The organism is Variovorax boronicumulans, assembly GCF_040544675.1.
GTDB classification, from domain to species: Bacteria; Pseudomonadota; Gammaproteobacteria; order Burkholderiales; family Burkholderiaceae_C; genus Variovorax; species Variovorax boronicumulans_D.
Map to the genome: position 1 here is coordinate 1 of NZ_JBEPKK010000002.1, position 221,545 is coordinate 221,545.

The following is a 221,545-nucleotide window of genomic DNA, read 5'->3' on the forward strand; positions in this document are numbered from 1 at the left end:
TGTTGCTGTTGCTGTTGCTGTTGCTGTTGCTGTTGCTGTTGCTGTTGCTGTTGCTGTTGCTGTTGCTGTTGCTGTTGCTGTTGCTGTTGCTGTTGTTCATGATGCAGATGCTCCTCAAACCAGATGGACGGCCACGAGCAGCCAGTCGATCAACTTGATGCCGATGAAGGGAACGACCAGGCCGCCCAGGCCGTAGATGGCCAGGTTGCGGCGCAGCAGCGCGGCGGCGCCCACCGGCCGGTAGCGCACGCCCTTGAGCGCCAGCGGAATCAGGAACACGATGACCAGCGCATTGAAGATCACCGCCGACAGGATCGCCGACGACGGGCTCGCCAGCTGCATCACGTTGAGCGCGCCCAGCTGCGGATAGGTCGAGACAAAAATCGCGGGAATGATCGCGAAGTACTTCGCCACGTCGTTGGCGATCGAGAAGGTGGTGAGCGAGCCGCGCGTCATGAGCAGCGCCTTGCCGGTCTCCACCACTTCGAGCAGCTTGGTCGGGTTGGAGTCCAGGTCGACCATGTTGCCGGCCTCCTTGGCGGCCTGCGTGCCGCTGCCCATGGCCACGGCCACGTCGGCTTGCGCCAGGGCGGGTGCGTCGTTGGTGCCGTCGCCGGTCATCGCGACCAGGCGGCCTTCGGACTGGTACTTGCGGATCAGCGCGAGCTTGTCTTCGGGCGTGGCCTCGGCCAGGAAGTCGTCCACGCCCGCTTCGGCGGCGATGGCGGCTGCCGTGAGCTTGTTGTCGCCGGTGATCATCACCGTCTTGATGCCCATGCGGCGCAGCTCGGCAAATCGTTCCTTGATGCCGGTCTTGACGATGTCCTTGAGCTCGACCACGCCCAGCACGCGGTTGCCTTCGGAAACCGCCAGCGGCGTGCTGCCACGGCGAGACGTTTCTTCGGCCGCGCGCATCATCTCGGCGGGCATGCTGCCGCCCAGTGCCTCGACATGCCGGCGCACCGCCTCGACCGCGCCCTTGCGCAGCAGGATGAGGTCGGTGTCCAGGCTGTTGGGCGCGGCCGGCAGGTCGGCGCCGCTCATGCGGGTCTGCGCGGTGAACTGAACGAAGCGTGCGCCCTCGACCGCCGTGGCTTCGAGGCCATCGCGACGGGCCAGGTCGACGATGCTCCGGCCCTCGGGCGTTTCATCGGCCAGCGAGGCCACCATCGCGGCGCGGGCCAGGCGGGCCTTGGTCACACCAGGTGCGGGCAGGAAGGCGCTGGCCTGGCGGTTGCCGTGCGTGATGGTGCCGGTCTTGTCGAGCAGCAGCACATCGACGTCGCCGGCGGCTTCCACCGCGCGGCCCGAGGTGGCGATCACGTTGGCCTGCATCATGCGGCTCATGCCGGCCACGCCGACAGCCGAGAGCAGGCCGCCGATGGTGGTCGGGATCAGGCAGACGAGCAGCGCCACCAATGCGGTGAGCGACACCACGGTGCCCGCACCCGCGGCCTCCACGCTGAACACCGAGAACGGCAGCAGCGTGACGGTGACCATCAGGAACACGATCGTCAGCGCGACCAGCAGGATGGTGAGCGCGATCTCGTTGGGCGTCTTCTGGCGCTTGGCCGCCTCGACCATGCCGATCATGCGATCGAGGAACGACTCGCCCGGATTCACAGAGATGCGCACCACCAGCCAGTCGGACAGCACACGCGTGCCGCCGGTCACGGCCGAGAAATCGCCGCCCGATTCGCGCACCACGGGTGCCGATTCGCCGGTGATGGCGCTCTCGTCGACCGAGGCCACGCCTTCGATCACTTCGCCGTCGAGCGGAATCACGTCGCCGGTTTCCACCAGCACGACGTCGCCCTTGCGCAGGTTGGGCGCCTGTTCCGGCAGCCATTGCGCGCCGTGGTGCGGCTCCTGCAGCTTCTTGGCCCAGGTGTCCTTGCGAAGACCGCGCAGCGACGCGGCCTGCGCCTTGCTGCGGCCTTCGGCCAATGCTTCGGCGAAATTCGCGAACAGCACGGTGAACCACAGCCAGACGGTCACGGCGAGCACGAAGGCGGGCTTCATGCCGGTGTCGCCCGGGAAGCTCAGCGAATGCACCCAGAGCAGGCTGGTGAGGATGCTCCCGATGTAGACGATGAACATCACCGGGTTGCGCCACTGGGTGCGCGGGTTCAGCTTGGCGAAGGCACCCCACAGGGCAGGCTTGACCAGCGCTGCATCGAGCAGCGAGAGGGAGGTTTTGGTATTGGCAGTCATGGCGGGCTCCTTATTTCCAGAGCACCAGGTGTTCGACGATCGGGCCCAGGGCCAGCGCCGGCACATAGTTGAGCAAGCCGACCAGCAGCACGGTGCCGATCAGCAAAGAGACGAACAGCGGGCCGTGCGTGGGCAGCGTGCCGCTGGTGACGGGCAGGCGCTTCTTGGCGGCCAGCGAACCGGCAATGGCCAGCACCGGCACGATCATCGCGAAGCGGCCCAGCCACATGGCCAGCCCGAGAAGGCCGTTGTAGAACGGCGTGTTGGCCGAGAGGCCCGCGAAGGCGCTGCCGTTGTTGTTGGCGGCGGAAGTCAGCGCGTACAGGATTTCCGAGAAGCCATGCGCGCCGGGGTTGGCGATGCCGGCCTTGCCGGCGCCCGCGATCACCGCGACCGCGGTACCGGCCAGCACCAGGATGGGCGTGACCAGGATGGCGATGGAGATGAGCTTCATCTCGCGCACTTCGATCTTCTTGCCCAGGTACTCGGGCGTGCGGCCGATCATCAGGCCCGCAATGAACACCGCGAGCATCGCGAAGATCAGCATGCCGTAGAGACCGCTGCCGACGCCGCCGAACACCACTTCGCCCAGTTGCATCAGAACCATGGGCACCATGCCGCCCAGCGGGGTGAACGAGTCGTGCATGGCGATGACCGCGCCGCACGAGGCGGCCGTGGTCACGGCGGCAAACAGGGCCGAGGCGTCGATGCCGAAGCGCACTTCCTTGCCTTCCATGTTGCCGCCGGCCTGCAGCGCACTGGAGACCTGGTCCACGCCCAGCGATGCGACCAGCGGATTGCCGGCCTGCTCGGCGGGCGTGACCACCATCACCGCGACGACGAACATGATCGTCATCGCAGCGAGCACGGCCCAGCCCTGGCGCATGTCGCCCACCACACGGCCGAAGGCGAAGCACAGCGCCGCGGGAATGAGGAAGATCGCGATCATCTGCAGCAGGTTGCTCAGCGCGGTCGGGTTTTCATACGGGTGCGCCGAGTTGGCGTTGAAGAAGCCGCCGCCGTTGGTGCCGATCATCTTGATCGCTTCCTGCGAAGCGACCGGGCCCATGGCGAGGGTCTGCGTCTTGGTGGTGGCGTCTTCCATCACCGGGGCGCCCTTGTCGTCCTTCAGCGGCTGGCCGTCGGCGCCGGTCTTCGGCTGCTGGAAGGCGGTGGTCTCCACCGTGTTCACCGTCTTGTAGGTGTCGAAGTTCTGGATCACGCCCTGGCCCACGAAGAACACCGCGAGCACGAACGACAGCGGCACCAGCACCCACAGCGTGATGCGGGTGATGTCGGCCCAGAAGTTGCCCACCAGTCCCTTGCCCTCGGCGCCCTCGCCCCGGCGCGCAAAGCCGCGCACCAGCGCAAAGGCCACCGCGATGCCGGTGGCGGCCGAGAAGAAGTTCTGCACCGTCAGCCCGAGCATCTGCGTGAGATAGCTCATGGTCGATTCGCCGCCGTAGCCCTGCCAGTTGGTGTTGCTGACGAAGCTCACCGCGGTGTTGAAAGCCGAGTCGGCCGACACCGCGCCCATACCGGCGGGGTTGAGCGGCAGCACGCCCTGCAGGCGCTGCAGCGCGTAGACGACGACGGCGCCCAGGAGGTTGAAGGCCAAGAGCGCCAGCGCATAGGTGCGCCAGTTCATCGAGCGCTCGGGCGCGGTGCCCGCGAGCTTGTAGAGCGGGGCTTCCACGCGCTGCATCCAGCGCGGCACGCGCTCGTTGCACAGCGCGGCGAGGAACTTGCCGACGGGCCACGCCAGCACGATGAGTGCGGCGAGGAAGGAGGCCAGGAGGCCCCAGGCGGAGGTGGTCATTTCAGAATTCCTCGGCGCAGATCAGCGCGAAGACGAGGTAGGCGAACAGGATCACGGCGATCAGCGCGCCGAATCCGTACAGGACTTGCAGGCTGATCACGATGCGTCTCCGTTGCCGGTGCTACCCGTTTTTTGCGGGTGCTGACCGTCGAGCTTGTTCAGCCCGACGACCATCGCCGCCACCACGACCCACAGCGCCAGCAAGGCGCCCATCCAGACGATGTCCATTCAATTGCTCCTGGAGCGAAACACAAGGCCTTCAGTCTCGGCAGCGGTGCGTAAAAACGGGGAACAGAGTCGGCGGGGCCGCATAAAGAAAGCGTAAAAACGCGCCGCTCCGCCGGATGGCCCGGAGCAGGGCGGGGTCATTGCGGTGGCGCACTCGACAGCACGGCCGGCCTCAACCAATAATCAAAGCAATTGCTTGATAAATGGCAAGCCTCCCCCATGCATCACGCCCCCACGAAGCCGCACGTGCCCGCCTGGCAGCCGCACCAGCCGGCCGACCGCATCCTCTCCACGCTCAAGACCCGCGGCGCGCTCGGCATTCCCGACATCGCCAAGGTGCTGGGCGTCACGGTGGAAGCGGTGCGCCAGCAGATGGCCAAGCTGGAGGCCGAAGGCCTGGTGGATGCCGAAAGCCGGCCCAGCGGGCGCGGCCGGCCCACGCAGATCTGGCGGCTCACCGGCGAAGGCCACAAGCGCTTTCCCGACACGCACGCCGAAATGACGGTGCAGATGATCAGCGCGGTGATCAGCGTGTTCGGCGAGAAGGGCATGGACCAGCTGATCGGCGCGCGCGAGAACGCCATGCGCGCCGCCTACACCGAGGCGATGCGCGGCGCGCGCAACCTGAAGACGCGGCTGGAGCGCCTGGCCGAGATCCGCAGCCGCGAAGGCTACATGGCCGAGTTCCGGCCCGAGGGCGACGGCTTTCTCTTCATCGAGAACCATTGCCCCATCTGCACCGCGGCGCGCGCCTGCACCGGCTTTTGCCGGAGCGAGCTGCAACTCTTCGACGAAGTGCTGGGCCCCGAGGTGAGTGTCAGCCGCGTCGAGCATGTGCTCGCCGGCGCACGGCGCTGCGCCTACCAGGTGAGCCCCAAGCCCCAACCCTGACAACCCCTTTCTCCACAACCAACCACAAGGAACCCACGATGGAACACAAGCTCCCACCCCTGCCCTACGCCCTGGACGCGCTGGCACCTGAATACTCGCAAGAGACGCTCGAATACCACTACGGCAAGCACCACAACGCCTATGTGGTGAACCTCAACAACCTGCAAAAGGGCACCGAGTTCGAAGCCCTCACGCTCGAAGAGATCATCAAGAAGGCCAGCGGCGGCATCTATAACAACGCCGCCCAGATCTGGAACCACACCTTCTTCTGGAACTGCATGAAGCCCCAGGGCGGCGGCACTCCCACCGGCGCGCTGGCCAAGGCCATCGATGCCAAGTGGGGCAGCTACGACGCCTTCAAGGAAGCCTTCGTGAAGTCGGCCGTGGGCAACTTCGGTTCGGGCTGGACGTGGCTCGTGAAGAAGGCTGACGGATCGGTGGACATCGTGAACACCGGCGCCGCCGGCACGCCGCTGACGACTGCAGACACCGCACTGCTGACCGTGGACGTCTGGGAACACGCCTACTACATCGACTACCGCAACCTGCGCCCGAAGTTCGTCGAGACCTTCCTGGCCAAGCTGGTCAACTGGGACTTCGCCGCCAAGAACTTCGGCTGATCGATCAGCCGTTGATCAGGTTCAGGATGTTCCCGTCCGGGTCCTTGAACCACGCGACCTTCATGTCGCCCATGACATGGAGGTCGCCTTCGAGCGTCGTATCGGGCATGTCGTAGTGCTCGAAGCGCACGCCCTTGGCCTTGAGGGCCGCGACGACGCGCTCGATATCCGTACCGACCTGCCACGTCACGGCCGTCGCCTGGTTCGTGCCGGCGAACGCCGAGCGGTACACGTTGATGCGCGTGCTGCCGCTGCGGTAGACGACGACTTCGTCGCCTTCCGCGTCGACCTGCGCGAGGCCCAGCGTGTCTTCGTAGAAGCTGCGGGCCACCGCGAGGTCTTTCACCGCGAGATTGGCCACGGCATCGATGTTTGCGAGCATGGGTGTCTCCTGTCTGTGTGTGCGTGAGTCGGCGTTTCATCTTCGGCGCCGAAATGCCTCTGTCAAGTCGCCGCCGTCCGATACGAGGCCCATCGCGAACCGCGAAAACACCGCATTGCCGCTTCCGGCACACTGCACCCTCGGTGCAGTGAGGCCCCAAGGCGCTCCATCGACACTGCTGCAATCACCGATCCGTTCAGACCAAGAGACAAACCCATGATCATCAGCAAATTCACCCGCTCGCTGGCCTTCGCGCTGGCGCTTCCGCTGGCCGCTTCGCTCACGTTCGCCACCACCGCGCACGCGCAGGCCTACCCCGCCAAGCCCATCCGCATGATCGTGCCCTTCCCGCCCGGCGGCGGCACCGACATCCTGGCGCGCCTTGTCGCGCAGAAGCTCACCGAAACCAACCACTGGACCGTGGTGCCCGACAACCGCGGCGGCGCCGGCGGCACCATCGGCATTGCCGAGGCAGCGCGCGCCGCGCCCACGGGCTACGACATCGTGATGGGCCAGAAGGACAACATGGTCGTCGCGCCCTGGCTCTACAAGAACCTGAGCTACAGCCCGGTGAAGGACCTCACGGCGGTGGCCCATGTGGCCTACACGCCGGTGGTGATCGTCACGCAGGCCAACTCGAAGTTCAAGACGCTGGACGACGTGGTGAAGGCCGCGCGCGCCGCGCCCGACACCGTCACTTATGGCTCGCCCGGCAACGGCACCACCATCCACCTGGCCGGCGAGATCTTCAACGGCGCCGCCAAGATCAAGATGCGCCACGTGCCCTACAAGGGCTCCAACGCGGCCATGATGGATGTGCTCGCAGGCAACGTCGACCTGATGGTGTCGTCGGTGCCCTCGGCCATGGCGCAGATCAAGGCCGGCAAGCTGCGCCCGCTGGCCGTCACCTCCGCCAAGCGCAGCACCTCGCTGCCCGACACGCCCACCGTGGCCGAGCTCGGCTACAAGGACTTCGACGTGAGCACCTGGTACGGCGTCTTCGTGCCGGCCGGCACGCCCAAGGACATCGTTGCCACGCTGAACACCGAGATCAACAAGCTCCTGGCCACGCCCGAAATGAAGGCCGCCATCATCGCCCAGGGCGCGGAGCCGCAGAGCATGACGCCCGAACAGTTCGGCACGCTGTTGAAGACGGACTACGACAAGTGGAAGGGCATCGTGCAAGCCTCGGGCGCGACCATCGAATAAGCCTCGCAGCCGCAGAATGGTGTCTCCACAACGGGCCGCAATGACGGCATGGAGACACCGATGGCATTTCTTCGCGAGAACTCACGCACCCTGCTGCTGCTGAAGACAACCGCCCTGGCAGCGGTTGCCGCTTTCATCCAGGGCTGCGCGCAAACGCCGGCGCAGCAACAAGCGCCTTCGGAAGCCACCGTGGCCGCACACGTCGCCGCCGCCACGCGCACGGCCGGCACCGACCTCACGCCGTTCCTGTCGCTGTGCAAGCCCGCGCCCGCCGCGCAGCCGCCGCAGGCCGAGCTGGACAAGGGCCTGAAGGCGCTCATCGACAAGCCCGCACCGCCGCCGGGCAAGGCCTTCGACAACCTCTACTTCGTGGGCGCCGACTGGGTGAGCGCCTGGGCGATCAAGACCTCGGACGGCATCATCCTCATCGATGCGCTCAACAACCAGATGGAGGCGGCCGCGCTCATCGAAGGCGGCATGCGCAGGCTCGGGCTCGATCCGGCGCAGATCAAGTACGTGGTGGTCACGCACGGCCACGGCGACCACTACGGCGGTGCGCCCTACCTTGCGCAGAAGTACCGTGCCCGCGTGGTGATGAGCGAGGCCGACTGGACGATGACCGAGACCAAGCTCGAGTTCGCAACGCCGGTCTGGGGCGCCCCGCCCAAGCGCGGCCCGGGCGATGTGTCGGCCAAGGACGGCGACCGCCTCACGCTGGGCGACACCACCCTCACGCTCTACATCACGCCGGGCCACACCATGGGCACGATCTCGCCCGTTTTCGACGTGAGCGCGAACGGCCGGAAGCACCGCGCGATGCTCTGGGGCGGCACCGCCTTCAACTTCGGCAAGAACCTGCCGCGGCTGGAGAGCTACATCGGCGCCACCCGGCGCATGGACACCGTGGTGAAGGCGCAGAACGTCGATGTGCTGCTGTCGAACCATTCGGCTATGGACAGCTCGCAGACCCGGCTGGCGGCGCTGCGACAGCAGAAGCAGTTGGCGAACGGAGCCAATCCGTTCGTCATCGGCACGCCCGCGGTGTCGCGTGCGTTGAACGTGATGGGTGAATGCGCGCAGGCGCAGCGGGATCGGTTCGCGATGCAGTGAGCTTGTCTTGCTCCCTATCCCCCTTGGGGAGAGGGTTGGGGTGAGGGTCCGCGGCGCGGCGAAGTTCGATGTCTCTTGAGGAGCCTATGCGGCCGGTGGGTATTCTCCATAGCGGTCACTCGAGACGGAGGGCTGAACCGGTGCAAAGCAGATGTTTGCGCAGGAATCAGCGTTAGTAACTGATACTCCTCATCAATTTGTGAAGGCTGCGGGATCTAGTAATTTCACGCCAACGAGTTCTCGTTCAAATTCTTGCGACAGTTCATCTTGCACTGCAATCTGGCCAATTTGCGGCAGGTATGCGAGCGGCGTAGAGGTCAATGCATCGGGCTTGAGAACGAGCTTCGTCACGTCCCTCACCAAGCCATGCTTAAGTAGTCGAGGATCAAACTCTGAATGAGTCAAATCGATCGCCGCGTCCTCCACCGCCAAAACATTTAGTGCAAAAAACTCGCCCGTCAACATCTTCTTCCGATAGGTAATTTCTAGGGGAAGAAACTCGCATTGGCACCGATGCGCTTCCAAGAGGAGCGCAAACCGCCGTGAGACGATCCAAAAGGGGACGGTCATGATGAAGTCGGTCAACCCCGCAGGGCTTTCCCGATCATCTCGAAGGGTGACCCTCATCCGCCCCCAATTCGGTTCGCAAAGCTGTCCCTCATTGAGTTCAACGTTCAAGTCGTCAAATAGCCTAGTCAGATCCGCTTGATGAGGAACCGCTTCCGGCGCAGGGATGCCGCGTCGAAGATTGATAGTCAGCAGCTTTGTCATGTCGATATTTAGTGTCTGCTCCTGGCCGACTGTAGACGTCATCTTGTTGACGGTACGGCCAACGGATTCTGTCTCCGAAACTCTTCGAGGACGCAGTCCGGCAAGATTCCGTAGTTGCCCTTTGCATATGTGTCAACGAGGGTCAGCATGACGGTGTCGTTCCATCGCCGGACGATGGGCCAAATTTTGTACTCCCTACTGCCCGCGATAGCGAGGTAGGACGTAGGCGTCGCCGACTTTTCCAGTTCTGATACCCCAAGCACTTTGGCGAGTTCTGGAAGCGGCCCTTTGCAGTCGATGAGATAGCGGTGATAGAGGACCTCAAGATCGGCGCGTTGAGCGGCCACCTCTCCCTCCGGTTGTGGCTGGGCACGCGCGGTTGCCTGGAATCGGATGAGGTCGGCCGCGAGGCGACCGGACAAGTACCAAACGAATCCGTCATCGTAGGCAAGGCTGGGTTTCGGGTCGGCGTGGGCCGATAAGCCGAGGCACGCTGTCAGGATGAGAACTGCAGTTCGATGAAACATTTGATTCTCGATCGAGGCCAGCTTGAATGCGGCGACGCGATGGCTTGAGGGTGTTGGCAAATGTCCGATGTTGGCCGGATTTGGGCGTCCGGCTATCGCGATGGATTGCTGATCTGCTAAGAGTGTCCGGGACTGAAGTCGCCCTTCGTCGCCGATGTCGGCGCATCGAGTTCGTTTTGCAGCGCCTCAAGGATAGAGGCGACAGTATCTGGCGCCGCCTGCCCATAGCTCTCCTGAAGCGCGTTGGCGATGTGGCGGATTGTGTCAGCCAGCAATATGCCCCACGCGGGAGCCTCACTACGACCGTTCTCTTGCCACATGCCAATTTTGAGGGAGCAATGCAGTCCCTTCTCGGCTACCCATGCGCTGAGCATCTGAATCGATTTTTCGTCGCGCTGTGCTGCCGGAGGGACGATCAAGGGTTGCATGTGGTTCAAATGCGTTTGAAGGATCGGATTGCGGTCTAGGTCTAAGGCTGCGCCGAAGGTCTGCTCATGGCCGATTGTGTTGAAAAACTCCCTCGAATTCTAGAACTGGCTCACGGTTTGCATGCCCTTGATCATCGATGGAGGTACGCATCATGATGGGTCGGAGCACCGTTCAAGATCAGCTGTGTTTGCCCTGAAGGCAGTGCGTTGCGCAACGACCGGCGGCAGTTCACAACGCCGCGCACTCGCATCACCAAGGCCGACACCGTTATTTATCGAGCGAGCCAGACAGACTGCGGCGCCTGTGAGATGAAGGATCGCTGCTGCCCGAGCACGCCCTTCCGAAAGATCGCCCGCAGCATCCACGAGGGCGCTCGTGAGGTGGCACGGTCCATCGCGCAGACACCGCAGTACAGACAGTCGCGCAGGAAGCGCAAGAAGGTGGAGATGCTGTTCGCACACCTCAAGCGCATCATGAAGCTGGATCGACTCCGGCTTCGCGGGCTCAGCGGTGCGCAAGATGAATTCTTGATGGCTGCCACAGCCCAGAACCTCAGGCGAATGGCCAAGTGGTTGATGCCATCTGCGGCGATGAAGACGGCTTGAGGTGAGTCTGCAAGGCTGCCACGAACTCACGAATCGCCAACTCGACTGCGAACCCTGTGGGATCGCCAGCGCAGGCTGGATTCAAGGCGAGTTTTTCAACACAATCGGCCGAATCTTGCCATGTCTGTGGATGTGAGAAGGTGCACGCGGAGCCACACGGCACCGTGCTACTTAGGCACACTTCGTCGTGGCGGCTTGGCAGCCGTTTCCACTTCCTTGCAGAACGTCGCCATTGCGTCAGTGAGCCAGCTCCGACCCATCGTAGTGAACTCATCACTCGCGAAAGCTTGCTCGCGCGCGGCGGTGAGAACCTCAAAAAGCTGATCGACAGGCAGATCGGCTTCACTCAGGCTGACGACCTTGCCTCCCCAGTACTCTGCTAGCTCTCGTGCAAGTAGCTCTGACACCGGGTCGCTGGCCCCATAGCGCTCAGATGCAATCGATGCCGCCCTCCCGAGGATGTCGTGAACCGCGGTGCTAGTCCCCCAGCAAATGTGGTCGTAGAAGGCAAGTGCTGAAGACATGGGAAATCTTGTCTAAATGTCTGCTTTTGGCCGATGACCGAAATCGAAGAGAGGCTCACATTGATCATCCTCTTCGCTGCAGAGGATATCGTCCTCAGGTACCGAAAACACCCCACCAAAGCCCTCTTGTCGGATCGGGCGTGGGTTCCAGTCGTGAGTAGCTACACAGATCAGCCGAAAGGCGGACTTCGATCGGTGCGGCCTGACGAAAGGTCGTGAATGCGTCACTCGCTTCCACCTGTTGCACGAACTCATTGAGTGAGGCATCCGACCAACTCACAAATGCCTGACCGACCCCATAGGCTTGGTGTCGATTCAAATACTGGATTTCCGTCATATCCAGCGTGTACTGCAAGCGAAGAGACAGCCGGACAGCGGGCCACCGGCCTGCCGACGCATCTTCTGGCAAGGGGCGAAAAAGACGATTGATCGCGACTTCAAATCGAACTCCCCTGTCTGCCGTCCCTAGATGCGCATCGAATGTGACCCCTTCACCTTCCGGGGTCAAAACCGAATACTTATCAACCGACTCGCGGTGAAATTCCAGTACCGCAGGCCATGCGTCGCATAGCTTCATGGACTTGAGCAGCGGTCCTTGCTTCCGTAGGAATGCTCGGAAGTCCTTCTCTGCCTGCAGTGGCGGAGCAGATTTCGGCTCTGTTTTCATCGATCTTCTATTGTGTTTTTGATCGGCTTCCTACAGATCTTGCCGCAGCATTGAGCGACCGGTTCTGGCCGACTGAAGCCGGAGGGCGGTGGGTGACGCATGACTCGTCAGTCCAAACCCACAGGAATACCGGTAGCGCCGTTCAGCTTAGTGATCCTCCAGCGGTCAGGACTCGTCTGTTCGTAGTCCACGCGGTAGTCAAAGTTGGAGTTCATAGTGAGAAGTAGAACTTTGAAGCTCACACCGCTCTCCCGTAGCTCGCGGGCCAATTCAGTCATCCCCTCGTAGAACGGCCCCTCCTTCATGGCGCTCAGAAGCGTTACCTCACCGGCCCGCTCAAACGACGCACTGGCGCTGTCCTGCAGCTCGTCGATGTAGTACCGAAAAAACATACGTGACCAACCAGGAAACTTCTCCAACATGAGCCTTGCGCAGGTCTGCGCGAGTTCCACCACTATTTCAGAGTCGCGCTTGTTGGGGTGCGTCATATTTGCTTGGTTTCGGCCGAATTTTGCCTGGCAGAGTGAGCGACTGGTTGTGGCTGAGTGCCGTCAATCTCAATGAATAGACTGGTGACCAGTGAATTTCAAGAAATCGGAGTAATGATAGAGACCAACAAATAATCCGACGCCGAGAGCTAGTAGGAAGTAGCCAGCAAGAATCCAGAACGGGGCCGCAGCAAGGAGTGCTCCGATCTCTCGGAAGTCCATGGCGGGGAACAACACTACAAGCGGGATGATGACGGACATGATCAGCACAGGAATCATGTAGAGCACGGAAAACTGGACACCGCGAAATATTACTGATGTCTTCTCGTCCCACAGGTCCGGCTGAATCATTAGCGGGATAGAGAAGAAGTGATATGGCTTTCCGGGTACGTGAGTTGGTGGAGGATTCATCTAGAAGGAGAAGAAGCAAGGCGGTCAGCAAAGGTGCGCTCCAGACCAATTTCGCTGCACGAGCCGCTGAGCGCAGAGACAGTCAGATTTGGCGCCTTTCGCGAATGACCGGTCATGGCCGTACTCCGACTTCCCAAGATTCGCTCACGTACCGCCAGCGTACTGTGCGTGCCGCCAATCCAAGTAGCTCAGGCCGTAGTACTCACCTTTATCAAGACGGACGCAAAAACAGGCGCCGCCCACATAGAGCCGTGCGTATGCGAGGGCCGTAACCCTCACCCTGACCCTCTCCCCAAGGGGAGAGGGGACAAGTCAGCGACACGTGCACTTCAATCCGGCACGAACTTCGCGTTGAAGATCTCCACATCCGACTCAAGCTCGAACGTCACCACCTGCCCCATCTTCCCGTCGCTCATCCTGCACGCCGAGAACAGGCTGTAGCGGCCCTTGAAGTAGAACTCGTCCATCACGATCAGCGCGTACGGGTACGGCACGAAGACCTGGTGTTCGAAGATGACGCGGTGCACGTTCCTCGGCGACGGGAAGAGCTTGTAGTCGTTGGTGTCTATCGACTTTGCGGTGGCCATGGGCGTGCTCGTTCTCGGTAGTGAAGGCGTTCAGGCCGGGTCGCGCACGTCGGCCACGGGGTTGGTGCCGAAGTCTTCGCGCGCCAGGTACTTGAGTACCTTGGCGGCCGCGGTGGCGGGGCTGTCGAGGCGGCCTTCTTCCTTCATGCTCACGAAGCGTGTGCGGTCCGGAAAGTTCTCTGCCGATGCGCCGCGCAGCTGCACCTGCATGTCGGTATCAATGATGCCGGGCGCGAGCGAGACGATGCGCGCGCCGTTCGGCGCGGCCGCTTCCTCGAGCGCCACGGCCTGAGAGAAACGGTCCATGCCGGCCTTGGAGGCGCAATACGGCGCCTGGCTGCCCATCGCGTTGCGGCCCAGGCCCGAGGAGATGTTCAGCACCTTGCGTGTGCCACGCCATTCGCGCGTGCCGCCCAGGAACGCGGCGGTCAGCAGCATCGGCGCTTCGAGGCCGATGCGCAGCGCCAGCGACAGCTCGCCGGTCACGGCGCTGGCCAGCGGCGCGGGGTTGCCGACGGTGCCGGCGTTGTTGATGAGGGTCACGCTGTCGAAGCGCTGCGCATCGACGGTCTTGAGCCATGCCGACACGCGGGCGGCGGCGGCAACGGGGTCGGACAGGTCCTGCTCCCATTGTGTGAGCTCGGCGCCAGCGGCCTTGGCGATCTCGGCGAGTTGCGCATCCTGCTTGCGCGAAATGCCGATCACCGCATGGCCGGCCTGCAGCAGCTGTTCGGCCATGGCACGGCCCAGGCCGCGCGAGGCGCCGGTGATGAGGGTGAGGTGGGAAGCAGCGGTCATCGGGGAAAGTCTTTCTTGAACGAAGGCGGGGAGGTTAAGCGGTATCGAGAGCCCCTGAGGCTCAACCGGTACGGAACTGCTTGCGCAGGAAAGCGCGATGCCGCGCGATGTGCTGCAGCTGCGCGGGCGCGATGGTGCCGCCCAGGTCGACTTCGTCCGCGCCGTTGAGCACTGCGTTGGCATTCGTCATCGCACGCGCGATGACTTCTTCCTCGCTCACGCCGAGCTGCGCGGCCAGGTCGAGCGCCACGCGCCGCATCGCGCGCTGCGACAGCATCCACATCGCGCCGAAGCGGTCCCACGCGAGGGCGGCCTCTTCGGCCTTCTCGCGATCGGCAAGGATCTCGCTGAGCGGCTTGGCGAGGATGGCGTCGAGCGCGTCGATCTTCTCGGTCAACGCCTCGTTGCGCGCGATGGCTTCCTCCAGCGTCGGGCCGGTGTCCTGGGCTTTGGCCTTCGTCGCTTCGGGCGGTGGAATGAAGACCGCTTCCGCATTCGCGGGCACCACCTGGATCTGGTCTTTGAGGGTCATGTGTCTTCCGTTTCCGCCGAGGCGTTCTTCTTGTTCGACATCGCGGTCGCGCGCAGGCCCGGCAGGTCGAGCACGCGCAGCCCACCGTACTCCACCCGTATCAAGCCCTGCGCCGAGAGCCCGTTGAGCGCCTCGTTCACCCGCTGGCGCGACAGGCCCACCAGGTACGCCAGTTCCTGCTGCGTGATGCGCAGCACCTCGCCCACGCCCGGGTACAGCACCGGGTTGAACAGCGACACCAGGTTGCGCGCCACGCGTGCGTCGGGGTTGTTGAGCCGGTCGATCTCCAGCGCCGCGATGAACTGGCCGAGCCGTTCGTTGAGCTGGTTCATCACGAAGCGGTTGAAGCCGATGGAGTGGTCCAGCAGCCAGTGGAAGCTCTCGATCGGCAGCCCCGCCACCACGCTGCGGCGCAGCGCCTGGATGTTGTAGCGGTAGGGCTCGCGCTTCATCACCGTGCCTTCGCCGAACCAGCCGCCGGGCGGCACGCCGGTGTAGGTGACCGAGCCGCCGTCGGCGTTGTCGTTGCTCATCTTGAGCAGGCCCTCGACCACGCCGAACCAGTAGGTGGGCGAGCGGCCGACGCGGCAGACCAAGTCGCCGGGCTCGGCCTCGCCCACCACCAGCGCGGCTTCGGCGCGGCGGCGTTCGGCGGGCGTGAGCGTGGGCAGCCAGGGGATGCCGTCGAGCTCGGCGGCATTGGCCGGACGCACGCGGTCCTTGATGGAGTTGGCCAGTACCTTGCGCGATGAACTGTCGAGAAGATGGCCCTGAGGCATCGGGAAACTCCGGGGAGTAGTGTCCCTAGGATTGTCGTCGGAACGACACCCTGACGTCAAAGTGAAGCCTACGATCCGCCCACTGTGCAAACAAACGACCCAACCTTCCCCCGGCTGCTGCTCGCGCATGCCCAGGCCCAGCCCGAGTCGCCCGCCGTGCGCGAGAAAGACCTCGGCATCTGGCAGACCTGGACCTGGAACGCCGTGGCAGAAGAGGTGCGCGAGATGGCCTGCGGCCTCGCGAGCCTCGGCTTCAAGGCCTTCGACAACCTGGCCATCGTGGGCGCCAACCGGCCGCACCTGTACATGGCGGTGGTCGCTGCGCAGAGCCTGCGCGGCGTGCCGGTGCCGCTGTACCAGGACGCGGTGGCCAGCGAGATGGTCTTCATGCTGCAGGACGCGGCCATCGATTTCGTGATCGTCGAAGACCAGGAGCAGGTCGACAAGCTGCTCGAGTGCCGCGAGCTGCAAAAAGACCAGCAGCACGGCATCCGCCACATCATCTACGACGACCCCAAGGGCCTGCGCCACTACGACCAGCCCGGGCTCATGAGCTACGAGCAACTGCGCGCGCTGGGCCGCGAATTCGACAAGGCCAACGTCGGCCACTACGACCGCACGGTGGCGAGCGGCGAAGCCACCGATGTCGGCGTGATCCTCTACACCTCGGGCACCACCGGCCGCCCCAAGGGCGTTTGCCAGACGCATGCCAGCTTCATCGCGGCGGGCCGCGGCGGCGTGCAGACCGACAGGCTGGGCCCCGGCGACAACATCATGAGCTACCTGCCGATGGCGTGGGTGGGCGACCACCTGTTCTCCGTCGCGCAATGGCTGGTGGGCGGCTTCACGCTCAACTGCCCCGAATCGGCCGAGACGGTGATGAACGACATGCGCGAGATCGGCCCGAGCTACTACTTCGGCCCGCCGCGCACCTTCGAAGGGCTGCTCACCGCGGTGTCGATCCGCATGGAAGACGCGGCGCGGCCGAAGCGCTGGCTCTATGCGAAGTTCATGGCGCTCGCGCAGCGCGTGGGCGCCGACATCCTCAACGGCGCGCCGGTGAGCACGGGCGACCGGCTGATGTATGGCCTGGGCAATCTGCTGATCTACGGGCCGCTGCGCAACGTGCTGGGCATGAGCCGCATCCGCGTGGCGTACACGGCCGGCGCGGCCATCGGGCCGGACCTGTTCCGCTTCTATCGCTCCATCGGCGTGAACCTCAAGCAGTTCTACGGCCAGACCGAGACCTGCGCGTACGTGTGCCTGCAGCAGGACGGCAAGGTCAAGCTGCAGACCGTGGGCACGGCAGCACCCGGCATCGAATTGAAGATCGCCGAAGACGGCGAGGTGCTGGTGCGCGGCGTGTCGGTGCTCAAGGAGTACTACAAGCGCCCCGACGCCACCGCCGAGGTGCTCGATGCCAACGGCTACTTCCACACCGGCGATGCGGGCGTGCTCGACAGCGAGGGGCACCTGCGCATCATCGACCGCGCCAAGGATGTGGGCCGTCTTGTGAGCGGCGCGATCTTTGCGCCCAACTACATCGAGAACAAGCTCAAGTTCTTTCCGCAGATCAAGGAAGCGGTGTGCTTCGGCAACGCACGCGACGAGGTGTGCGCGGCGATCAACATCGACTTCGAAGCGGTGGGCAACTGGGCCGAGCGCCGTGGTCTCGCCTACGGCGGCTACGTCGACCTGGCCGGCAAACCCGAGGTGCTGGCGCTGATTGCCGAATGCATCGCCAAGGTCAACGCCGACCTGGCGGGCGAAGACGGCATGGGCGAGACGCAGATCGCGCGCTTCCTGGTGCTGCACAAGGAGCTGGACCCCGACGACGACGAACTCACCCGCACGCGCAAGGTGCGGCGCGGCTTCATCGCCGAGAAATACGCGGTGCTGGTCGATGCGCTCTACGGCGGCAAGACCGAGCAGTACATCGAGACCCAGGTCAAGTTCGAGGACGGACGCACAGGCGTGGTCAACGCCACGCTGAAGATCGTCGAGGTCAAGACCTTCCCCATCGTGAAGGCAGCGGCATGAGCAACCGGAAGATCGGCGAGGTCATCCTCGACGTGCAGAACATCAGCTTGAGTTTCGGCGGCGTCAAGGCGCTGACGGACATCAGCTTCAACGTGCGCGAGCACGAGGTGCGCGCCATCATCGGCCCCAACGGCGCGGGCAAGAGCTCGATGCTCAACTGCATCAACGGCGTGTACTGGCCGCAGCAGGGCTCCATCACATTCCGCGGCCAGACCTTCAAGCACATGAACTCGCGCCAGGTGGCCGAGATGGGCGTGGCGCGCACCTTCCAGAACCTGGCGCTTTTCAAGGGCATGAGCGTGCTCGACAACATCATGACGGGGCGCAACCTCAAGATGAAGAGCGGCCTGCTCGCCCAGGCCCTGCGCTGGGGTCCGGCCGAACGCGAGGAGCTTGCGCACCGCGAATTCGTCGAGCACATCATCGACTTCCTGGAAATCCAGGCGCACCGCAAGACACCGGTGGGCCGCCTGCCCTACGGCCTGCAGAAGCGCGTCGACCTGGGCCGCGCGCTCGCGATGGAACCGCAGGTGCTGCTGCTCGACGAACCCATGGCCGGCATGAACGTCGAGGAAAAGCAGGACATGAGCCGCTTCATCCTCGACGTGAACGACGAGTTCGGCGCAACCATCGTTCTCATCGAGCACGACATGGGCGTGGTGATGGACATCTCCGACCGCGTGGTGGTGCTGGACTACGGCAAGAAGATCGGCGACGGCACGCCGGATGAAGTGCGGAACAACGAAGACGTGATCCGGGCATACCTCGGCGTGGAGCACTGACACCATGCCGCACCCGACCCGGACGCATTGCTCCTTCCCCTCCCGGGGGAAGGCTGGGATGGGGGCACGACAGCCCTCACTGAACAGCCGCGCCTCCTCAAGCGCCGCGTGCCCCCACCCCAACCCTCCCCCGGAAGGGGAGGGAGAAAAACAAGAAAGACACTGACATGGGCTTTTTCCTCGAAACCCTCTTCGGCGGCCTCATGGCCGGCATGCTCTATTCGCTGATCGCCATCGGCTTCGTGCTGATCTACAAGGCCTCGGGTGTCTTCAACTTCGCGCAGGGTGCGATGGTGCTTTTCGCGGCGCTGGCCATGGCGCGCTTCTCCGAATGGTTCCCGCTGTGGTTCGGCTTCCAGAGCCTGATCCTCGCGAACATCCTGGCCTTCATCGCGGCCATGGCGGTGATGATCGTGGTGGCCTGGCTCATCGAGCGGCTCGCGCTCAGCAAGCTGGTGAACCAGGAAGGCATCACGCTGCTCATGGCCACGCTGGGCATCGCCTACTTCCTGGACGGCGTAGGCCAGACCATCTTCGGCAACGACATCTACAAGATCGACGTGGGCATGCCCAAGGAGCCGCTGATGGTGCTGGAAAGCACCTTCCCCGGCGGCCTGCTGCTGAGCCAGGAAGACCTGGCGGCCGCGGCGGTGTCGGCGGCGCTCGTGGTGGTGCTGGCCATCTTCTTCCAGAAGACCGCCACCGGTCGCGCGCTGCGTGCCGTGGCCGACGACCACCAGGCCGCGCAGTCCATCGGCATTCCGCTCTCGCGCATCTGGGTCATCGTGTGGTCGGTGGCCGGCTTCTCGGCACTGGTGGCCGGGATCATCTGGGGCTCGAAGCTGGGCGTGCAGTTCTCGCTGTCGCTGGTGGCGCTGAAGGCGCTGCCGGTGGTGATCCTGGGCGGGCTCACTTCGATTCCGGGCGCCATCATCGGCGGCCTCTTGATCGGCGTGGGCGAGAAGCTGTCTGAGATCTATCTCGGCCCCATGCTCGGTGGCGGCATCGAGATCTGGTTTGCCTACGTGTTGGCGCTCGTCTTCCTGCTGGTGCGGCCCCAGGGCTTGTTCGGCGAAAAAATCATTGATCGGGTCTGAGCCATGTTCTACAGAGAAAACGGCCAGTTCAAGTCGAGCTACCGCGCCGACCAACAGATCTTCCCGATCGCGCAGGACCGCCTCGCGATGCTGGTGCTGCTGCTCGTGGCCTTCGTCGTGGTGCCGCTGGGCGTGTCCGACTACTGGATGCGCGCCATCCTCACGCCCTTCCTGATCCTGTCGCTCGCGGCGCTGGGCCTCAACATCCTGGTGGGCTACTGCGGACAGATCTCGCTGGGCACCGGCGCCTTCATGGCGGTGGGCGCGTACGCGGCCTACAACTTCCAGGTGCGCATCGAGGGCATGCCGCTTATCGCCTCGATGCTGCTGGGGGGCCTGTGCGCCACGGTGATCGGCGTGCTCTTCGGCATTCCGAGCCTGCGCATCAAGGGCCTCTACCTGGCAGTGGCCACGCTGGCCGCGCAGTTCTTCACCGACTGGGCGTTCCTGCGCATCCAGTGGTTCACCAACAACTCGTCGTCGGGTTCGGTGAGCGTGGCGGGCCTCAACGTGTTCGGCGTGCCCATCGAGTCGCCGATCCAGAAGTACCTGTTTTGCCTGGTCTTCGTGGTGGTGTTCGCGCTGCTCGCCAAGAACCTGGTGCGCAGCGCCATCGGCCGCGAATGGATGGCCATGCGCGACATGGACGTGGCCGCCGCGGTGATCGGCATCCGCCCGGTGTACGCCAAGCTCACGGCCTTTGCGGTGAGCAGCTTCATCGTCGGCGTGGCCGGCGCGCTGTGGGGCTTCATTCACCTGGGTGCGTGGGAGCCGGCGGCGTTCAGCATCGACCGTTCGTTCCAGCTGCTGTTCATGGTGATCATCGGCGGACTCGGCTCGATCATGGGCAGCTTCTTCGGCGCCGCCTTCATCGTGCTGCTGCCGCTCTTTCTGAACCAGCTGCCCGCGTGGCTGGGCTTCTCGATCTCGACCGCGCTGGCCTCGCACCTGGAGACCATGATCTTCGGCGCGCTGATCGTGTTCTTTTTGATCGTCGAGCCGCACGGCCTTGCGCGGCTGTGGTCCACGGCCAAGGAGAAGCTGCGCCTCTGGCCCTTCCCGCATTGATTTTTCGCTTCCGAGTTCCCGTTCGTTCGTTCGTAAAAAACCCGGCACCCAGGTGCCCACAAAAGGAGACAGGCATGAAACTGAAATCGCTCGCTCTGACCGCCGCCCTGGTGGCCAGCACCCTCGGCGCCATGCTCGCGCCATCCATCGCGCAGGCTCAGGCCAAGGAGCAGTTCTTTCCGCTTCTGGTCTACCGCACCGGCCCCTATGCGCCCAACGGCACGCCATGGGCCAACGGCAAGCAGGACTACATCAAGTACGTCAACGCCACCGGCGGCATCAACGGCGTGAAGATCGCCTTTGAAGAATGCGAGACCGGCTACGCCACCGACAAGGGCGTCGAATGCTACGAGCGGCTGAAGGGCCGCCCCGGCGTGTCGCTGTTCGACCCGCAGGCCACCGGCATCACCTTTGCGCTGACCGACAAGGTGCTCACCGACAAGATCCCGCTGATCACGCTGGGCTACGGCCTGTCGGCCTCGCAGGACGGCGGCGTGTTCAAGTGGAACTTCCCGCTCATGGGCAGCTACTGGACCGCGGCCGACATCCTGATCCAGCACATCGGCAAAAAAGAAGGCGGCATGGACAAGCTCAAGGGCAAGAAGATCGCCCTCGTCTACCACGACTCGCCGTTCGGCAAGGAGCCGATTCCGCTGCTGCAGGAGCGCGCCAAGCAGAACGGTTTCGAGCTCTCGCTGATTCCGGTGACCGCGCCCGGCGTGGAACAGAAATCGGCCTGGCTGCAGGTGCGCCAGTCGCGTCCCGACTTCGTGCTGCTGTGGGGCTGGGGCGTGATGAACTCCACCGCCCTCAAGGAAGCCGTGGCCACGGGCTACCCGCGCGAGAAGATGTACGGCGTGTGGTGGGCCGGCGCCGAGCCCGACGTGAAGGACGTGGGCGCCAACGCCAAGGGCTACAACGCGCTCGCGCTCAACACCTCGGGCACGCAGCCCAAGGTGATCCAGGAGATCCTCAAGCAGGTGCACGACAAGGGCCAGGGCAGCGGCCCCAAGGACGAAGTGGGCTCGGTGCTCTACACCCGCGGCGTGATCATCCAGATGCTGGGCATCGAGGCGGTCAAGCGCGCGCAGGAGCGCTTCGGCAAGGGCAAGGTCATGACCGGCGAGCAAGTGCGCTGGGGCATGGAGAACCTTGCACTCGACCAGAAGAAGCTGGACGCGCTGGGCTTCTCGGGCGTGATGCGTCCGCTGAGCACTTCGTGCCAGGACCACATGGGCTCCAGCTGGGCGCGCGTCCACACCTGGGACGGCGCCAAGTGGGGCGGCATGTCCGACTGGTATGAGGCCGACGAACAGATCATCAAGCCGATGGTGAAGACGGCCGCCGAGAAGTACGCCGGCGAGAAGAAGCTGACGCGCCGCGACGCGGCGGACTGCCAGTCTTGATGCACTGAAGGTGCCGTGGCGGCTCGCAGGAGCCGCCATTCGCAAGGACAGCCCTCTCGCTGTTCTTTCGAATGCTTCGGACCACACCATGAGCGAACCCAACATACTTCTCAACGTCAACGGCATCGAGGTCATCTACAACCACGTCATCCTCGTGCTCAAGGGCGTGTCGCTCACGGTGCCCGAAGGCGGCATCGTGGCGCTGCTCGGCGGCAACGGCGCGGGCAAGACGACCACGCTGCGCGCGGTGAGCAACCTGCTCGCGGGCGAGCGCGGCGCGGTGACCAAGGGCACCATCGAGCTGCGCGGCGACCGCATCGAGGCGCTGTCGCCGGCCGAGCTGGTCAAGCGCGGGCTGATCCAGGTGATGGAAGGCCGCCACTGCTTCGCCCACCTGACCATCGAGGAAAACCTGATGACCGGCGCCTACACGCGCACCGACGGCAAGGCCGCGGTGCAGCAGACGCTGGACAAGGTCTACGCATACTTCCCGCGTCTGAAGACACGCCGCACCTCGCAGGCGGCCTACACCTCGGGCGGCGAGCAGCAGATGTGCGCCATCGGCCGCGCCCTGATGGCCAACCCGACGATGGTGCTGCTGGACGAACCTTCGATGGGCCTCGCACCGCAGATCGTCGAGGAGGTGTTCGAGATCGTGAAGGACCTCAACACCAAGGAGAAGGTGACCTTCCTGCTCGCCGAACAGAACACCAACATGGCGCTGCGCTACGCCGACTACGGCTACATCCTGGAGAACGGCCGCATCGTGATGGACGGCGAGGCCAAGAGCCTGCGCGAGAACGAAGACGTCAAGGAGTTCTACCTGGGCGTCGGAGGCGCGGACCGCAAGAGCTTTCGCGATGTGAAGAGCTACAAGCGGCGCAAACGCTGGTTGGCCTGACGTACCCCTCCCCACACACCGAATCGATTGATGAAGGGTACGGACATGACCGACCACTACGACAAGCTAGAAATCCGTGACCCCGCCGAACGCGAGCGCGACCTGCTCGCCGCTCTACCGAAGCAGATCGCGCAGGCCCAGACCGCCACGCCCGCATTCCAGAAGATCCTCGATGGCGTGAAGCCCGCGGACGTCACGACGCGCGAAGCACTCGCCAGACTTCCCGTCACGCGCAAATCGGAATTGCTCGAACTGCAGAAGGCACGCCGCGCCGACGACCCCTTCGGCGGCTTTGCGTCGATCGTGCGCGGTGCGCGCATGCCGCGCATCTTCGCGAGCCCCGGCACCATCTACGAACCCGAGGGCGGGGCGCGCGACTACTGGCGCACCGCGCGTGCGTTGCATGCGGCCGGCTTTCGCAACGGCGACCTCATCCACAACAGCTTCAGCTACCACATGACACCGGCCGGCTCCATCATGGAGAGCGGCGCGCATGCCATGGGCTGCACCGTTTTTGCAGGCGGCACCGGCCAGACCGAACAACAGCTCGAAGCCATTGCCGACCTCAAGCCCGAAGGCTATGCAGGCACGCCGAGCTTCCTGAAGATATTGCTGGAGAAGGCCGAGGAGAAAGGCCAGAAGCTGCCCTCGCTCACCAAGGCGCTGGTCTCCGGCGAAGCCTTTCCGCCCAGCCTGCACGACTGGATCGCCGCGCACGGCGTGAAGGGCACGCAGTGCTACGCCACCGCCGACCTCGGCCTCATCGCGTATGAGACCAGCGCGCGCGAGGGCCTGGTCATCGATGAAGGGGTGCTGGTCGAGATCGTGCGCCCCGGCACCGGCGACCCCGTGCCCGACGGCGAGGTGGGCGAGATCGTCGTCACCAGCTTCAACCCCGACTACCCGCTGGTGCGCTTCGGCACCGGCGACCTCTCGGCCGTGCTCGCGGGCACCTGCCCCACCGGCCGCACCAACAAGCGCATCAAGGGCTGGATGGGCCGCGCCGACCAGACCACCAAGGTGCGCGGCATGTTCGTGCACCCTTCGCAGGTGGCCGAGATCGCGCGGCGCTTTCCGGAGGTGCAGCGCGCGCGGCTGGTGGTGTCGGGCGAGATGGGCGACGACCAGATGACCTTCAGGCTCGAATGCGCCGGCGCGCCGGAAGGACTCGATGCGCGCATTGCCGACGCGGTGCGCGAAGTGACCAAGCTGCGCGGCACCATCGAACTGGTGGCGCCGGGCAGCCTGCCGAACGACGGCAAGGTGATCGAGGACGCGCGCAGCTACAAGTAGCGGCGGTTGCAGAGCCCTTCGTCGGGGGCTCGTGCAATCCTTCACGACGATTGCGCTGCAATAGTTGCCGGATCATTTCTCTGGTTTTTCGCAGCGGGCGTCCTCCCATAATCCGCCGCTCGACTCCCGATACACGGGAGCGGGCCCAGGGGAGGAACACATGTCCGCACTCAGTGTCGCGCGAGCGCGCACGCTCGAAATCAGCAGCGCAGCCATTCCATCGGTTCTGGGACGGCCCGCCCTCGAGCCCGTGCGTCTATCCGGCCATGAGGGCATCAACAGCCTGTTCGCGTACGAACTGCTCCTCAAGACACCGGATGCACTGAACCTCGGTGCCAGCCAAGCCGCGGACTTCGACCTTGACGGCTTCATCGGCCGCGAGATCAGCTGCTCGATTGCGCTGGACAGTCCGGATGCTCGCCAGATCAACGCCCTCGTCACCGATGCCTGTCTCTGGGGTGAAGAAGGACGACACCTCCAGTACAAGCTGACCTTGCGCCCGTGGCTGCATCTGGCCACGCTGTCATCCGATTGCAAGGTGTTCCAGAACAAGCACGCGGTCGAAATTCTCGATGAGCTGCTTGCCGACTACGCATTCCCCGTCGACAAGCGACTGATTGAAAACTATCCGGTCCGCGACTACCAGACCCAGTTCAATGAAAGCGACTTCGAATTCTTCGATCGCCTGTGTCAGGAATGGGGCATCAGCTACTTCTTCGAGCACAGCGACGGCCGGCATCGGCTGGTGCTCATCGACAACATGGGCGCCTACAAGAAGAACGAAAGCGCCGCCTACCAGGCAGTCGAGTACCACGCGCCTGGCTGGAGGATGGATACCGAGTACGTCCACAGCTTTGTTCCCCACAACCGGTTGACGAGCGGAAAGTACACCAGTCGTGACTACGACTACACGCGCCCCAGAGCAGACCTGCGCATAGGCCGCAGCCATCCGCGCCCGACCGGGCAGGCCGAAGGCGAGGTCTATCAATGGCATGCGGAGCGCGCCGGCAGCCATTACGCGCAACCGCGCGCCGGGACTTCCGGGGCCAACGATCCCATGGAGGAAGGGCGCCACCTCGCACTGCTGCGAATGCAGGCGCTGCGCACCCATGGCGCTCGCGCAAGAGCCAGCGGCAACCTCCGGGGCATGGCGCCCGGCGCCACCTTCGAACTCCGGCAGCACCCGCGTCAGAAAGCCAATGCCGAGTACCTGATCCTGGAGACGGAGTTCCTGATCGAAGACGTCGCACCGGACAGTCAGGCGAGAGATGCATCCCAAGGCCGCAAGCAGCACTGGAGGGTCGAGCTCGATTTCACCGCGCACCCGCTGACCGAGCCGCTGCGTCCGCTCGCGACTCAGCCCAAGCCTCACGCACTCGGCCCTCAAAGTGCTGTGGTGGTGGGACCCGAAGGACAGAACATCTGGACCGACGAATACGGACGCATCAAGGTTCAGTTTCCCTGGGACCGCATCGGCCAGAAGAACCAGCACAGTTCGTGCTGGGTGCGCGTTTCTTCGGTCTGGGCCGGCAACCAACTGGGCGCTACCCATATACCGCGCATTGGGCAGGAAGTGCTCATCGCCTTCTTGGGAGGCGACCCCGACTTGCCGATCTGCATCGGAAGCGTTCACAACAAGGTGAACATGCCATCGTGGCAATTGCCTGACCAGCACGCGCTCAGCGGCTTTCGCAGCCGCGAGTTGGCCCTCGACGGCGGCAACAGCGCCACCGGGCGAAGCAACCACCTGCTGCTGGACGACACGGCCGAGAAGATCCAGGTTCAGCTCAAGAGCGACCATCAACACAGCCAGCTGAGCCTGGGGCACATCACCCGCATCGAAGACAACGCCGGACGCAAGGACCCGCGCGGCGAAGGCTTCGAACTGCGCACAGACGGTCATGGCGTCCTGCGCGCCCGGCACGGCATGCTCATCAGCACCGAAGCCAGAAGCAGCGTGGCGCGACATGCCAAGGACATGGGAGAAACCGTCCAACGCCTTGCGCATGCGCACGATCAGCACCAAAACCTGGCAGAAGCAGCCCAGCAGGCCCGGGCGCAGGACGACAGCGCGGATCAAAGCGACGTGGCGATCGCGCTCAAGACACAGAACGATGCCATTCAGGGCGCAGGTCCGGCGGGCGGCGGCGACTTTCCCGAATTGCAGGCGCCGCATCTGGTGCTGGCCAGTCCCGCAGGCATCGAAGCCAGCACCGCCGGCAGCACCCACATCGCGAGCGAAGAGCACATTGCGCTCACCAGCGGCAAGCACCTGAGCCTGAGTACGGCGGGCAGCCTCCTGGCCAGTGCGAAGGAAGCGATTCGACTGTTCGCCCACAACGCGGGCATGCGGCTGATCGCCGCCAGCGCCAGCATCGACATCACGGCGCTGAAGAAGAGCATCAACCTGCTCGCCAGACTCGACATCACGTTGACCGCCAACAAGATCACCATCACGGCGAAAGAAGAAATCGAGATCAATGGCGGCACCAGCTACAGCCGCTGGAACAACGCAGGTATCACGAGTGGCACCAACGGCTCGTGGGTTGCGCACGCCTCCCGGCACAGCCTGACAGGCCCTGACAGTCTCCCCGTGCCCGAAATGAAGTTTCCGGAGCCCGTCTGCAAAGAATGCCTGCGCAAGGCGCTGGCTGCCGCCAGCCCCTTCGGAAAGCGTTGACCATGAACCGCATCTATCTTCAAGACGACCTTCCGCCGTCCATTGCAACAGCTGTGAAGACGTGGAGCGACCGACCGGACGCCCAAGACTCGGGCTCGGACACCGTGTATGTGGTGGTGGACGGCGCAATCCTTGGGGCTGAGGGCATGCAACGCATGCATGCCGCCTATGGCGTTGCCGTGCAGGCATTCGAAGCCACCGCACTGGCCGACTACGAAGACCTGGGGCTGCTTCTGTGGCCGTGGCGCGCGCTGCATGACGGTGACGCGCTCGAAACGCTACGCACCGTCATGGCAGGAAAACCCGGTGTGAGCTTCGTGCGCAGCAAAGCAGCGTTGCCGACGCTGTGCACCACGCTCGCATGGCTGGCTGCCGCGCAAACGCAGGACGGCATTCCGCTTTATCTGCGCATCGGCGACACGCGTGTGCTGAGTACTTTGCTGCTGCATGTACGACCGGCGCAGGAGGTGCGATTGCACGACGTGATACGCGCATGGGCTTGGCCCGATCGAAGCGGCCGGCTGCACAGCGTGACGACCGAAGCCATGCCGGCGGCGCATTCGGCTGCGTCCACGCTGGTGCTGGACGACGCGCAGTACGCGGTGCTGTTCGATGCGGCGGAGGCCGACATGCTGCACGCCGGCATGCGGGATGTCGAAGCCGGTTGGCGCGACCGGCGCAGCGGAGCGCAGTTGCATCAATGGCTACGCGACCTCTTGAAAAAGATGCAGGCGCTCGGCATCAAGCAGCAAAAGGATCAGTGGGCGTTTGTATCGCTCGCGCTGCGCGCGCCGGACGGGTTCGAGGCATTGCCCGAATTGGGTGAAACGTGGTTGCGCGTGCGCAGCGGAGCCGCGCAGCTGCCTGAGGAGATCGCGAGGTGGACGGATCTTCAGTGGACCGCGCTCGAGCGTCTTGCGAAGTCGATCCGGGGCACCGCGTCCGCGCCGCCCAAAGGTTCTATATGACTTTCTTCTTCGACGCCCTTCTCCGTCTGCCGACCGGCACCGTCATCAAGTGGACGACGTCACACATCCGCAAACTTCGCCGTCGGCGCCGGGCGTGGTTTGCGCTGGCTTTGGCAGCGGGCCTCCTGGCTTGTTCGCCGACAACCCCGAAGCCGATGACCGCGGGCATCACGGGCTACAACTTCACGGCCGAGGGCGTGCAGGAGTACTACGTCAACGGCATGCGCGGCTCCAATCTGCCGCCTTATGGCGGCGGTGGATCGACGTCGTGCTGTGTGTCGCTGCCTGCGAAGTGGACGCCGGGGCTTACGGTAAAGGTGAGTTGGACGATCGGGGACTACACGCTTCCTTGGTCAAAGTTGGAACCGATGACGCCCGAGCAGCGCAGTGCTTGCTGTTGGCGTCAACGCACTCGCAGCAAACTCGTCCCTGTCGAGCGCTATGCCCAAGACGGCGGCAGGTTGCAAGTCTTCTTTTTGGCGAACGATGCAGTACATGTGTGGGTTTCGAACATTGGTCTTCTGAGTTCCGAACACCCATCGCACATGGGCTATCCCAAGAAGCCCGACACCACCGATTAGCACCTCAGCGGGAAGAACTAACGATGTCCGTCCAATCAATGCCCGCCGCTTCGTTTGGCAAGCCCTCTTTCAATCGGATGGCGAAAGGGGCTGCGACGCAGCTTTATCGATGGCTCGCCGCGCTTGCCATATTGACGGCCGGAATGGGTCTTGCGGCATGCAAGCCCGTGACTGCAAAGCCGCTCACCGTAGGCATCACTGGCTACACCTTCACATCCGAAGGCATTCAGGAGTACTACGTCAACGGCGTCCGAGGCTCCAACCTGCCGCCTTACGGCGGCGGTGGATCGACATCGTGCTGTGTGCCGCTGCCTGCCAAGTGGACACCCGACCTGACCGTGAAGGTGGACTGGATTACGGGCCATTGGACCGTACCGATGGAGCAAATCATGGCCATGGATATCTCTGACGCCATCAAGTGCTGTCTGGCGCGCAGGACTCTCAGCAAGGTCGTCCCCGTGGAGCGTTATGAGGTCGCGGCCTTGGTCCAAGTTTTCTTTTTGCCCGAAGACGAGATCAAGGTGTGGGTTTACGACCCCGGTCCACAAAACCCCAGCCACCCCTCGCGCATGGGCTACCCGAAGAAGCCCGACACCACCGAATAGCGCGCAGCAGCGAAGTCAACCATGTCCGTCCATTCAATGCCCACCGCGCTTTTCGACGAGCGCCTCTTCAGTTTCAAGGTGCAGAGAGCCGCGGTTCGTCTTTGCCGATGGCTTGCCATGTTGGCAGTCGGGCTGAGTCTCGCAGCATGCGAACCCACCGTTGCGAAGCCGATGACCGTGGGCATCACCGGCTACAACTTCACGGCCGAGGGCGTGCAGGAGTACTACGTCAACGGCATGCGTGGCTCCAATCTGCCGCCGCATGGCGGCGGTGGATCGACATCGTGCTGTGTGTCGCTGCCTACGAAGTGGACGCCGGAGCTCACGGTAAAGGTGAGCTGGACGATCGGGGACTACACGCTTCCTTGGTCAAAGTTGGAACCGATGACACCCGAGCAGCGCAGTGCTTGCTGTTGGCGTCAACGCACTCTCAGCAAGGTCATCTTCGTGGAGCGCTATGAGGCTGCGGCCCTGGTCCAGGTTTTCTTTTTGCCCGAAGACGAAATCAAGGTGTGGGTTTACGACCCTGGTCCACAAAACCCGAGCCACCCTTCGCGCATGGGCTACCCGAAGAAGCCGAATTCCGCCGAGTAACACAGCAGCAGGGAAGACCAACCATGTCCGTTCAATCAATGCCCGCCGCTCTGCCCGGCGAACGACCATTCAGTTTGATCGAGCAGATGCAGCGTATCGGCGCATCAGCTTGCATCGACTACAAAGACAAGAAAAGCATGTGCTCTTCGATGATCCATGTGGGGATTTTTTTCGACGGCACCAATAACAACAAGAAACGCGATCAGGAAAATGTCAAGGACCCGAACAAGCGCAGCCACAGCAACGTAGTGGTACTACACGACACCTTCAAAGATGCGCCCGACGAGGGCTATTACCGCTTCTACGTTCCGGGCGTTGGAACTCCTTTCGATGAGATTGGCGAGAGGGCAGAGACCCCTGACGGCAAGTCAATGGCCACAGGGGGCGACGCACGCATCAACTGGGCCATGATCCAAGTGCTCAATGCCATGAAGAGGTCAATTTTTTCGGACGAACGGCTCGTCCCAGAAGCTCAAGTTGGAGCTGATGCGACCACGGCCCCCCTGCACGCCGGCCTGACAACCGGCAATCGCCTCGAGGGCAAGCGCGGCTACTTCATTGGCGGCACGTTAGGCAAGATCAATCAGTTGGAGAGATTGCTCGCCAGCAAGGCTACCGCGACGCCCTCCAGAAAGTTGCTGCAGGTCAACGTATCTGTGTTCGGCTTTTCGCGTGGTGCAGCGCAGGCGCGGGCCTTCTGCCATTTCGTGCATCACATCATGCTGAAGGGGGGGCCTGCTGGCGGCTATACGTTGGCGGGCGTGCCGTTTCGCTTTCAGTTTCTCGGACTGTTCGACTCCGTCGCCTCCGTGGGCCTGGCCGACTCCTCGCCATTCTGGCGCGGCCTGGGCGGCTGGGCCAACGGCACACTGGACATCGTGCCCGGCGTGGAGCGCACCGTGCATCTGTGCGCGGCGCATGAGATTCGCATCAACTTCCCGTTGTCGACCGGGCGCATCGGCGAGAAGCAGTACCCGACCAACTGCATCGAGAAGGTTTACCCTGGCGCGCATTCGGACGTGGGCGGCGGCTACGACCCTGGATGTCAGGGCAAGGCAGTAGGCTCACGCACCAAATTGCTGTCGCAGATGCCGCTGCTGGATATGTACCGTGAGGCGCAGCGCAGCATGGTGCCGTTGCTGACGATCACGCAACTCCAGAAGGCCGCAAAAGGCGATCAAGTCGTCAACGATCTAAAAATCGATCCCCATAGCGAAAAACTCTTCAACGCCTACCGCGGATTCACCACCCATATCAGCGGCACCGTCGAAAACCACCTGCACGGCCACGTCCAGCTGTATTGGCGCTGGCGCCTGCAGCACAGGGGCCAGATGCACAAGTTGCCGTCCTACGCCAAGGCTGTGCGGCAAGACCAGATCGATGTGTGGGAAAGCGACTCCGACTTTTCTTCGGACATTGCGAAGGCCCTTGAAATGGAGCAGGCCGCAGACCGACAAGCAAAAGCCAATCCGAACGGCCCCGACGCATCGCGTCTCGATCAGGCCCAGCGCGACTTCCTGCGCGTGCGTAAGGAATATCTTCAGCCACCATCGACCAGGATGCCGACGCTGGTCGACGCGTTCTTCGACCAGATGCTGCACGACTCCCATGCATCCTTCTACATGGTGGGACCGGTGACCGATTTCGACCGCAAGGAAAAGATTGCGCAGATCCAGCGCAAGGTCGACTTGATCGCCAAGCACATGGAGTGGCTCCGCACAGGCAACGGCACGATGGGTCCACAGACGAGCTACAACGAAGCCAGACCCTTGGCATCCCTGTCGGATCTGGAACGCCGAATCCACGAGCACCAGACCTTGCATCAAGGCCAATTTCCCGAGCTCACCGACAAGGATCGCGAGCAACTGTTGGCCATGGAAGATCTGAAGACCAGCGCCGGCGTGCGGCTGGTGACCAACAAGACGCGTCGCGAACTCGGCGGCCATGTGCGCTACAGGCGTGTCTTCGACAGGAGTTGACGCAACACCGGCGGCTCATGCGCAGATGAACGTAGGCTGCACTTAATCGCAATTTTGCTTTGCGCTGTGCATGCCGGGGTCGGCATGCGAAGACAGCGAGGATGCCAACTCATGGAACGTCCGCCTTGCAAGCTCCTCAGTTCGCGAGCGCGGCTTCGGCCTCTTCGGGTGCAGGACCCACGTACACCGATTGCGGACGAATCAGCCTGCCCGTCTTCACCTGCTCGCGCGCATGCGCGACCCATCCGCTCACACGGCCTGCGGCGAACACGCAGGTGAAGCTCTCGCGGCCGAAGCCCAGGGCCTCGAGCAGCAGCGCGGTATAGAACTCCACGTTGGTTTCCAGTGCGCGGTCGGGCTTTTTCTCGCGCAGGATCGCGAGCGCGGCCTGCTCGGCCGCCTCGGCGAGTTCGAAGCGCGCGGCGTTGACGCTGCCTTCGACGCTCAACCGGCGCAGCGCGCCCTTGAGCGCATCGGCACGCGGATCGCGCACGCGATAGATGCGATGGCCGAAGCCCATCAGGCGCTGGCCGTCGGCCACGGCGGCTTCCAGCCAGGAGCGCGCATTGCCGGCGGTGCCGATGGCGTCCAGCGCATCGAGCACCGGCCCGGGCGCACCGCCGTGCAGCGGTCCCTTGAGCGCGCTGATGCCGGCGAGCACCGCCGATGCGAGCCCCGCGCCGGTCGAGGCGACCACGCGCGCCGCGAAGGTCGAGGCGTTGAGGCCGTGGTCGCAGACGGTGACGAGGTAGGTGTCGAGTGCCGCCGCCTGCGCAGCTGTGGGCGTGCGGCCATGGAGCATGCGCAGCATGTCGGCAGCGTACGGCAATGAGTCGTCGGGCGCGAGCGCCTGCACGCCCAGGCGCCAGCGCATGACGGCGGCGGTGTAGACCGCGGGCGCAGCCACCAGCCGCAGCGCCGTGGCGAGATCGTCGCCGTCGGGCAGGCGGGCGAGCAAGGCGCGCACCGCCTCGATGGGTGGCATGCGGCGCAGCACCGCGTCGTCGGTGGGCTGCAGGCGCTCGAAGGCTTCGCGGCGCGCACGGCCGAGGGCGCCGCGCAGGGCGTCTGCATCCGGCACCTTGTCGAAGAAGCCCTGGAGCAGCAGTCCGACCACGTCTTCATAGCGCCAGCGCTGCGCGATCTCGTCGAGCTGGTGGCCGCGGATCACCAGCCGGCCGGCCGCGCCGTCGACCTCCGACAACACGGTGCGTGCGGCCACCACGCCTTCAAGGCCGCCCGGATCTTCCTGGTCTTTCATCGCTTGGTACTCCTGTTTGTCACGATGAGGTTGATTCTGTCGGCGCTAACATTGACGTCAATCTTGATTTATTCCGTCAACATGACCAAGACGCCGCTCTGGCTTCCCGCCGCCGAGGCGCTCGACCTGATGCAGGTGCGGCCGCAAACGCTGTATGCGAGCGTGAGCCGCGGCCGTATCCGCGCCAAGCCCGATGCGGCTGACCCTCGCCGAAGCCTCTACCACCGCGACGACGTGCAGCGCATCGCCGCGCGCACGCGCGGGCGGCGCAGCAGCGAAACGGTGGCGAGCGAGGCCATCCAGTGGGGTGAACCCGTCCTGGCGTCGGCCGTGTCGACAGTGGCCGAGGGGCGGCTCTGGTACCGCGGGCAGGATGCGTGCGGGCTCGCCGGGCATGCGACGCTGGAAGAGGTGGCGGGGTTGTTGTGGGAGAGCGCGCCGCCGAGCTTCGTCGCCGATGGCACGGCCGCATCGTTCGCACCTGCGCAGTTGAAAGACGCGACGCCGCTGCAAGCCGGCCTGCTCGCACTCGCGGCGCGCGCCGCGACCGACCCGCCCTCGCGCGGGCGCTCACGCAGCGTGCTGCAAGCCGAAGCGGCGGGCGTGATCGGCACGCTGGCCGATGCGTTGCTCGGTCCGGCGCCGTCGAGCACTCGGCTCCTGCACATGCGGCTCGCCACTGCGTGGCACCGCCCACGCGCGGCCGATGCGCTGCGCCGGGCGCTGGTGCTGCTGGCCGACCACGAGCTCAATGCGTCGACGTTTGCGGCGCGCGTGACAGCGTCCACTGGCGCCTCGCTCGCCGCATGCCTCCTGACTGGCCTCTCCACCTTGACGGGTCCCTTGCACGGGGGCGCTGCCGCCGCCGTGCAAGCACTGGTACGCAGCGCGACCGCGATCGGGAGCGAAGTGGCAGTGCGCGAATGGCTCGCGCACGGCCGTCCGCTTGCGGCCTTCGGCCATCCGCTTTATCCAGCCGGTGATGCACGCTGCACCAGCCTCCTGGAAACGATGGCGCTACCGCCCGCATTCGCATCGCTGCGCGCCGCTGGCGAAAAGCTGCTGGGCGAGGCGGTGAACATCGACTTTGCACTGGCGGCCCTGGCCGCCGTCCACAAGCTCCCCGCCGATGCGCCGCTGACGCTGTTCGCACTCGCACGCACCGTCGGCTGGACGGCGCATGCGCTGGAACAGCAGGCCACGGGGCAGCTGATCAGGCCTCGCGCCCGCTACACCGGGCCCACCATCGCGGGATAGCACAGCGGGTGAAGCGCTGCAGCCGCAGCGCAATCAATGCAACGCGGCTTCGTACGCGAGCTCGAACACCTTCGTCATCTCACGGTTGAACGCGGGCAGGTCGTCGGGCTTTCGGCTGGTCACCAGGTTGCGATCGACCACCACGTCCTTGTCGCTCCACACCGCGCCGGCATTCTGCAGATCGGTGCGCAGCGACGGCCACGAGGTCAGCTTGCGGCCCTGCACGCCGCCGGCCTCGATCAGCGTCCACGGCCCGTGGCAGATCGCGGCGACGGGTTTTCCGGATTCGACGAAGGCGCGCACGAAGGCAATCGCCTGCTCATCGATGCGCAGGGCATCGGGGTTGACGACGCCGCCGGGCAGCAGCAGGGCATCGAAGTCGTCGGGCTTGGCGTCCTTCAGCGGCACGTCGACGTCGAAGGCCTTGGCCGGGTCATGGTGGTTCCAGCCACGCACGCTGCCTTCGCTGGGCGAGACGATCTGCGTGTGCGCGCCGGCGGCGTCCAGTGCCTGGCGCGGTGCGGTCAGCTCGATCTGCTCGAAGCCGTCGGTGACGAGGATGGCAATCTTCATGCCGTCCAGCGATGAGGTGATGAGGGTCATGGGTAAAGCACTCCGTTTCGGTGGCAATGAAACTTCACCCTAAGGGCCGCGCACCGGGCCCGCATCGGCACGCGCCGGGTCCGCCTGTCGGACAGCCGGACGCACGGCAACCTCCGCTTACGCCGCTTTACCGGCAGGCGACAGGCCGCGGAGGATTCAAGGGGTTTCCGGGGCGCCATGCCCCGGAAAAACGGGGATTCAGACGCTCAGCTAAGGGCTATTCGGTATAGGTCAGGCAGGAGTCAGCCTATAAGATCGCGGCGATTTTTAACCCAACCGTCCCGGAGACTTATGAAAAAACTGCTTGCCTTCACGGCGATCGCCGCCGCCGCCTTCGGCGCCCACGCCCAGGATTTCCCCGCAGGCAAGACCGTCACGCTGGTGGTGCCTTTCGCCGCCGGCGGCCCGACCGACCGCGTAGCGCGCGACCTGGCCGAAGCCATGCAGAAGACGCTGGGCACCACGATCGTGGTGGACAACACCGCCGGCGCGGGCAGCTCCATCGGCACCGCCAAGGTGGCGCGCGCCAACCCGGACGGCTACACGCTGCTGCTGAACCACATCGGCATGTCCACGATGCCGGCGCTCTATCGCAAGCTCCCGTTCAACGTGGAAACCGACTTCGAGTACCTGGGCATGGTCAACGAAGTGCCCATGACGCTGATCGGCAAGCCCACGCTGCCGGCCAACAACTACAAGGAGCTGACGGCCTGGATCGAAGCCAACAAGGGCAAGATCAACCTGGGCAACGCCGGCCTGGGCGCCGCCTCGCACCTGTGCGGCCTGCTGTTCCAGAGCGCGCTGAAGGTCGAGATGACGCCGGTTCCCTACAAGGGCACGGCCCCCGCCATCGCCGACCTGCTGGGCGGCCAGATCGACCTGCTGTGCGACCAGACCACCAACACCACCTCGCAGATCGAGGCCAAGAAGGTCAAGGCCTACGCCGTGACCACGGCCCAGCGCCTGACCACGCCGGCCCTGAAGGACCTGCCGACGCTCCAGGAATCGGGCCTGAAGGGCTTCGAAGTGTCGATCTGGCACGGCGTGTACGCCCCCAAGGGCACGCCGGCACCGGTGCTCAAGAAGCTCAACGAGGCCGTCAAGGCCGCGATGAAGGACCCGGGCTTCATCAAGCGTGAAGAAGCGCTGGGCGCGGTGATCACCACCGACAAGCGCACCGAGCCGGCCGAGCACAAGAAGTTCGTGTCGGCCGAGATCGCCAAGTGGGCGCCGATCATCAAGGCAGCCGGCGTGTACGCCGACTGATCTTTTCTCACGAGGTTCAGACGAAAAACCCGCCGGTCCTTGGGACCGGCGGGTTTTTTCATGGCCAAGGACAGCGGGACGACTCAGGGGAGCGTGACAGTCCAGACTTCGAAGTTCTTGCGCACGTCCACCTGGCGGGCGGTGCGTGCCGAGAAGACGAAGGTGCTGATCGACGAGCCCTCGGCGTACTGGTAGGCGTTCGGGCCCACCTGCGTGCAGTGGTTATCGCTGGGCGTATTGACCGGCTGGCAGTAGACGATCGCCTTGCGGGCCGTGTTGCGCAAGGTGATCGAATCGGTAAAGCGGTTGTCGTTGGGACCGCGGCCGGCGACCAGGAAAGTCGTCGGTGCCAGCGCGCCGCCCGGCACGACCCAGCCGTCGAGGTTGCCATCGGCGCTGAAGTCGATGTTGTTGGCATCGGGGTCCGAGGGAATCGGCGCGGGGAAGACGATCCCGCGGGCCACGCCCTGCGTCTCAGCGAGCAGTTCGGCGCGCAGTGCGGGTGCGAGTTCCACCGTGGGCGTCAGCTGGGCCTCTGCGATCGTCGGCACGCGCGAGAAGGTGCGCACGTACTGCACCACGCTGGGCGCGCCGCCGACGGGGAAAAGCTCGAGCCGCCAGACGGCCTGGTCTGGAATGGCGGCGAGTTCGGCTTCGGTGAACTGGGGCGACGCGAAGAGGTTGCCCGAATCGACCTGGCCGGGGCTGCCCGCCTGCGCCGGGTCCTGGAAGCGCGCGGCCATGCGCCAGATCGGCGAATTCAGCTTGGTGCCCTCGGCCGTGCCGTCCGCGGTGAGGACCAGCGAGCCCAGGTTTCCGTTCGGCACCAGCGTCAGCGTTCGGCCGGGCAGCGCCTCGGTGGTCGCCACCACCTTCTCGAGGACCGGATCGCCGTTGCCGTCGCGCACGTTGTCCACGGAGATGCTGTAGCCCACCGAATGGAAGACCAGGTTCTGGTGCTTCAGGTAGTCCTTCTTCTCGAGCTGCGGCCGCACGAAGGCACGGTAGGCATTGCTGTTGCCGGTGAGCTTGAGCGCGCCGTCCACCAACTTCGCGTTGAACACGTCGTTGTCGGTGTTGCCCAGCACGTCGGTCCAGCGGTAGGTCAGGGCGATGTCGCCGTTGGGATAGAAGTATTCGAAGTTGCCGCGGTCATGCTTCAGGTCGGTGGGGCCGAAGCGGAACAGGCTTTCGAAGGAGCGGCGTGCGCCACCGCTCACGCGGCCGACGGGCGCGCCGGCCGCAACGAAGTTGGCCGGGTCGTCGCCCACGAAGAGCGTGCGGCAGGCCGGCGCCACCACGTTGGCGGCGGTGCCGAAGGCGTTGCCGTCGGGGTTGATGGTGCTGTCCACGCGCTGGTTGAGCGGCAGCGCATAGCAGGCGTTGATGCGGGCGAGCAGGTCCTGCACCATGGCCGGCGTGGGCGGCTGAACCAGCGCCGCCGCGTCCACGGTGGGCAGCGGGGTGATGGTGGCGTCGCCGCTGCGGAACACGATGGACACCGGCGCGCTTTCTTCGCCGGCCGGCAGCGCCTTCACGGTGATCTCGATGTTGGAGGCTGCGCCGTCGGGGCGCACCGACACGTTGATCGAATCGAGCACCCGGTCCTGGCCCGCGCCGTTGGCCTGGAACTCGCCGCTCATCGGATCGATGCTCAGGTTGAGCGCGTCCAGCAGCGGCTGCAGCGCCGCCACGAGCTTGGCCACCTGGTCGTTGATCGACCCCGCGGTGACCGCGCCGGCATCGGCCTGGATGGCGGCGGCCAGCTGCGAGGGGTCGCCGTTGGGCGAGAGCTGCGCCACGATGATGGTGGTCAGCGGCGTCACGTTGGTGGTGCCGGTGGCGGTGCTGGCGGTGGTGCTGTAGAGCGTCAGGTCGTCGCGCACCGCCTGGATGACCAGCGGCGCCTTGGTGCCGGCGGGCAGCGAGCAGGTGTAGGTGCCTTCGGGCGTGGTGGTCACTTCGCAGACCTTGGCGCCGGTCTGGTCGAACACGGTGAGCGCCGCGCCGGCAAAGGCCGCGCCGGTGGCGACGGTGCCGCTCAGTGTGGTGCTGGCGGCCACGGGCGGATCGCCGCCGCCGTTGTTGCCGCCGGAGGCCGGCGGGATGAAGCCGAATCCGCCGCCGCCACCGCCGCCTCCTCCACCCCCGCCGCATGCGGCGAGAAGTGCCAGGGTGACGATGGACAGGGCATGGGGAATCCTGCGGGTGAGATGTGGCATCTTGGGGCTCTTCGAAAAGGTTGAAAACTCCGGACCTCCCGGGGCTTCGCAAACAATAGCTTTCACTTTTCGAAGAAAAAATGATGCAAATGCACCATTCTTGAAACACGGCGGCCTTCGCCCGGGCTTACAGGAAAGGAACAGGAAAGTCCGCATCCGCGAATCACGGAAACATGGGATGCGGTACCCCGCCACTGCGGCAAGACTCCGCGCATGACCTCCCCGGCACTGCACGACTTCAGCACGCTGCTGCTGCGGCTCTACAGGCTCTCGCACGAGTTGCCGATCGACGCTTTCCAGGACGCCGCGCTCGAACTGGTCAAGCCGGTGCTGCCCTTCGACGCGTCGATGTGGGGCACGGCCACCACGGCCGCCGAGGGCATCGACGTGCACACGCTGCACCTGCACCGCAAGACGCCCGAGATGATGATGGAGTACGACAACTTCAAGCATCTGGACTCCGCGGCCGCGAGCTTCTTCGGCAAGGGACACGGCACGCGGGGCTTCCACTCGAAAAGCTGGTGGAGCGGGCCGGAATACGCGCCCTTCCTGGACTACGTGCAGCGCTACGACCAGAACAACATCTTCATCACGATGGACAGCGACCCGCGGTCCAACTTCATGCACTGGTTCTCGCTGTTCCGCGCCGACCCCGACGCGCACTGCAAGCCCGAGGAGGTGAACCTCCTGGCGAGCCTGTCGCCGCACCTGATGCAGGCGCTGGCGCTCAATCGCATGGTCCATCTCGACCGACTGGAGGCCGGCGGCCAGGCCGCCAGCGGCTCGGCCATCGGCGACCTGCGCGGCGTGCTCTATCACGCCGACAACTTCTTCGAGACGACGCTCAAGACAGAGTGGCCGTCATGGCACGGGCGCACGCTGCCCGATGCGCTTCTCAAGCATTTCCTGCATGACCAGGCGCGCTACAGCGGCCATGCGATCGTGGTCACGCACCGCGTGGAGCAGCGCCTGCTGTTCCTCAAAAGCCGCATGCGCTGCCGCGCCGACAGCCTCACGCCGCGCGAGCACACCATCGCCGAGCTGCTGGCGCGCGGCGACACGCACAAGGACATCGCCGCCATCCTCAACCGCTCGCCGGCCACGGTGCGCAACCACATCCAGTCGATCTACGACAAGCTGGAGGTGGGCAACGTGGCGGGGCTAATCCACGAGCTGCGGCTCGCGGGCTGACCACGCCCGCCCTTCCGCTTACTTCGGCCGGATCGCGTCCGCCGTTCCCTGGATGAAGGCCTTGATGCTCTCGATGTCGTCGCCCGAGAGCTTGCCCGTGAAGTCGGGCATGCCGCGCGCCATGGCCGGGCCCTTGAGGATGAACTTGTCCAGGTTCTCGATGTAGGCCGCGTCCATGTAGCCCAGGTTGGGGATGTTGCCGCCGCGGTCCACGCCCGGCACGCCGTGGCAGAACACGCAGTTGCTCACGTAGAGCATGGTGCCAGCCTGCACCTTGGCCGGGTCGTACTTCACGCCCTGCACCAGCTTGCTCATGCGGTACTGCACGAAGTCCGGCATCTTGGCCGTGCCGCCGACCGCGAAGGTGTAGACCGTGCCCGGCCCCTGCTTCTCGGTGGCGCGCTGCGCGAGACCGTACACGCCGCCCCAGCCCACGGCCACCGACACGTACTGCTTGCCGTCCACCATGTAGGTCGAAGGCGCCGCGACCACGCCGGTGCCGGTGGGCGTTTCCCAGAGCTTCGTGCCGTTCTTCGCGTCGTAGGCCACCAGACGCCCGTCGGCCGTGCCCTGGAACACCAGGTTGCCCGCGGTAGTGAGCGTGCCGCCGTTCCAGGGCGAGGCGTAGTCCACGCCCCAGGCTTCCTTCTGCGCCACCGGGTCCCAGGCGACGAGGCGGCCGAAGGGCTTGCTCTTGGGCGGCTCGGCGTTGGCGAACATGCCGGTGTTCCAGCCCAGCGCCGCATGTGGCCGGCCGGGCACGTTCTCGTCGAACTTCCAGGCCTTGTCGTCCATCAGGTTGATCGGCACGTGCTGGGCGGGCAGGTAGGCGTACCCCGTCTGCGGGTTGAACGACATCGGGTGCCAGTTGTGCGCGCCGAAGGGGCCGGGAATGCTTTCGCCGGGCTTGGTGTTCTCGCGCGCGGCGGCGATCTCGATGGGCCGGCCGTTCTTGTCGTAGCCGGTGGCCCAGTTCACTTCGACGAAATTCTTCGCAGAGATGAACTTGCCGTTGGTGCGGTCGATGACGAAGAAGAAGCCGTTCTTGGGCGCGTGCAGCAGCACCTTGCGCGCCTTGCCGCCCAGCTTGACGTCGGCCAGGATCATCGACTGGGTCGAGGTGTAGTCCCAGTTGTCGCCGGGCGTCTCCTGGTAGTGCCACTTGTACTTGCCGGTGTCGGGGTCCAGCGCCACCACCGAGCCCAGGTACAGGTTGTCGCCGCCCTTGGGGCTGCGCGCCTTGTGCGCCCAGGGCGAGCCGTTGCCGGTGCCCACGTACATCAGGTTGAGCTCGGGGTCGAAGGCGAAGCTGTCCCATGCGGTGCCGCCGCCGCCGGCTTCCCAGTATTTGCCGCTGGGGTCCCAGGTCTTGGCAGCGCGCGCCATCGATTCGTCTTCGAAAGGTTTGGCCGGATCGCCGGGCACCACGAACCAGCGCCACTTCTGGTCGCCGGTCTTCGCGTCGTAGGCTGTGACGTAGCCGCGCACGCCGTATTCGGCGCCGCCATTGCCGATGATGACCTTGCCCTTGAAGACGCGCGGCGCGCCGGTGATGGTGTAGCTGCCCTTCTGCCCTTCGATGGTGTTCTTCTCCCACACCTTCTGGCCCGAGGCCGCATCGAGCGCGATGAGCCGGCCGTCGTAAGCGGCCACGTAGACGCGGCCTTCGTGCAGCGCCACGCCGCGGTTCACCACGTCGCAGCAGCCCCTGAAGCCCTTGGACTTGTCCACCTGCGGATCGAAGGTCCAGAGCTTCTGCCCGGTGCGCGTGTCGATCGCATGCACCACGCTCCACGAGGCGGTGACGTACATGATGCCGTCCACCACCAGCGGCGTGGCTTCCACCCCGCGCGTGGATTCGAGGTTGTACGACCAGACCAGCCCCAGCTGCTTGACGTTGCCCGCATTCACCTGATCGAGCTTGCTGAAGCGCGACTCGGCGTAGTCCAGGCCGATGCTGGGCCAGTCGGGGGTTTTCTGCGCCGCGTTGGCGCGCACGAAGTTGCCGTCGACCTTCCTGGCAGCGGCGGCGGCGCGTTCCTGGGGGCTCTGGGCCAAGGCAGTGGCGGCGCCCAGGCACAGCAATGCGCCGGCCAGCATCCGCAGCCCTGTGGGGGTTCTTTTCATCGAGGGTCTCCTTTTTGTGCCGCAAGGATCGTTCGCGCGGCGCCGGGCTTCATCTTCGGGATTTCCCCAATCGAGCCTTGTTCCATTGCGGAACACATTCGCGAGGGACCCTGAATCCCGGGAGGCACCGAGCACCATGGCTATCGAGAAGTTCGAGAGGTTCGCAAAGTCCGCCCGGCCCGGCCAGACGGGCACAACGGGCGCGCCGCGCCAGCTCTTCGCCACCACGCCCGCGCAGCGGGTGGCGATCGCGCGGCGGCAGTTCTTCGAGGAAGGCGTGCGGCCCTCGGGCCTGATCGGCGAGGCGGTGCTGCAGTCGTGGATGCGCTGCACCCGCACCCATGCCGACCGCCAGCGCATCGTGCCCTTCGATGCCGTCACGCCCAGCCGCCTGCACGCCACGCTCGCGCGCAACCGCGAGCTGCTCGAAGTGGCGCGCCAGGAGCTGGTGCAGATGGAGAACAGCCTGGCCGGCACCGACTGCCGCGTGATCCTGACCGACCGCGAGGGCGTGGTGGTGCATGTCACCCAGCAGCCCTGGACCGCGCACCAGCCGGTGCTGCGAAAGACCGCGCGCGTGGGCGTGAACATCTCCGAGCGCATGGTGGGCACCACCGCGCCCGGCATCGTGGCGAGCACCGGGCAGGCCTGCACCGTCGACGGTGCCGAGCACTACTTCGACGTGCTGTGCGACATGCAGTGCGCCGCCGCGCCGATCCGCGACGTGACGGGCCGGCTGGCCGGCGTGCTCGACCTCACGGCGGAGGCGCGGCGCTTCGGATTCGATGCGGCGTCGATGGTGGCGCTCTATGCCACGACCATCGAGAACCGCCTGCTGCAGGCGCAGTCGCGCGACCACCTGATCCTGCGCTTCCAGGCCAGCGCGAGCCTGCTGGGCACGCCGCTGGAAGCACTGGCCGGCATCGCACCCGACGGCACCATCGCCTGGCTCAACAACGCGGGCGCGCGATTGCTCGGCCGCTTGCCCGAGGCAGCGGACGAGCGCGATGTCGAATGCCTGCTGGGGCACGACCTTGCGAGCCTGCTGCGGCTGGGGCGCCGCGAATCCGCGCAGCCGCTGCGGCTCGCGAGCGGGCTCGGCGTGTGGGTGCAGGCGCACCTGAAGGGTGCGGATGGGGTGGACTTCAAGCATGCAGTGGCGATGCCGGGCATGGCGCTGTCCGCGCACGCCGCCGAGAGCCCCATCGCCGAAGACGACGCGACGGCAGCCGCCGAGCGGAGTGATGCTGAACACATGAGCGAAAGCGAATGCGCACCGCACACCGAAACGCTGCGCGAGCACAGCCGCAAGCTGATCGAGGAAACGCTTGCGGCGCACGGCGGCAATGTGTCGCAGGCAGCGCGGCAGCTGAACGTGTCGCGGGGAACGCTGTACAGGCGCATGCGCGGCTGGCGCGAGGACAGCGGCTCGGCGTGAGCGGCTCGGCGCCTGGACGCCGCACGATCTCTCAGGCGGAAAGAACCTGCGCGGCGCGTGCCCGCCGCGTCACCGCATCGGGTTGCAGCGGCCGCAGGTACTCATGCAAGGCGAGCGCAGCGGCGCCGACCGCGGGCGCGAGCGCTTCATAGCGCGCGGTGCGCAACTCGGGCGCGGGCATGCCGGCCCGCTCGGCATGGCGCTTGACCCCCTCGAACGCCGCCTGCGCAAAGCCGCGATGGTCCGCGCATGACTTGCCGCCAATCACGATCGCGCGCGGATTGAAGGTGACCCACAGGTTCTGCAGCAGCACGCCGAAGAAGGCGGCGGCGCGGGCCATGTCGGTGCCCTCGCGCTCCAGCGTGCGCGAGCCGAAGAAGGCTTCGGCGCAGCCGCGTCGGCCGCACGAGCACAGCGGGCCGTCGAGTTCGAGGATGGTGTGGCCGATCTCGCCGGCCATGCCCTGCGCACCGGTGAACAGCCGGTCGTTGAGCACCACGCCCGCGCCCACGCCGACGTCGCAGCTCACGAAGATCAGCGGGTCTTCGCCCTCGCCCGCGGCAAATTCGTACTCGCCCAGTGCGGCCGCGTCCGCATCGTTCTGCAGTTGCACGGTCACGCCGGGCAGGCCCGCGGCGGCGAAGGATTTCTCCAGCGCGGGCAGCAGGCTCACGTTGCGCCAGCCGAGGTTGGGCGCGAAGCGGACCACGCCGGTGCAGTCGTCCACCGCGCCCGGCACGCACACGCCGATGCTCGACAGCCGCAGCCCCAGAGCCTCCAACTGCCGGTGCCCCGCCGACGCCATGCGCGCGACCTGTGCGCACACGCCGGCGGGCGAGCCGTCGGTCAGCGCGTGGGTGTTGGAGTACAGCACCTCGCCCTGCAGCGAAACGCACACGAGACGCACCGTTTCGACCGCGATCTCCACGCCCATCAATGCGCGCACGCCCACGTCGATCTGCAGCGGCGTCGACGGCCGGCCGAGCCCGTCGTTCACGGCCGCATCGGATTCCCGCAGCCAGCCTTCGTCGAGCAGTTCGCGCACCAGCAGGCTCACGGTCGACTTGGTGAGCCCGCTCTCGCCGGCCAGGCGAGCGCGCGAGAGGCCGGGCTGCGCGCGCAGCAGCCGCAACAGCACGCTGCGGTTCATGCGCTTGAGCAGCTGCTGGTCGCCGATGGTCTTCATGCCGCGGGACGCTTCAGGCAGCGATCGATCAGGCCGCCACGGCCGCTGTCGCCGCGTGGTGCGCCTGTTCTTTTCCTTCGGGCCGCTTGCCCGCGATGATCATGCCGAGCACTTCGTCTTCGGTCACGTCCTGGGTGCGGTAGGTGCCGACCAGCTTGCCGTTCTTCATGACCGCCAGGCGGTCGCTGAGCGAGAACACATCGGGCATGTCGTGCGTGATCAGGAAAATGCCCACGCCGTCGGCCTTGAGCTGCCTGACGAGCCCGCCGACCATCGCGGTTTCTTCGGGTCCCAGCGCGGCGCAGGGCTCATCCATGATGAGGATGCGCGCATTGAAGCACAGCGCACGCGAGATCGCCACCACCTGCCGCTGCCCGCCCGACAAGCGGCGCACCGGCACGCGGATGTTGGTGAAGTTCTTGTTGAGCCGGTGGAACACCTTGCGCGCCTGCACTTCCATGAAGTGGTCGTCCAGCGTGTTCCAGCGCGTCATCTTCTCGCGGCCGAGAAAGAGGTTGGACACCGAGTCGAGGTTGTCGGCGAGCGCGAGCGTCTGGTAGATGGTCTCGATGCCCTGGCCCTGCGCCTCGGCGGGGGTGCGGATGTTGACCTTCTCGCCCGCGATCAGCGTGTCGCCCGAATCGATGGGATAGGCGCCGGCGAGCATCTTCATCAGCGTGGACTTGCCAGCGCCGTTGTGGCCGAGCAGGGCCACCACTTCGCCGGGGTAGAGGTTGACGCTCACGCCGTCGACGGCCTTGACGCCGCCGAAGGATTTGCGGATTTCCTTCAGTTCGACGAGCGGTTTGGATGTGTCGATGGTCATCTCAGTTTTCCCCGAACTTGCGGCGATAGAGCACGTCGAACACCACCGCCACGATCAGCACTTGGCCGATGATGACCATGCGCTTGCCGATGGGCACGTCCAGCAGCAGCATGCCGCTGTCCAGCGACTGCATGATCAGCGCGCCCAGCACCGAACCGAAGATCGAGCCGCTGCCGCCCGCGAGCGCGGTGCCGCCGATGACGGCCGCCGCGATCACGTAGAGCTCCATGCCGGTGCCCAGCGAGTTGGTGCCCGCGTTGAGCCGCGCGATCGACACGATGGCCGCCACGGTGACCAGCACCGCCAGCAGCGCGAACAGCATCAGCGTGACGCGCTTGACCGGAATGCCCACCAGCGCCGCCGCATCGGGGTTGCCGCCCATCGCGAACACATAGCGGCCGAAGCGCGTGCGGTGCACGATGAACGACAGCACGATGGCCACCGCCGCCCAGATCAGCACCGGAATCGGAATGCCCTGCGGCTCGGTCTTCGACGAGATCTGGTAGTTGTTCATGACCGCCGCAAAGCCGACGACCACGGCCACCGGTACGGCGGTGATCAGCACGTCCAGCCACAGTGCCTCGGTGGGCATGTCGTAGCGCTGGCGCGCGCGGCGCTTTTGCACCATGCGGCCGAAGAGCACCAGCGCCACCACGCCCGCAAGCACCCAGCTCGCCGTGGTGCCGATGCCGCCGTCGTAGCCGCCGCCCAGGCGCTGGAAGAATTCGTCGTTGACCGGCTGCGTCTTGCCGTCGGCCACGAGAAACGCCGCGCCGCGAAACGACATCAGGCCGCCCAGCGTCACCACGAAAGAAGGCACGCCCAGCACGGCCGTGAGCCAGCCCTGATAGATCGACACCAGCAGCGCCACGGCCAATCCCGCAAGACAGGCCGTGGGCCACGACCAGCCCGAGGTGTATTGCAGGTACGCGATGAGCACGCCCACGAAGCCCATCACCGAGCCCACCGACAGGTCGATGTGGCGCGCCACGATGATCAGTACCATCACCGTCGAGACGATGCCCACCACGGCCGTCTGCTGCGCGACGTTGTAGAGGTTTTCGGGCGAGAGAAAGACGCCGCCCGACATGACGCTGAAGACGATCGCCATCGCGACCAGCAGCAGGCTCATCAGGATCAGCCGCAGGTCGATGCCGGTGCGGCGCCACCAGCCGGGCGTCGCAGGGGTGTGGTTGGTGCTCATTGGTAGTTCGCCCTCGAAGCGGATGCGCAACCGCATCCCGCCGGGCCCCTTGGGAAGCCCGGCTTGGCACGGCGCTGCGCGGATTGACGACTGGCTGTCGGTTGCTTGCTTACTTACTTGCAGGCGGCGGGCGCGCTGGCGGGCGTGACGCCCTTGCAGAGTTCGTCCTTCTTGATCCAGCCGGCCTTGACGATCACGTCCAGGTTGTCGCGCGTGATCGGCACCGGCGTCAGCAGGCGCGAGGACAGCGAGATCTTCTTGGCGCCGCCGGCCCACGGCGCGGCCTTGTCGACCGGCTTGCCGGCCGCGAGCGAGACCGCGGCCGTGGCGGCTTCGCGGCCGAGTTCGCGCGAGTCCTTCCAGATCGTGACGGTCTGCGTGCCCAGCGCCACGCGGTTGAGCGCGGCAAAGTCGGCGTCCTGGCCCGACACCGGCACGCCGCGCAGGCCCTTGGCCGTGAGCGCAGCCACCGCGCCGCCGGCGGTGCCGTCGTTGGCGGCCACCACCGCGTCGACCTTGTTGCCGTTCTTGGTGAGGATCTGCTCCATGTTCTTCTGGGCGACCTCGGGCTTCCAGCCTTCGGTGTATTCGTCGCCGACGATCTTGATGTCGCCCTTCTTGATGGCGTCCGCGAGCACCTCCTGCTGGCCCGCGCGCAGGAAGTCGGCGTTCGGGTCGCTGGGCGAGCCCTTGATGATCGCGTAGTTGCCCTTGGGCTTGACCTTGAGCACTTCGCGCGCTTCCATGCGGCCGACCTCGACGTTGTCGAAGGTGATGTAGAAAACGCCGGGCGCTTCGATCAGGCGGTCGTAGGCCACCACGGGCACCTTCTGGCGCGTGGCCTTGGTCACGGCGGGGAGGATCGCGTCCTTGTCCATGGCGAGCACGATGAGCGCCTTGGCACCCTTGGCCATCAGGCCCTCGATGTCGCCCAGCTGCTTTTCGGGCGAGCCGCCGGCATCGGCACTGATGTACTTGGCGCCCAGCTTCTCCAGTTGGGCCTTGATGGCGGCCTCGTCGGTCTTCCAGCGTTCTTCCTGGAAGTTGGACCAGCTCACGCCGACCACGGTCTGGGCCAGAGCGCTCACGGCGGTCAGGCCGAAGGCCATGGCGGCCAGGGTGTGTTTGAGTTGCATCGATGTCTCTCCAGAGTTGTTTCGCCCGCAGCAGGCCGAAGCCAGAGCCGGTGTAAGAAATTAGTTAGTTTGAAGGGCGAACTAACTATCCCACCCCGGGCGCGCGAAAGGCATCGGGGAATTCCCCGAGCGAATTGGGCCTGCTTTGGACATCGCGGCGATGCGCCGTGCGTGCGAGAAACAAGCTCACCGCGCAAGCCGATGCGAGCCGCACCGCCACCTGTCTGGCTCGCTGAACGACGCCGGATGCGCAGCGTCATTAGCTCGCCCGCATGAAGGGTCTTTGGTACAGCGTGCGCCTACAAGCAGCCGCGCCCGCGCCCCACGGCCGAGGCCTCAGAGCGCGTGAGGATGAAACCCTGTTCATTCAATTTCCACCTCATCCATCACTCAAGGAGCACAACATGGCACTGGACAAGAACACCACTTCCGACGATCTGAACCGCGATCCCATTTCCGGCGCGCCCGGCGCACATCCCGTAGGCACGGGCGTAGGCGCCACGGGCGGTGCAGTGGCAGGCGCGGCCGTCGGCGCTGTAGGCGGCCCGGTGGGCGCCGCAGCCGGCCTGGTCATCGGCGCCGTGGCCGGCGGCCTCGGCGGCAAGGCCGTGGCCGAGCGCGTGAACCCGACCGTCGAGCACGCGCATTGGCAAAACGCCTACGACCGCGAGCCGTACTACGAAACCGGACGCACTTATGACGACTACGGCCCGGCCTACGAAATGGGTTGGTCCAGCCGCGCGACGGCGGTCGACGAGTTTGCGGCGGTCGAGCCGTCGCTCGCCCGCGAATGGGAAGCGCGCCGCGGCACCTCTTCGCTGGGCTGGGATCAGGCACGTCCCGCGTCGCACGCGGCTTGGGAGCGCGCCGACCGCCTGTATTTCCGCGAGGAAGACACGGCGTTCCCTGAAGGCGATCCGCTGTCGAACGATGACGTGGTCGACGTGCTGAACGATCTTCTGGAGAACACACGCGACGGCGAGTACGGCTTTCGCACCTGCGCCGAAGAGGTCGAGACCGCGCGCCTGAAGGAAGTCTTTGCATCGCGCGCCGCGCAGTGCCAGGCCGCCGCGAGCCAGCTGGTGGAACTCGTGATTGCCCACGGCGGCAAGCCGGCGGAAGGCGGCACCACCAGCGGTGCGCTGCATCGCGGCTGGGTGCATGTGAAGGGCGCCGTGGGCGCCAACAGCGAGCTGTCGATTCTGGAAGAGTGCGAGCGCGGTGAAGACGCGGCGGTGGCGCGCTATCGCAAGGCGCTGAAGCAGGCGCTGCCCGCCTCTGTTCGCCAGGTGGTGCAAACGCAGGCACAGGGTGCGCAGCGCAACCACGACCAGATTCGCGATCTGCGCAACGAAGCCCGCGCGGCACGCGCACGCGACTGACCGACGACTGCGGGCAAGAACTCGGGCGCGGCTTTGTCTCTCAAGGACAAGCGCCGCGCCCCGGTTTCGCTCAACGGATGGTTCAGCAGCCGACCTTTGCGGGTCGGCTTTTTGTCGTGCATCGCGTCCGCTTGCTTGCGTGGTGCCTCGCTCTCGCGCGGGGTAAGCCCGGTGCCGCGTTTGCTTCGCGCTTGATACGATTTTTGTCGGAGGGCCCGTGCCACGGGCATTGAAGACAAGATGGACCTGATCACATCCGGCGCCGGCGAGGCGCTGTACCGCACCATGGTGCGCATCCGCGCTTTCGAGAATGCCGCCGAGGCCGCGAGCCAGGGCGGCGTGAGCGCCTATGGCCAGGAAGCCGCCGGCGCTGCCAAGGTGCGCGGCCCGCTGCATCTGTCGACGGGGCAGGAGGCGGTGCCAGCCGGCGTGTGCGCGCACCTGCGCACGAGCGATTACCTCACCTCCACCCACCGCGGCCACGGCCACACGCTGGCCAAGGGCGCGGACCTCACGCGGATGATGTGCGAGCTCTTCGGCAAGGCCATGGGCTTCAACGGCGGCAAGGGCGGCTCGATGCACATCGCGGATTTCTCGGTCGGCATGCTGGGTGCCAACGGCGTGGTGGCGGCGGGGCTGCCCATCGCGGTGGGCGCGGCGCATGCGCAGAAGCTGTTGAAGAAGGGGGACGACATCACCGTCTGCTTCTTCGGCGACGGGGCCATCAACCGGGGGCCGTTTCTCGAAGCACTGAACTGGGCGCGCGTGTATCGGCTGCCGGTGCTCTTCGTCTGCGAAGACAACCGCTGGAGCGCCACCACCGCCAGCGGGCCGATGACGGCGGGCGAGGGCGCGTCGGCGCGCGCCGAGTCCATGGACATCGCCGCCACGCAGGTCGACGGCAACGACGTGTTCGCGGTACACGAGGCCGCCGCGAAACTGGTTGCCCAGGTGCGCGGCGGCAGCGGGCCGCGCCTGCTGCACGCGCTGACCTACCGCGTCAAAGGCCATGTGTCTGTGGACCTCGCGGCCTACCGCGACCCGGCCGAGTTGGCCGCTGCATTGGAGACCGACCCGATCGCGCGCACCCGCGGGCACCTGCTCTCGGCCGGCGTGAGCGCGGCCACGCTCGACGCCATCGAGAACACGGCGCGCGACGAGGTGGACACCGCCCTCGCCGTGGCCGACGCGGCGCCCTGGCCCGAGCCCGGCATGGCCTTCACCGACGTGCAGACCATCGGAGCGGGCCAATGGCATTGAGCAAGGAACTGAGTTACGCCGAAGCTGCCGTGCTCGCCGTGCAGCGCGAGATGGAAGCAGACGCGCGCGTGGTCGTGCTCGGCGAGGACGTGGGCCGCGGCGGCATCTTCGGCCAGTACAAGGGGCTGCAGCAGGCCTTCGGCGAAGAACGCGTGATCGACACGCCGATCAGCGAGGCCGCGATCATGGGTGCCGGCGTGGGCATGGCCCTCGCAGGGCTGCGCCCGGTGGTCGAGATGCGCGTGGTCGACTTTGCGCTCTGCGGCATGGACGAGCTGGTGAACCAGGCCGCCAAGAACCGCTTCATGTTCGGCGGCCAGGGCCGCGTCCCGCTGGTGGCGCGCATGCCGGGCGGCATCTGGGACGCCTCGGCCGCGCAGCATTCGCAGTCGCTCGAGGCGTGGTTCGCGCACCTGCCGGGCGTGGTGGTGGTGAGCCCGTCGACGCCGCAGGACAACTACGGCCTCTTGCGCGCCGCGCTGCAGTGCGGGGATCCGGTGGTCTACATCGAGCACAAGACGCTGTGGGGCCTGCGCGGCGAGGTGGACGAAGACATCGCCGTGCCGCTGGGCAAGGCGGCCCGGGTGCGCGAGGGCAACGCGCTCACGATGGTGAGCTGGAGCCGGCAGATGCAGGCCTGTGCCGCGGCCTGCGATGCATTGGCGGCCGAAGGCATCGCGGTGGACCTCATCGACCTGCGCACGCTCTGGCCGTGGGACCGCGAGACGGTGCTCTCTTCGTGCGCGCACACCGGGCGGCTGCTGGTGGTGCACGAGGCGGTGCAGGCCGCGGGCTTCGGCGCGGAGATCGCGGCCAGCGCGGCCGAAGCGACCGGCTGCCGCATCGCACGGCTGGGCGCGCCGCGCATTCCGGTGGGCTATGCGCCGGTGCTGGAGGCGCAGTCGCGCATCGGCGCGGAGGCTGTCGCAGCGGCGGCGAAAAAGCTGCTGCGCTGAGCCCCGGGTCTGACCTCAGGCTGCGAAGCCGCCGTCGATGTTGAGGCTGGCGCCCGTCACGAAGGCCGCTTGCGGGCTGGCAAGGTAGGCCACCATGCCTGCGATTTCATCGGGGTGGCCGTGGCGCGGCAGCGCCATCAGGCCATGCATGGCGGCGGCGTTCGGGCCGTCGACCGGGTTCATGTCGGTATTGACCGGGCCGGGCTGCACGTTGTTGACCGTGATTCCGCGCGGGCCGAGGTCGCGTGCCAGGCCTTGCACCAGGCCCTTGAGCGCCGACTTGCTCATGGCGTAGGCCGCGCCGCCGGGCCAGGGCATGCGCTCGGCGTTGGTGCTGCCGATGTTGACGATGCGGCCGCCCTCGCCCATGTGGCGCGAGGCCGCCTTGGCGGCGACGAAGACGGCGCGCACGTTGACATTGAGGGTCTTGTCGAAGTCTTCGAGCGAAAGATCGTCCAGCGTGCCGCCCAGGAACACGCCGGCGTTGTTCACCAGGATGTCGATCTTGCCGAGCGTGCGGGCTGCTTCGTCGATGCCGGCGGTGAGGGCGGCTGCGTCGGCGCTGTCGATCTTCAGCGCGAGCGCACGGCCGCCTTCGGCCTCGATGCCGCGCACCAGCTCGTCGGCCGGGGCTGCGGCGCTGCTGTAGCTGAAGGCGACGGCGGCGCCGTCGCGCACCAGGCGGCGCACGATCGCCGCGCCGATGCCACGCGAGCCGCCGGTGACGAAGGCGACCTTGCCGGCGAGGACTGAAGAAGAGGAGGAAGAAGAAGCGGTGGAGGCCATGATGTTTTCCGTTCGGTTGTGGAGGGAAGAACTTCAGTGTCGGGATTTCATTGCCGTCGCGGTAGCCATCAATCGGCCCAATCAAATTCAACCCAGAGTTGAAGATGGCGCGGAAAATCCGTTCGATGGAACCGCTCAACCACCTGGAATCCTTCGTTCAAAGCGCCGAAGGCGGCAGTTTCTCGGCGGGCGCCCGGCGGCTGGCGCTCACGCCGGCCGCCGTCAGCAAGAACGTCGCGCGGCTGGAAGCCCGGTTGGGCGTGCGGCTGTTCCAGCGCAGCACGCGCCGCCTCACGCTGACCGAGGCCGGCGAGCGCTTCCTGGCGCAGATCGGCGGGGCGCTCGCCACGCTGCAGGAGGCCGTCGCCGGACTCGCCCAGGACGACGGCCAGCCGGCCGGCACCTTGAAGGTCAGCATGGGCCAGGCCTTCGGCCGCGAGCATGTGCTGCCGATGCTCGGGGACTTTCTCGCGCGGTATCCGGCGATCGTGCCCGACTGGCATTTCGACAACCATCAGGTGGACCTGGTCGGCGAAGGCTTCGACGCGGCCATCGGCGGCGGCATCGAGCTGTCGGCCGGCGTGGTGGCGCGCGAGCTGTCGCGCATCCACGTGGTGGCGGTGGCCTCGCCGGCTTACCTGGCGGGGCGCGACATGCCCCGACAGCCGGCCGACCTGGCGCAGCTGGACGCGCTACTGCGCCGCTCCTCGCCGACCGGTCGGCTGCGCAGCTGGACGCTGCAGCACGCCGGCGGCCGGCAGGTCACGGTGGAGCTGCCGCGGCCGCGCGCGATCTTCAACGACCCCGAGGCCATCGCACAGGCCGCGCTGCTGGGGCTGGGCGCGGCGATGCTGCCGATGCCCTTCGTGGAGCGCAGCCTGCGCAGCGGCGAGCTGGTGCGGCTGTTGCCAGAATGGCATTTCGATGCCGGCGTGGTGTGGCTCTACTACCCGAGCAAGAAGCTGTTGCCGCCCAAGACGCGGGTGTTCGTCGACTTTGTGCTGGAGCGCTTTCGCGACGACCGCTTCGCCGAGCGGATGCAGGTGAACTGAAGGCGTCGGCGGCGCCAGGACACCGGGGTTTTCACTCGCGGTGCGGGACGCGGTTCGCCTGTAAAAAGAGCCGCATGAACTTATCTTTCAAAACGAATCGCCGGGCCGCGCTGACGGCTTCCGCTGCCGCCGCCATCGCCCTCATGGCGCCCGCCGCCTGGGCCCAGGGCACCTGGCCGACCAAGCCCGTGCGCATCGTCGTGCCCTTTGCGGCCGGCGGCACCACCGACATCCTGGCGCGAGCCGTCGCACCCGAGCTTTCCAAGGCCTTCGGCCAGCAATTCATCGTGGACAACCGCGCGGGCGCGGGCGGCAACGTGGGCGCCGAGCTGGTGGCGCGCGCGCCCAACGACGGCTACACGCTCCTGATGGGCACGGTGGGCACGCACGGCATCAACCGCGCGCTGTACCCCAAGCTGCCGTTCGACCCGATCAAGGATTTCGTGCCGATCACGCTGGTGGCGGCCGTGCCCAATGTGATGGAGATGAACGCCGACAAAGCCAAGGAACTGAACATCCGCAACGTGCAGGACTTCATCAAGTACGCCAAGGCGAACCCGGGCAAGCTCAACATGGCGTCCAGCGGCAGCGGCACGTCGATCCACCTCGCCGGCGAGCTCTTCAAGAGCATGACGGGCACCTTCATGGCGCACATTCCGTACAAGGGCTCGGGCCCGGCGCTGCTGGACATGGTGGGCGGCAATGCCGATGTGATGTTCGACAACCTGCCCTCGTCGATGGCGCAGATCAAGGGCGGCAAGCTGACCGCGCTGGCCGTGACCAGCGCGCAGCGTTCGCCGGCGCTGCCGGACATTCCGACGGTGGCAGAGGCGGGAGGCCCGTCGCTCAAGGGCTATGAGGCGAGTTCATGGTTCGGCCTTCTGGCGCCTGCCGGCACCCCGCCTGAAATCGTGAACCGGATTCAGCAGGAAGTGGCCAAGTCGCTGGGCACGCCCGCCATCAAGGAAAAGATGCTCGCCCAGGGCGCGATCCCGAGCGGCAATTCGTCGGCCGACTTCACCGCGCTCATTGCGAGCGAGCATGTGAAGTGGGCGAAGGTGGTCAAGGAGTCGGGCGCGAAGGTCGACTGATCAGGTGCCCCAGGTCACGTCCTTGCCGTCGGCCAGGGAGTCCTTGAGCATGTGAAGCAGGGGGGCTGCACGCTGGTGCAGTCCCACATGCTGCTTTTCGGCGTCGCTGTCATGGCCCTCGACGGCGTAGTCGTCGTGGTTGTGGGCATTGCCGGCCTCGCGCGCCAGTGCGGCATCGATCGCGGCGATGGCGGCGGGAATCTGGTCGACCGTGATGATGCCCTGCGGCGCGGCGGACTTGCCCACGATGTCGAGCAACTGGCGTGCATGCACTTCGAGCATCACGAAATCAGGAGCGGCCCGGGACTTGAAACGATAGAGCATGTTTTTTCTCACTCACTTGTAGATGTAATCACGGGCAAAAGGGTACACCGATTGCGCGCCGCGCAAGACGCCTGCGCGCCCTACATTGCCGTCAGGCTTTATCGACAGCATCTGGTGCAGGGAGATCCAACCCTGCTCGAAACTCATGGCCGAGCCGGCGAGGTACAAGCGGTAGGCGCGCAGCACGCGCTCGGCGTTCTCGGCCTGGCGGCCGCCGCTTCGCTGCAGCACTTCGAGCGCCGCGTCCAGCCGCGCCTCGAGCGCGTCGGACCAGGCCCAGAGCGTGCGCGCGTAGTGCGGGCGCAGGCTCTCGGTGTCGACCATCTCCAGGCCGGCCGCTGCAGTCTCGCGCAGCACGTGCGTGACGTGCAGCAGCTCGCCACCGGGGAAGATGTACTTCTCGATGAAATCGCCCATGCCGGCGCCCAGTTGCCGGTAGTTGAGCTCGCCCGAGGTGATGCCGTGGTTCATGACCAGACCGCCGGGCTTGAGCAGCGCATGGATCTTGCGAAAGTAGGTCGGCATGTTGGCCGCGCCCACATGCTCGAACATGCCGATCGAGGAGATCTTGTCGAAGGGCTGGTCGGACGAGAGCTCGCGGTAGTCGCGCAGCTCCACGCGCACGCGGCCCTGCAGGCCCTTCTCTTCGATGAGGCGCTGCACGTACGCATGCTGGTTCTTCGACAGCGTGATGCCGGTGGCATCGACGCCGTAGTGCTCGGCCGCCCACAGCAGCAGCGCGCCCCAGCCGGAGCCGATGTCCAGGTAGCGCTCGCCGGGCTGCAGCATGAGCTTCTTGCAGATGTGGTCCAGCTTGGCTTCCTGCGCCTGTGCGAGCGTGAGCTCGGGCGTACGGAAGTAGGCACACGAATAGACCCGGCGCGCATCGAGCCAGAGCGCGTAGAAGTCGTCGGAGACGTCGTAGTGGAACTCGATCTGCGCGGCGTCCTTGCGCAGCGAATGCGAGCCGTGCGACTTGGCGCGGTGCTGCAGGCGGCTCCACCAGCTGGTGTCGGTTTCGGCCGGGTTGCCCGGCAGCATGCCGACGGTGGCGTCGATCAGGTCGCGCATCGCGCCCTCGATCTGCACCTTGCCCTCGACGTAGGCCTCGCCGATGGCACCCACCTGCCGGGCGGCCAGCTTGGCCAGCACCGCCCACTCCTTGAACGCCAGCGTGACGCGGGCTCCCGCCTGGGCCACGCGCCGGCCATCCGGCAGTTCCAGCGCGATGGGGACAGGCAGCGAGGCCAGCTGCGACTCGATCTTGGGTATCAAGTGTTGCATGGGGCCATGGTATTGATTTTTGCAAGTGTTTGCATCAGCCCGCTCCCGGAGGCTCCGGCGCCCGTGATGAACAGCATTGACAGCAGATTGTTTATGTCTAAACTATTCAGCCATGAACAGCCTCAGCCCGGTCAACACCGCTCCCGCCTCGGACCTCCAACGCATCCTGTGCATCGGCGGCGGACCTGCGGGCCTGTACTTCGCCCTGTTGATGAAGGCGCGCAACCCCGCGCTGGAGGTCACCGTGGTCGAGCGCAACCGTCCCTTCGACACCTTCGGCTGGGGCGTGGTGCTGAGCGACCAGACGCTGGGCAACCTCAAGGCAGCGGACGCCGAAACCGCGGCGCTGATCGGCAACGAGTTCCATCACTGGGACGACATCCAGGTCTTCTTCAAGGGCCGCCAGGTGCGCTCGGGCGGCCACGGCTTCTGCGGCATCGGCCGCAAGCGCCTGCTCAACATCCTGCAGGAGCGGTGCCTGGCACTCGGTGTCGACCTGGTGTTCGAAACAGATGCCACCGACGACCAGGCGATCGCCGCGAAGTACAACGCCGATCTCGTCATTGCCAGCGACGGCCTCAACAGCCGCATCCGCCAGCGCTATGCCGAGGTGTTCAAGCCCGACGTCGACCTGCGCGAATGCCGCTTCGTGTGGCTGGGCACGCACCAGACCTTCGACGCCTTCACCTTCGCCTTCGAACAGACCGAGCACGGCTGGTTCCAGGCACACGCTTACCAGTTCGACGACAAGACCTCCACCTTCATCGTCGAGACGCCCGAGGCCGTGTGGAAGGCCCACGGCCTGGACCAGATGGAGCAGCCCGAAGCCATCGCCTTCTGCGAGAAGCTGTTCGCCAAGTACCTGGGCGGCCACGCGCTCATCAGCAACGCCACGCACCTGCGCGGTTCGGCCAACTGGATCCGCTTTCCGCGCGTGGTGTGCGAGCGCTGGACGCATCGCATCGACGTCGAAGGCCGCTCGGTGCCCGTGGTGCTGATGGGCGACGCGGCGCACACGGCGCATTTTTCCATCGGCTCGGGCACCAAGCTCGCGCTGGAAGATGCCATCGATCTCGCGAACGAGTTCGAACAGGGCGGCACGCTCGACCATGTGCTCGAAGGTTATGAAGCGCGCCGCAGCGTCGAAGTGCTGAAGATCCAGAACGCCGCGCGCAACTCCACCGAGTGGTTCGAGAACGTGCCGCGCTACACCGGCATGGAGATCGAGCAGTTCGCGTATTCGCTGCTCACGCGCTCGCAGCGCATCAGCCACGAGAACCTGCGCGTGCGCGACACGCAATGGCTGGGCGGCTACGAGCAATGGCTCGCGGGCGGCAAGGCGATGGCGCCGATGCTCATGCCCTACACCGTGCGCGGCCTCACGCTGAAGAACCGCATCCTGGTGTCGCCGATGGCCACCTACAGCGCGGTCGACGGCGTGCCGCAAGACTTCCTGCTGGTGCACCTGGGCGCGCGCGCGCTCGGCGGCGCCGCGATGGTGTTCGTCGAGATGACCAGCCCGACGCCCGAAGGCCGCATCACGCCGGCCTGCACCGGCCTCTACAACGACACGCAGCAGGCGGCCTTCAAGCGCATCGTCGATTTCGTGCACACGCAGTCGAGCGCCAAGATCGCCCTGCAGCTCGGCCACAGCGGCCCCAAGGGCTCTACACGCGTGGGCTGGGAAGGCACCGACGAGCCGCTGGAAGACGGCAACTGGCCGGTGCTCGGCGCGAGCGCCGTGCCCTACGGCGAACAGAGCCAGCTGCCCGCCGCCGTCACGCGTGAGCAGATGGACTCGCTGCGCGACCAGTTCGTGGCGTCCACCCGTCGCGCCGCCGAATGCGGCTTCGACTGGGTCGAGCTGCACTGCGCGCACGGCTACCTGCTGTCGGCCTTCATCAGCCCGCTCACCAACCAGCGCACCGACGCGTACGGCGGCGACATCGAAGCACGCTGCCGCTACCCGCTCGAAGTGTTCCGCGCGATGCGCGCCGTGTGGCCCGAGGACAAGCCGATGAGCGTGCGCATCTCCGCGCACGACTGGGCGCCCGGCGGCAACACCGATGCGGACGCGGTCATCGTCGCTCGCCTCTTCAAGGAAGCCGGCGCCGATTTCATCGACGTGTCGTCGGGCCAGACCACGCGCGCCGCCAAGCCGGTCTACGGCCGCATGTACCAGACGCCGTTCTCCGACCGCATCCGCAACGAGGTCGGCATTGCGACCATCGCTGTCGGCGCGATCACCGAGGCGGACCAGGCCAACAGCATCATCGCGGCCGGCCGCGCCGACCTGTGCGCCGTCGCGCGCCCGCACCTGGCGGACCCGGCCTGGACGCTGCACGAAGCCGCCAAGCTGCAGAGCCGCGATGTCGACTGGCCCAAGCAGTACCTGAGCGGACGCGACCAGATGTACCGCGAGATCGCCAAGCAGCAGCAGATCGCCGCAGCCAACGCGGGCTCCGCGGCCGCGCCGGACCCCGAGGAAACGCACTGACATGGACCTCGAAGCGCGCGCGCACAGCGAACACCCCGAAGCCTTGCGGCTCTGGCTGCGGTTGCTCACCTGCACCCAGCTGATCGAGAAGCAGGTGCGCAACGAGTTGCGCTCCCAGTTCGCCACCACGCTGCCGCGCTTCGACCTGATGTCGCAACTCGAGCGCTCGCCCGACGGACTGAAGATGAACGAGCTCTCGCGCCGCATGATGGTGACCGGCGGCAACGTCACCGGCATCACCGACCAGCTCGTGACCGAGGGGCTGGTCGAGCGCATCAATGTCGAGGGCGATCGCCGTGCCTGGCGCGTGCGGCTTACCGCGCGCGGCCGCAAGCTCTTCAACGAGATGGCGCAGCAGCACGAAGACTGGATCGTCGAGGCCTTCGCGGGCCTCAGCAGCAAAGAGATCGCGCAGCTGCACAAGCTGCTCGGCAAGGTCAAGCAACACTCACACAGCCAATTGGCGGAGACCCCATGAAGCATTACATCGGCGCGGGCAACCCCATGCGCGCTCAATTCGAAGCCAAGGCCGACTACAAGGCCGAGCACTTCGCGTGGAGTTACGACGCGGGCGTCGGCACCGTCACGCTGAATCGCCCGGAGCGCAAGAACCCGCTGACCTTCGATTCGTACGCCGAGTTGCGCGACCTGTTCCGCGCGTTGAATTACGCAACCGACGTGAAAGCGATCGTGGTGACCGGCGCAGGCGGCAACTTCTGCTCGGGCGGCGACGTGCACGAAATCATCGGCCCGCTCACCGGCATGCGCATGCCGGAGCTGCTCGAATTCACGCGCATGACGGGCGACCTGGTGAAGGCGATTCGCGCCTGCCCGCAGCCGGTCGTCGGTGCGATCGACGGGGTGTGCGCCGGTGCCGGCGCAATGATCGCGCTGGCCTGCGACCTGCGCTACGGCTCGCCTTTGACGCGCACGGCGTTTCTCTTCACCCGCGTGGGCCTGGCCGGCGCGGACATGGGCGCATGTGCATTGCTGCCGCGCATGATCGGCCAGGGCCGCGCATCCGAATTGCTTTTCACCGGCCGCGCCATGACGGCGCAAGAGGGCCACGACTGGGGCTTCTTCAACGCGCTGCACGAAAGCGATGCATTGCTTGCCGCCGCCACCAAGGTGGCGCGCGAACTGGCCGAAGGCCCGAGCTTCGCGCACGGCATGACCAAGACCATGCTCGCGCAGGAATGGTCGATGACCATCGATCAGGCGATCGAGGCCGAAGCGCAGGCGCAGGCGATCTGCATGCAGACCGAGGACTTCAAGCGCGCCTACGAAGCCTTTGCGGCCAAGCGCAAGCCCGTGTTCGGTGGGGACTGAAGTCATGATGACGAAGATCCCCGCACCGCCTTCGACGGCACACCTCGCACTGCCTTTCTTCGATGAAGCCCATCGTGCGATCGCACGCGATCTTCTGCCCTGGTGCGCCGCACAGGAAGTCGACGAGCGCGACGACCGCGCGGCTTGCCGCGAATGGGTGCGCCGCCTGGGAGATGGCGGATGGCTGCGCTATGCCGTGCCCGGCAGCGCGGGCGGCGCGCTGGAGCGACTCGATTCGCGCGCGCTTGTGCTGCTGCGCGAGACGCTGGGCTACCACTCGCCGCTGGCCGACTTTGCCTTTGCGATGCAGGGGCTGGGCAGCGGTGCGATCACGCTCGCGGGCACGCCTGAACAGCAATCGCAGTACCTGACGGCGGTCGGCAAGGGCGACAAGATCGCGGCCTTCGCATTGAGCGAACCCGACGCGGGCTCGGACGTGGCCGCGATGGCCATGCGCGCCGAGCCGACGGCCGACGGCTGGCTGCTGAACGGCCAGAAGACCTGGATCAGCAACGGCGGCATCGCCGACTTCTATTGCGTGTTCGCAAAGACCGATCCGACGGGCGGCACGCGTGGCATCACGGTGTTCATCGTCGATGCGACGACGCCCGGCCTCGACACCTCCGAGCACATCGATGTGATGGCGCCGCACCCGCTGGCCACGCTGCGCTTCGACAACTGCGTCGTGCCGCGCACCGCGCAGCTGGGCGAAGTCAACGGCGGCTTCAAGCTTGCGATGCGCACGCTCGACATCTTTCGCGCTTCGGTCGCAGCGGCAGCGCTGGGCATGGGACGCCGCGCACTGGCCGAAGCGATTGCGCATGCCAAGGGCCGCCGCATGTTCGGCCAGACGCTCGCCGACTTCCAGCTCACGCAGGCCAAGCTCGGCGAGATGGCCGCGCTGATCGACAGCGCCGCACTGCTCACTTACCGCGCCGCATGGATGCGCGACGACGCTGAACAGCGGGGTGCGGCAGCCGTGGGCGATGTGTCCGCAGCCGCGGCGATGGCCAAGATGTGCGCCACCGAAAACGCGAGCCGCGTGATTGACATGGCACTGCAGATGCACGGCGGCCTCGGCGTAAAGGTTGGCACGAAGATTGAAAGCCTCTACCGCGACATCCGCTCGCTGCGCATTTACGAAGGCGCAACGGAAGTCCAACAACTGATCATTGGCAAATCCGTTCTGCGGGGATAAATACCGTGTCTGCCCAAGTCGACCGCTTCGTTCACGACCGCCTGCCGCCTGCCGAGCAGCTCCCGGTGTTTCGCTATGACCTGCCCGAGCTGCAACTGCCCGACCAGTTGAACCTCGTGGAGGAACTGCTGGACAAGGCCGACGCCAAGGGCTTCGGCGACAAGCCGATGCTGCGCTCGCCGAGCGGCACGCTCACGTACAACCAGGCCGTTGTCGAAGTCAACCGCATTGCGCAGGTGCTGACCGAAGACCTCGGGCTGGTGCCGGGCAACCGCGTGCTGCTGCGCGGCGGCAATTCGGTGGCGATGGCGCTCGCGTGGCTCGCGGTGGTCAAGGCTGGCTTGATCGCAGTGGCGACGATGCCGCTTTTGCGCGCGAAGGAGTTGGGCGAAATCATCGAGAAGGCGCGCCCTGTCGCTGCGCTATGTGACGGTCGGCTGCTCGACGAACTGGTGACTGCGCAGAAAGAGCATCCGGTTCTCGCAACGGTGATTGCATTCAACAAGCCCGACGCGGCCGATTCGCTGTCTGCGCGTGCTGCGAGCAAAAGCGGCGTGTTCACCGCATGCCCCACAGCCGCGGACGACATCGCGTTGCTCGCATTCACATCCGGCACCACGGGCAAGCCCAAGGCGCCGGTCACCACGCACCGCGACGTGCTCGCCATGTGCGAGACCTGGCCGCGCCACGTGCTCAAGGCGCACAGCGACGACATCGTGGTGGGATCGCCGCCGCTGGCCTTCACCTTCGGGCTCGGCGGCCTGCTCGTGTTTCCGATGTGGGCCGGCGCTTCCGTGTATTTCGCCGATGCGCCGTTCACGCCCGAAGGCTTGGTGAAGCTCATCAACGAGATTGGTGCGACCATCTGCTACACCGCGCCCACGTTCTATCGCCAGATGGCGCCTTTCGTGCGGCAGCACGGCATGCCCCGCCTGCGCATCAGCGTGAGCGCAGGCGAGGCCCTGCCTGATGCCACACGTCAGCTGTGGAAGGAAGCCACCGGCATCGAGATGCTCGACGGCATCGGCGGCACCGAGGTGTTCCACATCTACATCTCCGCTGCGGGCGACGATGTGCGCAAGGGTGCGGTCGGCAAGGCGGTGCCCGGCTTCACTGCGAAGGTGGTGGACGACAAGGGCGACGAGGTGCCGCACGGCACGGTCGGCAAGCTGGCCTTGCAAGGACCTGTAGGTTGCCGGTATCTGGACGATCCGCGCCAGACCGACTATGTGAAGAACGGCTGGAACTACCCCGGCGATTCGTTCGTGCAGGACGACGACGGCTACTTCTTCTACCAGGCACGCGCCGACGACATGATCATCACGGCTGGCTACAACGTCGGCGGACCGGAGGTCGAAGACGCGCTCCTGAAGCACCCTGCCGTGGCCGAGTGCGGCGTGATCGGCAAGCCCGACGCCGACCGCGGCATGATCGTGAAGGCCTTCTGCGTGCTCAAGCCCGGCCACGAAGGCGATGCAGTGCTCGTCAAGGCGCTGCAAGACCATGTGAAGGCCACCATCGCGCCCTTCAAATACCCGCGCGAGATCGAGTTCGTGACGGTGCTGCCGCGCACCGAGACCGGCAAACTCCAGCGATTCAAACTGAGACAACTCAACAGCACATCATGATCAACAAACTCTTGCAGCCGGCGGGCTGGTTGCCCCCCAAGGGCTATGCGAATGGCGTGGCCGCGCGCGGCACCATGGTGTTCGTCGGTGGCCAGATCGGCTGGAATGCGCAGCAGCAGTTCGAGTCGGACGACTTCATCGAGCAATGCGGCCTGGCGCTGCGCAACATCGCCGAAGTGCTGCGCGAAGCCGGCGCCGGTCCCGAGCACATGGTGCGCATGACCTGGTATGTGACGGACCGGGACGAATACACCCGGCGACTGGCCGAGCTGGGTCCGGTCTATCGCGATGCGATGGGCCGCAACTTCCCGGCGATGACCTGCGTGCAGGTGGCGGCGCTGGTCGAGCATCGGGCGAAGGTCGAGATCGAGGTCACGGCGGTCGTTCCGGACTGATCTTGGCTCCGCCACACCGCGCCGTCAGCCGATGGCGTGCGCGTGGCGCTTGCGGTAGACCGCCGGCGGAGTGCCTACTTGACGCTGGACACGCGCCGCATCGTGTCGGCATCGGCGAATCCGCTTTGGGCCGGCACTTGCTGGCATCCGGACGCCTTGCGGCCAATGAGATTGCGGATCGGAAACCGCACTTCCATCGCGGCAATTTCTGCAGCGTGATCCGCTGGTCAGCATGGCACGATGAGAGATCCGAGACGTAGAAAAGCCCTCGTTGCGAGGGCTTCATTCATTCAGTTCACAGACCCAAGAAAAAAGGCCCTTTGAAATTCAAAGGGCCTTTTAAATTGGTTGCGCGAGCAAGATTTGAACTTGCGACCTTTGGGTTATGAGCCCAACGAGCTACCAGGCTGCTCCATCGCGCGGCAAGATGGAATTATACCTTATTCAGCAGCGCCTTGCTCGGCATCTGCTTCTTTAATTTCAGGACGGTCGACCAGTTCGACCAGCGCCATCGGCGCGTTGTCGCCCACGCGGAAACCCATTTTCAGGATGCGCGTGTAGCCGCCCGGACGTGCCGCGAAACGCGGGCCCAGATCGGCGAAGAGCTTGACGACGCTGTCGCGGTCACGCAGGCGGTCGAAGGCCAGACGCTTGTTGGCGAGCGTGGGCTTCTTGGCGAGCGTGATCATCGGTTCGATGACGCGGCGCAGTTCCTTGGCCTTGGGGACCGTGGTCTTGATGACTTCGTGCTCGATGAGCGAGTTCATCATGTTCTGCAGCATCGCAAGGCGGTGCGAGCTGGTGCGGTTGAGTTTGCGAAGTCCGTGTCCGTGACGCATGGTGCTTTTCCTTTACTTTATTAAACAGGCAGCCGTATCAGGTACTGCCCGGGCACGAGCCCTCAAGGGCTCAATTCAAAACAAAAATCAACGCTTGTCGAGACCGGCCGGCGGCCAGCTTTCAAGCTTCATACCCAAGGTCAGGCCGCGCGAAGCGAGGACTTCCTTGATTTCGTTGAGCGACTTGCGACCCAGGTTCGGGGTCTTGAGCAACTCGTTCTCGGTGCGCTGGATCAGGTCACCGATGTAGTAGATGTTTTCGGCCTTCAGGCAGTTGGCCGAACGCACGGTGAGTTCGAGCTCGTCGACAGGGCGCAGCAGGATCGGATCGAATTGCTGTGCGCTGCGCGGTGCCGGTGCATCGAATGCAGCCAGTTCGCCGCCTTCGAGCTGCGCGAACACTGCGAGCTGCTCGACCAGGATTTTAGCCGAGGCACGAACCGCATCTTCAGCGGTGATGGCACCGTTGGTTTCGATTTCGACCAGGAGCTTGTCCAGGTCGGTACGCTGTTCGACGCGGGCGCTTTCGACCGTGTAGCTCACGCGCTTGACAGGCGAGAACGACGCGTCGAGAACGATGCGGCCAATCGACTTGGTGGGCTCGTCGGCGTAGCGGCGCATCGTGCCGGGCACATAGCCGCGACCCTTTTCGACCTTGATCTGCATGTCGAGCTTGCCGCCTTGCGACAGGTGCGCGATCACGTGGTCAGGATTGATGATCTCGACGTCGTGCGGGGTCTGGATGTCCGATGCCAGGACCGGGCCTTCGCCGTCCTTGCGCAGGCTCAGCGTGACTTCGTCGCGGTTGTGGAGCTTGAACACCACGCCCTTGAGATTCAGAAGGATGTTGACGACATCTTCCTGCACGCCGTCGATCGACGAGTACTCATGCAGAACGCCGGCAATCGTGACTTCGGTGGCCGAATAGCCCACCATGGACGACAGCAGAACGCGACGCAGCGCGTTGCCGAGCGTGTGGCCATAGCCGCGCTCGAAAGGTTCGAGCGTGACCTTGGCCTTGTTGGCGGCAAGTTGCTCGACCTGAATGGTCTTGGGTTTCAGCAGGGTGGTTTGCATGCAGACTTCCTCTCAATACCCCCGGCTCGTTACACCGGTAAGGCTGGTGAAGCACCTGACCCGCGGCAGCGAAGCACGGGGCAGGAACGTGATCAACAAAAACTTGCTTCCCACACACGCGAGGTGTGCGGGAACAAAAATATCAGCGCGAATACAGTTCGACGATCAGCGATTCGTTGATGTCGGCCGCGAATTCGTCGCGATCGGGCACCTTCTTGAAGGTACCTTCGGCCTTGTCGGCGTTCACATCGACCCAAGCGGGGATACCGACTTGTTGGGCGAGTTGAAGGGCTTCGACAATGCGGTTCTGCTTCTTCGACTTGTCGCGCACGGCAATCACGTCGCCGGTCTTGACCAGGTACGACGGGATGTTGACCGACTGGCCGTTCACCGTGATCGCCTTGTGCGACACGAGCTGACGTGCTTCAGCGCGGGTCGAGCCGAAGCCCATGCGGTAGACGACGTTGTCCAGGCGCGATTCGAGAATGAACAGCAGATTCGCGCCGGTGTTGCCACGGCGGCGATCGGCTTCCTCGAAGTAGCGGCGGAACTGCTTTTCGAGCACGCCGTACATGCGCTTGACCTTCTGCTTTTCACGCAGTTGCAGACCGTAGTCCGAGGTGCGCTGACCCGAAGTGCGACCGTGCTGGCCGGGCTTCGAATCGAACTTGGCCTTGTCTTGAATCGAGCGGCGGGCGCTCTTCAGGAACAGGTCGGTGCCTTCACGGCGGGAAAGTTTGGCCTTGGGGCCGAGGTAGCGTGCCACGAGTATTCCTTTGTGTCATCTGCCGCAGTTGCCTGCGGGAGCCATCTGCGGGACGCGGATGGCGGTGGGCTTAGTTAAAAAACAAATGCGCAGCCGCTCGAAAGCTGGCTGCGCCTTGCGGACTGACGATCAGATGCGACGACGCTTCTGGGGACGGCAGCCGTTGTGCGGGACGGGCGTCACGTCGGCAATGGAATTGATCCGGATGCCGAGCGCAGCCAGTGCGCGCACCGACGATTCGCGACCGGGGCCGGGGCCCTTGATCTCGACGTCGAGGTTCTTGATGCCTTGTTCGACAGCAGCACGGCCGGCCACTTCGGAAGCGACCTGCGCAGCGAACGGGGTCGACTTGCGCGAGCCCTTGAAGCCCTGGCCACCCGACGAAGCCCACGACAGGGCGTTGCCCTGGCGATCGGTGATCGTGATGATGGTGTTGTTGAACGAGGCATGCACGTGGGCGATACCGTCCGCAACGTTCTTGCGAACCTTCTTGCGAACGCGCTGTGCGGCGTTGTTTGCAGGTGCTTTAGCCATGCTGGTCTATCCTTATTTCTTCAGGGACTGCGCAGCCTTGCGCGGACCCTTGCGGGTGCGGGCATTGGTGCGCGTGCGCTGGCCGCGCATCGGCAGGCCGCGACGGTGACGGAAGCCGCGATAGCAACCGATGTCCATCAAACGCTTGATGTTCATCGTCGTCTCGCGACGCAGATCGCCTTCGATCGTGAACAGAGCGATCTGGTCACGGATCTTCTCGAGATCGCCGTCGGTCAGATCTTTGATCTTCTTCGAATATTCGATGCCGCTCGCTTCGCAGATTTGACGGGCGCGGGTGCGACCGATACCGAAAATGGCGGTCAGGCCGATTTCAGCGTGCTTGTGCGGCGGAATGTTGATGCCAGCAATACGTGCCATGTGCGTCCTCTAATACTCTTCAATCAACCCTGGCGCTGCTTGTGGCGCGGGTCGGTGCAAATCACACGCACCACACCTTTACGGCGGATGACCTTGCAATTACGGCAGATGGTTTTGACCGAAGCCGAAACTCTCATTTCATTCTCCTAAAACTGTTTAACGTGGCGGTACACCGCCCATACCCAATATTCTCAATACTGAAACTCACAGCCCTACGATGTCTTGAAGTTAGCCTTCTTCAGCAGCGATTCGTACTGCTGGGACATCATGTAGTTTTGCACCTGGGCCATGAAGTCCATCGTGACGACCACGATGATCAGCAGGGAGGTACCACCGAAGTAGAACGGTACGTTGTACTTCAGGATCAGGAACTCGGGCAGCAGGCAGACGAAGGTGATGTACACCGCGCCGGCCAACGTCAGGCGAACCAGAATCTTGTCGATATAGCGAGCGGTCTGGTCACCCGGACGAATGCCCGGGATGAATGCACCACTCTTCTTCAGGTTGTCGGCCGTTTCCTTGCTGTTGAACACGAGTGCCGTGTAGAAGAAGCAGAAGAAAATGATCGCAGCGGCGTACAGCAGCACATAGATCGGCTCGCCCGGACGCAGTGCGCTGGCAATGTTCTTGATCCAGCCGAAGCCGCCTTCACCGGTGCTGAACCAGCCCACCACCGTTGCGGGCAGCAGGATGATCGACGAAGCAAAGATCGGCGGGATCACACCGGCCATGTTCAGCTTCAAGGGCAAGTGCGACGACTGGCCGCCATAGACCTTGTTGCCGACCTGGCGCCGCGCATAGTTCACGAGGATCTTGCGCTGGCCGCGTTCGACGAACACCACGAAGTAGGTCACCAGGACCACGACCGCGATGATGAAGAGCGCAATGATCGGGTTCATCGCACCGGTGGTCACCAGCGAGCCCAGACCTGCGACAGCGCTCGGCAGACCTGCCGCGATACCCGCAAAGATCAGGATCGAGATGCCGTTGCCCAGACCGCGTTCGGTGATCTGCTCGCCGAGCCACATCAGGAACATCGAGCCGGCCGTCAGGCTCACCATCGCGGTGATGCGGAAGCCGAAACCGGGGGCGATCACCAGACCGACCGACGATTCAAGGGCGACTGCAATGCTGAACGACTGGAACAGGGCCAGACCGAGCGCTCCATAGCGCGTGTACTGCGTGATCTTGCGGCGGCCGGCCTCGCCTTCCTTCTTCAATTGCTCGAAGGTCGGAATCACGTAGGTCATCAACTGCATGATGATCGACGCCGAGATGTACGGCATGATCCCCAACGCGAACACGGTGAAGCGCGACAGCGCCCCGCCCGAGAACATGTTGAACAGGCTCAGAATGCCGCCCTGCTGGCCCTGGAAGAGCGCCGCCAGCTGGTCCGGGTTGATACCCGGCACAGGAATGTGCGCGCCAATCCGGTAGACCACGAGCGCGAGCAGCAAAAAGACGAGCCGACGGCGGAGGTCGCCGAACTTGCCTGTTTTTGCGATCGTTGCCGCGTTAGTTGCCACGAAGAACTTCTTTCAGTCCGAGGGTGATCAGGCGATGCTGCCGCCGGCTGCTTCGATAGCAGCCTTGGCGCCAGCCGTTGCACCCACGCCCGTCAGCTTGACGGCCTTGGTGAGTTCACCGGTCTTGATGATCTTGACGACCTTGGCGAGCTGGCCCACGAGGCCGGCTTGCTTGAGCGCCAGGACGTCCACTTCGGCCAGGCCGAGCTGCTCAAGGGCAGTCAGCGTGACTTCGGCGTTGAACTTCAGCAGGTGCGACTTGAAACCACGCTTGGGCAGGCGACGTTGCAGCGGCATTTGGCCGCCTTCGAAACCAACCTTGTGGAAACCGCCCGCACGCGACTTCTGACCCTTGTGACCGCGACCTGCGGTCTTGCCGATGCCAGAGCCGATACCGCGGCCAACGCGACGCTTCGCGTGCTTGGCGCCGGCTGCCGGCTTGATGCCATTGAGTTCCATATCAGTCTCTCTTACAGAACTTTGACCAGATAACTGATCTTGTTGATCATGCCGCGCACCGCCGGGGTGTCTTGCAGCTCGCTCACGCTGTTGAGCTTGCGCAGGCCGAGGCCACGCACGGTCGCGCGATGCGATTCCTTGGTGCCAATCGGGCTTTTGACCAATTGCACCTTGAGGGTTTGTTGTTGCGTCGTCATTTGAATGCTCTTCCGATTGCTTGCGCTCAGGCGAAGATTTCTTCGACGGTCAGGCCACGCTTGGCAGCCACTGCGGATGCAGTCGTCGAGTTCTTCAACCCGTCGAGCGTGGCGCGAACCATGTTGTAGGGGTTCGACGAACCATGGCTCTTGGCCACGATGTCGGTGATGCCCATGACTTCGAACACGGCGCGCATCGGGCCGCCGGCGATGATGCCGGTACCCTTCGGTGCGGGGATCATGACAACCGAAGCGGCGCCGTGATGACCCGTCACGCGATGATGCAGCGTGCCGTTCTTGATCGAGATCTTGGCCAGGTTGCGACGGGCTTCTTCCATCGCCTTTTGCACTGCAGCGGGCACTTCCTTGGACTTGCCCTTGCCCATGCCGACGCGGCCTTCGCCGTCGCCCACGACCGTGAGTGCTGCGAAACCGAGGATACGACCACCCTTCACCACCTTGGTGACGCGGTTGATCGCGATCATCTTCTCGCGCAAACCGTCCTCAGGGCCTTCGTTCTGCGTTCTTGCTTGAATCTTTGCCATTTTGAATCTCGTGTCCGGTTAGAACTGCAGACCGGCTTCGCGAGCCGCCTCGGCCAGCGCCTTGACGCGGCCGTGGTATGCGAAACCTGCGCGGTCGAAGGCGACCTTCTCGACGCCGGCAGCCTTCGCCTTTTCAGCGATGCGCTTGCCGACGGCGGTGGCTGCAGCGGCGTTGCCGCCCTTGCCCGAACCGCCGAGCGAGGTACGCATTTCGGCTTCGGCCGTCGATGCGGTTGCAATCACCTTGGTGCCGTCGTCGGAGATGACGGTGGCGTAGATGTGCAGGTTGGTGCGGTTCACCGTCAGACGGGCCACGCCCTGCGTCGCGATGCGAATGCGGGTCTGGCGCGAGCGGCGAAGGCGCTGTGCTTTTTTGGTCAACATCATTTTGCTGCCCCTTACTTCTTCTTGGTCTCTTTGATCACGATCTTTTCGTCCGAATAACGGATGCCCTTGCCCTTGTAAGGCTCAGGCGGACGAACAGCGCGGATCTCAGCGGCGATTTGACCAACGCGTTGACGGTCAGCGCCCTTGATCACGATTTCGGTCGGGGTCGCGGTGGCCACCGTGATGCCCTGGGGCATTTCGATGTTGACCGGGTGCGAGTAACCGACCTGCAGGTTCAGCTTGGCGCCGGACGCCGCAGCCTTGTAGCCGACGCCGACCAGGTTGAGCTTCTTCTCGAAGCCCTTGGTCACGCCAACCACCATGTTGTTCACCAGCTGGCGGATCGTGCCGCTCATCGCATTCGCTTCACGCGAATCGTTGGCGGGCTCGAAGCTCAGCTTGCCGTCATTGCTGACGACCTTGACCAGGGCATTGCGGGCCAGGTTGAGCGTGCCGCCCGTACCCTTGACGCTGATCTGGTCTTCCTTGATCGACACATCCACGCCAGCGGGGATGGTGATCGGCATTTTTCCTACTCGGGACATTTCAGTGACTCCTCGATGTCTCGGTTAGGCGACGTAGCACAGAACTTCGCCACCGACACCGGTAGCGCGCGCCTTGCGGTCGGTCATCACGCCCTGGGGGGTCGTGACGATCGCAACGCCGAGGCCGTTCTGGACTTGCGGAATGGAAGCACTGGCCTTGTAGACACGCAGGCCGGGACGGCTCACGCGCTCGATGCGCTCGATGACCGGACGGCCAGCGTAGTACTTCAGGACGATTTCAAGTTCGCTCTTGCCGGCTTCGGTCTTGACCTGGAAGCCGTCGATGTAGCCCTCGTCCTTCAGGACTTGTGCGATCGCGATCTTCACCTTGGAAGACGGGACCGACACGGTGGGCTTCGCCACCATCTGCGCGTTACGGATACGCGTCAGCAGGTCGGCAATGGGATCACTCATGCTCATGTTGTTTGCTCCTGCCTGGCTTACCAGCTGGCCTTGGTGACACCGGGGATGTCGCCAGCGAAAGCCAGTTCACGGATCTTGGCGCGAGCCAGACCGAATTGACGGAAGGTGCCGCGCGGACGACCGGTGATCGCGCAACGGTTGCGTTGGCGGGTCGGGTTCGCGTTGCGCGGAAGCTTTTGCAGGCCCAGGCGGGCGGCTGCGCGTTCTTCGTCGCTCTTCTTCAGGTCGTTGGAAGCAGCCTTCAGTTCAGCGTGCTTCGCAGCGAACTTGGCAACCAGCTTGTCGCGCTTGAGTTCGCGCTGGATCAAAGATTGTTTAGCCATGGTTCGCCTCAGTTCTTGAACGGGAAACGGAAACCCGCGAGAAGCGCCTTGGCTTCTTCGTCGGTCTTGGCCGTCGTCGTGATGCTGATATTGAGACCGCGCAGGGCATCGACCTTGTCGTACTCGATCTCAGGGAAAATGATCTGTTCCTTGACGCCGATGTTGTAGTTGCCACGGCCATCGAACGCACGGCCGGAGATGCCGCGGAAGTCGCGAACACGCGGCAGCGCGATGGTCACGAAACGGTCCAGGAACTCATACATCTGCACGCCACGCAGCGTGACCATGCAGCCGATAGGCTGGTTTTCGCGGATCTTGAAACCGGCGATAGCCTTCTTCGACTTGGTGACCACAGGCTTCTGGCCGGCAATCTTGGTGAGGTCGGCAACAGCGTTGTCGAGGACCTTCTTGTCAGCAACCGCTTCACCCACACCCATGTTCAGGGTGATCTTGGTGAGACGGGGGACCTGCATCGGCGACTTGTAGCCGAACTTTTCCGTCAGGTCTTTCGCGATCTTTTCGCGATAGTGTTGTTGGAGACGTGCCATGTGAGTACCTCTTAGGCGAACTTGATTTCGTCGCCGCTGGACTTGAAGACGCGAACAGCCACGCGCTTGCCGTCAGCACCCTGGGAGATCTTGATGCCCACGCGATCGGCCTTGCCGGTCGCGGCATTGAAGATCGCCACGTTGGATTGGTGAATGGGCATGGACTTCTCGACGATGCCACCGGTCGTACCCTTGAGCGGGTTCGGCTTGGTGTGCTTCTTGACGAGGTTCAGGCCTTCGATGACGACGTGCGAGTCGTCCTTGCGAAGCGAGACGGTGCCGCGCTTGCCCTTGTCACGACCGGCCAACACGATGACCTGGTCGCCTTTGCGAATCTTGTTCATGGCGTTGTTGTCCTTACAGAACTTCAGGTGCCAGCGACACGATCTTCATGAACTTTTCGGTGCGCAGCTCGCGCGTCACCGGTCCGAAGATGCGGGTGCCGATAGGCTCCAGCTTGGCGTTGAGCAACACGGCTGCGTTGCTGTCGAATTTGACGAGCGAGCCGTCGGCACGGCGGATGCCCTTGGCGGTGCGGACCACCACTGCGCTGTAGATCTCGCCCTTTTTGACGCGACCACGCGGAGCGGCCTCCTTGATGCTGACCTTGATGACGTCGCCCACGCTGGCATAACGCCGCTTGGAGCCACCGAGCACCTTGATACACAGGACGGATTTCGCGCCCGTGTTGTCGGCCACTTCGAGCCGGGATTCAGTTTGGATCATTTCTTGATATTCCCAACTTGTACCGATGAGCCTCCAGGAGGGAGACACCGCGGTCAGTCTTGGGCCCGTCGTTGGCGCCTCGAACCACTCGAGGCACTTCCGCTTTGGGCTGAAAGCTTCGCCTTTTGGAAGCGAAGCCGGCGATTATTGCAGGCACTTCTGCCGATGTCAACCGGCTCATTACATCATCTCGCCTTGGCACTAGACTTCGAGGCGTGCGTGCGCCTCCCACCAGCTCCCAGCCAACCCTGTTTTCCGTCCGCCGTCGCCTGATGGCGGGCGCTGCGGCCACCATTGCACTGGGCCTCTCCGGTTGCCGGAGCGCAGGGCCCATTCCGGACAGCGGCCGCCTCCGGCGCATCGCCGAGGCGCGCTGGGCGCACCGCCTCTATATAGAAGGCACGGTGGCCGGCGGGCTCTCGGGTATCGACTACGACGCAAAGCAAGGTGAGTACCTGCTTATCTGCGATGACCGGTCAGACCTCGCGCCCGCTCGCTTCTACCGCGCCCGCTGGTCTCACCCGCAGGCCGCCCAGCCCGAACCCGCTGGCGTTGTCCTGCTGCAACAACCCAGTGGCGGCCCCTGGCCGGACCGGCGCCACGCGGCAGCCGGCCTCCCGGTCGCCGACCCCGAATCCCTGCGGCTGCGCCCCGGCACCGGCACCCTGCTGTGGACCAGCGAGGGCGACATCGCCCGCGGTTTCGGCCCCGCCCTGTATGAATCCGACCGCAACGGCCGCTTCCTGCGCGAATTCGCCCTGCCCGCGATGTTCACGCCCGATCGCGCCCGGCGCAGCGGATCGCGCGACAACCTGACGCTCGAAGGCCTCGCACTGACGCCCGATGGCCGCTTCGCCTGGCTGGCCATGGAAAGCGCCCTGATCCAGGACGGTCCCGCCCCCACCATCCACGCGCCCGGCGGCCCCTGCCGATTCACCCAGGTCGACCTGGAAACCGGGCGGCCCACCCGCCAGATCGCCTACGTGCCCGACGCCATTCCGCTGCGCCCCCTGGTCCCCGGCAGCTACGCCGACAACGGCGTGAGCGAGGTACTGATGCTCGACGCCCACCGCATGCTGGTGCTGGAGCGCGCCTACGCCACCGGAACCGGCAACTCGCTGCGCCTCTACGAAATCGACACCCGCGCGGCCGGCGACGTGCTCGCCGTCGGCAGGCTCGCGCCCGGCAACCACCAGCCCGTCGCCAAGACCCTGGTGGCCGACTTCGCCGCGCTCGGCCTTTCGCGCCTCGACAACACCGAAGGCATGTGCTGGGGGCCGCCGCTTGCCAATGGAAACCGCACGCTGATGGTCGTGAGCGACGACAATTTCAACCCCCTGCAAGTGACCCAGTTCGCCGCCTTCGAATACATCGACCGACCATGACCATCGCCGTGACCTTCCTGCCCCGCACCGCCCCCGCGCCGCTGCCGCCCATCGCCTTCATCGGCGGCGGCAACATGGCGAGCGCCATCATCGGCGGCCTGATCCAGCAAGGCACTCCGGCCAGCGCGTTCGAGGTCGTCGAGCCCTTCGAGGCGGCGCGCACGAAGCTGGCCCAGTCCTTCGGCATCACCGCGCAGGCCGAGGCCGGTGAGGCGCTTTCGCGTTGCGCTGTCGTGGTGTGGGCCGTCAAGCCGCAGACCTTTGCCGAAGCCGCCAAGCCGGTGCGCGCGTTCGCGGACGACGCACTGCACCTGAGCGTGGCGGCGGGCATCCCGTCCGACAGCATCGCCCGCTGGGTCGGCACCGAACGCGTGGTGCGCGCCATGCCCAACACGCCCGCGCTGGTCGGCCAGGGCATGACCGGCCTCTTCGCGCGGCCCGGCGTCACGGGTGCCGATCGCGCACTCGTCAGTCAACTCCTCACGCCCACGGGCGAACTGCTGTGGGTCGATGACGAACCGGCGCTGGACGCGGTCACCGCCATGTCCGGCTCGGGCCCGGCCTACGTGTTCTATTTCATCGAGGCGATGGCCGAAGCCGGCATCGAGATGGGCCTTTCGCCCGACCAGGCGCAGCGCCTGGCCATCGGCACCTTCACCGGCGCCTCGGCGCTGGCGCACAGCGCGACCGAGCCGCCTTCTGTATTGCGCGAGCGCGTGACCTCCAAGGGCGGCACGACCTACGCGGCGATCACCTCGCTGGAAGGCGCGGACGTCAAGGCGCAGTTCAAGACCGCCATTCGCGCCGCGCAGAAGCGGGCGGCCGAGCTGGGCGAGGAATTCGGGCGCGGTTGAGCCCGATCAGGCCGGCAGCGCGCGCGGCCCGAGAAAGAACAGCCACTCGGCCGCCAGCGTGACGGTGCCATCCTCGAGTTCGAGCAGCACCTCTTCCTTCAGCAGAAAACCGTCGTCGCCCTTGGGCGTCGCGCCGAGGATGCGCACCCGCGCCCGAAAGCGCGCGCCCACCGGCATCGGCCTGACGAAGCGCAGGCGGTCGAATCCGTAATTCAGCGCGTGGTTCGAATCGAAGGGCAGCAGCGTGCGCATCGCTTCGCCGGTCAGCCGGATCAGGTGTGCGACCTGGAAGAAGCCCGGCACGATGGTGCCGCCGTAGTCCGTCTCGCGAGCCGCACGCTCCGGATCGAGGTGGATCCACTCCCCTTCACCGTCGCCCGAGAGCGCCGCGTACTGGTCGACCATCTGCTGGGTGATGGCATGCCACTCGGACAAGCCCTCCTGGCCGATCTTCTGCGTCAGGCGGTCGAGCATGTATGTGCGTCCTCTTCTTTATCGGATGGCGTAGCCGGCCACGACACCGACGAACACCGTGAAGCCCAGCCAATGGTTCAGCCGGAAGGCCTTGAAGCAGCCGTCGCGCGTGCGGTCGCGGATCAGCCGCCAGTGCCAGAACGCCTGCGCGGCAGCCGCGGCGATGCCCGCGAAGAACGGCACGCCCAGCGACCGGCTGGCACCGGCCCAGGCCCAGACCGCCAGGAAGATCGCGTAGCTCAGCATCACGGCCGCCACGTCGAAACGGCCGAAGGTGATGGCCGAGGTCTTCATGCCGATCTTCAGGTCGTCGTCGCGGTCGACCATGGCGTACTCGGTGTCGTAGGCCAGCACCCAGAACAGGTTGCCCGCCAGCAGCCAGGCGGCGAACACCGGCACGGTGGACTGCACCGCAGCAAAGGCCATGGGGATGCCGAAGCTGAAGGCAATGCCCAGCACCGCTTGCGGGATCGACACGAAGCGCTTGGCAAAGGGATAGATCAGCGTGATGGCCAGCGCCGCGAACGACCACAGCACCGTCACCCGGTTGGTGGCGAGCACCAGCCCGAAGGCCATCAGCGCCAGCACGGCACCGAGCGCGAGCGCTTCCTTCACCGAGATCGCACCGCTGGTCACGGGCCGCTGGGCGGTGCGCTTCACGTGGCGGTCGAAGTCGCGGTCAGCCACGTCGTTGACGCAGCAGCCTGCGCTGCGCATGAGGAAGGTGCCGAGCGTGAACACCACGACAAGCTGCCATCCCGGCCAGCCGTCGGCCGCGAACCAGAGTGCGCCCAGCGTGGGCCAGAGCAACAGCAGCCAACCCGCGGGGCGGTTCCAGCGGATCAGGTCAAGGTAGAGCGCGAGGCGATGGGCAAGCATGCGAGGGGCAGAAAACGGGCAAAAAAAGAGCGGCCATTGTGCCGCTCTCGGTTTGGCTTCCCCGATCCGGGGAAGTCGTCGCGCTCAGTCCTCCAGCAGGGAGCGCAGCATCCAGGCCGTTTGATCGTGCACGGTGCAACGCGCGGTCAGCATGTCGGCGGTGGGATCGTCGCCAGCCTCTTCCGCCACGGGGATGAACTCGCGCGCGATGCGCGACACGGTCTCATGGCCCTTCACCAGGATGCGCACCATCTCCATCGCCTTGGGCGGGTTCTGCGGCACATCGGGCACGGTGGCGATCTTGCTGAACTCGGCGTACGAGCCCGGCGCGTAGTGGCCCAGCGCGCGGATGCGCTCGGCGAGCACGTCGGTCGAGGTCCAGAGCTCGGTGTACTGCGCCATGAACATCGCATGCAGCGAGTTGAAATGCGGCCCCGTCACGTTCCAGTGGAAGTTGTGGGTGGTGAGGTACAGCGTGTAGGTGTCGGCCAGCACGCGGCTCAGGCCTTCGGCGATGGCCGCGCGGTCCTGGCGCTCGATGCCGATGTTGATGATCGGCGCGTTGCGGCTGCCGGACTCCTGCGCGACGACTGCGCCGCCCTTCTTGGGCACCTTGCCGGCGGAAGATGCAGGCGATGATTTTTTCGAGGCTTTGGCCATGGCGAGAGCTCTTTCTTCAAGTTGGGGGGAACACCGGAATTCTGGAAGCCGGCAGGCGGCTTCGCAACAGCACCACTCTATCCCAGCGATCAACGATTCAAAACAGCCGCGGCGTAGGCCAAGGTCGCAAATCGCCTGTCGCTACGAGAGGCGTTTGACGCCCGGCAGCTCGCACGCATAGATGGCATTGCGCAGTGCGGCGATGGCCTCGTAGCGGGTGAAGGTGCGACGCCATGCCAGCACCACGCGGCGCGTGGGCGGGTCGCGGTCGTGCGCGTCGCGCACCGGCAGGTAGCGCACCATCTGGTCGGAGTCCTTGCGGCCTTTGCCCTTGGGCTTGAGCGCTTCGGCCGGCACCGACAGGCGCGGCACCAGCGTCACGCCCATGCCCGAGGCCACCATGTGCTTGATGGTTTCGAGCGACGAGCCCTCGAAGCTCTTGCGGATGCCTTCGGCATTGCTGGAGAAGCGCGCGAACTCGGGGCATACCTCGAGCACGTGGTCGCGAAAGCAGTGGCCGGTGCCCAGCAGCAGCAGGGTCTCGTTCTGCAGCTCGTCGGAGGTGATCGACTCGCGGCTGGCGAACTTGTGGTTGATGGGCAGCGCCGCCATGAAGGGCTCGTCGTACAGCGGCGCCATTGCCAAGCCGGTGTCGGGAAAGGGCTCGGCCATGATGGCGCAGTCGATCTCGCCGGCGCGCAGCATCTCCAGCAGCTTGGCGGTGAAGTTCTCCTGCAGCACCAGCGGCATCTGCGGCGTGCGCGCGATCACCTGGCGCACCAGGTCGGGCAGCAGGTACGGGCCGATGGTGTAGATCACCCCCAGGTTCAGCGGGCCGGCCAACGGGTCCTTGCCGCGCTTGGCGATCTCCTTGATGCTGGCGGCCTGGTCGAGCACGCTCTGCGCCTGCTGCACGATCTGCTCGCCCAGCGGCGTGACGGTCACTTCGCCGGCGCTGCGCTCGAAGAGCTTGACTTCCAGCTCGTCCTCGAGCTTCTTGATGGCCACCGAGAGGGTCGGTTGGGAGACGTAGCAGGCCTCGGCCGCCTTGCCGAAGTGCCGTTCGCGGGCTACTGCGACGATGTATTTGAGTTCTGTGAGAGTCATAGCTTGCGTCAATTATGCGCAAGCCTCCGTGACCCGGCGTTGTCAGGGGTCGGTGCGGCGCCCGATACGGGCTCAGGCCTTCAGGTACTCAGCCTTGGTGCCCAGCCAGCGGTCGATGTGCCGCTGGGCCAGATCGGCGTGCTTCTGGAGCATCACCGGTGCGAGTTCGCGCGCCCAGTCGAGCAGCAAGCTGTCGGTCGTCAGGTCGGCGAAGCGAAGCAGCGGCGCACCCGACTGGCGTGCGCCCAGGAACTCGCCAGGGCCGCGAATCTCCAGGTCGCGCCGCGCGATCTCGAAGCCGTCGCCCGTCTCGGCCATCGCCTTGAGCCGCGCGCGCGCCGCCTCGCCCACGCGGCCGCTGTCGCCCGGCGCGTAGAGCAGCACGCAGGCCGACGCCGCTGCGCCGCGGCCCACGCGGCCACGCAGTTGATGAAGCTGCGAAAGCCCGAAGCGCTCCGCATGCTCGATCACCATCAGCGAGGCGTTGGGCACATCTACGCCCACTTCGATCACCGTGGTGCTCACCAGCACCTGGATTTCATTGGAGGTAAACGCCGCCATCACCGCCTGCTTCTCGGCCGTGGGCATGCGCGAATGCAGCAGGCCGACGTGGATGGCCTCGCCCAGCGTTTCGGCGAGTTCGTCACGCGTCTCGGTGGCGTTGCGCAGGTCGACCGCTTCGCTCTCCTCGATCAGCGGGCACACCCAGTAGACCTGCCGGCCCTGCGCGATCTGCGCCTGGATGCGGTCGATGACCTCATCGCGCCGGTGGTCGGCCACCAGCTTGGTGACGATGGGCGTGCGGCCCGGCGGCAGTTCGTCGAGCGTGGAGACGTCCAGGTCGGCGTAGTAGCTCATCGCAAGCGTGCGCGGGATGGGCGTGGCGCTCATCATCAGAAGATGCGGTTCCAATCCGGCGCCGGGCCGCCCCAAGCCGGATTGCCCCCCCTTGGGGGGGGGAGGCGAAGCCTCGAGGGGGGCTGCAGCCGGGCCCACGGCCTTGCCTCGCAATGCAAGGCGCTGCGCCACGCCGAAGCGGTGCTGCTCGTCGATGATCGCGAGCGCGAGGTTCTTGAAGCGCACCTTCTCCGAGATGACGGCATGCGTGCCGATGACCAGCGCGGCCTCGCCGCTCTCGACCGCGGCCGACATCGCATCGCGCTCCTTCTTCTTCTGGCTGCCGGTGAGCCAGGCCACGCGCAAGCCGCGTGCGGCCAGCAGCGGATCGAGCCAGCCCACGAGCTTGCCGAAATGCTGGGCCGCGAGGATTTCGGTGGGCGCCATCAGCGCGCACTGAAAACCCGCGTCGATGGCGCGCGCCGCCGCAAGCGCCGCCACCACCGTCTTGCCCGAGCCCACGTCGCCCTGCAGCAGCCGGTGCATCGGGATCTCGCGGCCGAGGTCGCGTGTGATCTCCTCGCCCACGCGCTGCTGCGCGCCGGTCAGTCCGAAGGGCAGCACCGCGAGCAACTGCGCATGCAGCGAAGTCGCCACGGGCTCGGGCGATGAAGGCAACACCGGTGCGCGCTGCGCCGCCCGCTCCAGCCGGGCCTGCAGCTGCGAGAGCTGCTGCGCGAGCAGTTCCTCGGCCTTGATGCGCTGCCAGGCCGGATGGCTGTGGTCTTCGAGCGTCGCCATCGCCACGTCGGGCGTGGGGTAGTGCAGGAAGGTGAGCGAGCTGCGCAGGTCCCACGCGCCGCGCAGGCCGATCTGCACGGGAATCGTCTCGTCGAGCACCGCACGCGCCAGGCCCGAGCGCACCTCGCGCCGAAGTACCGGTTGCGCCAGGCCCGCGACGGTCGAGTACACCGGCGTGAGCGCCTCCGGCAGCGAGGTGCCCGCGGCCTTGACCGTGGGATGCATGATCTGCCGCCCCACGAAACCGCCGCGCACCTCGCCCCGCACGCGCACCCGCGCGCCGACCGCGAGCTGCTTTTGCTGCGACGGATAGAAGTTGAAGAAGCGCAGTTGGCAGGTGTCGCTGCCGTCGTCGATGGTGGCGATCAGCTGGCGGCGCGGGCGGTACACCACCTCGCATTCGGTGACCACGCCCTCGACCTGCGCCATGTCGCCGTCGCGCGTGTCGGCGAGCTTGACGATGCGGGTCTCGTCCTCGTAGCGCATCGGCAGGTAGAGCGCGAAGTCGATGTCGCGCACGAGGCCGAGCTTGCGCAGGGCGCGCTGCACCAGGCTCAGGCCGGTGCCGGGCGGCTGCGGCGGCGCGGCTGCGGCGTCCGCAGGCGGGGAAGAGGCTTTCTTGGCGGGCACGGGCAAGGCTTCTATCGCGGCCGGCAAAGGTCCGTCAAGGCGCTGCGTGCGTCGGGAAACGCGAACTGAAACCCGGTCTGCAGCAGCCGGGCCGGCACCACGCGCTGGCCTTCGAGCAGCAGGTCGGCCTGTTCGCCGAGCAGCAGCTTGACGGGCGCGGCGGGCGTCGGCATCCAGAAAGGGCGGCGCAACACGCGGGCGGCGACGCGGGTGAATTCTTCCTGGCTGAGCGCGCCGGGCGCGGTGAAGTTAAAGGCCTGCGCGGTCGCGTCTGCGTGGGTTTCCGCTTTCTCGGCAATGGTCCAGACATGAGCCATGGCACGGATGACATCGTGCACATGCACCCACGACAGCCACTGCCGCCCGCTCCCCAGCCGGCCGCCCATGCCGAGCATGACGGGCAGCAAAAGTTGCGGCAGCGAGCCCTGGTGGCCGAGCACGAAGCCGAAGCGCATGCAGGCCACATGCACGCCATGCACCGTCGCGGCCTGCGCCGCTTTCTCCCATCGCTGGCACAGCGTCGACATGAAGATGTCCTGCGGCGGCGCGTCTTCCGTCAGTTCGGTGGCGTCGCCTTGCGGCTGCACGCCGTAGTAGCCGATGGCCGAGCCCGACAGCAGCAGCCAGGGCTTGCGCGGACGGGTGGCGATCCATGCGACCAGCGTGCGGGTGAGCCCCTCGCGGCTTTGCAGCAACTGCTGCTGGCGGCGCTCGCTCCAGCGCTGGCCGAGGATGCGCGCGCCTGCAAGGTTGATGACCACGTCGCAGGGGTCGGTCTCGGGAATCTGTTCGAGCCGCTGCACGCAGCGCACCGCGCCGCCGAAGTTCCATGCGGCCGAGCGCGCGTCTCGCGTCCACACGGTGACGGCATGGCCGTCGGCCAGCAGATGCCGAACGAGGGTCTGGCCGATGAAGCCGGTGCCACCGGTCACCAGCACGTGCTGCGACTTCGTGCCGAAATGCACCGGCGTCTCGACGGCCCGCGCCGCTTCCTGGGCCGTCCTGCGGAAAAGCGCGCGCGCCGCTAGCCCGTCGCGCAGCCCGGAGATGCCGACGCCCACACCGCACAGTGCGAGAAAAGCGCCCAGCCAGCCTTGCGGCTGCCACACCAGTGCCGTCGGCTGTGCCGCCCAGTCCACCGCGTTCATCGCCAGCAGCGCGATGAACGCGCCGGCGTTGATGGCCAGCACCGTGTGCGTGACGCGCTCGGTCGGCGGCAGCAGGCGGCTGCCGTCCTCGACCACGAAGTCCCAGAGCGTGAGCACGATCTCCACGCCGAACACCGCCAGCAGCACCCAAGCCCACACGCCATGCCAGGCCCACGACGACAGTCCGATGAACATCGCGCAGTAGATCGACGAGCGCACCGCGTGGATCGCCAGCTCGCGCCGCGCGGTGTTGCGCTGCGCGAGCGCCTCGGTGCCTTCGTGGTGATAGAGCGTGTCGAACGCGCCCATCAGCCCCTGCGCGGCCATGAGCTGAAGCGCCAGAAGGTGCGTGTCGATCATGCGGCCATCCCGGGCTCGGCCACTTCCTCGAACACGCCGACCTGCGTGAAGGTGGTGCCCATGAGCCAGTGCCGGATCTCGATGCGGATGTTGAAGCGCCCGGGCGTTTCGTTGTGGTGCCAGAGAAAGGTCTTGCCGGGCGTGAAGACGCCGGGCAGTGGGATGCGCCAGCCGAACACCTCCCAGAAATAGCCGTCGCTCCGGAAATGCAGGCTGCCGTTCTCCACGCTCAGCACCAGCTTCATGCCCAGGCCCATGCCCACGTACTCCAGCACCTCGCCGCGCGCGCTCTCGCGCATGAAGCTGGTGAACTGGATGGGCTTGCGGCCGTGCAGGCGGTAGATGCGCTGCTTGTAGATGGCCGGGTCGCCGGGCTTGGCGTAGACCTGGATCTCGACCGGGAAGTGGCTGTCGCTGTACGGAATCAGCGCGCCCTGGATCAGCGGCTGCGTCAGGTGCCCCAGCAGCTTGCCGAAGCGCGAGCAGCGCAGCTCGCTCAACGCGCCCAGGTAGTGCAGCGCCTTGCCCGGCGAGGGGTTCTTGTCGAAGCGCCGGCGAATGTCCGGGTGCAGGCCCTGCCAGGCGCTTCCGAGGATCTTCTTGAAGAGCTCGCCTTCGGAGGGGAAAGGTGCCAGCGGTACGCGCGCGACGGATGAATCGACCATGCGGCGATTCTGCCTCGGCAACCCCGCGCCGGGCTCGTAGCGGCGTGCCATGGGACAATCCTGCGCTTCTCGCGTCTTCCTCCCTTTCCCATGCCTCCTTGGCACGGGCCCGTCCGGCCCTCAAGCACCATGCGCGCCTTCACGCTCTCCGATTTCGATTTCGACCTGCCGCCCGAACTGGTGGCACAACACCCGGCCTCCGAACGCACGTCCTCCCGTCTCCTCGACGGCACAGGCGATGCCCCGGCCGACCGCATCTTCAAGGACCTGCCCTCGCTGCTGCGCGAGGGCGACCTGCTGGTCTTCAACGACACGCGCGTGGTCAAGGCGCGCCTCTTCGGCGAGAAGCCGACCGGCGGCAAGCTCGAACTGCTGGTCGAGCGGGTGCTGCAGGGGCAGGAGGTCGTGGCGCACATGAAGGTCAGCAAGAAGCCGCCCGTGGGCACCACGCTGCAGATGGTCGGCGGCTTTCGCGCGACGCTGCTGGGCCGCTGGCCCGAGGAAGACGGCGCGCTGTTCCGTTTCGCCTTCGAGAGCGACACGGGCGAGAACCCCTACATGCTGATGGAGCGCTGCGGCCATGTGCCGCTGCCGCCCTACATCACCCACACCGATTCGGCCGACGACGAGAGCCGCTACCAGACCGTGTTCGCGCGCGTGCCGGGCGCGGTGGCCGCACCGACCGCCGCACTGCATTTCGACGAAGGCCTGCTGGCTGCGCTCAAAGCGCGCGGCGTGCAACGCGCGAACGTCACGCTGCATGTCGGCGCCGGCACCTTCCAGCCGGTGAAGACCGAGAACATCGCCGAGCACACGATGCACGCCGAGCGCTATGAAGTGCCCGAGGCCACGCAGCGCGCGATTGCCGAGTGCAAAGCGCGCGGCGGCCGCGTCGTGGCCGTGGGCACGACCACGGTTCGCACCCTCGAATCGTGGGCCAAGAGCGGCGAGGCCTCGGGCGACACGCGCATCTTCATCACGCCGGGCTTCGCCTTCGCGCACGTCGATGTGCTAGTCACCAATTTCCATCTGCCCAAGAGCACGCTGATGATGCTGGTCTCGGCCTTTGCCGGGTACGAGCGTGTGATGGGTCTGTACGCCCACGCCATCGCGAACCGCTACCGCTTCTTCAGCTACGGCGACGCCATGCTGCTGCAGCGCCAACACGATTGAAGACGACCATGCTGAACTTCGACCTCCTCAAGACCGACCCCGACAGCCACGCGCGACGCGGCACGCTCACGCTCAACCACGGCAAGGTGCAGACGCCGATCTTCATGCCCGTGGGCACCTACGGCACCGTCAAGGGCGTGATGCCGCGCAGCCTGGAAGAGATGGGCGCGCAGATCATCCTGGGCAACACCTTCCACCTGTGGATGCGCCCGGGCCTGGACGTGATGCAAAGCTTCGGCGGGCTGCACCAGTTCGAGAAGTGGAACAAGCCCATCCTGACCGACTCGGGCGGCTTTCAGGTGTGGTCGCTGGGCGCGATGCGCAAGATCAGCGAGGAGGGCGTGAAGTTCGCCTCGCCGGTCAACGGCGACAAGCTGTTCCTCACGCCCGAGGTCTCGATGCAGATCCAGACCGTGCTCAACAGCGACATCGTGATGCAGTTCGACGAGTGCACGCCCTACGACACCCAGGGCCACATCACGACCGAGGCCGAGGCGCGCACGTCGATGGAACTGAGCCTGCGCTGGGCCAGGCGGTGCCAGACCGAATTCGCTCGGCTCGAAAACCCCAACGCGCTCTTCGGCATCGTGCAGGGCGGCATGTTCGAGAACCTGCGCGAGGAGTCGCTCGCCGCGCTCGTCGACATGGACTTTCCCGGCTACGCCATCGGCGGCGTGAGCGTGGGCGAGCCCAAGGAGGAGATGCTGCACATCATGGGCCACACGCCGCACCGGCTGCCCGCGAACAAGCCGCGCTACCTGATGGGCGTGGGCACGCCCGAAGACCTGGTGCAGGGCGTCGCCGACGGCGTGGACATGTTCGACTGCGTGATGCCCACCCGCAATGCGCGCAACGGCACCATGTTCACCCGCTTCGGCGACCTGAAGATGCGTAACGCGCGCCACAAGAGCGATCCGCAGCCGGTGGACCCGAGCTGCACCTGCCATGCCTGCGCGGGCACGTCGGGCGTCTCGTGGAACGACGGCGGCCGCGAAGGCTTCAGCCGCGCCTACCTGCACCACCTGGACCGCTGCGGCGAAATGCTCGGGCCGATGCTGTGCACCATCCACAACCTGCATTACTACCTGAACCTGATGACCGAGATCCGGGAAGCGCTGGACGCGGGCACGTTCACGGAGTTCCGCGCCCGCTTCAAGGCCGATCGGGCGCGCGGCGTCTGACGAGGGGCGGCCGCATCCGGTACGCTCACGGCCTGTTCCCATCGCCGTCGTCTCGTTCCCAATGACCACAGCCTCCTCTTCCACTTCGTCGCCCTCCCCCTACACAGCCCGCTACCCCTCGCTCGAGGGCCGCACTGTATTCGTCTCGGGCGGTGCCAGCGGCATCGGCGAGGCGCTGGTGCGGGCCTTCCATGCGCAGGGCGCGAAGGTCGGCTTCTGCGACCTGGACACCGCCGCCGGCACCGCGCTCGCCGCCCAGTTGCAGGGCGAGACGCCCGCCTTCTTCAGCGCCTGCGACGTGACCGACACCGCCGCGCTGGCCGCCACCATCGCCGGGGTGCGCGCGCGCTTCGGCCCCATCGGCGTGTTGCTGAACAACGCGGCCAACGACCGGCGCCACGAGCTGGCCGACGTGACCAGCGAAGACTTCGACCGCCTCGTGGCCGTCAACATCAAGCACCAGTTCTTCGCCGCACAGGCCGTGGCCGAGGACATGCGCGCGCTGGGCGGCGGCTCGATCGTCAACTTCGGCTCGATCAGCTGGATGATGAAAGGCCGGGGCTACCCGGTCTACCAGGCCTGCAAGGCGGGGGTGCGCGGCCTCACCCGCTCGCTGGCGCGCGACCTGGGCAAACAGAACATCCGGGTCAACACGATCATGCCGGGCTGGGTGATGACCGAGCGGCAGATCAAGCTGTGGGTCAAGCCCGAGTCGGCCGCCGAGATCGACGCGGCCCAGTGCGTGCCGGGCCGGGTGATGGCCGAGGACATCGCAGCGATGGCGCTGTTCCTGGCCGCCGACGATTCGAAGATGTGCACCGCGCAGGACTACGTGGTGGATGCCGGCTGGACCTGAGGCCTTCTTCCTTCAGAAAGCAAAAAACCCGGCATGCCGGGTTTTTTGTTGTTGAGCGTCGTACCGCCGATCAGTCGCGCAGTTCGGCCGGCAGCGTGCCGCCGTTGGCTGCGATGCGGGTCATCACCTGCTTGTGCAGGCCGATGTTCCATTCGGCCGAACCCGGCTCGCCGTCGCTGTAGAGGATTTCGCTGGCCAGTTCCTTGCGCGCGGCGAGGCTGCTGTCCAGACCCAGCAACTTGAGCAGGTCGACGATCGAGGTGCGCCAGTTCAGGCCGGCGGCACCAGGCATCGCGTCCAGGATGGCGGGCACGTCGCCCAGCGGGATCGAGGGCGGGGGTGCCGCAACGGCCGGTGCGCCCGGTGCAGCCGCCGGCGGTGCGGCGACGACTTCAGCGGCGTTGGCCGACGGAAAAATCTTGGAAAAAATCTTGCCGAAAAAGCTCATGGTAGGAGGTCCTCGTCGTGCGTGGTGGAGGCCGGGCGATGCATGAAAGTGAACGCCGGCTGCGTGCGAAATGCAGCGCAGGCCAAGGTTCTAACACCTTGCGGCGACAGCTTCGCCAAAATTGGCCACGCAGCGTGCGGAATACCCGCCTGCGGTAGGAAAGATGCGGCGCCTTTGCGCGCCCTCAGGCCGGCGCTGTGCCGCCATCGGGCCCCGCATGGGCCGAAGTACCGCAGGCATGGCAGAACTTCGAGAACGCGCTCTTGCGCGCCTCGCACACACCGCAGTGGTCGAACAGGCCGATGCCGCAGTGCGGGCAGAAATCGATCTCGCCGTTCTTCAGGTCCACCGGGCGCTCGCAGCCGGGGCACACGCTCTTGGCGATGCGGGCCAGCGCGGTGTCGTAGCTCAACTCCTCGCGGCGCACCTGGTCGGGCTGCTGCTCGGCGAGCTTCTGGCGCGCCAGATAGGCATTGAGCGCAACGATGGCATAGCGCCCCACCAGCACCGTGAGCACGATGCCCACCACGTAGCGCACATAGCCGCCGTAGCTCGGCAGGTACGGCACCAGCTCCACGAAGAACGCGAACAGCGCGAAGAAGATGAAGCCCCAGACGAACGGCCAGTAGGTGCTCTTGCGCTTCTTCGCAAACAACCAGCCAGCCACGGCCAGCAGCGGCAGCGTGAGCGCCAGGCGGTAGGCGAACACGCGCAATTCGATGCGGCGGTACTCGGCATCGAGCTTCACCTGCGCATCGCGCTCCAGTTCCGCGAGCGTCGTGCGGGCGCGCTGCTCGGCCTGGCGCGCGTCGAGCATGATCTTCTGCTGCGCATTGAGCTTGCGCTGGACTTCGTCTTCCTTCTGCTTGAACGCATCGAGCGCCTTGGTGCGCGCGATGAGCTCGGTGTCCTGGTCAGGCTGCGCGGTGGCGCGGCGGGTGGCGATCCAGTTGCCGAAGGTTTCGCGCGCATTGGCGCTGGCCTGCTGCGCGGCGCTGAGCTGCAGGCGGATCTGGTCGAGGTCGCGCGCGGCCTGCAGTTCCGTGGCTTCGGAAGCCTTGATGGTGTCGCGCAGCGGCTCGGCCGCGCGCAGGTCGATGAAGTCGTCGATGCCGCGCACCCGCTCGACCTGCGGCAGGTCGCCGACGACCGTGCTGCCCAGGCCGATCAGGAAGCTCGCGAACACCAGCGCCACGAGCCAGAGGCCGCGGCGGAACCATTTTTCGGAGAGGCGCAATGACTTGCTCATTTCATTCTTTCTTCAGGAAGGTCCTGTTATTGCAGCTTGAACGCCACCGGCGCCGAACCCAGCCCCGCGCGCGGCATCCACGCGAACACCGAGTCGACCGTCACCGTCTCGATGCAGTCCGAGAACCGCTTGTCGTTCGGATGGTCGTCGAAGGCGATGTTGGCCGAGCCCACGCGGCCGCCCAGCCGCGTGAGCGGGCCGAGCTTCAAGGTGGTCGGCTCGTAGCCCTTGAACTGCATCCAGGCCTGCGCCTGCGCGCGGTTGTTGATGGTGGCGGGCTCCATGGCGGCCGCCAGCGTTTCGACGGCCCACTGGTTCGACTGCTGGTACTTCTGGCCCCAGGCGTAGCTCACGATGCTGTAGGGCGCCGCGTTCAATCGCACGATGCGCGAAGGCGACTCGTCGAGCGCAGCCAGCAGCTGCGCCTGCACCTGCGGCGTGGGCACGACCCAGGCCGCCTCGTAGCGCCACAGGTCGTCGAGGAAGAACTCCCCCAGCCCCTGCCGGTAGACCGCGGCCACCGCGGTACCGCACTGGTTGAGCTTGTGCACCACGCGCCACGGCCCCGCGTCGGTCTTGTAGGCGATGCCCAGGTGCGAGTAGCGCAGGCCGTACTTGCTCAGGTCCTGCCCCGCGCGCGCCAGCAGCACCACGCGGGCACCGCTCGCATCGAGCTGCTGCGAGGTGCGCTCGGCCAGCTGCATGCCCCGGACGATGAGCGCCGGGGTCGGCTTGACCTGCTCGCAGGAGCGGCCGGCCTCGGCCTGCAGCGCCACGAGCGCGAGCAGGCACGCCGCGAGCGCCCGCTTCATGACAGCCTCTCGTTGTGCAACAGCGCGCGGCCGATGGCGTTGGGCACGAAGGCCAGCACCTCGCCGGCGGCCGACAGCAGGACGCCGCTGCCGATCACGCTGACCACGACCGCCGTGCCCACCGAGGCGGCCGCGCCGTTGGCGGCGCGCCCCATCACCTTGACGCTGGCGCGCGCGCCGTCCGAGGTGCGCTCGAGCAGGTAGACGGTGCCGTCGGCCGATGCATCGACCGCGACCACGGTGAGCATCGAGCCGCCCACCGACAGCGCTGCGGGCACCGCGACCACCGCCGTGGCGGAAGCGCCGACGGCCGACGCCGCACCGACGACAGAAGCGACGGGCAAGAGGGAGAGCGCAGCCGAGGCATCGCTCTGGGCTTGTGCGTGAAGCGGCATCGCGACGCCCGCGAACGCGGTGCAGACGGCGAGAGCAAGCGTGGCCATCGACTTTTTCATGACGGTCTTTCGTTCGTTGAGGGTGAGAGAAAAAAAACGGCGCTCATTCGGCCGATGCGGAAGCGGCGGCTTCCTGGCGGGCGGCGCGGCGGCCTTGCAGGCGGGCTTCGATCAGGTCGGCTTCATGGCGGTCGCGCAGCATCTTGGCCAGCGTGAAGGCCGCGCTGATCAGGAACAGCCAGCTCACGCCCAGGAAAGCCTTGTAGGCGTCGTTGATGTCCATGCGGACCAGGCCCCAGCCGGTCAGGCCCATGGCGATGAAGAAGCTGCCCCATACCACCAGGCGCCACATCGGCAGGTCGCGGCTGGCGCCGCCGCCGCTCGCGTCGGCATGTTGGGCCTGCTGGGCATCGCGCACGAACTTGGACAGCATGAACACCGTGCTCAGGCAGAACACATAGCCCATCACCATGAACGCCCGGTCCAGCGCCTCGCCCGGCAGCCAGCTCAGGCCGGTGGCACAGAGGAAGACGGCGACTGCGAAAGAGGCCCAGGCCTGGAGCTGCCAGGCCCGCGTGTCGCGCTGGATCGAAACGGTGGTGGATGAGAAGGGTTGCATGAATGCCTCGCGGCGTAGTGAAGGTGGGCGAATGATGGTTCGCCCCCGCACCGCGAGGCTCAAATGCTTAGCCCAGTTCCGGCCTGAGCCGCTCCTGGTATCCCAGAGAGATACTTCAGGCGGCCAGCAAACCGCTCACGCGCTGTTGCAGCGCTTCGGGGCGCACCTCGACCGGCGGCACGGCATGGCCGACGTTGAGCCCCACGCGGCTGTAGAAGCCGCGGCGGAAGGGCTTGGCCATGGCGACCTGCTGGCCGCCGCGCAGCTCGATGCGGCTGAAGTACGAGCCCCAGAGGTTGGTCAGCGCCATCGGGATCACCGGCGGCTCGATGCCTTCGGCGCGCGCGCTCTCGACGATCTTCATCACGCCGCCCTTGAAGGGCTGCAGCGTGCCGTCGCGGGTGATCGCGCCCTCGGGGAAGATTGCGAGCAGGTCGCCCTCGCGCAGCACGGCCAGCGCCTTGGCAAAGGCCGCTTCATAGGCCGCCGGGTCTTCCTTCTGCGGCGCGATCGGAATCGCCTTGGCCAGCTTGAACAGCCAGCCGAGCACCGGCACCTTGAAGATGCGGTGGTCCATGATGAAGCGGATGGGCCGCGGGCTCGCCGCCATCAGCAGCACCGCATCGATGAAGCTCACGTGGTTGCACACCAGCACCGCCGCGCCCTCGGTGGGGATGTGCTCGTCGCCCTTGATGTCGAAGCGGTAGACGAAGCGCGACAGCACCCAGGCCACGAAGCGCAGCAGGTACTCGGGCACCAGCATGAAGATGTAGAACGCCACCACCGCGTTGGCGATGCCGGTGAACAAAAAGATCTGCGGAATGCTGAAGCCCGCGCCCAGCAGCGCGCCCGCGATGACCGAGCTGCCGATCATGAACAGCGCATTGAGGATGTTGTTCGCCGCGATGATGCGTGCCCGGTGCGTGGGCTGGCTGCGCAGCTGGATCAGCGCGTACATCGGCACGCTGTAGAGGCCCGCGAACAGCGACAGCAGCCCCAGGTCGGCCATCACACGCCAGTGCGCGGGCTGGCGCACGAAGGCGCCCAGGCCCATCTCGGCCACCTTGGGCAGCGCGCGCGAAGCAAAGTACAGGTCGATCGCGAACACGCTCATGCCGATGGCGCCCAGCGGCACCAGGCCGATCTCCACCTGCCGGCGGCTGAGCGTCTCGCACAGCAGCGAACCGATGCCGATGCCGACGGAGAACACCACCAGCAGCAGCGAGGCCACCTGCTCGTCGCCGTGCAGCACTTCCTTGGCGAAGCTCGGAAACTGGCTCAGGAACACCGCGCCGAAGAACCACATCCACGAAATGCCCAGCAGCGAGCGGAACACCACGACGTTGCCGTGCGCGAGCTTCAGGTTGCGCCAGGTTTCGCTGAAGGGGTTCCAGTTGATCACCAGACCGGGGTCGGTGGCCGGCGCCTGCGGAATGGCCTGCGCCACGGCCCGGCCGCCCAGCGCGAGCAGCAGGCAGGCCACGGCCACGCTGGTGTGGCCGATCTGCGGCACCGCCACCAGCAGGCCGCCCGCCACCTGGCCCAGCAGGATCGCGACGAAGGTGCCCATCTCGACCATGCCGTTGCCGCCGGTGAGCTCGCGCGAATCGAGCACCTGCGGCAGGTAGGCGAACTTGACCGGCCCGAACAGCGTGGAATGCAGCCCCATGAGGAACACGCAGCCCAGCAGGATCACCGCGTCGGCCCGCACGAAGCCCCAGGCCGCAAGCACCATGATCGCGATTTCCAGGTTCTTGACGAAGCGGATCATCTTCGTCTTGTCGAACTTGTCGGTGAGTTGCCCGGCCGTGGCCGAGAACAGCAAAAAGGGCAGGATGAACAGCGCGCCGATCGCCAGGCCCGCCATGGCCGGCGGCATCCAGCTGAGCTGCAGCTGGTAGGTCACCATGACGGTGAAGGCGAACTTGAAGAGGTTGTCGTTCGCCGCGCCCGCGAACTGCGTCCAGAAGAAAGGTGCAAAGCGCCGCTGCTTGAGCAAGGCGAACTGGTTGGCGTGGGCGTTCGCTTCGTGGGGAGCCACGGGGACCGTCGCAGCGGCGGGGGTCGTCATTCGAAGCAATCCTCTTGGTTTTCTACTGCACCTTCGGGAAACACCGCGGAACCGGCTGGGCCGGGCCGCTTTGCGCGAAGCCTGGGGGTGGTTCCATTTCAGGCCGTCAGCGCGGCTGCGTCGGGATTGTGCCGCAGCAACCTCTCTTGCCAGCCCTTCTCCAGCTTACCGAGCGCCATCAGAACCGGCAGGCCCGCGAGCGCCGCCGTCAGGTGCTTGAGCGTGTGGCCCGACACCAGATGCCCGGTTGCCGCGTAGATCTGGTGGTCGGTCAGCTCGAAGGCCTTGGCCAGTGCGTAGAAAAAGATCACCCAGCCCAGCTTGAGGCCGACCGCGCCGCGCATCGGTGCGGCCAGGGCCATCGTGAGCACCAGCGCCATGCCGCCGAACTGCACCAGCGCCCAGGGCATGACGTTGCCGGTTTCCTGCGACACCTCGGCCGCCAGCAGGCCCGCCGTCAGCATGAACCAGGCGGCCGGCCAGCCGGCGCGCTGGCTCACCCGCTCGCAGACCGCGATGCCGATGAGCCCCGCGAAGGCCACCGCCATGCCGGCGCGGTCCGCGGCGAGCCGGGGAGCGTCGGGCATCAGGTGATAGAAGGCCGAGCCGGCGGCGGTGGCGATCAGGCCCGCGAAGAAGAGCCAGGCGCAGTCCAGGGTGTTGTCCGGCGGATCGCTGGCCGGGGGCGCCAGCGGGAAATGGGCCAGCGCCTGCTGGTGGGAGCGGTCGATGCGGTTCAGGCGGTACAGCCCGATGACGCCGATCACCATGAACGGCAGGTTGCTCAGCACGTCCATCGCATTCGGCAGGCCGTGAAAGCGGCGGTCGTCGGCAAACACCGACGCGAAGGCCACGTCGGCGGCCGGCAGCACCGGGCCGAAACAAGCGATCAGCGTGAGCAGCGCAAGGGTGAAAAGCAGTGCGCGTTCACGGCGGCTGAGAGTGGGCAGAAGCATGGCGGACCTCGGTTGGGTGGGTAACAAGCCGCGGAATTTAGTTGCCAGCCCCTCTGCAGGCATCGAGAATCGATACGAGGTACTGATTCACACCCAACGGTATCTTTTCTTAATACCTTCCCAGCGCCATACACCCTCCCATGAGCACCACCGTCGACCTTGTACTCGCCCTCAAGAACGAACTCAAAAGCGCCCGCATGACCTACGCCGACCTGGCCCGGTCGCTCGACATGGCCGAGTCCAGCGTCAAGCGGATGCTGGCCAAGAGCGACATGCCGCTGTCGCGCGTGGACGCCATCTGCCGGGCCCTGAAGATCGACTTTGCCGAGCTCGCCCGCCGCGTGGCCGACGCCCAGCCGCTGCTCAAGGAGCTGACGCAGGAGCAGGAAAAAGCGGTGGTCAAGGACAAGAAGCTGCTGCTGGTGGCCATCAGCGTGCTGAGCCAGTGGACGCTGGAGCAGATCGTGGCCGCCTATCGGGTCAGCGAGGCGGAGTGCATCGGCTGCCTGGCGCAGCTGGACCGCATCGGCATCATCGAGCTGCGCCCGCTCAACCGGTATCGCCTGAAGCTCGCCAAGACCTTCCGCTGGCGGCCGCACGGCCCGGTGATGGAGTTCTTCCGCGAGAACGTGGTGCTCGACTACTACCGCGGCGGCTTCGACGGCCCGGCCGAGGGCCTGCTGCTGGTGCACGGCTCGATCAGCCGCTCGCTGGCGCCGGCCTTCCTGGAGCGGCTGCAGCGCGTCGCGCAAGACTTTGCGCAGCAGCACCAGACCGACCAGAAGCTGTCGGCCAAGGACCGCGAGGGCTACACGCTGCTCTTGGGCATGCGCAACTGGGAGTTCGAGCTCTTCACCCGGCTCCGGAGAGCCTGAAGGCTCAGGAGGCCTTCGCGGCTTCCAGCGTGTCGCGCATCGTGCGCGCGGCGTTCTTGGCCGCATCGGCGAAGTCGTCGCCCGACGAGGCATAGATGATCGCCCGCGACGAGTTCACGATGATCGGCGCATCGGCACGCCAGCCGGCGCGCACCGTGGCGACCGCATCGCCGCCCTGGGCACCGACGCCCGGAATCAGCAGCGGCACCGTCGGCGCGAGTTCGCGCACCCGTTCGATTTCCGCGGGGTAGGTCGCCCCCACCACCAGCCCGAGCTGGCCGTTGAGGTTCCACGGCCCTTGCGCCAGCCTGGCGACGTGCTCGTACAGAAAGGGCTGGCCCTCGATGTCCGCCAGGCGCTGGCCCTGCAGGTCGGAACCGCCGGGGTTGCTGGTGCGGCACAGCAGGAAGGCGCCCTTGCCCTCGTGCTTGAGGTACGGCGCCACCGAATCGAATCCCATGAAGGGCGACAGCGTCACCGCGTCGGCGCCGTAGCGCTCGAAGGCTTCGAGCGCGTACTGCTCGGCGGTGGAGCCGATGTCGCCGCGCTTGGCGTCCAGGATCACGGGCACATGGGGCGCATTGCGGCGCATGTGGTCCATCAGCTGTTCGAGCTGGGCTTCGGCGCGGTGGGCCGCGAAGTACGCAATCTGGGGCTTGAAGGCGATGACCAGGTCGGCCGTCGCGTCGACGATGCGCGCACAGAAGTCATAGATGCGGCCGGCGTCGCCCTTGAACTGCCCCGGAAACCTGGCTGGCTCCGGATCGAGCCCCACGCAGAGCAAGGAACCGTTTTTTTGCTGTGCGGCGGCCAGCTTGTCGAGAAAAGTCATGGGGGCCGATTTTAAGGACCCGGCCCGGCGGGCTTATCGGGGCGCTGCCTGCTGGTCGGCGGCGAGGCACAGGTCGACCCAGGCGCGCGCCTTGTCGGCCGGGTTCCGCAGCAGGTACGCCGGGTGGTAGGTCGCCACCACCGGCACACCGTCGACCGCGCCATCGATCGAGGCCAGCGGCACCGCGCGGCCGCGCAGCTTGCCCAGCGGATCGGCGCTCTGCATCAGGCTTTGCGCGGCCAGCGGGCCCATCGCCAGCACGAGGCTGGGCGCGAGCGCGGCGGCGTGTTCGCCGAAGGCCTCCGACATCGCCCGGGGGCTGCCGGGCTGGCCCGCGCCCACGCCGCGGTGCGTGCGCATCAGGTGCACCGGCGTCTTGCCCTCGTGCAGCTTCAGGGCGCGCAGCATGTTGTCGAGCAGGCGGCCGGCGTCGCCCGAAAAGGGCTCGCCGTGACGGCCATCGGCCTCCGGCGGCATGTCGGCCACGACCAGCCAGCCGCCCTGGGGGGACGCCGAGGCTTGCGCGGCATCGGCATAGAGGCGGCAGGGCGCGTCGACCAGCACCGCGGCGCCCTGTGCGCCCGGCACGGCAGCCGGAGGGCGCGCGACCGGCGCGGGTGCTGCGGCAGCGGGCATTGCGACAGGGGCCGGCGCGGGGGCTGGCGCGACGCGGCGCTCGCTGACCGGCTCCGGCGCCAATGCCACCGCTTCTTCTTCGTCGGCAACGGCGACCGGTTCGGCGTGAGCTTCGATCACCTCGGGCATCGGCCACCAGACCTTGACGCCCATCTCGTCGAGCATCGCGCGCTGGCGTGCATCGAGCTTCAGAGTCTGTACCGCACTCATTTCAGGGCTCCCCAGGCGGAGCCTGTTTCATTCAAACGCAAACTCATCACGACGGCGTCCTCGCGCTTGCCTTCGAACGACGGGTAGTAGCCCTTGCGCACGCCGACGCTGCGAAAGCCCTGCCGCGCGTAGATCTCCAGCGCGCGCCGGTTGCTCTCGCGCACCTCCAGCCACAGCCACTGGGCGCCTTCGCCGCGCGACCAGCCGGCCAGCGCCTCCAGCATCAGCGGCGCCCAGCCCTGGCGCTGGAAAGCCGGCGCCACGGTGATGTTGAGCAGGTGCACTTCATCGACGCCTTTCATGGCGACGTAATAGCCAATGAGCGATTCGCCCAGTTCGGTGACCGGCGAGGTCACACCCGGCGCCGTGCCGGGGGCCAGCAGGCACTGGCAGTGATAGCCGACCGCCATGGAATCGGTGAAGTTGGCGCGCGTCCACGGATGCGTGTAGGCCGTCGCTTCCACCGCGCAGACAGCCTCGATCCGCTCGATGGTGAGCGGTTCGAGGCGGGCTTCGACGGACTGGAGGACAGCGCTCATGCGGTCTCATGCGGTAGCGGGTGGAACAACATCAACGGCAGCGGCGGCAACCGCGGCGGCCGCCTTCAGGGCGTTCAGGGCGGCGCGCTCTTCGGTGGTTTGCGCCACTTTATCCCGAACATAGAGCGGCCAGGCCTCTGCCGCAGGCACGGTGCGACCGGCAGCCAGCAGCGCGGGGGCCAGCCGCAGCATCGCGGTGGCGGTGGGCAGCGCTTCATGGCGGGCGGCGGCGGGTGCCAGGCGCGGGCCGTAGGCGGCAAAGGCGTTGCCCGCGAGCGACCAGCCGGCGGGCACTTCCAGCGCCTCGGGCGACAGCAGCAGGGGTTCGTCACCGCCATCTGGCAGGCCGAGCGGGCCGTTGGCGTCGAAGTCGTAGCGCGCTGCGTAGAGCTGGTCCATGCGCGCATCGAGCACCGCCACCACCTGCCGCGCACCGAAGGCGTGGCGCGCCTCCTCGGCCACGGCCAGCAGCGTGTCGACTGGCAGCAACGGCACCTTGGCGCCGAAAGCCAGCCCCTGCGCCACCGAGCAGGCGGTGCGCAGCCCGGTGAACGAACCCGGCCCGCGGCCGAAGACGATGGCGTCCAGGTCGGCCAGCGCCAGCCCGGCATCGGCCAGCAGTTGCTGGATGAGCGGCAGCAGCGTGGTCGAGGCCTGTGCGCCGCCCACGCCGTTGTGGGCGAACAATCGGTCGCCGTTGCGCACCGCCACCGACAGGTGCTCGGTGCTCGTATCGAAAGCCAGCCACTTAGCCATTGTTCGCTCGCCCCACGGCCGCGGCCGCCACCACCGGCGCCATGCGCGCGCCCGCTGTCTTCTGCACGCCGAACAGGATGCCGGCGGTCACCAGCAGCAGTCCGGCAACGAGGTTCCAGTACAGCGGCTCATCGAGCCAGAGCACCGCGCCGAAGGCCGAGAGGCCGGGCACCAGCGCCGTGATCATGGTGCTGCGCACCGGTCCGAAGTACTGGATCATCCGGGTGAAGGTGATGCCCGAGATCACCACCGAGCCCACACCCTGGAACAGCATCTGGAATGCGACCTCGCCCCAAGGCGCCGTGCCGATGTGGCTCGCGACCCAGCCGCCCGCCACCAGCAGGCTGTAGGCCGGCACGTAGGTGACCAGCGCGAACACGGTGATGGCGATGGTCGCGCGCACCGCATCCAGGCCGTGGCGGCGCGCCACCACGCTGTAGCAGGCCCAGCAGAAGGCGGCGCTCATGAACAGCAGGTCGCCCTTCCAGACCTCGCCGCCGTCAAAGGCCTGCAGCAGGCTGCGGCCGCCGACCACAAGGTCGCCCGCGACGATCATGGCCAGCCCAATCGCGCGCATCGGCGTGATGCGGTCGCGCAAAACCAGTGCCGCGAGCAGCGTGGTCCACAGGGGCAGGCTGCCCGGCATCAGCACCGAGGCATGGCCCGCGGGCGCGAAGAAGAAGCCGCTGTAGGCCAGCATGGCATAGGCCAGCCCGCCGAAAACGCCGGCCACGGCGGTGATGCGCAGCGACAGCGGCGACAGGCCGAACAAGGAAGACGCGGCCCCCCGATGGCGCGCCACCAGCCAGGCGCCCCAGGGAACCAGCACCAGGCTGGCGCCGCAGATGCGCGCGAAGGCCAGGTCGAACGGGGTGAGCGAACGCCCGGCCGAGGCGCGGGCGATGACGATGAAGGCGGTCCACACCAGCACCGTGACCACGGCCGCGCCGATGCCCAGGGTGCGGGGAGAAAAGCGGGGCAAGGCAGACAGGGGACGCGCGGCAGGCATCCCGCGATTATCGGACGCGGCCCCGGCGCCGCGCCCATGCGGGGCGAATCGGCCGGCGCCCGCATCGCCGATGCCAAGACGGTGATGCTGCCGTATCACGCGAAGCTGCACCTCTTCGCGCCGGGATAATCCCCCGATGCCCTTCGCCCCCCGCCTGATCCCTGCCCTTTTCTCCCTCGCCCTGCTGGCCGGCGCCGGCGCCAGCGCCCAGCAGCTCCCCTCCGAAGTCGAAACCGCCCTGGCACGCGCCAAGGTGTCGCGCGAGACGGTCACGATGCTGGTGATCGATGCCGACGGCACCCGCCCGCCGCGCCTGGCCTGGCGCTCGCAGGTCCCGGTGAACCCGGCGTCGATGATGAAGCTGGTCACCACCTACGCGGCGCTGGACCTGCTGGGCCCGGCCTACAGCTGGAACACGCCGGTGTACGTCGAGGGCACGGTGAACAACGGCGTGCTCAACGGCAACCTCTACATCAAGGGCCAGGGCGATCCCAAGCTGGTGCTCGAGCGCGTGTGGCTGATGCTGCGCCATGTGCAGGGCCTGGGCATCACCACGGTGAGCGGCGACATCGTCATCGACCGCAGCGCCTTCGAGAACACCGCCGAGAACGACCCGAGCGCCTTCGACGGCGAGCCGCTGCGGCCCTACAACGCATCGCCCGATGCGCTCTTGATCAACTTCAAGTCGGTCAACATGACCTTCGCGCCCGACCGCGCCGGGCAGATCGCAAGGGTGAGCTACGAGCCGCCGCTCGCGAGCGTGGCGATGCCGGCCACCGTGCCGCTCACCCCCGGCGAATGCGGCGACTGGCGCACCGCGCTCAAGACCGATTTCAGCGACGTCAACCGCATCCGCTTCAACGGCGGTTTTCCGGCCGCCTGCGGCGAGAAGAGCTGGGCCGTGGCGTACGGCGATCCGCGCACCTACAGCCTGCGCGCATTGGGCGGCATGTGGGCCGAGATGGGCGGGCGCGTGGGCGGCCAGATGCGCGAGGGCCGCGTGCCGGCGGGCCTGAAGCCGGCCTTCGAGTTCGGCTCGCCGCCGCTCGCGGAGGTGATCCGCGACATCAACAAGTACAGCAACAACGTGATGGCGCAGCAGGTGTTCTTGACCATCGGCCTCACGCAGAAGAACCGCGGCACCTTCGAGGCCTCACGCAGCGCGCTGGGCCAGTGGTGGCGCGACCGCATCGGCACCGGCGAGGCGCAGCCGGTGTTCGAGAACGGCTCGGGCCTGTCGCGCGACGAGCGCATCAGCGCCGCGGCGCTGGGCAAGATGCTGCAGGTGGCGTGGCGTTCGCCGGTGATGCCGGAGCTGATGTCCTCGCTGCCCGCCTCGGGCGTCGATGGCACGCTCAAAAGGCGCGCGCTGCGCTCGGGCGGCGCGGCCCACCTGAAGACCGGCACGCTGCGCGATGCTTCCGGCGTGGCCGGCTATGTGCACGGCGCAAGCGGCCGGCGTTATGTGCTGGTGGCCATCGCGAACGGAGAGAACGCGGGCGCCACGCGCGCCGCGTTCGATGCGCTGGTCGACTGGGCCGCGCAGGACAACTGACCTGCCGTGTACTGAAAACTTCTGTAGGTGTACGCCGCTTGCGCGCGGCCATGGCGCTGCCCAGAATCGGACGCTCGTTCGATTCAACACAAACACACAGCGACGCCGCAGGAGACACGCCTTGAACAAGCCGCAACCACGACCATCCACATCGCTGCGCACCGCAGCGGCACTCGCGGGCGCCACGCTGCTGCTCGCAGCCTGCGGCGGAGGCGGCGGAGGTGGGGGCGGCGGCATCGGCGTGGGCTTTCCGCCGCCGGCCACCGACACCGGTCGCGGCTCGGTCGTCACCAACCCGCCCGAGCAGGTGGTGCGGCTGTCGGTGGATCAGTTCCGCACGCTGCTGCAGGCCGACGACAAGGGGAAGGCGCTGCTGCAGGTCTCGGGCACGCCCAAGTGCGGCATCGACACGCGCTACCTCGAATACCGCACCGTCGGCGGCAAGAACGAAGCCACCACCGCGACCGCCGCGATCATGGTGCCCTCGGGCACCGACACCGCCTGCAACGGGCCGCGACCGGTGGTGCTGTATGCGCACGGCACCAACACCGCGCGCGACTACAACTTCGCCAAGTGGACCGACATCAACCAGCCGGCCGCCGGCGAAGGCGTGGTGGTCGCGGCCATGCTCGCGGCGCAGGGCTTCATCGTGGTCGCGCCCAACTACGCGGGCTACGACAAGTCCACGCTCGCCTACCACCCGTACCTCAACGGCGAGCAGCAGGGCAAGGACATGGTCGATGCGCTCACCGCGGCGCGCAAAACCTTCTCGAACATCGACGCGAACGATGCGGGCTCGCTCTTCATCACCGGCTATTCGCAGGGCGGCTACGTGGCGATGGCCGCGCACCGCGAGATGCAGGCCACGGGCAAGGCCGTGACGGCGTCGGCGCCGCTTTCGGCGCCTTCGGCCATCAGCCTGTTGACCGACTACACCTTCCAGGGCTGGCCGGCGCTGGGCTCGACGATCTTCGTGCCGCTGCTGTCGACCAGCTGGCAGCAGCAGTTCGGCAACGTCTACAACGCCACCGGCGACATCTACGAAGCGCAGTACGCCACCGGCATCGACACCCTGCTGCCGAACCTGGTGCCCAGCAGCACGCTGATCTCGCAGGGCAAGCTGCCGCAGCTGGCGCTGTTCCCGGCCGACGCCACGCCGGGGCCGGTGAGCCCGGAGCTGTCGATCTTCTACGGCGCGAACAACCTGATTCGCCAGAGCTACCTGACGCAGGCGGCCACCGACATCCAGTCGAACGCCTGCCCCGGCAATGCGCTGCCGCCGACCGCCGCATCGCTGAGTTCGGCCTCGCCGCTGGACTGCAAGCCGGCGGTGGGCTTTCGCAAGGCGGCGCTGGCCAACGACCTGCGCAACTGGGTGCCGACCCGGCCGGTGCTGATGTGCGGCGGCGCCAACGATCCGACGGTGAACTTCATCAGCACCCGCGCCACCGCGGGCTACTTCCGCGCCAAGGGCATGCCGGCTTCGGCGCTGTCGGTGGTGGACCTGGAAGACTCGGGCGCGATCGACGCCTACTCGGCCGCCCGCGCGGGCTTCGCACAGGCAAAAAGCACGCTGTCGCAGAACACCTCGGGCAGCGCTTCGGACAAGGCGCTGGCGGTCACGCTGGCCTACCACGGCACGCTGGCACCGCCGTTCTGCCTGGCGGCGGCGCGCGGGTTCTTCCAAGGTGTGCTGGCGGCGGGAGGCTGATCCTGCAGAGCGATCAGCCGGCCAGAATCAGGCCGCCGCCGCTCGCTGCAAGCGGTCGCGCACGCCCTCCCACTCGGGCGTGTCGGGCGGTGTCTCCACCCAGATCAGCTTGACGCCCTGCGCGTCGAACTCGCGCAGCACCGCGAAGAGCTGGTGCGCGGTGGCCCCTGCGTCGTCGGGCATGCGGCGCAGCAGCACGCGCTGCGAGCGGCAGCGCAGGTCGGCGCGCGACCACACGGCGATGTGGGCCGCGTTGGCGCCCAGCACTTCCAGGCCCGTCTGGATCGCCTTGGCGTCCATCAGCCGCAGCTTGGCGTTCGGCGCGTAGTGCGCCTCCAGCGTGCCGGAGGCGCGCGGGTCGGGGGTTTCGAGCACGTCGCGGTCGCTGAGCTTTTCGCCGCAGGCCGCTTCGATCTGCGCGCGCGTGATCAGGCCGGGCCGCAGCAGCACAGGCGCGCCGCGGCTGCAGTCGACGATGGTCGACTCGATGCCGACCTCGCAGGCGCCGCCATCGATCACCGGCAGCGCATCGCCGAACTCGTCGTGCACATGCTGTGCGGTGGTCGGGCTCACGCGGCCGAAGCGGTTGGCGCTGGGCCCCGCGACGCCCGGCACACCCTGCTCGGCGCAGGCCTCCAGCAGCGCCTGCGCCACGGGATGCGAGGGGCAGCGCAGGCCGATGGTGTCCTGCCCGCCGGCCGCCGCCGCGCCCACGCCGGGCTGGCGCGTGACGATCAGCGTGAGCGGGCCGGGCCAGAAGGCCTGCACCAGCTTCTGGGCGAACGGCGGCAGCGGCTGGGCGAAGCGCGAGAGCGCCTCGGTGCCCTTGATGCCGGCCGCCACATGCACGATCAGCGGATGGTCGGAGGGCCGGCCCTTGGCCTTGAAGATCCCGGCCACGGCCATGTCGCTGCTCGCGTCGGCGCCCAGGCCGTAGACGGTCTCGGTCGGAAAGGCGACCAGCCCGCCCGCGCGCAGCACCCGCACCGCTTCCGCGATGGCCTCGGGGGATTGGCCGTCGAGGATCATGCGAGATCGGTCGCGGCCACCGCTGGCAGGCCCAGTAGCAGCGCGGCCTGGGTGGCGGCGGCGCGCACGCTCTCCAGCGTGGCGCCGGTGAGGGTGAGGTGGCCCATCTTGCGGCCGCGGCGCGGCGCGGTCTTTCCGTAGAGGTGCAGGTGCACGCCGGGCAGCGCGAGCACTTCGCTCCAGCGCGGCGTGACCGGTGCATCGGAGGTGTCATCGCCCGCCGCGAACCACAGGTCGCCCAGCAGGTTCAGCATGATCGCGGGGCTGTGCTGGCGCGGCGCCGCCAGCGGCAGCCCGGCGAGGGTGCGCACCTGCAGCTCGAACTGCGAGACGTCGCAGGCTTCCATGGTGTAGTGGCCGCTGTTGTGCGGGCGCGGCGCCATTTCATTGACCACCAGCGAGCCGTCGGCCAGCGCGAAGAACTCGACGCACAGCACGCCCACGTAGCCCAGCCCGTTGGCGATGCTCTTGGCCGAATTGACCGCGCCCTGCGCCACCGTCTTGGGCATGTTCTGCGCATGCACCTCGGTGACGGCCAGGATGCCGTCGCGGTGCAGGTTGCGCTGCGGCGGAAAGTGCACGATCTGCCCGTCGCGGCCGCGCGCGACGATCACCGAGCATTCGAATTCGAGCGGCAGCAGCTTCTCGAGCACGCAGGGCACGCAGCCGGTGGCCTGCCAGGCTTCGACCAGCTCGGCGCGCGTCTTCACGCGCTGCTGGCCCTTGCCGTCGTAGCCCAGGCGCGCGGTCTTCAGGATGCCGGGCAGCAGGTGGTCTTCGACGGCGGCGAGTTGGGCGGCCGTCTCGATGGCCGCGTAGGGCGCGCAGGGCACGCCGCAGCGGGTGAAGTGGGCTTTTTCGGCGATGCGGTCCTGCGCGATGGCGATGGCCGAGGCGCCGGGCGACACGGGGCGCGCGACCGCCAGGTGCTCCAGCGAGGGCGCGGGCACGTTCTCGAACTCGGTCGTCACCGCGTCGGCCAGGCCGGCCAGGCGGGCGAGGCCGTCGACATCGGCGAAGTCGGTGTGGATGTGGTGGTGGCTCACCCGGCCGGCGGGGCTGTCGGCGTCGGGGTCGAGCACCGCCGTGAAGTAGCCCATGCGCTGGGCCGCGTGCACGAACATGCGCCCCAGCTGTCCGCCGCCGAGCACGCCGAGCGTGGCGCCCGGGAGGATGGGAAGGTCGGCGTTCTTGTCGCTCACAGGGCACCTCCGCCTTGCGGCGAGAAAAGAGAAACCGGGGCGGCCTGGGCGGCGGGGGCCGGCGGCAGGGTCATGGCTTCGGCGGCGGCGGTTTGCGCGGTGCGGAAGGCGTCGAGCTTGGCGCGCAGCGCGGGGTTGTTCACCGCCAGCATCGCCACCGCGAACAGCGCCGCGTTGGCCGCGCCCGCGTTGCCGATGGCAAAGGTGGCCACCGGCACGCCCTTGGGCATCTGCACGATGCTGTAGAGGGAATCGACGCCCTGCAGGTGGCGGCTGGCCACCGGCACGCCCAGCACCGGCACCGTGGTTTTCGAGGCCAGCATGCCCGGCAGGTGGGCCGCGCCGCCCGCGCCCGCGATGATCGCGGCCAGCCCGCGCCCGGCGGCGCTTTCGGCGTACGCGAACAGCGCATCGGGCATCCGGTGGGCCGAGACCACCTTTGCTTCGTGCCCGATTCCGAATTGCTGGAGAATCTCGACCGCGTTGCGCATCGTCTCCCAATCGGAGCTCGAGCCCATCACTACACCGACCTGAATGGTTTCGTTCATGGTTTCAATTTTACGTTTCACCCCCAGCTGGTTCCGATGATCGACATCACTCTCGAAAATTTTCAGGCCGACCTGGTCGAAGGCTCCGTCGCCACGCCGGTGCTGCTGGACATCTGGGCCGAATGGTGCGGCCCCTGCAAACAGCTCGGGCCGGTGCTCGAAAAGCTCGAGGTCGAGTACGGCGGCCGCTTCACGCTGGCCAAGCTGGACGCCGACAAGGTGCCGCAGATTTCATCGCAGCTGTCGGAGATGTTCGGCGTGCGCAGCATCCCGTTCTGCGTGATGTTCAAGGACGGCCACCCGGTGGACGGCTTCGTGGGCGCCATTCCCGCCGAAAAGATCCGCGAGTTCCTCGACAAGCACCTGCCGGGCGCCGACGAGGCCGAGGCTGCTTCCGAAGAAGCCGCCGCGCAGGACGCGCTGGCCGAGGGCGACACCCAGGGCGCGCTCGAGAAGCTGCAGCACGCCGTGGCCACCGATCCGGCCAACGACGACGCCCGCTTCGACTACATCAAGCTCCTGCTGCAGGAAGGCCGCGTCGACGACGCCAAGGTCGCCTTTGCCCCGGTGATTGCCAAGACCGGGCTGGTGCGCCGCTTCGACTCGCTGCAGCGCTGGATGGACGCCATCGATTTCGCGGCCCCCGTCACGGGCGCACCCCCCGCAATCGCCGAGTTCGACGCGAAGATCACCGCCAACAAGCGCGACTTCGACGCCCGCTTCGGCCGCGCCCGCCTGCTGATGGCCGAGCAGCGCTGGACCGACGCGATGGACGAGCTGCTCGACATCCTCATGCGCGACAAGAGCTGGAACGAAGAGCTGGCCCGCAAGACCTACATCGCGATCCTGGACGTGATCGAGCCGCCGAAGGTGAAGGTGGCCGATGGGCAGATTCCGCCGGACGATCCGGTCGTGGCGACCTACCGCCGCCGGCTCAGCAGTGTGGTGCTGAGCTGAGAACACGAAAATGCGCAGCTTGATGCGCATTCAGTTTAAAAAGCGACTCAAGGGTCGCTTTTTTATTGCCTGCTTGCCCTGAAATAGATAGCATTGCTACTCAATTTGAAGAAAAAGCGTACGCCAATGCTCCAACTCACCGAAGAACTAGCAAACGCCCGCAAGGCCGGCGGCCTGAGCCAGGAAGCGCTGGCCACCCAGGCCGGCCTTTCGCGCATGACGGTGCAGCGCATCGAAAGCGGCCAGATCGATCCGCGCCTGTCGACGCTGCTCGAAATGGCGCGCGTGCTGGGGCTCGAACTGATGCCCGTGCCCGCCGCACTGCGTCCGCAGCTCGAAGACTTCGTGCGCTCGGGCGGCCGGCTGCTCGGCCAGCCGGCCGGCGTGGGCGCACCGCCATCCATCGCGCAGAGCCTGGCTGACGAAAGCCGGTGAGCACCCGCGCGGCCTTCACCACCAGCATCCGCTACCTGCGGATGCACCTGCATGCGCCAAATGGCGGGCGGCGCGCCATCGGCTATCTCTCGCAGTACGGCGACATCCTGCGCGTGTCCTTCGACGAGGCGTACATCGCCGATCCCGGCCGGCCGACGCTCTCGCTGGCCTACCGCGGCGCCGACGAGGCTTCAACCCGCGCCATCCTGGCCTCGGCGCGCGATACCCGCGTCTCGCGCAGCGACGGTCACTGGCCGAGCTACTTCCAGAACCTGCTGCCCGAAGGCCACAACCGCGAGCGCCTCGCGCAGCAGCGCGGCTGCGCAGCCGACGACGAGTTCGAGCTGTTGGCCGCCGCCGGCCACGACCTGATGGGTGCGCTCGAGGTCGAGCCCGTGCCCACGGCCGAAGGCATTCCGGACACCGTGCGCCATTGGCACACCGCGCTGGGGCTCGACGTGCTGGAGCCCGGCTTCGTCGAGATGCCGGTGGAAGACGCCGCCGCCATTCCCGGTGTAGTGACCAAGTTTTCAGCGGTGCAGGACGGCCGGCGCTACGTGGTGCGGCGCCACGGGGCTGCGGGCTCCTTCATCTTGAAGCTGCCGAGCACGCGCCACCCGGACCTGGTCGACAACGAGTTCACAGGCTATCGCCTCTGCGGTGCGCTGGGCCTGGACTGCGCCGAAGCCAGCGTGATCGGCCGCGCCGACGCCGACCTGCCCGAGCAGGTGCCCTTCGAGCAGATCCTCGCGGTACGCCGCTTCGACCGCACCCCCGAGGGCGGGCGCATCCATATGGAGGAGTTCGCGCAGGTGCTGCAGTACGAGCCCCGGCAGAAGTACGGCCGAGGCCTGGCGGTCGACTGGCCCGCGATGCTGCGTGTACTCGACCGCCTGTCGCCCAACCCGGTGGCCGACGTGCGCGAGTGCGTGCGGCGCATCGTCGCCTTCATCCTGCTGGGCAACAGCGATGCGCACCTGAAGAACTGGGCGCTGCGCTACCCCGACGGCGTGGCGCCGGTGCTGGCGCCGCTGTACGACCCGGTGTGCGTGGCCGCCTTCTTCGAGGACGTGCCGGCTGGCGACTACGGCGTCAACCGCGCCATCGACGCCAAGCTGCGCGCCTTCGACTGGCCGGCGCTCGACGCCCTGCTGCGCTCGGCGGGCCTGCTGCGTCCGGCGCGGCTCATGGCGATTGCCCGCGACACGGTGCGCCAGGCGCAGGCCGAATGGCCCGCGCTGCTTGCCCAGGACGGCACACCGGCCAGCGTGCGGCGCTGCGTGCAGGCCCGGCTGGCGGGCGGCGTGGCGTTGGCGTCATTGGCGAGCTAGGCGGTGTCGCATACGATGGCGCCCAATTTCATCTTGTTGCAGATTCAAAAGGAAAGACTGGCCATGCGTTCCTTCGCCCGCCACATTGCGCTCCCCGTTCTTGCAACGGCAGCCCTGTTGACCACCTTGACCGGCTGCGGGAGCGGCATCAGCCTCGATGAACCGATCGAAGGCCCGGTCTGGCGCCTGGCGCAGCTGGGCGACGAGCCCATCGCGCCCGGCGGCGAAGCGCAGATCCAGTTCGACCGCAGCAGCGGCCGCGTGAGCGGTTCGGGCGGCTGCAACCGCGTGTCGGGTACCTTTACGCGCAGCGGCATTTCGCTGCGTATCGGCCAGATCGCCGCCACGCGCATGGCCTGCGCCGATCCGGCGCGCAGCGCCAACGAAGCGCAGTTTTTGTCGGCCCTGCAGAGCACGACCAGCTACAGCCTGGCGCCGGGACGGCTGGCCTTGCTGGACGCCAGCGGGCGGACGGTGGCGACGCTGAATTCAGGAAACCGCTGAGCGCGGCTGCCGGCGGGCTCTTATGGGCTCAGCCGGTGAGGCGCTCCAGCGCCTCGCGGTACTTGGCCGCAGTCTTCTCGATCACCTCGGCCGGCAGGCGCGGCGCTGGCGGCGTCTTGTCCCAGGGCTTGCCGTTGATCTTGGTGGCTTCGAGCCAGTCGCGCACGAACTGCTTGTCGTAGCTCGGTGGGTTGGTGCCGGCGGCCAGGGCGGCCTGGTAGCCCTCCACAGGCCAGTAGCGCGAGCTGTCGGGCGTGAGCACTTCGTCCATCAGCACCAGCGTGCCGGCTTCGTCGAGGCCGAACTCGAACTTGGTGTCGGCAATGATCATTCCCTTGGCCAGAGCGATCTGCGCGGCGGTTTCGTAGATCGCGATGCTGGTCTCGCGGATCTGCTGCGCCAGCTTGGGGCCGACGATTTCCACCACGCGCTCGTAGCTGATATTTTCGTCGTGCTCGCCGGCCGCGGCCTTGGCGGCGGGCGTGAAGATGGGGCGCGGCAGCTTGCTGGCGTTGGTCAGGCCCTCGGGCAGCGGCACGCCGCAGACCGAGCGGCTCTCCTGGTATTCCTTCCAGCCGCTGCCGGCGAGATAGCCGCGCACCACGGCCTCGACCGGAATCGGCTTCAGGCGCTTGACCAGCATGGAGCGTTGCGTGACCTGGGGCACCTCTTCGGCGGTGACCACGCTCTCGGGCGCATCGCCGGTCAGGTGGTTGGGGCAGAGCTGGCCGAGCCGCTCGAACCACCACAGCGCCATCTGCGTGAGGATCTCGCCCTTGCCGGGAATCGGCTCGCCCATGATCACGTCGAAGGCGCTGAGCCGGTCGCTCGCGACCATCAGGATGCGGTCTTCGCCGACGGCGTAGTTGTCGCGCACCTTGCCCCGCGCAAGCAGGGGCAGGCTCTGGATGGAGGAGGTGTGGACGGTGGTCATGGGAACAGAGAGGGATGCTGTGGGGGAAACGGGTGACGGGAAAGCGGATTGTGCGCGCAGAAAAAAGCCACCGCGAACGGTGGCCTTGGAATCGCGGGGAAGTTTTTAAACGACTTCCTGCGCCAGTTCGCCCTTGGCGTACTTGGCGGCCACGACCTGCAGGGTGTCGCCCTTGATCTTGGCGCCCTGGCCTTCGCAGCCGAATTCGATGTAGCGCTGCTTGCAGATCAGCTTGGCGGCTTCGCGCGCCGGCTTGAGCCACTCGCGGGCGTCGAACTTCTCGGGGTTCTCGGCCAGGAACTTGCGCACCGCGCCGGTCATGGCCAGGCGGATGTCGGTGTCGATGTTGATCTTGCGCACACCGTGCTTGATGGCTTCCTGGATTTCCTTGACGGGCACGCCGTAGGTTTCCTTCATGTTGCCGCCGTACTGGCGAATGATCGCCAGCAGCTCCTGCGGCACGCTCGACGAGCCGTGCATCACCAGGTGGGTGTTGGGAATGCGGCGGTGGATTTCCTTGATGCGGTCGATCGCCAGGATGTCGCCGGTGGGCTCGCGGGTGAACTTGTAGGCGCCGTGGCTGGTGCCGATGGCGATGGCCAGCGCATCGATCTGGGTGCGCTTGACGAAGTCGGCGGCCTGCTCGGGGTCGGTGAGCAGCTGCTCGCGCGTCATGGTGTCGTCGGTGCCGTGGCCGTCTTCCTTGTCGCCCTTCATGGTTTCGAGCGAGCCCAGGCAGCCGAGCTCGCCTTCGACGGTCACGCCCAGGCGGTGGGCCATGTCGGACACCTTCTTGGTGACGTCCACGTTGTAGTCGTAGCTGGCGATGGTCTTGCCGTCGGCCTCGAGCGAGCCGTCCATCATGACCGAGCTGAAGCCCAGGTCGATGGCGCCCTTGCAGACGTCGGGGTTCTGGCCGTGGTCCTGATGCATCACCAACGGGATGTTCGGGTACTGCTCGATGGCGGCCTGGATCAGGTGCTTGATGAAGGCCTCGCCTGCGTATTTGCGGGCGCCGGCGCTGGCTTGCAGGATGACGGGCGCGCCGGTTTCCTTGGCGGCCTCCATCACGGCCTGGACCTGTTCGAGATTGTTGACGTTGAAGGCCGGAATGCCGTAGCCATTGGCTGCGGCATGGTCGAGCAGTTCGCGCATCGAGACGAGTGCCATGGGAAATACCTCGCGGGAATTGGGGGAAGAAGAAGGCGGAAAGACGAGAAAAACTGCCTTAATTCTATCGAGACCCCTTGTGGGACAGGACTGACGTCAACCCGAGGAAGTCCATGACCGGCGGCAGCACCGGACCGCCGAGCCACTGGATCGGCTTGCCGAACGCGCCGATCAGCGTGACGTGGCTCAGGTTGTCGAACAGCTGCACCTTTACCGGAACCCCGGCGGCGCGCAAGGCCGCGGCCATCCGGCCGGTGTTGCGGTCGGGGTAGACCAGGTTGTCCTTGGCCGCCGCCAGCAGCAGCGCGCGGGGCGACGCCGCACTGGCATGCACGAGCGGCTGCGAGTCGCGCGGCGTGTTCGGCCAGTTGAAGGCAGCCTGCGCCTGCGGGTCGCCGATGGGAAGAAAGTCGTAGGGGCCGGCCAGGCCGATCCAGCCCGCGAGCTGCCTGGGGCTCGCGCCCACCTCGGCGAGCCAGCGCTCGTCCAGCGCCACCATCGCAGCGTTGTAGCCACCCGAGCTGTGGCCCATCACGTAGACCTGCTTCGGGTCGGCGCCGAATTGCGCCGCGTGGTCCAGCGCCCATTTGACGGCCAGCGCGCTGTCGCGCACGAAGACCGGGTAGGTGAAGGCCGGCGAGAGGCCGTAGTCGGGAATCACCACCACCGCGCCGCGCGCGGCCAGCGCTTCGCCGATGAACTTGTAGCTGGCGCGGTCGCCGCTGGTCCAGGTGCCGCCGAAGAAGAACACCACCAGCGGCCGCGCGCCCTTGGCGGGCCGGGTGGCGGGCAGCGGCTGGTACACGTCCAGTTGCTGCCGGGGCGCGGCCCCGTAGGCGATGCCGCCCTGGAACTGGTAGGTGTCCTCGGGCACCAGCCGGTTGAGCACCTTGATGGGCGAGCAGGCCGACAGCACGGCGGCGGCGGTGACGGTGAGGGCGGTGAAGAGCGCGCTGCGGCGCTGGCGGAGGGACGCGAAGGTGGGAAAGCTCATCGCACCAGTACGCACGCGGGCGGGCCGCGGTTTCGTCAGATCGGGAGCTGCGTGCTCGACAGCACCTGCTTCAGCACGACGAAGGTGCGGATCTGCCGCACGCCCGGCAGGTACAGCAGCTGCTCGGCATGCAGGCGGTTGAAACTGTCGTTGTCCCGGGTGCGCAGGAGCATGAAGTAATCGAACTCGCCCGTGACCACATGGCATTCGAGGCAGCCCGAAACCTTTTGCGCGGCCTTCTCGAAGTCGGAAAACGAATCGGGCGTGGAGCGGTCGAGCACCACGCCGATCATCACGAGCATGCCGACCTCGAGCGCGTCGGGGTCGAGCAGCGCGACGATGCCCTTGATGAAACCCGCTTCCTTCAACCGCTCGACGCGGCGCAGACAGGCAGCCGCGCTGAGGTTGACCTTGGCGGCCAGCGCCACGTTGGACAGCGAGGCATCGCGCTGCAAGGTGCGAAGGATGGCGCGGTCGGTGCGGTCGAGCTCCATCGAGGGACGCAATTTTGTTGTGCTCATTGCAGATCTTTCGGCGGGGAGATTGCCTTTTTGCGCATCGTGCCTTCTTTTTCTCCGGAAATCCATAGAACTTCGCAAGCACGTTGCGGGCCCTTCTTTCTACGATTCAAGACTTCAACCCTGCCGGAGCCGCACCATGAATCTCAAGAAGTTTCCCCGCCACGCCCTGACCTTCGGCCCCACGCCGATCCATCCGCTCAAGCGCCTGAGCGCGCACCTGGGCGGCAAGGTCGAGCTCTATGCCAAGCGCGAGGACTGCAACAGCGGCCTGGCCTTCGGCGGCAACAAGACCCGCAAGCTCGAATACCTGATCCCCGAGGCGCTCGAAGGCGGCTACGACACGCTGGTGTCCATCGGCGGCATCCAGTCGAACCAGACGCGCCAGGTGGCCGCGGTGGCCGCGCACCTGGGCCTGAAGTGCGTGCTGGTGCAGGAGAACTGGGTCAACTACTCCGACGCGCTGTACGACCGGGTCGGCAACATCGAGATGTCGCGCATCCTGGGGGCGGACGTGCGCCTCGACGCCGCCGGCTTCGACATCGGCATCCGCAAGAGCTGGGAAGACGCGATGGAAAGCGTGCGCCAGGCCGGCGGCAAGCCTTTTCCGATTCCGGCGGGTTGCTCCGAGCATCCGAGGGGCGGCCTGGGCTTCGTGGCCTTCGCCGAAGAAGTGCGCCAGCAGGAAGCCGAACTCGGCTTCAAGTTCAACTACATCGTGGTCTGCGCCGTGACCGGCAGCACGCAGGCCGGCATGGTGGTGGGCTTTGCGGCCGACGGCCGCGCCGACCGCGTGATCGGCATCGACGCCTCGGCCAAGCCGCAGCAGACCTTCGACCAGATCCTGCGCATCGCGAAGAACACGGCCGAGCTGGTCGAGCTGGGCCGCGACATCACCGAGAAAGACGTGGTGCTGGACCGCCGCTTCGGCGGACCCGAATACGGGCTGCCGAACGAAGGCACGCTGGAGGCGATTCGCCTGAGCGCGCGCTTCGAAGGCATGCTGACCGACCCCGTGTACGAGGGCAAGTCGATGCACGGGATGATCGAGAAGGTGCGGCTCGGGGAATTTCCGGCCGGCTCGAAGGTGCTGTACGCGCACCTGGGCGGTGTGCCCGCCCTCAACGCCTACAGCTTCCTGTTCAGGAACGGCTGATCAGCTCGCCCTGCAGATCTTCAGCATGTTGGTGCCGCCCGGGGCACCCATGGGCTCGCCGCAGGTGATGGCGTAGACGTCGCCGCTCTGCACGATGCCGCGCTTCTTCAGATGGGCTTCGGCCTGTTCGAGCGCGGTGTCGCGGTCGGTTTGCGAATCCATCAGCAGCGGGCGCACGTTGCGGTACAGCGCGAGCTTGCGCTGCGTGGCCAGGCGCGAGGTCAGGGCGTACATCGGAATGTGCGCGCGGTGTCGGCTCATCCACAGCATCGTGGAGCCCGACTCGGTCAGCGCCACGATGGCCTTGGCGCCCAGGTGGTGCGCCGTGAAGAGCGCACCCATCGCGATGGATTGGTCGATGCGGCTGTAGGTCTTGCCGCTGAAGTCGGCGTCCAGCGTCTTGTCCTCGGCGGCTTCGGCGGCCTCGCAGATGCGGCTCATCTCCTGCACGGTTTCCAGCGGATAGCGGCCCGAGGCGGTTTCGGCAGAAAGCATCACGGCGTCGGTGCCGTCGAGCACGGCATTGGCCACGTCGCTCACCTCGGCGCGTGTGGGCACGGGGTTGGTGATCATCGACTCCATCATCTGGGTCGCGGTGATCACCACCTTGTCCATGTCGCGCGCCATGCGGATCATCTTTTTCTGCAGCGCGGGCACGGCGGCGTTGCCGACTTCCACGGCCAGGTCGCCGCGGGCGACCATGATGCCGTCGCTGGCGCGCAGGATTTCTTCGAGCTTGGGAATCGCTTCGGCGCGCTCGATCTTGGCGATCATGCCGGGCTTGTGGCCGTATTCGGCCGCCGCCACGTTGCACAGCTGGCGCGCCATTTCCATGTCGGTGGCGTTCTTGGGAAAGCTCACGGCCACGTAGTCGGCCTGGAAGCTCATCGCGGTCTTGATGTCTTCCATGTCCTTGGCGGTCAACGCGGGCGCGGTGAGGCCGCCGCCCTGCTTGTTGATGCCCTTGTTGTTCGACAGCTCGCCGCCGAGCTTGACGGTGGTGTAGACCGCCTCGCCCTTGACGCCGTCGACCACCAGCACGATGAGGCCGTCGTTCAGCAGCAGCCGGTCGCCCGGCTTCACGTCGCGCGGCAGGTCCTTGTAGTCCAGGCCCACGGCATCGATGTCGCCGGGTTCGGTGCGCGAGGCGTCGAGCACGAACTTGGCGCCCGCCTCCAGCATGATCTTGCCCTGCGCGAAGCGGCCCACGCGGATCTTCGGGCCCTGCAGGTCGGCCATGATGGCCACTTCGCGGCCCATCTTGCGGGCGGCTTCGCGCACCATGGTGGCGCGGTCGATGTGGTCCTGCGCGGTGCCGTGGCTGAAGTTGAGCCGCACCACGCTGACCTTGGCCTGGATCATCTTTTCCAGCAGTTCGGGCGTGCTGGACGCCGGACCGAGCGTGGCGACGATCTTGGTGGCGTGGCGAGGGATGCGGTCCATGTTCATGAAGTCAGTCTCCGTTTTGTATTCGCTACTGTATACACTTTGTGTGTCCGACGGAAGACACCCCATGAGATTTCGCCGCCGCGCCGATCAACCGGCCGCGCGCCTGGCCAGGATTTCGAAGGCCGGCAGGGTCTTGCCTTCCAGCACCTCGAGGAAGGCGCCGCCGCCGGTCGAGATGTAGCCGACCTGCTTTTCGATGCCGTACTTGGCGATGGCTGCCAGCGTGTCGCCGCCGCCGGCGATCGAGAACGCGCTGCTCTCGGCGATGGCCTGCGCAATGGCCTTGGTGCCGCCCGCGAACGCGTCGAACTCGAACACGCCGACCGGGCCGTTCCAGACGATGGTGCCGGCTTCGCGCAGCTGCGCGGCGAGGATGGCGGCGGTCTTCGGGCCGATGTCCAGGATCAGGTCGTCGTCGGCCACGTCGCTCGCGTCCTTGACGGTGGCGGGCGCGTCGGCCGCGAAGGTCTTGGCCGTGACCACGTCCACCGGAATCGGCACGTCGGCGCCGCGCGCGCGCATGGCTTCGATCACCGCCCTGGCCTGGTCGAGCAGGTCGGGCTCGGCCAGCGACTTGCCGATCTTCAAGCCCGCGGCCAGCATGAAGGTGTTGGCGATGCCGCCGCCCACGATCAGCTGGTCCACGTTGGCCGACAGGCTCTTCAGGATGGTGAGCTTGGTGCTGACCTTCGAACCCGCCACGATGGCCACCAGCGGCCGCTTGGGTTGCGCCAGCGCCTTGGTGATGGCGTCGATCTCGGCCGCCAGCAGCGGGCCGGCGGCGGCGATCTTCGCGAACTGCGCGATGCCGTAGGTGGTGGCCTCGGCGCGGTGGGCGGTGCCGAAGGCGTCGTTCACGTAGATGTCGGTGAGCGCGGCCAGCTTGCGGGCCAGTGCTTCGTCGTTCTTCTTCTCGCCCTTGTTGACGCGGCAGTTCTCGAGCAGCACGACCTGGCCGGGCTTGACGTCGACGCCGTCGACCCAGTTGGCGACCAGCGGCACATCGCGGCCGAGCAGTTCGCCCAGGCGCTTGGCCACGGGGGCGAGGGAGTCTTCGGGCTTGAACTCGCCCTCGGTCGGACGGCCCAGGTGCGAGGTGACCATCACGGCCGCGCCCGCGTCGAGCGCCAGCTGGATGCAGGGCACCGAGGCCCGGATGCGCGTGTCCTCGGTGATGTTGCCTTGGTCGTCCTGCGGCACGTTGAGATCGGCACGGATGAAGACGCGCTGGCCGGCGGCCTTGCCTTGCGCACAGAGGTCGGTGAATCGAATGACGTTCATGGATCTGGAGGTGGTGGAAGACGGGTCGGCCTGCATTGTAGGTTTCGCACTCGAGGCGCTCTACGCGGCTCTTGCGGCCGGTCGATGCTTTTCAGCCCTTGGGCTGCGCCTTGGCAAAGCCTTCGAGGATCTCGACGAAGCTCGCCGCGGCCGGCGAGAGCGTGCGCCGCGCCGCGCTGTAGACGCACACCTCGCGGTGGAAGTCGGGCGATTCGAGCCGCACCATCTGCAGGCCGTGGGCACGCACCAGCGGCGCGGAGTACGTCGGGCACACGGTGAGCCCCAGCCCCGAGGCCACCATGCCGAGCGCGGTGGTCATGTACGACACCTCCTGCGTGGCGGGGCGCAGCATGTAATCGCGCTCGGCCGGGGCCAGCTCGGGCAGCACGCGCTGGCGAAAGTCGCGCGTGGGCGCGATGAAGGTGTAGGGGCCCAGCTCCTGCCAGCGCACCTTGCGGCGCTTCGCAAAGGCGTGATCGGGCGGGCAGATCAGCCAATGGCGGTCGCGCAGCAGCGTGCGGCGGTCGATGGCGCCGTCGACCGGCACGTCCTGCCCCACCGCCAGCTCCACATCGCCGGCCATCACGCCGGCGAGCAGGTGCTCGGGCAGCGTGTCGGCCAGGCGCACATCGACATCGGGATACGCCGCGCGATAGAGCGCGATCACGCGCGGCATCAGCGTGCAGGCCATGAGCTGCGGCGCGGCCAGCCGCAACACGCCTTTCTTCTTGTCGCGCAGATCGGTCACCCCGGCGACCGCGCTCGTGAGGTCGCCGAGCAGCCGATGCACCGACGGCAGGAACTCGCGCCCCGCCTCCGACAGCTGCACGCGCCGCGTGTGGCGGTCCAGCAGCTGCACGCCCATCTCGCGTTCGAGCTCGCGCACCAGCACGCTGAGCGCCGATTGGGTCAGGTGCAGCTGCTGCGCCGCCGCGGTAAAGCTGCCGGCCTCGGCGACGGCGACGAACGCGCGCAACTGGCGCAGGGTCAGATTCATATGGTTATTTCATCAATTGATGAATTAATTTCGATTGCATCATAAGACGCGGCGTCGCCCAATCGCGGCTCCACGGAGACACGCATGCCGACGACGATCGCCCACCCGGCAGCCCCGCCCATTCGGGGGCTGCACCACTTCGCATGGCGCTGCCGCGACAGCGAGGAAACCCGCCGCTTCTATGAAGACCTGCTGGGCCTGCCGCTGGCCCACGTCATCCAGAGCGACCATGTGCCGAGCACGGGCGAGTACTGCCCCTATGTGCACATCTTTTTCCGGATGCGCGACGGCGCGTACATCGCGTTCTTCGACCTGGGCGACGACATCGCCGCGCTGCCTTCGCCGAACACGCCCGCATGGGTGAACCACATCGCGTTGCGCGTCGATTCGGTGGAGGACCTGCGCGCCGCCAAGGCGCGGCTCGAAGGCGCGGGCGTGGAAGTGCTGGGCGTGACCGACCATCACATCATCGAATCGATCTACTTCTTCGACCCCAACGGCATCCGCGTGGAGCTGACCACGCCCACCGTGCCGCAGGCCGAGATGGATGCGCACGCGCTGCGCGCCCGTGCGGACCTGGACGAATGGACCGCCCGCAAGGCCGTGCTGCGCGCAGCGAAGGATGCGGCGAATGTCTGAGCTGCAACTCGCCGTCATCGACGTGAAGCCCGGCGCCGCGATGGAAAGCCAGTCGGGCCTGCAACTGCTGCGCCCGCGCATCTACGGCGCCTTGCGCGCACCGCAGGGCCCGAAGAAGGTCGCGGCCATCGTGATGCACCCGACCAGCAACTTCATGGGCCACTACCTCATCGGCCCGCTGGCCGAGCGCGGCATCTGCTGCATGGGACTGAACTCGCGCTACGTGGGCAACGACACGGTGCTGCTGATGGAGCGCGCGATCCAGGACCTGGGCGCGGGCGTGCGGCATCTGCGCGAGGCCGGCTACGAGAAGGTGTTCCTCGTCGGCAACTCGGGCGGCGCCGCGCTCGCCGCCTTCTACCAGGCGCAGGCCGAGAACCTCACCGCCACGCACCTGCCCGATGGCGACCCTTCGCACCTGCATGCCGATGACCTGCCGCCGGTGGACGGCATCGCGCTGTGCGCCGCGCACCTGGGCCGCACGCGGCTGATGCGCGAATGGATCGACCCTTCGGTCACCGACGAGCACGACCCGCTCTCGGTGGACCCCGAACTCGACATGTACGACCCGCGCCATCGCGTGCCCTACGACAGCAACTTTCTCGCGCGCTTCAGCGCTGCGCAAAAGGCCCGGCTCGACCGCATCGAGCAATGGTGCATCGACCGCCTCGCCCTGCTGCGCAACACACCGGGCGCACCGCGCGACCAGACCTTCATCGTCTACCGCACGCATGCCGATCCGCGCTGCGTGGACCTGTCGCTCGATGCCAACGACCGGCTGCCGGGCAGCGTGTGGGGCGATGCGCGGCAGGTGAACTATTCGGCGAACGCGATGGGCCGCACGACCTCGCTCACCGCGTTCCTCTCGCAGTGGTCGTCGCGTTCGCAGGCCGACGGCCCGGCCAATCTCGCGCGCACCACGGTGCCCAAGCTGCTGCTGACCTACACGGGCGATCAATCAACCTTCCCGAGCACGCGCGATGCGTGGATGGCCGCGGGCGGCGCGCGCATCCGCAATGTCGACATCGTGGGCGGCAACCACTACCTCGCGGGGCAGCCGGAGCTGATCCCGAAGGCAGCCGACGCCATCGCCGAGTTCGCCCACGCGCTGTAGCAGCAAGGCCATGGAAACCTACGCATTCGCGCCGGCCTACGAGCTGCCGGCCTGGCCCTTCACGCCACCGCCCGAGTTGGGCAGCGAGACCATCGTTCGCCATCCGATCGTGATCGTCGGCGCCGGCCCATCGGGCCTCACGCTGGCCTGCGACCTGGCGCAGCGCGGCGTGCCTGCCGTGCTGCTCGACGAGGACGACACCGTCGGCGTGCGCGGCGCTTCGTCGCGCGGCATCTGCTATTCGCAGAAGAGCCTGGAAATCTTCGAGCGCCTGGGCATCTGCGAGCGCATTGCGGCCAAGGGCATCACCTGGTCGTTCGGCCGCACCTTCTCGGGGGAGCAGGAGGTCTACAACTTCAACCTGCAGGCGAACAGCGTCTCCAGGCAGCCGCCGTTCATCAACCTGCAGCAGTTCTACATCGAGTGGTTCCTGGTCGAGCGCATCCTTGAACTGGGGCTGACCGACGTGCGCTGGAAGAGCCGCGTGACGCGCGTGGAGCAACTGAACGACGGCGTGCGCCTGGAGGTCCAGACGCCGGCCGGCAGCTACACCCTCGAGGCCGACCGCCTGATCGACGCCACCGGTGCCAACAGCCCGATCCGCACGCAACTGGGCATCGACGCGCATGCCTCGCGCAGCACCGACCGCTGGTGCATCAGCGATGTGCGCTTCAAGAAGCCGCTGCCGACCGAGCGATGGACCTGGGTCGACGCGCCCTTCAACGAAGGCCGCGGCGTGTGGCAGCACCTGATGGCCGACGGCGTGTGGCGCATCGACTACCAGATGCCCGAGGACTGCGACACCGCCTACATCAGCCGGCCCGAGGTGGCCGGTGCGCGGCTGCGCGAGCAGCTCGGGCCCGGCGTGGAGTTCGAGTTCGTCTGGATCGGCCCGTACGGCTACCGCGATCACCTGCTCGACAGCTTCAGGCACGGGCGCGTGTTCTTCATCGGCGATGCCGCGCATGTGGTGAGCCCCTTCGGCGCGCGCGGCGGCAACGGCGGCATTCAGGACGCCGCCAACCTCGGCTGGAAGCTGGCGCTGGTGGCGCAGGGCCGGGCCGGCGATGCGCTGCTCGACAGCTACGACGCGGAGCGGCAGCCCGCCGCGAAGCAGAACCTCGAGGTGACGAGCCGCTCGGCGCGCTTTCTCGCGCCGCGCTCGCCGGCCGAGCACACGCTGCGCCGCGCGGTGGTGGCGCTGGCGGCGCGGTATGCGTTCGCGCGGGCGCTGGTCAACACGGGGCGCATGTCGGTCGCCAACGACTACCCGCCGACGCCGCAACTGCCCGAGGGCGGACGCACGGTGCAGAACCTGCCGCTGCGCTGGAAAGACGGCCGCGAGACGACGCTGATGCAGCTGCTGGCCGACGGCACGCAATGCATCGGCCTGTGGCTCGCGCCTGCACGCGCCGAAGCCATGGCGGCCATGGATGCGACCGCATCGCTGCCCCTGCGCCTGATCGCCATCGGCGGCGACAGCGGCCTCCCGACGCTGCAGCCCGACGACAAGCTCGCGAGCCACCTGGGCATCGGCGAAGCCGGCAGCTTCGTGCTCGTGCGCCCGGACGCCTACCGCGCCGCCGTGCTCGCGCACGCCACGCCCGAGCGCATCGCCGCCGCGCTGCGCACCGCCCTCGCCCTTGAAGACGCCCCATGAACACAGAGCCCCGCATCCCCGACCCCGACGGCTTCTACGCCGCCCTGCTTGCCGCGCACGAAGGCCTCGATGAGGCGCGCAGCGCCGATCTCAACGCCCGCCTGGTGCTGCTGCTTGCCAACCAGTGCGGCGACCAGGCCGTGCTGCTCGCCTGCATCGATGCCGCTCGCGAAGACCTCAGGACACGCCCCACACCATGACCGACACCGTCTCGTTTGCCTCCGCCTCCGACACCCGGGAACAGAAGCCGCAGCTGCGCGAGCTCGCGCCCGACGTGTACGGCTACATCAGCGACTTCGACCCCAACTGCGGCTTCGTCGTCGGCGACCGCCATGTGGTGCTGATCGACACGCGCCCCACGCCGCGCATGGCGCGCGACTTTCTCGCGGCCATCCGCACGGTGACCGACAAGCCCATCAAGACCATCGTGCTCACGCACTACCACGCGGTGCGCGTGATGGGCGCCAGCGCCTTCGACGAGGTCGAGGCCGTCATCGCGAGCAACGGCACGCTCGACTGGATCCGCACGCGCGGGCAGGCCGACTTCGATTCGGAGGTGGGCCGCTTTCCGCGCCTGTTCGCCGGCGTGGAAGAGATCCCCGGCCTCACGTATCCGACCCAGTCCTTCCAGGGCGAGATGAGCCTCTGGCTCGGCCCGCGTCCCGGGCTGGGCCGCGAGTTGCGCCTGATGGCCTTGGGCCGCGGCCATTCGAGCGGCGACACGGTCGCATGGCTGCCCGACTGCGGCGTGCTGTTCTCGGGCGACGTGGTGGAAAACCACTGCGGCGTGTACGCGGGCGATGCCTACATCGGCGACTGGGCGGGCACGCTCGATGCGGTGCGGGCCTTGAAGCCGCGCGTGCTGGTGCCGGGCCGCGGCGCGGTGCTGCCGAACGAGGCGGCCTGCGCCGAAGCCATCGGCCTCACCAAGGACTTTCTGTCGACGCTGCTGGACAGCGTGCGCGCCGGCATCGCCGCCAACGAAACCCTGCGCGGCTGCTTTGCGCGCGCCGAAGCGGCGATGGCGCCGCGCTTCGGCAGCTGGCCTGTGTTCCAGCATGTGCTGCCTTTCGATGTGTCGCGCGCCTACGACGAGCTGCGCGGCATCGAGCACCCGGTGGTGTGGACCGCCGAGCGCGACCGCGCGCTCTGGCAGACGCTGCGCGGCGAATAGCGCACCGGCACGCCACCGATTTCGACGATTTCACAACAAGCAACGGAGACACAAGACGATGAAGCGATTCCTTCCCCTGCTGGCCGCGGCCCTCGCACTCGCCGCCGCGCCGTTCGCGTCGGCACAGCCGGCCGCGTATCCGAGCCAGCCCGTCAAATGGATCGTGCCGTACGTAGCCGGCGGCGGCACCGACAACCTCGCACGCTCGTTGGCCGAGGCCATGCAGCCGTCGCTCGGGCAGCCGCTGATCATCGACAACCGCCCCGGCGCATCGACCAACATCGGCGTCTCGGTGCTGATGCAGGCCAAGCCCGACGGCTACACGATCATGCAGGCCGAGAACGCGGCGCTGCTCTTCAACGAGCACATGTTCGCCAAGCTGCCCTACAAGCCCGCCACCGACTTCACCTACATCGGCACCATCGGCCGCTTTCCGGTGGCGCTGGTCGTGCATCCGGACTTCCCCGCGAAGAACGTGGCCGAGTTCGTGCGCTATGTGAAGGCCAATCCGGAGAAGGTGAGCTATGCCTCGCCCGGCAACGGCTCGCCGCACCACATGGCGATGGAGCTCTTCAAGCAGAAGGCGGGCCTCACGATCACGCACGTGCCCTACAAGGGCGCCGCGCCCGCCATGACCGACGTGATGGGCGGCCAGGTGCCCACGATGATGCTCGACCTGGCGTCGGGCCTGCCGATCATCAAGGCGGGCAAGGTGCGGGTGCTGGCGATTGCGCTGCCGCAACGGGCCGGCGCGCTGCCCGAGGTGCCGACCTTCGTCGAGGCCGGCTTCAGCGACGTCAACGCCTATGCCTTCCACGGCCTGATCGGTCCGGCCGGCATGCCGCCTGAAGCGGTCGCGCGCATCAACAGCGAACTGCACAAGGCGATGCAGGCGCCCAAGGTGGTCAAACTGTTCTCGGAGTTCGGCTTCGAGGCGCTGCCGGGGACGCCGCAGGAGTTCTACAAGCTCTCGCGGGCGGAGAGCGATCGCTGGGGCAAGATCATCCAGGCAGCGGGCGTGAAGCTCGACTGAGGGCGTTCACCAGCCCAGGCCAAGGTGCAGCGGCAAATACACCGCCATGCCAGCGAGCATGGTGCCGAGCACGCCGCGCCGCCAGTAGTAGTAAGCGGCGCCGACCACGGCGGCGTACAGGCGGGCGTCGTGCAGCGTGGTGATGAGTTGGCCCTGCGTCATCACGATCTCGGGCGCGATCACGCCGGCCAGCGCCGCGGCCGGTGCGTAGTGCAGCGCGCGGTGCGCCCAGTCCGGCAGGCCCCAGGGCCGGTCCAGGATGAAGAAGAAGCAGCGCGTGAGCACCGTGACCAGCGCCAGGCCGACGATCACGCCCAGGGTCCACAGGTCGGTGCCTCTCACTTGTCGTCCTCCGCCGCGGGGTCCAGGCCGAACTGCTTTTCCAGCCAGAAGCACAGCAGCACCGCCACGCCGATGGCGACCACGATGTTGAGCTTGAGCGGCAAGGCATAGGCCGCCACCGCCGTCACGCTGGCGATCAGTGCGGCCAGGATGCGCAGGTGCGTGGTCGCCATCGAGCAGACGATGGCCACCAGGCTCAGCACGCCCGCGAAACCCAGGCCCCAGGTCTGCGGAATGAAGTTGGCCAGCGCGATGCCCAGGAGGCTCATGCCCATCCACGAACACCAGGTCACGAAGTAGTTGCCGGTGAGGTAGGCCTCCTGCGACTGCTGCTCGGCGAGGTTCGAGGGCGGCGCCGGGTACTGCCGGGTGAAGAGCGCGTAGCTCAGGTCGGCCGTGAGGTAACCATGGGTCATGCGGCGCAAGCGCGGCATGTGCATGAGGTAGGGCCGCAGGTGCAGGCTGAAGACCACGAAGCGCAGGTTGACGCAAAAGCCCGTCGCCAGAATCACCCAGGCCGGCGCGCCCGCGAACAGCAGCGGAATGGCCGCGAGCTGGGAACTGCCGGCGTAGACGAAGAGCGTCATGGCCACCGCCTCGATCACGCTCATGTTCGACTTGACCATCGCCACGCCGGTCATCAGGCCCCAGGCGCCGATGCCCAGCGCGGCCGAGGACATGTCGCGGATGCCCACGCGGAATTCGGGACGGCGGCGGATGGCCGCGGAAAGAAACATCAGCCGAACACCTGCCCGGCCTTCAGGTCGAAGCCGCGCAGGAAATCGGCCACGGGCAGGCGCTTGCCGCCGGGGCGTTGGAGCTCGGTGAGCATCACGCGCTCATAGCCCGCAGGGCCCGCCGCGACCGCCACACCGGTGTCGGTGACGGCCAGGATGGTGCCGGGGTCGGCCAAGCCCTCGGAAGCGCCCGAAGGCATGGCGTGCGCGGTCCAGAGCTTGATGGTTTCGCCGTCCAGCGGGCTGTTGGCCCCCGGGAACGGATCGAAGGCCCGCACGCGCCGCACGACGGCGTCGGCGGGCTGGGTCCAGTCGATCAGGGCTTCGTGCTTCTCGACCTTGGGGGCGTAGCTGACGCCTTCGGCCGGCTGCGGCGTGCGGCGGAGGCTGCCGATGTTCGCCAGCGCCTGGACGATCATGCGGCCGCCGAGTTCGGCCAGGCGGTCGTGCAGGCGGGCGGTGTTGTCGCTGCCGATGTCGACGGCTTCGCGCAGCAGCATGTCGCCGGTGTCCAGGCCGGCGTCCATCTGCATGATGGTGATGCCGGTCTGCGTGTCGCCGGCCTCGATGGCACGGTGGATCGGCGCGGCGCCGCGCCAGCGCGGCAAGAGGCTCGCGTGGATGTTCAGGCAGCCGTGCGCGGGCAGGTCGAGCACCCACTGCGGAAGGATCAGGCCGTAGGCGGCAACCACCATCACGTCGGGGCCGGCCTGCTGCAACGCATCGCGCCCGGTGGCGGCTTCGTCCGGGTACTTGCCGTCCAGGCGCAGGCTGCGCGGCTGCGCAACGGGCCACTGGTTGGCGACAGCGCATTGCTTGACCGGGGAGGCCTGCAGCTTCATGCCGCGGCCCGCAGGGCGGTCGGGCTGACTCAGCACCAGCACCACGTCATGGCCGGCCGCTGCAATGGCCTCCAGGGCGACGCGCGCGAACTCGGGCGTGCCCGCAAAAGCGACCTTGAGCCGGCTCAATCCCGGACCCGCTCGAATTCGAGGTCGTCCCCCGTGTGATAGCGCCGGACCACGCCGGCGCGGTCTATGTAGATATAGAGCATGCGGCGCTCGTTCACGGCCTTGTAGCGCCAGGTCCAGACCGCGCCGTCGAAGGAACTGACGCGGTCGATCTGGTACGGCCGCCCGTAGAAGGCCAGGACGTCGTTCTGGCGCCACTGGTCGACCTTGATGTCGGCGCCGAAGCGCGCTTCGCTCAGCACCTGGGTCACCGAGACGACCTTGCCGGCGGCGTCCACGTCGATGTCGGTGACCTCGAAGCCGGCCGGCATGCGCGAATACTGCAGGCGCTCGCCGCCGCCGGTGAGCGGGTAGCGGCCCGTGGGCGCGCCCAGGCGCTGCAGCGTTTCGGCGGCGGTGGTGCCGGGCTGGATGCGCGTGGGCTCGTTGGCGCAACCGGCCAAACCCAGGCCGGCGACCGCAACGACCGCCAGCGCGGCAAGGGAGCAAAGGCGGCGTTGCATGGTGTTCAGGCTCTTTCCCGCATTTCTTCGCGTTGCTGCTTGAGCAGCTTGCTCTTGATGCGGTTGCGCTTGAGGGGGGAGAGGTATTCGACGAACACCTTGCCCAGCAGGTGATCGAGCTCGTGCTGGATGCACACCGCCAGCAGGCCCTCGGCCTCGATGGTGCGCATGTCCCCGTTCTCGTCGAGCGCCTGCACCTTGACCGAGGTGGAGCGCATGACGCCGTCGTAGATGCCCGGCACCGACAGGCAGCCTTCTTCGTTGAGCACCTTTTCGTCGCTGGCCCAGGTGATTTCGGGGTTGATCAGCACGATCGGCTTGTTGCGTTCTTCGGACACGTCGATGACGACGAGGCGCTCGTGCACATCGACCTGGGTGGCTGCCAGGCCGATGCCTTCGGCGTCGTACATGGTCTCCAGCATGTCGGCCACCAAGGCCTTGATGCGCGCGTCGACGCCCTGCACCGGCTTGGCGACCGTGTGCAGGCGCTTGTCCGGATAACTCAGAATGATTCGTTTGGCCATGAAATCGGGGGGAAGTTGTGGCTATTTTCGCCAATTCCGCGACGCGAAGCGCCTTGCAGCCCCGAAAACGTTGCCCTTCCAAGGGCTTCGGGCGCAGAATTCGTAGCAAATTGTGAGATTCGTATGCGCAACGACACACCGTGCGCTCACCCATCCAGACATGAACAAGCTCAGATCCACCGAACGCCAGCGTCCCAATCTCCTCGCCACGCTGACCGCCCTGGCGGTAATCGGCAGTTGCGGCGCCACCACGGCCTGGGCTCAAAACTACCCCGTCACGCCGCAGCAGCGCGCCACCGCCCAGCAGACCGCCCAGGCGGGCGTGCCGCTGAGCGAGCTTTCGCCGAACGCGCCCGACGAATACACGGTCAAGCCCGGCGACACGCTCTGGGCCATCTCGCGCCTCTACCTGCTGCGCCCCTGGCGCTGGCCGGAGCTGTGGGGCATGAACATCAACGAGATCGCGAATCCGCACCGCATCTACCCCGGCCAGGTTCTTTATCTGGACAAGACCGGCGGCCGCGCGCGCCTGACCACCCGCCGCGGCGGCGTGAGCGGCGACGGCGGCACGATCAAGCTGTCGCCCCGCACGCGCTTCGATTCGCTGGCCGGCATGGCGCTGCCCACGCTCAACCCGAGCCTGATCGAGCCCTTCCTCAGCGAACCGATCGTGGTGGACGCCAACACGCTGGACAGCGCCCCGCGCATCGTCGCGGGCAACGACAGCCGGGTGCTGCTGTCGCGCGGCGACCGGGCGTATGCCCGCGGCAATGCCGAATCGCCGCTGCTTGAAACACCGGGCCCGGTCAAGAATTACCGCGTCTTCCGCAACGCCACGCCGCTCAAAGACCCGGGCACGGGTGAAATCCTCGGCTACGAGGCGCAGTACCTGGGCAAGGCGCAGCTGCAGCGCGGCGAATCGACCACCATCGAGACCGTGGCCGACAAGGACGTCATCACCGTCGTTCCCGCCAGCATCGACATCGTGGCCTCGCGCGAGGAAATGCGCGCCGGCGACCGCCTGCTGCCCGAGCCGCCCCGCCAGCTGCTGAGCTACGCGCCGCGCGCGCCTTCGACGCAGGTCGAAGGCCGGATCATCTCGGTGTATGGCAACGCGGTGCAGTTCGCGGCCCAGAACCAGGTCGTGGCCATCAACAAGGGCACGCGCGACGGCATCGACAGCGGCCACGTGCTGGCCATCCTGAAGAACGGCGAAACCATCCTCGACCGGACCGGCGCACGCAAGGAAACCATCAAGCTCCCGAACGAGCGCATCGGCCTGCTGATGGTGTTCCGCACCTTCGAGAAAGTGTCTTACGCGCTGGTGCTCGAGATCAACGACACCCCGCGCGCGGGCGACTTCCTCGTCAACCCCTGATCGGACTTCCGGCGGCCCCACTTCGCTGACATCGGTTTGGAACGCGCAGAACTCGCAGACTGGCTGCGACTCTCCCTGACGCCGGGCATCGGCGACGGCGCCGCGCGCAGGCTGCTCGCGGCCTTCGGGCTGCCCGGGCAAATCTTTGGGCAGACCGCCGCAGCGCTGCGGCAAGTCTTGAGCCAGGCCCAGGCCGAAGCGCTGCAGGCGGCCCCGGCTGGCCTGCAGGCGGCCATCGACCAGACCTGGCAGTGGCTGCAAACCGCCGAGGTCAACGGCGTCACACGCCGCCTCGTGACGCTCGGCGATACCGGCTACCCGGCCTCGCTGCTCGAGATGGCCGACCCGCCGCTGATGCTCTACCTGCTCGGCGCTGCGGACTTCGACCTGACCCAGCTGCGCCACAGCATCGCCGTCGTCGGCAGCCGCAATCCGACACCACAGGGCGCCACCAACGCACGCAGCTTTGCGCGCGCGCTCGGCGATGCGGGCCTGCCCGTGGTGTCGGGCCTGGCGCTCGGCGTGGACGGGGCGGCGCACCAGGGCGCTTTGGATGCGGCCGGCGATACGCCGCGGCTGGCCACCGTGGCTGTCGTGGGCACCGGCCTGGACCGCGTGTACCCCGCGCGCCACCGCGACCTGGCGCACCGCATCACCCTGCAGGGGCTGATCGTGAGCGAGCTGCCGCTCGGCACACCGCCCCTGACGCAGAATTTTCCCAAGCGCAACCGGCTCATCGCGGGCCTGGCGCGCGGCACGCTGGTGGTCGAGGCGGCATTGGCCTCGGGCTCGCTCATCACCGCGCGGCTGACCTCCGAGCAGGGCAAGGAAGTGTTTGCGATTCCAGGCTCGATCCATTCGCCGCAATCGCGCGGCTGCCATGCGTTGATCCGCGAGGGCGCGAAGCTGGTCGAGTCGGTGAACGACATCCTCGAGGAACTGCCGCCCCTGCGCACGCAAGGCCCGGCCGCTGCGCCCGCCGCCGACGGGCCTGCAAGCAGCAGCCACACGCCGGCCGCCGAAGATCCGCTGCTCGACGCCCTGGGTTTCGATCCGGTCAGCCTCGATGCGCTCAGCGCGCGCACCGGCTGGAGCGCCGCCGCACTGCAGGCCCGGATGCTCGAGCTCGAACTGGAGGGGCACATTTCACGCCTGCCGGGCGGACTCTTCCAACGAATGGCATCCACTTAGCCCCGGCATGGGAACGTTCGTGGGCTATATTGGGCTCATGTTCGAAGTGCTTGTTTTTGTCTACGAAAACTATTGGCGCGGCGACGCCTGCCCCGAACCCGCGCAACTGGGCCGCAAGCTCAGCGCGCACGGCTTCGAGGCCGAAGAAATCCGCGATGCCCTGCACTGGCTCGACGGCCTGAGCCTCGCCACCCAGGGCATGCAGCTGGAGCGCGATGCCGACGACGAAGCCATCGCCACGGTCACCTTGGGCGGCGCGCCCGAAGCCGGGGTGCCGCAGTCGAGCAATGCCATGCGGGTCTACGCCCAGGCCGAGCAGGAGCACCTGGGTGCCGAATGCCTCGGCTTCATCCTCTTTCTCGAAGCGTCGAACGTGCTGCCATGCGGCATGCGCGAGATCGTGATCGAGCGCGCAATGGCCGCGCCCGGCGACCCGGTGGCGCTGGACGAGCTCAAGATCATCGTGCTGATGGTCCACTGGAGCACCGGCATCGAGCCCGATGCGCTGGTGCTCGACGAACTCTGCGAAAGCCGCGAAGGCCGCACCGCCCACTGAGACTCCCCCGAAAGGGCGGGAGGGCCTGTTCACACTACGCAAGGGGTCGCGAAGCTCGCCACAGCCCGTCCATCAAGGCGCGTGACGCCGTGCGTGCGTCCGCACGCACAAGGAGCGCAACGCCGAGGGGCGGGCTGTGGCGAGCTTCCCTCCGGGTTGCTTCGCCAAGGGGCCGTCTGCGGCGTTGCCCGCGCTTGCAAGGCTCCAGCCTTGCTGCGCACGGGCGCCTTGCAGCCAGCCCCTTGGCGAAGCAACGCGACCCCTTGCGTAGTGTGAACAGGCCCTAGTTCAGCAGGCGCTCAGGGTTGGCATCGAGCTTGGCCAGCGCCTCGCGCGTCGCGCGCACCGTGAGTGTTTCTTCCTCGGCGGGCACCAGCAGGCCGGCCTGCAGGTACGTGGCAAGGCGCCCCGCCTGGATCAGAAAGCTGCGCCCGTCCGCCGTGGCGAACAGGTGCAGTTGCTTCCTGTCGCTGCGCCAGACGAACTGGACCTGGCTCACGCGGTCGTTGTGGTCGAGCATGAACCAGTTGCCTACCTGCAGCTCGTGCGCCCAGGCCAGCATGTCCTCGGGTACCCTGGTGCCGGCGGCATCCGGCACCACCTCGATGGACGCGGCATCCACGCCCAGCAGCAGTTCGATGCTGTGCGCATCGAGCGGCAGGTCGGCGGTGCCGCCGATGTCGCTCACGAAATCTTCCAGATGGGCCAGGCGCTCGGCCATGGCCTCGATCTTGGCCTGCGGAATGGCCTCGGTCTTCGACAGGAAGGCGTCGGACAGCGTTGCGCCGATGATCTTGATGTGGGCTTCCTGCGGCTCGTCGACGATGCCCAGCAGCGCCATGCCCTGGCGCAGGCGCTGCAGCAACTGCGGCAGATCCTGGATCACGCGGGCGCGGTCGGCGCGGTTGGGCTTGGCGCTCGCGGCCCACACCAGCTCGGAGGCCACGCGCTTGAGCATGACGGTCTGCTCGCCCTGCGCGCCGTAGCGCAGCGCCGCAATGGCAAGCACCTCGGCCCAGACCTTGAACAGGAACTCTCGGATCTCGTCGCGCACCGGCATGTCGTTGAGCATCTTGCGCAACTCGATGGTGTACTGGATCGCCATCGTTTCCTTCTGCTCGACCTGCTGCGCCACGCTCATCACGCGCTGCGTGCTGTCGCTCTGCGTGAGGTAGCGGTTGAGAAAGGCGACGAACTCGTCGAACACCAGTTTGAACACGCGCTGGCCGGTTTCGGGGTATTGCTCGATCACCTGCACCACGCGGCGGATCTCGCCTTCGAGCGCGCTGCCGGTGATGGCGGCCGCATCGAAGCCCATCACACAGGAGCCCATGCGGTCGATCAGCATGCGCGCGGGGTGCTGCAGCGTGCCGAAGAACTCGGGCTCGGCGATGGCCACGCGCAGCACGGGCATCTGCAGCCGCGCGAACCACACGCGCGCCGAGAACGGAATCCGCTCTTCCGCGAGGATGGCCTGGAACATCAGCGCCACGATTTCAACCGTGGCCTTGTCGGCCGTGGTGGGTGCGCGCTTCTTGAGGTCGGCCGTACGCCGGCGCAGGTCGACCGCCGTCTGCTGGATGAGCGTGGCCTGCTCGCCCGAGGCTTCCATGTACTGCGTGGCGGCCATGCGGTAGGCGGCCTCGGCGTCGGCGATGGCGCCGGCGAAGGTGCGCGAGAAGGCCCGGGGCGCCGTGTTGCCTGTTGCCGGGGCTGCCGGATGACCGCCAGCGCCGGTGACGCGGCCCGCGGCCGCGACGGCCGCCATCGAGTTCTGGACGGTGACGGTGGTGTCGCCGCCGATCCGCCCGGTGACGAAACGCTTGAGGCTCAGGAGCGCGGTCTGCGCGCGCTGCCGTGCGATCGTCAGCGGCGAGCCGCCGATCGTCGAGGACGGCATCGTCATCGGTACCGAGGCCTGCTGCGGTTCCGTCTGGAAGCCGAAGCCGGGGCCCGGGCGCTGCTGGACCCCGCCGCCGTGCCCCGCCGCCATGGCGCCGTGGTCCACCGGTGCGGGCGATGACAGCGCACCGCCCGAGAACGAACTGTTGCCTCCGACGCCGCCGCTGTTCCCGGCACCGCCGGTCCTGCGCACGAAGCTCTTGAGGTCGATCTCCTGCATCACGCCGTTGGCGACCAGGAAGGCGTTGGCCCCCTCGTAGGCCTTGACGACCACCTGCAGCAGCTGCTGCTGTACCGTGTCCTGCACCCGCGCCCACAGCTCGCGGCTCAGGCCGGCCGCGAGCCACTGCTCCACCAGCAGCTTGGCCAGCGTCTCGGGCTTGAGCACGTCTTTCGCATCGAGTTCGTGCGTGCCTTCCAGGTGCTGGATGCGCAGGCGCAGGTCGCTGAGTTCGAAGCTGGCCTTGTCATGGATCGCCTGGGCCAGTCGCGAGGCGAGGATGTTGCTTTCGACCACCTCGTCGCCGATCAGCTCCAGCCGCAGCGCCGTGGGGGAGGTCGCGAGCCCGCCGGTCGGCGGGTTGCCGCCGGTGCCCAGCGCCTTGCGCCAGCCCATCTGCGCGAGCGACACCCACTGGGAGGCCTGCCCCTGGAACGCCACGAAGTCGTCGCGGTGCTCCTGCATGGCGCGCGCGTTGCCCACTTCGGACGCCAGGACCGTCAGCCGGTCGCGGATGGCGCTGGCCAGCGGCGCGATGGCGCCTTCGGTGGCCGATACGAAGCGCTCACGCGTCAGGCGTGCGAGCTGCAGGGAAGAAGCGGACCGCGCAATGCTCATTGAAAGATCGGAAAGGCCAAGGGGAACTGTTCATCGGCAACACCCGCGAGCTTGCATCGGGAAACGCTCCCGCACAAGTACGGACAACGCCCATCGTTGCACGAGAACAGCGGCGCGGCCCTGCCGCCACCGCTTTGTTGAACCCCGAAGTATCCGTCAGACCACCGCGCCGGCGTTCGGGTCGTCTTCGGCGTCGCCTTCGCGCTTGGTCGGCGGGCCGCCGCCCTTGATCAGGTCTTCGCGTTTCACGCCCAGCCACATCGCGATGGCTGCCGCCACGAAGCACGACGAGTAGATGCCGAAACAGATGCCGATGGTCAGCGCCAGGGCGAAGTAGTGCAGGGTCGGGCCGCCGAAGAAGAACATCGACAGCACCACCAGCTGCGTGGATCCGTGCGTGATGATGGTGCGGCTGATGGTCGAGGTGATCGCGTTGTCGATGACTTCGGACGTCGACAACTTGCGGTAGCGCCGGAAGTTCTCGCGAACCCGGTCGAAGATCACCACCGATTCGTTCACCGAATAGCCCAGCACCGCCAGCACCGCCGCCAGCACCGCCAGTGAGAACTCCCACTGGAAGAAGGCGAAGAAGCCCAGGATGATCACCACGTCGTGCAGGTTGGCCAGCACGGTGGCCACCGCGAACTTCCACTCGAAGCGAAACGCCAGGTAGATCATGATGCCCACCACCACCATGGCGAGCGCCTTGATGCCGTTGGTGGTGAGTTCGTCGCCGACCTGCGGGCCGACGAACTCGTTGCTGCGCAACTCCACCGCCGGCTCGACCGCCTTCAGGGCGCCGAGCACCTGTTCGCTCTGCTGGGCCGAAGTCATGCCCTTTTGCACCGGCAGGCGAATCTGCACCGAAGTGCCGAAGCTCTGCACCTGCACCTCCTGGTAGCCCAGCTTGGCGACGACCTCGCGCACCTTGCCGACGTCGGCCGACTGCTTGTAGGCCACCTCCATCACCGTGCCGCCGGTGAACTCCACCGACAGGTGCAGCCCGCGATGGAACAGGAAGAAAACCGCCAATGCAAAGGTGACGAACGAAACGATGTTCAGCACCACCGCGTGGCGCATGAACGGAATGGTCTTGTGGATCCGGAAGAATTCCATGGCTGTCTCTCGTGTCCCTTACTTGGTTTCGGCCACGGCCGTACCGGCGGTGCCGTCGGTCTTGGGACGCCAGACCGTGCCGATCGACACGGTCTTGAGCTTCTTCTTCTGTCCGTACCAGAAGTTGACCAGGCCGCGCGAGAAGAACACGGCCGAGAACATCGAGGTGACGATGCCGATGCAGTGCACCACCGCGAAGCCGCGCACCGGGCCCGAGCCGAAAGCCAGGAGCGCGATACCCGCGATAAGCGTGGTGACGTTGGAGTCCAGGATGGTGCCCCATGCGCGCTCGTAGCCCGCATGGATCGCCGCCTGCGGCGATGCGCCGTTGCGAAGCTCTTCGCGCACGCGCTCGTTGATCAGCACGTTGGAGTCGATGGCCACCCCGATGGCCAGCGCCATGGCGGCAATGCCCGGCAGCGTGAGCGTGGCCTGCAGGATCGAGAGGATGGCCACCAGCAGGATCAGGTTGACGGCCAGTGCGATCGACGAGAACACGCCGAACAGCGCGTAGTACAGGCACATGAACACCATGATCGCGGCAAAGCCGTACATCACGCTGTCGAAGCCCTTCTTGATGTTCTCGGCACCCTGCGTCGGGCCGATGGTGCGTTCCTGGATGATTTCCATCGGCGCGGCCAGCGAGCCGGCGCGCAGCAGCAGCGCGAGATCGTTGGCCTCGGACACGGTCATCGCGCCCGACACCTGGAAGCGGTTGCCCAGCTCGCCGTTGATCGACGGGGCGGTGAGCACTTCACCCTTGCCCTTTTCGAAGATCAGCATCGCCATGCGCTTCTTGTAGTTCTCGCGGCTCACGTCACGCATGATGTTGCCGCCCTTGGAGTCCATGGTCAGGTCGACCTTCGGCTGGTTGGTCTGCTGCTCGAAGCCGGGCTGCGCGTCGGTGAGGTTCTCGCCGGTGACCAGCACCTGCTTCTTCACGATCACGGGACGGCCCGAACGGTCCAGGAAGCGCTCGGAGCCGAAAGGCACCGGCCCCGCGCCCTGCTCGGCCGCGCGGCCTTCGGCGCTTTCGTCCACCAGGCGCATCTCCAGCGTGGCGGTGCGGCCGATGATGGTCTTGGCCTGGGCCGGGTCCTGCATGCCGGGCAGCTGCACCACGATGCGGTCGACGCCCTGCTGCTGGATCACCGGTTCGGCCACGCCGAGTTCGTTGATCCGGTTGTGCAGCGTGGTCACGTTCTGCTTGAGCGCCGCGTCCTGGAAGCGGCGCGCGGCCTCGGGCTTGATGCTGGCCACGATGCGCGTTTCAGTGCCCTGTTCGCTCTCGACGGTGCTCAGGTCGGGCATCTGGTCCTGAATGAGGCGGCGGGCGATTTCCACGCTGCCGGCGTCGCGCAGCGTGATCTCCACGGTCTGGCCGTTGCGGTTCACCGCGCTGCCGCGCACCTTCTTGTCGCGCAGGCCGGTGCGGATGTCGCCGGCAAAGGACTCGGCCTTCTTGTCCAGCACGCCGCGCATGTCGACCTGCAGCAAAAAGTCGACCCCGCCGCGCAGGTCCAGGCCCAGGTACATCGGGAAGGCATGCAGCGCCGTCAGCCAGGTGGGGGAGCGCGACACCAGGTTCAGCGCCACCACATACGAGGCCTCGTCCGCATTCGGCACCAGTACCTGCTGCAGCGCATCGCGCGCCTTGATCTGGTCGTCGGTGGTAACAAAGCGCGCCCGCACCGCGGTGGGCTCCAGCGTCAACAGGTCGGGCACGAGGCCTGCCGTCTTGAGCACCTCCTGCACCCGGGCCTGGGTCGACGCGTCGATCTTGACGGTGGACTTGGCCGCCGACACCTGCACCGCAGGCGACTCACCGAAGAAATTGGGCAGGGCGTAGATGAGCCCCACGAGCAACACGACCACGATGGTCGCGTACTTCCAGACCGGGTAACGGTTCATGAGCGGGCGCTTTTAGCAAGCATTTCGAAGATGGAACACGGCGTGAACTGGGGTCCAGCGCCGCAAAGCGCAAGGATCAGCTCACGCTTTTATTTGACGGCGCCCTTGGGCAGGACCTGGACCACAGCGCTGCGCTGGATCTTGATTTCGATGCCGCTGGCGATTTCCAGGCCCAGGTACTGGTCGCCGATCGAGGTGATCCTGCCGAGCACGCCGCCTGCCGTGGCGACTTCGTCGCCCTTGGCCAGCGCTTCGATCATGGCGCGGGCTTCTTTCTGGCGCTTCATTTGCGGGCGGATCATGACGAAATACAGCACCACGAACATCAGCACCAGCGGCAGCATGCTGCCGAGCGAGGACATCATGTCACCGCCGCCGGCGGCTGCGGGCGCGGTCTGGGCGAAAGCAGAGGAAATGAACAAGAGAGTCTCCAGCAGGGGGAAGAGAAACGAGAGGAGCGCGGGCCTTGCCTGCGATTCCATCTCAGGGCAGCCACGAGGAAAACGGGCCGCCGGTCAAAGCTCGGCGGGGGCTTGGCCGCCGCACAGCACCGGGCATTGTATTCGGGGCGCGGCGGCGTTCCAGCGGCTTATCCGGCGCGTCGAGCGGGGCTTTCAGGCGGCGCCCATGGATCACGCTCGCTACATTTTTAATAGCACTCATTGCAAGTAATGCCGCATTCGGCAGTCTTTTCGGAGCAGCCAGACCCGAAGACGCGATGCGCGCAAGCCGGCGCCGGGACAATTCCGCCCCCGCCATGCGCGTACAGAGAGGAGATTCCATGAGCAAGCGCAACAGCTTGACGGCAGCCGACACCCCCGTCGCTCTTCACAGGAGCCCGGACCTGCTCCTGACGGACCTGCGTCATTTGATCGAACAGGCTCGGCATGCAGCAGCGGCGGCAGTGAACGCGGGGCTGACGCTCATGTACTGGCGCATCGGCCAGCGAATCCGCACCGAAGTGCTGGGCGGTCGACGCGCCGGTTACGGCGAGGAAATTGTCGTATCGCTGTCACGACAATTGGCGAGCGACTACGGACGCGGCTTCGAGGAGAAAAACCTCCGGCGCATGGTGCAGTTCGCTGAGGTGTTCCCGTCCGAGGAAATGGTCGTACCGCTGATCCGACATTTGAGCTGGACACACTTTCTGGCGCTGCTGCCAGTCAAGGACCCGCTGGCCCGCGAGTTCTACGCGCAGATGTGCCAGTTGGAAGGGTGGAGCGTTCGCACGCTGCGCGAGCGGGTCGGCTCTCTGCTTTACGAGCGCACTGCGCTCTCGCGCCAGCCAGAGGCGCTGATCCGCCAGGAACTTGGCGAGTTGGGAACCCAGAACCCCGCCGAGCCGGCCTTGCTGTTGAAAGACCCCTATGTGCTCGACTTCCTGGGCCTGGAAGACCGGCACCTGGAGAAGGATCTCGAAGACGCCATCCTGCGCGAACTCGAAGCCTTTCTGCTCGAACTCGGAGCCGGCTTCAGCTTCGTGGCCCGCCAGCGTCGCATCCAGCTCGACAACGACGATTTCTACATCGACCTCCTGTTCTACAACCGCAAGCTGCGCCGTCTGGTGGCGATCGAGTTGAAGCTGGGCGAGTTCCGCGCCGAATACAAGGGCCAGATGGAGTTGTACCTGCGCTGGCTGGCCCGCCACGACCAGGAACCCGGCGATGCGCCCCCACTGGGAATCATTCTTTGCACCGGCAAGAAGCAGGAACAGATCGAACTGCTGGAACTGGACAAATCCGGCATCCACGTGGCGGAGTACCTCACCGTTCTTCCGCCACGCGAATTGTTCGAACAGAAGATCCACGGGGCCCTGGTGGCCGCCCGCGCCCGGCTCGAAGCCCGGATCGCAGACAACGACAGGGCCGACTGATCAAGCCGCCGCGCGCTCCCCCTGCGGGTTGCGCCACTTGCCCATCAGCTCGTTCCAGCGTGTGCGCGCCGCCGCCAGATTGCGCTCCTTCACATGCCCATAGCCGCGGATCTGCTCCGGCAGGCTTGCGATTTCCAGCGCCAGCGGGTGGTTGTCGGCGCGCAGGGCTGCGATCACCTCGTCGATGCTCGCGCGGTACTCGGCGATCAGCGCGCGCTCGGTCTTGCGTTCTTCGGTGCGACCGAAGATGTCGAGCGCCGTGCCGCGCAGGCCCTTCAGCTTCGCGAGAAAGCGGAAGCCGGTGAGCATCCAGGGGCCGAACTGCTGCTTCTGCAGCTGGCCCTTGGCGTTCTTCTTCGCGATGACGGGCGGAGCGAGGTGGTAGTTGAGCTTGTAGTCGCCCTCGAACATGCCTTCGACGCGGTCGAGGAACGACCGGTCGGTGTGCAGGCGCGCGACTTCGTATTCGTCCTTGTAGGCCATCAGCTTGAACAGGTAGCGCGCCACCGTTTCGGTCAGCGCCGTCTTGCCCGTCAGCGACGATTCCGACTTCTGCACCTTGGCAACGAACTGCCTGTATTCCTCGGCGTAGGCAGCGTTCTGGTAGCCGGTCAGGAACTCGGCGCGGCGGGCCACCAGGCCCTCGACCGTCTCGCGCTTCTTGAACTCGATGACCTGGCCCGGGCGCACGCGCTTTTGCAGCTCATCGGGGCGAATCGCCGCCTGGCGGCCCCATTCGAAAGCAGTCTTGTTGTTCTCGATGGCCACGGCGTTGAGCTCGATGGCACGCATCAGCGACTCGTGCGCGAGCGGCACCCAGCCCTTCTGCCAGGCGTAGCCCAGGATCATCGGGTTGACGTAGATGCTGTCGCCCATCAACACGGTAGCGGCCGCATCGGCGTCGAAGGTGCCGATGCCGTCGATGCCAACCGCGCGCGAGATCTCGGCGGCGCAGGCGTCTTCGGGGTTCTGCCAGTTGGCATTGCGCACGAAGGCGGCCGTCGGCGAACTGTGGCTGTTGAGCGCCACGTGCGTGCGCCCTTCGCGCATGCGCGCCATGGTTTCGCCGTTGACCGCAACCAGCGGATCGCAGGCCAGGATCAGGTCGGCCGCCGCGGTGCCCACGCGCGTGGTGCGGATGTCGTCCTGCGTGTCGCCGATGAGCACATGGCTCCAGGTGGCGCCGCCCTTTTGCGCAAGGCCGGCCGCATCCTGCGTGACGATGCCCTTGGCCTCGATGTGCGCAGCCATGCCCAGCAACTGGCCGATGGTGATCACGCCAGTGCCGCCGACGCCGGCCACCACCACGCCCCAGACCTTGCCCCCCGCCAGCGACGGAATCGCGGGCTCCGGCAGCAGGCCGAATTCGGCGGGTGTGGAGCCCTTGTTCTTGCTCTTCTTCTTGAGCTGGCCGCCCTCGACGGTCACGAAGCTCGGGCAGAAGCCCTTCAGGCAGCTCATGTCCTTGTTGCAGCTGCTCTGGTTGATGGTGCGCTTGCGGCCGAATTCGGTTTCCAGCGGCTCCACGGAGAGGCAGTTGCTCTGCACGCTGCAGTCGCCGCAGCCTTCGCAGACCAGCTCGTTGATGACCACGCGCTTGGCCGGATCGACGGCCGTGCCCCGCTTGCGGCGGCGGCGCTTTTCGGTGGCGCAGGTCTGGTCGTAGATGATGGCCGTGGTACCGGCCATGGCGCGGAATTCGCGCTGGATTTCGTCGAGCAAATCGCGGTGCTTCACCTGCACGTGGTCGCCCGGAATCGAGACGCCTTCGTACTTCTCAGGCTCGTCGGTGACGATCACGACCTTCTTCGCGCCCTCGGCATGCAGGCTCTCGGCAATCTGCAGCACCGAGTGGCCTTCAGGCCGCTCGCCAACCTGCTGGCCGCCGGTCATCGCGACCGCGTCGTTGTAGAGGATCTTGTAGGTGATGTTCACGCCCGCCGCGATGCTCTGGCGAATGGCGAGCAGGCCGCTGTGGAAGTACGTGCCGTCGCCCAGGTTCGCAAAGATGTGCTGGTCGGTCGTGAAGGGCTGCTGGCCCACCCATGGCACGCCCTCGCCGCCCATCTGCGTGAAGCCGATGGTGGAGCGGTCCATCCAGGTCGCCATGAAGTGGCAGCCGATGCCGCCCATCGCGCGCGAACCCTCGGGCACCACGGTGCTGGTGTTGTGCGGGCAGCCCGAGCAGAACCACGGCTGGCGGTTGGCGTCGGCCACGCTGGTGGAGGCCTGCTGCACCACCATCGAACGTTCCTTGGCTTCGAGGATGGCGAGTTGCGCGTCGATGCGCGCGGCCATGTCGGCGCCGGCTGCGGCCAGCAGGCCCGTCTTCTTCAGGCGCGCGGCAATGGCCTTGGCGATCAGCGCGGGGTTCAGGTCGGCGTTGGCGCGCAGGAGCGTGTGCGAGGTCGGGTTGGGCATCGACCATTCGCCGCCCGAGTAGCCGTCGTCGCTCGCGCCCAGGCCTTCGTCGAACTTGCCGACCACGTTGGGCCGCACGTCGGAGCGCCAGTTGTAGAGCTCTTCCTTCAGCTGGTATTCGATGACCTGGCGCTTTTCTTCGACGACCAGAATCTCCTGCAGGCCGGTGGCGAATTCGCGCGTGAGCTGCGCTTCCAGCGGCCACACCACGCCCACCTTGTGCAGGCGAATGCCCAACTGGCGGCAGGCCGCGTCGTCGAGCCCCAGGTCGAGCAGCGCCTGGCGCGTGTCGTTGAAGGCCTTGCCGCTGGCCATGATGCCGAAGCGGTCGTTCGGGCCTTCGATCACGTTGTGGTTCAGGCGGTTGGCGCGGATGTAGGCGAGCGCGGCGTACCACTTGTAGTGCATGAGCCGGGCTTCCTGCTCCAGCGCATGGTCGGGCCAGCGGATGTGCAGGCCGCCGGGCGGCATTTCGAAGTCGGTGGGAATGACGATCTCGACGCGCTCCGGATCGATCATGGCCGTGGCGCTCGACTCCACGATCTCCTGGATCGTCTTCATGCCCGACCACACGCCCGAAAAGCGGCTCAGCGCGAAGGCATGGATGCCCAGGTCCAGGATTTCCTGCACGCTGGTCGGAAAGAACACCGGCGTGCCGCAGGCCTTGAAGATGTGGTCGCTCTGGTGCGCGGCGGTGGAGCTCTTGGAGATGTGGTCGTCGCCGGCCACCGCGATCACGCCGCCGAATTCGGTGGTGCCCGCCATGTTGGCGTGCTTGAAGACGTCCGAACAACGGTCCACGCCCGGGCCCTTGCCATACCAGATGCCGAAGACGCCGTCGAACTTGTTGGTGCCCTGCGGCGAGAAGCCCAGTTGCTGGGTGCCCCAGAGCGCGGTGGCCGCAAGCTCTTCGTTCACGCCCGGCTGGAAGACGATGTTCTGTTCTTTCAGGAACTTGCTGGCCTTCCACAGCGCCTGGTCGTAGCCGCCGAGCGGGGAGCCGCGGTAGCCGCTGATGAAACCGGCGGTGTTCTTGCCGGCCTGCTTGTCGCGCAGCTGCTGCAGCATGGGCAGCTTGACCAGCGCCTGGACGCCGCTCATGAAGGCGCGGCCGTAGTCCAGGGAATATTTGTCGTCCAGCGTGACCGTCTCTAGCGCCTTGCGGATGTGCGCGGGCAGTGGGGCATTCATGTTGTCTTGTCTCCTGTTGGCAGGGCCTTGTGGGCCTGGCTGGATTGGCTGTGGGTCTGTGCCCGGTAGGGCGCGAGCCCATGATCTCGCAAAGTGTATGCCGGGGTCCGCGACAGGTGTTTGCGTTCTTTGCCCCCAAAAAGCCTCTTCCAGAAAGAATCTTGCTTAACATCGGCCTCCATGGAAAGCATTGACAAGTTCGACCTCGCAATCCTGCAAGAACTGCAGGCCGACGGCCGCCTCACCAACGCCGAGCTTGCGCAGCGCGTCGGGCTCTCGGCCGCGCCCTGCTGGCGCCGGGTGCGGGCACTGGAGGAGTCCGGCTTCATCAAGGGCTACCGCGCCGAGATCGACCGCCACAAGATCGGGCTGGGCGTGCTCGCCTTCGTGCGCGTAGACACCGAGCGCGTCACCAACGAAGCCACGCGCAAGCTCGAAGACGCGATCCGCAAGATGCCCGAGGTGGTGGCCTGCCACTACATCAGCGGCACCGGCACCTTCGAGTTGCAGGTAGTGGCGCAGGACCTGAACGGCTTTTCGGCCTTCGCGCGGCAGCACCTGATGAACCTGCCGAACGTGAAAGACCTGCACACCAGCTTCTCGCTGGGGGAGGTGAAGGCGAGCAGTGCGTTGCCGTTGGGGCATCTGGCGAAGTAGCGACGCATGACATTTGCCCGCTCCGCGCGGGTTTTGTGCGCGCCCCGCATGCGGGGGTGACCATTGTTAGCAGTGCGAAATCGATGAGCCGACAAGACTGTGGAATCCAGACCGGGACGGGCCCGGCCTTCCACCTTCTTCACGGTTCGCATGATCCTCAGCCCACCCTTTCTGCCTGCCCGGACGTCGCAATCCGAAGCCGCCTGGCTCGACGCCGCCATGGCCCAGCCGACCTCCCGCCTCTTGAGCACCAATGCCCCGGAAGGCTCGTTTCCCCTCAGCCTGCAATTGGCCTGGCACAACGGCATCCACATCCAGGCGCCGCAGGCTGCGGGCGCGTACCTGCCGGCGCGTGCCATCGCCGACGGAACCGTCGTCTTCGTGCATCCGCCGACCCCACCCAACAACGACATCAACCACGCGCTCAACTACAACCCTTTCGACGGCGGTACGCCCAGCGCCGCGTGGACCAGCGACGGCTTCGTCGTCATCGCGCACAAGGGCGAGATCGGTGCGGCGGGCGCGGTGGCCACCGAGTTCGTCTACTACAGCGCGTGCATGCACCTGGGGAGCATCGCCAAACACCTAAGGACGCGCCAGCCGCTGAAGGCCGGCGACTTCGTCTACCGCAAGGAAGCGCTGGGCGCGCCGGGACAGATCTACGGCCACGACGGGCAGGTTCATTTCGAAATCTGCTGCGACGAGGCGAACCTCGAGAAGCTCACCACACGAAAGCGGGACTGGGCCGATCCGCTGGCGCCCCAGCCACCGACGGCCAACGGCCGCACCGACGCCGTCTTCGGAAGCCTCTATATCTATGTGCCCGCAGGCGCGCCAACCCGCTCGAGCCAGCCGACCAGCCACCTGCGTCCGGCCGTTCACACAGGCGGCGGAGCGAGCGCCAGCACCGACTTCTTCCTGCCCGACACCTTGCGCGCCGCGCAGTGGGTGCAGATCACTTATGAGCACGGCAGCGCGATCCTCGCCAGCTACGACAAGCTGGGCGCGCCGATCGGCCAACCCCGCAACGACAGCCGGTACGACTACATCACCGTTGCCGCAGCGCGCCCCGGCGCCTCGCAGAGCTTCGAGTACGACCTGTCCGCCGTCGCCAACGACCGCCACGGCTCGCTCGATGCCGCCACGCAAGCCATGAGCAGCCCGAGCGGCTGGTACGAGCTCCTGCGCTTTGGCCGCAACCTGGGGCCCGACGCACTGCCGGCCAACGCCGCCCACTGGCGCAAGGTCGTCACGCCGGACGGCGGGCTCTGGGTCGATCTCAATGCGCCCGGCACCTTCAAGTTCAGCGACGCCGATTTCCTGGCGATCACGGGCTGGAATTGTTTCGACGACGACCCGACCCAGACCGACCAACGCTGCGATTCGCTGCGCATGAAGACGTTGATCCGCGATCCGGACCGGACGAACGACCGGCGCATGGAGCGAGCGCAGCTGGCGCGGCGATTGGGAGAACCCGAGGTGCGCCAAAAGCTGCGCCGTGCGATCTGCAAATTCCCGAGCGAGTGGGACCAGAAGGATGTCGAGAAGCGGTACGGCTGGCTGGAGACGGAGGATTTCAAGTCAACGGATGACGACGCGACGGGGGCGCAGAAGTGGGAGCGGTTTGTGAAGCACGCGAAGTCGGTCACGTTTCTTGAATTACCGGAAGCGTTTCTGAAGGCGGATTGGCGGTTTCATCCAAGGGAATTCGTGGGGCACATGAGGAAATGCGGGTGGTTGAGTCGCGAGGAGATGAAGCAAATCTATGAGCGCCCATCTGATGAACCTCCGGTATTTCCCGCAATAGAAAAATATCAACTGGCTTTCAATCGCATGACACAAAAATATCTTCTGAATACTCAAAAAAGGCTGCCCCATATTCTTGGCCAAGGTGCAACCGAATCGAATTTTCTACGAACCATGCAAGAGACGGCCATGACTGGCATCGCCATCAACGGCGAAGTGCATGGAAATTCTGGCATCGACCGACAATCGGCAGTTGACGAAAGCCGATTTGGACATTGGTGGGGCCTGAATCCAAATGAACGGGTCGACTGGTACGGGTCGAAAAAATACAACAGCAAAGGCGGGCTGATTTCCAGCTCCTACAACTGGCGGATGGGAAATCTCGGAGATCCTGACGCGCAAAAATTTCGCGGCAGGGGTTTCAAACAATTGACCGGCAGAGACAATTATGCTCAGTATTGGATTTATCGAGGATGGCTGGCCGCGTCCAGTTTTGACAAGCACTGGTGGAGCGACCCACAGTACACCGCAAAAAATGCTCAAGGGATGCGCAAGAATCCGGGAGTTGTCGACAACCCTGAAATCGTTGGCACCCAGCCCTATAACTGCATGGATGCCGGAGGTTGGTATATGGTTTTTCAGCGCTCCGACGTCATTCGAGAAATTGACGGCGATCTGGATCACATTGCTATTGGTACTCACGAGCAGTCGCAAGAAACCGAGACATCCAAGGCGGTCACGCGCGCCATCAACGGAGGCGAAATCGGTTGGGACAAACGCTTGGAAAACACCAGGGCAGCCAAGAAAATTCTTCTCGATAACTGAATACTAAAAATGATTGAAAAAAACATTCTCGGCATTCTGCTTTTCTTGTCATTCTCGGCATGCTTTTCACAAGAAATTTCGGCATCAAAAACTAGCAACCAAACATTGACTCTCAAGAAGGGAGAGAAATCTTTAAGTTGCACAAGCGAAGTACCTTTCGAAAGCTTCCGATATTCAGGCGATCGTCGGTTCTTACTTTTTGAATATTTCAACAAACAACTGAAGACACCTCTTTTTCTAGGCTTCCTCAAATTATCGGATGCGTATGACCGGTGCAATAATAATTCCAAAATAAAGATCAATCGCGAGCCTGCGGGCGACAACATTCTGGACATCAGCGAAGCAGGGAAAATTTATCTGACTTACCAAGAAGATATGTACAGCATTGGCGGCAGCGCATTGCACTCTCGAACATATATCTCAGTCAAACACCTGGACACGTCAAAAGAAATATTCTTTCCCTTCAGCGTCAGAAGACGAGATTCCGAGCGCTTGACAATGAAGAAAGTAGATCTTATCGGCGGCCCGAATCTTATTGATATAACAAAAATCCCGGGGAAGACTCACATAATTTCCAAGGATGGAAAATATATCGTGCCGCTTGGAACTTCATGCAGCTCAGAAGAGTTCTACAAGGGAATCTGGAATGTCGAGACAAAAAAGGAAATTTCCGAGAAGGAGATCGCCGAACTGACTCGAAAAGGCGTTCGATGCGAGGACATGTTCGGCTGATGTCCTTCCGCGGTATGCGAGCATCCGCGCCATCACCGAGACAAAAAGAGGAAGCCGCATGAATCTCGACCCCAGCCACCTTGCACTGGACCATCTGCAACAAGTCCGCCTGCTCACCGCCACCGAACACGCAGCCGCCTCCAACGATCCGGAGCTACCCAACGCCCTGTTTCGCACACCCGCCGAAGCCCTCGCCTGGGTCGTAGCCCGCGAAATCGTTCCGCAAGAACAGCTTGCCGACCTCCCCGCCCGCGCAGCGCCAGGTCAGCAAAACGAAGCCCAGGCCATCGTCTCCGAAGCCACCGACCTCATCAGCGGCGAATTCCCCCTGCCGCCCTGGGCGCAGTTGCACATCCGCCTGCTGGACCGCCGCGTGCACGACGGCGTCAGCGCCAACGCGCTCGACCAGTTGCTGGCCCTTCAGTTGATCGACGCAACGCAGCACGCGCACAGTCTCTCGATGCTGCCTACCCACCAGGAAGCCTGGGCCGCGCCCGACTCGCTGCCCGCCACGCTCGCCTGGACGGTGCTCCGGTCGGGCGCGCTCGGCGAGGACGCGCTGAGGGCGCTGGCCGGCCGCACGTCGCATCCCGACATCGTCGCGGACGCCATCGCCCGCATCGACGGCGCGAAGACGACGACGCGCGTGACATCGACCTCGACCACCTTCTCCCTCGATTCGATGGACTTCAGCACTTCGACGTCCTCGTCGACTTCTTCCTTGCCGTCCGTGCCGTTCGCGTTGCCGCCGTCTTCGTCGTCTTCCACTTCGCAGACGCGGACCTTCACCTGGACATCGTCATCGGCCTCCGGGTCTGCCCCGAGCCGCTGGAAGAAGATGATCGGCGTCGTCGTGGTCGCGCTGATCGCGCTCTATCTTCTTTTCGGTCGCTGAAGCAGAACATCGATGCGGCGGGAGGCCCGATAGCGCCAGCCTAAAATCCCCGCCCACCACCTGCCGCCTTCCGCGGATCGAAGAGGACCCCCGAATGAACCCCATCCGCCGCACCGTGGCCACCCTGGCCCTCGGCTTGGCTGGCCTTGCTGGCCTTGCTGCCGCAACGCTCTCCTTCAGTGCCCAGGCGCAGAACCGCGAACTCGTCGTGGCCTCCAGCGCCACCTACGCGCCCTTCGCCTTCGAGAACAAGGACAAGCAGATCGTCGGCTTCGACATCGACATCATCAACGCCATCGCCAAGCAGCAGGGCCTGAAGATCAAGATCGTCAACACGCCCTTCACAGGCATCTTCGGCGCGCTGAACAACGGCGATGTCGACCTGGTGATCTCGGGCGTCACCATCAACGAGAAGCGCAAGCAGAGCTACGACTTCACGCCGCCGTACTTCGCCGCCCGCCAGCTGATCGCACTGCCGAAGAACAGCAAGGTCACGTCGCTCAAGGACCTGGCCGGCAAGAAGATCGCCGTGGTCAGCGCCTCCACCGCCGACGATATCGCCTCGCGCGAGTTCGGCAAGACCAGCCCCGACATTCGCCGCTTCGAGAGCACGCCGCTCATCATTTCCGAGCTGGCCGGTGGCGGCGTCGATGCGGCCATGGGCGACAACGGCGTGATCGCCTACCGCGTGGCGCAGAACCCTGACCTGAAGACCGTGGACGACAAGTCCTTCCCCGAAGAAGGCTTCGGCATCGTCGTGAAGAAGGGCGACAAGGCGCTGCTCGACAAGCTCACCGCGGGCCTGGCCGCAGTGCGTGCCGACGGCAGCTACGTCACGATCTACAAGAAGTGGTTCAACAAGGACCCGAACGTGCGCTGAGCCGCACGGCACCTGTGACCCGATCACGGCCGCCCTCGAAGCGGCCGTTTGTTTTTTTGAAGAGATGACGTGGAGGCGATGAGATGGAGCAACCCATTCTGCTTTTCGGATGGTTCCGCTGGGACATCCTGGTCGAATACAAGGACCTGTTCTGGCAAGGCGCATGGATGACGCTGCGCATGACGGTGGTGTGCGTGCTGCTGGGTTCGAGCTGGGGCCTGTGCCTGGCGCTCGCACGCCTGGCGCAGCCGCGCCATGCGCCGTGGACCTGGGTGGCGCGCTTTTTCCTGCGTTGGCCGGCCACGGTGTACGTGAGCTTCTTCCGGGGCACGCCGCTGTTCGTGCAGATCCTGCTCATCCACTTCGCGGTGATGCCGGTGTTCATCCATCCGACCAGCGGCATCCTCATCGACGGCGAGCTCGCGCGCACCTTGAAGCAGGAGCACGGCGCGCTCATCTCGGGCGTGGTGGCGCTCACGCTCAACTCGGCAGCGTACATCTCGGAGGTGTTCCGTGCGGGCATCCAGTCCATCTCGCGCGGGCAGTTCGATGCGGGCCGCTCCATCGGTTTCTCGCCCGCGCAGGTGATGCGCTACGTGGTGCTGCCGCAGGCCTTCCGCCGCATGCTGCCGCCACTGGGCAACAACGCGATCGCGCTGCTGAAAGACACCTCGCTGGTCTCCGCCATCGGCCTGGCCGAGCTGGCCTATGCGGCGCGGACCGTGGCCGGCGCGTATGCGCGCTACTGGGAGCCGTACCTGGCGATCTCGGTCGTCTACTGGGTGATGACGCTGGTGCTGACGACGATGCTGCGACGCCTCGAACACCGCCTCGCACGCAGCGACCGCGGGTAGTAGGCTCACCCCCAGGCTTCGCGCACTTCGTGTCGCTTCGCCAACCCCCTCGCCGGGGGCAACACCAGCGGCCCGGCAAAGCCGGTTCCGCGGTGTTCCCGAAAAGAGAGGATTGCATGCTTGCTATGGGCGTCTGAAATCGCCGACGCCACAATAGCGCCACATGCCACCCATAACGACCGAAGAGACACCCATCCCGCCCGCGCAGCCGCAACCCTCGAAGTTCGCGGCCCTCGAGCCGCTGAAGCTCCCCGTGTTCCGCATGCTGTGGAGCACCTGGCTCATCGCCAACATCTGCATGTGGATGAACGATGTGGCGGCGGCGTGGATGATGACCTCGCTGACCACCTCGCCGATCTGGGTCGCGCTGGTGCAGTCGGCCTCCACGCTTCCGGTCTTCCTGCTGGGGCTTCCTAGCGGCGCGCTGGCCGACATCCTGGACCGCCGGCGCTGGCTGGTGGCCACGCAGTTCTGGCTGGCCGGCACGGCCATCGTGCTGTGCGCGGCACTGGCGCTGGACGTGATGACCGCGCCGCTGCTGCTGGCGCTCACCTTCGCCAACGGCATCGGCCTGGCGCTGCGCTGGCCGGTGTTCTCGGCCATCGTGCCCGAGCTGGTGCCGCGCCTGCAGCTGCCGGCAGCGCTCGGCCTCAACGGCATCGCGATGAACGCTTCGCGCATCATCGGCCCGCTCACGGCCGGCATGCTGATCGCGAGCGCGGGGACCATCTGGGTGTTCGCGCTCAACGCGGTGCTGTCGGTGGCCTCGGGCTTCGTGGTGCTGCGCTGGCGGCGCGAGCACACGCCCAATCCGCTGGGCCGCGAAAAACTCATCGGTGCCATGCGCGTGGGCGTGCAGTTCGTGCGGCAGTCGCAGCGCATGCGGGCGGTGTTGACGCGCATCTCGATCTTCTTCTTTCACTCGACGGCGCTGCTCGCGTTGCTGCCGCTGCTGGCGCGCAACTTGAAGGGCGGCGACGCGGGCACCTTCACGCTGCTGCTGGCCGCGATGGGCTCGGGCGCGATCGTCGCGGTGCTGTTCCTGCCGCGGCTGCGCCAGGCGCTGGGGCGCGACCAGCTGGTGCTGCGCGGCACGCTGCTGCAGTCGGGTGCCACGGCGGTGATGGCCTTTGCGCCCAACGCCTGGGTGGCGGTGCCGGCGATGTTCTTCGGCGGCATGGCGTGGATCACGGTGGCCAATTCGCTCTCGGTGTCGGCGCAGCTCGCGCTGCCCGACTGGGTGCGGGCGCGCGGCATGTCGATGTACCAGATGGCCATCATGGGCGCGAGTGCGTTGGGCGCGGCGATCTGGGGCCAGGTGGCCACTGTCACGGCGCTCAACCTGAGCCTGGCCATCGCCGCGGTCAGCGGCACCTTGCTGATGCTGATCGCCCTGCGCTGGGTGACCGACGTGACCGGCGAGGACGACACCAGCCCCGCCGAAGCCGGCTGGGCCGCCGGCCCGCCCGCCGAGGCGCCGCAGGAAGAAGGGCGTGTGGTGATCACGGTCGAATACCTCATCGACCCAGCGCGCGCCGCGGCCTTTCACATCGTCATGCAGCAGACGCGCCGCGCGCGGCTGAGCCAGGGCGCCATCGGCTGGGAGCTGCTGCACGACATCGCGCAGCCCAGCCGCTATGTGGAGCAGATCGTGGACGACTCATGGACCGACCACCTGCGCCGTTTCAACCGCGCGACCGCCAGCGACATGGCGCTGCGGGAGCGCCGGCTGGCGTTTCACCTGGGCGAGACGCCGCCGGTGGTCACGCGCTTCGTGGTGCGGCGCTGAGGTCCGGGCGCACGCAGCGATCGGGCGCCGGAGAAGCCGGCAGATTTTTGACCGAGTGCTCGGTTTTGCTGGCACAGCCCTTGCATCAGAGCCATCAAGGGTATCCACGCATGGCAGACTTTTTTTGACCGGGTGGATAATTTAAGCTCCATAACCCGTCTTCCACGAGGTTTGCCACGATGAATCCGCCCAAGCTGCGCAGCCGCTTCTGGTCCGACCTGACCAGCGAAGAGTTCTCCCGCCTCGACCGCGAACGGCTCATCGCCGTGCTGCCCGTGGGCGCCACCGAACAGCACGGCCCTCACCTGCCGATGTCGACCGACACCGCCACCATCGACGGCATGGTGCGCGCCAGCCTCCCGCACCTGCCCGACGAGCTGCCGGTGCTGTTCTTGCCCACCGTGGCCTATGGCAAGAGCAACGAGCATTCGCGCTACCCGGGCACGCTCACCGTCTCGGCCAACACGCTGATTTCGCTGTGGAAGGACATCGGCGCCTGCGTCGCCAAGGCCGGCGTGCGGAAGCTCGTCCTCTACAACAGCCACGGCGGCCAGATGAGCGTGATGGACATCGTGGCGCGCGACCTGCGCGAGGCGCACGACATGATGGTCGTGGCCGCCAACTGGTACACGCTGGGCCTGCCCGAGGGCCTGTTCACCGCGCACGAGGGCAAGCACGGCATCCACGCGGGCGATCTCGAAAGCTCGGTGATGCTGCACCTCACGCCCGACTGCGTGCGGCGCGACCAGTTCCAGAACTTCAGCTCCATGACCAAGCAGTTGGCCGAAGAAAACAAGTTCCTCTCGATCACGCCCAGCGGCAAGCTCGGCTGGCAGATGCACGACATCAACCCCTCGGGCGCGGCCGGCGATGCCACGCGCGCCACCGCCGAGAAGGGCGCGGCGGTGCTCGACCATGTGGGCCGGCGCTTCGTCGAACTGCTGCACGAGGTGGACCGCTTCCCGCTGTCCCGTCTCGCCAACGAGCCTGCGTGGCGCTAGCCTCCGCTCCCAAGGAACGCGCCATGGAAAGCACCACGCCATCCATTACTCCGCCGCTGGTCAGCCTGCGCCACGTCAGCAAGCGTTTCGCCAACGGCACGCTCGCGCTGCAGGGCATGACGCTGGACATCGGCGAGCACGACTTCATCAGCTTCCTCGGCCCTTCGGGCTGCGGCAAGAGCACGGCGCTGCGCCTCATCGCGGGGCTCACCCGCCTCAGCTCGGGTGACATGCACTGGTCCGGTGCCAACACCGGCGCGGCCAAGGACAGCAAGAGCGATCGCGACCTGGGCTTCGTGTTCCAGGAGCCCACGCTCATGCCCTGGGCCAAGGTGTTCGACAACGTGTGGCTGCCGCTCAAGCTGGCCGGCCAGAGCCGCGACGCGGCCGCGCCCGTGGTGCAGCAGGTGCTGGAGATGGTCGGCCTCTCGCGCTTCGCCGATGTGTACCCGCGCGAGCTCTCGGGCGGCATGAAGATGCGCGTGTCGATCGCGCGCGCGCTGGTCACGCACCCGCGTCTCTTGCTGATGGACGAGCCCTTCGCCGCGCTCGACGAAATGACACGCATCAAGCTCAACAACGACCTCTTGGCCATCTGGCGCGAGCACCGCTTCTCGGTGGTGTTCGTCACGCACAGCGTGTACGAGTCGGTGTATCTGTCGAACCGCATCGTGGTGATGGCGGCGCGCCCGGGCCGCGTGATCGACGAGATCCGCATCGACGAGCCCTATCCGCGCGGCGAGGAATTCCGCACCTCGAGCCGCTACAACGCGCACTGCACGGCGGTCTCGCAATCACTGCACGGAGCCCTGCATGGCATCGACGTCGATCACTGAGCCCGTCGCCCTTTCAGGCACCGACGCGGATGCGGCACCGTCCGAGGCCGTGCTGCGCGCGCACGAAGACAAACTGCGCCGGCGCGAATCGCTGCTGCGCATCGCGGTGCCCGCGGCCATCGTCGTGTTGCTGCTGCTGGTCTGGGAATGGATGGTTCGCGCCAACAACATCCCGCACTACATCCTGCCCGCGCCCTCGCTCATTCTTCGCACGCTGTTCGACAACTGGGATTCGCTGTCGAGCGCGCTGTGGTTCACCGTGAAGCTCACCCTGCTCGCACTGCTGGCGGCCATCGTCGGCGGCGTGCTGCTGGCGATTGCCTTCGCGCTCTTCAAGTGGGTGGAGATCGGCCTCTTCCCGATCGCGGTGATCCTGCAGGTGACGCCGATCATCGCGATCGCGCCGCTGATCCTGATCTACGTGTCGAGCACCACGGCGGCGCTCCTGCTGTGCGCGTGGATCGTGGCGTTCTTTCCGATCCTCTCGAACACGGTCATCGGCCTGAAGAGCGCCGACAGCAATTTGCGCGACCTCTTCCAGCTCTACAAGGCCTCGCCCTGGCAGACCTTTCGCTACCTGCTGGCGCCGAGCGCGCTGCCGTACTTCATGGCGGGCCTGAAGATCGCGGGCGGGCTGAGCCTGATCGGCGCGGTGGTGGCCGAATTCACTGCGGGCACGGCGGGCAAGGAAACGGGCCTCGCCTCGCGCATCCTCGAATCGAGCTTCCGCACCGAGATTCCGATGATGTTCGCGGCGCTGCTCTTGGTGTCGTTGCTGGGCATCGTGATCTTCATCGTGTTCGCAGCACTGTCACGCCTGGTGCTGGGCCACTGGCATGAAAGCGAAATGCGCCGTGAACGCTAGGACGCCCCTGCCCGTCGTCGATTGGGACGCCGTGCGCGAAGACCTGCGCGGCCTCAACCTCGTCACCGCGCCGAGCCAGCGGAAGCAACTGTCCAAAGACTTCTACTGGTACAGCCCCATCCTTACCGCGCAGCTCGCGGGCTGCGTGGCCGACCTCGTCGTCAAGGTCAGCACCGAGGACGATGTGCGCCAGGCCGCAGCAGTCGCCGCGAAGTGGAAGCTGCCGCTCACCGTGCGCGCCGGCGGCACCGGCAATTACGGCCAGTGCGTGCCGCTCGAAGGCGGCATCGTGCTCGACGTGACGCAGATGTGCCGCGTGCTCGACATCCAGGACGGCCGCATGCGCGTGGAGGCCGGCGCGCGCATGCACGACATCGACCTCGCCGCGCGCGAGACCGGGCAGGCGCTGCGCATGTGGCCCTCGACCTGGCATGTGGCCAGCATCGGCGGCTTCATTGCGGGCGGCTTCGGCGGCATCGGGTCGTTTCGCCACGGCATCCTGCGCGACCCCGGCAACCTGCTGCGCTCGCGCGTGATGACGGTGGAGCGTGAACCGCGCGTCATCGAACTCGTGGGCGACGAGATCCAGCAGGTGCACCACGCCTACGGCACCAACGGCGTGATCCTCGATGTCGAGGTCGCCCTGAGCCCGGCCGTCGAGTGGGTGCACTGCACGGTGCTGTTCGAGACGTACCGCGGTGCATTGGACTTCGGCATTGCAGCGCAGGCGCCGACGCTCGACATCTTTTTGCTCTCGACGGTGGAGGCGCGCTTCTCGCCGTACTACACGGCGATGCGCGACCGCTTTCCGATCGACCGGCATGCGGTGTTCACCATGGTCTCGCCCGAGTCGATGGCCGAGTTCCGCGCGTTGGCGGATGCGCACGGCGGCACCATCTCCGTCGCGGGCACCGAGGCCGAACTGCTCGCCGACGGCTTGCCGCCCGCCTACGAGTGCGCCTTCAACCACACGACGCTGCAGGCGCTGAAGGCCGACCGTGGCTGGACGTACCTGCAGGTCGCCTATGCGCAGCCCTTCGATCCGTCGGTGGTCGAGCGCCATCTCAAAATCTTCGGCGACGACGTGCTGCAGCACCAGGACTTCGCACGCGCCAACGGCGAATGCGGCACCTTCGGCATCCTGCTCGTGCGCTGGAAGGGCGAGGCCCACCAGTACGAGGTGATCCGCGAGATCGAGTCGCAGGGCGGCTGCCAGATCTTCAACCCGCATGTGGTCACCATCGAGGACGGCGGCATGAAGACCATCGACACGCAGCAGATCGAGTTCAAGAAGCGCAGCGATCCGATGGGGTTGATGAACCCCGGCAAGACGCGTGGGTGGACCTCGGACATGGCTGTCGAGCGTTGAAATGAAGCGCTGCTTTTTGGTTCGCGGCTGCTGGGGTCATTCGGGGCGCACTCACGCCGACGGGGTACCTTGCTCCGCGAATGTCCTCCGGCCTTCGGCCTCCCCCTTGATTTCGCTGCGCAAGGCACCCCATCGGCGTGAGCGTTGTGAACCACGGTGGTTGATCGTTCGATCACCAGCAGCGTGCCCAAGTGCGAAGAGCACCGGGTGCTCCCCGCAGCGAAATCAAGGAGGAGGGCGAAGCCCGGGGGACATTCGCGGAGGGGAGCACCCGGTGTTCTTCGCACGCGCCCCGAGCGGCAGAATCCCACCCGCATCCATCTCGATCATTCAGATTCAACCCAGGAGTCCACTCCCATGCGCATCCCCGCTCTGACAATCCGCCCGCTCGCCCTCGGCCTGGCCCTCGCGGCCGCCGCCTTCGCCGTGCAGGCGCAGGAAAAAGTGGTGTTCGCCACCAACTGGAAAGCGCAGGCCGGCCACGGCGGCTTCTACCAGGCGCTGGTGGACGGCACCTACAAGAAGTACGGTCTCGACGTCGAGATCCAGCAGGGCGGACCGATGGTCAACAACCGGCCGATGCTGCCGGCGGGCAAGGTCGACTTCCTCATGACCGGCAACCTGCTGCAGTCCTTCGACAACGTGAAGAACGGCGTGCCCACGGTGGTGGTTGCCGCCTTCTTCCAGAAGGACCCGCAGGCCATGTTCGCCCATCCGGGCCAGGGCTTCGACACCTTCAAGGACATGGCCAAGGCGCCCGTGGCCTTCATCGGCAAGGACGGCCAGTTCAGCTTCTGGCAGTGGATGAAATCGGAGCACGGCTTCAAGGATTCGCAGCTCAAGCCCTACACCTTCAACGTCGGCCCGTTCCTGGCGGACAAGAAGTCGATCCAGCAGGGTTATGCGATTTCGGAACCGCTGTCGATCAAGGCGCAGGCCGGCTTCGACCCCGTGGTGCAGCTGCTGGCGGACAACGGCTTCTCGACCTACTCGACCACCATCGAGACGCGCGCCGACCTCATCAAGACCAAGCCCGAGACGGTACGCAAGTTCGTCGAGGCCTCGATCATCGGCTGGAACAACTACCTCTACGGCGACAACAAGGCCGCCAACGAACTCATCGCCAAGACCAACCCCGACTCGCCCGTCGCCGCGCTGCAGGGCTCCACCGAATTGATCAAGAAGATGGGCATCGTGGACAGCGGCGAATCGCTTACCAAGGGCATCGGCGCGATGGACGAAGCCCGCGTGAAGGACTTCTACGACAAGATGGTCAAGGCCGGTCTCTACAAGCCGGGCGAGGTCGACCTGTCGAAGGTGGTGACCACGCAGTTCGTGAACAAGGGCGTGGGCGTCGACGTGCGCAAGAAGCTCACCGGCAAGTAAGCCGCTTTCACAAGAAAAAATTTCCCGTGGGCCGCGCGGGGCTTGCGCCGGGGTCAGATGCCGGCGCCTGGGTTGCCATAAGGCACCGCGCTGCCTTTTGTTCCTTGGGCTCTGACCCTGTCTCGCCGATAGGCGATGCGGCCCTTTTTCATGAAAACGTTAGTCGTCCACTGCCATCCGAACCCCGACAGCTTCAATCACGCGCTCTACCGCACGGCGCTGGCGGCCCTCGAACCCCGGCATGCGGTGCGGACCATCGACCTGTATGCCGAGGGCTTCGATCCCACGCTGACCCGCGAAGAGCGCATGGCCTACCTGGACAACCCCGACCTCATCCGCGAACGTGTGAAGCCCCATGTCGATGCACTGCTGTGGGCCGAGCACCTGGTGTTCGTCTACCCGACCTGGTTCCACGGCCCTCCGTCCATGCTCAAGGGCTGGCTGGAGCGGGTGTGGCTGCCGGGCGTGGCCTTCCTGCCGGCCGAGCGCAAGGGGCAGCTCGCAAGGTCGGGCCTGCGGCACATCCGGCGGCTGACGGTGGTGACCACGGGCGGCTCGCCGCGCTGGTTCGTGCTGGCCATCGGCGACCCCGGGCGGCGGCTCTTCACGCGCGCGCTGCGGGCGCTGTTCGCCTTGCGCTGCAAGGTCACCTGGCTGCAGCTGCACGACATGAACGCCGTCACCGCGAGCGACCGCACGCATTTCATCGAGCGCGTTTCGCGCAAGCTGCAGAACATCTGAAGAAAGCAGGGAGAACCCACACCATGAGCCTCGAACGCACGCTGACCGTCCGCGTCGAACGCATCTCGCGCGAGACGCCGGAGATCCTGGCCTTCGAGCTTGCGCATCCGTGGGGACGCGCGCTGCCGGGGTACGAGGCCGGCGCGCACATCGACGTGCACATGCCCGGCGGTTTTTCACGCCAGTACTCGCTGGCGCGCGGGCCTTCGAACGCCGCGTCCTACGTGATCGGTGTGAAGCGCGAGCTGGCGAGCCGCGGCGGATCGGCCTCGATGCACGAGCGTGTGCGCGAGGGCGACCTGATCGCGATCAGCACGCCGCGCAACACCTTTCCCTTGCGCGAAGAAGCCGCGCACCATCTTCTGATGGCCGGTGGCATCGGCATGACGCCGCTGCTGGCCATGGCGCAGGCGCTCGCGGCGCGCGGTGCGTCGTTCACGCTGTGCGTGTTCGCGCGCAGCGAAGAGCACCTGGCGTTTGCCGATGCGCTGCGCGACCCCGCGCTTGCGCCGCACCTGCGCCTGCATCTGGACCAGGGTGATGCCTCGCAACGCATCGACCTGCACGCACTGCTGGCCGAGCGCGCGCCGGACACGCACCTGTACGTGTGCGGCCCCGGTGGCTTCATGCAGGCGGTGCGCGACGCGGCCTCGGTGGCCCGCTGGCCCGAAGACGCGCTGCACGCCGAATACTTCGCCGCACCGACCGACGCCAACACCACCACCGGCCTGCCTTTCACGCTGAAGCTCGCCCGGCGCGGCATCACAGTGCCGGTCGCGGCCGACCAGACCGCCGTCGATGCGCTGCACGAAGTGGGCATCGACATCCCTGTGTCGTGCCAGCAGGGCCTGTGCGGCACCTGCGTGGTCGAGGGTGACGGCGAAGGCGCGGAGCACCGCGACTTCTGCCTCACGGGCACCGAGCGGCGTGGCAAGGTGGCGCTGTGCTGCTCGCGCGCCAAGGGCCTCGAACTGGTGCTGCAGTTGTGAGCGCCCAGGAGAAGCCGAACGAAAGCGAGAGCGAAGCGCCCGCCACGCGCGGCCGTTCGCGCAAGTACACGCAGGTGCTGGGCGTCATCTACCAGGCCGCGGTCGAGGTGTTCGCGAGCGAGGGCCTGGCTGGCGCATCGACGCAGGCCATCGCCGACAAGGCCGGGCTCTCGAAGGCGCAGCTGCACTACTACATCGACAGCAAGGAAGCGCTCTACCGCCAGGTGCTGCAGGACATCCTGAACGACTGGATCGTGGTGTTCGGCTTCAGCGACGAGGCCTTCGGTCCGCGCAAGGTGCTGGCCGACCTGATCCATCGCAAGATGATGTTCTCGTTCCAGCACCCGCTGCGTTCGCGCATCTTCACCGCCGAGATGATGCGCGGCGCGCCGGTACTCAACACCATGATGGACACGAGCAAGACGCGCACCGACCAGGCCGCCTCGGTGATCCAGAACTGGATGAACCAGGGCCTGATGGACAAGGCCGACCCGATGCTGGTGCTGTTCCACATCTGGGCGGTGACGCAGTTCTACGCGGACCATGCGACGCAGGCCGCGTACTTCCGCAACACCGCGCAGGACGGCGACGACAAGGACCGGCGCTACCTGATCGAGCAGGTGACGGATTTCCTGCTGAAGGGGGCGGGGGTCAAGTAGCCACCGCGCGCCCGTCCGTTCACGCTGAGCTTGTCGAAGCGCCGCGCAAGACTTCGACAAGCTCAGTCCGAACGGTGGAGGGGAATCACATCCATCATCCGTTCACGCTGAGCCTGTCGAAGCGCCGCGCAAGACTTCGACAAGCTCAGTCCGAACGGTGGGGCGAATCACATCCACGATCCGTTCACGCTGAGCTTGTCGAAGCGCCGCGCAAGGCTTCGACGAGCTCAATCCGAACGGTGGAGGGGAATCACATCTTTCATCCGTTCACGCTGAGCCTGTCGAAGCGCCGCGCAAGACTTCGACAGGCTCAGCCCGAACGGTTGGTTGCGGTCGGCTGCGGCGGATTCCGCTCAGCCCGAACGGTGGGTCATTTCTTCGGCAAGTACATCGTCGCTTCGACTTCCACCAGCACCTCGTCGCCCGGCAGGAAACGCGACACCTCCACCACCGTGCTCACCGGCGGCTCGCCCGGATAGAAGAGGCCGCGCACGCGGTTGTAGAACGCGTAGTGCGGCAGGTGGCGAAAGTACTGCACCAGCTTGACCACGTCGTCCATCGTGCCGCCGTGCTCGGCCGCGATTTGGCGGATGCGCTCCAGCACGAACCAGCTCTGCGCGACGATGGCCGCTTCGAAAACATCGACCGACATCTGCCCGGTGGCGTAGCCCACACCTTGCAATGCAGTGCGGGCTTCTTCGGGGATGTCGTCGTAGCCCGCGACCGCGCGGCGCTTGGCCGGGTCGACCGCGACCACGCCGCTCATGAAGACGAAATCGCCGACGCGTTTGGCGGCGGCGTAGTTGGCCATTGGCTTGCCCATGCTCATAGTGATTTCTCCAGAATTCGACCGGCACGGATCACCGTACGCTCGCGCCCGCGCGGCCCGATGAGCTCGTGCTCGTCCGTGGCCGCAAGCAGCACCAGGTCGGCCGGGCAGCCCGGTGCGATGCGGCCGTCCCACGCAAGGCCGAGCGCCTTCGCGGGGCTGACGGTGATCGCATCGAGCCACTCGCCCGCGGGCGCCAGGTGCGCCATCTGCACGCCGAGGCCGAAGGTCTCCAAGAGGTCGTAGCTGCCGTAGGGATAGAAGGCGTCCTGCACGTTGTCCGTGGCCAGGCTCGCACGCAAGCCCCGTGCCGCTGCTTCGTGGATGCGCGTGATGCCGCGCGGCACGGGCGTGCGGTCCCAGGCGCCCTGCAGGTAGAGATTCGTGGTGGGCAGTGCAACGATGTGCAGGCCCGCGCCAGCGCAGAGCGCCAGTGTTTCGTTGGCGACGTTGTCGTCCTGCATCGAAAGCGAGCAGCAGTGGCCGCAGACGACGCCCTGCTTGAAGTCGCGCGCACGCACCAGCTGGGCGATGCTGCGAAGGCCCGTGGCTTCGGCATCGAGGCCTTCATCGACATGGAAGTCGAGGCCGAGGCCTTGCTGCTGCGCCAGATCGAACACGCGGCCCAGCTTGTCGACGATGCCGTCGTTGCGATAGACAAAAGCGCCGAGCACGCCGCCCGCGCGCTTCACTTCGCTGGCGATGCGCTCGCCGGCCGCGAGGTCGGCGAACACATCGAGCGGCGTGAGCGAAACGAACTGCAGCTCGACATGCCCGCGCCATGCGTCGCGCAGCGCCTCGAACACCGCGAGCGCGGCCGGTGCCTCGGGCTGCACCCAATCGATGTGCGTGCGCAGCGCGCGCGTGCCCGATTGCCAGGCGTCGCGCAGGGCCCGCTCCATGCGCAGGCGCAGCGTCTCGGCGGTCCAGCCGGCGCGGTGTTTCTCCATGCGCTCGATGGCCGCGAACAGGTTGCCCTGCGCCGCGCCCACTTCCTGCACCGTGTAGTTCTTGTCGATGTGCGCATGCGCCTCGACCAGCGCGCTCAGCAGCGTGCCTTGCGCCTTTGTCTGCGAGGCGCTGGGTGCGATGGCCGCGACCTTGTCGCCATCGAGCGTGATATCGAAGACCTGCGCATCGCCACAAGCAAAGCCGCGCAGCGGCGCCGGAATGCGCAGCGCCTCGAGCTTCATGCGCGCTGTTGCAGTGCGCGCAGCCACCCCAGGCCCGCGGAAGTGCCGCCGGGTTCCGAGCCGCGCTTCGGCCGGTACTCGCAGCCGACCCAGCCTTGCCAACCGCATTGCCTGGAGACCTCATCGATCACGTCGAAGAGATAACCGTAGTTCTGCTCGCCGATGTCGGGCTCGTGGCGCTCGGGCACGCCGGCGATCTGCAGATGGCCGACGCGGCCGGTGGGCAGGTACTTGCGGATCTTCATTGCCACATCGCCTTCGACGATCTGGCAGTGGTACAGGTCCATCTGCACCTTGAGATTGGGCGCGCCCACGGTCTCGACGATCTGGTGCGCATCGTCCTGCCGATTGAGAAAGAAGCCGGGGATGTCGCGCGTGTTGATCGGCTCAATGAGCACGTCGCGGCCGGCCTTGGCTGCCTCTTCGGCGGCGAAGCGCAGGTTGTCCAGGTACACGGGCCGCACGGCATCGCGCTGCAGGTCTTGCGGCACGAGGCCGGCCATGATGTGGATGCGCGGGCAGTCGAGCGCCACGGCGTAGTCGATGGCCTTGGCGATGCCTTCGCGGAACTCGGCATCGCGGCCAGGCAGGCACGCGAGGCCGCGTTCGCCGCCGTCCCAGTTGCCGGGCGGGCCGTTGAAGAGCACCTGCTGCAGGCCGTTGTGCTTCAGGCGCGCGACGATGTCTTCTTTGGCGAAGGCGTAGGGGAAGAGGTACTCGACCGCCTTGAAGCCGTCCTTGGCGGCGGCGTCGAAACGATCGAGGAAGTCGAGCTCGGGATAGAGCATCGAGAGGTTGGCTGCGAATTGGGGCATGGTCTTTCTTCTACCAGCGCGCACCGAAGGTGGTGCGCAGTTCATCGATCTGGTCGGCCTTCAGCGGCGCGGGCCTTGCAGCGCCGGTGAGCATCTGGAGGCGTGCTGTTTCTTCGAGTTCCTCGAGCACGGCCATGGCGGCGGCCGGCGTTTCGTGCCACACGTTGGGGCCGAGGCGTTCGAGCATCACGGCGCGGATGGGCGTGCCCGCGGCGCCGAAGCGTTCGATGGCCTGCGCCACCATCTCGGCCGCTTCGGGCGCGCCGGGACGGTGATACGGAATGAGCGGCACATGGCCGACCTTCATCACGAAATACGGCGTGAGCGCGGGCAGCAGTTCATCCCCGGCCGGGCTCAGCGTGAGCGCGACGCAATGCGTGCTGTGCGTGTGGATGACGCAGGCGGTCTGTGCATCGAAGCGGCACGCGGCCGCGTAGATGCGCGTGTGCAGCGCGATGGTCTTGCTGGCGCGGTCACCACCGAGCTGCTTGCCGTCGGCATCGAGCCGCGCGAGCCGCGCCGGGTCCAGAAAGCCGAGGCAGGCATCGGTCGGCGTGATGAGGAAGCCATCGTCCAGCCGCACGCTGATGTTGCCCGCCGTCGCATGCACGTAACCGCGCTCGAACAGGCTGCGGCCGACCCGGCAGATTTCTTCGCGCGCTTGGTTCTCGGTCATGCAAGCACTGTAAAGGCCTTGGTGAAGAAATCATCCCCACCGAAGTTGCCGGACTTGAGCGCGATGTGCACGCCCGCGCCATCGACGGGTCCGGCGGCCTCGGCGCGCGCGTGGCACCACGGCACGCCGGGGTCGATCTGCGGGCCGATCTGCATCTGGGCGATGCCCAATGCCTGCACGCAGGCGCCCGAGGTTTCGCCGCCTGCCACCACGAGCTGTCGCACGCCCAGGTCCACCAGGCCGCGCGCGATGGCGGCGATGGTGCGTTCGACCATGGCGCCTGCCTCTTCCACACCCAGCTTGCCCTGCACCGACTTCACGGCGCCGGCCTCGGCGGTGGAATAGACCAGCACCGGTTGCTTGCCGACCAGCGGCGCAGCCCAGGCCAGCGCCTCGGCGGCCACATCGACACCCGCAGCAATGCGCAGCGGATCGACCGCCAACGCCGCACCGCCGCGCTGGATGAAATCGAGCACCTGCCGGTTGGTCGCGAGCGAGCAGCTGCCCGAGACCACGGCGCGCAGGCCACCCGCCGCCGGCAATTCGCTGGCCTGCGAAGAAGGCGCGAGGCCGAAGTTCGCGGGCAGCCCGATGGCCACGCCCGACCCCGCAGTGACCAGCGGCATCTTGGCAAGCGCCGGGCCGAGGCGCAGCAGATCGTCGTTCGACACGGCATCGACGATGGCGATCGACACGCCCTCGCTCTTGAGATGCGCAATGCGCTCCGTGATGGCCGCATCGCCGCGCGCCACCACCGTGTGATCGATCAACCCCACCTTGCGCGTGCACTGCGCCTGCAGCACGCGCACCAGGTTCGCATCGGTCATCGGCGTGAGCGGATGGTTCTGCATGCCGCTCTCGTTGAGCAGCACATCGCCCGCGAACAGGTAGCCCTTGAACACGGTGCGCTTGTTGTCGGGGAAGGCGGGCGTGGCGATGGTGAAGTCGCAGCGCAGCGCCTCCATCAGCGCCTCGGTGACAGGGCCGATGTTGCCTTGGGGCGTGCTGTCGAAGGTGGAGCAGTACTTGAAATAGATCTGCTGCGCGCCCTGCGCCTGCAGCCAGCGCAGCGCATCGAGCGATTGCGCGATGGCCTCGGCCGGCGCGATGGTGCGCGACTTGAGCGCGACCACCACGGCATCGACATCCGCATCGAGTGGCGCGGCCGGCACGCCGATGGTCTGCACCACGCGCATGCCGGCGCGCACCAGGTTGTTGGCCAGATCGGTCGCGCCGGTGAAGTCGTCGGCGATACAGCCGAGCTTGATCGCGCTCATGCCTTCTTGCCCTTGGGCAGCTCGATGCCCGGGAAGATCTTGATGACGGCGCTGTCGTCTTCCTTGGCAAAGCCGGCGGTCGAGGCCTGCATGAACATCTGGTGCGCGGTCGATGCCAGCGGCAGCGGGAATTTGCTGGCGCGCGCGGTGTCGAGCACCAGGCCCAGGTCCTTCACGAAGATGTCCACGGCCGACAGCGGCGTGTAGTCGCCGGCCAGCACGTGGGCCATGCGGTTCTCGAACATCCAGCTGTTGCCTGCGCTGTTCGTGATGACCTCGTACAGCGCGGCGGCGTCCACGCCCTCGCGCAGGCCCAGCGCCATGGCTTCGGCCGCCGCGGCGATGTGCACGCCGGCCAGCAGCTGGTTGATGATCTTCACCTTGCTGCCGGCGCCAGCCCCGTCGCCCAGGCGGTAGACCTTGCCGGCCATCGCGTCGAGCACGGCGTCGGCCGCGGCATAGGCCGCGGGTCTGGCCGAAGTCATCATCGTCATCTGACCCGAGGCCGCCTTGGCGGCGCCGCCGGAGATCGGCGCGTCGACGTAGTTCACGCCCTGCGCATGCAGCCGGGCTTCGAGCGCGATGGACCAGTTCGGATCGACCGTCGAGCACATCACGAAGGTGCTGCCGGCCGGCATCGCGGCGGCGGCACCGTTGTCGCCGAACAGCACCGATTCGGTCTGCGCTGCGTTCACGACCACCGACACCAGCACCGGACACGCGGCGGCCAGTGCGGCGGGCGATGCGCAGGCCACGCCGCCTTCGTTCGCGAAAGCGTCCGCCGCGCCGGGGCGCACGTCGCACACATGCACGTTGAACCCCTTGCCGCGCAGCGTCTTGGCAATGCCAAGGCCCATGGCGCCGAGCCCGATCACGCCGACATTTTTTGAAGTCATGTTGGATTGTTTCTCTGGAAGGATGAAGAAGGAAGGATCGGACGGCGCGGCGCGGGAAAACCCCGTCAGGCCGCCAGCGCCCACAAGGCCGCCGTCATCAGGAAACCGGCAACGCCCAGCACCGTGGTGAGCACCGTCCAGCTGCGCAGGCCGTCGGCCACGCTCAGGCCCAGGTAGCGGGTCACGATCCAGAAGCCGGAGTCGTTGACGTGCGACAGGCCCAGGCCGCCGAAGCCGATGGCCACGGCAAGCAAGGCCACCTGCACCGCGCTGTAGCCGCCCGCCACCACCGCTTCGGCCAGCAGGCCGCAGGTGGTGAGGATGGCGACGGTGGCGGACCCCTGCGCGGCGCGCAGCGCCAGCGAGATCACGAAAGCCGCAAGGATCAACGGCAGGTGCGCCGCCGAGATGCTCTGCGACAGCGCCGCGCCGATGCCCGTGGCCGTCAGCACCTTGGCGAACACACCGCCCGCCCCGGTCACCAGGATCACGGTGGCGGCCGGCGGCAGGGCCGATTCCATGACTTCGTTGGTATGCGCCTTCGACCAGCCCTGGCGCCTGGCGATCATCCAGAAGGCCAGGCCGATGGCGACCATCAGCGCAAAGATCGGCGAGCCGACGAAGCCCAGCAGGTTGCGCATCGGATCGCCCTTGGGCAGCAGCGTGGCGCCGGTCGTGCCGATCATGATCAGCAGCAGCGGGACGGCGATCAGCGTGAGCACCACCCCCACGCCCGGTGCCTGCAGCTTCTGGCGCGCCGAGGCGTCGGCGCCGGCATCGAAGGCGGCGAACTGCTCGGCGGTGGCCGGCAGCATCGCGTAGCGCCGGCGGTTGAGCCAGCGCGAGACGAACTGCGAGAGCACCGCCAGCACCAGGCAGATGCCCAGGCCGATCAGCGTGATCCAGCCGATGTCGGCCTTCAGCACGGCCGCGCCGCCCACGATGCCCGGGTGCGGCGGCACCACGACGTGGGTGGCCAGCATGATGCCCGCCACCGGCAGTCCGAACTTCACCGGATCGACCCCGGCCGCCTTGCAGAAGCCGTAGATGATGGGGACCAGGATGATGAAGCCGACGTCGAAGAAGACCGGAATCGACAGCACCAGGGCGGCGGCCGTCAGCGCGGCCGGCACCCGTTGGGGGCCCAGCCAGACCGTGAAGCGCGTCGCCATGCTGCCGGCGCCGCCCGAGACCTCGATCATGCGGCCCAGCATCGCGCCCAGCGCCACCAGGATCGCCACCGACCCGAGCGTGCCGCCCATGCCGCTGATCAGCGTGGGAATGATCTCCGCGATCGGCAAGCCCGCCGCCAGCGCCACCAGAAAGCTCACCAGCATCATCGCGATGAACGCGTGCACCTGGAAACGGATGATGAGCAACAGCAGCAGTGCGATGCCGGCGACGGCGATGCCGAGAAGAACGGGCGTGGACATGGAATTGGAACGGCCAGGAGTGGATGGACGGGGGTCGTGGCGCGTTCAGTTCGGCTGAATCTTCGCGAAGTCAGTGACCCGCGTTGCGGTTGATTTGTCAGGTAATCATACAAATTTAGACCAAATTGCCCGATCCGGGTAAACCCTCAGGCTCACACCTCGTTTCCTTTTCTTCTTCTTTTATTGACCCGCAGGCCAGCCTTCGACCAGCGGCCGCGCGAGCTGCGCACCCTCCTGCTGCCAGAAGGCCGGGTCGGCCTGCTCGATGCGGCGGATGGCGTTGTCCATGTGGGACTTGGCGGCCTCGCGGGCACGGAGCGCATCGCCGGCCTCGATGGCTTCGACGATCTGCGCGTGCTCCTGCGCAACCTCGCGCGCGAAGTCCGCGCGGCGCGCTTCGTTGGCGCGCGTGACGCGCGTGGCGCCGTGCAGAAACTGCCGCAGGTATTGCAGCGTGCCGATCAGGAACGGGTTGCGCGCGGCCTCGGCGATGGCGCGGTGAAAGCGCACGTCTTCATCGGCGCCGTTGCCGCCGCCAGCAACCGCGGCATGCAGCGCGTCGATGGCGTCGCGGATGCGCTGCACGTCGTCGGGCGTGCGGCGCTCGGCCGCGAGCGCGGCCACTTCGGCTTCGAGCGCGCGGCGTAATTCGACCATCTGGATCACCGCTTCGCGCGAGGCCACGTGCGGCATCTCGAAGCGCAGCGGCTCGACGCCGGCGGCGCGCACGTACACGCCGCTGCCCTGTCGCGAATCCACGAGCCCCAATGACTTGAGCCGCGAGACCGCCTCGCGCACCACGGTGCGGCTCACGCCGAACTGCTCGGCGAGCACCGCCTCGGTCGGCAACCGGTCGCCTTCGGAGAAGCGCCCACTGCGCACCTCGGCCACGAGCGCATCGGCCACCTGGTCGGCCAGGCGGACAGCGGGGGCGAGGGATTGGAAGCGGGCGGTCATGGACAACGTTGGGGTCTGCGACTCTAACTTAGCGATGTCATCATGTTCAGATGGTGCGGTGCCGCGCAATTCGCCTCACTTCCAACGAGTAGGTCTCATTGGGGCTGTCGTATGTACAACAGACGACCGCTATGCTCATCCCGTGATTCCCGACTTCAACCACTCCCATGTATTGCCGCCCTTTGAGGGCGAACGTATGAATAGCGCGCACAGTTCACCCTATCTGGTGACAAGCAGTGAACTGGTACAGCGCTTTGCGATCAGCCGGCAGCGGTGCGTCGTGCTCGATGGACTGCTGCGCTATCGCTCGGAACTTCGAGGGATCGGATTCACGCAAGGATTTCAATGGCTCGACGGCAGTTTTGTCGAAGATATCGAGGCGCGCGAAGATCGAGCGCCGAAGGACATTGATGCAGTGACCTTTGCTCACCCTCCCCCTGGGATGAGCAATACAGCGATCAACCAATTGATGAGCGCTCGACCTGATTTGTTTGATCTGGAGCGCTGCCAACGGGAGTTCCACTGCGACAACTACATTGTTAACCTCGCCATGGCGCCAGAGCGGTTGATAGTGCATACGCGCTATTGGTATGGTCTGTACTCTCACCGCCGCGGAGATGCACTGTGGAAAGGCATGCTGCAATTACCTATGGACTCGGATGATGATTTCGCCCGTGTGATGCTTGATCCACTCATGCACCAAGGAGAACCGAATGCTGGCTCAACTTGAGAAGCAATTTTTGCAAGCCGATTTGGCCCAGGCCCGACAGTTGTTGGCAGAAGGGCAAACACACGATGATCCAATCACGGCACACCAATTTGGTCAACGTGTGCGCCGCCTCGAAAGAGAACTTGCCGAGCTGTCGCAAACAAGCACGCACGCGCCGGTTGGCGTGGCCCTGTTTTTTGGTGGCCGGCCAGTCGTCGGATCTCATGGCATCAAAGCCGCCTTCGGAACCCAGGCTGTCGGTAAATTTCAAAAGCTCGTCAGCCAACGCTATGCGGCGGCTGAGACCGGCCCTCTTTCATCCCGTGGTCGCGTGCCGATGAGCGATGACACTCAACTGCTGGTTACTGATGTCGTACGGGGATCATTCGGCTTCGTTTTACAGGGTAGCGAACCCGCGAGCAGCGATGCTGTGCTACAGGAAGCTGTAGACCATGTCGCCGACACACTGTCCCGCATGGCAGCGGCAGACGATGCGTTGTTCGATGAAGCCTCGGCGGATGTGGATAACCGCCAGCTTGGTACGTTGAAGGAATTCTTCAAGCTCCTGGACGATGAAGGCGCGAGCCTCCGTGTGGTCGAAGGCGAGCGTGATTTCGAACTTACGACGCAAGCCGTTCAACGCGCTCGCCAACGCGCCGAAGCCATGACGATCGAAGACCGGACCGAAACACTCCAGGGCGAGATCATCGGCTGGGCTGAGTATTCGTCGCGCTTTGAGTTGCGGCTGCATGCCGACCGAAGTGTGGTGATCGGTACGGTGGCACGCCCAGCAATGGAGTACGCGCTCCAAGAAGGACTCGTCCCGCTCCATCGCCATGTGCGCGCACGCGTCAAGGTGCGCGAAACACGGATGCGCAACCGCGCTGCGCGCAAGACCTTCGCTTTGCAATCGCTCGAAGCAATCGATCCACCTGCAGATTGGCCGGCCAGGCCAATTCAGCAGTCGATTTAAGCGCCCGAGCTCAGCGCGTACCGCGCAGCCCGCGCGATGCTCGCCGCATCCACGCCGAAGAACTCACGCAGCGCCGCGCGCGTGTCGCTGCGCCCGAAGCCGTCGGTGCCCAGCGTGAGGTAGCGCCGTCCTTCGGGCAGGAAGGCACGCACGCTCTCGGGCACGCTGCGAACGTAGTCGGTGGCGGCGACGATCGGGCCCTTGCCGTTGCCCTTGCCGAGCTGCTGCGCGATGAACGACTCGCCGGCCGCTTCGCCGGCGATGGCGCGCTGCTCGCACGCCAGGCCATCGCGCGCGAGTTCGCTCCAGCTCGTGATGCTGAACACCTCCGCCTCGATGCCCTCATCGGCCAGCAGCTGGGCGGCCTTCACGACCTCGGTGAGGATCGCGCCCGAGCCCATCAGCGTGAGCTTCTTCTTCGCCTTGCCCGAGGTGGGCGGGTAGACGCCGAAGCGATAGCACCCGCGCAGGATGTCGTCTTCCGCACCGGCGGGCACATCGGGCTGCGCGTAGTTCTCGTTCATGAGCGTGACGTAATAGAAAACATCCTTCTGCTCGACCATCATTTCGCGAATGCCCGCATCGACGATCACCGCCATCTCGCCCGCGTAGGCCGGGTCGTAGGCCTTGCAGTTGGGAATGGTCGCGGCCACGAGGTGGCTGCTGCCGTCCTGGTGCTGCAGGCCTTCGCCCCCGAGCGTGGTGCGGCCCGAGGTGGCGCCGAGCAGGAAGCCCCGCGCGCGCTGGTCGGCGGCGGCCCAGATGGCATCGCCCACGCGCTGGAAGCCGAACATCGAGTAGTAGATATAGAACGGCAGCATCGCCAGGCCATGCACGCTGTAGCTGGTGGCTGCCGCCGTCCAGCTCGCGATGGCGCCGGCCTCGCTAATGCCCTCTTCGAGGATCTGCCCATCGGTGGCTTCGCGGTAGCTGAGCACCGAGCCGATGTCTTCGGGCGCATAGCGCTGGCCCACGCTCGAATAGATGCCCACCTGCTTGAAGAGATTCGCCATGCCGAAGGTGCGCGCCTCGTCGGCCACGATGGGCACGATGCGCGGGCCCAGGGCCTTGTCCTTGAGCAGGTTGCCCAACATGCGCACGAAGGCCATGGTGGTGCTCATCTCCTTGCCGGCCGCGGCGGTGGCGAACTGCGCGTAGCTTGCGATGTCAGGCTTGGGCACCACATCGCACGCGGTCTCGCGGCGCGGCATGGTGCCGCCGAGGGATTCGCGGTGCTGGCGCAGGTAGCGCATCTCGGCGCTGTCTTCGGCGGGGCGGTAGAAGTCCATCGCGGTGGCCTGCGCGTCGCTGAGCGGCAGGTTGAAGCGGTCGCGGAATTCGATGAGGTCCACGTCGCCCATCTTCTTGTGCGAGTGCGTGGTCATCTTGCCCTGCGCGGCGCTGCCCATGCCGTAGCCCTTCTTGGTGTGGGCGAGGATGACGGTGGGTTGGCCCTTGTGCTTGGCGGCGGCGGCATACGCGGCATGAATCTTCACGAGGTCGTGGCCGCCGCGCTTGAGGCGATCGATCTGCTCGTCGGTCATGCCTTCGGCCAGGCGCGCGAGCTCGGGGTTCTGGCCGAAGAAGTTGTCGCGGTTGAAGCGGCCGTCTTTCGCCGCGAAGGCCTGCATCTGGCCGTCGACGGTGTTGGCGAACACGCGGGCCAGGGCGCCGCTCACGTCCTGCGCGAAGAGGCCGTCCCAGTCGCTGCCCCACACAAGCTTGATGACGTTCCAGCCTGCACCCGCAAAGAGCTTTTCGAGCTCGTCGATGATGCGGCCGTTGCCGCGCACCGGGCCGTCCAGGCGCTGCAGGTTGCAGTTGACGACCCACACGAGGTTGTCGAGCTTCTCGCGTGCGGCGAGCGTCAAGGCGCTCATCGATTCGGGCTCGTCCATCTCGCCGTCGCCGAACACGCCCCACACCTTGCGGCCTTCGCAGTTCAGAAGATTGCGGTGCGTGAGGTAGCGCATGAAGCGCGCGTGGTAGATCGAGCTGATGGGGCCGATGCCCATCGAGCCGGTGGGGAACTGCCAGAAGTCCGGCATCAGGTACGGATGCGGATAGCTGCTGAGGCCCCGCGCGCCGCTGCCTAGCGTGAAGGCCGGCGCGGTGAGTTCCTGGCGGTAGTGCTTCAGGTCTTCTTCGCTGAGACGGCCTTCGAGGTACGCCCGCGCATAGACGCCGGGCGCGCTGTGCGGCTGGAAGAACACGAGGTCGCCGCGATGCTGCTCGCTGCGCGCGTGGAAGAAATGATTGAAGCCGGTCTCGAAGAGGTCGGCCGCGCTCGCGTAGCTGGCGATGTGGCCGCCGAGTTCGCCGTACGCCTGGTTGGCCTTGGCCACCATCGCGAGCGCGTTCCAGCGCATCAGGGATGCGAGGCGCTCTTCGATCGCGAGGTCGCCCGGGAACGGCGGCTGGTCTTCGGCGGCGATGGTGTTGACGTAAGGCGTGGCCAGCTCGGGCTGCCAGCCGATGCGTTGCTGCCGCGCGAGGCGGGCCAGCTCGACCAGCATCTGGCGTGCGCGCTGCGCGCCATGCGTTTGCGCCAGCGCCAGGAAGGCGTCGCGCCATTCGGCGGTCTCTGCGGGATCGGGGTCGTGCGACATGGGGCTGTCGAGCAACAGGGCGCGCATCTGGTCGGCTGAAATCGGGGCGTTCATGACGGCACTTTAAGCCGGCAGGCGGAAAATTAGCTACTGGCGCCTGTAAGCTCGCGCGGGTGTCGCGGCATAAAATTCCGCCAAATATTGATTTCGAAGCATTTCATGCAACTCGACGCCATCGACCTGCGCATTCTCGACGAGCTGCAACGCGACGGCGCGCTGTCGAACGTGGAGCTCGCGCGCCGCGTGCACCTCTCGCCCTCGCCCTGCCTGGCGCGCGTGAAGATGCTGGAGGCGAACGGTGTGATCGACCGCTACGTGGCGCTCGCGAGCGCCAAGGCGCTGGGCCTAGGGCTCAACGTGTTCATCTCGATCAGCCTCACGACGCAAAGCAAGCAGTCGCTCTTCGATTTCGAGCAGCGCATCGCCGAGCACGACGAGGTGATGGAGTGCTACCTGATGACCGGCGACAGCGACTACCTGATCCGCATCGCGGTGGCCGACATGGCGGCGCTGGAGCGGTTCATCATGGAACAGCTCACGCCGATTCCGGGCATCGAGAAGATCCGCTCCAGCTTTGCGCTCAAGCAGGTCCGATACAAAACGGCGCTGCCGTTGCCGGCAGCGCCGTCCTGAATTGGTCGGCTCCCGGTTTGCGCCTCAGGGCCGATCAAGCCCCGCTCAAGGCGCGGGCAGTTGCCTCGGCCACAGCGCCCACAGGCGCAGCGGCTGGTTCACGCTGGCCGCCAGTCGGCCGGCGTCGGGGCCGGTGCCCGCGAAGTAATCGGCGCGCACCGCTCCGAGAATCGCGCTGCCCGTGTCCTGCGCCACCACGAGCTTCTGCAGCTGCGCGCTCGGCCCGCTCGACGCGAGCCACACGGGCGTGCCGTAGGGAATGCTCTCGCGGTCGACCGCGATGGAGCGCCCGGCGGTCAGCGGCACGCCCTGCGCGCCGCGCGGGCCGAAGGCGGCATCGAGCTCGCTCATCACCTCCTCGCGGAAGAACACGTAGCGCGGATTGCTCCACAGGAGCTGCGACACGCGCTGCGGGTTCTGCGCCGCCCAGGCCTTGGTGTCGTCGGGCCACTTGCCGACCTTGCTCACGCCCTGGCTCATGAGCCACTGCTGCACGCTGCGGTAGGGCTGCTCGTTGGTGGCGGCGAAGGCCACGCGCACGGTGTGCTGGTAGCCGTTGGCCTCGGTGATGCGCAGGCGCCCGGAGCCCTGGATGTGCAGCATCAGCGCATCGATGGGGTCGGCCATCCAGGCGATTTCGCGGCCACGCAACGCGGCCTGCGCCTCGGGCAGGGTGTCGATTTCCTGGCGCGTGTACCAGGGGCGCTTGGGCACCAGCCCCTGGGGCGCCTGATAAAGCGGGACGCTGAATGCGGCGGTGGGCACGCGCGAGGCTTCGTACACCGGCTCGTAGTAGCTGGTGAGCTTGCCTTCGCTCTGGCCGCTCAGCGATTCGACGCGGTAGGGCTGCAGCCGCTCGGTCATCCACTGGCGCTGCTCTTCGGGCGTGGCGATGGCCAGCTCACGCACCTCGCGGCACAGCGGCGCGAAGGCGGCGTTGGGGCGCGCGCAGTTGGCCAGCAAGGCGATCCAGGCTTCGTGCAGCGGGTCTTCGCTGAAGCCCGGAAGCTCCGCCCAACCCACGGGCACCCAGCGGCTCTTGGGGTGCGCGAGGGAGCCGGTGAGCGGCCCGAGATCGCGCGGCGGGGTGACGGCGGGGCGGGTGGGGGCGTCGGGCACGCGGGGGCCGACGGAACAGCCGGCGAGCGTTGCTACGATCACAAGCCCGACCAGCCACTGGAGTCCATTTCTCATGGGTTTGATTCTGCTTGAAGCCCTCGCCGCGGGACTCGTGTTCATCTTGATCATCTGGTGGACCATGTTCTCTGGCCGCAAAAAGGGTGAATTGCACGACGACACCGAGCCCGAAGCCGACAGCACGCCCGATGATCGAGGCCAACCGCCGAAAGCGTGAACTGCTTGTGTAGCCCCAGGCCGCGCACCCGTGTGGGAGAAGCACCTGGTCGCTATTACTTTAGTAGCAATCATCGCAGCAATCACGGCCAATGCGGAAGGTTTTCTTATTTTCCATAGGGCCTTGAGCACGTACCATCGGGCTCTTCACCCGGCGCTAAGCTCTGCCCCGCTTGATTCAACATCGAAAGGGATCGCCATGAAAAAGTTCGTACTCGCCACCTCCGCCCTCGCCATCGTCCTGTCCGGCTGCGCCGGCGGCATGACCGACACCCAACGCAACACCGGCATCGGTGCCGGCATCGGCGCGCTGGGCGGCGCGGCCATCGGCTCGGCCACCGGCGGCAACCGCGGCGCCATCGGCACCGGTGCCGTGGTCGGCGCCGCAGCCGGCGCGCTCGGCGGCTACCTGTGGTCGCAGCGCATGGAAAACCAGAAGCGCCAGATGGAAGCCGCCACCCAGGGCACCGGCGTGGCCGTCACGCAGACGCAGAACAACGAGCTCAAGCTCGCGATTCCGAGCGACGTGTCCTTCGACGTGGGCCGCGCCAACATCAAGCCCAACTTCGCACCGGTGCTCGACCAGTTTGCGAGCGGCCTGCGCAACAACCCGAATGCCGAGGTGCGCATCATCGGCCACACCGACAGCACCGGTTCGGACGCCATCAACAACCCGCTGTCGGTCGACCGTGCCGCCAGCACGCGCGACTACCTGGTCGCACGCGGCGTGAACGCGGCGGCTTTCCGCATCGAAGGCCGCGGCTCGCACGAGCCGGTGGCCGACAACAACTCCGACGCCGGCCGCGCACAGAATCGCCGCGTCGAAATCTACGTGGGCGAGCGCGCTCCGCGCGGCTGAAGCGCGCGCCCGACGGAGAAACCGGCCGCATCGTACGGCCGGGTCCCGTGATTGTTTCAATGGTTCATACAGAGGGAAAACTCATGAGGAAGCTTCTTGTCTCGGGTGCAGCTGCGGCTGCTTTGATGTTCATCGCGGGCTGCGCTTCGCAGTCGACGCCGCCGGCCAAGGCCGACACGACCGCCCAGGCGGCCGCGCCAGCCAACAGCTGGACCGCGCGCCTGGCCGCGCTGAAGACCGACCTCGAGGCCTCGACCAAGGGCACGGGCGTGGTGATCGAGCAGACCGCCGACAACCAGCTGCACCTGATCATTCCCAATGAGTTGTCCTTCGACATGGGCCGCTCCAACGTCAAGCGCAACCTCGCGCAGGTGCTCGACAAGGTCGCCGAAGGCCTGAAGACCGCCACCGCCGCCAGCGTGCGCGTGGTGGGACACACCGATGCCACCGGCAGCGAGGAAGGCAACGAGCGCCTGTCGGTGAGCCGCGCCGACAGCGTGCGCAACCACCTGGTGGGCCGCGGCGTATCGACCACCGCCATCACGACCGACGGTCGCGGCGCGCGCGAACCGCTGGCCGACAACAACACCGCCGCCGGCCGCGCCCAGAACCGCCGCGTCGAGATCTTCGTCGCGGAAAAGGTCTGACCTTCTAGAGGTCTCTCAGGCGGTTGGCGAGCTCGACGGCCGACTTCACTTCCATCTTCTCGAACACGCGCGCGCGGTGGACCTCCACCGTGCGCACGCTGATGGCCAGCTGGTCGGCGATCAGCTTGTTCGGCAGTCCCTCGACCACCAGCCGCATCACGTCGCGCTCGCGGTCGGTCAGTTCGGCCACGAGCCCCGCCAGACTGCGCCGCGCACGCTGCACCTGGAGCGAGCGCAGCGAGGCCTCCAGCGCCTGCTCGATGCGGTCGACCAAGGCGTTGTCCGAGAACGGCTTCTCGCAGAAATCGAAGGCCCCGCGCTTGACCGCGTCGACAGCGGTCGGCACGTCCGCATGGCCCGTCAAGAAAATCACCGGCATCGCCTGCAGCAGGCCGCGCTCGGCGAGCCGGTCGAACAGCACCAGCCCGCTGGTGCCGGGCATGCGCACATCCAGCAAGAGGCACAGCGGCTGCTCGGGCAGCGGGCCCTCTGCCAGGTGCTGCTCGAAGGCCTCGGCGCTTGCGAAGTGCTCGCTGGCCAGGCGGCGCGAACGCAGCAGCCAGGCCAACGCCTCGCGCACGCTGGCGTCGTCGTCCACGATGAAGATGAGCCCGTCGATCAGCGGTTGCATGTCAGTTCCAGAAGCGAAAGCCGGGCCGTACGAATCACGTGCTCGGAAGGGTAAAGCGGAAGACGGTGCCGCGCGGCCGGTTGGGCTCGTGCACCAGCACGCCGCCATGTTGCTCCACCACCGTGCGGCACAGGCTCAGGCCCAGACCCATGCCGTCGGCGCGCGTGGTGAAAAAAGGCGTGAAGAGCCGCTCGGCCACTTCCTGGCTGATGCCGCAGCCCAAGTCGGCCACCGAAAAATCCAGCCACCGCCGGGCGTCGTCGCCCCCCGTGCCGCCGACGGCCACCGCCCGCGCCACGCGCAGCCGCAGCACGCGGTTGCCCATGTTGTCGGGGCTGTCCATGGCCTGCATCGCATTGCGCGCGAGGTTGAGCAGCACCTGCTCGACCAGCGTGCGGTCGCACATGGCGGCGGGCAGGCGGTCTTCGAGCACCACCTCGATGCTCACGCCCAGTTTGCGCGCCTGCAGCCGCACCAGCGGCAGCACTGCGTCGATCAGCGCCTGCGGCGCCACGGCCTCGCGCGTGCGGTCGCGCCGGCGCACGAAGTCGTGCACGCTGCGAATCACCTGGCCCGCGCGGTCGGCCTGCTCGGCGATGCGCCTGACGGCCATCGCCACTTCGCCCTGGTCGCCCTTGGCGTTCGGCCCGATCAGGTTGAGCGAGCCGCTCGCGTAGCTGGCAATCGCGGCCAGCGGCTGGGTGAGTTCGTGGCTCAGGAGCGAGGCCATCTCGCCCACCGTGGCCAGGCGCGCGCTGGCCTGCAGGCGCTCCTGGCTGGCGCGCGAGAGCTCCTCGATGCGGCGCTGCTCGCTCACGTCGATGAAGGCGCTCATCCAGCCGGTCTGCACGCGGTGCGCGTTGATCAGCGGCGCCTCGAAGATCAGCACCGGAAAGCGCGTGCCGTCCTTGCGCATGAAGACCGATTCGAAGCCTTCGCGCGGCGGCATGCCGCCGGCCAGCCGCCGCGCCTGGCGTTGCTGGTATTCGTGCGCGAGCTCCGTCGGCCAATAGGGTGCCTCGGGCGCTTCGGGCGAGCCGGGCGCCGCGGCGTTGTCCGCCATCAGCTCCTCGGCGCTGAAGCCCACCATCTCGCAGAAGGCCGGGTTCACATAGGTGATGCGGCCCTGCAGGTCGCGCGCACGCAGGCCGGTGATGACCGAGTCTTCCATCGCCTTGCGGAAGGCGAGCGCATCGGCCAGGTCGCGCTCGGCGCGCAGCCGCCGCCGCGTGTCGCGCGCGAGCAGCACCAGCACCGACACCAGCGCGATCGAGATCGCGGTGACCAGCGCGGTGAGCATGTTGGGAAACAGGTCGGGCGCGGCACGCCAGCCGTCCACGCGCAGCATCAGCGCGGCGCCTGGCAGGTCGATGAGTTGCTGCGAGGTGAAGACGCGCGTGCCGACGCGGCGCGAGCTGCCCAGCGCCACCAGCCGCGTGCCGTCGGCCTCGGTGAACGCCACCTCCTGCCCGCGCGTGAGCGTGGGGCCCACCAGCTCGATGAGCGTGTCGCGCAGCGAATAGCTCGCCACCAGGAAGCCGCCCGTGTCGATGGGCACGCACAGCTCCATCACCTCCACACCGCCGCCGCCCGCAATGGGCACGTAGTGGCTGGGCGAATAAGCGGAGCCGCCCAGCTTGCGCGCGGCCGCGCAGGCCAGCGCTACATCGGACTGCTCGGGGCCACGGGTGGCATCGTCCAGGATGCGCATGCGGTAGGGGGTGTTGACCGCCTCGATCGGCCTCAAGCCGGCATCGCGCCATTCGAGCCTGATCCACTCGCGGTGCTCGCGCAACAGCGCGGCCGCGGCCTCGGCCCATTGCGTGCGGTCCACGCCCGGCGACTGCGTGGCGCGCAGGCTCTGCGCGTTGCGCTGGAAGCCGCTGCGCAGGTCGGAGACGGCGTCGCCGGTGTCGCGGTCGAGCACGGCCTGCACCTGCTCGACCTCGTGCCGCCCTGCGAGCCAGACCACGGTGACCAGCAGCACCGACACCAGCACCGCCAGCAGCAGCCACAAAAACCAGCGCTGCCACAGCGAGCGCAGCCGCGCGAACGAGGAAAGCGCCCACCGCTGCGGCGCGACGGTCGGCATCGCATCGGGCATCGGCAAGGCCTTAAAGAACGCAGTGCGACAGCACGGGCAACTGCAGGCGCGTGCGCGCGACCTGCGCGGCGTCGATGTCGAACAGCACCACGCCCTCGTCGCTCGCCTGCTGCGCCACCACCGTGCCCCACGGGTCGATGACCAGCGACTGGCCCCAGGTCTGGCGGCCGTTCTCGTGCGTGCCGCCTTGCGCGGGCGCGACCACCCAGGCGAGGTTCTCTATGGCGCGGGCGCGCAGCAGCACCTCCCAGTGCGCGGCGCCGGTGGTGCGGGTGAAGGCGCTGGGCACCAGCAGCAGGTCGGCGCCTTGCCTGGCGAGTGCGCGGTACAGCTCGGGAAAGCGCAGGTCGTAGCAGACGCTCATGCCGATGCGCCAGCTGTGGCCGTCGCGCGAGGGCAGATCGAACACCACGGGCTCGGCACCGGGCGCGATGACGCGGCGCTCGTCGTAGCGCTCGGTGCCGTTGTCGAAGAAAAAGAGATGGATCTTGTCGTAGCGCGCCACGCATTTGCCGTCGGGCGCAAAGGCCAGCGAGCTGTTGAACACATGCTCCGCGTCGGTGCTCTCGATGGGCAGCGTGCCGCCCACGATCCACAGGCCGAACTCGCGCGCCGCATCGGCCAGAAAGCCCTGCACCGTGCCCGCGCCGGCCGTCTCGCGCAGGCCCAGCTTGTCGGTGTCGCGCGCGCCCATCATGCAGAAGTACTCGGGCAGCACCGCGAGTTCGGCACCGGCCGTGGCGGCCTCGGCGAGCAGCGCGTAGGCGCGCGCGAGGTTGGCTTCGCGGGCGATGGCCGACACCATCTGGATGGCTGCGACTTTCATTGCGTGGTCTCCGTTGTCTGGCCCTGGTTCGCGCCGGAACTCGATGGGGCCGCCCGTCCGGGCAGCAGCTGCAGCGAGCGCGGCACCTTGGCGATTTTCGGGTCGGCCCAGGTGCCCTCGATGTGGAACTCCTGCGTGGCGGCGGCCGAGAGCGGCTTGCTCAGCACCCATTGCGCGAGAAAGGTGCCGAGGCCAATGGCCGGGTTGATGGCGGTGGCCACCAGCGCGGCGGTGCCGGCGGTGATCTCGGGCACCACCACCACGCGCAGGTTCTGCGTCTCGCGCACGATGTCGGCCGAGCCGTCCATGAGCGCGGCGGCGTTGACGCCCTTCATCTGCAGGTTGTTGGTGCTCGCTATGCCCTTGTCGATCTTGGCGTTGCCGCGAACGAAGTCGAAGGCGAAGCCCTGGCTGAACACATCCCTGAAGTCCAGCGTGAGGCGGCGCGGCAGCGCCTGCAGGCTGAGCACGCCCAGCAGCTTGGCCAGACCCGGATCGGCCTTGAGGAACTGGCCGGATTCGACTTCGATCTCCAGCGCCCCGCCCAGGCTCGGGTAGTCGAGCGAGAAGGGCGAGCCGCGCCATTTGACGTCGCCTTCGAGCCGCCCCTTGCCGCGCCGCAGCACGCCGGGCATGCCGAAGCGCGTGAGCAGCTCGCCGGCATCGGCGATGTCCAGCGTGAAGGTCATGGCGGTGCGGCGCTGGCCGGCGGCGCCGCCCGGCACGGCCGCCCAGGTGCCCTTGGCCGCGAAGCTCGCCTCGGGCATGGTGAAGCTGAGCTTGTTGAGCAGCCACTCGCGGCCCTCGCCGCCGCGGTTGACCGCATCGATTTCGGCGCGGCCCAGCCGCTTGCCGAGCAGTTCGAAGTCGTCGATGACGATGTCCAGGGCCGGCAGGGTGCCGGGCTGCTCGTCCAGCAGGGTCTCGACCTGTTTCGCTTCGGCCGGCGCGATCTTCAGGCGCGCGAGCCGCGCGTAGAGCCGGCCGGCCTGGGCGTGGCGGTATTCGGCGTAGCCGCTGAGTTCGCTGGCGTCGATGTTGGCGCGCCAGAGCGTGCCGTCGCGCGTGCCGCCCAGCACCACGTTGTGCAGGGTGCGGCCGGCAATGACCAGCTCCTGCGCGCGCACCGCGACACGGCTGGGCAGGTACGCCTGCCCGGGCTCCTCGGCTTCGGAGGACGCGCCGGCGGCGCTGCTGGCGGCGTTGCCGGTGGCGGCGGCGCCCATCAGCGCGTCCCACGCGGCGATGTCGAGCTTGGCCACGTTGACGTTGGCGAGCACGCCCTTGTCGGGCAGGCTCGCGGTTTCGCCGGCGGCCAGGCCGATGCCGATGCTGCCGCTCAGCACGCGCGCCTCGGCCCCGGAGATATCGCGCAGGTACTGCACCGTGCCGATGCGGCCCAGTTCGAGCGAAAGCTGGTCCTGGGTGGCCACGGCGACGCCCTGGCGGTTTTCGCGGGCCAGCACTTTTTTCTCGATGCGCAGCGGCATCTGCTCTTCGGCGGACTTGACGAGCGGTACCGGCAGCTCCAGGGCCAGGCCCTGCAGGCTGCTGGTCAGCAGAAAGTCGGACGCGCCGTCGCGCACCGAAAAGCTCGCTGCGTAGGGCGTGCTACCGGTGGCCTTGCGGGCAACGCGCGCGAGCCATTCGGCCTCGCGCGCGTTGCGCAGGCCCTCGGCGGTGACCACGCCCTGCGCCTTCAGCGCCACCTCGCGGTTGTTCCCGGTGAAGCGGCCGCGGCCCTCCACGCGGATGTCGCCGCCCAGCAGCCTGGCCTGCACGCCGGCCAGCGTGAAGCCCGACTCGGTGAAGTTGAGCGTGCCCCTGGCTTGCGTGAGCGGCGGCCCCTCGGGCACCACCTGCAGTTCGTTGTCGGCCAGCGCCACGCTGGCCTGCACCTTGGCTTTGTCGAGGTCCTCCAGCGGCAGTTCCAGGTGCAGCTTGTAGTCGGCCGAGCCGGTGGCGCGCGCGCGCAGCATGAGCTCGCCGACCCCGCCCGGCTCGACGCCGGCCAGCGGCGCACCCACGCGCAGCACCTCGGCCAGCGGCCCCCTGGCCTGGGCATCGACACGCAGCATCGAGGCGTGGTGCGACATGTCGGCGATCTGCGCCTCGGCTTTGGTCACCTCCACGCCGCTGGCGCCGGCCAGCCGGCCGCGCGCGTTGCGCACCAGCATGCCGGCGCGCTCGAACACCAGTTCGCCCGAGACGCCGGTGAGCGCGGGCCACGCCGGCGCCGGGGTGCCGTTGCGCGCGGCTGTCGCTGATGCCGTTGCCGCTGCGGCGGCGGTGACGGGCGGCACGTAGGCATAGGTGACGTCGGCCACCTTGGCCGCGATGCGGAAGTCGCCCAGCTTCGGGTCCATGAAGGGCATGTCGTGCAGGTCGCCGCGCACGCGGAAATCGACCGTGCTGGCGGTGCCCTTGGTGACGGCGCTGCGCACGTAGTCGCGCGTGTGCTGGGGAATCTCCAGCGGCAGGTAGCGGAACACGCGCGTGCCGTCGGCGCGGGTCAGCTTGCCTTGCAGGTCGAGCACGCCGGGAAAGCGTGCCTTGCTGCTGGAGGCGGCCGGATCGCTGGTGCGCCAGGTGGCTTCGGCCTCACCCTCGGCGTCGGTGTTGGCAAAGCGCAGCTTGCTCACCTGCACCTGCATGCGGCCGTCGTCCAGCTTCCACTGCAGCTGCGTGGCGAGCGTGTCGATCGGGATGACGGGCTCCTCGAACACGCCGGGGAATTCGAGCGTGCCTTGGGCGATGGCCAGCGAGGCGGTGCCGCCGGTGTGGGTGGCGTCGAAGTCGACGGTGGCGCCGCTGAAGCCGGGGGTACCGGGGTGGGCGTGCGGGGGCGTGGCTGCTGTTGCCGCCGCCGCTGTCGCCGTTGCGCCAGGGGTGGCCGGGGCCGCGGGCGCGCCTGAAATTTCGGCCGTCTGCGATGCAACGCGCAGGCCGCTGATCCGTCCCCGCGCCTGGTACTTGTCGGGCGCGCCCAGCGAACCGGTCCAGCTCAGGTCGATGCGCTCGACGAGTCCGCGCGGCGCATAGCCGTCGAGCACGCGGTGCGTGGCCTCGCCCAGCGGCAGCCGGTCGCCGATGAGCGCCAGCGCGGCCAGGTCGAGCCGGTCGGCGCGCATGGCGCCCTGCTCGGGCGTGCGGCCCTCGGCCGGCGTGTGTCGCAGCCAGAGGTTGCCGCCGGGCCAGCGCATGCCGTCGGCCGTGTCGAACTGCAAGGCGGTGGTCGAGAACTCCAGGGTCTGCTCGCTCAAGCGGCCCGCAAGGCGACCGGTGACGGCGCGCAGCACCAGCGGCTGCAGGCCCTTGCCCAGCGAGGCATCGACCCGGTTCAGCCCCAGGTCGGCCGCGCCGCCCACGAACTGGCCGTCGTCCACGTCGGCCCACAGCCGCACCGCGCCGTTGCCCTCGCGGATGCGCGCATCGAGCGACACGTAGCGCCCCAGGCGGGTGACGTCGATGTAGGGCAGGTCGGCGTAGATCTGGCCGTCCCAGGTCTGCCAGCGGCCGGTGCGCACCGACAGCAGCGGCTGGCGGAACTGGCCCCGCAGGGTGAAGCGCTCGCCCCAGCCGGCCGGCGGCGTGGCGTCCAGGCGCAGGCCGTGGCGGCGGCCGCCGTTGCGCGCCACGAAGCGCACGTCGGTCAGCGTCAGCGGCTCGGCCTGGCGCTGCTCGTCGGTCCAGCGCACGGTGCCGCCTTCGATGACGAGTTCGCGCTGCGCGAAAAACCAGTCGGCGGCGCGGGTCTCTCCGGTGGTGTCGGTGTCCATGTGCAATCCAGCCACATGGAGTTTTCCCTGAGCGTCGCGGCGCACGTCCAGCTGCGGGCCCTCGACGTAGAGCTGCTCGAAATTCAGGCGCCAGAGCGAGCGCGGCGACACGCTCGCCACCACGCGCACGAGGCGAAGGGCCTCGCGCTTATCCGCATCCTGGAGCACCACGTCGCGCAGCTCGAAGGCGGGAAAAAGCCCCTCGGAGCGGGCGGTGATCGAGCCGATGCGCACCGGCACGCCGATGGCCTTGCTAGCCTGTGCTTCCAGGGCGCCGCGGTATTCACCGATTCGCGGCACAATCCACGCGTGTAGGACAACGACCGACAGCGCCAGCAGAAGCCACGCAGCGATCAGCAGACCCAACAGCCAGCGCGCCGTCACAGCGGTGATTTTGAGCAGACGTGAAGGGGAAGACGCCGTGTCGTTCATTGAGGGTCGCGCTGTGTCGGGAATTATGACCGTCAGCATTCAGAGGGGTTCCACGGAAACCGATAGCAGTGTGAACCAGTTGCCAGCCACATCGACGCAGAACGCGCAGGTCGCGTCCTCTTCCTACTCCCGTTTCGTCCAGCGGCTGCGGCGCAGGTATGCGGCCGAGCTTGAATTGCTTGCCCCGGGCGAGCCGAGGCGCGAATCGATGGCCGCAGCTTTCGAGGCGTTGCGCCAGCGCGGCGATGCGGTGGGCGACGCGCTGCGCATTGTCCGGCAGCTGGTGATGGAGCGGCTGGTCACGCTCGATTGCGACCAACAGGCGCCCCTTGCCGTGGTGACCACCACGGTCACAGAACTGGCCGAATTTGCCCTGGACGTCGCCTGCGCCGACGCCTGCCGCGAACTCGATGCGGTGCACGGCGCGCCGCTCGGGCCCGAGGGGCAGCGCGCGCAGCTCTGGGTGGTCGGTATGGGCAAGCTGGGCGCACGCGAGCTCAACGTGTCCAGCGACATCGACCTCATCTACCTGTACGACGTGGACGGCGAGACCCGGGGCGACGCCGAAGGGCGCGGCCGGCTCGCCAACCAGGAGTACTTCTCGCGCGCCGTGAAGCGCATCTATGCGCTGGTGGGCGACACCACCGAGCACGGCTTCGTCTTTCGCGTCGACCTGGCCCTGCGGCCCAACGGCAACTCGGGGCCCAGCGTGGTCTCGCTCGATGCGCTCGAAGAGTATTTCCAGGTGCAGGGCCGCGAGTGGGAGCGATTTGCCTGGATGAAGAGCCGGGTGGTGGCGCCGCGCGACGTGGTGCTGGCGGGCCAGGCCCATGGCCTGCGCGGCGCGGTGCTGCCCTTCGTGTTCCGCCGCTACCTGGACTACAGCGTGTTCGATGCGCTGCGCGTGCTCCACCGGCAGATCCGCGAGCAGTCGGCGCGCCGAAGCGCCGGGCGGCCCGAGCGCGCGAACGACGTCAAGCTCTCGCGCGGCGGCATCCGCGAAATCGAATTCACCGTGCAGCTCCTGCAGGTGGTGCGGGGCGGCCAGTTTCCCGAGCTGCGCACGCGGCCCACGCTCGATGCGTTGCAACGCCTGGCGCGCGCCAACCTGATGCCGCAGGAAACCGCCGACGCGCTGGCCCTGGCGTACGAGTTCCTGCGCCGCGTGGAACACCGCATCCAGTACCTGGACGACCAGCAGACCCACGTGCTGCCGGTGGCCGACGACGACCTGCGCTGGATCGCCCAGACCATGGGCCACCCCGACTGCTGCGCCTTTCTCGCGCAGCTGGACACCCACCGCGAGTTCGTCGCGCAGGAGTTCGACAAGCTGCTGGGCGGCGAGAAGCCCTGCACCGGCAAGTGCAACGGCAAGAAGGCCGCCGCCGCGCCGGCCGAACTGGTCGATCTGCTGGACGACCTGCCGCCCGTTTTTGCGGACCGCATCCGCAACTGGTGCGAAACGCCGCGCGTGCTCGCCCTGCGCGAAGACACGCGGATGCGGCTGCGCCAGCTGGTGCAGCGCACAGGCCAATGGCTGAAGGAGCCCGACGGCGACGGCGCGGGACAAACGCCGCGCCATGTGGACGCCGCCATGCGCTGGGCCGACTGGATCGAGCCGCTGATGCGCCGCGAGAGCTACCTGGCGCTGCTGGTCGAACGGCCGGCCGTGCAGGAGCGCCTGCTGCGCCTCCTGGGCGCCGCCAAGTGGCCCGCGCGCTACCTGATGCAGCACCCGGGCGTGATCGACGAGCTCGCAAGCGACGAGATGCTGTCGAGCCGCTTCGTGGCCGCCGAGTTCGAGCGCGAACTGGAAGCGCGGCACGCCTCGCTCACCCGCACCGGCGAGGCCGACGAAGAGCGCTTGCTGAACCTGCTGCGCCACGCCCATCACGCCGAGGTCTTCCGCACGCTGGCGCGCGACGTGGACGGCCGCATCACCGTCGAGCAGGTGGCCGACGATCTGAGCGCGCTGGCCGATGCCACGCTGCGCGTGACCGCCCGCTGGTGCTGGCCGCATGTGCGCAACCGGCACCGCGAGGTGGCGCAGTTCGCGATCATCAGCTACGGCAAGCTGGGCGGCAAGGAGCTGGGCTACGGCAGCGACCTGGACATCGTGTTCGTCTACGACGACGACGACGAGCGCGCCGGGGAGGTCTATGCGGCCTACGTGCGCAAGCTGATCAACTGGCTCACGGTGAAGACACGCGAGGGCGACCTCTTCGAGATCGACACGGCCCTGCGGCCCAACGGCAACTCGGGCCTGCTCACCACCAGCTTCCAGGCCTACGAAAAATACCAGCTCGGCCGCGGCAGCAACACCGCGTGGACCTGGGAGCACCAGGCCATGACGCGTGCGCGCTTCGTGCTGGGCAGCGAAGACCACGGCGCCGAACTGGGCGCACGCTTCGACCAGGTGCGCGAGGCGGTGCTGGTGGCGCCGCGCGACCGCGAAGCGCTCAAGGCCGAGATCATCGCAATGCGCAACAAGCTGCGCGGCGCGCGGCCGGTGAAGGCCGACCGCTTCGATGTGAAGCACAGCCCGGGCGGCATGGTCGATGCCGAGTTCGCGGTGCAGTTTCTGGTGCTGTCGTCGTCGGGCGCGCATCCCGAGCTGTTGCCCAACGTGGGCAACATCGCGCTGCTGTTGCGCGCCGAGCTGGCCGGGCTGCTGCCTGAAGGCGTGGGGCGCAGCGCGGCGCGGGCCTACCGGGAACTGCGTCGCGTGCAGCATCGCGCGCGGCTGAACGAGGAGCCGACGCAGGTCACGCCACCCGCATTGGCGCCCGAGCGCGACGCGATGCTCGCGCTGTGGAAGGCCGTATTTGGATGATCTGACTCACCCCCAGGCTTCGCGCACTTCGTGTCGCTTCGCCAACCCCCTCACCGGGGGCAACACCGGCGGCCCGGCAAAGCCGGTTCCGCGGTGTTTCTGGCGTGGCCAGTATCGGGAAGCAATGGCGGTGTGCGCAGTCGCGGCTGCGGTCCTTCTGGCCGGCTGTGCGAGCGGGCCACGCGGAGGAAGCGGCGGCGTAGCCAGCGGCCGCGACGGTCCCGGCACGAACATCCCGTCCGACCTGGACCGCGTGCCCGACGCCGAGCCCCGCATCGAGCCGATCCGCAGCAGCGGCGGCACCAGCAAGCCCTACACGGTGCTGGGCCGTGGCTACCAGCCGATCACCGACGACCGGCCGTTCCGCGAATCGGGCATTGCCTCCTGGTACGGGCGCAAGTTCCACGCGGCATCGACCGCGAGCGGCGAGCCCTACGACATGTATGCGATGACGGCCGCGCACAAGACGCTGCCGCTGCCCAGCTACGTGCGGGTGCGCAATCCGGCCAACGGGCGCGAGGTGATCGTGCGGGTGAACGATCGTGGGCCGTTCGTGGACGGCCGCGTCATCGACCTGAGCTACACGGCGGCGCTCAAGCTCGATCTGCTGCGCGGCGTGGCGCCGGTGGAGATCGAGCGGATCACGAACGAGGACATCCGCACGGGGGCATGGCGACGGGATTCGGGCACGGCCTATGCCGCCGCCTCGCCGGCGCCTTGGCGGGATCCCTCGCCGCAACGCATGCCGGCAGGCTCGGTGCCGGTGCCTTCGGCCTGGGTGGCGCCGGTGGCGATGAACGCCCCGGAGGCTTCGACAATGCCTGTGGTGCCGCAAACGCCGATGGCGGCCGCGGCGCCTGCGGCGCAGGCAGCTTCAACGGCTTCGGAGCCGGAGGCGCCGCCACCCCGGCAGGCCATGGTGGTGACGGACCTCGCGCCCATGACCCCGCTTGCGGCGCCGGCACCCGCCGCGACTTCGCCTTCCTCACCACCCACGGCTTCCTCGGCGGGCGCACCGTCTTCTTCCGCCGCGGCGGCGGGTTTCTGGGTGCAGTTGGGCGCCTTCCGCGAACGCGACGGTGCGGAGAGCCTGCTGAGCCAGGCGGCGCGCGGCCTGCCTTCGCTCGCGCCGCAATTGCGCGTGTTCAGCGAGGCCGGCACGCACCGCCTGCAGGCCGGGCCGTTCCCCTCCCGCAACGCGGCCGGCGAGGCCGTCGCGCAGTTGCGCGAGAGCCTGCGCATCGCGCCGATGGTGGTCGAGCGCCGCTGAAGAACAAGCTCAGTCCAGCGCCTTGGCCGCGACCGGCACGCGCATGGCGACGTTGAGGCGGTTCCAGGTGTTGATCTGCGCGATCGCCACCGTGAGTTCGGCGATCTCGAGGTCGCTGAACTGCGCCTTCAGCGCGGCGAACTCCGCATCGCGCTCGTCGTGGCTGTCGGCCAGCCGTGTGAGCGATTCCGCCCAGCCCAGCGCCGCGCGTTCGCGCTCGTTGAAGAAGCTCACTTCGCGCCATGCGGGCACGCTGTTGATGCGCTGCCATCCCTCGCCCTGCCGGCGCAGGTCGCGCACGTGCATGTCCAGGCAGTAGGCGCAACCGTTGATCTGCGAGACGCGTGTGAAGACCAGGTCGAGCAGCACCTTGCCGAGCGTGCTCGACTCGATGCTGCCGCTGACGGCCAGCATGGCGTCGAAGGACTTGGGGACGAGCTTGAACCAGTTCAGGCGGGCGGCGGTGTTCATGAAATTGCTCCAGGGTGTGGGTTGAAAAATCTGCTTCCTACCCACTGAAGACGGGCCAGCCACCGGTCCTGTGACAGCGCGAGCGAACTATCTGGCCTGAAAAAGCTGCGCGATGCGCGCGAGCTTGTCGGGGTTGCGCTGCACGCGGATGCGCACGATGCGCTCGTCCTCGATCTCGAAGGTCTGCGCCGATTCGAGTTCGCCGTCGATGAAGCGCAGCAGCCCCGGCTCGCCGTTGATCTCCGCCAGCTCCATGCGCACCGAAGCGCCCATGCGGCGCCAAAGCGAAAAGTACAGCTGCGCCAGGCGCTGGCTGCCGCGCAGCACCTTGCTGAAACTCTGGACCTTGCCGCCGCCGTCGCCGATGAGCTCGACCTCTTCGGACATCAGCGCCTTCAGGTCCTGGAGGCTGCCGCGCGCGGCCGCGCCGGCAAAGGCGCGCAGCAGGCGCTGGTGGGTTTCGCGCGACACCTGGTAGCGCGGGCGGGCGTCCTGCACCTGCGCCCTGGCGCGATGCACCAGCTGGCGGCAGGCGGCTTCGCTCTTGCCGAGGGTGAGGGCCACTTCGCCGTAGTCGGCGTCGAATACCTCGCGCATCAGGAAGGCGGCGCGCGCCTCGGGGGCGAGGCGCTCCAGCACGGCAAGAAAAGCGACGGAAATATTGTCGGAACGCTCGAGCAGCTCTTCGGGCGTGCCGGGCGGCTCGGTCAGCGTGGGCTCGGGCATCCAGGCGCCGATGTAGTGCTCGCGCTGGACCTTGGCGGCCCGCAGCCGGTCGATCGACAGGCGGGTGACGACGGTCACCAGCCAGGCTTCGGCGCTGTCGAAGCTGGCCTTGTCGGCCTCATGCCAGCGCAGCCAGGCGTCCTGCACCACCTCTTCGGCCTCGGCGACGGAGCCGAGCATGCGGTAGGCGATGCCCTGCAAGCGGCGGCGATGGCTGTCGAAGGTGAGGGTCGGGTCGTCGTCCATGCCCGATTAGACGTTTGGCGCCCGCGGGTTGTGACACCGGGCGCCCCAAAAAAATCGCCCCGGCGTGCGGGGCGATTTTGCTGGCTTGTTTGCGTGCCGGGGGGTCAGGCGCCCTGGTATTCGGGCTTGGGCCCCAGCGTGGCGCTGACTTCCTTGCGGTAGCGGTTGAGCTCCTGCACGGTCTTGAAGCTGCGGTTCATCAGGAGGCTCAGGTTGTGCAGGATGCGCTCGCCGACCTTGGTTTCCCAGACGGCGTCGAACTTGATCTGCTTGTCGAGCCAGTGCTCCAGCCAGTCGGGGTCGGGCATGCGGCTCTGGATGGTGTCGTTGGGGAACAGCGACTTGTTGACGTGCAGGTTGGTCGGGTGCAGCGCCTGGGCCGTGCGGCGCGCGCTGGCCATGAGGACGCCGACCTTGGTGAAAGCGGCACGCGCCTCGTCGCCGAACTTCTCGAGCGCACGCTTCATGTAGCGCAGGTAGGCGCCGCCGTGGCGGGCTTCGTCCTGGCTCAGCGTGGTGTAGATGTGCTTGATGACCGGCTCGGTGTGCCACTGGGCGGCGCGGCGGTACCAGTGGTTCAGGCGGATCTCGCCGCAGAAATGCAGCATGAGGGTTTCGAGCGGGGGGGCCGGGTCGAAGTCGAAGCGCACTTCGTGCAGCTCTGCTTCGGTGGGGGCGTGCTTGGGGCTGAAGCGCTTGAGGTATTCCATCAGCACCAGCGAGTGCTTTTGCTCCTCGAAGAACCAGATCGACATGAAAGCGGAAAAATCGCTGTCGTGGCGGTTGTCGCGCAGGAACATCTCGGTGGCCGGCAGCGCCGCCCACTCGGTGATGGCATTCATCTTGATGGTCTGGGCCTGCTCTTCCGTCAGCAAGGAGGCGTCGAACGACTGCCAGGGAATGTCCTTGTCCATGTCCCAGCGGACGGATTCGAGTTGTCTGAAGAGTTCCGGATAGAGCATCAAAGTCTTTCTTAGGCGACTGATTTTAGTCAGCCCGTTTGGCGCGCCCATGACAGACGCGCGATGATGCGAATACGTGCGTCGTTGCGGCACGGATGCACACCCCCCTTTTTTGAACCAGGAGCCCGCCATGCGAACCCTTTTCTTATTGTCGCCGCTCTTGCGCTGCCTGACGGCTGTTTCCCTCGGGGCGAGCCTGTTTGTCGCGCTCCCCGCAAGCGCTCAAACGACGCCCGCCGCGCCCGCGCCGGCAGCCGCCCCCGGATGCCCGGCCATCCTGCAACACAGCTTCCCCCGGCTGCAGGATGAAAAGCCCCAGAACTTGTGCCAGTACTCCGGCAAGGTGCTTCTGGTGGTCAACACGGCGAGCTTTTGCGGCTTTACCCCGCAGTACAAGGGCCTGGAGGCGCTGGACCTGAAGTACCGCGCGCGCGGGCTGGTGATACTGGGCTTCCCGTCCAACGACTTCTCCCAGGAATCGGGCTCCAACAAGGAAATTGCGGACTTCTGCGAAAGCACCTTCGGGGTGAAGTTTCCGATGTTCGCCAAGTCGTCGGTGCGCGGCACGGACGCCAATCCGCTCTTCAAGCAGCTTGCCCAGGCTTCCGGCACCACGCCCAAGTGGAATTTCTACAAGTACCTGATCGGCCGCGACGGCAAGGTCGTGCAGGCCTGGTCGAGCATGACGGCGCCGGACGAAAACGGCTTCGTGAGCGTCATCGAAAAGCAGCTGGCAACAAATTAAGACTGATCAGTTCACAGAAAGACGAATCGGTAATATTATTTACCGATGCGTCCAAATTCTCGTGAACCGAACTTCACAAACGCTTACCAACTCAGCGGGAACCGTGCTGCGGGCACTGCGCTCCTAACTTGCGTGGGTGGCAAAAACCCACAGGTTTTCATGTTGCGAGGTCTTCCGGGCGCCTGCCGTCCGGTTGAAATCCCGAGGCGATTCTTCTCCTCCTCCCTCCCTCCCTCCTTCGCGTCGGGGCGCCTCGCAGCATTTTTATATTCTGGCCGGAACGGGGGCTCGCGATGACGCAGCCCCTCCGCGTCGCCGTCATCGGTGCCGGCATCTCGGGACTGGCCGCCGCGCATTCGCTGCGCGATGCGGCCGCCGTCACCCTCTTCGAAGCCAGTGACTACTTCGGCGGCCACGCCCACACGGCAACGATCGAGCTTCCCCGCTCCGCCGCCGACCGAACCCCGGTTGCGCACGGCGTGGACACCGGCTTCCTGGTCTACAACGACCGCACCTACCCCAATCTGATCCGCCTGTTCGCGGAACTCGGCGTCGAGACGGCGTTGTCCGAGATGTCGTTCTCGGTCCAGGCCACGCGCGACAGCGGTGAGCGGCTGGAATGGAGCGGCAACAACCTGGGCACCGTCTTCGCCCAGCGGCGCAACCTGGTCGATCCGCGCTTCCTGGGCATGCTGGGCGACCTGCTGCGCTTCAACCGCCTGACCACCCGCATCGCAAAAGCTGGCACCGAAGGCGAACTGGCCCAGCCGCTCGGCGACTTTCTGGACACCCATCGCTTCGGCACCGCCTTCCGCGACTGGTACTTCCTGCCGATGATGGGTTGCATCTGGAGCTGCTCGACCACGCAGATGCTGGCGTTCCCGGTCGCCACCATGATCCGCTTCTGCCACAACCACGGCCTGATCCAGATCGCCAACCGGCCGCAGTGGCGCACCGTGCGCGGCGGTTCGCGCCATTACGTCGAGAAGATCGTCGCGGGCCTGGCCGACACGCGCCTGCGCACCCCCGTTCGCCGCATCACCCGCGCCGGCAACGGCGTGCTCGTCGCCACCGATGCCGGCACCGAGCGCTTCGACCACGCGATCCTGGCCACCCATTCCGACCGCTCGCTCGCCCTGCTGGCCGACCCCAGCCCCGCCGAGGCCGCCACGCTGGGCGCGATCCGCTACCAGGCGAACCATGCCGTGCTGCACACCGACGCCTCGGTGCTGCCGCAACGCCGCGCCGCCTGGGCCGCCTGGAACTACCAGCGCGCGGCCGCCGACGAGCGGGAGTCGGGCCGGGTCTGCCTGCACTACCTGCTCAACAAGCTGCAGCCGCTGCCCTGGGAGCAACCGGTGATCGTTTCGTTGAATCCGGTCGGTGAGATCCAGCGTAGTCAGGTCATGGCCGAATACGACTACGACCACCCGGTGCTCGACCTTGCCGCGATCCGCGCGCAGGCCGAAGTTCCTGCCCTGCAAGGCCAGCGCAACACCTGGTTCGCGGGTGCCTGGATGGGCTACGGCTTCCATGAAGACGGGCTCAAGGCCGGCCTGGTGGCGGCCGAGGGCCTGCGGGCGCACATGGCCGCGCAGGACGCACCGCTCGACGCGATGGCGAGGGCGCTGGCATGAACGGGGCGCAGGCGCTGCCGCTGATGGGCTTCGGCGAAGTCCGGCACACCCGCCTGCGTCCGGCGCGCAACGCCTTCGTCTACCCGACCTATTTCCTGATGCTGCCGATGCGCGCCTTGCGCACTCACGGCAGCGGCGTGCTCGCGCTCAACCGCCGGGCGGCGCTGTCCTTCCACGACATCGACCACGGCGACGGACGCACGCCCGAACAGGGCGGCGCGCTGGCTTGGCTCGACGGGTTGCTGGCCGCCCACCAGATCCACGATGCCGACGGCGAAGCCTGGCTGCACTGCTATCCGCGCGTGTTCGGCTACACCTTCAAGCCGGTGAGCTTCTGGTACTGCCACACGGCCGGCGGCGCGCTGCGCGCGATCGTGGTCGAGGTCAACAACACCTTCGGCGAGCGCCACTGCTATCTGCTGGACCGCCCGACCTACGGCGCGGAGCTCAGGGCGACCAAGGCCTTCCACGTCTCGCCGTTCTGCGAAGTCAGCGGCGGCTACCGCTTCCGCTTCTTCGTGGACGGCGAATTCGCGCACACCGTGGTGCGCATCGACCACGACGACGCCGACGGCCCGCTGCTGCAGACCAGCGTCGGCGGCGAACTCGGCCCGATGAACGCCGCAAGCGTCCGGCGCGCGCTCTGGCGCTACCCCGCCATGACCTTCGGGCTCATCGCGCGCATCCACTGGCAGGCCGCCAGGCTCTGGTTCAAGCGCGTTCCCTTCGTCGCCAAGCCGGCGCCGCCCCTTCATTTCGTGTCCAGCGACACCCCGCAGCAGCAGGCGAACCCATGACCCCGACCACCACCGCCTCCCCGGCTTCCGGCTTTTCGCTGCCGCAGGACGCGCCCGGCGCCGCGCGCACCGTGCTCGGCCTGCTGCAGCGCCTGGCGCACGGCTCGCTCACCGTGCGGCTGCCCGACGATTCGGTGCGCCACTTCGGCGCGGCGCCCGGCAGCAGCCCCCTCACCGCCTCGCTCACGCTGCGCAACTGGGAGGTCTGCAAGGCCGCGCTGAAGTCGGGCGACATCGGCTTTGCCGAGAGCTACATCGCGGGCGACTGGACCACGCCGAACCTGGTCGAACTGATCAAGGTGTTCATCGCCAACCGGCGTGCCATCGAAGACGTGGTCTACGGCAGCTGGTTCGGCCGCCTCGTGTACCGCGTGCGCCACCTGATGCACCGCAACAGCAAGGCCGGCAGCTCACGCAACATCCACGCGCACTACGACCTGGGCAATGCGTTCTACAAGCTCTGGCTCGACGAGACCATGAACTACTCGTCGGCCTGGTTCGAGGGCGACCTGGACAAGCCGATGCCCGACGCGCAGCGCGCCAAGGTGCGGCGCGCGCTTCAGCTGGCCCAGGTGAAGCCCGGCGACCGCGTGCTCGAAATCGGCTGCGGCTGGGGCGCGCTGGCCGAGATGGCCGCCTTCGACTTCGGCGCCTCGGTCACCGGCGTGACGCTTTCCACCGAGCAGCTCGCCTTCGCCCGGCAGCGCACCGCGGGCCTTGCGGCCGACCTGCGCCTGCAGGACTACCGGGACATCGACGACGCACCCTTCGACGCCATCTGCTCCATCGAGATGGTGGAAGCCGTGGGCCGCGAATACTGGCCGACCTACTTCCAGAGCGTGAGCCGGCTGCTCAAGCCGGGCGGCCGCGCCTGCGTGCAGAGCATCGTGATCGACGACCAGCTCTTCGACCGTTACATCGACTCGACCGACTTCATCCAGCAATACATCTTTCCGGGCGGCTGCCTGCCCTGCCCGCGCGAATTCCGCCGAGAGGCCGAAGCCGCCGGGCTGGAGGTGGTGGACGAATTCGCCTTCGGCGCCGACTACGCCGAGACGCTGCGCCGCTGGCGCGAGCGCTTCCTGGCGCAGCGCGGCCAGATCCTGCAGCTGGGCTTCGACGAGCGCTTCATGCGCATCTGGGAGTTCTACCTCGCCTACTGCGAGGCGGCGTTCTCGCAGGCGAACATCGACGTGGTTCAGTACACGCTGCGCAAGCGCTAGAGACGGCACGGCCTCTCGTGTCGACCTTCGGACCTCTGGACGGTTTGCGCTACGGCCTGCTCGGGCTGCCGCTGGCGTTTGTCGCGCTGCCGCTGTACGTGCTGCTGCCCAACCACTACGCACGCGATTTCGGCGTGCCGCTGGCCACGCTGGGCGCGGTGCTGCTGGGCGCGCGGTTGCTCGATGCGCTGATCGACCCGCTGCTCGGGCGGCTCAGCGACCGGCTTCACGCGCGCTCGCCGCAAACGGTGCTGGGCTTCGGTGCGGTGGCGGCAGGCGTGCTGCTGCTGGGCTTCGGCCTTTTGTTCTTTCCGCAGCTGCTGGTCGATCCGGCGCGCCACGGCCTGCTGCTCGTGGTGGCCGCGGTGCTGCTCGCGCTGACCTACGCGGGCTACAGCATGCTGAGCATCGCGCACCAGTCGTGGGGCGCGATGCTGGGCGGCGATGCCGTGCAGCGCGGCCGCATCGTGGGCTGGCGCGAAGGCATGGGGCTGGTCGGCGTGGTGCTCGCGTCGGTGATGCCGTCGCTCGCGGGCCTGCCTGCGACGGTGGGCATGTTCGGCGTGTTGCTGGTGCTGGGCTGGGCCTTCTGGACGCGGGCGCCACGACCGGTGCTGGGCGCCGCGCCGCATGCGGCGGTCGACCTGCGGCTGCCGCTGCGCCGCCCGGCGTTTCGCCGGCTACTCGCGGTGTTCGTGCTCAACGGCATCGCGAGCGCGGTGCCGGCCACGCTGGTGCTGTTCTTCGTGCAGGACCGGCTGCGCGCGCCGGCCGCCATGGAGCCCGCGTTCCTCGGCCTGTATTTCGTGGTGGCTGCGGCGTCGATTCCCGTGTGGCTGCGCATCGTGCGGCGCTGGGGCCTGGCGCGCAGCTGGTTCGGCGGCATGTGCATGTCGGTGGCGGTGTTCGCCTGGGCCGGTGCGCTGGGCGCGGGCGATGCGGTGCCGTTCCTGGTGGTGTGCGCGCTGTCGGGTTTCGCGATCGGCTCGGACCTCGTGCTGCCGGGCGCCTTGCTGGCCGGACTCATTGCCGAGGCCGGCGACCAGCCGCATGCCGGCGCGTACTTCGGCTGGTGGAATTTCGCGACCAAACTCAACCTCGCGCTGGCCGCCGGCCTGGCCCTGCCGCTGCTCGGGCTCGCCGGCTACACGCCCGGCGCGCGCGACGCTTCCGCGCTGCAGGCCTTGTCGCTCGCCTACTGCCTGCTGCCGTGCGTGCTCAAGGTGTTCGCGGGTGCGGCGCTGTGGGTGCTGGTGATCCGGCCGACCGCGCGATGAAGCCTTTCAATCCGCCGCTGGCCGATTGGCAGGGCAGGACGGCATGGATCGTCGGCGCCTCCTCGGGCATCGGCCGCGCCACGGCGCTGGCGTTGCTCGAGCGCGGGGCGCGGGTGGCGGTGTCGTCCCGCAACGCCGAGGCGCTCGAAGAACTGGCGGCGCTGCACAACGATGCCGGCTCGCCCCCGCGCGTGATCGTGCTGCCGCTGGACGTGTGCGATGCCGCCGCCGTGGCCGCCGCCCATGCGCGCCTGCAGGCGACGGCCGGCAGCGTCGACCTCGTGCTCTTCAATGCGGCCACCTACAACGTGCTGCGCGCCGACGCGTTCGCGCTCGACGAAATGCTCGCGCACCAGCAGGTCAACTATGTGGGCGCGCTCCATGTGCTGGCCGCGGTGCTGCCCGGGTTCGTGGCGCGCGGCGCGGGCCATGTGTCGCTCACGGCCAGCGTGGCCGGTTTTCGCGGGCTGCCCAAGAGCCTGGCCTACGGCCCAACCAAGGCCGCGCTCACCAACCTGGCCGAGGTGCTCTACATCGACCTGCATGCGCGCGGCATCGGCGTGAGCGTGATCCAGCCGGGCTTCGTGGCGACCGCGCTCACGGCGCAGAACGACTTTGCGATGCCGGCGCTGATCACGCCGGCGCAGGCCGCCGAGGCGATGCTCGAGGGCTGGCGACGGGGCGCCTTCGAGATCCACTTTCCGCGCCGCTTCACCTTCTGGATGAAGCTGATGCGGCTGCTGCCGTACCGGCTCTACTTTCCGGCTGTGGCCCGGTTCACGGGGCTTTGAAACGAAGGGGCTTCTTCGAGGGACACCGTGGAACCGGCTTCGCCGGGCCACCGGTGTCGCCCCCGGCGAGGGGGTTGGCGAAGCGACACGAAGTGCGCGCAGCCTGGGGGAGAGTCAAGGTTGTGTGTCGATGAAGCTGGGGCGAAGCATGAGCTTGTCATACAGCTTGGCGAGATTGCTGTGGTCGCCGCGCCAGTCGATATCGGGAAAGCGCAGGTTCAGCCAGCCCAGCGTGCAGCCCACCGCGATGTCCGACAGGCTCAGGTGGATGCCGCTGCAGAAGGGCTTGTCGCCCAGTCCCTTGGACATGGCGGCCACGCCGTCGATGACCTTCGTGCGCTGGCGTTCGACCCAGCTGGTGCTGCGCTCGTGGTCGTTGCGGCCGGACCAGGTGGCTTCCAGCCGCCAGAGCACGCCGGCGTCCATGACGCCGTCGGCCAGCGCTTCCCAGGTCTTGACCTCGGCGCGCTCGCGGCCTTGTTGCGGAATGAGCTTTCCTACCGGAGACAGCGTGTCCAGATATTCCACGATCACGCGGGAGTCGAACATCGCCTCGCCGCCTTCCATGATCAGGCAGGGCACCTTGCCCAGCGGATTGGAATTGGAGATGGTGGTGTCCGCGGACCAGACGTCTTCGATCACGAACTGGTAATCGAGCCGCTTTTCGGCCAGCACCACGCGCACCTTGCGCACATAGGGGCTGGCGGCGGATCCGATCAGTTTCATGAAGACTCTCTCCCGTTGCTTCTTGATGACATTAGTTCACAGCCATTTTAGGTGAAGGGGCGAACCGGCCGTCCGGATACACCCCAATCTGTAGGAACGGCCCCACGGATCGGCGGCCGCCTAAAATTCGGGCATGAGCTTTTCCACCGTCTCCGCCCTCTCCCCCCTTGACGGTCGCTACGCGGCCAAACTCGCGGCCTTGCGCCCGCTGATGAGCGAACAGGGCTACATGCACCGTCGCGTGCAGGTCGAGGTGGCGTGGTTCATTGCGCTGTCCGACTGCGGCTTCGCCGAGTTCAGGCCGCTGACGGGCGGTGCCCGCAAGTACCTGCTGGGCCTGGTGTCGCATTTCTCCGAAGCCGACGCGCTGGCCATCAAGGAAATCGAAAAAACCACCAACCACGACGTGAAGGCGGTCGAATACTGGATCAAGTCCAAGTTCGAAGCCCGTCCCGAGCTGCTCGCCGCCGCCGAGTTCGTGCATTTCGCCTGCACCAGCGAAGACATCAACAACACCAGCCACGCCCTGCAGATCCAGGCCGCGCGCGAAAAGGTGGTGCTCCCGGCCATCGACGGCCTGATCGCCAAGCTGCGCGAAATGGCGCACCAGTTCGCCGGCGTGTCGATGCTCTCGCGCACGCACGGCCAGACCGCCAGCCCCACCACCGTGGGCAAGGAAATCGCCAATGTGGCGGTGCGCCTGTCGAAAGCGCGCGCACAGATCGCCGCGGTGCAGCTGCTGGGCAAGATGAACGGCGCGGTCGGCAACTACAACGCCCACCTGGCCGCCTGGCCCGACTTCGACTGGGAAGCCTTCAGCCGCAAGGTCATCGAGACGCCCGCGCCGCTGGGCCTGGGCCTGAGCTTCCAGCCGTACAGCATCCAGATCGAGCCGCACGACTACATGGCGGAGCTGTTCGACGCGGTGGCCCGCGCCAACACCATCCTCATCGACTTCTCGCGCGACATCTGGGGCTACGTGAGCCTGGGCTACTTCAAGCAGCGCCTGAAGAAAGGCGAGATCGGCTCCTCGACGATGCCGCACAAGGTCAACCCGATCGACTTCGAGAACGCCGAAGGCAACCTGGGCCTGGCCAACGCGGTGCTGCGCCACCTGAGCGAGAAGCTCCCCATCAGCCGCTGGCAGCGCGACCTGACCGACAGCACGGTGCTGCGCAACATCGGCGTGGCCTTCGGCTACGCCACGCTGGCCTATGCGAGCCTGGCCACGGGCCTGGGCAAGCTCGAACTCAACGAGGAAGCGCTGGCCGAAGACCTCGACGCTTCGTGGGAAGTGCTGGCCGAGCCGATCCAGACCGTGATGCGCCGCTACGGCGTGCAGGGCGCCTACGAGCAGTTGAAGGAAGTGACGCGCGGCAAGACCGTCACGGCCGAAGCGCTGCACGGGCTGATCCGTTCACTGGCCATTCCTGATGAGGAAAAAGCCCGCCTGCTGGCCATGACGCCGGCCAGCTACGTCGGCAAGGCCGCCGAGCTCGCCACTAGAATCTGAGGCTCTCGTGCATCGATCCACCCACCGCCGCGAGCGGTGGGCCGGACTCGCACACAAACCCCGACTTCCCAGCCAACGCGTCCTCTCACGGGCGTGCCAGCCGACAACCATGACGGGACTCTCCGAAGTCCCCGTGATTCATGCTGCGCGCTCCGTTGCGACGTCTCTGGCTGAAGATCCATCGCTGGGTCGGCCTCACCCTCGGGCCGGTGCTGGCCCTCACGGCGCTGCTCGGCGCGGTGCTGGTGGTGGCCAAGCCGATCGACCGCCAGGTTCATTCCGACTTCTTCGTCGCGCGCAGCGCGGGTGATGCCATCGCGGCCGCGGCCGCATTGCCGCTCGAGGCGCTGCGCCTTCGCATCACCGCCGAGTTCGGCCCCGACACCAACTTCACGCTGCGCCCGCCGCACCACGCCGACGAAACGCTCTGGGTGCTGGTGCGCGGCAAGTGGGAAGGCACGCTCTACCTCGACCCGGGCACCGGCGCCGAGCAGGGCCGGCGCGGCGCCGAAGAAGGCTTCTACAACCTGGCCTACAAGATTCACAACAGCCTGCTGCTGGGCAGCACCGGCAAGAGCATCCTGGCTTTCGTGGCGCTGGCCTACCTGTTCCTGCTGGTGACGGGATTGGTGCTGTGGTGGCCGGTGCGCTGGCCGCCGTCGCTGCGCATCGTGCTGAACCGCGGATTGCTGCGCGGCCTCTTCGACCTGCACCGCACGGGCGGCGCGGTGCTCGGCCTGCTGATCGCGGTGTCGGTGGCCACGGGCGCCTACATGGCGTGGCGGCCGTTGGGAGACTTCATCTCCGCCGCCATGGGACAACACCCGGTCAAACCGCCGTCGATCCCCAAGGGCGGGGCGATCGGCCCGCGCCTGCCGCTGGACGAACTCGTTGCGCGCGCGCAGCAGGTGCATCCCGGCCAGCCGATCGGCTATGTGCTGGTGCCCGGCAAGGCGGACCGGCCGATCCGCGTGCGTTTCCGGCTGCCCGACGACCCGCACCCCAACGGCATCAGTTCCGTGTGGCTCAACCCGATGAGCGGCGAGGTGCTGGCCGCGCGCAAGTGGCAAGACCTGGACGCCGGCAACGGCGCGGTGGCGGTGATCTTTCCGCTGCACACGGGCGAACTGGGCGGGGTGGCCCACCAGATCGTCACCGCGCTGCTCGGCCTCGCGCTCGCCGGCCTGGGTTTCAGCGGCGTCTGGCTCTGGTGGCGCCGGCGCGCCATGGCCGCGGCCGCCGCCCGGCGCGGCGCGCTTGCCGACCGCACGACGTACTGAAGAAGAAAAAGCCCCCACGTCCTGCGCACGGTTTTCAGTTTTTTTTCGGAGGAGTTCCCCTTGTTCCCGCACAAACGCACCGCCATTGCGATGGCCTTGTTACCCCTGAGCCTTCAGAGCTTCGCAGCCGACGCCGAGCCTGCGGCCGCCCCGTCGAATTCGCTGGAGACCATCACCGTCACGGGTGACTGGCTCGCAAGCCCCAACGAAACCAAGGTGCTGGAGCACGCAGGCGCGCGCAGCATCGTCGAGCGCAGGCAGATCCAGGAAAGCGGCTCGTCGAGCGTGCGCGACGTGCTGCGCCAGGTTCCGGGCGTGCAGGTGCAGGAGAGCAGCGGCACGGGCGGCAGCGACATCTCGCTCAACGTGGGCGTGCGCGGTCTCACCTCGCGGCTGTCGCCGCGCTCGACCATCTTGCTGGACGGCGTGCCGCTGGCCTATGCGCCCTACGGCCAGCCGCAGCTCTCCCTTGCGCCGCTGTCGATCGGCAGCATCGAGACGGTGGACGTGGTGCGCGGCGCGGGCTCGGTGCGCTATGGCCCCCAGAACGTGGGCGGCATCATCAACTTCGTGACGCGCGCGATCCCCAAGCAGTTCTCGGGCGAGGTGGGCGTGGGCATCGAGAGCGCCGGCCACGGCGGCGGCACCAAAACCACGCCCAGCCTGTTCGTCGGCGGCACCAACGACAAGGGCCTCGGCCTCGCGTTGCTGTACTCGGGCACGCACGGCGATGGCTTTCGCCAGGGCAACGACCACGTCGGCATCGACGACCTGATGCTCAAGGGCGCCTACCGCATCTCGGGCACCGACGACATCGCGGTGTCGCTGCATCACTTCGAGGGCACGGGCCGCATGCCGGGCGGGCTGACCACCGCGCAGTTCGCGGCGAACCCGTTCCAGTCGGACCGGCGCTTCGACGAATTCACCGGCCGCCGCACCGACGGCTCGGTCAAGTACACGCACAACGACGGCGTGAACAAGTTCGAGATGCTGGGCTACTACACCGACTCGTTCCGCAGCAGCTACCTGGAGCAGGAAGGCACCGGCGCCAACGCCAAGAGGCGCCGCCTGACCACCGCGCCGCGCAACTACAAGACCTTCGCCGTCGAGCCGCGCTATTCGCGCCTGTTCGATTCGGGCAGCGTGGTGCAGGAAGTCAGCGTGGGCTTCCGCTACCTCAGGGAAGAAGCCTCCGAGGTGGCGGCGCGCACCGGCTACTACACGCCTTCGCCGTTCGAGAATGCCTACAGCCGCACGCAGGCGCCCTACCAGACCAGCAAGGGCGGCACGGTCGCGCACGCGTTCTACATCGACGACCGCATCGACTTCGGCAACTGGACGGTCACGCCCGGCGTGCGCTACGAATCGATGCGCTCGCACAACGATGTCTTCACCGTGGCGAACAATCGCATCACCAACGCGATCTATCCGAAGATCGATTCCAACGAGGTGCTGCCGACGCTGTCCGTGCTCTACCGCATGAGCGAGCGCTGGTCGCTGTTCGCGAATGCGGGCGTTTCGTTCGGACCGCAGCAGTACGCGCAGCTCGCGCAGTCCACCACCGGCCTGCACCCCGAAAAAGCCAAGACCTACGAAATCGGCACGCACTACAAGGGCGAGGCCTGGAGCGGCGAGCTGACGCTGTTCAACATCAACTTCGACAAGGAGCTGCAGCTCGCGCGCTCGATCACCGGCGACACCGGCCAATGGACCGACCTGGGCGCCACGCGGCATCGCGGGCTGGAGTCGGCGCTGCGCTACGACCTGGGTGAGATGAGCGCCGCGCTCAGGGGCCTGTCGGTGTCGGGCACCTACACGTACACGCAGGCCACCTCCAAGGCCGGCAACTTCGCCGGCCGCGACCTGCCGTTCTACTCGCGCCAGGTGTTGACGCTGGGCGCGCGCTACGAGCGCGGCCCGTGGACGCTGAATGCCGACATCTACGCGCAATCGAAGCAGCGCTCGCCGGGCTCGCCGGACGACAGCGCGAAGTACGTCACGCTGGAAGACTCGACCGGCCGGCTCGGCAACATCCCGGGCTACGCCACGATGAACCTGCGCGCCGCATACGACTTCGGTCCGTCGATGAGCAACCTGAAGCTGGCCGTCGGCATCAAGAACCTGTTCGACCGCCGCTACTACAACCGCTCGATCGACAACAACGGCGGCAAGTACGTGGGCCAGCCGCGCACGGCGTACCTGCAGGCGTCGGTGGCGTTCTGAAGCTCATGCAGCGCGGGCATACACTCGCGCACCCATGGCCCTCAAATCCACCATCTTCAAGGCCACCCTCGCGGTGGCCGACATCGACCACGGCTATTACGCCGACCATGCGCTGACCCTGGCGCGCCACCCGAGCGAAACCGACGAGCGGATGATGATCCGCCTCGTCGCGCTCGCGCTCAACGCGCACCAGCTGCAGGACGTGTGCAACGGCGACGGCACGCTCGCTTTCGGCGCGGGCCTCTCGAACGTCGAGGAGCCCGATGTGTGGCTGCGCGACTTCACGGGCCAGATCAAGATCTGGATCGAGGTCGGCCAGCCCGAGGACAAGCCGGTTCTCAAGGCCTGCGGCAAGGCGGACGAGGTGATCGTCTACTGCTTCAACCACGCGGCCGAGATCTGGTGGCGCGGCATCGAGAACAAGCTCACCCGGCCGCAGAACCTGAAGGTCTACCGCGTGCCGACCGAGGCCTCGCAGGCGCTGGCCGCGCTCGCCCAGCGCAGCATGCAGCTGCAGGCCACCATCCAGGAAAACACGCTTACGCTGGGCGACGGCACGAACAGCATCGACGTCGAACTCGTTCGCTGGAAGTAGGTCTTGCAGCCGCGCGGCGTCAGGCCGCCGGCATCATCTCGCCGCATTGCCAGCACTGCTCGAAGCCGCCCTCGACGCGTTCGCCGCACACGCACTGCCAATTGCGCTGCGGCCGGTGCTGCACGGCATGCAGCAATTCCTTTGCGCGCTCGAACTGGCTCTCGTCGTCGATCCAGATCTCGGGCAGGCACTGGTCGGGCGGCAGCTGGCCCATGACAGCGCCCAGGAACTCGCGCTGCACCGTCGCCGCCACGCCGTCCTCGCGCAGGGCGTGAACCCACAAGGTCGCGATCGCAAGGTTGGGCGCTTGGGCGAGGCGACGCATGCGGTATGCCTCTTCAGGGGGTGTCGTCGGGGCCGAGGGGCTCGGCCGGATCGTCGGGCCATTGCGGGGGTTCCGCTTCGCGCGCCCGTTCGGCGTATTTGTTGAAGCGCCAGGCCGAGTCTTCCATGGTGATCCGGCGCCAGGTCACGCGCTTCTCGACCGGCGTCATCGCGGGCCAGTGCTGCACCTCGTCGAAGCTGCGGCCGCAGCCCTTGCACTGGTCGTCGCCCTGGCTGGTGGAGCAGATCGCGATGCAGGGGGTGTCGGGGGTGCTGTGGTACCAGTCGAGCCAGGCGGCCCAGGCCTTGGGCGGAAAGCCGACCTCGTCGACCTCGTCTTCGTGGTGGAACACCATGAGCGCGTAGACCTCGGCCAACGCGCGCAATTCGGACGCCAGCGTGATGCCGTCGGGCGAGGGACTTTTCTCCCGCCAATGGTTGATGGCGGCCTCGATGTCGGTGATGTGAATGGCGGCCATGGGGAGTGAAAAAACGGCGAGCGGCGATCATAGTCCGCCAATGTCCCGCAGGCCGGCAAGGCCATCGCCGCTACGAAACACATAGCGCCAGAAGGCCTGTTGAAAGCCTTTTCCAGCCGGTTGGTGTAGCGGCGCGGAAAACTTTAGATTGCCACGGCGCGGGCTTCGATGATCTAATCCCGCCCACGAAGGGGAGTAGCTCCCGGCCGCCGTGCACAACGGCGGGCATCGTCAGGTCGTCAATACGAAGCAAAACACTTCCGGCCTGTCGGACAACGCATGCGCGGCCTGGCGCAGGCGCTGTCGAGCAAGACCTTCGATTTGAACCTGCGCAGGTTTGGTCGAAGCGTTCGCGAGTCCCCGGTTTCCCCGGTGCCCTCCATCCTCGCTTTCGATCAGCCCCGTGCGGGATGAATCGAAACGCATCGGTATGCGCCTGTCTGTCGTCGTCCAACCCGGGAGCGGCAGGCGCGGCGCAAAAAACAAAGAGGAATCTATGGAACAGTTCATGGCCCCAGAGTTCTGGGTCGCGGTCGGTCAGATCATCATGATCGACATCCTTCTTGGCGGCGACAACGCCGTCGTCATTGCACTGGCGTGCCGCAAGTTGCCGCCCGCCCAGCGCACCCAGGGCATTCTTTGGGGTACCGCGGGCGCCATCATCCTGCGCGTGATCCTGATCTTCTTCGCGCTCACGCTCCTTGCCATTCCGTTCCTGAAACTGGTCGGCGCCATTCTGCTGGTGTGGATCGGCATCAAGCTTCTGGCACCGGACCATGACGATGCGCACGGCAACATCACCGGCAGCGACAAGCTGTGGGGTGCCGTCAAGACCGTGATCATTGCCGACCTGGTGATGAGCGTGGACAACGTGATCGCCATCGCCGGTGCCGCACAAGGCGCGGGCGAAGGCCACCAGATGCCGCTCGTGATCTTCGGCCTGCTGGTGAGCATTCCGATCATCGTCTGGGGCAGCCAGCTGGTCATCAAGCTGATGGACCGCTTCCCGATGATCATCACGGCCGGCGGCATGCTGCTGGGCTGGATCGCCGGCACGATGGCCGTCTCGGACCCCGCGCTGGCCAACACCGCCGCATGGACCTGGGTGCCGAAGGTGCCGCAGACCGACACAATCAAGTACGCAGCCGGCATCGGCGGCGCACTGCTGGTGCTCGCGATCGGCAAGTGGGTGGCCATGCGCCAGGCCCGCAGCAAGCCGGCAGCGGCCGCCACGCACGGCTGAAGCGCTGGCTTACCCCATTGATCGCTGCAGGCTTCGCCCGGAAACTATCCTGTCCCACAAGTCTCTGCCACTCTAACTATCTGAAGGAGCACTCATGGAAAAGATCATTCTTTATGTCGACGACGCCGTGTATGCCAGCGAGCAGTTCGCCGAACTGGCGCCGGATGCCGACAACGTCGTGGCACGCCATTGGGTGCTCGTGGCCTGCGCGCCGCGCATGACGCATCGCATCAGCAAATGGGTGAGCCACAGCGCGCGCGAGAACTGGCGCGCCAAGTGGTTCAGCAAGGTGCAGGCGCAGCTGCTGCCCCTGCTCGAGCGCAACGGCGGCCAGGTGACACCGGTGCTGGCCAAGGGCCCGCTGGCCGAGCTCACGGTGCAGCTCAAGCGCGAGCACGCCGCCACGCATGTGGTCGATGCGCGCCGCCCGAAGATCGGCGTCGACCTGGAGCCGGTCTCGCCGGACCAGAAGCCGGCCCAACAGACGGGCTGGGCTTTTCCCGGCGCGGTGATGGGCATGGGCGCGCTGCTGATGCTGGCGAACGAGCTGGCGGAGTAAGTAGCAAACCCCAGGGACAACGCTCCTCGACGAGCCCCGGTGCGGCAACGCCCCGGGGCTCGTTCTTTTGGAGACGCTGGGGTATCCTGCGCCGCATGCGCATCATCATCAAATGGCTGCTCAGCGCCCTCGCGCTGCTGGCAGTGGCTTATCTCTACAGCAGCGGTGTCCAGATCCAGAGTTTCGGCTCCGCGCTCATCGCAGCCGCGGTCATCGGCTTGCTCAACATGATCGTGCGGCCGGTGCTGGTGGTGCTCACGCTGCCGGTCACCATCGTCACGCTGGGCCTCTTCCTGTTCGTGATCAACGCGCTGCTGTTCTGGGCGGCGTCGGGGTTGCTCGGCGGCTTTCAGGTCAACGGCTTCGTGGCCGCGCTGATCGGCTCGCTGATCTACTCGCTGCTGGGGCTGGTCATCGAATCGGCACTGGGCGGGCTGCTCTCCAAGCGCTGAACACGCAGCCGCTGCGGCGGTTGCCGCACCCGCCCTACTTGAGCGGCGGCTCCTCGGCCTGACGCTTCACCAGCACATCGACCGCGCGCGCGCGGGTGTCGATGATCGACGCCTCGTAGTGGTCGATGGGGCCGTCCGACTTGCGCACCAGCTCCTGCGCCGCCTTGAAGCGATCGCGCGCGGCCGGGTAATCGAGGATGGCCACGTTGGCCTCGGCATCGGCCCGCACCGCGCGCAGCGTGTCGCCCTGCGCGCCGTACAGATTGCCCAGCGCGCGCCACACCGTGGCATCGCGCGGGTTCGTCGCCACCCAGTCGCGCAGCGGGGGAATCATCGGCGCCGGCTGGCGCATGGCGGTCGCGGCCTCGGCCGCGAGGATCATCTCGGGCCGCTCCTTCGACTTGGCGTCGAGCAAGGCGGCGGCCTTGGGCGCCGCGCCCGCGGCCAGTTCGATCTCGGCCTGCAGCCAGCGCGCCTGCTTTGCCGCGGCGGGATCGTCGGCCGTGCGCGCCACCAGCCGCTCGGCCAGCGTGCGCGCCGCCTTGTAGTCGCGCAGCTCCTTGGCCCCGAGCGCCGCGGCGTAGAGCGTGCCCGCCTGCTGGGCCGGCGAGCTTTTTGCAAACTCGCCGCTTGCGGCCGACGCGATCCAGAGGCGCAGCACATCGACACCCGGCCGCGTCAGCACGCGGGCGCGCGAGGCGATCATGGCGTGGTCCATGGCCAGCGGCATCGCGGGCGCCGTGTCCATGCGGAACTGGAAGCGGCCCTGCATGTCCGAGATGCGCTCGGTCGTCAGCGGATGGCTGCGCAGGTAGGGGTAGGAGCCGTTGTCGTTCAGGCGCGAGGCGTACTGCAGCTTTTCGAACATCGCCGCCGCGCCCTGCGGCGCAAAGCCCGCCTGCGTCATCACGCCGAAACCGATGCGGTCGGCCTCGCGCTCCATGTCGCGCGAAAAGCTCAGCTGGTTCTGCATGAAAAGCGCCTGGCTGCCCATGATCACCGCCTGGCCGGCATCGGAGTTGCGGCTCTTGCTGGCCGCGATCATCCCGAGGATGAGCCCCGCCACCATCAGCGGCATCTGCTTGCCCTGCTTGTTCATCATGCGCGAGATGTGGCGCTGCGTGACGTGCGAGAGCTCGTGCCCGAGCACCGTGGCCAGCTCGTCGCGGCTGCCGACCGCGGCCACCAGCCCCAGGTTGAGCCCCAGATAGCCGCCGGGCAGCGCAAAGGCATTGATGTTGCGGTCGCGGCCCAGCAGGATGGTCCAGGCGAAGCGCTCGTCGAGCTCGGGCGTGAGCTCGCCGCGCGCGCGGGCCGCCGTCAGCAGGCGCTGCCAGATCTCCTGCACGTAGGCGGAGATCACCGGGTCGTCGATGTAGTCGGTGTCGCGGTACAGCTCGCGGGCGATCTGGTCGCCCAGGCTGCGTTCGGCGCTGGCCGTCATTTCGCCGCCGTCGCCGAGGCCGGGCAGCTGCATCTGTGCGCCGGCAGGCACCGGCGCCAGAGCCTGGGCAGCTATCAAAACGGTAGCGCATATCGCTCGCAGCGCGGGCAGTGCGGGGGTCTTGGGCTTTGCGAAGGGAGTCAAGCGCGGCATTCCTCGTCCATGGCTCGGGCTCGTATGATGCGCCTTCAAAACGAACGTTCACCCCACGCCATGAACACTCTCACCCACTTTGACGCCCACGGCCAGGCGCACATGGTCGATGTGGCCGCCAAGCCGGCCACCCACCGCGTGGCCGTCGCCACCGGACGCATCGAGATGCAGCCGGCAACGCTGGCGCTGATCGAATCGGGAACCGCGAAAAAGGGCGATGTGCTGGGCATCGCGCGGATCGCCGGCATTCAGGCGGCCAAGAAGACGAGCGACCTGATTCCGCTGTGCCATCCGCTGGCGTTGACGCGGGTGGCGCTGGGTTTTGCGCTGGCCGAGGCCGGGAGCGTGCCGCAGGTGGTGTGCACCGCCACCGTCGAGACGGTGGGGCCGACCGGCGTGGAGATGGAGGCGCTCACGGCCGTGCAGGTGGCGCTATTGACGATCTACGACATGTGCAAGGCGGTGGACCGGGGGATGCGGATCAACGATGTGCATGTGCTGGAGAAGCATGGGGGGAAGTCGGGGAGTTGGGTGGCGGAGTGACGCACCAGCGGCCCCAGCGGTTCATGGCCGCTACGGTGCAATGCCCTCGCCGGCGTCCTGGCCCTGCTGCATCCAGCGCGCGAAGTCCGCGGGAAACGCATTCCTGAATCGCTCGGCTTCTTCTTGCGCTTCTTTCTCGAATCCCAGCAGTTCCGCACTTTCGATGCGCTTGACGATGACGCGCGGCTCGGGCGAGAAATGCAATGTGCGCTCGGCCAGTGCGTGCATGTGGGCGGCGTTTGCCGGTGTCACCGTGGTCAGCGTCAACTCGGCGAAATCGACCTGCCGTGAGAACAGCCACGAACCCTTGATCCTGGCGAGCGTGTCGTCTTCGTAGGCGGACAGGCGCTCATCGCGCGGCAGATAGATCTGGCTGATGCGGATGTAGTCCCAGGCGGCATAGCCTACGGTCGCCAACAGCACCGTTGCAGCAAGCGGCGCGGTACGGCTCGCCAGCCTTCGGGCCCGGCCCGGCCACAGCAGCCCGATGCAAAGGCCGAAGACCAGCTGAAACGGCCCGTACCACAGCGGGTATTCGAGCAGGCTGTGCAGCACGATCGCGCCCAGCATGCCCCAACCCATCAGGCGTGCCGGGTCGCGCTCTTTCCAGGGCCGGGCCGACAGCACCATCCAGACAAAGCCCCCGCAAATCAGCGCGGCCGCCGGAATTCCGAGTTCGACGGCCAGGTGCAGCGGCAGGTTGTGCGCGTTGTCGAGAATTTCGACGAAACGCCCGCCGTCGTAGGGTGTGCTGTAGTGCGCGAAGGCCAGTTCTCCCCACCCCCAGCCGGTCCACGGACGCTCTGAAATCAGCGTCAGCACGTTGCGCCACAGGAGCCAGCGGCTGTGGTCGTCCGGCGCGCCCGTCTTCAGGCGTTCGATCATGCTTTCGACGACACCGTCGCCACCCGCGAGCCTGGGAAGTATCCAGGCCATCGCAAAGTACAGCGGCACCGTGGAAAGCAGCCAGCCCGGGGCGGGCAGGTGCCATCGGACGTTCGGGTTTCGGGGTGAGCCTTGCCGCTCCCGCCAGGCGATGAAACTCGCCACCCCGACGATGGCCAGCAACTGCAGCAGCCCGGTGCGCGATGTCGATGCGGCAGCCGCGATCAGCAACAGCACACCCGCGCCCGCCAGCGCCAGTCGCACCCGCACCGCGCCGCATGTGGCGTAGAGCCACAGTGCCGCGCAGGCGGAGAGGCTGATCAAGGTGGCGAACTGGTTGCGCTGGCGCAGGTTGCCGTAGGCCTGCCCCAGGCCCGGCGACGTGGTCCACGGCACCAGCGGCTCGGCAAGGCCGTAGTACTGGAGCAAACCCAGCACCGCGCTGACCAGCCCGGCGGCGAGGATGCCGCGGGCAAGCAAGGAAGACACTGCCCCGCGATCACGCGCCAGGCCGCTGCCCACGCACGCGGCGGCCGCGATACCGGCCATCGCAAGGCAGGCGGCCAGCCAGGACGCATGCGAACCCCAGGCGGAGGCCACGATGAGCAGCCCGCCCGTTGCCAGCCAGAGCCATGTGCCGCGCGCCGGCGAGCCCACCGGCCCGGTCAACAGCAGCGCCGCCAGGCAACCCCATGACACCAGGAGCTGCCAGACGTTGGCCGACGGACCTCCGACCAGCGGACAAAGGAACGGGAATGCGACGAGAAAGGTACGGGCGCCCGCCAGCGACCTGGAAGCGGGCGAAACGGCATCGGCGTATGCCGCGTCGGGCGTCATCCGGCCGATTGTGCCGGTCGGGCATGCCGACGAATGGTCATTCGCGTCAGATGGATGGATTTGCACAAACTGACACCAAGAGACATCCTTTAACAATTGTCATTAATTGTTGCTCGCCTGTTCCCGGCCCTGCCGAACACGGCTGAAAAGGTGCCCCTAGATGAAACAACTCGCTCGCAAGCAAAGCGGCCAAGCCGGCCGGTCCCAGGGTTTCACGCTGATCGAAATCATGATCACCGTGGTGATCATCGGCATTCTTGCTGCCATTGCGATTCCGAGCTACCAAGACTATGTGCGGCGCGGCTATGTGGTGGACGGCACGAATGCACTGGCCACCATGCGGGCGGACATGGAGCGGTATTTTCAGGACAACCGCACCTTCGAGAAGTTGAGCACCACGGTGCTGCCGCCTTGCCACGCCGATTTAGACGAGAGCAAACGCAAATTCGGCAACTTTGTGGTCAGTTGCGCCGGAGCCGCCGATCTCAAGCCCACGCAATTCACGCTAACGGCGACAGGAAGTGGGCCGGCCAATGGTGTTGTTTACACCCTCACTGAACTCAATGTGCGCGCCACGACGGGAATGCCATCGACATGGTCGGGTTGGACGTCGCCTTGCACCACCGCGTGGATCGTCAAGAAGGGGCAATCGTGCTCCTGAACACCGCGCCATCCCAGCATCGCCGCAGGGGTTTCACACTGGTCGAAATGATCGTCGTGGTGGCGATCATGGCGCTGCTCGCAGGGCTCGCCATGCCGTCCATGCTCGGCTGGGTGCGCAACAACAAGATCCGCACGGTTGCCGACTCCTTGCAGAACGGGTTGCGGCAGGCGCAAACGGAAGCCACGCGCCGCAGCCGGCAAGTGGTGTTCTCTCTCACGGATGGCACGCCCACCGGCACCACCTATACAGCCAAGGCCAACGGCAGCAATTGGGCCATCAGCACGGTGGCCCCGGCCGACTCGGACGCAACGGCTGCGTTTGTCGAGGCGGGCATCCTGCGCGATGTCGGCTCCAACGTCGTGATCGCTGGCCCCGTGGCGTCGGACAGCGCCGTCACGTCCATCTGTTTCAGCTCGATCGGGCGTCTCGTGGCAAACGACACGCCAGGACCCACAAGCGGAAACTGCAAAGCCGTTGCTGCTCGTTACGACATAACGATGAACGACAGCAAGACAGGCGACCGGCCACTGCGCGTCACCGTCGCACTGGGCGGACAAGTCCGCATGTGCGACCCGGCGCGAACCCTCTCAGCCACCCAGCCAGACGGCTGCCCCGCGTCATGAAACAGCCTCTCGAAAAAATGCGCCGCCATCGCAGCCAGGCCGGCGTAGCGCTGCTCGAAGTCCTGGTGTCGGTGCTTCTCTTTTCCTTGGGTCTGCTGGGCCTCATCGGACTGCAGGCACGCGCCATCAGCTTCTCCGTGGATGCCGAGGACCGCAATCGCGCCGCGCTGCTCGCCAACGAGGTGGTGGCCCTCATGTGGCTCAATCGCTCGCCCACCGTCCCAGCGGATGCCCTGACCGCTTGGAAAAATCGTGTCAAGGACGCCAAGGCCACCGGCCTGCCCGATGGCGAAGGTGAAGTCACCGTCTCCGGCAAGACAGCCAATGTGACCATCACCTGGCAAGCCCCGTCGCGCAGCACGCGCAGCCAACTCAAGACCCACGTGGAACTGCCCCTATGAGCATCCGGCAAATCAAGCGCGCGGTGCAGGAGCGCGGCCTCACCCTGATCGAACTTCTGGTCGCCATGGTCATCGCGCTGGTGGTGACGCTGGCGGTCACCAGCGCCGTGACCTTCGGCGAATCGACCAAGCGCACGACCACGTCCGTCAACGACATGAACCAGTCGGGCTCCTACTCGGCCTACCTGCTGGACCGCGCGGTGCGCAGCGCCGGCTCGGGCTTCACCCAGTCGTGGGACCTGGGTGTGTTCGGCTGCAAGCTGCAAGCCAAGCTCAGCGGCAGCGTGATCCTTCCGCGAACCACTGTCTTTCCGGCGCCGTTCGAAAAATTTCTCGGCGATGCCGCCGGCGTCGCCAACCTTCGGGTCGCGCCGCTGCTTATCGGCAAGGGGCAGTCGTCGGACGGCAAGTCGGACGTGCTGATGGTGATGGGCGGCAATGCCGCGGCCGGCGACGTTCCGCGACCGATCATTTCCGCAGGCGCCAGCGACAAGATCGTTCGCCTGGACAACACCGTTCAACTCAAGAAGAACGACATTGCGCTGGTCAGCCAGGTGGACCAGGACTGCCTGCTCGAGCAGGTCGATGGCTCGTTCGTGGACAGCCTCAACAACGAACTCGTGACGCTCGACGGCAAGTACTACACGGCCGGCGTGGGCACCACGCTCACTTCACTGGCTGCCAGCGGCGCCGCCTACCTCACGCCGCTGGGCAACGCCACCGCCGGCAACGTGCAGTTCCAGCTCTTCGGCATCGGCCCGAACAACACGCTGATGAGCTACGACCTGCTGCGCGGCGACGGCACCGACACCACCCGCGCGCTGGCCGACGGCGTCATGGAGATGCATGCGCTCTACGGGCTGGACACCAACACCGACGGCATCCTGGACGGATGGAAAGCACCCGATGCCACGGGTTTCGACGTCAAGACGATGATGGAATCCGGCGCGCTGAGCCGGCAAGTGGTGGCCGCCCGCATCGGCCTGATCCTGCGAAGCCCCACGCTCGAGCGCGAAGAAGTCTCCCTGACCATTCCCGCGATGTTCGCCGACACAGGCCTCAAGCGCGACGAAGTCGCACTCACCGGCGACGCCCGTCGCTACCGGTACCGGGTCGTCGAATTCACCATTCCTTTGCGCAACCCCCTGTTGCTGCCCAAATCATGATTACTTCCTTGCACCGGCAGCGCCGGGGGCGCCGCGAGCGCGGCGTCGTGCTGCTCATCTGCCTGATCGTTCTTGTCATCCTGCTGGCCGGCGGCGTTGCGGTGATGCGCTCGATGAACACCTCGCTGTCCAGCGCCGGCAACCTCGCCTTCAAGCGCGACCTCGTCAACCAGGGCGAGCAAGCGGCGGTCAAGGCTTTGGCGCTGTTCGAGTCAGGCGTGCTGTCCGCAGCGGGCGCGGACGCCGCCGATGTGAAGGCATCGAACTACAGCGCCAGCACGCTCGCGTCCAACGACAGCGGCATCCCGCTCGCACTGCTGAAGGACGAGCTCTACAACGCGAAGGCGTCCGACACCATCGAGCAGACCGCCGACTTCGTGAAGATCCGCTACCTCATCGACCGCCTGTGCTTCGAACCAGGCGCGGCGACCAAGGCGAAATGCGTCTACGCCCCCGCCACCACCGACGTGCGCGGCGGCAGCGTCCAGGAATCGGGACGCCCACCCCCACCCAAGGCCTTGGTCTATCGACTGAGCGTGCGGGTGGACGGCCCTCGCGACACGCAGGTGTTCCTGCAGTCCTCTTTCACGAAGCCCGAATAACGAATCGCGGACGACGACCATGAACAAAATATCGACCCTTGCCGCGCGACTGGCCGGCTCCGCCGCCCTGGCCGGCGCTTTCCTCGCGATGCCCGGCCTGGCCGGCGCGGCGAGCCTGGCGGACCAGCCGGTCTTTGCCACCTCCAACGTGCCGGGCAACCTGGCGCTCACGCTGTCTGTGGAATGGCCAACGGCCTCCCGTACCGCGCACACCGCGGCCTATGCCAGCGCCAGCACCTTCCTGGGCTACTTCGACCCGGCCAAGTGCTACACCTACGTGGTCGACACCACCGCCAACGAAACCAACACCGGCGACAAGAGCTTCTTCGATCCAACGGCCGTGGCCGTCAATCGCAAGTGCGACGGCACGAAGTGGAGCGGCAACTTCCTGAACTGGGCGGCCACGGCGACCATCGACCCGTTCCGCTGGGCCATGACAGGCGGCAGGCGCGTGGTGGACACGGCGACCGACACCATCCTCGAGAAGGGCTATCACTCCGGACAAGGCCTGTTCGACGATCGCACCCTTCCCGTCGCCGAAATCGCGGGTGCCACGCCGTTCAGCAATGCCACCAGCCTGGGTATTTCGGTCAACGGCCGCAAGTACGCGATGCGCATCACCGCGTCGGGCGCGTCGCTGAAGGGCGAGTACTACAACGCCGCCAACAAGTCGCTCATCGGCGCCCCCACCGTCACCGTGAACCAGGACAACGGAGACCACGAATGGGGCAACGGCGCGCCCGTGACAGGCATCGGCGCAGACAATTTCGCCGCGCGCTTCACGGGCAGCTTCATTGCGCCTGCCACCGGCAACTACACGTTCCGGGTGCGGGCGGACGACGGCGTGCGCCTGTGGGTGGGCGGGCAGCTGCGGATCGACAAATGGATCGACCAGGGCCCGACCAACTACGACGCCACGGTCGCGCTGACTGCAGGCCAAAGCTTCGACGTGAAGGTCGAGTACTACGAGAACGGCGGCGGCGCGGTCATGCAGCTCCTGTGGAAGAGGCCCGGCAGCAACAGCTTCAACACCTTCACCACCGACATCGCTGCCTCGGTCACCAACGACTACACCATGCGCAACAGGGTTTGCAACCCTAAGGCACCTGGCGGCGTGGAAAGCAACTGCAAGCAGTACGGCGACAACTGGAAGCCCGAGGGCCTGATCCAGCAGTACGCGCGGCGCATGCGCTTCAGCGCCTTCGGCTACCTGAACGAAGACGGCAACGACCGTGACGGCGGCGTGATGCGCGCACGCCAGAAGTTCGTGGGCCCGCTGAAGCCGGTGCCGGGCCTGCCCGACACAGCCAACACGCTGAAGGAATGGGACGAAAACACCGGCGTGTTCGTGCGCAACCCCGACCCGCTCGATGCCGCGGCCACGTCCGCCAACGACGTGACCATTTCGGACAGCGGCGTCATCAACTACCTCAACAAGTTCGGCCAGATCATTCCCGGCAACTACAAGTCGAACGACCCGGTCAGCGAGCTCTACTACGCGGCGCTTCGCTACTACCGCAACCTGGGCAACGTGGAGGACTGGAGCAACCTCAACACCAAAGACAAGAACACCACGGCCAAGCGCCTGGACGGGTTCCCAGTGATCAAGAAGTGGGACGACCCGATCCAATACTCGTGCCAACGCAATTTCGTTCTGGGCATCGGCGACATCTACACCCACGCCGACAAGAACGTCCCAGGCAACACCAACACGGCCAACGAACCAGCGATGCCCGCGGCAGTGAAGGCCGACACAACCGTCAATGCCGTGACGGCCACCAACAAGGTCGGCGTGCTGCAAACCGGCCTGGGCACCACCTTCGGCACCAACACCAACGTGTCGAACAACTGCTGCAGCAACAACTCGGCGCTGATGGCGGGCCTTGCCTACGACGCGAACACCAAAGACATCCGTCCCGACGATCCGAAAAGTCTCAATACGATCGGCAAGCAGACGGTTCAGACCTACTGGGTCGACGTGCTCGAACAGTCCTTCCAGTCCAACAACCAGTTCTACCTGGCCGCGAAATTCGGGGGGCTCAAGATCCCCACGAGCATGCAAAGCACGTTCGACCCGTATACCTTCAACGACGCCATTCCGCAGACCTGGTGGGCGACGAGCGGCGACACCCTCACGAACACCCGCAACAACGTGACGCAACCGCGACCGGACAACTACTTCACCGCGGGCCGGCCCGATTCGATGGTGGACGGCCTGACCAAAGCCTTTGCGAGCATTGCCAACGCCATCAAGTCGTTCACCACCTCGTTCTCGCTGTCGAGTCCGCAGGTGTCTGCGGAAGGCGCCAACTCCTACGCGTCGCAATACGACTCGAACGGCTGGACCGGCGTGATCACCGGCAGCAAGCTCACCTTTCCGAACGGCGTGCCGACCCTGAACGAAGTGTGGACCACCGCCACCACGCTGGAAAACCAGCTGGCCGGTGCCGGCTGGGACACGGCACGCCGCGTGGTCACATGGAACGGCACCGCGGGCGTGCCTTTCCGCAAGGCCAACCTGAGCGCCGCGCAATCCACCGCGCTCAATTCGCCGTGGCTTGCGGGTGACGACAGCGGCGACTACCTGAACTACCTGCGCGGCGACCGCAGCAAGGAAAGAACGATCACCGACGAAACCAAGCCTTACCGTCGCCGCGCCTTGCTGCTGGGCGATATCGTGAATGCCAAGGTCACGCCGGTGGGGCCGCCCTCGTCGCAGTTCTCGAACACGGTCAATCCGGGCTATGCGAAGTTCAAGACCGACTACGCACTGCGCCCGACCATCGTCTACGCCGGTGCCAACGACGGCATGCTGCATGCGTTCAACGGTGCGATGAGCGGCAGCGATGCCGGCAAGGAATTGTTCGCGTACGTGCCGAGCATGCTGTTCTCCGGCCCCAGCAACCCGGCCACGCCGGGGCTCGACGGCCTGGGCCAGCTCGGCAACCCCGAGTACGAGCATCGCTACTACGTGGATGCGTCGCCCAAGGCTTTCGACATCGACTTCAACACCGCGGGCGGTGTCTTCACCACCACGCCGACCGGCAACAACTCCGACTGGCGCACCGTGCTCATCGGTGGCCTGGGCAAGGGCGGCAAGGGCTTCTATGCCATCGACGTCACGAATCCCGCGGGCATGACCAGCGAAGACATCATCAAGGGCAAGGTGCTCTGGGAGTTTTCCGCCGCGACCACAGGCGTGGGCGACACCCTGGGCTTCAGCTTCGGCACGCCGGTGGTTCTGAAGACCAAGAAGTACGGCTGGGTGGTGGTGTTCACGTCGGGCTACAACAATACCGACGGCTTCGGCTACGTGTACTTCGTGAACCCCAAGACCGGCGCGCTGCTCGAGAAGGTGCAGACCCCCACGTCATCGGCCGGACTGACGCAGCTCACCGCGTACATCACCGACTTCACGGACGGCACCGCCGACGCGCTCTATGCGGGCGACCTGAACGGGCAGCTCTGGCGCTTCGACGTGACCGCGGCCAAGGGCAGCGTCGGCGCCTACCCCGTGCCGCTGAAGCTGGCGACCCTGGCGGACGGCAGCAGCAACGCGCAACCCATCACCACGCAGCCGCTGGTGGAAATCGACCCCAAGTCCAAGAAGCGCTACGTGCTGCTCGGCACGGGCCAGTTGCTGGACACCGTGGACATCAACTCGACGGCGGGCCAGACCTTCTACGCCATCATCGACGGCACGGCGAGCGGCTTCGGCACCACCGGCACCTACCCGATCACGCGCAGCGTCCTGGGCGAACTGACGGAAAACAACCTGAAGGGCACCACCGTGTTCACCCTTGGCAACAACCAAGGCTGGTATCTGGACCTGGGCAAGGACGCTGGCTCCGGCATTACCTGGCGCATGACGCTGAGCCCGACTTCGTTCAACGGCGTGGTGGTTTTCTCCAGCCTGCTGACCACGGGGGATGCCTGCAGCCCGTCGGGACAAAGCCGCATCTACGCGGTGAACTACGGCTCCGGCACGACGGCGCTGGCAACCGGCGCGGCCTACCTGAGCTATCCCAGCGCGATCACCGACATCCAGATCATCAACAACAACGGCCGCATGCAGGGCATCGCGGGCAATGTGAAGGGTGAAGTGAACCAGCCGCCCATCGACTTCGGCAAGGGGACGGGGCTGCGGTTGTTGAATTGGCGGGAAGTGCCGACTATTGATTGAGGAGTTTTTCCTCAATGGCCGGATGGATAAATATCCGGCCTGGTGGAAATTGACTCAGACGCCCGATGAAACTTATCGGGCGTTTTTTATTGGGCTTTGGAGATTCTTTGCTTGCACCTACCCCTTGCTTTGCCAAGCAAAATAGTTTGCTCGGGGCGGTTGATGTCAGCCAAAGGCTGGCAGCAAACCCGCCCAGATAGCGACTCGGTGAGACAAGTCGTTAAAAATCACAGGACCGCGCTAGATGTTTGCCGAGCTCAATGGCGCCTATATCGAACTGAAAAAGCCAGCCCGATGGTTCCCGTCGAGGGCATCGCTACAGCGAGCCAGTCTTTGATCGAACATCAGGAAAAGATGCCCGCCTCAATAAACTCCGAGGTAGTCAATTCGGAGTTATTCAAGCCAGCTTGGCTTGAGCTTGAGCTTGCGCCTATTTATTGCAAGTAGCCTCGCCAAGATCAGAGAGGCGAGCCAGCGGAATCGGTCTGATTCGGCCGCTAAAGCGGGCACGCTGCAGAGACGTATTTGGGATCGATGTTGGCAGCCTTGCAACTCCAAGAACCGTTCACGTCACGTGTCCAAGTGATCGTTCCGGCTGTCGCACCCTGCAATGGCGCGCCCGCGAGATTTCCGAACGTCGCCACAATCGTTGAGGGGGCGTTTGTCGAGAGCGCGACTTGGGGGACACCAGAGCCAGCCGTTGACCAAGTTTCCGCAATCGTCGGTGCCGCATTGCCTGCGGTCGCTTGCAGGTTTGAACCAGTCGCTTGAGGATCGCAGTTGCGAGCTACTGCAGGGTCCCCAACATTGAACTTTCCTTTCAGCAAACAAATTTCAATGGACGGCTTAATGCCCCCAGATTCGCTCACTACGCGCTGAACCTGCGCCCGGAAAACATAGTTCTGATACTGGGGGATCGCAATTGCGGCGAGTGTTGCGATGATCGCAACAACGATCATCAGTTCGATCAACGTGAAACCTTGGGAATTTTCGTGAATACGCATTGTGCTTCGAGCTCCTCGAGGAGCTACAGCAGAAGACGTGCCAAGGTATAGGCGCTCAATCAACTGTCGCTGCAATTCGGCGACCTCGTTGAAGCCTACTTCATGTTTTGCGCTTCTTGAGCAATCATCTCGCCATCGACAGGCGCTCATCGCTCCCATCAAGTGATTGCCGCTGGTCTCTCGCTCTCGTCGCCCTGTCACGCCGGGTTTCGTCTTCACCTACGGCGCAGGCCATCCTCTTTTAGGCCGCGTTCAGATTTGCGTAGCCGGCTCTCGTGCATGCGCGCTTCTTCGTCGACAGGTTCAGTTCCAACGTCGAGTTGATTTGCGAGCGCTTTGCGTTGTGGCAACGTGTGGCTTCAGATCCTGCAAGGTTCGCGCGAGTCGTCAAGACATCCCTAGTGCAGCGCATCTAGAAAGGCCGCTTCGACATATTCAAATGCGAGCAGCGGGGACTTGATATCTCCCGCCCCGAGCCAGACTAGAAAATTGCCCGCATCGTCCATCAGAAATAGCGCGGACATGCCATAGAGATAGCCGCGCTGAAGCCATATTTGGGCATTCCCCACTCGCCGCCGCTCCAAGAAACCGTCTTGGCAACTCTCTGGCTTGGTTTCGTCACAGCGGATCGCGTCATCGCGCATCTCACGGGCGAAAGCCAACAATGAGCGATTGTCTGCCACGAAACGCGCCAGCCCCTGCGCGTTTCCCGTCATGCCCATGGAAGCCCGCAGAGCCGTCCAGTCGAAATAGCGGACAAAATCGGGGCCGTAGAACTCATGGTGCATGAAGTTGTAATCAACAGGTGAGTCGGCGCGATCCATGTAGTCGAGCCCATATTGCGAGAAGCGCATGTCCCGCTCCAAAACATCCCATAGGCTACGACCAAAGCGGCGCTCGTAAGCGACGGAGGCGAGGCAATATCCCAAGTTGGCATACGCGTAGCGCTCCCCAGGCATGAACTGCAAGGGAGTCTGTGCCAGTTGACCCACGTCTTCGGGACACCACGGCTTCTTGTTGCGGACCACCATTGGATCTTCAGCACGTAGCCGATCAAAGCCCGCTGTGTGATTGAGCAGATGGCGAATCCGGATCTGAGAAATCCGCTTGTCCTTGAATGGAGGCGATATCGATAGCGCCTGAACAAGCGGACTATCCAGCCATGCTGAGCGCACTCGCGCGTCATCGTGCGTCATGCCCATGAATGACACCAGCTTCGAGAGGCTGGCGAGGCGAAAACGCGTATCGGCCGTCACCCGATCACTAATCAATGGCAACCCTTGCCACCCATTCACGCAACCTGCTTGCTGACCCTTGCTGTCCACGAAAACCAATTGATTGGCAGGCGAGTCCAACCGGGTCGGCAGTTTGCGCGTCAGTTCTTTGATCCAAGGCGCAGTCTGCACATCGCAGTCCGTCGACCACGCCGCCAAATGACCCCTGACAGGGTAAAGCCAACGACGCACCATGTTGCCATCCTTCTCCCAAGCCAGCCAAGGCAAAAGGATCAAGGCCATCAACAATGCGTACGCAGCAACGCGCAATCGACTCATTTCTTCTATTAAAAAAATAAAGCGCCCCGAAGGGCGCTTTTTTTCCGCGTTCAAACTCTGCGCTATTCGCGCTTAGTCGCCAGTGCTGGCAGTAGCATCACAGCCGGCCGGCTTGTACTTTGCATCAACAGTCGTCGCGCAAGTCCAAGTGCCCGTAGCGGCCGCACGCGTCCAAGTCAACGTCTTGTCCTTGAGGGTCGCCGCTGCATTGGTGCCAAATGTTGCTTCGATCGATGCGTCCGCCGTATTAGAACCAAGGTCTACCTTGAGACCAGTGTTAACTTGCACTTTAGCGCCCAGAAGATTGCTGACGGTCGAACCGATATCGCACTCAGTTGCAGTAGGAGTAGCACCCGACGCAACGGGGGTGAGCTTGCCGTCAAGAATGCAAGCTTCCGCCGCTGTACGTAGCGAGCCAGTTTCAGACATAACTCGCGCCACTTGCGACTTGGCAACATACGTCTGGTACTGCGGAATCGCAATAGCAGCCAAGATACCAATGATCGCCACAACGATCATCAGTTCGATAAGGGTGAAGCCGGCTTGTGCGCGGCGAGCGATCTTGCGAACGTTCATGATGAAAAACTCCAGGTTGGTTGGTTGAGCCCGGGAACCAGCCCGGAGCGCAGTACCTTCCGCAGCATCCATGCCACCACGCTCGCAATCGGTTACAAGCCCAAAGTAGTGACTTTGTTCACACTTCGGTTACAGCGAGTGACACATCTCGCCACTTGAAGCAACAAACAGTGACAACTTTGTCATGCCACGGTGGGCACCGACTCAAAACGTCAGGATGCCGTTCGCCTTCAGCCAGCGAATGTCGCGCTGCGCCAACCCGGCCACCTGGCGCCCTGCCAGGGTCTCGATCTGGTTCATGATTTCTTCGGTTTCCGCGGGCTTGGTGTGCGTGATGTAGATCGGGTATTGCTTGCCCGGCGCGATGTGGGCGAGTTCGTCGGCCAGCACCGAGGGCGACAGGTGCAGGCTGCGCTCGGCCAGCGCGCGCTCGCGGCTGCTGAAGGCGGTTTCGATGACGAGCATGGCCACGTCGAGCGCGTTGACCCGGTCCCAGAAGGGCGCATTGCGCTCGGTGTCCCCGCTGAACACCCAGTGCGCTCCGCCCTCGGCGCGGCGCACGGCAAAACCGCAGGCCGGCACGGTGTGCACCGCCGGGAGCACCTCGATGCGCTTGGGCGTGCGGCTGCCCAGCTGCAGCGTCTGGCCGACCGAGATGTCGTGAAAGCTCACAAAAGGCGCTTCGGGGCTGGGAATGCTCTCGAAATCGGGCCAGATGACGTTGTTGAACACATGCGCCCGCAGCGCCTCGAGGGTGGCGCGCAGCGCATGCACGCGCAGCGGCCGGGTGCGGCGGCTGCCCACGGCGTCGAGCATCAGGGGCAGCGCGGCGATGTGGTCCAGGTGGCAGTGGGTGAGCACCACGTCGTCGATGGCGGCCATTTCGTCGAGCGTGAGGTCGCCCACGCCGGTGCCGGCGTCCACGAGCAGGTCCGTGTCGACCAGGAAAGAGGTCGTGCGGCAGTCTTTGGCTATGGCGCCTGAGCAACCCAGCACACGAACCTGCATTGTGAGAGACCCCTTGTAGGTGTTGGGCTGCGCGCTTGCGCAGGTGTCTGTCGTCATTTGGTTTCGAACCGGGTTGCGCCGTCCCAGGTCGGGTCGTGCGGGCGCAACGCCATGGAGGCTAATCGCTGCGCGTAGAGCTGGTAAAGGACTTTTTTGGCATCGGCGGCGAGCAGCGGGGCGAGCAGGCTTCGGCCCACGGCCCAATCCTGCCGGCGGTAGGCCTGGAGCACCTGCGCCCAGCGGGCGAGTTGTTCTTTCTGCTGCGCCGTCTGGGCCGCTTCGTCCGGCAAAGGGGTGAACACGGCGACGGCCTGCGCCTTGCCCTTGACGCGCACGCTGTCCAGCTCCTGCCAGACATGGCCGGGCGCCAGCTCGCGGGTGGTGCCGCTGGCGACGATCTCGACGCCGTAGTGGCCGCTCAGCCCTTCGAGCCGCGACGCCAGGTTGACCGCATCGCCCACCACGGTGTAGCTGCGGCGCGCGGTGGAGCCCATGTCGCCCACGCTCATCACGCCGCTGTTCAGGCCGATGCCCACGCTGATTTCCGGGCGGCCGGCGGCACGGTGGACGCGGTTGATGCCGCGCACGGCGTCGGCCATGTCGAGCGCCGCGCGCACGGCGAGCGAAGCGTGGTCGGGCGCGTCGATGGGCGCGCCCCAGAACGCCATGACGCAATCGCCCATGTATTTGTCGACGGTGCCGCGGTGCGCGCTGATCACGTCGGTGAGCCGGCTGAAGACGGTGTTCAGAAAGGCCTGCAGTTCGGCGGGGGACATCTGCTCCGACAGGCGGGTGAAGTCGCGCATGTCGCAGAACATGACGGTCATCTGCTTGCTTTCGGCCCGCATGCTGTAGCGGCCGGGGCGCTCGAGCATTTCGTTGACCAGTTGCGGCGGCACGTAGGTGCCGAAAAGCCGCACGAGCCCGCGCCGCGCATGCGATTCGACGAAGTAGCCCCAGCTCATGTTGAGCACGAAAGCCAGCGCCGCCGTGACGAGCGCCGAGGCCAGCGGCAGCACCAGGCTGTGGCTCACATAGAGCCAGGTGTTCAGGCCCAGCAGCGCCGCGACCGTCGCCGCCCCCAGCAGCACGGCGCGCGGCGCCGACAGGAGCGACAGCCCGAACGCCAGTGCGAGCCCCGCGGCCAGGATGGTGAGCACTTCATAAGCGGGCGCTTCGTCGGGCACGGCCAACAGGCGCCGATCGAGCAGCGCCGAGACGATGTTGGCGTGCACTTCCACGCCAGGAAAGGCCGCGCCCACGGGGGTGGCGCGCAGGTCCTGCAAGCCCGGGGCGGTGGCGCCGACAAGCACGATCTTGTCCTTCAGTTCGCCCGGCGCCAGGCGGCCGTCGAGCACGTCGGCCGCCGCCACGTAGCGGAACGATCCGCCGTTCGCGCCGCCCGGCCCCCGAAAGGGCACCTGCATGCCGGCGGCCTGGTCGACCGGCACGCGCAGGCCCCCGACCATCAGCGATTCGAACCGCAGCGAGCCGCCGCTGGCCGCAAAGGCCGGCAGCACCGGCGGCGATCCGTTGGCGAGCCTGTAGACCGCCAGGCCCAGCGATTCGTAGTACCCGGGCAGGGCCTGGTCGCCTTCGTAGCGTGCGACCAGCGGCACGCTGCGAATGACGCCGTCGCCGCTGTTTGCTTCGCCGACCAGCGTGTTCAGGAAGCCGGCCGCGGGTGCGGCCTGCGCCAGCGCCGGCAGGCTCGCGCCGAAGCCGTTCCAGCCGGTCGCGTAGCCGGCGCCGGCGGGCGCGGCCGGAAAGGCGCCGGTCTGCAGCAGCGGCGCGGCCGGCAGTTGCCCCTTGGCGCTGGGGGTGGAGGTCCGGGTGAAGTAGTAGCCCAGCGCCACGCGCCGGCCCTCGAGCGATTGCGCAAAGGCGGTGTCGTGGTCGAGCGTGGGCGCCAGCCGCTCGACTTCGGCGGCGAGGCCGGGCATGCGGTCGCGCAGCGGCCCGTTGGCAATCTCGCGCAGCGGCTGGAGGCCGGAGCTGCGGTCGGGCTCGACGAACATCACGTCGAAGCCGAGTACGGCCGCCTGCTGCCGGGTCATGAGTTCGGTGGTGAGCCTGGCGAGCGTGTCGCGCGCCCACGGCCATTGCCCCTGGCGGGCGAGGCTCGCGTCGTCGACATCGACGATCACGACGCGTGGGTCGAGCGTCTGCGGCATGGTGGCGCGCAGGCGGATGTCGTAGATGAGGTGGTCCAGGCGCTTGAGCGCCGTCAGATGCCAGGTGCCGGTGGCATGGGCCAGCGCCAGCAGGATCGGCAGCAGCGTGATGGCTATGCGCGGCCAATGCCGCCGCAGCGCGTTCATGGCAATCCGCTCACCCGGCCAGCGTCGCACCGAAGAAAAAATAAAGGCTCAGACCCGGATGAACTGCATGCGCGTGGCGCCGCCGAGCTCGAGCACGTCGCGCTCCTGCAGCGCCACCGCGTCGGTGCCGAGCGGCTCGCCGTTGAGCGTGACACCGCCCATGACGCTGGCCGCCACGTAGCCCTGGCGGCGGCGCGTGACGACGGCCACGGCCACGCCGGGCTTGCCGATGGTGGTGACCACCTTCTGCAGCGACACGTCCTGGCCTTCGTTGCTCCCGGAGAGCACGCGCAGCACCGGCACGCCCAGCTCGATGAGCGCCCCGGATTCCGTGGGTGCCGACGAGAGGGGGATGGCTGCGGGGAACTCGGCCGGCGCCGGGCGCGCCGAAGCGGCGCCGATGGCCAGGTTGCTGCGGGCCCGAAAGTGGATGCGGCAGCCTCCGACCTCGATGACATCGTTGTCCTTGAGCGCCTGCTTCTGGACAGCCTGCGCGTTGACGTAGGTGCCGTTGGTGCTGTTGAGGTCTTCAATTTGAACGCCGCCGTCGATCATGTGCAGCACGGCATGCTCGCCGCTGACCGCCAGATTGTCGATCACGATGTCGTTGTAGGCCCGGCGTCCCAGCGTCGTGCGGTCCTTGGCGAGCGCCACTTGCCCGATGACAACGCCATCGACCGAAATGATCATCTTCGGCATTGCCGACCCCCAAATTGCAAAACTTTATTGCCCGCAAGTACGACGGCGGGCTGCCGTCTCGGCTTTTTATGGAGCCATGCGGGATGTTTCGCCCACGTCCGCCCTTGCCAGAACAACCGAAATGTTGTCCCGGCCGCCATTGTCGTTTGCAATTGCAACCAAAAGTGAGGCTTTTTTCCGAAGGCTGACATCGTGTCCCAAAAGCGTGAAAAGCTGCGCATCGGTCACCATCTCGCTCAACCCGTCGGAGCAGAGCAGGTAAAGGTCGCCGGGTCTTGCGCTGTGCTCGTGCATCTCCAGCAAGACTTGGGCCTCCACGCCGACCGCCCGGGTCACGAGGTTGCGGGTGGGCGAATTCAGCGCTTCTTCGGCGGTGATGGCGCCGGCGTCCAGCTGCTGCTGGCGCAGCGAATGGTCGCGCGTGAGCAGCTCCAGCTTGTTGTTGCGCAGCCGATAGCAGCGCGAGTCGCCGATGTGGCCGACCAGCACCCGCTGCGGCCGGAAGGCCGCCAGCACCAGCGTCGTTCCCATGCCTTGCAGTTCGGCGTTGGTGGTGCCGGCGTGAAGGATGGCGCCATTGGCCTCGTCCGTCGCCGCCTGCAGCGCCCGCCTCACCACGCGCGCCGGCGCCTGCAGCCCGGCCTGGGCGAACCAGCGGCCAAAACTGGCGTGGATGTGCGAGACGGCCATGGCGCTGGCCACTTCACCGCCCTTGTAGCCGCCCATGCCGTCGGCCAGCAAGGCCAGGCCGAGCGCGGGGTCCACATGCACCGCGTCCTCGTTGTGGGCGCGCGTGCGGCCGACGTCCGTCAGCGCGGCGAACTCCCACGCCAGCGGTGGGCGGGTCGAGAAAAGGGAGACGCCGACACTTGCCATGGTTTGCGTTGACCGGTGCCGGCTCCGCCCGCGGGCTCAGTTCGCAGCGGCGTGGGCGCGCCGCTGCAGCAAGCGGCCAGCGGCCACGACAAAGAATGCACCGGCCGCCGCAGCCGCGTAGTGGAGCCATGGGTTGGCCGCCAGCACCTCGCGCAGGGACACGTCGTTCACGATGGTTTCGCCGCCGACCCAGCCGATCAGCGCGGCGCCCAGCATGACGATGATCGGAAAACGTTCCATGAGCTTGATCATGAGGGTGCTGCCGAAGATCACCAACGGAATACTGATGGCCAGGCCCAGCACCAGCAACACCATGCTGCCCTGCGCGGCAGCCGCGACGGCGATCACGTTGTCCAGGCTCATCACCAGGTCGGCCAGGAGGATGGTGCGCACGGCGGCGCCCATGCTGCCGTATTCCTTGGACTCGCCCTCACCGTCGTCCTCGTCGCTCAGCAACTGCAGGCCGATCCACAGCAGCAGCAGGCCGCCGACGATCTGCAGATAAGGCAACGAAAGCAGCTTGGCCGCCACCACCGTCAGCACGATGCGCAGCACCACGGCAGCGCCCGAGCCGAACAGCACGGCCTTTTTCTGCTGTGCCGGCGGCAGCGAGCGCGCCGCCATGGCGATCACCACCGCGTTGTCGCCCGACAGGATGATGTTGATCCAGACGATCTTGAGCAGACCCAGCCAGAAGTCCGCGCTTTGAAGAGTTTCCATGTCTCTCTGATCCCACTGTGTTTTATGAGAAAAAAGCGCCCGCAGGCAAGTGCGGGCGCTTTTTCATTTCTGCGTGGTCTGCGGCAAGCCGCGGCGTTTTAGAGCTTCGCCTTGAGCAGCTTGGCCAGTTCCGAGAAGTTGCGCGTCACGGTGAATCCGCACTCTTCCATGATGGCGAGCTTGGCGTCGGCCGTGTCGGCACCGCCCGAGATCAGCGCGCCGGCGTGGCCCATGCGCTTGCCGGGAGGGGCGGTGACGCCGGCGATGAAGCCGACGACCGGCTTCTTCATGTGTTCCTTGCACCAGCGGGCTGCGTCGGCTTCGTCGGGGCCGCCGATTTCGCCGATCATGATGACCGCGTCGGTGTCCGGATCGTCGTTGAAGGCCTGCATCACGTCGATGTGCTTCAGACCGTTGATCGGGTCGCCGCCGATGCCGACTGCCGACGATTGGCCGAGGCCGATTTCGGTCAGTTGGGCCACGGCTTCATACGTGAGCGTGCCCGAGCGCGAGACCACGCCGATGCGGCCCTTGCGGTGGATATGGCCGGGCATGATGCCGATCTTGATTTCGTCGGGCGTGATCAGGCCGGGGCAGTTCGGACCCAGCAGCAAGGTCTTCTTGCCGCCGGCCGCTTCCTTGGCCTTCATCTTGTTGCGCACTTCGAGCATGTCGCGAACCGGGATGCCTTCGGTGATGCAGATCGCCAGGTCCAGGTCGGCTTCGACGGCTTCCCAGATGGCGGCCGCGGCGCCTGCCGGCGGCACGTAGATCACCGACACGGTGGCGCCGGTTTGCGAAGCGGCTTCCTTGACCGAACCGAAGATCGGGATGTTGAAGATCGACTCGCCGGCCTTCTTCGGGTTCACGCCGGCCACGAAGGCGTTCTTGCCGTTCGCGTATTCCTGGCACTTCTCGGTGTGGAATTGACCGGTCTTGCCGGTAATGCCTTGCGTGATGACTTTGGTGTCTTTGTTGATATAGATCGACATGACGTTTCCTTAGGCTTTCTTGACTGCTGCCACGACCTTCTGGGCCGCGTCCGCCATGGTGTCGGCGCTGATGATCGGCAGGCCCGAATCGGCCAGCAGCTTCTTGCCTTCGACTTCGTTGGTGCCCTTCATGCGCACGACCAGCGGCACTTGCAGGTTCACGGCCTTGCAGGCCGCGATCACGCCGGTGGCGATGGTGTCGCACTTCATGATGCCGCCGAAGATGTTCACGAGGATGGCTTCCACGTTCTTGTTCTTCAGCATGATCTTGAAGGCTTCGGTGACCTTCTCGGGGGTGGCGCCGCCGCCCACGTCCAGGAAGTTGGCCGGCTCGCCGCCGAACAGCTTGATGGTGTCCATGGTGGCCATGGCCAGGCCGGCACCGTTCACCAGGCAGCCGATGTTGCCGTCCAGCGAAATGTAGGCCAGGTCGAACTTGGAGGCTTCGACTTCGGCCGCGTCTTCTTCGTCGAGGTCGCGCAGGGCCACGATTTCGGGGTGGCGGAACAGCGCGTTGCTGTCGAAGTTGAACTTGGCGTCCAGCGCCATGACGTTGCCCTTGCTGTCACGGTTGAGCGGGTTGATCTCGACCAGCGAGGCGTCCGTCTCCATGTAGCAGGCGTAGAGCTTCTTCAGGATGTCGACCGTTTGCGCGGTCGAATCGGCCGGCATGCCGATGCCGTCGGCGATCTGCTTGGCCTGCTCGTCGGTCAGGCCCTTTTCGGGGTCTGCGAACACCGTGATGATCTTCTCGGGCGAGGAGTGGGCCACTTCCTCGATGTCCATGCCGCCTTCGCTCGACGCGATGAAGGCCACCTTCTGGGTGGCGCGGTCGGTCACGGCGGAAACGTAGTATTCCTTGTTGATGTCGGCGCCATCTTCGATGTAGAGGCGGCGCACCTTCTGGCCTTCGGGGCCGGTCTGGTGGGTCTTGAGCTGCATGCCGAGGATGTCACCGGCCAGCTTCTTGACGTCTTCGATCGACTTGGCGACCTTGACGCCGCCGCCCTTGCCGCGGCCACCCGCGTGGATCTGGGCCTTGACGACCC

At 66.4% G+C, this 221,545-nt stretch carries 213 protein-coding genes, 1 tRNA gene and 1 pseudogene (1 of these 215 cut by a window edge); 99 read left to right on the forward strand and 116 right to left on the reverse strand.

Annotated elements, in window-relative coordinates:
• Positions 1-114 precede the first annotated feature (114 nt).
• The 4 genes from kdpB to ABIC90_RS03285 are packed head-to-tail and all read right to left on the reverse strand — an operon-like array spanning position 115 to position 4,261.
• Positions 115-2,214 (reverse strand): potassium-transporting ATPase subunit KdpB, encoded by a 2,100-nt coding sequence (gene kdpB, locus ABIC90_RS03270; protein ID WP_354352621.1) that lies wholly within the window; start codon positions 2,212-2,214, stop codon positions 115-117.
• Positions 2,215-2,224: 10 nt separating this feature from the next.
• Positions 2,225-4,033, reverse strand: a complete 1,809-nt coding sequence (gene kdpA / locus ABIC90_RS03275) for a potassium-transporting ATPase subunit KdpA (protein ID WP_354352622.1) — start codon at positions 4,031-4,033, stop codon at positions 2,225-2,227.
• A gap of 1 nt (position 4,034) precedes the next feature.
• Positions 4,035-4,133, reverse strand: a complete 99-nt coding sequence (gene kdpF / locus ABIC90_RS03280) for a K(+)-transporting ATPase subunit F (RefSeq protein WP_042581336.1) — start codon at positions 4,131-4,133, stop codon at positions 4,035-4,037.
• Positions 4,130-4,261: a hypothetical protein gene (locus tag ABIC90_RS03285; RefSeq protein ID WP_354352623.1), complete on the reverse strand. Its 132-nt coding sequence runs from the start codon at positions 4,259-4,261 to the stop codon at positions 4,130-4,132. The genes kdpF and ABIC90_RS03285 overlap by 4 nt, the downstream gene beginning before the upstream one ends.
• Before the next feature lie 219 nt (positions 4,262-4,480).
• Between ABIC90_RS03285 and ABIC90_RS03290 the strand changes: the two genes are divergently transcribed.
• Both ABIC90_RS03290 and ABIC90_RS03295 read left to right on the forward strand, forming a co-directional pair.
• Positions 4,481-5,152, forward strand: coding sequence for a helix-turn-helix transcriptional regulator (locus ABIC90_RS03290; protein WP_354352625.1), 672 nt, complete (start codon positions 4,481-4,483; stop codon positions 5,150-5,152).
• Positions 5,153-5,190: 38 nt separating this feature from the next.
• The gene (locus ABIC90_RS03295) at positions 5,191-5,772 is read left to right on the forward strand and encodes a superoxide dismutase (protein ID WP_354352626.1); all 582 of its coding nucleotides are present in this window, start codon (positions 5,191-5,193) and stop codon (positions 5,770-5,772) included.
• A gap of 4 nt (positions 5,773-5,776) precedes the next feature.
• Here ABIC90_RS03295 and ABIC90_RS03300 read toward each other — a convergent pair whose 3' ends face one another.
• Positions 5,777-6,154 (reverse strand): VOC family protein, encoded by a 378-nt coding sequence (locus ABIC90_RS03300; protein WP_354352627.1) that lies wholly within the window; start codon positions 6,152-6,154, stop codon positions 5,777-5,779.
• A 219-nt stretch (positions 6,155-6,373) separates the two neighbouring features.
• On the opposite strand from ABIC90_RS03300, the gene ABIC90_RS03305 reads away from it, so the two are divergent.
• Complete coding sequence (locus ABIC90_RS03305) at positions 6,374-7,363, forward strand: Bug family tripartite tricarboxylate transporter substrate binding protein (protein WP_436318170.1); 990 nt, start codon at positions 6,374-6,376, stop codon at positions 7,361-7,363.
• A gap of 60 nt (positions 7,364-7,423) precedes the next feature.
• On the forward strand, positions 7,424-8,473 hold the full coding sequence (locus ABIC90_RS03310) for an MBL fold metallo-hydrolase (RefSeq protein ID WP_354352629.1): 1,050 nt from the start codon (positions 7,424-7,426) through the stop codon (positions 8,471-8,473).
• 192 nt (positions 8,474-8,665) lie between these two features.
• Here ABIC90_RS03310 and ABIC90_RS03315 read toward each other — a convergent pair whose 3' ends face one another.
• The 3 genes from ABIC90_RS03315 to ABIC90_RS03325 are packed head-to-tail and all read right to left on the reverse strand — an operon-like array spanning position 8,666 to position 10,199.
• On the reverse strand, positions 8,666-9,244 hold the full coding sequence (locus ABIC90_RS03315) for an imm11 family protein (RefSeq protein WP_354352630.1): 579 nt from the start codon (positions 9,242-9,244) through the stop codon (positions 8,666-8,668).
• Between the two features lie 38 nt (positions 9,245-9,282).
• Entirely contained in the window at positions 9,283-9,831 is a 549-nt protein-coding gene (locus ABIC90_RS03320; protein ID WP_354352631.1) for a hypothetical protein, read from the reverse strand.
• A 56-nt stretch (positions 9,832-9,887) separates the two neighbouring features.
• A complete protein-coding gene (locus ABIC90_RS03325; RefSeq protein ID WP_354352632.1) occupies positions 9,888-10,199 on the reverse strand; it encodes a DUF5076 domain-containing protein in 312 nt (103 codons plus the stop codon).
• A gap of 189 nt (positions 10,200-10,388) precedes the next feature.
• Here ABIC90_RS03325 and ABIC90_RS03330 point away from each other — a divergent pair.
• Positions 10,389-10,805 (forward strand): annotated as a pseudogene (locus tag ABIC90_RS03330) (transposase); the annotation flags it as partial.
• A gap of 167 nt (positions 10,806-10,972) precedes the next feature.
• Here the strand turns inward: ABIC90_RS03330 and ABIC90_RS03335 are convergent.
• From ABIC90_RS03335 to ABIC90_RS03370, 8 genes are all read right to left on the reverse strand, one after another.
• Positions 10,973-11,329 (reverse strand): hypothetical protein, encoded by a 357-nt coding sequence (locus tag ABIC90_RS03335; RefSeq protein ID WP_354352633.1) that lies wholly within the window; start codon positions 11,327-11,329, stop codon positions 10,973-10,975.
• Between the two features lie 94 nt (positions 11,330-11,423).
• Complete coding sequence (locus ABIC90_RS03340; RefSeq protein WP_354352635.1) at positions 11,424-11,996, reverse strand: hypothetical protein; 573 nt, start codon at positions 11,994-11,996, stop codon at positions 11,424-11,426.
• Positions 11,997-12,103: 107 nt separating this feature from the next.
• A complete protein-coding gene (locus ABIC90_RS03345) occupies positions 12,104-12,484 on the reverse strand; it encodes a hypothetical protein (RefSeq protein WP_354352636.1) in 381 nt (126 codons plus the stop codon).
• A gap of 69 nt (positions 12,485-12,553) precedes the next feature.
• Positions 12,554-12,895 (reverse strand): hypothetical protein, encoded by a 342-nt coding sequence (locus tag ABIC90_RS03350; protein ID WP_354352637.1) that lies wholly within the window; start codon positions 12,893-12,895, stop codon positions 12,554-12,556.
• A gap of 329 nt (positions 12,896-13,224) precedes the next feature.
• On the reverse strand, positions 13,225-13,482 hold the full coding sequence (locus ABIC90_RS03355; RefSeq protein WP_354352638.1) for a hypothetical protein: 258 nt from the start codon (positions 13,480-13,482) through the stop codon (positions 13,225-13,227).
• Positions 13,483-13,512: 30 nt separating this feature from the next.
• On the reverse strand, positions 13,513-14,280 hold the full coding sequence (locus ABIC90_RS03360) for an SDR family NAD(P)-dependent oxidoreductase (protein ID WP_354352639.1): 768 nt from the start codon (positions 14,278-14,280) through the stop codon (positions 13,513-13,515).
• A 61-nt stretch (positions 14,281-14,341) separates the two neighbouring features.
• Positions 14,342-14,812 carry a hypothetical protein gene (locus ABIC90_RS03365; protein ID WP_354352640.1) on the reverse strand — a complete coding sequence of 157 codons (471 nt, stop codon included), beginning with the start codon at positions 14,810-14,812 and terminating at the stop codon, positions 14,342-14,344.
• Entirely contained in the window at positions 14,809-15,591 is a 783-nt protein-coding gene (locus ABIC90_RS03370; protein ID WP_354352641.1) for a Crp/Fnr family transcriptional regulator, read from the reverse strand. Before ABIC90_RS03370 ends, ABIC90_RS03365 begins: the two co-directional genes overlap by 4 nt.
• Positions 15,592-15,675: 84 nt before the next feature.
• On the opposite strand from ABIC90_RS03370, the gene ABIC90_RS03375 reads away from it, so the two are divergent.
• The 13 genes from ABIC90_RS03375 (at position 15,676) to ABIC90_RS03435 (ending at position 31,585) form a co-directional block, all read left to right on the forward strand.
• Complete coding sequence (locus tag ABIC90_RS03375) at positions 15,676-17,631, forward strand: AMP-binding protein (protein ID WP_354352642.1); 1,956 nt, start codon at positions 15,676-15,678, stop codon at positions 17,629-17,631.
• Positions 17,628-18,413 (forward strand): ABC transporter ATP-binding protein, encoded by a 786-nt coding sequence (locus ABIC90_RS03380; RefSeq protein WP_354352643.1) that lies wholly within the window; start codon positions 17,628-17,630, stop codon positions 18,411-18,413. The genes ABIC90_RS03375 and ABIC90_RS03380 overlap by 4 nt, the downstream gene beginning before the upstream one ends.
• 167 nt (positions 18,414-18,580) lie before the next feature.
• Entirely contained in the window at positions 18,581-19,510 is a 930-nt protein-coding gene (locus tag ABIC90_RS03385) for a branched-chain amino acid ABC transporter permease (protein WP_354352644.1), read from the forward strand.
• Between the two features lie 3 nt (positions 19,511-19,513).
• On the forward strand, positions 19,514-20,578 hold the full coding sequence (locus tag ABIC90_RS03390; protein WP_354352645.1) for a branched-chain amino acid ABC transporter permease: 1,065 nt from the start codon (positions 19,514-19,516) through the stop codon (positions 20,576-20,578).
• A 74-nt stretch (positions 20,579-20,652) separates the two neighbouring features.
• Positions 20,653-21,984, forward strand: coding sequence for an ABC transporter substrate-binding protein (locus tag ABIC90_RS03395; RefSeq protein WP_354352646.1), 1,332 nt, complete (start codon positions 20,653-20,655; stop codon positions 21,982-21,984).
• An 88-nt stretch (positions 21,985-22,072) separates the two neighbouring features.
• On the forward strand, positions 22,073-22,885 hold the full coding sequence (locus tag ABIC90_RS03400) for an ABC transporter ATP-binding protein (protein WP_354352647.1): 813 nt from the start codon (positions 22,073-22,075) through the stop codon (positions 22,883-22,885).
• Positions 22,886-22,930: 45 nt separating this feature from the next.
• Positions 22,931-24,178: a phenylacetate--CoA ligase family protein gene (locus tag ABIC90_RS03405; protein WP_354353127.1), complete on the forward strand. Its 1,248-nt coding sequence runs from the start codon at positions 22,931-22,933 to the stop codon at positions 24,176-24,178.
• 160 nt (positions 24,179-24,338) lie between these two features.
• Positions 24,339-26,858, forward strand: a complete 2,520-nt coding sequence (locus ABIC90_RS03410) for a type VI secretion system Vgr family protein (protein WP_354352648.1) — start codon at positions 24,339-24,341, stop codon at positions 26,856-26,858.
• A 2-nt stretch (positions 26,859-26,860) separates the two neighbouring features.
• Positions 26,861-27,826, forward strand: coding sequence for a DUF4123 domain-containing protein (locus tag ABIC90_RS03415; RefSeq protein WP_354352649.1), 966 nt, complete (start codon positions 26,861-26,863; stop codon positions 27,824-27,826).
• Entirely contained in the window at positions 27,823-28,407 is a 585-nt protein-coding gene (locus tag ABIC90_RS03420; protein WP_354352650.1) for a DUF3304 domain-containing protein, read from the forward strand. Before ABIC90_RS03415 ends, ABIC90_RS03420 begins: the two co-directional genes overlap by 4 nt.
• A 23-nt stretch (positions 28,408-28,430) precedes the next feature.
• The gene (locus ABIC90_RS03425; RefSeq protein ID WP_354352651.1) at positions 28,431-29,012 is read left to right on the forward strand and encodes a DUF3304 domain-containing protein; all 582 of its coding nucleotides are present in this window, start codon (positions 28,431-28,433) and stop codon (positions 29,010-29,012) included.
• Positions 29,013-29,048: 36 nt separating this feature from the next.
• A complete protein-coding gene (locus tag ABIC90_RS03430) occupies positions 29,049-29,606 on the forward strand; it encodes a DUF3304 domain-containing protein (RefSeq protein ID WP_354352652.1) in 558 nt (185 codons plus the stop codon).
• 23 nt (positions 29,607-29,629) lie between these two features.
• Entirely contained in the window at positions 29,630-31,585 is a 1,956-nt protein-coding gene (locus ABIC90_RS03435) for a T6SS phospholipase effector Tle1-like catalytic domain-containing protein (protein ID WP_354352653.1), read from the forward strand.
• A gap of 136 nt (positions 31,586-31,721) precedes the next feature.
• On the opposite strand, the gene ABIC90_RS03440 is transcribed toward ABIC90_RS03435, so the two are convergent.
• A complete protein-coding gene (locus ABIC90_RS03440) occupies positions 31,722-32,846 on the reverse strand; it encodes a citrate synthase/methylcitrate synthase (RefSeq protein WP_354352654.1) in 1,125 nt (374 codons plus the stop codon).
• A gap of 81 nt (positions 32,847-32,927) precedes the next feature.
• Here ABIC90_RS03440 and ABIC90_RS03445 point away from each other — a divergent pair, with 81 nt between their 5' ends.
• On the forward strand, positions 32,928-34,103 hold the full coding sequence (locus ABIC90_RS03445) for a citrate synthase (protein ID WP_354352655.1): 1,176 nt from the start codon (positions 32,928-32,930) through the stop codon (positions 34,101-34,103).
• 33 nt (positions 34,104-34,136) lie between these two features.
• On the opposite strand, the gene ABIC90_RS03450 is transcribed toward ABIC90_RS03445, so the two are convergent.
• Complete coding sequence (locus tag ABIC90_RS03450) at positions 34,137-34,706, reverse strand: type 1 glutamine amidotransferase domain-containing protein (RefSeq protein WP_354352656.1); 570 nt, start codon at positions 34,704-34,706, stop codon at positions 34,137-34,139.
• A 291-nt stretch (positions 34,707-34,997) separates the two neighbouring features.
• On the opposite strand from ABIC90_RS03450, the gene ABIC90_RS03455 reads away from it, so the two are divergent.
• Positions 34,998-35,972, forward strand: a complete 975-nt coding sequence (locus ABIC90_RS03455; RefSeq protein WP_354352657.1) for a tripartite tricarboxylate transporter substrate-binding protein — start codon at positions 34,998-35,000, stop codon at positions 35,970-35,972.
• Between the two features lie 83 nt (positions 35,973-36,055).
• On the opposite strand, the gene ABIC90_RS03460 is transcribed toward ABIC90_RS03455, so the two are convergent.
• Positions 36,056-38,194, reverse strand: coding sequence for a carboxypeptidase regulatory-like domain-containing protein (locus ABIC90_RS03460; protein ID WP_354352658.1), 2,139 nt, complete (start codon positions 38,192-38,194; stop codon positions 36,056-36,058).
• Positions 38,195-38,407: 213 nt separating this feature from the next.
• Between ABIC90_RS03460 and ABIC90_RS03465 the strand changes: the two genes are divergently transcribed.
• Positions 38,408-39,385 (forward strand): helix-turn-helix transcriptional regulator, encoded by a 978-nt coding sequence (locus ABIC90_RS03465; RefSeq protein ID WP_354352659.1) that lies wholly within the window; start codon positions 38,408-38,410, stop codon positions 39,383-39,385.
• Between the two features lie 18 nt (positions 39,386-39,403).
• Here ABIC90_RS03465 and ABIC90_RS03470 read toward each other — a convergent pair whose 3' ends face one another.
• Complete coding sequence (locus ABIC90_RS03470; RefSeq protein ID WP_354352660.1) at positions 39,404-41,512, reverse strand: PQQ-dependent dehydrogenase, methanol/ethanol family; 2,109 nt, start codon at positions 41,510-41,512, stop codon at positions 39,404-39,406.
• Between the two features lie 136 nt (positions 41,513-41,648).
• On the opposite strand from ABIC90_RS03470, the gene ABIC90_RS03475 reads away from it, so the two are divergent.
• Positions 41,649-42,950, forward strand: coding sequence for a helix-turn-helix domain-containing protein (locus tag ABIC90_RS03475; RefSeq protein ID WP_354352661.1), 1,302 nt, complete (start codon positions 41,649-41,651; stop codon positions 42,948-42,950).
• A 31-nt stretch (positions 42,951-42,981) separates the two neighbouring features.
• Here ABIC90_RS03475 and ABIC90_RS03480 read toward each other — a convergent pair whose 3' ends face one another.
• From ABIC90_RS03480 to xylF, 4 genes are all read right to left on the reverse strand, one after another.
• Complete coding sequence (locus ABIC90_RS03480) at positions 42,982-44,136, reverse strand: ROK family transcriptional regulator (RefSeq protein ID WP_354352662.1); 1,155 nt, start codon at positions 44,134-44,136, stop codon at positions 42,982-42,984.
• A gap of 28 nt (positions 44,137-44,164) precedes the next feature.
• The gene (locus tag ABIC90_RS03485) at positions 44,165-44,962 is read right to left on the reverse strand and encodes an ATP-binding cassette domain-containing protein (protein WP_354352663.1); all 798 of its coding nucleotides are present in this window, start codon (positions 44,960-44,962) and stop codon (positions 44,165-44,167) included.
• 1 nt (position 44,963) lies between these two features.
• Positions 44,964-46,166 (reverse strand): sugar ABC transporter permease, encoded by a 1,203-nt coding sequence (locus ABIC90_RS03490; protein ID WP_354352664.1) that lies wholly within the window; start codon positions 46,164-46,166, stop codon positions 44,964-44,966.
• 113 nt (positions 46,167-46,279) lie between these two features.
• The gene (gene xylF / locus ABIC90_RS03495; protein WP_354352665.1) at positions 46,280-47,302 is read right to left on the reverse strand and encodes a D-xylose ABC transporter substrate-binding protein; all 1,023 of its coding nucleotides are present in this window, start codon (positions 47,300-47,302) and stop codon (positions 46,280-46,282) included.
• 404 nt (positions 47,303-47,706) lie between these two features.
• Between xylF and ABIC90_RS03500 the strand changes: the two genes are divergently transcribed.
• The 3 genes from ABIC90_RS03500 to ABIC90_RS03510 all read left to right on the forward strand — a co-directional run bounded on the left by ABIC90_RS03500 (position 47,707) and on the right by ABIC90_RS03510 (position 50,900).
• The gene (locus ABIC90_RS03500; RefSeq protein ID WP_354352666.1) at positions 47,707-48,684 is read left to right on the forward strand and encodes a ferritin-like domain-containing protein; all 978 of its coding nucleotides are present in this window, start codon (positions 47,707-47,709) and stop codon (positions 48,682-48,684) included.
• Positions 48,685-48,924: 240 nt separating this feature from the next.
• Complete coding sequence (locus ABIC90_RS03505; RefSeq protein WP_354352667.1) at positions 48,925-49,944, forward strand: thiamine pyrophosphate-dependent dehydrogenase E1 component subunit alpha; 1,020 nt, start codon at positions 48,925-48,927, stop codon at positions 49,942-49,944.
• On the forward strand, positions 49,935-50,900 hold the full coding sequence (locus ABIC90_RS03510) for an alpha-ketoacid dehydrogenase subunit beta (protein ID WP_354352668.1): 966 nt from the start codon (positions 49,935-49,937) through the stop codon (positions 50,898-50,900). Before ABIC90_RS03505 ends, ABIC90_RS03510 begins: the two co-directional genes overlap by 10 nt.
• A 15-nt stretch (positions 50,901-50,915) precedes the next feature.
• Here the strand turns inward: ABIC90_RS03510 and ABIC90_RS03515 are convergent, their stop codons facing one another.
• Entirely contained in the window at positions 50,916-51,686 is a 771-nt protein-coding gene (locus ABIC90_RS03515) for an SDR family oxidoreductase (RefSeq protein WP_354352669.1), read from the reverse strand.
• Between the two features lie 125 nt (positions 51,687-51,811).
• On the opposite strand from ABIC90_RS03515, the gene ABIC90_RS03520 reads away from it, so the two are divergent.
• Together ABIC90_RS03520 and ABIC90_RS03525 are read left to right on the forward strand one after the other, a co-directional pair.
• Positions 51,812-52,738: a LysR family transcriptional regulator gene (locus tag ABIC90_RS03520; protein WP_354352670.1), complete on the forward strand. Its 927-nt coding sequence runs from the start codon at positions 51,812-51,814 to the stop codon at positions 52,736-52,738.
• A 74-nt stretch (positions 52,739-52,812) separates the two neighbouring features.
• Entirely contained in the window at positions 52,813-53,829 is a 1,017-nt protein-coding gene (locus tag ABIC90_RS03525; RefSeq protein ID WP_354352671.1) for a Bug family tripartite tricarboxylate transporter substrate binding protein, read from the forward strand.
• Here ABIC90_RS03525 and ABIC90_RS03530 read toward each other — a convergent pair whose 3' ends face one another.
• Entirely contained in the window at positions 53,830-54,153 is a 324-nt protein-coding gene (locus ABIC90_RS03530) for a DUF1840 domain-containing protein (protein WP_354352672.1), read from the reverse strand.
• Positions 54,154-54,165: 12 nt separating this feature from the next.
• Positions 54,166-55,437: a class I SAM-dependent methyltransferase gene (locus tag ABIC90_RS03535; protein ID WP_354352673.1), complete on the reverse strand. Its 1,272-nt coding sequence runs from the start codon at positions 55,435-55,437 to the stop codon at positions 54,166-54,168.
• Positions 55,438-55,549: 112 nt separating this feature from the next.
• Here ABIC90_RS03535 and ABIC90_RS03540 point away from each other — a divergent pair, with 112 nt between their 5' ends.
• Genes ABIC90_RS03540 through ABIC90_RS03565 form a run of 6 tightly spaced genes read left to right on the forward strand, consistent with a single transcriptional unit; the run spans position 55,550 to position 62,484 of the window.
• Entirely contained in the window at positions 55,550-57,934 is a 2,385-nt protein-coding gene (locus tag ABIC90_RS03540; protein WP_354352674.1) for a bifunctional salicylyl-CoA 5-hydroxylase/oxidoreductase, read from the forward strand.
• 1 nt (position 57,935) lies between these two features.
• Entirely contained in the window at positions 57,936-58,412 is a 477-nt protein-coding gene (locus tag ABIC90_RS03545) for a MarR family winged helix-turn-helix transcriptional regulator (RefSeq protein WP_354352675.1), read from the forward strand.
• Positions 58,409-59,263 (forward strand): enoyl-CoA hydratase family protein, encoded by an 855-nt coding sequence (locus ABIC90_RS03550; RefSeq protein ID WP_354352676.1) that lies wholly within the window; start codon positions 58,409-58,411, stop codon positions 59,261-59,263. Before ABIC90_RS03545 ends, ABIC90_RS03550 begins: the two co-directional genes overlap by 4 nt.
• A gap of 4 nt (positions 59,264-59,267) precedes the next feature.
• On the forward strand, positions 59,268-60,461 hold the full coding sequence (locus tag ABIC90_RS03555) for an acyl-CoA dehydrogenase family protein (protein ID WP_354352677.1): 1,194 nt from the start codon (positions 59,268-59,270) through the stop codon (positions 60,459-60,461).
• Between the two features lie 5 nt (positions 60,462-60,466).
• Positions 60,467-62,089, forward strand: a complete 1,623-nt coding sequence (locus tag ABIC90_RS03560) for an AMP-binding protein (RefSeq protein ID WP_354352678.1) — start codon at positions 60,467-60,469, stop codon at positions 62,087-62,089.
• Positions 62,086-62,484, forward strand: a complete 399-nt coding sequence (locus ABIC90_RS03565; RefSeq protein WP_354352679.1) for a RidA family protein — start codon at positions 62,086-62,088, stop codon at positions 62,482-62,484. Before ABIC90_RS03560 ends, ABIC90_RS03565 begins: the two co-directional genes overlap by 4 nt.
• 345 nt (positions 62,485-62,829) lie before the next feature.
• Here ABIC90_RS03565 and ABIC90_RS03570 read toward each other — a convergent pair.
• The 18 genes from ABIC90_RS03570 to rplN all read right to left on the reverse strand — a co-directional run bounded on the left by ABIC90_RS03570 (position 62,830) and on the right by rplN (position 71,757).
• Positions 62,830-62,906 (reverse strand) — tRNA-Met (locus ABIC90_RS03570).
• A gap of 18 nt (positions 62,907-62,924) precedes the next feature.
• Positions 62,925-63,323 carry a 50S ribosomal protein L17 gene (gene rplQ, locus ABIC90_RS03575; protein ID WP_013544103.1) on the reverse strand — a complete coding sequence of 133 codons (399 nt, stop codon included), beginning with the start codon at positions 63,321-63,323 and terminating at the stop codon, positions 62,925-62,927.
• An 87-nt stretch (positions 63,324-63,410) separates the two neighbouring features.
• Complete coding sequence (locus ABIC90_RS03580) at positions 63,411-64,400, reverse strand: DNA-directed RNA polymerase subunit alpha (protein ID WP_009124827.1); 990 nt, start codon at positions 64,398-64,400, stop codon at positions 63,411-63,413.
• A 142-nt stretch (positions 64,401-64,542) separates the two neighbouring features.
• Complete coding sequence (rpsD, locus tag ABIC90_RS03585) at positions 64,543-65,166, reverse strand: 30S ribosomal protein S4 (RefSeq protein WP_009124826.1); 624 nt, start codon at positions 65,164-65,166, stop codon at positions 64,543-64,545.
• Between the two features lie 129 nt (positions 65,167-65,295).
• The gene (gene rpsK / locus ABIC90_RS03590; protein WP_009124825.1) at positions 65,296-65,700 is read right to left on the reverse strand and encodes a 30S ribosomal protein S11; all 405 of its coding nucleotides are present in this window, start codon (positions 65,698-65,700) and stop codon (positions 65,296-65,298) included.
• Positions 65,701-65,712: 12 nt separating this feature from the next.
• Positions 65,713-66,078 carry a 30S ribosomal protein S13 gene (rpsM, locus tag ABIC90_RS03595; protein WP_093243005.1) on the reverse strand — a complete coding sequence of 122 codons (366 nt, stop codon included), beginning with the start codon at positions 66,076-66,078 and terminating at the stop codon, positions 65,713-65,715.
• A 23-nt stretch (positions 66,079-66,101) separates the two neighbouring features.
• On the reverse strand, positions 66,102-66,215 hold the full coding sequence (gene rpmJ, locus ABIC90_RS03600) for a 50S ribosomal protein L36 (protein WP_013544106.1): 114 nt from the start codon (positions 66,213-66,215) through the stop codon (positions 66,102-66,104).
• Positions 66,216-66,290: 75 nt separating this feature from the next.
• Entirely contained in the window at positions 66,291-67,604 is a 1,314-nt protein-coding gene (gene secY, locus ABIC90_RS03605; protein WP_354352680.1) for a preprotein translocase subunit SecY, read from the reverse strand.
• 27 nt (positions 67,605-67,631) lie between these two features.
• Entirely contained in the window at positions 67,632-68,063 is a 432-nt protein-coding gene (rplO, locus tag ABIC90_RS03610; protein WP_013544108.1) for a 50S ribosomal protein L15, read from the reverse strand.
• An 11-nt stretch (positions 68,064-68,074) separates the two neighbouring features.
• The gene (gene rpmD / locus ABIC90_RS03615; protein ID WP_009124818.1) at positions 68,075-68,260 is read right to left on the reverse strand and encodes a 50S ribosomal protein L30; all 186 of its coding nucleotides are present in this window, start codon (positions 68,258-68,260) and stop codon (positions 68,075-68,077) included.
• Positions 68,261-68,286: 26 nt separating this feature from the next.
• Positions 68,287-68,805, reverse strand: coding sequence for a 30S ribosomal protein S5 (rpsE, locus tag ABIC90_RS03620; protein WP_013544109.1), 519 nt, complete (start codon positions 68,803-68,805; stop codon positions 68,287-68,289).
• An 18-nt stretch (positions 68,806-68,823) separates the two neighbouring features.
• The gene (gene rplR, locus ABIC90_RS03625) at positions 68,824-69,189 is read right to left on the reverse strand and encodes a 50S ribosomal protein L18 (RefSeq protein WP_041944073.1); all 366 of its coding nucleotides are present in this window, start codon (positions 69,187-69,189) and stop codon (positions 68,824-68,826) included.
• Between the two features lie 14 nt (positions 69,190-69,203).
• Positions 69,204-69,737 (reverse strand): 50S ribosomal protein L6, encoded by a 534-nt coding sequence (rplF, locus tag ABIC90_RS03630; RefSeq protein ID WP_354352681.1) that lies wholly within the window; start codon positions 69,735-69,737, stop codon positions 69,204-69,206.
• 24 nt (positions 69,738-69,761) lie between these two features.
• Entirely contained in the window at positions 69,762-70,157 is a 396-nt protein-coding gene (gene rpsH / locus ABIC90_RS03635) for a 30S ribosomal protein S8 (RefSeq protein WP_013544112.1), read from the reverse strand.
• A gap of 20 nt (positions 70,158-70,177) precedes the next feature.
• Positions 70,178-70,483, reverse strand: coding sequence for a 30S ribosomal protein S14 (rpsN, locus tag ABIC90_RS03640; RefSeq protein ID WP_093436359.1), 306 nt, complete (start codon positions 70,481-70,483; stop codon positions 70,178-70,180).
• An 8-nt stretch (positions 70,484-70,491) separates the two neighbouring features.
• Complete coding sequence (gene rplE, locus ABIC90_RS03645; protein ID WP_013544114.1) at positions 70,492-71,031, reverse strand: 50S ribosomal protein L5; 540 nt, start codon at positions 71,029-71,031, stop codon at positions 70,492-70,494.
• A gap of 11 nt (positions 71,032-71,042) precedes the next feature.
• On the reverse strand, positions 71,043-71,375 hold the full coding sequence (gene rplX, locus ABIC90_RS03650) for a 50S ribosomal protein L24 (RefSeq protein ID WP_130427180.1): 333 nt from the start codon (positions 71,373-71,375) through the stop codon (positions 71,043-71,045).
• Between the two features lie 13 nt (positions 71,376-71,388).
• Positions 71,389-71,757 (reverse strand): 50S ribosomal protein L14, encoded by a 369-nt coding sequence (gene rplN / locus ABIC90_RS03655; protein WP_013544116.1) that lies wholly within the window; start codon positions 71,755-71,757, stop codon positions 71,389-71,391.
• 272 nt (positions 71,758-72,029) lie between these two features.
• Between rplN and ABIC90_RS03660 the strand changes: the two genes are divergently transcribed.
• Positions 72,030-73,142 carry an esterase-like activity of phytase family protein gene (locus ABIC90_RS03660; protein WP_354352682.1) on the forward strand — a complete coding sequence of 371 codons (1,113 nt, stop codon included), beginning with the start codon at positions 72,030-72,032 and terminating at the stop codon, positions 73,140-73,142.
• Complete coding sequence (gene proC, locus ABIC90_RS03665) at positions 73,139-73,996, forward strand: pyrroline-5-carboxylate reductase (RefSeq protein ID WP_354352683.1); 858 nt, start codon at positions 73,139-73,141, stop codon at positions 73,994-73,996. Before ABIC90_RS03660 ends, proC begins: the two co-directional genes overlap by 4 nt.
• Before the next feature lie 6 nt (positions 73,997-74,002).
• Here the strand turns inward: proC and ABIC90_RS03670 are convergent, their stop codons facing one another.
• The 7 genes from ABIC90_RS03670 to ABIC90_RS03700 form a co-directional block, all read right to left on the reverse strand.
• The gene (locus tag ABIC90_RS03670) at positions 74,003-74,470 is read right to left on the reverse strand and encodes a MaoC/PaaZ C-terminal domain-containing protein (RefSeq protein ID WP_354352684.1); all 468 of its coding nucleotides are present in this window, start codon (positions 74,468-74,470) and stop codon (positions 74,003-74,005) included.
• An 18-nt stretch (positions 74,471-74,488) separates the two neighbouring features.
• Positions 74,489-75,349 (reverse strand): 4-hydroxybenzoate octaprenyltransferase, encoded by an 861-nt coding sequence (gene ubiA, locus ABIC90_RS03675; protein WP_354352685.1) that lies wholly within the window; start codon positions 75,347-75,349, stop codon positions 74,489-74,491.
• 84 nt (positions 75,350-75,433) lie between these two features.
• Positions 75,434-76,009 carry a Dps family protein gene (locus ABIC90_RS03680; protein ID WP_354352686.1) on the reverse strand — a complete coding sequence of 192 codons (576 nt, stop codon included), beginning with the start codon at positions 76,007-76,009 and terminating at the stop codon, positions 75,434-75,436.
• Between the two features lie 141 nt (positions 76,010-76,150).
• A complete protein-coding gene (locus tag ABIC90_RS03685) occupies positions 76,151-77,116 on the reverse strand; it encodes a LysR substrate-binding domain-containing protein (protein ID WP_354352687.1) in 966 nt (321 codons plus the stop codon).
• A 72-nt stretch (positions 77,117-77,188) separates the two neighbouring features.
• The gene (gene recG / locus ABIC90_RS03690) at positions 77,189-79,384 is read right to left on the reverse strand and encodes an ATP-dependent DNA helicase RecG (protein ID WP_354352688.1); all 2,196 of its coding nucleotides are present in this window, start codon (positions 79,382-79,384) and stop codon (positions 77,189-77,191) included.
• 11 nt (positions 79,385-79,395) lie between these two features.
• On the reverse strand, positions 79,396-80,892 hold the full coding sequence (locus ABIC90_RS03695; RefSeq protein WP_354352689.1) for a TIGR01777 family oxidoreductase: 1,497 nt from the start codon (positions 80,890-80,892) through the stop codon (positions 79,396-79,398).
• Positions 80,889-81,557 carry a DUF4166 domain-containing protein gene (locus ABIC90_RS03700; RefSeq protein WP_354353128.1) on the reverse strand — a complete coding sequence of 223 codons (669 nt, stop codon included), beginning with the start codon at positions 81,555-81,557 and terminating at the stop codon, positions 80,889-80,891. Before ABIC90_RS03700 ends, ABIC90_RS03695 begins: the two co-directional genes overlap by 4 nt.
• A 129-nt stretch (positions 81,558-81,686) precedes the next feature.
• Between ABIC90_RS03700 and queA the strand changes: the two genes are divergently transcribed.
• From queA to ABIC90_RS03715, 3 genes are all read left to right on the forward strand, one after another.
• Positions 81,687-82,730, forward strand: a complete 1,044-nt coding sequence (gene queA, locus ABIC90_RS03705; protein ID WP_354352690.1) for a tRNA preQ1(34) S-adenosylmethionine ribosyltransferase-isomerase QueA — start codon at positions 81,687-81,689, stop codon at positions 82,728-82,730.
• 8 nt (positions 82,731-82,738) lie between these two features.
• Positions 82,739-83,911, forward strand: a complete 1,173-nt coding sequence (gene tgt, locus ABIC90_RS03710) for a tRNA guanosine(34) transglycosylase Tgt (protein ID WP_354352692.1) — start codon at positions 82,739-82,741, stop codon at positions 83,909-83,911.
• Positions 83,912-83,972: 61 nt separating this feature from the next.
• Positions 83,973-84,767 (forward strand): SDR family NAD(P)-dependent oxidoreductase, encoded by a 795-nt coding sequence (locus ABIC90_RS03715; protein WP_354352693.1) that lies wholly within the window; start codon positions 83,973-83,975, stop codon positions 84,765-84,767.
• A 70-nt stretch (positions 84,768-84,837) separates the two neighbouring features.
• On the opposite strand, the gene ABIC90_RS03720 is transcribed toward ABIC90_RS03715, so the two are convergent.
• The 7 genes from ABIC90_RS03720 to ABIC90_RS03750 form a co-directional block, all read right to left on the reverse strand.
• The gene (locus ABIC90_RS03720; RefSeq protein WP_354352694.1) at positions 84,838-85,215 is read right to left on the reverse strand and encodes a DUF3597 domain-containing protein; all 378 of its coding nucleotides are present in this window, start codon (positions 85,213-85,215) and stop codon (positions 84,838-84,840) included.
• Positions 85,216-85,399: 184 nt separating this feature from the next.
• Positions 85,400-86,464, reverse strand: coding sequence for a zinc ribbon domain-containing protein (locus ABIC90_RS03725; RefSeq protein WP_354352695.1), 1,065 nt, complete (start codon positions 86,462-86,464; stop codon positions 85,400-85,402).
• Between the two features lie 26 nt (positions 86,465-86,490).
• A complete protein-coding gene (locus ABIC90_RS03730) occupies positions 86,491-87,276 on the reverse strand; it encodes a DUF2145 domain-containing protein (RefSeq protein ID WP_354352696.1) in 786 nt (261 codons plus the stop codon).
• Positions 87,273-87,731 carry a hypothetical protein gene (locus ABIC90_RS03735; protein WP_354352697.1) on the reverse strand — a complete coding sequence of 153 codons (459 nt, stop codon included), beginning with the start codon at positions 87,729-87,731 and terminating at the stop codon, positions 87,273-87,275. The genes ABIC90_RS03730 and ABIC90_RS03735 overlap by 4 nt, the downstream gene beginning before the upstream one ends.
• 43 nt (positions 87,732-87,774) lie before the next feature.
• Positions 87,775-88,290, reverse strand: a complete 516-nt coding sequence (locus ABIC90_RS03740) for a YiaA/YiaB family inner membrane protein (RefSeq protein ID WP_354352698.1) — start codon at positions 88,288-88,290, stop codon at positions 87,775-87,777.
• 115 nt (positions 88,291-88,405) lie between these two features.
• Complete coding sequence (locus ABIC90_RS03745; RefSeq protein WP_354352699.1) at positions 88,406-90,361, reverse strand: MFS transporter; 1,956 nt, start codon at positions 90,359-90,361, stop codon at positions 88,406-88,408.
• Positions 90,362-90,459: 98 nt separating this feature from the next.
• Complete coding sequence (locus ABIC90_RS03750; protein ID WP_354352700.1) at positions 90,460-91,317, reverse strand: hypothetical protein; 858 nt, start codon at positions 91,315-91,317, stop codon at positions 90,460-90,462.
• 140 nt (positions 91,318-91,457) lie between these two features.
• Between ABIC90_RS03750 and ABIC90_RS03755 the strand changes: the two genes are divergently transcribed.
• Positions 91,458-92,192, forward strand: a complete 735-nt coding sequence (locus tag ABIC90_RS03755; RefSeq protein ID WP_354352701.1) for a helix-turn-helix domain-containing protein — start codon at positions 91,458-91,460, stop codon at positions 92,190-92,192.
• Between the two features lie 4 nt (positions 92,193-92,196).
• Here the strand turns inward: ABIC90_RS03755 and pyrF are convergent, their stop codons facing one another.
• Genes pyrF through ABIC90_RS03780 form a run of 5 tightly spaced genes read right to left on the reverse strand, consistent with a single transcriptional unit; the run spans position 92,197 to position 96,156 of the window.
• Positions 92,197-93,024: an orotidine-5'-phosphate decarboxylase gene (pyrF, locus tag ABIC90_RS03760; RefSeq protein ID WP_354352702.1), complete on the reverse strand. Its 828-nt coding sequence runs from the start codon at positions 93,022-93,024 to the stop codon at positions 92,197-92,199.
• 33 nt (positions 93,025-93,057) lie between these two features.
• Positions 93,058-93,870, reverse strand: coding sequence for a uracil-DNA glycosylase family protein (locus ABIC90_RS03765; protein ID WP_354352703.1), 813 nt, complete (start codon positions 93,868-93,870; stop codon positions 93,058-93,060).
• Positions 93,867-94,409, reverse strand: coding sequence for a ribosomal protein S18-alanine N-acetyltransferase (gene rimI, locus ABIC90_RS03770; RefSeq protein ID WP_354352704.1), 543 nt, complete (start codon positions 94,407-94,409; stop codon positions 93,867-93,869). Before rimI ends, ABIC90_RS03765 begins: the two co-directional genes overlap by 4 nt.
• Positions 94,410-94,415: 6 nt before the next feature.
• A complete protein-coding gene (gene tsaB, locus ABIC90_RS03775; RefSeq protein WP_354352705.1) occupies positions 94,416-95,165 on the reverse strand; it encodes a tRNA (adenosine(37)-N6)-threonylcarbamoyltransferase complex dimerization subunit type 1 TsaB in 750 nt (249 codons plus the stop codon).
• Entirely contained in the window at positions 95,158-96,156 is a 999-nt protein-coding gene (locus ABIC90_RS03780) for a DMT family transporter (RefSeq protein WP_354353129.1), read from the reverse strand. The genes tsaB and ABIC90_RS03780 overlap by 8 nt, the downstream gene beginning before the upstream one ends.
• Positions 96,157-96,310: 154 nt before the next feature.
• On the opposite strand from ABIC90_RS03780, the gene dacB reads away from it, so the two are divergent.
• Both dacB and ABIC90_RS03790 read left to right on the forward strand, forming a co-directional pair.
• Positions 96,311-97,729, forward strand: a complete 1,419-nt coding sequence (gene dacB / locus ABIC90_RS03785) for a D-alanyl-D-alanine carboxypeptidase/D-alanyl-D-alanine endopeptidase (protein WP_354352706.1) — start codon at positions 96,311-96,313, stop codon at positions 97,727-97,729.
• A 121-nt stretch (positions 97,730-97,850) separates the two neighbouring features.
• Positions 97,851-99,440 (forward strand): alpha/beta hydrolase family protein, encoded by a 1,590-nt coding sequence (locus tag ABIC90_RS03790; protein ID WP_354352707.1) that lies wholly within the window; start codon positions 97,851-97,853, stop codon positions 99,438-99,440.
• Positions 99,441-99,467: 27 nt separating this feature from the next.
• Here ABIC90_RS03790 and ABIC90_RS03795 read toward each other — a convergent pair whose 3' ends face one another.
• The 3 genes from ABIC90_RS03795 to purE are packed head-to-tail and all read right to left on the reverse strand — an operon-like array spanning position 99,468 to position 102,219.
• Positions 99,468-100,469 carry an L-threonylcarbamoyladenylate synthase gene (locus tag ABIC90_RS03795; RefSeq protein ID WP_354352708.1) on the reverse strand — a complete coding sequence of 334 codons (1,002 nt, stop codon included), beginning with the start codon at positions 100,467-100,469 and terminating at the stop codon, positions 99,468-99,470.
• Positions 100,466-101,671 (reverse strand): 5-(carboxyamino)imidazole ribonucleotide synthase, encoded by a 1,206-nt coding sequence (locus ABIC90_RS03800; protein WP_354352709.1) that lies wholly within the window; start codon positions 101,669-101,671, stop codon positions 100,466-100,468. The genes ABIC90_RS03795 and ABIC90_RS03800 overlap by 4 nt, the downstream gene beginning before the upstream one ends.
• Positions 101,668-102,219: a 5-(carboxyamino)imidazole ribonucleotide mutase gene (gene purE / locus ABIC90_RS03805; RefSeq protein ID WP_354352710.1), complete on the reverse strand. Its 552-nt coding sequence runs from the start codon at positions 102,217-102,219 to the stop codon at positions 101,668-101,670. The genes ABIC90_RS03800 and purE overlap by 4 nt, the downstream gene beginning before the upstream one ends.
• 36 nt (positions 102,220-102,255) lie before the next feature.
• Here purE and ABIC90_RS03810 point away from each other — a divergent pair, with 36 nt between their 5' ends.
• The 4 genes from ABIC90_RS03810 to ABIC90_RS03825 all read left to right on the forward strand — a co-directional run bounded on the left by ABIC90_RS03810 (position 102,256) and on the right by ABIC90_RS03825 (position 105,446).
• Entirely contained in the window at positions 102,256-103,176 is a 921-nt protein-coding gene (locus tag ABIC90_RS03810; RefSeq protein WP_354352711.1) for a tetratricopeptide repeat protein, read from the forward strand.
• Between the two features lie 126 nt (positions 103,177-103,302).
• Positions 103,303-103,611 carry a helix-turn-helix domain-containing protein gene (locus ABIC90_RS03815; protein ID WP_354352712.1) on the forward strand — a complete coding sequence of 103 codons (309 nt, stop codon included), beginning with the start codon at positions 103,303-103,305 and terminating at the stop codon, positions 103,609-103,611.
• 41 nt (positions 103,612-103,652) lie between these two features.
• Positions 103,653-104,942 (forward strand): type II toxin-antitoxin system HipA family toxin, encoded by a 1,290-nt coding sequence (locus ABIC90_RS03820; RefSeq protein WP_354353130.1) that lies wholly within the window; start codon positions 103,653-103,655, stop codon positions 104,940-104,942.
• 63 nt (positions 104,943-105,005) lie between these two features.
• Positions 105,006-105,446 (forward strand): META domain-containing protein, encoded by a 441-nt coding sequence (locus tag ABIC90_RS03825; protein WP_354352713.1) that lies wholly within the window; start codon positions 105,006-105,008, stop codon positions 105,444-105,446.
• A gap of 28 nt (positions 105,447-105,474) precedes the next feature.
• Here ABIC90_RS03825 and ABIC90_RS03830 read toward each other — a convergent pair whose 3' ends face one another.
• The 4 genes from ABIC90_RS03830 to ABIC90_RS03845 all read right to left on the reverse strand — a co-directional run bounded on the left by ABIC90_RS03830 (position 105,475) and on the right by ABIC90_RS03845 (position 109,065).
• Positions 105,475-106,380 (reverse strand): phosphoribosylaminoimidazolesuccinocarboxamide synthase, encoded by a 906-nt coding sequence (locus ABIC90_RS03830; RefSeq protein WP_354352714.1) that lies wholly within the window; start codon positions 106,378-106,380, stop codon positions 105,475-105,477.
• Between the two features lie 105 nt (positions 106,381-106,485).
• A complete protein-coding gene (gene fba / locus ABIC90_RS03835) occupies positions 106,486-107,550 on the reverse strand; it encodes a class II fructose-bisphosphate aldolase (protein ID WP_013544161.1) in 1,065 nt (354 codons plus the stop codon).
• Positions 107,551-107,614: 64 nt separating this feature from the next.
• Complete coding sequence (locus ABIC90_RS03840; RefSeq protein ID WP_354352715.1) at positions 107,615-108,544, reverse strand: alpha/beta hydrolase; 930 nt, start codon at positions 108,542-108,544, stop codon at positions 107,615-107,617.
• A gap of 35 nt (positions 108,545-108,579) precedes the next feature.
• Positions 108,580-109,065: an Lrp/AsnC family transcriptional regulator gene (locus tag ABIC90_RS03845; RefSeq protein ID WP_354352716.1), complete on the reverse strand. Its 486-nt coding sequence runs from the start codon at positions 109,063-109,065 to the stop codon at positions 108,580-108,582.
• 136 nt (positions 109,066-109,201) lie between these two features.
• Here ABIC90_RS03845 and ABIC90_RS03850 point away from each other — a divergent pair, with 136 nt between their 5' ends.
• Positions 109,202-110,218, forward strand: a complete 1,017-nt coding sequence (locus tag ABIC90_RS03850) for a 1-aminocyclopropane-1-carboxylate deaminase (protein ID WP_354352717.1) — start codon at positions 109,202-109,204, stop codon at positions 110,216-110,218.
• On the opposite strand, the gene pyk is transcribed toward ABIC90_RS03850, so the two are convergent.
• The 3 genes from pyk to ABIC90_RS03865 form a co-directional block, all read right to left on the reverse strand.
• A complete protein-coding gene (gene pyk, locus ABIC90_RS03855; RefSeq protein WP_354352718.1) occupies positions 110,219-111,667 on the reverse strand; it encodes a pyruvate kinase in 1,449 nt (482 codons plus the stop codon).
• Positions 111,668-111,754: 87 nt separating this feature from the next.
• Complete coding sequence (locus ABIC90_RS03860) at positions 111,755-112,948, reverse strand: phosphoglycerate kinase (RefSeq protein ID WP_354352719.1); 1,194 nt, start codon at positions 112,946-112,948, stop codon at positions 111,755-111,757.
• 91 nt (positions 112,949-113,039) lie between these two features.
• Complete coding sequence (locus ABIC90_RS03865; RefSeq protein WP_354352720.1) at positions 113,040-113,945, reverse strand: LysR family transcriptional regulator; 906 nt, start codon at positions 113,943-113,945, stop codon at positions 113,040-113,042.
• 84 nt (positions 113,946-114,029) lie between these two features.
• Between ABIC90_RS03865 and ABIC90_RS03870 the strand changes: the two genes are divergently transcribed.
• From ABIC90_RS03870 to ABIC90_RS03895, 6 genes are read left to right on the forward strand one after another with little or no spacing between them, the layout of a single operon-like run.
• A complete protein-coding gene (locus tag ABIC90_RS03870; RefSeq protein ID WP_354352721.1) occupies positions 114,030-114,584 on the forward strand; it encodes a VOC family protein in 555 nt (184 codons plus the stop codon).
• Positions 114,577-115,698, forward strand: coding sequence for an alpha/beta hydrolase family protein (locus ABIC90_RS03875; protein WP_354352722.1), 1,122 nt, complete (start codon positions 114,577-114,579; stop codon positions 115,696-115,698). The genes ABIC90_RS03870 and ABIC90_RS03875 overlap by 8 nt, the downstream gene beginning before the upstream one ends.
• 10 nt (positions 115,699-115,708) lie before the next feature.
• A complete protein-coding gene (locus tag ABIC90_RS03880; protein WP_354352723.1) occupies positions 115,709-117,358 on the forward strand; it encodes an FAD-dependent monooxygenase in 1,650 nt (549 codons plus the stop codon).
• Positions 117,355-117,558, forward strand: coding sequence for a DUF2783 domain-containing protein (locus ABIC90_RS03885; protein WP_354352724.1), 204 nt, complete (start codon positions 117,355-117,357; stop codon positions 117,556-117,558). Before ABIC90_RS03880 ends, ABIC90_RS03885 begins: the two co-directional genes overlap by 4 nt.
• Positions 117,555-118,532, forward strand: a complete 978-nt coding sequence (locus tag ABIC90_RS03890; protein WP_354352725.1) for an MBL fold metallo-hydrolase — start codon at positions 117,555-117,557, stop codon at positions 118,530-118,532. Before ABIC90_RS03885 ends, ABIC90_RS03890 begins: the two co-directional genes overlap by 4 nt.
• A gap of 58 nt (positions 118,533-118,590) precedes the next feature.
• A complete protein-coding gene (locus ABIC90_RS03895; protein ID WP_354352726.1) occupies positions 118,591-119,565 on the forward strand; it encodes a Bug family tripartite tricarboxylate transporter substrate binding protein in 975 nt (324 codons plus the stop codon).
• Between the two features lie 6 nt (positions 119,566-119,571).
• On the opposite strand, the gene ABIC90_RS03900 is transcribed toward ABIC90_RS03895, so the two are convergent.
• From ABIC90_RS03900 to def, 5 genes are read right to left on the reverse strand one after another with little or no spacing between them, the layout of a single operon-like run.
• The gene (locus tag ABIC90_RS03900; protein ID WP_354352727.1) at positions 119,572-119,907 is read right to left on the reverse strand and encodes an AzlD domain-containing protein; all 336 of its coding nucleotides are present in this window, start codon (positions 119,905-119,907) and stop codon (positions 119,572-119,574) included.
• Complete coding sequence (locus tag ABIC90_RS03905; RefSeq protein ID WP_354352728.1) at positions 119,904-120,644, reverse strand: AzlC family ABC transporter permease; 741 nt, start codon at positions 120,642-120,644, stop codon at positions 119,904-119,906. The genes ABIC90_RS03900 and ABIC90_RS03905 overlap by 4 nt, the downstream gene beginning before the upstream one ends.
• Positions 120,644-121,615 (reverse strand): methionyl-tRNA formyltransferase, encoded by a 972-nt coding sequence (gene fmt, locus ABIC90_RS03910; RefSeq protein ID WP_354352729.1) that lies wholly within the window; start codon positions 121,613-121,615, stop codon positions 120,644-120,646. The genes ABIC90_RS03905 and fmt overlap by 1 nt, the downstream gene beginning before the upstream one ends.
• Positions 121,612-122,118 carry a hypothetical protein gene (locus ABIC90_RS03915; RefSeq protein ID WP_354352730.1) on the reverse strand — a complete coding sequence of 169 codons (507 nt, stop codon included), beginning with the start codon at positions 122,116-122,118 and terminating at the stop codon, positions 121,612-121,614. Before ABIC90_RS03915 ends, fmt begins: the two co-directional genes overlap by 4 nt.
• Before the next feature lie 5 nt (positions 122,119-122,123).
• The gene (gene def, locus ABIC90_RS03920) at positions 122,124-122,642 is read right to left on the reverse strand and encodes a peptide deformylase (protein ID WP_354352731.1); all 519 of its coding nucleotides are present in this window, start codon (positions 122,640-122,642) and stop codon (positions 122,124-122,126) included.
• Between the two features lie 160 nt (positions 122,643-122,802).
• Here def and ABIC90_RS03925 point away from each other — a divergent pair, with 160 nt between their 5' ends.
• The 3 genes from ABIC90_RS03925 to ABIC90_RS03935 are packed head-to-tail and all read left to right on the forward strand — an operon-like array spanning position 122,803 to position 125,767.
• Entirely contained in the window at positions 122,803-124,020 is a 1,218-nt protein-coding gene (locus ABIC90_RS03925) for a LysM peptidoglycan-binding domain-containing protein (protein WP_354352732.1), read from the forward strand.
• A gap of 36 nt (positions 124,021-124,056) precedes the next feature.
• A complete protein-coding gene (dprA, locus tag ABIC90_RS03930) occupies positions 124,057-125,211 on the forward strand; it encodes a DNA-processing protein DprA (RefSeq protein WP_354352733.1) in 1,155 nt (384 codons plus the stop codon).
• 37 nt (positions 125,212-125,248) lie between these two features.
• Complete coding sequence (locus ABIC90_RS03935) at positions 125,249-125,767, forward strand: DUF494 family protein (RefSeq protein WP_354352734.1); 519 nt, start codon at positions 125,249-125,251, stop codon at positions 125,765-125,767.
• Positions 125,768-126,050: 283 nt separating this feature from the next.
• On the opposite strand, the gene ABIC90_RS03940 is transcribed toward ABIC90_RS03935, so the two are convergent.
• The 4 genes from ABIC90_RS03940 to yajC all read right to left on the reverse strand — a co-directional run bounded on the left by ABIC90_RS03940 (position 126,051) and on the right by yajC (position 131,956).
• Positions 126,051-128,507: a DUF1631 family protein gene (locus ABIC90_RS03940; protein WP_354352735.1), complete on the reverse strand. Its 2,457-nt coding sequence runs from the start codon at positions 128,505-128,507 to the stop codon at positions 126,051-126,053.
• A gap of 156 nt (positions 128,508-128,663) precedes the next feature.
• Entirely contained in the window at positions 128,664-129,623 is a 960-nt protein-coding gene (gene secF, locus ABIC90_RS03945; RefSeq protein ID WP_354352736.1) for a protein translocase subunit SecF, read from the reverse strand.
• Between the two features lie 18 nt (positions 129,624-129,641).
• Positions 129,642-131,534 carry a protein translocase subunit SecD gene (secD, locus tag ABIC90_RS03950; RefSeq protein WP_354352737.1) on the reverse strand — a complete coding sequence of 631 codons (1,893 nt, stop codon included), beginning with the start codon at positions 131,532-131,534 and terminating at the stop codon, positions 129,642-129,644.
• Positions 131,535-131,623: 89 nt separating this feature from the next.
• Positions 131,624-131,956 (reverse strand): preprotein translocase subunit YajC, encoded by a 333-nt coding sequence (gene yajC, locus ABIC90_RS03955; RefSeq protein WP_354352738.1) that lies wholly within the window; start codon positions 131,954-131,956, stop codon positions 131,624-131,626.
• A 359-nt stretch (positions 131,957-132,315) separates the two neighbouring features.
• Here yajC and ABIC90_RS03960 point away from each other — a divergent pair, with 359 nt between their 5' ends.
• Positions 132,316-133,407 (forward strand): PDDEXK nuclease domain-containing protein, encoded by a 1,092-nt coding sequence (locus ABIC90_RS03960; RefSeq protein ID WP_354352739.1) that lies wholly within the window; start codon positions 132,316-132,318, stop codon positions 133,405-133,407.
• Here the strand turns inward: ABIC90_RS03960 and ABIC90_RS03965 are convergent, their stop codons facing one another.
• Complete coding sequence (locus tag ABIC90_RS03965) at positions 133,408-137,019, reverse strand: indolepyruvate ferredoxin oxidoreductase family protein (RefSeq protein WP_354352740.1); 3,612 nt, start codon at positions 137,017-137,019, stop codon at positions 133,408-133,410.
• Between the two features lie 180 nt (positions 137,020-137,199).
• Between ABIC90_RS03965 and ABIC90_RS03970 the strand changes: the two genes are divergently transcribed.
• From ABIC90_RS03970 to ABIC90_RS04040, 15 genes are all read left to right on the forward strand, one after another.
• Positions 137,200-137,676 (forward strand): Lrp/AsnC family transcriptional regulator, encoded by a 477-nt coding sequence (locus ABIC90_RS03970; protein WP_280809067.1) that lies wholly within the window; start codon positions 137,200-137,202, stop codon positions 137,674-137,676.
• Between the two features lie 150 nt (positions 137,677-137,826).
• The gene (locus ABIC90_RS03975) at positions 137,827-140,247 is read left to right on the forward strand and encodes a hypothetical protein (RefSeq protein ID WP_354352741.1); all 2,421 of its coding nucleotides are present in this window, start codon (positions 137,827-137,829) and stop codon (positions 140,245-140,247) included.
• 9 nt (positions 140,248-140,256) lie between these two features.
• Complete coding sequence (locus ABIC90_RS03980) at positions 140,257-140,979, forward strand: hypothetical protein (protein ID WP_354352742.1); 723 nt, start codon at positions 140,257-140,259, stop codon at positions 140,977-140,979.
• Positions 140,980-141,037: 58 nt separating this feature from the next.
• Positions 141,038-141,874: a hypothetical protein gene (locus tag ABIC90_RS03985; protein ID WP_354352744.1), complete on the forward strand. Its 837-nt coding sequence runs from the start codon at positions 141,038-141,040 to the stop codon at positions 141,872-141,874.
• Between the two features lie 94 nt (positions 141,875-141,968).
• Complete coding sequence (locus tag ABIC90_RS03990; RefSeq protein ID WP_354352745.1) at positions 141,969-142,754, forward strand: basic amino acid ABC transporter substrate-binding protein; 786 nt, start codon at positions 141,969-141,971, stop codon at positions 142,752-142,754.
• 83 nt (positions 142,755-142,837) lie between these two features.
• Positions 142,838-143,608: an amino acid ABC transporter permease gene (locus tag ABIC90_RS03995; RefSeq protein ID WP_257863214.1), complete on the forward strand. Its 771-nt coding sequence runs from the start codon at positions 142,838-142,840 to the stop codon at positions 143,606-143,608.
• Between the two features lie 163 nt (positions 143,609-143,771).
• Entirely contained in the window at positions 143,772-145,397 is a 1,626-nt protein-coding gene (locus ABIC90_RS04000; protein WP_354352746.1) for an MFS transporter, read from the forward strand.
• 179 nt (positions 145,398-145,576) lie between these two features.
• Positions 145,577-146,398 carry a creatininase family protein gene (locus ABIC90_RS04005; RefSeq protein ID WP_354352747.1) on the forward strand — a complete coding sequence of 274 codons (822 nt, stop codon included), beginning with the start codon at positions 145,577-145,579 and terminating at the stop codon, positions 146,396-146,398.
• Positions 146,399-146,421: 23 nt separating this feature from the next.
• Positions 146,422-147,234, forward strand: coding sequence for an ABC transporter ATP-binding protein (locus ABIC90_RS04010; protein WP_354352748.1), 813 nt, complete (start codon positions 146,422-146,424; stop codon positions 147,232-147,234).
• The gene (locus ABIC90_RS04015; RefSeq protein ID WP_354352750.1) at positions 147,212-148,099 is read left to right on the forward strand and encodes an ABC transporter permease; all 888 of its coding nucleotides are present in this window, start codon (positions 147,212-147,214) and stop codon (positions 148,097-148,099) included. Before ABIC90_RS04010 ends, ABIC90_RS04015 begins: the two co-directional genes overlap by 23 nt.
• The gene (locus ABIC90_RS04020) at positions 148,071-149,468 is read left to right on the forward strand and encodes an FAD-binding oxidoreductase (RefSeq protein WP_354352751.1); all 1,398 of its coding nucleotides are present in this window, start codon (positions 148,071-148,073) and stop codon (positions 149,466-149,468) included. The genes ABIC90_RS04015 and ABIC90_RS04020 overlap by 29 nt, the downstream gene beginning before the upstream one ends.
• A gap of 357 nt (positions 149,469-149,825) precedes the next feature.
• Positions 149,826-150,854 (forward strand): ABC transporter substrate-binding protein, encoded by a 1,029-nt coding sequence (locus tag ABIC90_RS04025; protein WP_354352752.1) that lies wholly within the window; start codon positions 149,826-149,828, stop codon positions 150,852-150,854.
• A 150-nt stretch (positions 150,855-151,004) separates the two neighbouring features.
• On the forward strand, positions 151,005-151,595 hold the full coding sequence (locus ABIC90_RS04030) for an NAD(P)H-dependent oxidoreductase (RefSeq protein WP_354352753.1): 591 nt from the start codon (positions 151,005-151,007) through the stop codon (positions 151,593-151,595).
• Between the two features lie 23 nt (positions 151,596-151,618).
• Complete coding sequence (locus ABIC90_RS04035) at positions 151,619-152,584, forward strand: PDR/VanB family oxidoreductase (RefSeq protein WP_354352754.1); 966 nt, start codon at positions 151,619-151,621, stop codon at positions 152,582-152,584.
• Positions 152,581-153,243 carry a TetR family transcriptional regulator C-terminal domain-containing protein gene (locus tag ABIC90_RS04040; protein ID WP_354352755.1) on the forward strand — a complete coding sequence of 221 codons (663 nt, stop codon included), beginning with the start codon at positions 152,581-152,583 and terminating at the stop codon, positions 153,241-153,243. Before ABIC90_RS04035 ends, ABIC90_RS04040 begins: the two co-directional genes overlap by 4 nt.
• A 370-nt stretch (positions 153,244-153,613) precedes the next feature.
• Here the strand turns inward: ABIC90_RS04040 and ABIC90_RS04045 are convergent, their stop codons facing one another.
• The 8 genes from ABIC90_RS04045 to ABIC90_RS04080 all read right to left on the reverse strand — a co-directional run bounded on the left by ABIC90_RS04045 (position 153,614) and on the right by ABIC90_RS04080 (position 161,319).
• Positions 153,614-154,072 (reverse strand): RidA family protein, encoded by a 459-nt coding sequence (locus ABIC90_RS04045; RefSeq protein ID WP_354352756.1) that lies wholly within the window; start codon positions 154,070-154,072, stop codon positions 153,614-153,616.
• Positions 154,069-155,265, reverse strand: a complete 1,197-nt coding sequence (locus tag ABIC90_RS04050) for an amidohydrolase family protein (protein WP_354352757.1) — start codon at positions 155,263-155,265, stop codon at positions 154,069-154,071. The genes ABIC90_RS04045 and ABIC90_RS04050 overlap by 4 nt, the downstream gene beginning before the upstream one ends.
• Positions 155,262-156,080 (reverse strand): 2-oxo-tetronate isomerase, encoded by an 819-nt coding sequence (gene otnI / locus ABIC90_RS04055; RefSeq protein ID WP_354352758.1) that lies wholly within the window; start codon positions 156,078-156,080, stop codon positions 155,262-155,264. The genes ABIC90_RS04050 and otnI overlap by 4 nt, the downstream gene beginning before the upstream one ends.
• Positions 156,081-156,090: 10 nt before the next feature.
• Positions 156,091-156,756: a class II aldolase/adducin family protein gene (locus tag ABIC90_RS04060; RefSeq protein WP_354352759.1), complete on the reverse strand. Its 666-nt coding sequence runs from the start codon at positions 156,754-156,756 to the stop codon at positions 156,091-156,093.
• Positions 156,753-158,033, reverse strand: coding sequence for a 3-oxo-tetronate kinase (gene otnK, locus ABIC90_RS04065; protein WP_354352760.1), 1,281 nt, complete (start codon positions 158,031-158,033; stop codon positions 156,753-156,755). Before otnK ends, ABIC90_RS04060 begins: the two co-directional genes overlap by 4 nt.
• The gene (ltnD, locus tag ABIC90_RS04070) at positions 158,030-158,929 is read right to left on the reverse strand and encodes an L-threonate dehydrogenase (protein ID WP_354352761.1); all 900 of its coding nucleotides are present in this window, start codon (positions 158,927-158,929) and stop codon (positions 158,030-158,032) included. Before ltnD ends, otnK begins: the two co-directional genes overlap by 4 nt.
• 65 nt (positions 158,930-158,994) lie before the next feature.
• Positions 158,995-160,362, reverse strand: coding sequence for a GntP family transporter (locus ABIC90_RS04075; RefSeq protein WP_354352762.1), 1,368 nt, complete (start codon positions 160,360-160,362; stop codon positions 158,995-158,997).
• 180 nt (positions 160,363-160,542) lie between these two features.
• Positions 160,543-161,319, reverse strand: a complete 777-nt coding sequence (locus tag ABIC90_RS04080) for a FadR/GntR family transcriptional regulator (RefSeq protein WP_354352764.1) — start codon at positions 161,317-161,319, stop codon at positions 160,543-160,545.
• A 142-nt stretch (positions 161,320-161,461) separates the two neighbouring features.
• Here ABIC90_RS04080 and ABIC90_RS04085 point away from each other — a divergent pair, with 142 nt between their 5' ends.
• Positions 161,462-162,049, forward strand: coding sequence for a DUF6932 family protein (locus tag ABIC90_RS04085; protein ID WP_354352765.1), 588 nt, complete (start codon positions 161,462-161,464; stop codon positions 162,047-162,049).
• Positions 162,033-163,001, forward strand: coding sequence for a hypothetical protein (locus tag ABIC90_RS04090; protein ID WP_354352766.1), 969 nt, complete (start codon positions 162,033-162,035; stop codon positions 162,999-163,001). The genes ABIC90_RS04085 and ABIC90_RS04090 overlap by 17 nt, the downstream gene beginning before the upstream one ends.
• Here ABIC90_RS04090 and mdeB read toward each other — a convergent pair.
• Positions 162,998-165,664 (reverse strand): alpha-ketoglutarate dehydrogenase, encoded by a 2,667-nt coding sequence (gene mdeB, locus ABIC90_RS04095; RefSeq protein WP_354352767.1) that lies wholly within the window; start codon positions 165,662-165,664, stop codon positions 162,998-163,000. The genes ABIC90_RS04090 and mdeB overlap by 4 nt on opposite strands.
• Before the next feature lie 105 nt (positions 165,665-165,769).
• Here mdeB and ABIC90_RS04100 point away from each other — a divergent pair, with 105 nt between their 5' ends.
• Positions 165,770-166,243: an Lrp/AsnC family transcriptional regulator gene (locus ABIC90_RS04100; protein ID WP_354352768.1), complete on the forward strand. Its 474-nt coding sequence runs from the start codon at positions 165,770-165,772 to the stop codon at positions 166,241-166,243.
• Positions 166,244-166,288: 45 nt separating this feature from the next.
• Here ABIC90_RS04100 and mltA read toward each other — a convergent pair whose 3' ends face one another.
• Positions 166,289-167,437, reverse strand: a complete 1,149-nt coding sequence (gene mltA, locus ABIC90_RS04105; protein ID WP_354352769.1) for a murein transglycosylase A — start codon at positions 167,435-167,437, stop codon at positions 166,289-166,291.
• Between mltA and ABIC90_RS04110 the strand changes: the two genes are divergently transcribed.
• The 3 genes from ABIC90_RS04110 (at position 167,436) to ABIC90_RS04120 (ending at position 169,102) form a co-directional block, all read left to right on the forward strand.
• Positions 167,436-167,597: a hypothetical protein gene (locus ABIC90_RS04110; protein WP_354352770.1), complete on the forward strand. Its 162-nt coding sequence runs from the start codon at positions 167,436-167,438 to the stop codon at positions 167,595-167,597. The two genes, mltA and ABIC90_RS04110, sit on opposite strands and share 2 nt — an antisense overlap.
• A 198-nt stretch (positions 167,598-167,795) precedes the next feature.
• The gene (locus ABIC90_RS04115) at positions 167,796-168,455 is read left to right on the forward strand and encodes an OmpA family protein (protein WP_354352771.1); all 660 of its coding nucleotides are present in this window, start codon (positions 167,796-167,798) and stop codon (positions 168,453-168,455) included.
• Between the two features lie 83 nt (positions 168,456-168,538).
• On the forward strand, positions 168,539-169,102 hold the full coding sequence (locus tag ABIC90_RS04120; RefSeq protein ID WP_354352772.1) for an OmpA family protein: 564 nt from the start codon (positions 168,539-168,541) through the stop codon (positions 169,100-169,102).
• A gap of 4 nt (positions 169,103-169,106) precedes the next feature.
• On the opposite strand, the gene ABIC90_RS04125 is transcribed toward ABIC90_RS04120, so the two are convergent.
• The 4 genes from ABIC90_RS04125 to ABIC90_RS04140 are packed head-to-tail and all read right to left on the reverse strand — an operon-like array spanning position 169,107 to position 176,874.
• On the reverse strand, positions 169,107-169,733 hold the full coding sequence (locus ABIC90_RS04125; protein WP_354352773.1) for a response regulator transcription factor: 627 nt from the start codon (positions 169,731-169,733) through the stop codon (positions 169,107-169,109).
• Positions 169,734-169,767: 34 nt separating this feature from the next.
• A complete protein-coding gene (locus tag ABIC90_RS04130) occupies positions 169,768-171,837 on the reverse strand; it encodes a two-component system sensor histidine kinase NtrB (protein ID WP_354352774.1) in 2,070 nt (689 codons plus the stop codon).
• A gap of 10 nt (positions 171,838-171,847) precedes the next feature.
• Positions 171,848-172,663, reverse strand: coding sequence for a carbon-nitrogen hydrolase family protein (locus ABIC90_RS04135; protein ID WP_354352775.1), 816 nt, complete (start codon positions 172,661-172,663; stop codon positions 171,848-171,850).
• The gene (locus ABIC90_RS04140; RefSeq protein WP_354352776.1) at positions 172,660-176,874 is read right to left on the reverse strand and encodes a YhdP family protein; all 4,215 of its coding nucleotides are present in this window, start codon (positions 176,872-176,874) and stop codon (positions 172,660-172,662) included. The genes ABIC90_RS04135 and ABIC90_RS04140 overlap by 4 nt, the downstream gene beginning before the upstream one ends.
• 25 nt (positions 176,875-176,899) lie before the next feature.
• Here ABIC90_RS04140 and glnE point away from each other — a divergent pair, with 25 nt between their 5' ends.
• Together glnE and ABIC90_RS04150 are read left to right on the forward strand one after the other, a co-directional pair.
• Positions 176,900-179,707: a bifunctional [glutamate--ammonia ligase]-adenylyl-L-tyrosine phosphorylase/[glutamate--ammonia-ligase] adenylyltransferase gene (glnE, locus tag ABIC90_RS04145; protein WP_354352778.1), complete on the forward strand. Its 2,808-nt coding sequence runs from the start codon at positions 176,900-176,902 to the stop codon at positions 179,705-179,707.
• Between the two features lie 124 nt (positions 179,708-179,831).
• Complete coding sequence (locus tag ABIC90_RS04150) at positions 179,832-180,977, forward strand: septal ring lytic transglycosylase RlpA family protein (RefSeq protein WP_354352779.1); 1,146 nt, start codon at positions 179,832-179,834, stop codon at positions 180,975-180,977.
• Positions 180,978-180,986: 9 nt separating this feature from the next.
• Here the strand turns inward: ABIC90_RS04150 and ABIC90_RS04155 are convergent, their stop codons facing one another.
• The 3 genes from ABIC90_RS04155 to ABIC90_RS04165 all read right to left on the reverse strand — a co-directional run bounded on the left by ABIC90_RS04155 (position 180,987) and on the right by ABIC90_RS04165 (position 183,382).
• The gene (locus ABIC90_RS04155) at positions 180,987-181,448 is read right to left on the reverse strand and encodes a carboxymuconolactone decarboxylase family protein (RefSeq protein ID WP_354352780.1); all 462 of its coding nucleotides are present in this window, start codon (positions 181,446-181,448) and stop codon (positions 180,987-180,989) included.
• An 87-nt stretch (positions 181,449-181,535) separates the two neighbouring features.
• Entirely contained in the window at positions 181,536-182,420 is an 885-nt protein-coding gene (locus tag ABIC90_RS04160; RefSeq protein ID WP_354352781.1) for an RNA polymerase sigma-70 factor, read from the reverse strand.
• Positions 182,421-182,524: 104 nt separating this feature from the next.
• Positions 182,525-183,382, reverse strand: coding sequence for a ferritin-like domain-containing protein (locus tag ABIC90_RS04165; RefSeq protein WP_354352782.1), 858 nt, complete (start codon positions 183,380-183,382; stop codon positions 182,525-182,527).
• A gap of 130 nt (positions 183,383-183,512) precedes the next feature.
• Here ABIC90_RS04165 and ABIC90_RS04170 point away from each other — a divergent pair, with 130 nt between their 5' ends.
• The 6 genes from ABIC90_RS04170 (at position 183,513) to ABIC90_RS04195 (ending at position 189,852) form a co-directional block, all read left to right on the forward strand.
• Positions 183,513-184,127 carry a glutathione peroxidase gene (locus ABIC90_RS04170; RefSeq protein WP_354353131.1) on the forward strand — a complete coding sequence of 205 codons (615 nt, stop codon included), beginning with the start codon at positions 183,513-183,515 and terminating at the stop codon, positions 184,125-184,127.
• A gap of 293 nt (positions 184,128-184,420) precedes the next feature.
• Positions 184,421-185,764 (forward strand): NAD(P)/FAD-dependent oxidoreductase, encoded by a 1,344-nt coding sequence (locus ABIC90_RS04175; protein WP_354352783.1) that lies wholly within the window; start codon positions 184,421-184,423, stop codon positions 185,762-185,764.
• A complete protein-coding gene (locus ABIC90_RS04180; protein WP_354352784.1) occupies positions 185,761-186,561 on the forward strand; it encodes a DUF1365 domain-containing protein in 801 nt (266 codons plus the stop codon). The genes ABIC90_RS04175 and ABIC90_RS04180 overlap by 4 nt, the downstream gene beginning before the upstream one ends.
• Positions 186,558-187,784, forward strand: coding sequence for a cyclopropane-fatty-acyl-phospholipid synthase family protein (locus ABIC90_RS04185; protein WP_354352785.1), 1,227 nt, complete (start codon positions 186,558-186,560; stop codon positions 187,782-187,784). Before ABIC90_RS04180 ends, ABIC90_RS04185 begins: the two co-directional genes overlap by 4 nt.
• A 17-nt stretch (positions 187,785-187,801) precedes the next feature.
• Positions 187,802-189,061, forward strand: a complete 1,260-nt coding sequence (locus tag ABIC90_RS04190) for an MFS transporter (RefSeq protein ID WP_354352786.1) — start codon at positions 187,802-187,804, stop codon at positions 189,059-189,061.
• A complete protein-coding gene (locus ABIC90_RS04195) occupies positions 189,058-189,852 on the forward strand; it encodes an SDR family NAD(P)-dependent oxidoreductase (RefSeq protein ID WP_354352787.1) in 795 nt (264 codons plus the stop codon). The genes ABIC90_RS04190 and ABIC90_RS04195 overlap by 4 nt, the downstream gene beginning before the upstream one ends.
• Before the next feature lie 114 nt (positions 189,853-189,966).
• Here ABIC90_RS04195 and ABIC90_RS04200 read toward each other — a convergent pair whose 3' ends face one another.
• The gene (locus ABIC90_RS04200) at positions 189,967-190,578 is read right to left on the reverse strand and encodes a glutathione S-transferase N-terminal domain-containing protein (protein WP_354352788.1); all 612 of its coding nucleotides are present in this window, start codon (positions 190,576-190,578) and stop codon (positions 189,967-189,969) included.
• Between the two features lie 133 nt (positions 190,579-190,711).
• Between ABIC90_RS04200 and purB the strand changes: the two genes are divergently transcribed.
• The 4 genes from purB (at position 190,712) to ABIC90_RS04220 (ending at position 196,189) form a co-directional block, all read left to right on the forward strand.
• Positions 190,712-192,091 (forward strand): adenylosuccinate lyase, encoded by a 1,380-nt coding sequence (gene purB, locus ABIC90_RS04205; protein ID WP_354352789.1) that lies wholly within the window; start codon positions 190,712-190,714, stop codon positions 192,089-192,091.
• 140 nt (positions 192,092-192,231) lie between these two features.
• Entirely contained in the window at positions 192,232-193,371 is a 1,140-nt protein-coding gene (locus ABIC90_RS04210) for a PepSY-associated TM helix domain-containing protein (RefSeq protein WP_354352790.1), read from the forward strand.
• 90 nt (positions 193,372-193,461) lie between these two features.
• Entirely contained in the window at positions 193,462-195,594 is a 2,133-nt protein-coding gene (locus tag ABIC90_RS04215; RefSeq protein WP_354353132.1) for a TonB-dependent receptor family protein, read from the forward strand.
• A 34-nt stretch (positions 195,595-195,628) separates the two neighbouring features.
• The gene (locus ABIC90_RS04220; protein WP_354352791.1) at positions 195,629-196,189 is read left to right on the forward strand and encodes a YaeQ family protein; all 561 of its coding nucleotides are present in this window, start codon (positions 195,629-195,631) and stop codon (positions 196,187-196,189) included.
• A 19-nt stretch (positions 196,190-196,208) separates the two neighbouring features.
• Here the strand turns inward: ABIC90_RS04220 and ABIC90_RS04225 are convergent, their stop codons facing one another.
• The gene (locus tag ABIC90_RS04225; RefSeq protein ID WP_354352792.1) at positions 196,209-196,514 is read right to left on the reverse strand and encodes a putative signal transducing protein; all 306 of its coding nucleotides are present in this window, start codon (positions 196,512-196,514) and stop codon (positions 196,209-196,211) included.
• 13 nt (positions 196,515-196,527) lie between these two features.
• Positions 196,528-196,992 (reverse strand): DUF3717 domain-containing protein, encoded by a 465-nt coding sequence (locus ABIC90_RS04230; RefSeq protein ID WP_354352793.1) that lies wholly within the window; start codon positions 196,990-196,992, stop codon positions 196,528-196,530.
• 496 nt (positions 196,993-197,488) lie between these two features.
• On the opposite strand from ABIC90_RS04230, the gene ABIC90_RS04235 reads away from it, so the two are divergent.
• The 3 genes from ABIC90_RS04235 (at position 197,489) to ABIC90_RS04245 (ending at position 199,246) form a co-directional block, all read left to right on the forward strand.
• Positions 197,489-198,235 (forward strand): TerC family protein, encoded by a 747-nt coding sequence (locus tag ABIC90_RS04235; protein WP_354352794.1) that lies wholly within the window; start codon positions 197,489-197,491, stop codon positions 198,233-198,235.
• A gap of 94 nt (positions 198,236-198,329) precedes the next feature.
• On the forward strand, positions 198,330-198,794 hold the full coding sequence (locus ABIC90_RS04240) for a hypothetical protein (protein ID WP_354352796.1): 465 nt from the start codon (positions 198,330-198,332) through the stop codon (positions 198,792-198,794).
• 95 nt (positions 198,795-198,889) lie between these two features.
• Positions 198,890-199,246 (forward strand): phage holin family protein, encoded by a 357-nt coding sequence (locus ABIC90_RS04245; protein WP_354352797.1) that lies wholly within the window; start codon positions 198,890-198,892, stop codon positions 199,244-199,246.
• 34 nt (positions 199,247-199,280) lie between these two features.
• Here the strand turns inward: ABIC90_RS04245 and ABIC90_RS04250 are convergent, their stop codons facing one another.
• A complete protein-coding gene (locus ABIC90_RS04250) occupies positions 199,281-200,843 on the reverse strand; it encodes a M48 family metalloprotease (protein ID WP_354352798.1) in 1,563 nt (520 codons plus the stop codon).
• A gap of 60 nt (positions 200,844-200,903) precedes the next feature.
• Here ABIC90_RS04250 and moaC point away from each other — a divergent pair, with 60 nt between their 5' ends.
• Entirely contained in the window at positions 200,904-201,386 is a 483-nt protein-coding gene (moaC, locus tag ABIC90_RS04255) for a cyclic pyranopterin monophosphate synthase MoaC (RefSeq protein WP_354352799.1), read from the forward strand.
• Between the two features lie 30 nt (positions 201,387-201,416).
• Here moaC and ABIC90_RS04260 read toward each other — a convergent pair whose 3' ends face one another.
• A complete protein-coding gene (locus tag ABIC90_RS04260; RefSeq protein WP_354352800.1) occupies positions 201,417-203,108 on the reverse strand; it encodes a PglL family O-oligosaccharyltransferase in 1,692 nt (563 codons plus the stop codon).
• 160 nt (positions 203,109-203,268) lie between these two features.
• Here ABIC90_RS04260 and ABIC90_RS04265 point away from each other — a divergent pair, with 160 nt between their 5' ends.
• From ABIC90_RS04265 to ABIC90_RS04290, 6 genes are read left to right on the forward strand one after another with little or no spacing between them, the layout of a single operon-like run.
• Entirely contained in the window at positions 203,269-203,769 is a 501-nt protein-coding gene (locus ABIC90_RS04265) for a type IV pilin protein (RefSeq protein WP_354352801.1), read from the forward strand.
• The gene (locus tag ABIC90_RS04270) at positions 203,760-204,395 is read left to right on the forward strand and encodes a GspH/FimT family pseudopilin (protein WP_354352802.1); all 636 of its coding nucleotides are present in this window, start codon (positions 203,760-203,762) and stop codon (positions 204,393-204,395) included. Before ABIC90_RS04265 ends, ABIC90_RS04270 begins: the two co-directional genes overlap by 10 nt.
• Positions 204,392-204,796 carry a type IV pilus modification protein PilV gene (pilV, locus tag ABIC90_RS04275; protein ID WP_354352803.1) on the forward strand — a complete coding sequence of 135 codons (405 nt, stop codon included), beginning with the start codon at positions 204,392-204,394 and terminating at the stop codon, positions 204,794-204,796. Before ABIC90_RS04270 ends, pilV begins: the two co-directional genes overlap by 4 nt.
• Complete coding sequence (locus tag ABIC90_RS04280) at positions 204,793-205,962, forward strand: PilW family protein (protein WP_354352804.1); 1,170 nt, start codon at positions 204,793-204,795, stop codon at positions 205,960-205,962. The genes pilV and ABIC90_RS04280 overlap by 4 nt, the downstream gene beginning before the upstream one ends.
• Positions 205,959-206,564: a pilus assembly PilX family protein gene (locus tag ABIC90_RS04285; RefSeq protein ID WP_354352805.1), complete on the forward strand. Its 606-nt coding sequence runs from the start codon at positions 205,959-205,961 to the stop codon at positions 206,562-206,564. The genes ABIC90_RS04280 and ABIC90_RS04285 overlap by 4 nt, the downstream gene beginning before the upstream one ends.
• 19 nt (positions 206,565-206,583) lie before the next feature.
• Positions 206,584-210,747, forward strand: a complete 4,164-nt coding sequence (locus tag ABIC90_RS04290) for a PilC/PilY family type IV pilus protein (RefSeq protein WP_354352806.1) — start codon at positions 206,584-206,586, stop codon at positions 210,745-210,747.
• A gap of 497 nt (positions 210,748-211,244) precedes the next feature.
• Here the strand turns inward: ABIC90_RS04290 and ABIC90_RS04295 are convergent, their stop codons facing one another.
• From ABIC90_RS04295 to sucC, 10 genes are all read right to left on the reverse strand, one after another.
• On the reverse strand, positions 211,245-211,751 hold the full coding sequence (locus tag ABIC90_RS04295; RefSeq protein WP_354352807.1) for a pilin: 507 nt from the start codon (positions 211,749-211,751) through the stop codon (positions 211,245-211,247).
• Between the two features lie 398 nt (positions 211,752-212,149).
• Positions 212,150-213,358: a serine hydrolase domain-containing protein gene (locus ABIC90_RS04300; RefSeq protein ID WP_354352808.1), complete on the reverse strand. Its 1,209-nt coding sequence runs from the start codon at positions 213,356-213,358 to the stop codon at positions 212,150-212,152.
• A gap of 18 nt (positions 213,359-213,376) precedes the next feature.
• Positions 213,377-213,880, reverse strand: a complete 504-nt coding sequence (locus ABIC90_RS04305; protein WP_354352809.1) for a pilin — start codon at positions 213,878-213,880, stop codon at positions 213,377-213,379.
• Positions 213,881-214,084: 204 nt separating this feature from the next.
• Entirely contained in the window at positions 214,085-214,888 is an 804-nt protein-coding gene (locus ABIC90_RS04310) for a 3',5'-cyclic-nucleotide phosphodiesterase (protein WP_354353133.1), read from the reverse strand.
• Between the two features lie 53 nt (positions 214,889-214,941).
• On the reverse strand, positions 214,942-217,209 hold the full coding sequence (locus tag ABIC90_RS04315) for a CHASE2 domain-containing protein (RefSeq protein WP_354352810.1): 2,268 nt from the start codon (positions 217,207-217,209) through the stop codon (positions 214,942-214,944).
• A 48-nt stretch (positions 217,210-217,257) separates the two neighbouring features.
• Entirely contained in the window at positions 217,258-217,908 is a 651-nt protein-coding gene (locus ABIC90_RS04320; RefSeq protein WP_354352811.1) for an FHA domain-containing protein, read from the reverse strand.
• Positions 217,909-217,974: 66 nt separating this feature from the next.
• Positions 217,975-218,784, reverse strand: a complete 810-nt coding sequence (locus ABIC90_RS04325) for a Stp1/IreP family PP2C-type Ser/Thr phosphatase (protein ID WP_354352812.1) — start codon at positions 218,782-218,784, stop codon at positions 217,975-217,977.
• Between the two features lie 36 nt (positions 218,785-218,820).
• Positions 218,821-219,504: a TerC family protein gene (locus ABIC90_RS04330; protein WP_354352813.1), complete on the reverse strand. Its 684-nt coding sequence runs from the start codon at positions 219,502-219,504 to the stop codon at positions 218,821-218,823.
• 98 nt (positions 219,505-219,602) lie between these two features.
• On the reverse strand, positions 219,603-220,496 hold the full coding sequence (sucD, locus tag ABIC90_RS04335) for a succinate--CoA ligase subunit alpha (protein ID WP_354352814.1): 894 nt from the start codon (positions 220,494-220,496) through the stop codon (positions 219,603-219,605).
• A 9-nt stretch (positions 220,497-220,505) separates the two neighbouring features.
• Positions 220,506-221,545, reverse strand: the 3' portion of a protein-coding gene (gene sucC, locus ABIC90_RS04340) for an ADP-forming succinate--CoA ligase subunit beta (protein ID WP_354352815.1). Its footprint extends 127 nt past the window's final position; only the last 1,040 of its 1,167 coding nucleotides appear in the window; the start codon falls outside the window, past its right edge — the gene reads right to left on this strand; it ends in the stop codon at positions 220,506-220,508.

What these genes read in the sequence shown, in the direction of transcription:
- ABIC90_RS03355 (WP_354352638.1), bottom strand. Translation starts at nt 13,482, where the DNA reads ATGGCCACCGCAAAGTCGATAGACACCAACGACTACAAGCTCTTCCCG.
- ABIC90_RS03325 (WP_354352632.1), bottom strand. Translation starts at nt 10,199, where the DNA reads ATGCAACCCTTGATCGTCCCTCCGGCAGCACAGCGCGACGAAAAATCG.
- ABIC90_RS04155 (WP_354352780.1), bottom strand. Translation starts at nt 181,448, where the DNA reads ATGAACACCGCCGCCCGCCTGAACTGGTTCAAGCTCGTCCCCAAGTCC.
- rpsN (WP_093436359.1), bottom strand. Translation starts at nt 70,483, where the DNA reads ATGGCTAAACAATCTTTGATCCAGCGCGAACTCAAGCGCGACAAGCTG.
- ABIC90_RS04245 (WP_354352797.1), top strand. Translation starts at nt 198,890, where the DNA reads ATGCGCATCATCATCAAATGGCTGCTCAGCGCCCTCGCGCTGCTGGCA.
- fba (WP_013544161.1), bottom strand. Translation starts at nt 107,550, where the DNA reads ATGGCACTCGTCTCGATGCGCGAACTGCTCGACCATGCCGCAGCCAAT.
- ABIC90_RS04060 (WP_354352759.1), bottom strand. Translation starts at nt 156,756, where the DNA reads ATGACCGAGAACCAAGCGCGCGAAGAAATCTGCCGGGTCGGCCGCAGC.
- ABIC90_RS03315 (WP_354352630.1), bottom strand. Translation starts at nt 9,244, where the DNA reads ATGACAAAGCTGCTGACTATCAATCTTCGACGCGGCATCCCTGCGCCG.
- ABIC90_RS04110 (WP_354352770.1), top strand. Translation starts at nt 167,436, where the DNA reads ATGGGTTTGATTCTGCTTGAAGCCCTCGCCGCGGGACTCGTGTTCATC.
- rplX (WP_130427180.1), bottom strand. Translation starts at nt 71,375, where the DNA reads ATGAACAAGATTCGCAAAGGCGACCAGGTCATCGTGTTGGCCGGTCGT.
- ABIC90_RS04005 (WP_354352747.1), top strand. Translation starts at nt 145,577, where the DNA reads ATGAATCCGCCCAAGCTGCGCAGCCGCTTCTGGTCCGACCTGACCAGC.
- rplE (WP_013544114.1), bottom strand. Translation starts at nt 71,031, where the DNA reads ATGGCACGTCTCCAACAACACTATCGCGAAAAGATCGCGAAAGACCTG.
- ABIC90_RS03440 (WP_354352654.1), bottom strand. Translation starts at nt 32,846, where the DNA reads ATGAAAGACCAGGAAGATCCGGGCGGCCTTGAAGGCGTGGTGGCCGCA.
- ABIC90_RS03520 (WP_354352670.1), top strand. Translation starts at nt 51,812, where the DNA reads ATGGAACCGCTCAACCACCTGGAATCCTTCGTTCAAAGCGCCGAAGGC.
- ABIC90_RS04280 (WP_354352804.1), top strand. Translation starts at nt 204,793, where the DNA reads ATGAGCATCCGGCAAATCAAGCGCGCGGTGCAGGAGCGCGGCCTCACC.
- ABIC90_RS03905 (WP_354352728.1), bottom strand. Translation starts at nt 120,644, where the DNA reads ATGTTTCTTTCCGCGGCCATCCGCCGCCGTCCCGAATTCCGCGTGGGC.
- ABIC90_RS04090 (WP_354352766.1), top strand. Translation starts at nt 162,033, where the DNA reads ATGCTGGCTCAACTTGAGAAGCAATTTTTGCAAGCCGATTTGGCCCAG.
- def (WP_354352731.1), bottom strand. Translation starts at nt 122,642, where the DNA reads ATGGCCAAACGAATCATTCTGAGTTATCCGGACAAGCGCCTGCACACG.
- ABIC90_RS03370 (WP_354352641.1), bottom strand. Translation starts at nt 15,591, where the DNA reads ATGCCTCAGGGCCATCTTCTCGACAGTTCATCGCGCAAGGTACTGGCC.
- ABIC90_RS04125 (WP_354352773.1), bottom strand. Translation starts at nt 169,733, where the DNA reads ATGCAACCGCTGATCGACGGGCTCATCTTCATCGTGGACGACGACGCC.
- ABIC90_RS04240 (WP_354352796.1), top strand. Translation starts at nt 198,330, where the DNA reads ATGGAAAAGATCATTCTTTATGTCGACGACGCCGTGTATGCCAGCGAG.
- rpsH (WP_013544112.1), bottom strand. Translation starts at nt 70,157, where the DNA reads ATGAGCATGAGTGATCCCATTGCCGACCTGCTGACGCGTATCCGTAAC.
- ABIC90_RS04220 (WP_354352791.1), top strand. Translation starts at nt 195,629, where the DNA reads ATGGCCCTCAAATCCACCATCTTCAAGGCCACCCTCGCGGTGGCCGAC.
- ABIC90_RS03455 (WP_354352657.1), top strand. Translation starts at nt 34,998, where the DNA reads ATGAAAAAACTGCTTGCCTTCACGGCGATCGCCGCCGCCGCCTTCGGC.
- ABIC90_RS04310 (WP_354353133.1), bottom strand. Translation starts at nt 214,888, where the DNA reads ATGCAGGTTCGTGTGCTGGGTTGCTCAGGCGCCATAGCCAAAGACTGC.
- ABIC90_RS03865 (WP_354352720.1), bottom strand. Translation starts at nt 113,945, where the DNA reads ATGAATCTGACCCTGCGCCAGTTGCGCGCGTTCGTCGCCGTCGCCGAG.
- ABIC90_RS03360 (WP_354352639.1), bottom strand. Translation starts at nt 14,280, where the DNA reads ATGACCGCTGCTTCCCACCTCACCCTCATCACCGGCGCCTCGCGCGGC.
- purE (WP_354352710.1), bottom strand. Translation starts at nt 102,219, where the DNA reads ATGAACGAAACCATTCAGGTCGGTGTAGTGATGGGCTCGAGCTCCGAT.
- ABIC90_RS03755 (WP_354352701.1), top strand. Translation starts at nt 91,458, where the DNA reads ATGAGCACCACCGTCGACCTTGTACTCGCCCTCAAGAACGAACTCAAA.
- kdpB (WP_354352621.1), bottom strand. Translation starts at nt 2,214, where the DNA reads ATGACTGCCAATACCAAAACCTCCCTCTCGCTGCTCGATGCAGCGCTG.
- ABIC90_RS03460 (WP_354352658.1), bottom strand. Translation starts at nt 38,194, where the DNA reads ATGCCACATCTCACCCGCAGGATTCCCCATGCCCTGTCCATCGTCACC.
- ABIC90_RS03670 (WP_354352684.1), bottom strand. Translation starts at nt 74,470, where the DNA reads ATGCTCGACCGCCTGACGCAGAAGATCGGCCAGGAGGGCTTGTCCGAG.
- ABIC90_RS03545 (WP_354352675.1), top strand. Translation starts at nt 57,936, where the DNA reads ATGGACCTCGAAGCGCGCGCGCACAGCGAACACCCCGAAGCCTTGCGG.
- ABIC90_RS03300 (WP_354352627.1), bottom strand. Translation starts at nt 6,154, where the DNA reads ATGCTCGCAAACATCGATGCCGTGGCCAATCTCGCGGTGAAAGACCTC.
- ABIC90_RS03880 (WP_354352723.1), top strand. Translation starts at nt 115,709, where the DNA reads ATGGAAACCTACGCATTCGCGCCGGCCTACGAGCTGCCGGCCTGGCCC.
- ABIC90_RS03580 (WP_009124827.1), bottom strand. Translation starts at nt 64,400, where the DNA reads ATGCAAACCACCCTGCTGAAACCCAAGACCATTCAGGTCGAGCAACTT.
- pyrF (WP_354352702.1), bottom strand. Translation starts at nt 93,024, where the DNA reads ATGACTTTTCTCGACAAGCTGGCCGCCGCACAGCAAAAAAACGGTTCC.
- ABIC90_RS03515 (WP_354352669.1), bottom strand. Translation starts at nt 51,686, where the DNA reads ATGGCCTCCACCGCTTCTTCTTCCTCCTCTTCTTCAGTCCTCGCCGGC.
- ABIC90_RS03940 (WP_354352735.1), bottom strand. Translation starts at nt 128,507, where the DNA reads ATGAGCATTGCGCGGTCCGCTTCTTCCCTGCAGCTCGCACGCCTGACG.
- rpsE (WP_013544109.1), bottom strand. Translation starts at nt 68,805, where the DNA reads ATGGCAAAGATTCAAGCAAGAACGCAGAACGAAGGCCCTGAGGACGGT.
- ABIC90_RS03475 (WP_354352661.1), top strand. Translation starts at nt 41,649, where the DNA reads ATGGCTATCGAGAAGTTCGAGAGGTTCGCAAAGTCCGCCCGGCCCGGC.
- ABIC90_RS04230 (WP_354352793.1), bottom strand. Translation starts at nt 196,992, where the DNA reads ATGGCCGCCATTCACATCACCGACATCGAGGCCGCCATCAACCATTGG.
- ABIC90_RS03430 (WP_354352652.1), top strand. Translation starts at nt 29,049, where the DNA reads ATGCCCACCGCGCTTTTCGACGAGCGCCTCTTCAGTTTCAAGGTGCAG.
- ABIC90_RS04030 (WP_354352753.1), top strand. Translation starts at nt 151,005, where the DNA reads ATGAAAACGTTAGTCGTCCACTGCCATCCGAACCCCGACAGCTTCAAT.
- ABIC90_RS03795 (WP_354352708.1), bottom strand. Translation starts at nt 100,469, where the DNA reads ATGATCCTCGACGGCCAATCCCCCGAGGCCATCGCGGAAGCGGTGCGG.
- ABIC90_RS04210 (WP_354352790.1), top strand. Translation starts at nt 192,232, where the DNA reads ATGCTGCGCGCTCCGTTGCGACGTCTCTGGCTGAAGATCCATCGCTGG.
- ABIC90_RS04325 (WP_354352812.1), bottom strand. Translation starts at nt 218,784, where the DNA reads ATGGCAAGTGTCGGCGTCTCCCTTTTCTCGACCCGCCCACCGCTGGCG.
- ABIC90_RS04045 (WP_354352756.1), bottom strand. Translation starts at nt 154,072, where the DNA reads ATGAGCATGGGCAAGCCAATGGCCAACTACGCCGCCGCCAAACGCGTC.
- ABIC90_RS03540 (WP_354352674.1), top strand. Translation starts at nt 55,550, where the DNA reads ATGAACAGCCTCAGCCCGGTCAACACCGCTCCCGCCTCGGACCTCCAA.
- proC (WP_354352683.1), top strand. Translation starts at nt 73,139, where the DNA reads ATGACCATCGCCGTGACCTTCCTGCCCCGCACCGCCCCCGCGCCGCTG.
- ABIC90_RS03565 (WP_354352679.1), top strand. Translation starts at nt 62,086, where the DNA reads ATGATCAACAAACTCTTGCAGCCGGCGGGCTGGTTGCCCCCCAAGGGC.
- ABIC90_RS03695 (WP_354352689.1), bottom strand. Translation starts at nt 80,892, where the DNA reads ATGATCGACACGCACCTTCTGGCGCTTCAGCTCATGGCCGCGCAGGGG.
- xylF (WP_354352665.1), bottom strand. Translation starts at nt 47,302, where the DNA reads ATGCAACTCAAACACACCCTGGCCGCCATGGCCTTCGGCCTGACCGCC.
- kdpA (WP_354352622.1), bottom strand. Translation starts at nt 4,033, where the DNA reads ATGACCACCTCCGCCTGGGGCCTCCTGGCCTCCTTCCTCGCCGCACTC.
- ABIC90_RS04235 (WP_354352794.1), top strand. Translation starts at nt 197,489, where the DNA reads ATGGAACAGTTCATGGCCCCAGAGTTCTGGGTCGCGGTCGGTCAGATC.
- ABIC90_RS03395 (WP_354352646.1), top strand. Translation starts at nt 20,653, where the DNA reads ATGAAACTGAAATCGCTCGCTCTGACCGCCGCCCTGGTGGCCAGCACC.
- ABIC90_RS03410 (WP_354352648.1), top strand. Translation starts at nt 24,339, where the DNA reads ATGTCCGCACTCAGTGTCGCGCGAGCGCGCACGCTCGAAATCAGCAGC.
- rpsK (WP_009124825.1), bottom strand. Translation starts at nt 65,700, where the DNA reads ATGGCTAAAGCACCTGCAAACAACGCCGCACAGCGCGTTCGCAAGAAG.
- glnE (WP_354352778.1), top strand. Translation starts at nt 176,900, where the DNA reads ATGACCGTCAGCATTCAGAGGGGTTCCACGGAAACCGATAGCAGTGTG.
- ABIC90_RS04200 (WP_354352788.1), bottom strand. Translation starts at nt 190,578, where the DNA reads ATGAAACTGATCGGATCCGCCGCCAGCCCCTATGTGCGCAAGGTGCGC.
- ABIC90_RS04075 (WP_354352762.1), bottom strand. Translation starts at nt 160,362, where the DNA reads ATGTCCACGCCCGTTCTTCTCGGCATCGCCGTCGCCGGCATCGCACTG.
- ABIC90_RS03350 (WP_354352637.1), bottom strand. Translation starts at nt 12,895, where the DNA reads ATGAATCCTCCACCAACTCACGTACCCGGAAAGCCATATCACTTCTTC.
- ABIC90_RS04100 (WP_354352768.1), top strand. Translation starts at nt 165,770, where the DNA reads ATGCAACTCGACGCCATCGACCTGCGCATTCTCGACGAGCTGCAACGC.
- ABIC90_RS04330 (WP_354352813.1), bottom strand. Translation starts at nt 219,504, where the DNA reads ATGGAAACTCTTCAAAGCGCGGACTTCTGGCTGGGTCTGCTCAAGATC.
- purB (WP_354352789.1), top strand. Translation starts at nt 190,712, where the DNA reads ATGAGCTTTTCCACCGTCTCCGCCCTCTCCCCCCTTGACGGTCGCTAC.
- ABIC90_RS03335 (WP_354352633.1), bottom strand. Translation starts at nt 11,329, where the DNA reads ATGTCTTCAGCACTTGCCTTCTACGACCACATTTGCTGGGGGACTAGC.
- ABIC90_RS03825 (WP_354352713.1), top strand. Translation starts at nt 105,006, where the DNA reads ATGCGTTCCTTCGCCCGCCACATTGCGCTCCCCGTTCTTGCAACGGCA.
- ABIC90_RS03425 (WP_354352651.1), top strand. Translation starts at nt 28,431, where the DNA reads ATGTCCGTCCAATCAATGCCCGCCGCTTCGTTTGGCAAGCCCTCTTTC.
- ABIC90_RS03290 (WP_354352625.1), top strand. Translation starts at nt 4,481, where the DNA reads ATGCATCACGCCCCCACGAAGCCGCACGTGCCCGCCTGGCAGCCGCAC.
- pilV (WP_354352803.1), top strand. Translation starts at nt 204,392, where the DNA reads ATGAAACAGCCTCTCGAAAAAATGCGCCGCCATCGCAGCCAGGCCGGC.
- ABIC90_RS03385 (WP_354352644.1), top strand. Translation starts at nt 18,581, where the DNA reads ATGGGCTTTTTCCTCGAAACCCTCTTCGGCGGCCTCATGGCCGGCATG.
- ABIC90_RS03885 (WP_354352724.1), top strand. Translation starts at nt 117,355, where the DNA reads ATGAACACAGAGCCCCGCATCCCCGACCCCGACGGCTTCTACGCCGCC.
- ABIC90_RS03935 (WP_354352734.1), top strand. Translation starts at nt 125,249, where the DNA reads ATGTTCGAAGTGCTTGTTTTTGTCTACGAAAACTATTGGCGCGGCGAC.
- ABIC90_RS03530 (WP_354352672.1), bottom strand. Translation starts at nt 54,153, where the DNA reads ATGCTCTATCGTTTCAAGTCCCGGGCCGCTCCTGATTTCGTGATGCTC.
- ABIC90_RS04315 (WP_354352810.1), bottom strand. Translation starts at nt 217,209, where the DNA reads ATGAACGCGCTGCGGCGGCATTGGCCGCGCATAGCCATCACGCTGCTG.
- otnK (WP_354352760.1), bottom strand. Translation starts at nt 158,033, where the DNA reads ATGAGCGCGATCAAGCTCGGCTGTATCGCCGACGACTTCACCGGCGCG.
- ABIC90_RS03500 (WP_354352666.1), top strand. Translation starts at nt 47,707, where the DNA reads ATGGCACTGGACAAGAACACCACTTCCGACGATCTGAACCGCGATCCC.
- ABIC90_RS04080 (WP_354352764.1), bottom strand. Translation starts at nt 161,319, where the DNA reads ATGACCGCCCGCTTCCAATCCCTCGCCCCCGCTGTCCGCCTGGCCGAC.
- pyk (WP_354352718.1), bottom strand. Translation starts at nt 111,667, where the DNA reads ATGAACATGGACCGCATCCCTCGCCACGCCACCAAGATCGTCGCCACG.
- ABIC90_RS03390 (WP_354352645.1), top strand. Translation starts at nt 19,514, where the DNA reads ATGTTCTACAGAGAAAACGGCCAGTTCAAGTCGAGCTACCGCGCCGAC.
- ABIC90_RS03345 (WP_354352636.1), bottom strand. Translation starts at nt 12,484, where the DNA reads ATGACGCACCCCAACAAGCGCGACTCTGAAATAGTGGTGGAACTCGCG.
- ABIC90_RS03555 (WP_354352677.1), top strand. Translation starts at nt 59,268, where the DNA reads ATGATGACGAAGATCCCCGCACCGCCTTCGACGGCACACCTCGCACTG.
- moaC (WP_354352799.1), top strand. Translation starts at nt 200,904, where the DNA reads ATGAACACTCTCACCCACTTTGACGCCCACGGCCAGGCGCACATGGTC.
- rplO (WP_013544108.1), bottom strand. Translation starts at nt 68,063, where the DNA reads ATGGAACTCAATGGCATCAAGCCGGCAGCCGGCGCCAAGCACGCGAAG.
- otnI (WP_354352758.1), bottom strand. Translation starts at nt 156,080, where the DNA reads ATGCCCCAATTCGCAGCCAACCTCTCGATGCTCTATCCCGAGCTCGAC.
- ABIC90_RS03815 (WP_354352712.1), top strand. Translation starts at nt 103,303, where the DNA reads ATGCTCCAACTCACCGAAGAACTAGCAAACGCCCGCAAGGCCGGCGGC.
- ABIC90_RS03915 (WP_354352730.1), bottom strand. Translation starts at nt 122,118, where the DNA reads ATGCAACGCCGCCTTTGCTCCCTTGCCGCGCTGGCGGTCGTTGCGGTC.
- ABIC90_RS04010 (WP_354352748.1), top strand. Translation starts at nt 146,422, where the DNA reads ATGGAAAGCACCACGCCATCCATTACTCCGCCGCTGGTCAGCCTGCGC.
- ABIC90_RS04165 (WP_354352782.1), bottom strand. Translation starts at nt 183,382, where the DNA reads ATGCTCTATCCGGAACTCTTCAGACAACTCGAATCCGTCCGCTGGGAC.
- ABIC90_RS03740 (WP_354352698.1), bottom strand. Translation starts at nt 88,290, where the DNA reads ATGCAACCCTTCTCATCCACCACCGTTTCGATCCAGCGCGACACGCGG.
- ABIC90_RS04000 (WP_354352746.1), top strand. Translation starts at nt 143,772, where the DNA reads ATGCCACCCATAACGACCGAAGAGACACCCATCCCGCCCGCGCAGCCG.
- ABIC90_RS03750 (WP_354352700.1), bottom strand. Translation starts at nt 91,317, where the DNA reads ATGCTTCTGCCCACTCTCAGCCGCCGTGAACGCGCACTGCTTTTCACC.
- mltA (WP_354352769.1), bottom strand. Translation starts at nt 167,437, where the DNA reads ATGAGAAATGGACTCCAGTGGCTGGTCGGGCTTGTGATCGTAGCAACG.
- ABIC90_RS04035 (WP_354352754.1), top strand. Translation starts at nt 151,619, where the DNA reads ATGAGCCTCGAACGCACGCTGACCGTCCGCGTCGAACGCATCTCGCGC.
- ABIC90_RS03990 (WP_354352745.1), top strand. Translation starts at nt 141,969, where the DNA reads ATGAACCCCATCCGCCGCACCGTGGCCACCCTGGCCCTCGGCTTGGCT.
- sucD (WP_354352814.1), bottom strand. Translation starts at nt 220,496, where the DNA reads ATGTCGATCTATATCAACAAAGACACCAAAGTCATCACGCAAGGCATT.
- ABIC90_RS03730 (WP_354352696.1), bottom strand. Translation starts at nt 87,276, where the DNA reads ATGAAGCGGGCGCTCGCGGCGTGCCTGCTCGCGCTCGTGGCGCTGCAG.
- ABIC90_RS03485 (WP_354352663.1), bottom strand. Translation starts at nt 44,962, where the DNA reads ATGACCATCGACACATCCAAACCGCTCGTCGAACTGAAGGAAATCCGC.
- ABIC90_RS04215 (WP_354353132.1), top strand. Translation starts at nt 193,462, where the DNA reads ATGGCCTTGTTACCCCTGAGCCTTCAGAGCTTCGCAGCCGACGCCGAG.
- ABIC90_RS04020 (WP_354352751.1), top strand. Translation starts at nt 148,071, where the DNA reads ATGAAAGCGAAATGCGCCGTGAACGCTAGGACGCCCCTGCCCGTCGTC.
- secD (WP_354352737.1), bottom strand. Translation starts at nt 131,534, where the DNA reads ATGAACCGTTACCCGGTCTGGAAGTACGCGACCATCGTGGTCGTGTTG.
- ABIC90_RS03450 (WP_354352656.1), bottom strand. Translation starts at nt 34,706, where the DNA reads ATGACCCTCATCACCTCATCGCTGGACGGCATGAAGATTGCCATCCTC.
- ABIC90_RS04135 (WP_354352775.1), bottom strand. Translation starts at nt 172,663, where the DNA reads ATGAAAGTCGCAGCCATCCAGATGGTGTCGGCCATCGCCCGCGAAGCC.
- ABIC90_RS04195 (WP_354352787.1), top strand. Translation starts at nt 189,058, where the DNA reads ATGAAGCCTTTCAATCCGCCGCTGGCCGATTGGCAGGGCAGGACGGCA.
- ABIC90_RS03505 (WP_354352667.1), top strand. Translation starts at nt 48,925, where the DNA reads ATGGACCTGATCACATCCGGCGCCGGCGAGGCGCTGTACCGCACCATG.
- ABIC90_RS03365 (WP_354352640.1), bottom strand. Translation starts at nt 14,812, where the DNA reads ATGACCCTCAAAGACCAGATCCAGGTGGTGCCCGCGAATGCGGAAGCG.
- ABIC90_RS03700 (WP_354353128.1), bottom strand. Translation starts at nt 81,557, where the DNA reads ATGGTCGATTCATCCGTCGCGCGCGTACCGCTGGCACCTTTCCCCTCC.
- dacB (WP_354352706.1), top strand. Translation starts at nt 96,311, where the DNA reads ATGCCCTTCGCCCCCCGCCTGATCCCTGCCCTTTTCTCCCTCGCCCTG.
- ABIC90_RS03715 (WP_354352693.1), top strand. Translation starts at nt 83,973, where the DNA reads ATGACCACAGCCTCCTCTTCCACTTCGTCGCCCTCCCCCTACACAGCC.
- ABIC90_RS03840 (WP_354352715.1), bottom strand. Translation starts at nt 108,544, where the DNA reads ATGAGCTTTCCCACCTTCGCGTCCCTCCGCCAGCGCCGCAGCGCGCTC.
- rimI (WP_354352704.1), bottom strand. Translation starts at nt 94,409, where the DNA reads ATGAGCGCTGTCCTCCAGTCCGTCGAAGCCCGCCTCGAACCGCTCACC.
- ABIC90_RS03510 (WP_354352668.1), top strand. Translation starts at nt 49,935, where the DNA reads ATGGCATTGAGCAAGGAACTGAGTTACGCCGAAGCTGCCGTGCTCGCC.
- ABIC90_RS03445 (WP_354352655.1), top strand. Translation starts at nt 32,928, where the DNA reads ATGACCAAGACGCCGCTCTGGCTTCCCGCCGCCGAGGCGCTCGACCTG.
- ABIC90_RS03850 (WP_354352717.1), top strand. Translation starts at nt 109,202, where the DNA reads ATGAATCTCAAGAAGTTTCCCCGCCACGCCCTGACCTTCGGCCCCACG.
- ABIC90_RS03310 (WP_354352629.1), top strand. Translation starts at nt 7,424, where the DNA reads ATGGCATTTCTTCGCGAGAACTCACGCACCCTGCTGCTGCTGAAGACA.
- ABIC90_RS03420 (WP_354352650.1), top strand. Translation starts at nt 27,823, where the DNA reads ATGACTTTCTTCTTCGACGCCCTTCTCCGTCTGCCGACCGGCACCGTC.
- ABIC90_RS04130 (WP_354352774.1), bottom strand. Translation starts at nt 171,837, where the DNA reads ATGCCCGATGCGATGCCGACCGTCGCGCCGCAGCGGTGGGCGCTTTCC.
- ABIC90_RS03845 (WP_354352716.1), bottom strand. Translation starts at nt 109,065, where the DNA reads ATGAGCACAACAAAATTGCGTCCCTCGATGGAGCTCGACCGCACCGAC.
- ABIC90_RS04115 (WP_354352771.1), top strand. Translation starts at nt 167,796, where the DNA reads ATGAAAAAGTTCGTACTCGCCACCTCCGCCCTCGCCATCGTCCTGTCC.
- ABIC90_RS04225 (WP_354352792.1), bottom strand. Translation starts at nt 196,514, where the DNA reads ATGCGTCGCCTCGCCCAAGCGCCCAACCTTGCGATCGCGACCTTGTGG.
- ABIC90_RS03490 (WP_354352664.1), bottom strand. Translation starts at nt 46,166, where the DNA reads ATGAGCACCAACCACACCCCTGCGACGCCCGGCTGGTGGCGCCGCACC.
- ABIC90_RS04290 (WP_354352806.1), top strand. Translation starts at nt 206,584, where the DNA reads ATGAACAAAATATCGACCCTTGCCGCGCGACTGGCCGGCTCCGCCGCC.
- ABIC90_RS03405 (WP_354353127.1), top strand. Translation starts at nt 22,931, where the DNA reads ATGACCGACCACTACGACAAGCTAGAAATCCGTGACCCCGCCGAACGC.
- ABIC90_RS03435 (WP_354352653.1), top strand. Translation starts at nt 29,630, where the DNA reads ATGTCCGTTCAATCAATGCCCGCCGCTCTGCCCGGCGAACGACCATTC.
- ABIC90_RS03925 (WP_354352732.1), top strand. Translation starts at nt 122,803, where the DNA reads ATGAACAAGCTCAGATCCACCGAACGCCAGCGTCCCAATCTCCTCGCC.
- ltnD (WP_354352761.1), bottom strand. Translation starts at nt 158,929, where the DNA reads ATGACTTCAAAAAATGTCGGCGTGATCGGGCTCGGCGCCATGGGCCTT.
- ABIC90_RS04050 (WP_354352757.1), bottom strand. Translation starts at nt 155,265, where the DNA reads ATGAAGCTCGAGGCGCTGCGCATTCCGGCGCCGCTGCGCGGCTTTGCT.
- ubiA (WP_354352685.1), bottom strand. Translation starts at nt 75,349, where the DNA reads ATGCTTGCCCATCGCCTCGCGCTCTACCTTGACCTGATCCGCTGGAAC.
- rplN (WP_013544116.1), bottom strand. Translation starts at nt 71,757, where the DNA reads ATGATCCAAACTGAATCCCGGCTCGAAGTGGCCGACAACACGGGCGCG.
- ABIC90_RS04175 (WP_354352783.1), top strand. Translation starts at nt 184,421, where the DNA reads ATGACGCAGCCCCTCCGCGTCGCCGTCATCGGTGCCGGCATCTCGGGA.
- ABIC90_RS04305 (WP_354352809.1), bottom strand. Translation starts at nt 213,880, where the DNA reads ATGAACGTTCGCAAGATCGCTCGCCGCGCACAAGCCGGCTTCACCCTT.
- ABIC90_RS03985 (WP_354352744.1), top strand. Translation starts at nt 141,038, where the DNA reads ATGAATCTCGACCCCAGCCACCTTGCACTGGACCATCTGCAACAAGTC.
- ABIC90_RS03680 (WP_354352686.1), bottom strand. Translation starts at nt 76,009, where the DNA reads ATGGCCAAAGCCTCGAAAAAATCATCGCCTGCATCTTCCGCCGGCAAG.
- ABIC90_RS03400 (WP_354352647.1), top strand. Translation starts at nt 22,073, where the DNA reads ATGAGCGAACCCAACATACTTCTCAACGTCAACGGCATCGAGGTCATC.
- ABIC90_RS04025 (WP_354352752.1), top strand. Translation starts at nt 149,826, where the DNA reads ATGCGCATCCCCGCTCTGACAATCCGCCCGCTCGCCCTCGGCCTGGCC.
- rplF (WP_354352681.1), bottom strand. Translation starts at nt 69,737, where the DNA reads ATGTCCCGAGTAGGAAAAATGCCGATCACCATCCCCGCTGGCGTGGAT.
- tsaB (WP_354352705.1), bottom strand. Translation starts at nt 95,165, where the DNA reads ATGGCTAAGTGGCTGGCTTTCGATACGAGCACCGAGCACCTGTCGGTG.
- ABIC90_RS04185 (WP_354352785.1), top strand. Translation starts at nt 186,558, where the DNA reads ATGACCCCGACCACCACCGCCTCCCCGGCTTCCGGCTTTTCGCTGCCG.
- ABIC90_RS04170 (WP_354353131.1), top strand. Translation starts at nt 183,513, where the DNA reads ATGCGAACCCTTTTCTTATTGTCGCCGCTCTTGCGCTGCCTGACGGCT.
- ABIC90_RS03875 (WP_354352722.1), top strand. Translation starts at nt 114,577, where the DNA reads ATGTCTGAGCTGCAACTCGCCGTCATCGACGTGAAGCCCGGCGCCGCG.
- ABIC90_RS03340 (WP_354352635.1), bottom strand. Translation starts at nt 11,996, where the DNA reads ATGAAAACAGAGCCGAAATCTGCTCCGCCACTGCAGGCAGAGAAGGAC.
- ABIC90_RS03470 (WP_354352660.1), bottom strand. Translation starts at nt 41,512, where the DNA reads ATGAAAAGAACCCCCACAGGGCTGCGGATGCTGGCCGGCGCATTGCTG.
- ABIC90_RS03685 (WP_354352687.1), bottom strand. Translation starts at nt 77,116, where the DNA reads ATGACTCTCACAGAACTCAAATACATCGTCGCAGTAGCCCGCGAACGG.
- ABIC90_RS03745 (WP_354352699.1), bottom strand. Translation starts at nt 90,361, where the DNA reads ATGACGACCCCCGCCGCTGCGACGGTCCCCGTGGCTCCCCACGAAGCG.
- ABIC90_RS03285 (WP_354352623.1), bottom strand. Translation starts at nt 4,261, where the DNA reads ATGGACATCGTCTGGATGGGCGCCTTGCTGGCGCTGTGGGTCGTGGTG.
- rplQ (WP_013544103.1), bottom strand. Translation starts at nt 63,323, where the DNA reads ATGCGTCACGGACACGGACTTCGCAAACTCAACCGCACCAGCTCGCAC.
- ABIC90_RS03735 (WP_354352697.1), bottom strand. Translation starts at nt 87,731, where the DNA reads ATGAAAAAGTCGATGGCCACGCTTGCTCTCGCCGTCTGCACCGCGTTC.
- ABIC90_RS03295 (WP_354352626.1), top strand. Translation starts at nt 5,191, where the DNA reads ATGGAACACAAGCTCCCACCCCTGCCCTACGCCCTGGACGCGCTGGCA.
- ABIC90_RS03660 (WP_354352682.1), top strand. Translation starts at nt 72,030, where the DNA reads ATGGCGGGCGCTGCGGCCACCATTGCACTGGGCCTCTCCGGTTGCCGG.
- ABIC90_RS04320 (WP_354352811.1), bottom strand. Translation starts at nt 217,908, where the DNA reads ATGCCGAAGATGATCATTTCGGTCGATGGCGTTGTCATCGGGCAAGTG.
- ABIC90_RS03860 (WP_354352719.1), bottom strand. Translation starts at nt 112,948, where the DNA reads ATGAACGTCATTCGATTCACCGACCTCTGTGCGCAAGGCAAGGCCGCC.
- rpmJ (WP_013544106.1), bottom strand. Translation starts at nt 66,215, where the DNA reads ATGAGAGTTTCGGCTTCGGTCAAAACCATCTGCCGTAATTGCAAGGTC.
- ABIC90_RS04260 (WP_354352800.1), bottom strand. Translation starts at nt 203,108, where the DNA reads ATGACGCCCGACGCGGCATACGCCGATGCCGTTTCGCCCGCTTCCAGG.
- ABIC90_RS03890 (WP_354352725.1), top strand. Translation starts at nt 117,555, where the DNA reads ATGACCGACACCGTCTCGTTTGCCTCCGCCTCCGACACCCGGGAACAG.
- ABIC90_RS03965 (WP_354352740.1), bottom strand. Translation starts at nt 137,019, where the DNA reads ATGAATGCCCCACTGCCCGCGCACATCCGCAAGGCGCTAGAGACGGTC.
- ABIC90_RS03725 (WP_354352695.1), bottom strand. Translation starts at nt 86,464, where the DNA reads ATGAGCAAGTCATTGCGCCTCTCCGAAAAATGGTTCCGCCGCGGCCTC.
- ABIC90_RS04295 (WP_354352807.1), bottom strand. Translation starts at nt 211,751, where the DNA reads ATGCGTATTCACGAAAATTCCCAAGGTTTCACGTTGATCGAACTGATG.
- ABIC90_RS03960 (WP_354352739.1), top strand. Translation starts at nt 132,316, where the DNA reads ATGAGCAAGCGCAACAGCTTGACGGCAGCCGACACCCCCGTCGCTCTT.
- ABIC90_RS03830 (WP_354352714.1), bottom strand. Translation starts at nt 106,380, where the DNA reads ATGACCACCGTCCACACCTCCTCCATCCAGAGCCTGCCCCTGCTTGCG.
- ABIC90_RS03550 (WP_354352676.1), top strand. Translation starts at nt 58,409, where the DNA reads ATGAAGCATTACATCGGCGCGGGCAACCCCATGCGCGCTCAATTCGAA.
- ABIC90_RS03995 (WP_257863214.1), top strand. Translation starts at nt 142,838, where the DNA reads ATGGAGCAACCCATTCTGCTTTTCGGATGGTTCCGCTGGGACATCCTG.
- ABIC90_RS03810 (WP_354352711.1), top strand. Translation starts at nt 102,256, where the DNA reads ATGATCGACATCACTCTCGAAAATTTTCAGGCCGACCTGGTCGAAGGC.
- ABIC90_RS04180 (WP_354352784.1), top strand. Translation starts at nt 185,761, where the DNA reads ATGAACGGGGCGCAGGCGCTGCCGCTGATGGGCTTCGGCGAAGTCCGG.
- ABIC90_RS03970 (WP_280809067.1), top strand. Translation starts at nt 137,200, where the DNA reads ATGGAAAGCATTGACAAGTTCGACCTCGCAATCCTGCAAGAACTGCAG.
- ABIC90_RS04285 (WP_354352805.1), top strand. Translation starts at nt 205,959, where the DNA reads ATGATTACTTCCTTGCACCGGCAGCGCCGGGGGCGCCGCGAGCGCGGC.
- mdeB (WP_354352767.1), bottom strand. Translation starts at nt 165,664, where the DNA reads ATGAACGCCCCGATTTCAGCCGACCAGATGCGCGCCCTGTTGCTCGAC.
- rplR (WP_041944073.1), bottom strand. Translation starts at nt 69,189, where the DNA reads ATGTTGACCAAAAAAGCACAGCGCCTTCGCCGCTCGCGCCAGACCCGC.
- ABIC90_RS04140 (WP_354352776.1), bottom strand. Translation starts at nt 176,874, where the DNA reads ATGAACGACACGGCGTCTTCCCCTTCACGTCTGCTCAAAATCACCGCT.
- ABIC90_RS03380 (WP_354352643.1), top strand. Translation starts at nt 17,628, where the DNA reads ATGAGCAACCGGAAGATCGGCGAGGTCATCCTCGACGTGCAGAACATC.
- tgt (WP_354352692.1), top strand. Translation starts at nt 82,739, where the DNA reads ATGCTGAACTTCGACCTCCTCAAGACCGACCCCGACAGCCACGCGCGA.
- ABIC90_RS03480 (WP_354352662.1), bottom strand. Translation starts at nt 44,136, where the DNA reads ATGAAGACCATCGGCGACCAGCAGCTGCTCAAGCGCATGAACCGCAGC.
- ABIC90_RS03525 (WP_354352671.1), top strand. Translation starts at nt 52,813, where the DNA reads ATGAACTTATCTTTCAAAACGAATCGCCGGGCCGCGCTGACGGCTTCC.
- ABIC90_RS03975 (WP_354352741.1), top strand. Translation starts at nt 137,827, where the DNA reads ATGATCCTCAGCCCACCCTTTCTGCCTGCCCGGACGTCGCAATCCGAA.
- ABIC90_RS03980 (WP_354352742.1), top strand. Translation starts at nt 140,257, where the DNA reads ATGATTGAAAAAAACATTCTCGGCATTCTGCTTTTCTTGTCATTCTCG.
- ABIC90_RS03720 (WP_354352694.1), bottom strand. Translation starts at nt 85,215, where the DNA reads ATGAGCTTTTTCGGCAAGATTTTTTCCAAGATTTTTCCGTCGGCCAAC.
- ABIC90_RS03765 (WP_354352703.1), bottom strand. Translation starts at nt 93,870, where the DNA reads ATGAGTGCGGTACAGACTCTGAAGCTCGATGCACGCCAGCGCGCGATG.
- ABIC90_RS04265 (WP_354352801.1), top strand. Translation starts at nt 203,269, where the DNA reads ATGAAACAACTCGCTCGCAAGCAAAGCGGCCAAGCCGGCCGGTCCCAG.
- ABIC90_RS03895 (WP_354352726.1), top strand. Translation starts at nt 118,591, where the DNA reads ATGAAGCGATTCCTTCCCCTGCTGGCCGCGGCCCTCGCACTCGCCGCC.
- secF (WP_354352736.1), bottom strand. Translation starts at nt 129,623, where the DNA reads ATGGAATTCTTCCGGATCCACAAGACCATTCCGTTCATGCGCCACGCG.
- ABIC90_RS04015 (WP_354352750.1), top strand. Translation starts at nt 147,212, where the DNA reads ATGGCATCGACGTCGATCACTGAGCCCGTCGCCCTTTCAGGCACCGAC.
- rpsM (WP_093243005.1), bottom strand. Translation starts at nt 66,078, where the DNA reads ATGGCACGTATTGCTGGCATCAACATTCCGCCGCACAAGCACGCTGAA.
- ABIC90_RS03415 (WP_354352649.1), top strand. Translation starts at nt 26,861, where the DNA reads ATGAACCGCATCTATCTTCAAGACGACCTTCCGCCGTCCATTGCAACA.
- ABIC90_RS03820 (WP_354353130.1), top strand. Translation starts at nt 103,653, where the DNA reads ATGCACCTGCATGCGCCAAATGGCGGGCGGCGCGCCATCGGCTATCTC.
- ABIC90_RS03465 (WP_354352659.1), top strand. Translation starts at nt 38,408, where the DNA reads ATGACCTCCCCGGCACTGCACGACTTCAGCACGCTGCTGCTGCGGCTC.
- rpmD (WP_009124818.1), bottom strand. Translation starts at nt 68,260, where the DNA reads ATGACGACGCAACAACAAACCCTCAAGGTGCAATTGGTCAAAAGCCCG.
- ABIC90_RS03535 (WP_354352673.1), bottom strand. Translation starts at nt 55,437, where the DNA reads ATGCAACACTTGATACCCAAGATCGAGTCGCAGCTGGCCTCGCTGCCT.
- ABIC90_RS04150 (WP_354352779.1), top strand. Translation starts at nt 179,832, where the DNA reads ATGGCGGTGTGCGCAGTCGCGGCTGCGGTCCTTCTGGCCGGCTGTGCG.
- queA (WP_354352690.1), top strand. Translation starts at nt 81,687, where the DNA reads ATGCGCGCCTTCACGCTCTCCGATTTCGATTTCGACCTGCCGCCCGAA.
- ABIC90_RS04120 (WP_354352772.1), top strand. Translation starts at nt 168,539, where the DNA reads ATGAGGAAGCTTCTTGTCTCGGGTGCAGCTGCGGCTGCTTTGATGTTC.
- ABIC90_RS04160 (WP_354352781.1), bottom strand. Translation starts at nt 182,420, where the DNA reads ATGGACGACGACCCGACCCTCACCTTCGACAGCCATCGCCGCCGCTTG.
- ABIC90_RS04250 (WP_354352798.1), bottom strand. Translation starts at nt 200,843, where the DNA reads ATGCCGCGCTTGACTCCCTTCGCAAAGCCCAAGACCCCCGCACTGCCC.
- ABIC90_RS03870 (WP_354352721.1), top strand. Translation starts at nt 114,030, where the DNA reads ATGCCGACGACGATCGCCCACCCGGCAGCCCCGCCCATTCGGGGGCTG.